The following is a 167,860-nucleotide window of genomic DNA, read 5'->3' on the forward strand; positions in this document are numbered from 1 at the left end:
CCCTAAAGGATCTTGCACACCCCAAACAGCTCGGCCGCGCGATGGCGGCGAATCAAGGCCGCGACTCGGTGCTGATGCTCGGCTCCGCTCCCCTGGGCGGCGTGCTTCTGGGATTAGGCGGTGGCATTGCCCTGCTCATCGTCAGTGTCCTGAATCTGATCGCTGCGGCCAGTGGATTTGCACTGCGTCGTCCATTGCGGGCAGCCAAGCTATCTGGGCAAGATTCCAATGGCACCAGCAATGATTCCGAAGAGGAAGTGGCCCACGGAATTCTGGCAGGCATGCACTGGTGCTTTTCCCGGCCACAGCTGCGCGCTCTGCTGATTTTGATTACGGTCGTCAACATCGGCGTCAACGGGCTGATGACAACGCTGATCTACGGACTTCAACAGCGTTCCGAAGAACCCTGGGTTATCGGGTTAACTTCTACCTTCATGGGCGCTGGAATGCTGCTCGGATCGTTGGTCGCAACGAAGCTCATCGATAAATTCCGCAGTGGTTTACTGACCTGCACCTGTCTCACCATTTTGGGTGTAGCCATGCTGCTCATCGGGTTTAATACGAACCTGCTTTGGATGGGGACCATGCTGATGATCAGCTTCCTCAGCGTTCCAGCTCTCAACGCTGCGGTGGGTGGATACTTCATGGCCTCCATTCCGAAGCAAATGTCTGGGCGCGCTAATTCCCTAATCACCTTTATGGCACTGGCCGCTTTGCCCTTATCTCCGCTGCTTACCGGATTTGGTCTGGAATCGGTCGGCATGGGACCAACGCTGATATTTTTCGGGGCATTCGTTTCCTTAGCAGCAGTCTTGGCCTGGCTCTCACCGCAGGTACGGCGCATACCCCGTCCTGAGCATTGGATGGCGGCATCGCCCGAACTCACCAGCGCATCCGCCCCTCAACAATCCCCCGCCCCAGCGGCCTCCACCGAATAGGAGTATCCAAAGTGAATTCCGATCCCACGTCGCCCAGCGATTTCCGGCTCAAGCGATCAGCCCGGAAGCGAATCTTCAGCAGCAAAAAAAGATACCGCCATGCTTCTGCATTGACGCACCAAGCCGACGATGCAATTGCCCAGGCGAGGTATCAAGCGCTGCGCAACGAGCAATGGATCTATCTATAAGGAGGCAGGAAAAGTCTTGGAAGATCCGCAAACCCATGGCTTTCATTTTCAACCCCTTCTACCCTAGGAATATGAACAAACCGGCCCCACCTGTCATCAGTGCCATTACCCTCGGAGTGCGCGATGTCGGTGCTTCCACGAAGTTCTACACCGAGGGCCTGGGGTTTGAGCTGGTCCAGCCAGCTCACCCGGAAATCGCTTTTGTCCGTGCCGGCTATGGCTTGATGCTCGCCCTCTGGGATGTGAAGCAGATGCGCAGCGAGTACGGCGACGTCGGGCACAGCCAGCTGGCGCCACCGATCTCACTGGGACATAACGTGCACTCTGACGCAGAAGTGGACCGACACTACCGGCGAGCGCTGGATGCGGGAGCGACTTCTGTCACCGAACCGACGGTGCAGCCGTGGGGCGGCAAGAGTGCCTGTGTGGCTGATCCGGATGGCTTCCGCTGGGATTTTGTGCACAACCCGTCATTTGTCGTCGACGCCGATGGGCATGTTTCCTCGGTTTGAGAATTATCAGTTTTCAGTGATCTTCCTTGATGGTTCCCGTTCAGGCCAGGGTTCATAGGTACTAATTTGCCCAGGCTCATCACTAGTGCCTGCAAAGCAGCAGGTCTTCGCTGCGAAATGGTCGATGGCGTCCTTAACGCTGAGGAATGGAATAGCCGGCGCCCCAAAGGGCTCTTCGTACCAAAGTTGGACGCATGCTCCGTTGCGTACTTCGATTTCTGCGTCCATGCCCTTGAAGAGGACTTTGGCTCCACGAATGAGCGCATCTTCGGCCTCCCAGGACGTATCTTCATCGAAGTAGATGAAGTCGTAGTCACGAATTCCTCTTTGCGGATCTTTGCCTTCGAGCACGTTCCAAACTGTTTGGGATAGTGCACCTGCAGTGAGCCACCAATCATCTGCGCTTACGCCCGTTCTCCCCTCACATCAGGCATCTCTCCTATTGGACCCGATGTATCTGTTAGGTAAACCCTGTCAGCGAACTAGCTCATCAGGCCCCTCTCTGGTCCAGGCCTTCAGCTTCCATCCGTTTGGCAAGTTCCCCGACACTTTCGATCTTGCGTGCTCCCTCGCCGAGGTTTGGCCGATAGCTTGGTTGCGGCCGGGTGAGCTCCGCGAGGTAGCCTGCAGCAGGCAGGGTCTCCGGCTGATGCAGGTCCCAGGCGTTCAGCGCTTGGAGGGAGATGCCGCGCGGTCCGGTACGGCGTGTGACCCCGTGGATGAGCAGCATGCGTGTGGAGAAGAGCAAGGGCGCTGTGCGCTGCTGCGTGTCATCGAAGAAGGTGGCGTCGATGCAGCCAGTCCCATCATCCACGGAAATGAAGACCACACGCTTGCCTCCGCGCATGGGAGGAGTCTGAGTGGCCACCCGTACCCCGGCGACCAGAACTTCGGTTCCGTTGCGCAGGTGCAGCAGCTCGGCTGCCTGCGTAATGGGCAGGTGCGCCAGCCGTTGGCGGTACGAGGTGATCAGATGCTCGCTGGCGTCCAGATGCATGAGGTCCAATTCGGTACGTACTACTTCCGCGGGATCCAGTGCTTTGCCGGTCTGGTCGATATATTCGATCTGCCCCAGATCCAGGGCAAGTTGTCCGGGTCCCGGCCGGTATTTGGCCGGAAGGGAGCTGTGCGCCATGGATTGCGTGTGGGCGATCGTGTCGGCACGGGAGGTCCCGGACAATAGGGAATCGAACACTCCGAGCGCTGCAAGGTTCTGGTAGGTGCGTCGCGAGAGTCCTGCGCGGGCGCGGACATCGGCGAGGTGCTCATAGGGCTGGCCTGCGACCAGGCGTTGCACTTCGCGTTCGCTCATCTGGTGGATGTCGCGGAAGGCCAGGCGGATTCCATAGCGCCCAGGGCGCAGCGAGCTGGGTGCGCGGGGCACCATAGGAACCTTCGCTGGAGCGGATTCGAATATTCGTTCGACTCGGTAGTGCCCGGTGGATCGGTTGATATCCAGCGGGAGGATGGGAACGCCCATTCTGCGTGCTTCGGAGACCAGCAGCCGCTTGGGGTACATGCCCGGGTCGTGCTCCCAGATCCCGGCAAGGAAAGCTTCGGGGTGGTGCGCCTTGAGCCAGGCCGAGTGGTAGGTGGGTACGGCAAAGGCAGCCCCGTGGGCCTTGCAGAATCCGAAGGAGCCGAAGCCGGAGAGCACCTCCCAGACTTGGTCAATGGTTTCCTGGCTATAACCGCGCTTGGCCGCCTCGGTGCGCACATAACGTTCTACGGCTGGTTCCTTCTCCGGGTTGCCCAGCAGGCGCCGGTAGACATCGGCCATGCCCAATCCGCATCCGGTGAGCACATCAAGCATGCGCAGCACCTGTTCATGGAAGACGGTCACCCCATGGGTTTCGGCGAGCGCCGGAATCAGATCCTCGTGCAGGTATTGGGCAGGGGCGAATCCATGGCGGTGCTCCAGGTAGGGCTTGACCATATTCGACTGCATGGGACCCGGGCGGAACAGGGAGATATCGATGATCAGGTCGTTGAATTCGCGGGGCGCGAGCTTGCCGATCAGTTCGCGTTGCCCCGGGGATTCGATCTGGAAGCAGCCCAGCGTATGGGTGGAACGGATCAATTCGAAAGTGGGTTCGTCATCCAGCGGCACCCTGGACAGGTCTATCACTCCGGTAGCGGAGATGTAGCTGTCGTCGGCGTGCCCTCCGGCGCGGGCGGCCGCTTGCTTATCCGGGTGCATGCGGGCGATCTCCTCGAGCGTGTAGGCGATGGCTGATTGCATGCGCACACCGAGCACGTCGAGCTTGATCAAGCCCATCAGGTCCATGTCATGCTTGTCGAACTGGCTCATCTGCAGTCCGATGCCCGAGGGCTGGACCGGGGTGCGGTCCAGCAGGCTCGCGTCGGAGAGGATCACCCCGCAGGGGTGCATGGAGATATGCCGGGGCAGCCGGTCCAGGCGCTCGGTAGCGTCGATGAGGATATCGAGCTGGGTGTCATCGGTAATGCGTTCTGCCAATGCGGCCAGCTCCGGCTTTTCGGTGAGCGCTTCGCGGAAAGAGGATGCGGAGAAGCGCCAGAGCTGCTTCGCGATCTCATCCACCTGCTCCTGCTCTACCCCGAGGGCGGCTCCTGCATCACGGACCGCGCCGCGCGCACGGTAGGCGTTCTGCATGCTCATCAGGCTGACGCGCTCTTCCCCGAAGCTGGAGAAGATCTCGCGGTAGATCTCGTGGCGGCGTGCGGATTCCACGTCGATGTCGATATCCGGCAGGGTGGTGCGGGTATCGGAGAGGAAGCGTTCGAACACCAGATCGTGGGCCAGCGGGTTCACCTGGCTGATGCCCAGCAGGTAGTTCACCAGCGAGGAAGCGCCGGAGCCGCGGGCGGCCACGCGGATTCCCATGCCGGTGATCAGCTTGACGGTTTCGGCGACGGTCAGGAAGTATCCGGCGAAGTCCAGGCGGTCGATCACCCCGAGTTCCAGAGCCAGCTGTCTTTCAATGAGGCTGGGATTGGCGTGCGGCAAGAGCCCAGGCACCGCTGCATGGACTCGCTCGGTGAGTTCTTGCATGGCCGGACGGTGCAGGCCGATGATCTTCGCTTCGGGGATCACCGGCTGCTTCCATCCAAGATCGGCTACCGGGTCCGCCGCTGCCCATTCGGCGAGCGCTTCAGTTTCCCGCAAAAGCTGCTGCGCCCAGCTCCTTTCTGTGGCTTGGCCGATCTCCTTGGCCAGCTGGCGCATCTGGGGCGGGGTTTTCAGCCACCCTTGGCCATTGGGTTGGCAGGAGTCCAGGTTCTTCAGGCTATGCAGGGCGCGCGCTGAGTCCAGGATGTCTGCGGTAACCGCTCCATCGGGGTCCACGTAGCGCACGGCGTTGGTGAGCACGGCCCTGATCCCCCGCTCCTGGGCGTAACGCAGCAAGCGGGCTGCTTCACCGAGGCTGTAGCGCGATCCAGGGCTGGAGAGGTGCGTGGTGATTTCCACTCGCAGCATCTTTCCCAGCCGCTTCTTCCAGCTGGCAAGCAGTGCCCGGGCTTGGGCGTAGCTTCCCTTGAGGATTGCGCGGGCCACGTCTGATTCGCCGCCGAGCAGGATCATCAGGTTTCCGGCAGCACCCAGGTGTGCCAGCTGCTCGGTTCTCAGCCCCGGAACCCCGTGCGCAGTGCTGTGCGCGAGGGTGATGGCTCGGCACAGCGCCGCATATCCGGCACCGTTGCAACGTCCACGGGCCAGCAGGACAATCCGCCCTTGGGTTTCTCCGTGGTTATCGAGCACGGCAAGGTTCACCCCGAGAATCGGGTGCAGCCCTTCTGCCATGCAGGCCGCCACATGCTTGACCGTTCCATAGAGCCCATCCCGGTCAGTCAGCGCGAGCATCTGGGCACCCTGCGCTTTGGCCGCTTGGGCCAGCTGCTTTGGGTGCGAGACTCCGTAGTGGGCGCTATAGGAAGAACTGACGTTCAGGTGGGTGAAGCTCATGGAGGTCCTTCGAGTATATGTTCCCCTGCAGGGGAATTAGGCGCTGCGGGCCAGCGACTCATGCACACGCACCAGACGCCACCGTTCGGTTTGCGCATCAAAACTCACATCAACGCTGTGCACTTGCCGGGATCCGCGCACCGCGACCAGTTGCAGGCGCCACATCTCATAGTCGGCAATCCCCGCACCGGCGCCGCGAGGAATCCGCAGGTTTTCATCCCACCATTTGCGGCGTTCGAACCAGCGCTGAGGCTCGGCCACCAAGCGATAGTCCTGCCCTTGCCAGCTCACGCGCAACGGCATTCCATCAGCTGCACGAGCAACCTCGATCGACTCGGTGAACATCCCCACGTGTGCACTCCTTACTTAGTAGAACCATTCTATTCGAACACGTGTTCGAATGACAGTTACACTAGTCAGCGCGACCGACAGTTTGGGTTAGCCAAGTGCAGCGGATCTCAGCGCCGACGGACTGGTTGAATAAGCCCTGCGAAAGGCAGCGCTGAGCGCAAAGGGTGAAGAATATCCGACATCACGGGCAATCTGCGACAGCGGTGTATCGCTGGCGAGCAGCGCATCATGAGCCAATGCCAGACGCAATTTGGTGAGGTACCCCATGGGCGCGGTGCCCATGGCCTGCCGGAAGGCTGGCGAAAAAGCCGAACGGGACATCGCAGCTGTTCTGGCCAGCCCCTCCACGCTCCACGCTCTAGCTGGTTGCGCCCACATCGCCCCCACCGCCACCCCAATGCCTGGCGCCGCCGAGCGAAGCACCCTGGTTCCCGGCAAGTGCTGCAAGGCGCAGATCGCCAGAATATCCAGCAGCCGGTCCAATACCACCTGCTGGGCGGGACCCGCATTTTCGGCTTCAGTCGCCAGCAGTTCAGCCCATCGCCACGCCGCGTCGTCATCGATAACTGCCAGATCGGTACCCTCGCAGACAAGATCAGCGACAGCGCTGGTCGTAGTGAAGGTGCCAACCAGTAGCTGGTCGGGGCCATTAGGCGAATTGCCCCATGCACGCACCCCATGGCGCAACTCTTGGACCATGGCTCGGCCCGATGGCCCCAGGCATTGCTGGCCCGGGGCAATGGCATAGTTGCCAGGCGCCGCGGCCGGAAGAGTCTGGGCGCTGGCCGAGCGAACCTCATAGGAGGCTGATCCGCAAATGACGACCAGTTCCCCTTGCCGCGCCACCACGGACTTTTGTCCTCGTTGCACCCTGCAGGATCCCGAGCGCACCGCCAAAATCGTCAGCGGGCAATGATCGCGAACAGCAACACTCCACTGGCCCTCCATGCACATGCGGAGAATGAAGGCTTCACGAGCCCGTGGGCCAGAAGGGAAAAATGCATCGGGTCTCACGCCACCACTCTGGACGATTGCGTATGCATTGTCGAGCCTTGAGCATTCAAAATCCTGCCCAACATCTGTTGAATGAAATCATGAACCTGCCGTTGCTTACTATTTTCCTGCCGCTGCTGACAATTGCCACCGGCTTGATCATTGCCGGATTCTACGTTTCCTTCACCCTCGTGGTCTTCCCTGCGCTAGCGCGAATGGATGATCGCTCCGCAAGCACGTTCATGGTCCACGTGAACAGATACGCCCAACGGCCCCCATTCCTGAGCTTGTTCTTCCTCGGCTTGCTCGCCAGCACCGGATGCCTTGCCCTCTCCATCATCCACGAGAATATCCGCATATCGATCGGAGCGGCACTGGTGCTTAGCGGTGCCCTGCTCACTATCGGGGTCAATGTTCCGCTCAATCGGCGACTGGAGCAGAATTCGTTGGCTTGGGCGAAATATGAGCCACGGTGGATCAGGGCCAATGCCGCGCGAGCACTGGGTTCCGGCCTAGGCGCTGTCCTTCTGCTCAGCGGTGTTTGAGCTGGATGCAGCACTCCTGCCCCGTCACATCCATTCCGGGGGCAACCCGTGATCGACCTGCACAAATTGGCTCTGCGCGAAACTGCCTGCGTCATTGTGTCTCGAATGCTCGATTAGCACCTGAGACACCGATAGCATCGAGAGAGCACTAGCCAATCGTTCCAGGAGCTAAATCCCATGTCCCATAAGGTCAAAGCCGTTATTTCCCGCGTCAAGGACGCACCCGTAGAGGTCGTAGACATCATCGTTCCGGATCCGGGTCCCGGAGAAGTAGTTGTCGATGTGCTCACCACCGGTGTCTGCCACACCGACCTGCACTATAAGCTCGGCGGAATCGGCGACGAGTACCCGTACCTGCTGGGCCACGAGTCCACCGCAGTAGTCAGCCAGATCGGCGAGAACGTCACCAACGTCAAGGTCGGCGACCGCGTGATCCTGAACTGGCGTGCAGTCTGCGGCCAGTGCCGCGCTTGCGCCAAGGGCGAGCCGAAGTACTGCTTCAACACCTTCAATGCCACCCAGAAGATGACCCTGGAAGATGGCACCGAGCTTTCCCCAGCGCTGGGCATCGGATCCTTCGCCGAAAAGACCCTGGTCCACTCCGGCCAGTGCACCATCGTGGATGAAGAAGCCGACCCGGCCGCAGTAGGCCTGCTCGGTTGCGGTGTCATGGCCGGCATCGGGGCAGCGATCAATACCGGCGAGATCAAGCGCGGCGAGTCCGTCGCAGTGATCGGTTGCGGTGGCGTGGGCGCTGCTGCCATCGCCGGCGCGCAGCTGGCCGGCGCAACCACCATCATCGCGGTGGACGTGAACCCGGACAAGCTGGAAGGCGCCAAGAAGTTCGGTGCCACCCACACCGTGGATTCCTCCAAGGTCGACGCCGTGGAAGCCATCCAGGCGCTGACCGGCGGCTTCGGCGCCGACGTCGTCATCGACGCGGTGGGCCGCCCGGAAACCTACAAGCAGGCCTTCTACGCCCGCGATCTTGCTGGCCGCGTCGTATTGGTAGGCGTGCCAACTCCGGAGATGAAGCTCGAGCTGCCGCTGCTCGATGTCTTCGGCCGCGGCGGCTCGCTGAAGAGCTCGTGGTACGGCGACTGCCTGCCGAGCCACGACTTCCCGATGCTCGTCGAGCAGTACAAGCTCGGCCGCCTGGATCTGGATGCCTTTGTCACCGAACGCATCACGATCGATGAAATCGAAGACGCGTTCACCAAGATGCATGAAGGCACCGTGCTTCGTTCGGTGGTGGAGCTCTAGTGGCCGCCCGCATCGAGAACGTCGTCACTTCCGGCACCTTCTCCCTGGATGGCGGGACGTGGGATGTCGATAACAACGTCTGGATCGTCGGCGATGATTCCGAGGTGATGGTCATCGACCCGGCACATGATGTAGCCAAGATCCGCGAAGCTGTGGGCGATCGAGAAGTCATGGCCGTGCTGCTTACCCACGGGCACGATGACCACATCCGCGCGGCTGGAGAATTCGCCGACGCCGTGGATGCACCGCTGTTCTTGAACCCGGAAGACCGCATGCTCTGGGAAGCTGTCTACCCCGAGCGCGATGTGGACGCAGAAATCAGCGAAGGCGATTCATTCACCATCGCCGGCACCACGCTGACCGCCCTGCACACCCCAGGGCACTCTCCGGGCTCAACCTGCTTCTACGCCGAAGACCTCGGTGTACTGTTCAGCGGTGACACCCTGTTCAACGGCGGCCCGGGGGCTACCGGTCGCAGCTACTCCAGCTTCGAGACGATCGTCGAGTCGATCCGCACCAAGCTGCTGGTCCTGCCAGCTGAAACCGTGGTCAATACCGGCCACGGCGATGCCACCTCCATCGGTGCAGAAGCGCCGAACCTGGATGAATGGATCAAGCGCGGTCACTAAGCACCACGCATCGAGCGGCAGCAGGCCTTTAGAGCCGGCTGCCGCTCGTGTTTAAAGTTGATGCGCAAAACATCTGGTGATGGCAAGATTAAATACATGCCTTCAGATAAACGCTACAAGTCCGCCACTGCCTTATTCCTGGGCGCAGCAGTATTCATCATCGTCGGCATCGTCGTGCTGTGGTGGGACAGTCAGCAAGAAGTAGTTTTCTACTCTGGATCCTATGTACCGCTGGTCGAAGACTCTGAAATCTACTTCGGCCCGGGTCCCGCCGAAATTTTCGGTTGGGTGCTGGCTTTGCTCGGCGTTGGCGCGCTGGGGGTTGCCGGCGGCTTATCGCTTCGCCAGCTCGCTCGGTTCAAGGCCTGGTTCCTGATCGCCGGGCTGCTGCTGGCAGCAGGTGGCATCGGAGCACTGCTATGGGACTACAACCAGGTTCGAACCTTCGGCTGGTTCGCCTATGCCCCGCTGAGCGAAGCAGCATTCGTTCCTGACAGCGCAGCCCACGTCATGGGCGAGCTGGGACTTGTGGCAGGAACCCTGCTGGCCAGCAGCTACCTGGGGTTCCGGCTCGGGTCCAAGCCCAGCGGCTCAGCCATCCGCGGCTAAAACAGCGAGTTGTTGTGCGCCGCAATCAGCTCCGGCGAATTATTGCGCACATTGCCAACAGCGGTATCGACCTCATGCATGGTCCATTGGGAAGCCACATCGAAAGCTTCGGCGCGAATCTGCTCGATCAGCCCTTCACCGTCTTCCTCGGCAGGGTTCATCCACCGGCCCATCATCTCCTTGCCCAACGGAATGGGCAGGCGATCATGCAGGCCCGCAAGTTCGCCGAGCACCCCGGGCTCTTCCGCCGAAGGTGAATCCATGGTCATGATCGAGGTGGAAAGAATCCAGGACCCGTCCTGGTCCTTCCACCATTCGTAGAGGCCGGCGAAGAAGATCAGCTTTCCATCCTCGCGATGCACGTAGAAGGGGCGCTTTTTGCTGCCTTCCTTTTTCCATTCGTAATACCCTTCCACCGGGACGACGGCACGGCGCTTCTTCACCGCCGAACGGAAGGTCGGCTTGGTGCTGGCCGTCTCGCTGCGCGCATTGAAGGCGCGCACCCCGACCGCCAGCTCCTTGGCCCATCCTGGCACCAGCCCCCACCGTGCTACATGGATCTGGCGGTGCAGCTCATCGTCGATCAGCCGCTCGAGCACAACCGGCACGTCGGTAGTCGGAGCAACGTTCCAGGACTGGCGCAGTTCCAGATTGGCATCCGCTTCCGCCTCGGCCTCTGCCACCAGATCGCCGATGGCTTTGGCCATCACATACCGTCCGCACATCGCCTACCCCTTAGAACCGGCATCAAGGAAAATCTGCTCCCCAGTCTAGCGAGCGGAGCAAAAGAATCCAGCGAACTTTTTCTACCCCTCCGGGAACAAAGTAAACATCATTGCCGTTACACCATGTATGAGCAACGAATTGAACCTTGACCAGTACGTTCCCGCTGCCGGCGGAGTCACCATGTTCACCACCAGCTGGTGCGGCTACTGCCGCAACCTCAAGCGCCTGATGGATCAGAAGGGTATCGCATACACCGAGGTGAATATCGAAGAAGTCGAAGGCACCGCAGAGATCGTCGAGGCGTTCAACAACGGCAACCAAACCGTGCCAACCCTGATCTTCCCGGACGGCACCGCAGCCACCAACCCGCGCATTGACGAGGTTGTTGAGCGAGTCGGCGCCTAGATCCGGCCGCGAACCAAAATCGGCACCCGCATCGGGTGCCGATTCTTTTTTAAGCTGTGCTAGATGCCTTGCAGCGTGGCGTGCTCGCTATATTCGTCGAGCAGCGCTGAAATAAATGCTTCGGTGGTGACAGCGGCGAGCAGATCATTAGCCGCGCCTACCGTCGTGGGATCCATTGGAATGCCCATTGCTTGGTAGACCCCATCGAGGACTTGCCGCAATGGCGCGGAATCCTCGACAACAAAGACCGAAGAGAACAGCCATGCCCCGGAAACCACACGCTGAGCTGTGCCTACCAGCTTCACTGGATAGTTGCGCGGCGATTTCCCATCAGGGAAGCCACGCACCGAATGATCTCCCGGGCAATACTCCCCCGGGATTGGCCCGACTTGCGCATTCACGCCAAGGCGCTGGAAAGCGTTGGCATACACCCGCGCGAAGACCTCGAAGCGATTCTGCTGGCGCATCACCGCCTCGGCTTCGGGCTCAATATGATCAACGATCAATGTACCCCGGTGATACGCGGCGGCCCGGCCTCCAGCTTTGCGCACCAAAGGAGCAAAGCCTTGCTGCTGCGCTACGTCACGAGCCGCCTCATAGCCCTCTAGCCGCACATCGCGCTGGCCGAAGGCCAGGGTCGGGTCCGGACGATAGAGCCGTAGCAGCGCGCCGCTTTCGCCAGATTGGACGCTGCGCAGCAGTTGCACTCCACGTTCTAGGTCAGCAGCCGGGTCTCCGCTAGGATTTTCGATTTCCACAGATAACGGCGCATCTGACTGGGGGTTCCACAAACTCATAAATCTGAGTCTAATTCAGCAATTCGCTCCAGGCGGAGTAGATGTCACAGCATCCGATTGCCGATGGCCGAGGTTTCTGGGCCATAATAAAAGGCGTGCCAAATTCTTCTACCCCTGTCATCCTGATCGGCGGACCGTCCGGCTCCGGCAAGTCCTATCTCGCGTCGAAATTCGGCCGACCCCACCTGCCACTGGACGAGTTCTACCGCCAGATCAGCGAAGATGGGAATCCCGTTGATTTCCCCCGTACCGGTTACGGCGAAATCGATTGGGACAATTCGGCTACCTGGAATCAGGAAGCCGCACTGCAGGCTATCGATGATTTGCTCCACCACGGTACCACTCTGGTCCCCAACTACTCGATCACGACCTCGAGCTACAACGGGCATCGTGAAATCGCTTGCGCAGACGGGCCGATTGTCGCCGAAGGCATCTTCCTCTACGAAATCCTTGAGCCGCTGCGCGCCAAGGGCATTAACGTCCAAGCGTATTACGTCGACGAACCTGCATTGGTAACTGCTCTTCGACGGTTCGTGCGCGATGTAGCACAGCGCCGGAAACCGGTCCTGTTCTTGGTCAAGCGCGGCTATGCACTTTTCCGGGCCCACGGTGCAGACCGGGAACAGTACCGCCAGCGCCAGTTCACGCTGAAGTCCAAGCCAGAGCTCAAGAAGCTGCTGGCCAAGCTTTCAACCGGCGCATCGAGCTAGCGCGAACGGACCGTCAGGATCTGTTCAGCACGGCCGAAAGGGCCTGCTTCATCGTGCAATACCGTTGAGGTCAGGCCGATGCCGTCTGTGCCGAAGCTCTGCTGGACATCCAGGCCCAGCCACTTGCCCTCGGGCTTGCGGTACATGTGGATCTGCAGATCCACGTTCGGGTAGATCCAGGTTCCTTCACCCGGATCCACGCGCGGCACCACACCGTTTGCCGTGTCGATCATTCCCACCAAGCTGGACAACGCTGTGGCGTCTCCTGTGTCGACGAGGTCATAAGGAGTACGCAGCCACGCAAAACCTCGACCCGGCCGCAGCTCATCATTGGCGCGCATCTCGATGGATTTGATGTAGCCGCCGGGCCACTGCTCACTGATTTCGCGCACCGCGCAGGCCTCTGGGCCTGGGATTTCCTTGTCTTCAACCCCTGCAACAGCACTGGTGTCACCCGTAATCACCCGCCACGCGCGCGCAACGATGCTGGTGCGGCCCTTGGCCGTCATTTCGGCCTCGATCAACTCGATCGTCCGGCCGGGACGGACCATTCGCGTTGAGATCTCGAATTCTCCGGCGTGAATAAGGCCATGGATCTCATAGCTGATCCGTGCGATGCGCATGTCTTCACGAGGCTGGAAATTTTCCAAGGCGTAGGCCAAGATTCCAGAGGCGGGACCCATGTGCTGCTCATGGGGATTCCACGCACCTTGGGAATGCCACGACGAGCGATAGCGGCCTTCACCGAGTGCTTCGAAATAGAAATCGCCATCAGCTAGGACCTGTTCAAGCTCCTCGTTGAGCTGGTGCGTCATCGTTGCCCTCCTGGCATCGCAGTGTTCAATACTCTGCCCTCAGGTTATCCAAGAGTAATTGGAATCACTAAACTAGCTGGCTGTGTCGTGCTCATGGGCTCGTTGGCCTGCATTATCCATGATTCCGAGCACCTCGGCAATGCCATTGACCGCCCACAGGGCATGAGGAGTCATTGTGTCGAACTGCGCAGATTGCCCCGCCTTCACGTGATAGGTGCGATCTCCTAGCTTTAGCTGGATTTCTCCGAGGAGCACTGTGAACCATTCCTTGCCCGGATGAATACGCAGCTCGGTGGGAGCAGGCGCCTGCGAAGGGTCGAAACGCATTTTCGACACATTCACCCCGTTAACTGCGTCATCGGTGGACAGCTTCCACATGGTTATCCCGGGCATCGAAATCGGCTCCGGGCGGATAATAATCTCGGCTTCAGAGGTCGATACGAGCTCATCCAAGCTGGTATTCAGTGCCTTGGCTATTGGAACCAGCTGGTCAAGAGCAATACGCCGGCCTCCCGTTTCAATCCTGCTGAGCGTGGAAACGCTCAGGGAAGCCTTGCTCGCCAACGATTCCAACGACCAGCCGAGGTTCTGCCGCAACGTTCTTATGCGCTGGCGGATAACTTGGTCAACTTCGAATTCTTGCGTCATGCGCAAAACGGTACACCCCACAGCGCAAAACGTCGATACCGTGGACACAACATCACAAATAGCAGGGAGAGGAATCATGGAACATTTCGAAGCGATCATTATCGGCGGCGGCAGTGCCGGGCTCGCGGCCGCAGTCGCATTGGGCCGCTCACGGCGCACTGTCCTGGTCATCGACGAGGGAAATCCGCGGAACGCGGCAGCGCAGCATGCCCACAACGTTCTGGGAAACGAAGGCATTAACCCGCTGGACCTCCTGGCCCGCGGACGGCAGGAAGCGATTAGCTATGGCGCGCGGATCATCGAAGGCGAGGTGGAGAACCTCACCGGTTCGCTGGACACCGGATTCAACGTCTCAGCTGCAGGGAATACCTTTAGCGCCGAACGAATCGTGCTGGCAACGGGCCTCATTGATGATTTGCCGTCGATTCCGGGGCTGGCCCAAGCATGGGGTGATACCGCGATCCATTGCGCATACTGCCACGGCTGGGAAGTGCGTGACCAGGAGATCCTGGTACTCGGAATCGGCCCCATGAGCACGCACCAAGCAATGATGTTCAGCCAGCTCAGCTCGAAGATCACCTTCGTCAACCACACCCCGGATGCATTGAACGATGAAAATCGCGCGACACTTGCCGCATTGGGAATACCGGTGGTTGAGCAGCCAGTGAAAGCAATCGATTTCGACACCCAGGGGACTCTGGATTCAGTCACGCTGGCAGACGGCCAGAAGATCAGCGCTCAAGCTCTGGTAGTTGCAAGCCGAATGAACGCACAAGCCTCGCTCTATCTCAAGCTCGGCGGACAGCTTGCCGAGCACCCGCTTGGCACCTTCATCCAGGTCAATGAAATGGGTGCCACAGCCCTGCCAGGGGTTTATGCGGCAGGGAATGCCAGCAACCTAGGCGCGATGGTCATGGCAGCAGCCGCAGCCGGAACGATCGCAGGAGCAGCCATAAATGCGGATCTGCTCGGAAATCAGCTAGCTAAGGCCCAGGCGCAAGCGCGTCTGTAACTGCTGGCTCTACCCCTTCAGGTACCGGCCCAAACGGGGTAGAGCCAAGGCCGCAGGGTGAGCATGAAAATAGCCCGCATCATTTTTCCAGAAAATAATATTTACTAAAACACTAGTCAACGGGCAAATGACGAATATCGATTCAACGATTTGCATTGCCAAAACGCCCAAGTATCACGCATCACGCCCCACGAACCAGCGATCAATGGTACGCTTGATTTGTTACCTCAACGGTTGCAGGTGTGAGTCCCCGCCAGTAATTGTTAGCAGTAGGATTTGTAGCACAGCCAACAAATCGTCTGTGCTTTACAAATCGGTTCATCGATCTTCAGATCGAATGAGCTCCTATCGAAACGAATTCTTCATCTTCTCTTCTTCACTGCAGATAAAACATCTCGACGACTCCGTACGTCACTTTTCTGTGGATTCCTTGTTCTACTCCGCTAGCGTGGGGTCATTACCCGTTAGCAGCCTGGAATCCGACGATGTTTAAGCAAGTGCAGCGACCCCCGTTTTGGCCGATACCGGCAAAATCAGTATTCGATTCTCCGTATCGACGGCAGGCGAATCGTTCTCGGCAGCTCTGCGCGAGGTAACCCCTAAATTTTCCGATTCGGAACTTCGGATCGGCAACCAGGCCACATCGTGGCCAATCAATAAATAAGGATATAACACTATGGCCACTGGCACCGTGAAATGGTTCAACGCTGAAAAGGGCTTCGGCTTCATCGCTCCTTCGGATGGATCGGCTGACGTCTTCGCACACTACAGCGCAATCCAGAGCTTCGGTTTCCGTAGCCTCGAAGAGGGCCAGACTGTTGAGTACACCCTGGAAGCTGGTCCAAAGGGCCCACAGGCAACCAACATCCAGGCTCGCTAAGAGACTTTCTTCAAAGGTGTAGTTCCCCGCAAGGTTGGAACTGCACCTTTGTTGCTTTTAACCGGTTCTTAGCTGCAGGCTTCGACCGGAGGACGTTCCCGAAGAACCCCAACGCCAAGCAATCTACCTGGCAGTGCCGTTTGTTTCGGGGGCAAGAGGAAAGCTGCAGCTATCGGCATCGGCAGCTGGAATTCGGCTCGGAATTCGACTATCGACTGCACGGCTAGTAGATTGCGGAAATTCCACTGTGGCGCCACGGCAATGAATTGAAAAGGGAGCTGCATTCGCGTCAGGTTAGGAACGGTTACCGGCGATCCGTTGGAGTCCGACTACTTGCCTGGGTAACTTTGCTGAACCCGATTCTTCGAATTCACCCACCAGTCCCAGTTCATAGAGCACGTGCAAAGTTGACGGACAGATGGTGCCACCGCGAAAGTCCCTGAGGAACTCACCGTGCTTGCCATAAACCGCTACTGGCACACCGCTGCGAGCAAGCATTAAACCGGCGGCCATTCCAGCCGGCCCTCCCCCAACTTTGATTCACTGCCTTCTGCCTGCCATGAATATGCTCTCCTTCATTTGAAGTGCCTATTACCGAATTGGATTTGCAGCCTACTGGTGAACAGTTCCAGCGCTATTAGACTTCATATTCACAGCGATCATGAACATCGCAAAAATCAACAGCACCACGGCCAGTCCGCGGAACCCTACAGCTGCCAAAATTGGGCCAGCGGTGAGACCGCCAAGCACACCAGCCAGATTCATGCAGAGGTCCGACGTGCCCTGCAACTTCGGACGTTCAGCAAGGCCAACTGATCCAGTAATCATCGTTGCGCCTGCAACCGTCGACGCCGACCAACCGAGGCCTAGACTAAGCAACGCCAAAGTTGTCACGGTATGGTTCTCTGCATTGCTCCATACCAAGATGCTTGCGGTAACTAGCAACGCCTGCCCGGTAAAGATGACCGTTCGTGGACCTAGCATATCTGTGAGCCAGCCAAAGACTGGTGAGAGCGCATACATCCCCGCAACATGGACCGAAATGGTGATCCCGATGAGCGTGAGGCTTGCCCCTTGATGCTGCATGTGAATTGGAGTCATCGACATCATGGACACCATATAAAGATGAGTCAAGGCGACGGTAAGCACGGCATGCCTGGCACCAGGAGTGTTTCTTAGGATGCTCCAGCCGCGGCGGCGAAGCTGAACCTCGCTCGCTTGGGCAGCCGCCTGACGCTGTGCGATCTGCAACGGATCGGGACGCAAGCCCAGCCAATAAACAAGAACCCCTACCAGCTGGGCGCACATCGCAATAAGAAAGCCGCCGGTAAACGGTGGAAGGCTAATGAACTGCGCTAGCTCTTCTCCAGGTTCAAATAAATTCGGGCCGATGACTGCACCCGCAGTTGTTGACCACACAACCAGGGAAAGGTCACGGCCTCGTGTAGCCGTGGTGGACAAGTCGGTGGCAGCGAATCGAGATTGGAGGTTCATTGCCGAACCTGTTCCCAGAACCAGCATTCCAAGCAGCAGCAACGGCCAGTATTTCAGAAAAGCTGCGGCCATGATGACGACAACACCGCTGGCTGCCAGCAATGCGCCGGTCGACAGCGAAATACGCCGGCCGAACTTCTGGGCAAGCAATGCCAAAGGCAACGCCATGATGGCAGCACCTAAAGTATTCATGGTCGCGGCCATGCCAGCCAATGCATCGAGTCCGGAAATGCTTACGATCAGCAGCGACCCCAAAGTCAGGGTTGCGCCACCGCCTAGACCTCCAAGAATTTGTCCCGCAGCGAGGACGGAAATCGACTTGCGTCGAATCCGCTGAATCTGCTGGTCATCCAATGAACGCTGTTCATCCGAAGTGAATTCGATCTGCACATTGACTCCCCCGCATTTATAGCTACCTGTACTGTCTAAGTATCTACTATTTATCTCCGAGCGTTGAGTGCGCCGCTGTGCATGACTATGGACCCACCGAAGCTGGGCTATAGCCGGAGTGGTCGCATCCCATGAATTTCCAATTCAATGGGCTAGGTAACTCACATTGGTTGCGGATCCGCATCTTTCGACGCTCGAATAATACTGGCGTATCGCTCTGCCGGGTCAGCAGGCAGTCCCACTTTAAGTTCACGGTTCACATCAACAGCGAACACCTCTGCGGCTCCGGATTGGAGTCCATCTCGCGGTCTTCAGACCCCAGCTTGGCTGAGCCGTCGGCGAAGGCGCAAAATTTCGGACCCGTATGTGAGATCGGTCCTTTCGAATAGGGCAACGGCGACGCATGCTTCTGTGGAAGCATACCGAGATTGCTATTACGCCTACTCAAGTTACTCGTTTTCGCGAATCGCTGCCGCAGGCAGCTTACCCTTCACTGTCTCAAGACCACTGCCTCCAAAGCTCAAAATACGTGCCTTGTCCGGCGCAGTCTCGATCGTTTCCATAACGTGCACCGCGAAGAGCGCCACTTGAGCTTCAAATGGTTCCATTTGAGGCCAGAACTCTTCGCCACCAGATTGAACCGCGTGATTGAGCACTTCTTCGAAAGTGCAGTCGAATGCGTATAGCTCTTTTGAGTCGGCATACCGCAAGAATACGTATCCATCTTCAGCAGGAGGCACAATAAAGACCTCGCCAAGCCCCGATAATTGGTGTTTCAGTCGCTCCAGTTTGCCTGGCAAGCTAGGCATTTGGACCCCCATTCTTGCTTTGGCAGAGAACCATAATGATGCAGCGATCTGATTATTCGGCCGCCGTGCTGAGGTCGCTCTCTTCTGCTTTTGTGGCCGAAGGAGTTTTTGCTGTAAGAGGCTGAACTCGCGTGGATGCTAGTCAAACCCTGTTGCTCACGATACCTGCGAAATCTCGCCAGTTCGCGTTCATCTGCGGTTGCGGGCCAGGTTGCTTCCGCCCAAGCCATAATTCCCCGCGATCTGGCGGTTGTCCTTGTCTCGATGGGGATACTGCGAGAACGAGTTCCAGATTTCATAACCGCTGCTCACCGCGCAAACGGGACATTTGTCCACGCACCGGGTTCGCACGTAGTTACCAATGGCCGTTCCAACACCACAGGCGCCCCAAGTTCATGCTCGGTCCACCGCTGACGTACCGTTAGCCCAGCCGGATACGTCAACTTCGGAACAGCTTAAATGCCAGCAGGCCCGGACTCTGCATGAGTCCAGGCCTGCTGGCCATCACCAATTAGGCTGAAGATTTTCTAGATTAGAAATCCCAGTCTTCGTCTTCGGTGTTCACTGCCTTGCCGATCACGTACGACGAACCGGAGCCGGAGAAGAAGTCGTGGTTCTCATCAGCGTTCGGGCTCAACGCAGCCAAAATCGCTGGCGACACGTCGGTCACGGTCGACGGGAACATTGCCTCATAGCCCAGGTTCATCAGCGCCTTGTTGGCGTTGTAGTGCAAGAACTTCTTGACGTCCTCGGACAGGCCTACCGGATCATAGAGATCGTGGGTGTACTGGACTTCATTTTCGTACAGTTCATACATCAGCTCGAAGGTGTAGTCCTTCAGCTCCTGCTTGCGCTCCTCGGTCTCGTTTTCCAGACCCTTCTGGAACTTGTATCCGATGTAGTAACCGTGAACAGCTTCGTCGCGGATGATCAGGCGGATCAGGTCTGCAGTGTTGGTCAGCTTCGCATGCGAGGACCAGTGCATTGGCAGGTAGAAGCCCGAGTAGAACAAGAACGATTCGAGCAGGGTCGAAGCAATCTTGCGCTTCAGTGGATCTTCGCCGTGGTAGTAGCTCTCAATGATCTGAGCCTTCTTCTGCAGGTTCACATTTTCAGTGGACCAGCGGAAGGCTTCGTCGATTTCCTTGGTCGATGCCAAGGTCGAGAAGATCGAGGAGTAGCTCTTTGCGTGTACCGATTCCATGAAGGCAATGTTGGTGTACACGGCTTCTTCGTGTGGGGTGATCGCATCTGGAATCAGCGAAACAGCGCCAACGGTGCCCTGCAAGGTATCAAGCAGGGTCAGACCGGTGAAGACGCGCATGGTCAGCAGCTTCTCGTCTTCGGTCAGGGTTCCCCACGACTGGATGTCGTTGGACAGCGGCACCTTCTCCGGCAGCCAGAAGTTATTGACGAGACGGTTCCAGACCTCTACGTCCTTGTCGTCCTGGATACGGTTCCAGTTGATTGCCTCAACCTTGTTGGTGAGCTGAATCTTCTCGGTCATTGCCCCTCATCGAAAAGCTAAATCGTATTAAGAACTTTGCTTACAACTCTACCGTTCTTTCGAACGCCACCTGTACAGCAAGGCCCCAAGTTATTGTCAGATCGCTGACACGATCTGAGGTCGTTTTGATATGCAACAGCTGCCGTTGGACGAAACCATGCGGCAGCTGTTGCGTGATGCCATTGCCCGGCTAACCGGTCAATGGATCAAGGTCTTACAGTGCGCAGGAAACGCAGCCTTCAACCTCGGTGCCTTCCAGCGCAAGCTGGCGAAGGCGGATGTAGTACAGGCTCTTGATGCCCTTGCGCCATGCGTAGATCTGAGCCTTGTTGATGTCACGGGTGGTGACAGTGTCCTTGAAGAACAAGGTCAGCGACAGGCCCTGGTCTACGTGCTGGGTTGCGGCAGCGTAGGTGTCAATGATCTTCTCGTAGCCGATTTCGTAAGCGTCTTCGTAGAAGTCGATGTTCTCGTTGTTCATGTAAGGAGCCGGGTAGTAAACGCGGCCGATCTTACCTTCCTTGCGGATCTCGATCTTCGCTGCGACCGGGTGGATCGAGGAAGTCGAGTTGTTGATGTACGAGATCGAACCGGTGGGAGGAACTGCCTGCAAGTTCTGGTTGTAGATGCCGTGCTCCATGACAGAAGCCTTCAGCGCCTTCCAGTCTTCCTGGGTAGGAATCTGCATGCCATCGAACAGCTCGCGGACGCGCTCGGTAGCTGGAGCCCATTCCTGCTCGGTGTACTTGTCGAAGAATTCACCGGAGGCGTACTTCGAGTTCTCGAAGTTATCGAAGGTCTCGCCGCGCTCCATGGCGATCTTGTTCGATGCAGTCAGTGCATGGAACAGGATCGTGTAGAAGTAGATATTGGTGAAGTCGATGCCTTCTTCGGAGCCGTAGTAGATGTGCTCGCGGGCCAGGAAGCCGTGCAGGTTCATCTGGCCCAGGCCGATGGCGTGCGACTTGCTGTTGCCGTCAGCAATCGAAGGAACCGAGGCGATGTAGGACATGTCCGAGACTGCGCTCAGGGCACGGATGGCGATGTCTACCGAGGTAGCCAGATCCTTGCCGTCCATGGCCTTGGCGATGTTCATCGAACCGAGGTTGCAGGAGATGTCCTTGCCGACGGTCTTGTAGCTCAGGTCGTCAGAGAACTCCGAAGCGGAGGAAACCTGGAGGATTTCCGAGCACAGGTTCGACATGGTGATGCGGCCGGCAATCGGGTTGGCCTTGTTCACGGTGTCTTCGAACATGATGTACGGGTAACCGGACTCGAACTGGATCTCGGCCAGGGTCTGGAAGAACTCGCGGGCGCTGATCTTCGTCTTCTTGATCCGAGCGTCGTCTACCATCTCGTAGTACTTCTCGGTGACGGAGATTTCGCTGAACGGTACGCCATAGACGCGCTCGACGTCGTACGGGCTGAACAGGTACATGTCTTCGTTCTTGCGAGCCAGCTCGAAGGTGACATCCGGAATAACAACACCCAAGGACAGGGTCTTGATACGGATCTTCTCATCAGCGTTTTCGCGCTTGGTGTCCAAGAAGCGGTAGATATCCGGGTGGTGTGCGTTCAGGTAAACGGCACCTGCGCCCTGGCGTGCACCGAGCTGGTTTGCATAGGAGAAGGAATCTTCAAGAAGCTTCATCACCGGGATGACGCCGGAAGACTGGTTCTCGATCTGCTTGATCGGCGCACCGTGCTCACGCAGGTTGGTCAGCGACAGGGCAACGCCACCTCCGCGCTTGGACAGCTGAAGCGACGAGTTGACTGCGCGGGCAATCGATTCCATGTTGTCTTCGATGCGCAGCAGGAAGCAGGAGACGAGTTCGCCACGCTGTGCTTTGCCGGCGTTCAGGAAGGTTGGGGTGGCAGGCTGGAAGCGGCCTTCAATGATTTCATCGACCAGGTGCATGGCCAGCTTTTCATCGCCACGTGCCAGGTGCAGGGCAACCATGCATACGCGGTCTTCGTAGCGTTCCAGGTAGCGCTTGCCATCGAAGGTCTTCAGCGTGTACGAGGTGTAGAACTTGAAGGCGCCCAAGAAGGTTTCGAAACGGAACTTCTTGCCGAAGGCGTGCTTGAACAAATCCCGGATGAAGTTCATCGAGTACTGATCGAGGGTTTCACGCTCGTAGTACTCGTGCTTGACCAGATATTCAAGCTTCTCATCGAGGTCATGGAAGAACACGGTGTTGTTGTTCACGTGGTCCAAGAAGTACTGGCGAGCCGCGTAGCGGTCCACCTCAAACTGGATCTTTCCATCTGGTCCGTAAAGGTTCAGCATGGCGTTGAGGTCGTTGTAGCTCAAGCCCTGGAACTGGGCTGGGAGCTCCTTTGAGCTATTCATCGTTGCTGCCGGTTCTGCGACGCTGGTGTCCAAAAGGTTTCAAGCCCTTCTTTGACGTTGAGAACGTCTTCTGAGGTTCCCATAATTTCGAATGTGTAAAGCACGGGTACGTTGCATTTCTCGGCAATGCGTTTTGCCGCAATGCAGTAGTACTCGCCAAAGTTTGTGTTCCCTGCACCGATCACGCCGCGAAGATTCACGCGGTTCGCTTCATGCCGCAGGAACTTCATGATCTGCGGCATGATCGAGCGCTTGCCACGCTCTCCGCCATAAGTGGGTATGAGCAGCACGTATGGTGCAGTTGAGATCAGCTGCGGTTCGGTCGCATAGACCGGAATCCGTGCGGCATCCATCTCAAGTTTGTCCACGAAACGCTTGGTGTTCTCCGAAACAGATGAAAAATAGATCAGTTTCGAATCGGTGAGTTCCAGCGGTTCCTGGGCCTCAGCATTTTGCCTATCGGCAAGCGCTGCAGGTGACATTGCTTTTCGCCTCCACTACAAGCTAGCGGATGGAATTCTTGATTAGTTGGCTGGAGCCAGCAGCTCGATCTTGTCTGGGCGGAAGCCCGACCAGTGATCGTCATCGGTGATTACGACTGGTGCCTGCATGTAGCCCAAGCCACGAACGTGCTCCAAGGCTGCCGCATCCTGAGAGATGTCTACCTTGTTGTACTCGACACCCTTCTTATCCAGCGCGCGGTACGTAGCGTTGCACTGAACGCAGGAAGGCTTCGTGTAAACCGTGATGGCCATGTCCCTGATCCCCTTTAAAAAGTCTTTGTTTCGGCTAAGATCCCGGATTTTCGGAAAAGTCCTAGCCATCCTCTCGGATGCCTCAAAACCACTGTTTCGAGGTGCTTCTGGTGCGAGCCGCACCGACGGGTTCAATACTACATCTTGTGTTTGGCGGGTCAAGCGGCCACAACATGATGTATTACAAGTATGTCATTCATCCACGGCAACGTCCACAGGAACTGTGGATATTAACCCCCGTTTAAACCGCGATTTCTCGCGGACTCGAGACCTTTGTCCACAGGTTGGCAGAAGTCCGCTGTGGGTTAAAAATTCTTCTTGTGAGATGTTCGTCGGCGTGTTCTGCACCCTCCATGTAGTTCGGGGTACACGGTGTGCACCACTACATGTAGTGTCGCCCCTGGCACCCACAGTTTGGCCGACGCACGACCGGCTGTGGAGAACGCGCAGCAAGGGCAGCTGGCGATTTGCCAGCTGCCCTTGCAACGAAGCTCAGTGGCGACGCAGAAGCGTCTTAGGCCGGGTAGGTGCGGGCACCGAAGATTCCCTGGCCTACACGCACGACGGTGGCCCCCTCGGCGATGGCCAGCTCGTAGTCTCCGCTCATGCCCATGGACAGGTGCTGGAAGCTTTCAGGAGCATCCTGCTGCAATTGGTCACGGGTTTCGCGCAGCAACGCAAAGCTGCCACGGATAGATGCTTCGTCCTTGGTATTTGCGGCCATGGTCATCAAGCCCACTGGCGTCAACCGATCCAGCGGCGCCAACCCGCCAAGCAAGTCCGCTGCCCCAGCAGCTTCGATGCCTGATTTGCTTTCCTCGCCGGAGGTATTGACCTGGATGAAGACTTCAAGCGTCCGATCCTCTGCCTCCAAACGGCGTTGCAGGGTCTGTGCCAGTTTCAGCGAGTCCAAGGCATGGAATTCATCAGCGAACTTCGCCACGAACTTCGCCTTGTTGGTCTGCAAGGGACCGATAATCGCATAACGCAGGTGCGGGAAATCCTCGCAGAAGTGCTCGTACTTGCCTTGGGCCTCTTGGACCTTATTTTCCCCCAGCGTGTCCACACCGGCAGCAATGGCCAATGCCAAGCGCTCGAAATCGATGGTTTTGGTGACCGGCAGCAGCCGAACCGAGCCAGCGTCGCGGCCGGCAGCCAGCGCCGCCGCGGCGATCTTCTGGTTGACAGCAGCCAGGTTGCGGGTGAAATCCTCGATGGTGGCCGCGTGGGTAGCGGCAGGTTGCGAAGCCAAAGCGCCAACTTTCTTGATGTCACAAACGTGTTGCTGGTGCCAAGGGCACCAGCAACAAGCATAGGCATAAAAGGACTAGAACAATTGCCGCCAATTGGTTTTAGCCAGATTCAGCAGCTCGTCGCCACGCCCGGAGAGCACGGTGCGTATGGCATACAAGGCAAATCCCTTGGCTTGTTCCAACTTGATTTCCGGTGGCATCGACATCTCCTGGCGGTCGGTCACCACATCCAGCAGCGCAGGACCGTCATGGGCCAGGAATTCTTGCACCGTGGCTTCAAGCTGCGCCGAATCATCTACCCGGTAGCCCTTGAGCCCCGAGGCGGTAGCCACGGCCCCGAAGTCGGGGTTGTGCAGATCGGTGGCGTAGGTGACGAACCCGGCGGCCTTCATTTCCAGTTCCACGAAATTCAGCGAGGAGTTGTTGAACACCACGATCTTGATCGGCAGCTTGTTCTGCGTGGCGGTCAGCAGCTCACCGAGCATCATGGCCAATCCGCCGTCCCCGGCGAAGGCGATAACCTGGCGCTGCCGGTCAATTGCCTGGGCGCCCAGGGCATGGCACAGTGCGTTGGCCATGGAACCGTGGTTGAAGGAGCCGAGCACCCGTCGCTTGCCGGTCATGGTCAGGTAGCGGGCTGCCCAAATCACCGGGGACCCCACATCGGCGGTGAAAATCGCATCCTCATCTGCGTGCTGGTCGATCAGCCGGGCCAGATACTGCGGATGGATTGCAGCACCCGGCTTGGAGGGCGTGGCGAGCTCGTCGAGCTTCGTACGGGTCTTGCGGTAATGCTCCACCGCTGTCTCCAGGTGCTTGCGGTGGGTCTGCACCGGCAGCAGCGCATCCAGAGCCGCCGCGGTGTCCTTCACGGTGCCCACCAGCGGGATGTCCACCCGGGTGCGCTTGCCGATCTGCTCGCCGCGGATATCCACCTGGATGATGGTCGCGTCCTGCGGGTAGAACTGCTGGTAGGGGAAGTCGGTGCCCAGCATCAGGAGCACGTCGCATTCGGCAATCGCCTTGGCGCCCGAAGCGAAACCCAGCAGGCCCGTCATGCCCACATCGAAGGGGTTGTCGTACTCGATATGCTCCTTGCCTCGCATCGCATGCACGATCGGCGCGCCGAGCTTGCCAGCCAGCGCGATCACCTCATCATGGGCTCCTGCCACGCCCGCACCAGCCAGAATGGTGACCTTGCGCGAGCCTTCGAGGATCTCCGCGGTGCGCTCGAGCTCGTCTTCATTGGGCAGCACCCGCGGGTTGGTCTTGGTGATTTCCTGGGTGGGCGTGCGTTCCATCTCAGCCAACGCGACATCGCCGGAAATCACCAGTACTGCCACGCCGCGCTTCTCGATGGCCTCGCGCATCGCAATGCGCAGCATGCGCGGCATCTGCTTGGGGTCGGAAACCTGTTCGGCATAGACCGAGCAGCCACGGAAGACTTCCACCGGGTGGGTCTCCTGGAAGTAGTTGGAACCGATCTCCTCGATAGGGATGTGCGCTGCAATCGCCAGCACCGGCACGCGCGAGCGGTTCGCGTCGTACAGCCCGTTGATCAGGTGCAGGTTCCCCGGACCGCAAGAGCCGACGCATACCGTCAGCTCTCCGGTGATTCCGGCTTCGGCCGCCGCGGCGAAGGCAGCGGCTTCCTCATGGCGGTGGTGGACCCATTCGATCCGCCCGTTCTCCCGCAATGAATCGGTCAAGCCGTTCAGGGAATCCCCCGGAAGGCCGTAAATCCGGCGCACTCCCTGGGTATCGAGCTGTTCAATCAGGTGGTCGGCTACGGTAGGCAAAACATTCCTCCTGCACACAATTTTCCAGTGGGTCTATTCTTCACCCTACTGCGCCAGCCACCTTGTGTCATGGGTTTTTGACGCTGCCGAAGGTTCCTCCCAACACACCGGCAGGTGGCGCACGCAACGAGCGCTGCCTACCGGGCAACGCCGGCTACCCCGCACCGGTCCACCCAGGTCCACCGCGCCTTCTTTCCCGGCGTCCCGGGGCCTGTGGGCGAAGCGCGCCGCGGCGGATCATCGATGGGAGCCAGCCGTGGTATCCAACAGCATGCGCCGGCTCAGCAGCATGGCCAAGGGAGCGGCCGCCGCCAATGCCCAGGCCGCGTAGAGCACCCGCGCAATCACGGTGCTGCCGACGCCGAAAATCAGGAAACCCTGGATGAAGACAAGGCAGAGCAGCGCCATGGGATGCGACGCGGTCCAAGCCAACACGACCCAACCGGCCAGCAGCAGCGGTCCTCCGGAGAAGAGCACCAGGCCCGGTCGCCGATCCGATAGCCGCCCTGCGCTGGTTACGCCGAGAAAGGATCCGAGCCCGAACAGGACCAGCGCGGCCCAAACCCATCCCTCGGCCACGCCGGCGGTGATAGCCGCAACCGGCGCGATGAAGGTGAACGCCGCGAAGGTGCCCCCGTTGAACAGCGTTCCCAGTGTCATGGCCAGGATGAGCGGCCGCGTGGCCAACTGGCTCAGTTCGGCACGCACCGCGTCACCGCCGGGTGGACCGGGGCGCTGCCCGCCATTGGATAGGCTGGAAGCTGCAGCAGAGAACTTCAAGGAGAGACGATGCCCGAACCGCGCCGCATGGCCAATACCACCGAGCTGGCCGCCGGAAAAACCAACGGAGCGATCTGGAAGCTGGAACCCGGGCAGCGCGACCTCGACGCCAACGTGATCTCGCTGGCCCCGGCCGGGGAAATCGGGGAGCACCAGGGCCCGGAGCTGGACGTGGTGCTGCACGTCTTCGCCGGCTCCGGGGTGCTGCATACCGCCAGCGGATCCATCGAGCTGGCCATCGGCGACATCATCTACCTGCCCGCCCGCTCCCAACGGCGCTTCGTGGCCGGCGAAGCGGGCCTGGGCTACTTCTCGGTGCACCAGCGCAAGAAGCGGGCCGGGCTCATGCCCGCCCTGCGTGGCAGCTAGCTCCAGGCCCCGGTCTGGATGAAGCGCTCCAGCTGCGCGGCGTAGGGCTCCAGGTCCAGGCCCTGCTCGGCCACCCACTGCTCATTGTAATAGGTGTTCGCGTAGCGCTCGCCGGAGTCGCAGATCAGCGTCACCACCGAGCCCTGCTCGCCGCGTTCGAGCATCTGGGCGATGATCCCGAACGCCGCATAGAGGTTGGTCCCGGTGGAGCCGCCGGCAAAGTAGCGGGTCTTGGCGCGCAGGAAATGCATGGCTGCCAGCGAGGCGGCATCGGGCACCTGCACCATCTGGTCGATTACCCCGGGCACGAAGCTCGGTTCCACGCTGGGCCGGCCGATCCCCTCGATGCGCGATCCCTGCCCCGTCGCGTAGCCCATGTCCCCGGTACGCCATCCCTCGTAGAAGGAGGAGCCTTCCGGATCGCCCACGCAGATCCTGGTTTCGTGCCGCTTGTAGCGCGCATAGCGCCCGAAGGTGGCGCTGGTGCCGCCGGTCCCGGCACCGACCACGATCCAGCTGGGGATCGGGTGGGTTTCGGCGGCCATCTGCGCGTACACCGACTCGGCAATGTTATTGTTCCCGCGCCAATCCGTCGCCCGCTCGGCATAGGTGAACTGGTCCAGGTAGTAGCCGCCGGTTTCGGCCGCCAGCGCGCGGGCCGCCTCATCGACCTGGCCGGCCGCGTCCACCAGGTGGCAGCGCCCGCCGTAGAACTCGATCAGCTCGATCTTCTCGCCGCTGGTGGACTTGGGCACCACCGCGATGAAGTCCAGCCCCAGCATCCGCGCGAAGTACGCTTCGGAAACGGCCGTGGATCCGCTGGAGGCCTCCACCAGCGTGGTGCCTTCGCCGATCTTCCCGTTGACCAGCCCGTAGAGGATCAGCGAGCGTGCCAGCCGGTGCTTGAGCGAACCGGTGGGGTGCACCGACTCATCCTTCAAATAGAGCTCGATCCCCCAGTGGGCGGGAAGTTCGAAGCGATGCAGGTGGGTGTCGGCGCTGCGGTTCGCGTCAGCGTCGAGCAGGGAAATGGCACGGCGTACCCAAAGATCTGTCATGGCTCCACTCTAACCGTGGCGAACGGTTTTAACCCTTGCGGCGTGGTACCTTCGGAATCGTGAAAAGAAGGCTGGTTACCGGCGGTTATGCCGCCATCATCCTGCTCGGCTTGGGCTGGGCGGCGTGGGCGGTGCTTTCCGCCGCCGGGCTGGAAACACTCGCCGGCGGGTGGATGGGGCAGGACGCCACCGTCACCTCGGTGCCGCGCATCGGGCAGCTGCCCTGGTTCGGGCTGATGGCCGCAGTGGCGTTCTATGCGATTTGGCAATGCCTGCCGCAAGAACGCACCGGGTTCCATCGGCGGCTGCGCCCCTGGGTGCTCGGCGCGGTGCTGTGCAATGCGCTGTGGGTGGCGTTCTTGGAGCGCGACCGCATCGGCACTTCGCTGGTGTTCGGCCTGCTCCTGCTGGCATTGCTGATCCGCATCGTGGTGATGATCGGCAAGACCCCTGCCCTGCAGCAAGTGGACCGGTGGATTACCCGCGCCAGTTTCGGGCTGTTCACCGGGTGGCTTTCGGTGATCGTGCTGGCCGAAACTGTCGCCTTCGCCGCCCTGTCCGGGGCCGACGCCAGCTCCCTGATGTTCAAGGGCGCCTGCGCCCTGTCGGTGCTGCTCCTGGCGCTGTTCCTCAGCGCGGTGAGCTTCAAGAATCCCATGGGGATCTACCTGAACGCCGGCGCGCTATGGGTGATCGGCTGGATCATCGTGGACCGCTACACCGGCCACGCCACCTCTCCCGGGTTTGCCACGGTGCTTTCGATCGCGGCGATACTGATGCTGCTGTGCCTGCTCAGCGCGCTGCGGACCCGCATTCGCAAGCTGCGCCCGCCCGCAGCCTCCCAGTAAATTCCCAGTTCGCAGTCAGCGCAACGGCGCGGCCTTGAGTGCCCACCCCCGGCTGGCTAGGCTGGGAGCTGAGACCTCAAGGTCCACCAGACTCAAGGTCCATCAGAGAGGAACAACATGTCGAAGACTGCCAAGAGCTTGAAGCAAGTTGAAAAGTCGCTGGCGAAACTCGCCAAGGCTGCCAAGGAAGAGCTGCCGAAGGAAATCCGTGGCGGCTGGAACGAGGCCGTCTCCGGTGTCAACACCGAAGCCATCAGCAAGGCCGGCGCCAACCTGATCGAGAATGTCGGCGGGAATTCCAAGGCCGCCAAGCGTGCCCGCGCCTCGGTGGAGAGCGCTGTGCAGGCCGCGCAGAAGAACCTCGCCGCCCAGGACAAGAAGTCCGGCAATGGCGGCAAGTTCCTGGTGATCTCGCTGATCATCGCCGTCGTGGCCGCGGTCGTGATTTCGCAGAAGAAGAACTAGCTGTCAATACCGAAGGCGTGGCACCTGCATAGGTGCCACGCCTTCGCTGTTTTCCTGGTTCCTTCCGCTCGGCCTACTTCGCCCGGGCCCGTGCGGTCTTGAGGGCCGCCGCGGCGCCGAGCAGCGCGATCACCGCGCCCACCGGAATCAGCCAGAAGCTGTTCGCACCGGTATCGGCGAGGTGTTCGCTGGCTTCCGGCTGGGCTGGATCCGCGGCCTGCGGCGCCTGGGACTGGCCAGCTTCCCGGGTCGGATCCGGGACCTGCGAAGGATCGTGCGATTCCCCGCTCGGCTGCGGCGAGGGGTTCCGGGTTGGTTCCGCGGCTAGCTCTTCGCCCTGGTCTTCACCCTGTTCTTCGCCTGGCGCGTCGCTTGGTGCCTGGCCGGCCAGCTCGAAGACCTCTTCCACCGCACCGAGGTTCGCGAAGACGGTCTCGCCGGTGGCCTCATCCACCGCATCGTTATCGGTCACCACGTAGACCTGGCCATCGGCTACCGCCAGCCCCTCCAGCTTCTCCTGGGTCCAGCCGCTGGTTTCCTGCAGGACCGGCAGCACATCGGCCGCCAGCTTCTTCTGCACCAGCGGCACTTCTCCTGCCTGGGCCTGCGGAAGCCGGAACTGGTAGACCGCCTTGTGCTTGGCGTCCGGCCCCACCTGGTTATCGCGCTCGATCACCGCGTAGGAGCCATCGGGCAGCGCGGTGATTTCCGACAGGCCATGCCATGCGCCTTCGGCTGCCGGGTCCAGCTGGTAGCCATACCAGCTGAACTCGCCGGTGGACGGGAGGTATTTGCCCAGGCGGACGACGTCCTCGCCGGGCAGTTCGCGCTGCACCGCGAACACCACTTCTTCCTGCTTCCCGGAGCCGGTCGCGGCGATGCCTTCCAGCCCGTGCTTGCCCAACCCCGAAAGTGCAGGCAGCGCGATTTCTTCCTGCACCGCACCGGCCGCGTCGATGCGCACCAGCAGGTTGTCCGCCCCGGTTTCCCCTTCATGGGCGGCCCAGAATCCGCCGTCCGCGCGCGCGGCAATGCCTTCCAGATCCAGGTCGACGCTGGCCGAGGTGACCGCCATCGAGGATTCAACGGTGGCCGGGGTCCCGGTTTCCAGGGTGTAGATGCGCGGCTGGTACGCGTTGTCGCTGACCGCGAAGAGCTGCGAAGCATCGGCCGGGTTGGCCGACAGGCCGCTGAGCGCGCCGAAAGGCACCGGATCGGCGGCATCCGAGGACAGCTGCGGGAACTGCGGCGCGGCGGCGCCGAAGGAGTACAGGGACACCGCCGAGCGCACCTGGCCCTCATCGGTTTCCGAGGCGATGGCCAGCAGGTTGCGCCCGGGGATCGGCAAGATCCCTTCCGGGCCGTTGGTGGTCGGCAAGCTTTGCAGATAGCGCGGGCTGGATGGTTCGGACAGGTCGTACACGGCCACGAAGTTCCCGCGTTCGGCGGCGATGAATCCGTAGTCCACGCCGCCGAATTCGGCGATGGCCAGCCCCTCGGGCTCAACGCCCTTCTTGCCTGCGCGCTGCTCCGGGAACAAGCCCTGGGAAAGCGCGAGGTGCTCGAAGCTATTGCCGGCATCCCACACCACGTCGCCGGTGGCGGAGTCGAAGATCGTGAATCCGCGGCTGCCGCCCTTCCAGTCGCCCTCATTGGCCGTGGCCAGATAGCGGTCCTGGATCCAGCCGATGGCATCGGGCTCGCGCGGCACGCCCTTCAGCTCCCCGCTGGGATCGAGCACACCGTCCTTTTCGGTATCGATCCCCGCCAGGTCCACGGTCCCGGTGCTGAAGGCGCCGGTAATCCCGCCCGAGGCCAGGTCCACCAGCACCACGCCGTTGTTTTCCTGGAGGGTTGCCGCCAGCTGGTTCTTCTCGTTGATCGTGACGTACTCGGGCTCGGGGTCTTGCGGGGTGTCGAGACCGGCCGCGGCCAGCAGCGGCAGCGCAATCGGTTCGGTGCGGGAACCGGAGGTGAGCGGGACTTCGCGCAGCTTCCAGCCGGCCGGGTCCGCGCTTTGCAGGTCCATGATGGCGATCGTTCCGGCCGGGGCTTGCGGCAGCGCGCCTTCGCCGGCATCCTCGTCGCGTTCATTCTCGATGGCGATGCCCGCGTAGGCGCCGTCGGCGGACAGCGCGATGGAATCGGGCTGGCCTGGCAGTGCAAAACTGTGCACCAGCGTGCGGTCGGCAATCCGCACCACATCCACCCGCCCCGAGGGGTCGCTGTAGCTGGCCGAGGTGTTCACCACCACGAACACGTAGTCGCCGTGGGCGGCCACGCTGGTGGGCTCGTCCTCGGCGCTGCCCAGCTGGTGCAGGCCCAGCAGGCCCAGGCCCTTCGGTGCGGCAGGGTTGGAAATGTCCAGGAAGCCGACGCTGCGCGAGAGCGCATCGGAGTAGATCAGCGTGTTGCCGTCCGCCGATACGGTGGAGATTTCCGCGGCGGTGGCCGCGGCTGCGCCGTCGGGGTGGTTCTGGTAGACCGGGTAGGTGGCCTCGCGTTCGAAGTACTCCCCCGGGTCCGCGGCGGCGGCTAGCGGCGACAGGCTCGCGGCGATGACGGCGGCGGCCAGGACTCCCGGGGCCTTCTTGGATATGCGGTGCACGTAGTTCTCCCCCATGCTGGTTGCGGATGACTCCCCAAGAGTTCCAGCACCACCTAGCCAGAAAGTGAATCTTCGGCAACTGGCAGCCAACCAGCAGGTGTCGGGCGTTCTCCCGCTCACATTTAGTTGAAATTGCGCAACTAAAAGCGGAGAGTGAAGCTGTACCCCAAGGAGAATCATGGAACTGCAACGCATCACCGTTCTGGGCACTGGCGTGCTCGGCGCACAAATCATCTTCCAAACCGCCTACCACGGCTTGCCCGTCATCGGCTACGACATCAGCGAGCAAGCGCTGGCCGCCGCAAACCAGCGGCTGGATGCCCTGGTTGCGCAGTACGCCCAGTACTTCGGGAACCCGCAGAAGGCCCAATCCGCCCGCGAGTCCATCGAACTGACCAGCGATCTGGCCGACGCCGTGCGGGAGGCCGACCTGGTCATCGAGGCGGTGCCCGAGAATCTGGAGATCAAGGCGCAGACCTACCGGAAGCTGGCCGTGCTGGCCCCCGAACAGGCCATATTCGCCACCAATTCATCGACCCTGCTGCCCTCGGATATCGCCGAGTTCACTGGCCGCCCCGGACAATTCCTCGCCCTGCACTACGCCAACCGCATCTGGTCCAACAACACCGGCGAAGTCATGGGCACACCAGCAACCACCCCCGAAGCCTACGAAGCAGTGGTCGATTTCGCCGAGCGTACCGGGCTGGTCGTGATCCGGGTGCTCAAGGAGCAGCCGGGCTACGTGCTGAACTCGCTGCTGGTCCCCTTCCTGCAGTCCGCCAGCCACCTGCTGGTCAACGGGGTCGCCGATGCGCAGACCATCGACAAGACCTGGAAGCTGGGCACCGGAGCGCCGCATGGTCCGTTCGAGATCTACGACATCGTGGGGCTGAACACCGCCTACAACATTTCCCGTGCAGGCGATGCAACCAGCCAGAAGTTCGCCAAGCTGCTCAAGACCCAGTACATCGACCAGGGCAAGCTCGGCGCAGCGGCCGGCGAAGGGTTCTACAAGTACAACTAGCCGCCGCGGGGCGCGCCACCAGGCAGGGGCGCGCCCTCATCCCAGTCGGCCAGCGGCGGAAGGCTCTTCGGATCCGCTACTTCCAGCCCCACCACGATCCAGTCGTGGTCGAAATCCGTGCCTTCGGGAACATGCAGGGTATCGACCACCGGGACAGGGCCACCTGCCAGTCCCCCGGCCTTCGCCGCACGTTCATGATCCCGGTACTGGATGCGCACCACCCGGGCGGCGACTGCTGCCACCGGCACCCCCGTGCCATCGAAGGTGCCGTGGTCATCGAGCTCGAAGGAAATTTCCCCGCGCCCATTGCGCACCTGGGCCAGCTGCCAGCGCACGTGATCGCCTACCGAAAACGCTGAATGGCAGCAGGCATGGAGCGCTCCGTAGATTTCTACTGTGATCTGCATGTTCGGCAATCTACCCGATAGGATTGCCAGGTGGCCCATATAGACGTGACAGACATCCAGTATTTCCTTTCCGACGGCACCCAGCTTCTGGGCGGCGCGGCCTTCAAGGTCACCGCCGGCTCCAAGACCGCGCTGATCGGACCCAACGGCACCGGCAAGACAACCCTGTTCAAGATCATCGCAGGAGACCTGAAGGCCGACGAAGGCTCCATCAACCGCACCGGCACCCTGGGCATCATGCGCCAGTTCGTCGGGCAGGTGCGCGACGACTCCACGGTGAAGGACCTGCTGCTGTCCACCGCCGCACCGGCTTTGGCCCAGGCCGCCGCCAAGGTCGCCGAGTACGAGGCCAAAATGCTCACCAGCGAGGACGAGAAAGTCCACATGCGCTACGCCGAGGCGATCATCGAGTGGGGCGACGCCGGCGGCTACGAGCTGGAAACCACCTGGGACAAGGTCTGCATGGCCGCCTTGGGCATCGGGTTCGACAAGGCCGGGGACCGGCTGGCGCGCACCCTGTCCGGCGGCGAGCAGAAGCGCCTGGTCCTCGAAGCGCTCTTCGAAGGCAACGACGAACTGCTGCTGCTCGACGAGCCGGATAACTACCTTGACGTGCCCGGCAAGCGCTGGCTGGAAGAGATCATGTCCCGCTCCAACAAGACCGTGCTGTTCATCAGCCACGACCGCGAGCTGCTGGACAACGCCGCCACCCGCATCGTGACCCTGGAACCGGGCCACGGCGGGGCCACCGCCTGGGTGCACGGCGGCGCGTTCGGCTCCTATGTGGAAGCCCGCAAGGAGCGCAACGAGCGCTTCGAGGAGCTGCGCAAGCGCTGGGACGAGGAGCACGCCAAGCTCAAGGAACTGGTCAACATGTACAAGACCAAGGCCGCGTTCCGCTCCGACATGGCCAACCGCTACCAGGCGGCCACCACCCGGCTGGAGAAGTTCCTGGAGGCCGGCCCGCCGCAGGCGATCCCGCTGGAGCAGAACGTGCAGATGCGGCTGAAGGGCGGGCGCACCGCCAAGCGCGCGGTCGTGGCCGAAAAGCTCGAGCTGACCGGGCTGATGAAGCCCTTCAATACCGAAATCTGGTTCGGCGACCGGGTGGGCGTGCTGGGTTCGAACGGCTCGGGCAAGTCGCACTTCCTGCGCCTGCTGGCCTCCGGCGGATCCGACCCGGAGCGCGAGCACCTGCCGGTCTCCGATGTGGTGATCGCCCCGGTGGCGCATGCCGGCACGGTGAAGCTGGGAGCGCGCATCCGCCCGGGCTACTTCGCCCAGACCCACAGCCGCCCGGACCTGTTTGGCCGCACCCTGCTCGAAATCCTGCACCGCGGCGACGAGCACCGCTCCGGAATGCCGCGCGAGGCGGCGGCCGGAGCGCTGGATGGCTACGGGCTGGCAGCGCAGTCCGAGCAGAAGTTCGAATCGCTCTCCGGGGGCCAGCAGGCGCGCTTCCAGATCCTGCTGCTGCAGCTCTCGGGGGCAACCCTGCTGCTGCTCGATGAGCCCACCGACAACCTGGACCTGCACTCGGGCGAAGCCCTGGAGCGTGCCATCGACGCGTTCGAGGGCACCGTGCTGGCGGTGACCCACGACCGCTGGTTCGCCCGCGGCTTCGACCGTTTCCTGGTCTTCGGCTCCGACGGCACCGTCTACGAGTCCGACGAGCCGGTCTGGGACGAGGCCCGGGTGCAGCGCAAGCGCTAGGCTGCCTCCTGCATGGAGCGCCAGGTGCTGCGGGCTTTCCAGCAGCTGAATCCGGCGGCCGCGGCCAGCACGCAGAGGGCGGCCCAACCCGCAGCTGGCGACGTGGACCACCGCTCGTTCTGCGCGAACAGCGCGGGGATGGTGCTGCTCGGGATGCCGGCGCTGAGCATCAACCATGCGGTGGCCACGGGCACCTGGACCGGGCCGAGCCGGCGCAGCCCCAGCCCGTCGGAGAGGAACAGGCCCAGCCACATCAGCGCCCAGGCCAGCCAGATGACCGCGAACAGCGGGTCCGGGCCGATGGACAGCACGCTCTTGTAGAGCGCGATCGCGGCTACGAACGCGCTGAACCAGCCCAGCGCGGCCGGGTCGAAACCGAATAGGGTGTTGAACCCGACCAGCAGATAGGTCATCCCGAACAGGTAGCTGGGCCAGGTGGCATTGACCAGTGCGATGTCGCTGCCTGCCTGGCTGAGTATCAAGGTCGGCAACATGATCTGCAGCGCGCCGACCATCAGGTTGAGCACCGCCGCCGAACGGGCCGGAATCCGGCCCAGCCCCACCAGCGCATTCACGCTCAGAATCAGTCCTACGAATACGAGCCCCACATGGGCCATCTCATCCTCCACTCGCGAAGGGCACCCACGCCTAGCCGGTCGCCCACTGAGCTCAGTTTCAGCGGAGCCGCCGGGCCTTGGCAAGTTCGCACCGGTTCATTACTCCACGAGCTTGCCTGCCTGCGATACCTCGGTGATCAGCGCGGCCACTTCCGCAGGCACTTCGGGGATCGGCTCACGGGTGATGCCCTCAGGCGACCAGATGAGGTTCACCTGCAGCTGCGGATCGGTGTGCGGATAGTCGCTGCGGTTATGGCAGCCGCGGGTTTCCCGGCGCTCCAGCGCCGACTCCAAGGTGGCGCGCGCGGCCAGAGCCGAGGACTTCAGGTCGAAGGCGTGGCACAGGTCCTGGTAGCCGGCGATGTCCGGGTGGATGCCCACCCGCGCCATCCGCGCTTCGACCTCTGCCAGTTTCTCCAGCCCCAGCTTCAGCCCCGCCTCCTCGCGCACGACTCCGGCGTGCTGGGTCATGATGTCGCGGATCGCCCGCTGCAGGGACCGGACATTTTCCTGCCCATCGGCGGCCAGCAGCCGGTCCACTTCCCCGCGCGCCTTCTCGATGGCCGCCTGCGAACGCGGCTGGGAAGTGAGCGCACGCGAATACCGGGCAGCTCCCTGCCCGACGATCCGGCCGAAGACCAGCAGCTCGATCAGCGAGTTGCCGCCCAGCCGGTTGGCCCCGTGCAGGCCCGAGGAGGCTTCGCCGATCGCGTACAGGCCCGGTACTTCGGTTTCGTGGGTGAGCGGGTCCACCTGCACCCCGCCCATGGAATAGTGCGCCGTCGGGGCGATCTCGATCTTCTGCTCGGTAATGTCCAGCATCTGCTCCTCGAGCAGCGTCTGGTAGACCCGGGGCAGCCGTTCCATGATGGTGGCCCGGGGCAGGTGCGAGACATCCAGCCAGACCCCGCCCTTGGCGGTGCCGCGCCCGGCGGCGATCTCGGTGTAGGCGGCCAGGGCGACCCGGTCGCGGGTGGACAATTCCATGCGCTGGGGATCGTAGCGCTCCATGAAGCGTTCGCCCAGGGCGTTGGTCAGGATCCCGCCTTCGCCGCGGGCCGCCTCGGAGACCAGGGTCCCGGCCACCGATTCGGGTTCGATGATGCCCGAGGGGTGGAATTGTACGAGCTCGGCATCGCGCAGCCGGGCACCGGCCTCCACGGCCAGGCGGAAGGCGTCTCCGGTGTTCTCGTCGCGCCGCGAGCTGCTGCGCCGCCAGATGCGGGTGTGGCCGCCGGCGGCCAGGATGACCGCGTCGGCATGGATCAGGTACCCGGTGCCGTCGTTGACGTCGAAGCCGTAGGCGCCGAAGATCCGCCCCTCGGCGACCAGCAGCTCGGTGATATAGACCGAGTCCAGGATCGGGACCTGCAGCTGCTGCGCACGGCGGACCAGGGTGCGCTGGATTTCCAGCCCGGTGTAGTCCCCGGCGAAGGCGGTGCGCCGGAATTTGTGGGCGCCGAAGAAGCGCTGGGAGATCCGGCCGTCGGTTTCGCGGGCGAAGTTCATGCCGTAGCGTTCCAGGTCCTCGATGCCGCGGGCCGCGCCTTGGGCGACCACCTGCACGGTGCGCGGATCGGCCAGGTAGTAGCTTTCCTTGATGGTGTCCGCCGCGTGCTGCTGCCAGCTGTCCTCGGCGTCCATCGTGCCCAGTGCGGCGTTGATGCCGCCGGCGGCCAGCGCGGTGTGCGCGTCGTGGCGCGGGCGCTTGCCCACGGCCAGCACGTCGGTGCCCGATTCTGCCAGCTCAATGGCCGCGCGCAGGCCTGAACCGCCGGTGCCGATGACCAGTACGGAGGTGGATATCTGCTGTTCGTTTCTCATGGTTTCCAGCATCGCCCCGCACCCAGAATACGTCCAATGAATTATTGGCATGATGTTGATAGCAGTAGGCTATGCACCATGAACCTAGAGCAATTGCGCGGCTTCACCGCCATCGCCGAAGTGGGGCACTTCACCCGGGCCGTCGAGCAGCTGCACCTGGCCCAGCCATCGCTCAGCCGGCAGATCGCCACGCTGGAACAGGAACTGGGCTCCGAGCTGTTCCACCGGGCCCGCGGCAACATCACGCTCACCGCCGCCGGGCAGGCCTTGCTGCCCCGGGCGCGCCGGATGCTGGCCGACGAGGAGTCCATCCGCACCGAAATGGCCGACCTGGCCGGGCTGCATCGCGGGCGGGTGCGCCTGGGTGCCCCGCCTACCCTGTGCGTGTCGCTGGTCGCCGAGGCGCTGTCCATCTTCCGCACCCGCTACCCCGGGGTGCAACTGCAGATTTTCGAAGCGGGCTCGCACAAGCTGCTGGAGCAGCTGGACGGCGGCGCACTGGATCTGGCGCTCATCGTGACCTCGGAGCATGCGGTGAACGACAACCATCTGGAGAACCTGCCGCTGCTCGAAGAGGAATTGGTGGTCATCGACGCACTGGAGCACCCGCACCTAGCTGGCCAGGAGCTTGATTTGCGCGCGTTGGCTCCGGTGCCCCAGCTGGCCTTCTCGCACAGCTACGATCTGCGCGCCAGCACCGCCCTGGCCTACAAGGATGCCGGCCTGGTGCCCAATATCGTCGTGGAAGGCGGAGAGATGGACGCGGTGCTGCGCTTCGTGCAGCGCGGACTCGGAGTCGCCGTGGTTCCGGCGACGGTGGCGCTGGACGCTCCGGGAGTGCGCTCCATTGCCTTGCGCGAACCGCTGGCCCGCACCATCGGGCTGGCGCACCGGCGCGATGTCTCATTGACCCGCGCCGCCGCGGCCATGGCGCAACTGCTGGCCGAAACCGCGCAGCAGCTGGCCGCCGGCCACGGGCAAATCAACTCCCTAGCTTGATCCCGAGGTGGCTGGCCATCGCCTCGGCGAGCAGGCTCAGCTGCAGCGCACTGATCCGTGCCCCGCGCAACCCGTCGACCCCCTCAACCTGGGCGAAGTCCAGCCCCTGCAGGTCGACCTCGCGCAATTGCGCCCCGGCGGCGGTAATTTGCTCGGCCCGCGAATCGACGAAGCCCAGGCGCTGGATCTGCCCGCCCAGGTCGATCTCCTCGAATTGGCAATTGACGAAGAGCACATCGCGCACCGTTGCACCGCGCAAATTCAGCCAGCCGAATTTGCAATTCTCGAACACCACGCCATCGAGCTGGGCCTCGGCGAAATCCGCGGAACCGAAGCGGCTGTGGTTCACCCGCACATCATTGAGGAACGCACCCGCGGCTTGCAGGGCGGGAGCCCCGGATTGGTCCAGTTCGCACTGGATCAGCCGGGCATTGCGCAAGGCCTCGATCTGCACGGAGCTGAAACGGCATTCCTCCAGCCGCGCGCCATCGGCCGCCAGCGGCTCATCGAAATCCCTGAAGTGCAGCAGTTCAACGTAGTCGTCGCCCAGATCCCCGCGGTAGCCAAGGGCCAGTTCGGGCAGGGTGAAGCGGCGGATTCTCGGTGCCAATGCGCGTCCTTAAAGTGCTTGTTTCGCAGCCAAGTTCCCGGCCACGTCATCCAGCGCCGCATCCAGGTGCGGCCAGCGGAACTCGTACCCGGTCCCCTGCAGCACCCCGGGCAGCGCCCAGCGGGACTTGAGCAGCATTTCCGGTTCCACGCGCAGCACGAACATGGCCGGCTCCAGCATCCAACGATACGCGGGCAGCCCGAATTTCGCGCCGGTGGCGCGGCGCAGCGAGGCCATCAACGCCCGGTTGGCAACCGGGTTCGGCGAGCTGAGGTTGACCGGGCCGGTGATTTCGGGATGGTCGATGATATGCCCGATCGCGCCGATCGCATCATCCACGTGGATCCAGCTGAAGCGCTGGTTCCCGCGCGTGCGGTGCCAGCCGCTGCGCTCGGCTCCGCTCGGATCCGGGCCGATGCCGCGGTAGCGCCGATGCGCCGGCCACCAGCTATCATGCTGCGCCCCGCCCAGCCCGAGCCGTGCAACGGCAAGCAGCTTGCGCGTGGCCGGGCCGTCGCCGAGCACGATGGCCATGCGCAGGGCGACCCGGCGCGTGGGCAGCTCGCCGCGGAAGAACTCGCGTTCCCAGTTGCGCGCCACATCCACCGAGAACCCTTCGCCGAGCCGGCCGTCCTCGGTGTTCGGCGCATCCATGCTGTGCCGGTAGATGGTCGCGGTGGACGCGTTCAGCCACAGCGCCGGCGGGTCAGCCGCTTGGGACACTGCCTCGTGCAGCGAGCGGGTCGTGTCCACGCGCGAGGCGAGGATCTCGTTGCGCGCCGCCTCGTGATAGCGGCAGCCGACATTCTTCCCGGCCAGATTGACCAGCAGTTCTGCACCATCGATCAGTGCCGCCAGCGCCGGGCCATCGCCCCACTGCGCATCCGCTGTACGGCCGCGGCCGATGACCGCCACTTGGTATCCAGCTCCGCGCAGCTGCGCGATCAGCCGTTCGCCAATGAACCCGCTGGCTCCTGCCACTACCGCCCGCCGTGCAGCGCTATGCCTCGTTCCCCGCTCAGAAGTCGTTGATCACCAGTTTCTTCATCTTCAGCATATGCTCGAAAGCTCCGGGACGCTCCATCAGCTCGCCCATGTTCGAGGGCACGATCTGCCAGCTCACCCCGAATTTGTCGGTCAGCCAGCCGCAGGCCTCGGCTTCAGGCACCGCGGACAGCGCCTCCCAGACGCGGTCGATCTCCGACTGGCCATCGCATGGCCATTCCAGCGAGACGCCGGGAGTGAAGGTGAAGTCCTGCGGCACGGCCGAATCCATGGCCGCAACGCAATCCTCGCCGAGCGTGAATTGGGCGTACATCAGCGCTTCGGCGGTAGCGGCTTCGGTCGGCTCCCCGTACGGGAAGGCGCTGTCCAGTTTCGCGCCGAGCACCTGGCTGTAGTACTCGATGGCCTCGACCGCGCGGTTCTGGGCCGCACCGCCGAACATCAGCGCAGGAAAGACCGAGGCGCGCGGCTCAACGGGCTCATCGGACTCCATCAGCTGCCAGGAGACACCGTACTTGTCGTTCACCCAGCCGTAGCGCGCGCTGAACGGGTAGGTGTCCAGCGGCATCAGCGCCGTGCCGCCCTCCAGCAGCGCGGCCCAGGTGGCATCGAGGGACTCGCGCTGGCCGGCGTTGAAGACCACGATGATCGAGATCGCCGGATTGGGCATGAATTCCTGGCCCGCGTTGATCAGCGTGATCTTGGTTCCCCGCACCCACAGCGAAACGGTCAGCGCCTTGCCGGCGAAGGGTTCCTGGAATTCCAGCAGGCCCTCGGTGGGATAGCGCGATTCGACTTCGGTTTTTGCCTCCGGCAGGGCGCGGGCATAGAATTCCCCCGCTTCCTCTGCAGTGCCTTGCATCCATAAATTGACGGTGAGCTTTTGCATGACGGTCCTCCTAGCTGGGCGATGCTCCAAAGCTACCCCGCAGGGCCCTCCAGCAACAGATGGGCCAGCGAACTTTCAGCCCCGATTCATCTGCTCGTCCCGCGTTGTTCGCCCGGTGAACTCGTCCATCGAGCGGTATACGCCGATAACCTTGCCGGCCACGAAATCCCAGGCCGGTCGCGGCAGCACGCCGCGCAGCAGCTGGCCCAGCTTGCTGGTCCACGGCATCAGCACCAGCGGCGTGCCGGCAAGCATCGCCCGCCACGCCCGGTCCACCACGACTTCCGGCTCCAGGATCGGGGTCAGCAGCATCGGCTTGGCGCCCGCGAACATGCCGGTGCTGATATAGGTCGGGCAAATGGTGCTCACGGCGATCTGGTCGTTGCCTTCCAGCTCCAGCCGCAGCGAATCGCTGAAGGACAGGGCCGCGGCCTTGGAGGCCGCGTAGACGCTCATATTCGGGTTGGACACCAGCGCGGCCGCCGAGGCGATGGTCAGCACCCGGCCCTTGCCCCGTCGGCCCAGCTGCGGAAGCAGGGCGTGGGTCAAGTACATCGGGGCGAGCGCGTTCACCTGCATGGCCGCGGTGATCTGCGCGGTGCTGTGCTTCGCGAAGGAGGTGCCGGTGACCACCCCGGCGTTGTTGACCAGCACGTCGATTCCCCCGCCCTCCACCGCCGTGGCGGCGTAGCGCTGGATTTGGCCCTGGTCGGCAAGGTCCACCACATGGGTCTCGACAGTGCCGCCGAGCTGGCGCAGCTCCTCGGCAGCCGCGACGAGCTTGGCCGCGTCGATGTCCCAGATGACCACCCGTGCCGCGCCCTCGAGGCAAGCCTGCCTGGCGAAAAGCAAACCCATGCCCTGCGCGGCCCCGGTGACAAGGACGTGCAAACCGGCTACCGACTGGAGAGTTGTCTTGCCCATCAATGAACTCCTTGAGGATCAGTATGGCAACAGCCTAGCCTGTGGCGTGGATTACACTTGGCTCATTTTCATCGAGCGCGCCCAGCAAACACCGCTAGCCTTGGATCATTGGACCGACTCGTCGAAAGGACGACCGTGCGCATTGACCGCCTGGACGCGGATTTGATCGAACTGCTCACCGAATCGCCGATGCTTCCGGTGATGGAGTGCGCCCGGCGCTTGGGTGTTGCCCGCGGCACGATCAGCAGCCGGCTGGCCCGGCTCCACGAGGCCGGCGTCATCCAGGGCATCGTCCCGCGGGTCAAGCCTGCGGGGTTCGGGTACACGCTGGTCGCGTTCTGCCAGGTGGAGATCATCCAGCGCTATGGGCACGATCCGGTCGCGAGCGCATTGGAGGAATCCATCCCGGAAATCCTCGACATGTACACCGTGACCGGCAGTTCGGACTTGCAGCTGCGCGTTGTGGCCCGGACCCCAGAGGACCTGCAGGCGATTTTCAACCGCATCAACAAGGTGCCGGGTGTGGCAAGGACCTCATCCTCCTTCGCCCTGCACGAGCATTTCCAGGGAAGGACACTGCCACTGGTCGCAGCGTGCGCTAGGGCCGAGGCAGAAGTGGAAAAGACTGGGCAGATTGACTAGTAAAATGGGTTGATTGGCGGCGATTGCTATGCAGCCTGCATAGAAACAGGGGTTGCGATTGCGCCGGCAGATTCATTCAACCTACAGTCGATGCTTGTGAATCGCGACACGCGAGGATATGAGCAGGGCCACCGCTGACCACGCACCACGGCTTTGTCATACGAACGATTGCCAACCTCGTGCAGCTCTGGCAGTCAGAGAGGAAACTCATGACCCTTCACCAGCGCCCCTCCTTGCAGGAAGTGCCCGCTTACAAGCAGGGCAAGCCCGCAGCCGCTGGAGCCTCCAAGCTCTCATCCAACGAATCCCCGCATAGCCCGCTGCCCTCGGTGCTGTCCAGCATCCAGGAGGGCCTGGCCACGATCCACCGCTACCCGAGCATCGCGGCGCCCGAATTGACCGGCGCCCTCAGCTCGCAGTTCGGCGTCCCGGCGGAGCACATCACCCTGGGCGCGGGCTCGGTCGAGGTCGCGGCCCAGATCATCCATGCCGTTGCCGCCGAGGGCGACGAAGTCATCTACGCGTGGCGCTCCTTCGAGGCGTATCCTTCGCTGGTGCGGATCGCCGGCGCCACCCCGGTCGAGGTGCCCCTGGATGCCGATAGCCGCCACGATCTGCCCGCCATGCTGGCCGCGATCACCGATAAGACCCGATTGGTCTTCATCTGCAACCCGAACAACCCGACCGGCACGGTGGTGGAGGCCCGCGCGCTGGATGAGTTCATCAATGCCGTGCCGCGCAACGTGCTGGTCGTCGTCGACGAAGCCTACGTGCACTTCGACCGCTCGGCCGTGCGGGCCGATGGCATCGAGCTGTTCCGCAAGTACCCGCATGTGGCCGTGCTGCACACCTTCTCCAAGGCCTACGGCCTGGCTGGCCTGCGCGTCGGGTACGCCATCAGCCCGCTGGAAGTTGCCGGGAACCTGCGCAAGGTGGCCGTGCCATTTGGCGTCTCCGACTTGGCACAGCGCGCGGCGGTGGCCTCGCTGGCCGCCATCGGCGAGCTGTCGCTGCGCATCGAGGAAGTCGTCACCCAGCGCGAGCGGATGTACGAGGGCCTGGCCGCTGCCGGGTACCCGGTCGTGAAGTCGCAGGCGAACTTCGTCTGGGTGGATGCCGGAGAGGCGACCGAAGAGCTTGAAGCCAAGCTCGCCGCCGGCGGTGTGGTGGTTCGCGCCTTCCCCGGAGACGGGTTGAGGATTTCCTCCGGTACCGCACACGACGTCGATCGCGTGCTCGCGGCCCTGCCCGTCCAGGAGGCCACCGCGTGAGCGCAGTCAAAGCCCCCGAGCAGCTGCATACCGGGCTGACCCGGCGCCAGATCTCCATGATGGGCCTGGGCGGCGCGATCGGCGCTGGCCTGTTCGTCGGCTCCGGCCAGGCCATTTCCATCGCTGGTCCGGCAGTGCTGGTCTCCTACCTGATCGCTGGAACCGTGATCATCGTGATCATGGCCATGCTCGCGGAGATGGTGGCCGCCAATCCGTCCTCCGGTGCGTTCTCCACCTTCGCTGGCCAAGCCATGGGGCGCAGCGCAGGGTCCACCCTGGGCTGGCTCTACTGGATCCAGCTGGTCGTGGTGATCGCGGCCGAGGCAACCGGGGCCGCGGCCATTACCGCCGGCTGGGTTCCGGCCTTCCCGCAGTGGGCATGGGTGCTCAGCTTCGTGGTGATCCTCACCGGGGCGAATCTGCTCGGCGTGCGCAACTACGGCCGTTTCGAATACTGGTTCGCCGTAATCAAGGTGGCGGCAATCATCGCCTTCCTGGCCTTCGGCGCACTGGTACTGGCGGGCGTGATTCCCACCCCTGAACCGGTGGGCTTCGCCAACCTGGCCGCCCATGGCGGCTTCGCCCCCGGAGGCATGGCCGGCATCGCCGCCGCAGTCCTGATCGTCATCTTCTCCTTCGGCGGTACCGAAGTGGTGTCCATTGCGGCCGCCGAGTCCAAGGACCCGGCCGGCAACATCAAGCGCGTGGTCAAGTCCGTGATGATGCGTATCCTGTTCTTCTACCTCGGCTCGATCCTGGTCATTGTCGCCCTGGTTCCCTGGAATGATCCGGCGATCGTGGACGGCCCATTTGCGGCCGCACTGGATGTCATGCACATTCCAGGCGTGGGCTTCTTGATGAACGCCGTGGTCGTGGTTGCCTTGCTTTCGGCGATGAACGCGAATATCTACGGTTCCTCGCGCATGCTGTACTCGCTGGGCCAGCGCAAGCTCGCCCCGAACGCCGTCACCCACGTGACCGGCAAGGGCGTGCCGTCGAAGGCCGTGATCGCCTCCGTGGCCTTCTCCTTCCTGGCCGTGGGCCTGAACTGGATCTGGCCCGAGGCTGTGATGCCGATCTTGCTGAACGTGGTGGGTTCGACCATCATCTTCATCTGGTCGTTCATTGCCGTGACGCAGCTAATCCTGCGTCGCCGCGCGGACCGCGATGGCGGGCATCTGCCGTTGCGGCTGTGGGGTTTCCCGGGCCTGTCGATCGCTACGATCATCGTCCTTGCGGCGATTGTCGCCATCGCAATGACTGATCCCGCGGCGCGCACCCAGCTGCTGCTCACCGGCGGGCTGACCGCCGTGATCTGGGTGATCTCCAAGATCGCGCTGCGCGATAAGCGCGAGGAACCGGCGGACGCCTAGCTCCCGGAAGCCTAGGTCCAGCGATTGCTGGACCTAGGCTTTTCTTTTGGCCATTTCGGTGATCCAGATGGGAGCGAATGGTGAAATGCACCCGGCGGAGGTCGGGTAGTCCGCCAGCACCTGCAAGGTCTCGCCGATGGCCAGGGCACGTCGGCGCAAATGCTCATGCTCGATGCCGATGTGCGCCAGGGTCGTATTCATCGCCCACTGCAGGCGATCCGGTGCGGCGCTCATTCGGGCTTCGATCGTGTCAAGCAGCTGTTCCAGGTCCAGCAGTTCCGGGGCCTTGACTACCTGGTGGGCAGTCAGCTCCCAGCCGGCAGCCAGCTGTACCGGGTCGTTCTGGCTCATGAGCAGCAGGCGGAGCTCCTCGAGCAGCTTGGATTTCTTGACGATGTAGCTCAGGAACCATGCTTGGACCTTGGGAGTGCTGGCGCCTTGGCTCCAGACCTCCAGCTGTTCCAAGGTAAAGCTCCGTGGTTTGGCGATCAGCAGCGCGACCAGCCGGGTTGCGGTTTCGCCGGTGGCCCAGAGTTCCTCGGCAAGCTCCTGGTTGCTCTTCAACGACTTGGCCAAGGCGCGGAGCTTGCCCAGATTCACGCCGAAATCATCGCCGTGCTTCTCATTGACCGCGCGGTACCTGGGGTCTTCGAGCTCGGCCAGTGCCTGTTGCACTTGGGCAACTGTGCTCTGGGGTGTCAGTTCCATCTATTTTCCTCTCGCTAGTTGGACTCAACGGGTTGGCGCAGGATCGTACGAAGCTTGTCCGGTGCCACCTTGCGAGGGTCGCCTAGGTAGATCTCGTGGTGCTTGCCAGTCATGCGCAGTCCCTGGCCGGGTATGAATTCATGGTGCATCGTTGCCAGGATTTCGGCTTCTGCATCGTAGGGGCCAAGGTGCAGCGTCTGCACGCATTGGCCTTCAGCAAGCGACTGGAACCGGATGCGCCCAGGGCAAGGCAACGGCTTCTTCGCCTGGGCGGTTTCCAGAGCCCTCGCGTAGTCGTCTCCGTTGATCCACGCCGGGACCATCAGCATCATGGTCCAGCTCCACTGTTCCTTGTCTCTCCGTTCGGTAAAGACCGCCATGTCCTCGGCCCACCACAAGCCTTCCAGCGGCGGGACGACATAGTCCTTGCCCTGCGCCTTGCTCGCGAATTTGAGTTTGTAGGCCACCGGATACAAGGTTTGCAGGGCTTGCTGGTACAAGTTGCTGGTATTCGGGTCACCTGATCCATCGAACATCAGGTAGTGCATCGCTGGCACCTGCAGGACACGGAACTGCCCGGCCACGGACCGATAGCTGTCCAGCGATTTCTTGAAGTCGATTTTCGCCGTCAATGTCTCCCCTGGAATCTTTCCGCTCAGAACCACTTGCGCCATTTGAATACACCATATAGTGCGGCAGCAAATCCCAGCATGAGGCCGGCCGCAATCGGGTAGCCGAAGGTCCAATGCAGTTCTGGCATGTTCTCGAAGTTCATCCCGTAAATCGCTGCAATCAACGTCGGGGCGAAGAGGATCGCTGCCCAACCGGAAATCTTCTTCATGTCCTCGTTTTGGCGCTGGGCTACCAGGGTGGAATTGACGCTCAAGATCTGCGATAGCGCATCCCGGTATTCCACGGCTTGGGTATGCGCGCGGGTGAGGTGGTCAGTGACATCCTGCAGGTAGGTTTCCAGCTCGACGGGCACCGGGTACTTCTTGAACCCGTCGTCGAGCGATTGCACGACCTCCAGCAATGACGCGGTCGCATGCTGCATGTCGATCACTTCTTGGCTCAGGCGGTAGATGCGTTCGGTGACTGCGGCATCGCCACTGAAGACTTGCCGTTCGATCTGCTCCTTGTCGATCCCCAGGCCGTGGAGCACGGGGGCGTATCCATCAACAATCGCATCAAGTATCCGGTACAGCACTGCTTCGGCGCCCAACCGGAGCAGCTCCGGGTCTTTGAGCAGCACCTGGTCCTTGCGAAGCTTGCCGTTCCTGATTGACTCGACGAATTCCTCGCCGTCTGTGCCGTCGATCCACCGGTGGTCCTGGCAGAGCACCGCCACAGCGCCTTTGCGCATCAGGATGTGGAACTCGGACAGCTCGACTTCTTCGGATTCATCGAGGTACAACGCTGAGCGAACTACCAGCAGGAGCACCTCGCCGTAGCGTTCGAGTTTAGGCCGCTGGCGGGCGTGCACGAGGTCTTCGGCCAGCACTGGATGCAGTTCCCACGCCTCGGTGAGATCGTGGATGTCAGCTTCATCCGGTGTGGGATACAAGGACAAAGCAATGCGCTGATCACCAGTCTGGCCGAACGCCAGCGCATCGGCCGCGCTCGTGTCTTCCGGAGCGGATTCCACGTTGCCATCATCAATATAGCGAACAGCCATCGAGGTATGCGACGAATTCTGGGTACCGAAAAATGGTCGGGAATTCGCAGCCCGGCGTTGAACACGTGACATATTGCTCCTGAATGATCTTCGTTCATTCAAGTATCGCAACTCCGGCGAGAATATCGGCGCTGAAACGGTCCCCCGCTTGTCGGCTGCTGAATCTTGCTATGTGGATCTCAAGGTTCGACGATTTCTACGTCCAGCTCCCCCGCGCGCCACTTCGCCGTCGTTTCATCCGCCAACGCTTCAGCCTCCAATGCCTCTGCCGGAGTCATGAAATACGTATTGATCCGCAATTTCTGTTCCGGATCCAATTCTGGTGAAAGCAAAACCATCGGTCTCCTCTCCGGAATCTTCACCGCGTGGAACAACCCGCAATGCCGGGCAGTATGGTGTATCAGGCAATTCAACCCGGCAGACTTGATATCCGTTCGTCCACCCGTTTCCCACGCGTCCAGATGATCAATTTCGCACCGCTCTACGGGCATACTGCATCCAGGATAGGAGCAGCCCCGGTAGGCTGCCCGGATCGCACGGCGCTGGGACTTGGAATACAGCCGTTGCGTCCGGCCTAAATCGAGGGGCAGGCTCTTGCCATTGAGCACTACCGGATACACTCCGGCATTGCACAGCGCAGTTCTGACTTCACCAGCAGACAAGGACATCCCACTGCTGGTGACCGCGTAGTCTTGTGCTTGCTCTTGCATCTTGTCCCAATTCAGAATGATGCTCACCTGCGGTGCGACCAACCCAGCACGTTGACCCGGCGGGTCACTGGTGCTCGTCCTGTCACTCATCAGCATTGCCATGAATCCAACTAAACGACGTCGCTCGGGCTTCAAATCCTCCCATGGAGTGACTGCACCATTGGTAGCTGATTCAGTATTACGTTCTTCAGGATCCCCCGGCTGGCAACATTCTTCCTCGTCATCCGAGGTCTCCGAAAATTGTTCGTTGTTGTCTGCCGGCGGACTATCGTCTTCGGTTTCTTCGTCCGCCACCGGATCGTCTTTTGCCCAGTCCGGTTTGGACTCCGCATCGTCCCAACCGGAGTCCTGCTGACCCGTGAATTGAGCCTCGGCGTCTTTCAAGCCGTCCCTGTTCCCGGCCACGGTGGCAGGATTGTCCAGTTGCGCGAAGTAGGCCTCGATATACGCCGCCTGGGAGGGCAACACACGAAGCGTATACTCGATCAGTCCTTGGCGCATGCCCTTCTTGAAGATGCCAATGCGCTCCAGCAGAGCTTTCAGCGGGCGTTTGCCGGCTTTCACCTGAGCCACCAAGTCATTGATGTGCTTACGAGCCGATTTGGGTTCTGAGCGCAGGAAAGCGACTGATTCTGCTACCAATCGCGCTTTCTCCGCCTGGCCGGCTTCATCGTCGCCGAAATCATTACGTGCCGAATGCAGCTTCAAGGCCGTAGAAGCTACCAATCGCGGGTCCACATCCGGGGCTTCGAATTGCGCGGCTAGCTCCGGGAGCCACGGCTCCACCGGTTGCCCTGATTGATCGACACCACCTAGCAGGCAGTCGTCTTGGACTAGCCGAGTTCCTGCAGTGCCGCGCGGAATATTCAGCCAGTCGGTCATCATGCCTTTGGCGTCTTTGAAATGGGTGCGCCCGGTAGTGGCATGTCCTTCGGCGGCTTCAAGTTGTTCCAGCGTGGGATCGACACCAGCATCGCTGATCGCTTGGAAGGAGGCATGATCAAGTTTGTGTGCACCGGTGCGGCGTAGGGCATGAGCTGCGTGGATCTGTGCTCGACTGAGCTTTTGGTTGATTTCCTCGACATACAGCGCGAATATCGCAGCGTGGCCGGCCGGTACGTCGCCGGACAGGATCGAAGTAGCCAAGGCGATTAGCTTGCCCGCCTCGACCAGATTCGATAGTGCTTGCGTCGTCACTGTGCTCATGGGATACAGCATGCCGTGGGCATCGCGGGCACCGGCGGTGGGCAACACGGTTTGTGGAAAACAAAAAATCCTGAAATCTCGGACGAACCGAAATTTCAGGATTTTAATTTGTGGAGGTAAGGGGATTCGAACCCCTGACCTTCTGCATGCCATGCAGACGCGCTACCAACTGCGCCATACCCCCAAAAGTATTGCTGCCCTGATCAGGCAACTCCATAATCATAGATGACTACCTGATCAGGATGCAAATTGAGGGTTACTTCTGGTTTTCAGAAAGTTCCTCAGGCAGCTCGATGACTGGGCAGTCGGCCCACAGACGTTCGAGCGCGTAGAAGATGCGGTCTTCCTGGTGCTGAACGTGGACGACTACGTCGCCGTAGTCCAGCAGGACCCAGCGGCCCTGGCCGAAGCCTTCACGGCGAATCGGACGCATGCTGTACTCGTCGAGCACCTCAGCGACGATTTCGTCGACGATTGCGTTCACCTGAGGTTCTGATCCACCAGAGACAATCAAGAAAGCGTCGGTGACGCCCAAGCGGTCGGCAACGTCCAGCGCGACCATGTTTTCTGCCATCTTCTCGGAAGCCGCGTGCGCGGCAACCTTCACGAGGGCAATTGATTCTGCGTGTGCTCCCATAGAGTGGGGTGTCTCCTTATAGAGGTGTAGATCGAGAACCTAATTGTCCTACGAAAACTAGTTGCCAAGCAACATGATCAAGCCAGCAATCAATGCTGCACCGCCCACGCTGAGGGCGACGATCATCGCGATCAGCATGTTATTGGCGCGGCGGAGGCCGTGCGCCTGCACGTCAAGTGGCTGCAAGCCCTGTGCATTGACCGCATCGATGCGTGGCATGTCAACGTCCGGGGCCGGTTGGGCCGTATGGGTTTTAGCCTTCTGATCCGCCGGCGCCTTTGGCGCAGGCTTAGCGGCTGGTTTTGCAACTGGCTTGGCTGCAGGCTTGGCCGGTGCCTTGGCCGCAGGCTTGGCGGGGGCCTTCGCTGCGGGTTTGGGCGCCGGCTTGGCCATAGGCTTCTTGGCTGCTGGTGCCGCTTCGTCCTTCTTGGAGCTGAGCTTGCCGCCGGCGTTGAAGTCCAGCGAAACACTCTGGGTCTTGGGCCCTTGCACGCCGGTTTTGGCGATGCGGTCCTCGACCTCGCGAATGTTGCCCATGGCGCCGGTGAAAGGATCGGAGGCCTTGTCGTCCTTGCCCTGGTTGGCATTCTGGATGCGCAGGCGTTCACGTTCCGCGGCACGGCGGGAAATGATGGCCGCGCGGGCTGCCATTTCACGCTGGTGGGCGAGCACTTCGAGATCGATCTCGGAGTCGTCCTCCCCCAGCAGGTTTGGATCGACCGGGGTCTTCGGCGCGTGGGCACGGCGGGCGGCTAGCGCCTGCTCGACGCTCATGACCGTAGTCTCCGGGGCGTCTTCCTTGGGCGCAGGCTTCTTGGCGGCCGGGGCCTTCGGCTCGGCCTTGCCCTGGTCTGCCAGCGCCTGGAGGCGCAGTTGACGGCGGGTCAGCGGCTTGGGTTCCTCCGCGGGGGCGACCGTTGGAATATTAGTGGTCAGCGCGCCGACCTCTTCTTCCAGGCGACGACGCTCGCGCAAGGCCTCGCGGTCACGGGCACGACGCAACGACGCCCGTTCGCCCAGGGACTCTTCGGACTGTGGTGCGCTAGCTGGCTCAGCTGCAGGCTTTGCGCTGGGAGCCTTGGCTGGGGCTCCAGCAGGCTTGGCCGTTTCTGGCTTGGCACCTGCGGCCTTGGCGGCAGGCTTGGCCGGCTGCGGCTTGGCTGGAGCTGGTTTTGCCGGCTCTGGCTTGGGTGCAGGCTTGGCCGGCTGCGGCTTGGCTGGAGCTGGTTTTGCTGGCTCTGCCTTGGGTGCCGGCTTGGCCTTTGGGGTCGCGTCAGATTTCGCTGGCTTCGCCGAATCCTCGGCTTTTTCCGCGCTTTTCGACGCGTGCTCCTTGGCTGCCTGCTCGGCCTTGCTGTTGGCCAGCAAAGCTTCCATCTCAGCACGTCGTTTTTCGCGCAGAGCTCGCCTGCTTGAAACCGGCTGCGAGTTATCGCTCATCCTGATACTTCTCCCGACCGCATAGACAAATACCGTCACCCTTACCTAGAGATTATGCCGTGCTACCCCACCTTATGTGAGGTTACGACTCGGTATACAGCCCATATTTTGCAATGTACTGCACCACACCGTCCGGCACAAGATACCAAACCGGCTTGTCGGCGGCGACACGCTCCCGGCAATCGGTAGAGGAAATTGCCAGTGCCGGAATTTCCAATTGCGAGACATTGTCGCGACCCACATCCGCGATGACATAGCCAGGGCGGCTCACGCCGACGAAGTGGGCGAGGTCGAAGACCTGATCGATGTCGCGCCAGCTCATGATCTGGCTCATCGCGTCGGCACCGGTAATGAAGAAGAGCTCCGCATCCGGGCGCAGGGCGCGCAGATCGAGCAAGGTGTCACGCGTGTAGGTGGCGCCTTCGCGGTCGACGTCGACCCGGCTTACGGTGAAGCGCGGGTTCGACGCGGTGGCGATCACGGTCATCAGGTAGCGGTGCTCGGCGCTGGTGACCTGGCGATCGGCCTTCTGCCATGGCTGGCCGGTGGGCACGAAAACGACTTCATCCAGGCCGTATTCGGCGGCTACCTCGCTGGCAGCGACCAAGTGGCCATTGTGGATGGGGTCAAAAGTACCGCCCATCACGCCGAGGCGCAATGGGCGGTCTTGAGGCTTTTGCTCTGCCAAGACTAGTGGCTATGTGGTACGTGAGTCTTGAACTGGCGGTGGGTGTCCTCTGGTTCAGGCTTTGCCTCGTGGCGGTTGCCTACGTTGGTGTAGGAAACGGTAATCAGCAGCAAGACCATCAGTGCTGCGAAGATGCCACCACCGACGATCACAGCGAAAGTGTGAGGATCCATGCCGGTGGAAGCGGCTTCCGAAGCCAAAATCAGCGCGTTCAAGATAATTCTCCAGTCGTTTTCACGAGTTCGCTAAGCCAGCAACCTGGGCGGCTGGATCAGTAGCTCGAAAAGTAACGGTACGTTTCTTCTACATCGTACCGAAAAGGGCGGTCAGAAACTATTTGCGAATGTGCCCGTCGCCCTGGACGATCCACTTGGTCGTGGTCAGTTCGGCCAGGCCCATCGGGCCGCGAGCGTGCATCTTCTGGGTCGAGATGCCCACTTCTGCGCCCAGGCCCAGCTGCCCGCCGTCGGTGAACCGGGTCGAGGCGTTGACAATCACCGCGGCCGAGTCGATCTCCGCCACGAACTGCTCGGAAGCAGCCAGCGTGGAGGTGATGATCGCCTCGGTATGGCCGGTGGAGTAAGCGCGGATGTGCTCCAGGCCCTGATCCATGCCATCGACGACCTTCACCGCGATATCCAGGTCCAGGTACTCGTTGCGCCAGTCATCCTCCCCCGCCGGGATGGTCGGCAGCTGCGGAACCAGCGCGGCGGCACGGTCGTCCGTGTGCAATCTCACGCCGGCCGCAGCCAGGGCCTGCAGCACTGCCGGGGCCACAGCGGCATCCTTGTGGACCAGCAGCGTCTCCACGGTGTTGCAGACGCTGGGGCGGTGGGTTTTCGCGTTGAGCAGGATATCGACGGCCATTTCCTCGTCGGCGCTCGCGTCGAGGAAGATGTGCACATTGCCTTCGCCGGTTTCGATTACCGGGACCTTGGCGGTGGTGACCACGCGCTGGATCAGCTCGCGGCCGCCACGCGGGATGAGCACGTCGATCTTTCCGCGCGCGCCCATCATGGCGTCGGCACCGGCGCGGCCGAATTCGTCGACCGAGATCACGATGTCGCGGGGCAGGGAGACGGACTCCAGCGCGTCGCGGATCACCGCGACCAGCGCCTGGTTGGAGTTCAGCGCCGCCGAACCGCCACGCAGCAGCACCGCGTTGCCGCTCTTGAGCGCCAGGCCGGCGATGTCCACGGTGACGTTCGGTCGCGCTTCGTAGATGGTGCCGATGACGCCCAGCGGGACGTTGACCTGGCGCATGCGCAGGCCGTTGGGCAGGGTTTCCCCGCGCACCACGCGACCGACCGGGTCGGGCAGGCCAGCGAGTTCATGCAGCGCGGAAATCAGGCCGTCGATGCGCTTGCCATCGAGCTTCAACCGGTCCAGCAGGGCCTCGGAGGTGCCATTGGCGCGGCCGGCAGCCAGATCCTTCTCGTTGGCGCGCAGGATCATCGCACGGTTCTGGTCGATGCGCGAAGCCATGGCCGCGAGGGCGCGGTCCTTCCAGTCGCGGTTGGCGCGCTTGAGGATCCGTGCGGCGCGGCGTGCACGGTCGGCCAGCTGGTGGACCGAGGTGGTGACGTCGGTGGTCGTTTCTTCGGTGTTTACGGCATCCATACTCATGCTCCTCATTCTAGAAAATGGGTTCGATCAAAGCTAGGTCGTCAACATGCACTACTGATCTGTCGTAACCTTCGCCCAGCTCTTCAACCAGATCCGTGGTGTTGTGTCCGAGCATCTCGGGCAGTTCATGGGAGCTGAAGTTCACCAGCCCGCGAGCAAAGGGAGTTCCTTCCGCGTCGCAGATCTCTACGGCGTCGCCAGCCTCGAATTCCCCGCGCACGGCGGTAATGCCGGCTGCCAGCAGCGAGTTGGTTCCCTTTTCAATGGCCTTGACTGCGCCGGCATCCAGGATCAGCTTGCCTTCGATGGAAGCCAGGTACGCCAGCCAGACGTCGCGGGCCGAACGGCGGGAGTTGCGGGCGGCGAACCAGGTGCCCACATCCTGTCCGCGCAGCGCCTTGGCGGCGTTGTCGGTGCTGGTCACCAGGGTGGGAATGCCCGCCGAGGAGCTGAGGGTCGCGGCATCGACCTTGGTGATCATGCCGCCGGTGCCAACTCCGGCTGCCCCCGGGGTGCCCAGGTCCACCGCTTCGAGTTCGTCGGGGTGCTCGATGGTGGTGATGCGGCTGCCGCCGTCATCAGGGTGCGCGTCGTAGACCGAGTCCACGTCGGAGAAGAGCAGCAGCGCGTCGGCCTTGACCAGGTGGGCCACCAGCGAGGCGAGGCGGTCGTTGTCGCCGAAGCGGATTTCGCGGGTGGCGACCGCGTCATTTTCGTTCACGATGGGCAGCACGCCCAGGTTCAGCAAGCGAACCAGGGAGCGCAGCGCGTTGGTGTAGGAAGAGCGGCGCATCAGGTCGTCGGCGGTGAGCAGCACCTGGCCTACGCGCTGGTCGTACTCATCGAAAAGCTGGGTGTACTGCGCCAGCAGCAGACCCTGGCCAACGGCCGCCGCGGCCTGCTGGGTGGCAAGGTCCTTGGGACGCTTGGCCAACCCGAGCGGGGCCAGACCGGCGGCAATGGCACCTGAGGATACAAGAATGACCTCGGTACCGTTGTTGACAGTTTCAGCGAGAGTGTCCACCAGGAACTTCAACCGCTCGTGGGATATCCCGCCGCTGACCGTGGTCAGCGAGCTGGATCCAACTTTGACCACTAAGCGCTTGGCTTGAGGCAGTTGGTGGGGCGAGGTAATGGCTGAAATTGTTTTGGTGGCACTTTCACTCATACTTTAATTTTCCTCCTGGGTTGCCTTTGGTTCCGCAGTCTTTCGTCCGTACTTGGAGTCAACCGATTCGGTCCAGACGCCGGCCTTGCGTTCGGCTTCCAGCTCGGCGCGAGCCGATGCCTTGGCCGCCCGGCGCTCTTCGTGCTCGGCACGCTTTTCCTCGCGGGTCTTGCGATCGCCGCGATCCTCGAGGCGGATGTCCTCGCCGCGTCGGCTACCGCCGAGCAGTTCGGCGCCGGCAGCCATAGTCGGCTCCCAATCGAAGACCACTGCGTTGTCCTCGGCGCCGATGATTACCGCGTCCCCCGGCTTGGCGCCGGCCTTGAACAGCTGGTTTTCGACGCCCAGCTTGGCCAGGCGGTCAGCCAGGTAGCCGACGGCTTCATCGTTGCGGAAATCGGTCTGCATAATCCAGCGTTCCGGCTTTTCACCGATAACTCGCCACATTGGCTCAAAGTTCTGCTCCTCGCGGCGGATGGTGAACTCGGCACGCTTGGTGGTACGTGGACGAATCACAGGCACCTCGACTACTGGGGCTTCAACAACCTGTTCAGCGCGTGCCTGCTCTACCAATTCAGCCATAGCGAAGGACAGATCACGCAATCCGTTACGCGAGAGCGCGGAGATCTCGAAGACGCGGTAACCGCGTTTTTCCAACTCAGGGCGCACGAATTCAGCCATGTCGGCACCGTCTGGCATGTCAACCTTATTAAGTGCGATCAGCTTCGGGCGCTCGATCAGCGGCACGATGGTGCCGTCGGTACCGGCGAAGGTGGAGTCGGCTTCGTAGTTGGCCAGCTCTGCTTCGATGATGTCCAGGTCGCTGATTGGGTCGCGGTCCGCTTCCAGCGAGGCGCAGTCCAGCACGTGCACGATGGCGGCACAGCGCTCAACGTGGCGCAGGAACTCGTGGCCCAGCCCCTTGCCTTCGGAGGCTCCAGGGATCAGGCCAGGCACGTCGGCGACAGTGAAGCGGGTTTCGCCTGCTTCGACGACACCCAGGTTAGGCACCAGGGTGGTGAACGGGTAGTCGGCGATCTTCGGGCGTGCCGCGGACACGGCGGCGATCAGCGAGGATTTGCCGGCCGATGGGTAGCCCACCAGCGCGATATCCGCCATGGACTTCAGTTCCAGGACAATATCCTGGCCGGTTCCGGGAATGCCCAGCAACGCGAAGCCCGGGGCCTTGCGCTTGTCCGAGGCAATGGATGCATTGCCCAGGCCGCCCATGCCGCCTATTGCGGCGATGTATTCATCGCCCGGCTTGACCAGGTCGCCGAGGATGTCGCCGTCCTTGGTCTTGATGACGGTGCCGGCAGGTACGCCCAGGACCAGGTCCTCGCCGCTCTTGCCCGGGTGCAGACCGCCCTTGCCCGGCTCGCCGTTGCCGGCCTTGCGGTGCGGCAGGTGGTGGAAGTCCAGCAGCGTGGTGACCTGGGGGTCGACGCGCAGGATGATGTCTCCGCCCTTGCCGCCGTTGCCGCCGTCGGGACCGCCAAGCGGCTTGAACTTCTCACGCTTGATGGACACACAACCGTGGCCACCATTACCTGCGGTGACATGAAGGGTTACGCGATCAACGAATGCAGCCACGGGGCCATCTTCTCCTAGTACGGGGTTGCGAGGGTTACTCGCTTAAAAGTCTAACTATGCACGCAAGGGGCGGACCGAAATCGGCCCACCCCTTGTGTACTAAAAAATTTGCCTGTTGCCTGAATTAGGCAGCAGCCACAATGTTCACCACGCGGCGACCACGACGGGTGCCGAACTCGACTGCGCCAGCAGCCAATGCGAACAGGGTGTCATCCTTGCCACGGCCTACGCCGGCGCCTGGGTGGAAGTGGGTGCCACGCTGGCGAACGATGATTTCGCCTGCCTTGACTTCCTGTCCACCATAGCGCTTTACGCCTAGGTACTGTGCGTTGGAATCGCGACCGTTGCGAGTGGAACTCGCACCTTTCTTATGTGCCATGCCTTTTAGCCTCTTTCGCTACAAAAATGGATTCTACGATTGCCTGAATTAGGCGATCGAGGTGACCTTGACCTTGGTCAGAGCGGCACGGAAGCCCTGGCGCTTCTTGTAACCGGTCTTGTTCTTGTACTTCTGGATTACGATCTTCTCGCCGCGAAGGTTTTCTACAACCTCAGCGGTGACCGTGACCTTAGCCAGATCGGCAGCTGCGGAAGTTACCTTCTCGCCATCTACCAACAGCAAAGCTGGAAGCTCGATGGAGCTGCCTGGGGCAGCCTGAAGACGGTCAACGGTGATGAGGTCTCCAACGGAAACCTTCTCCTGGTGGCCGCCTGCGCGGACAATTGCGTACACCACGTGGGTACTCACTTCTACTCGACGTTTATTGTCTTACCGGCGCAGATATCGACCCGAACACCCACAAAGTGGATGCGATCCCGGGGATCTCATGCGCTTGTGCCTTGACGCCGAGCGGACCAAAAGTCCGTGATCTTGGCGTTTAGCACCGATCAACTAGATTACGCTAGTCCACACCGCTGGAGCAAATACAAACTGCCCCAGCGAGGGAAGCGTGATCAAGTTCATCTATTTCAGTTCGCGTACTGGAACACCCACACCGAGCATTACCGGTTGCCCGGCAGGCTCAGCTGGCTTATCTTTCTGCGAACCGGAGGCATCCATCTGAACTACCGAACCGGTAGCGGCGGATACCTCTGCCACGAGAACCTCTGCAGTCGCATCGCCCTGGACCGAGGTGGCCCGACGACTGCGACGCTTTGGCTTCGTGGAATTCTGTGGGGCTGCCGCGGTGGCGGCAACTGGGACGGAAGCCGCGGGGCTGCTGGACTCAGCAGGCGCGCTTGCAGCAGGCATGGCCAGGCCGGTGAGCACCGGCTGGTCCTGCTGTGCCGCTTCCTGCGGACGCGAAGCACGGCGTGAGCGCTTGCGCGGCTGCTCCTGGGACGTCGAGGCGGCAACAGGTTCAGGAGCAGCCTGCTGTTCCTGGTTGGCCTGAGCTTCCTCGTTGCCCGAAGCGTTTTCCTCGGACTGGTTGCGTCCGCGTCCACGGGAGCGTGAACGGCGGCGCGGCTTGCGGCTGCCGTCCTGCTCGTCGCTGGACTCATCCTGGCCCGGCAACGCTGCTTCCAGCGCTTCCAGGGTAACCGAGGCCTCGGTGCCCTGCGCAGACGCCGCGGACTTGGCCACAGGAATCTGTTCGCCCTCGATGCTCACTGCTTTTTCAGCAGCGGCATCCAGGTGCGAAGCGGCGGCAATGCTGGCCAGGGCGTTGCGCGTGGCTTCGTCCTTCTCCCCTGCTGCCGGCTCCTGCTTCTCAACTGGCTTCTGCTCGTCCTTCTCGCCGCCACGACGGCGGCGGGAGTTGCGGCTTGGCTTGTCATTGAACTTCTTGCTGTGCGCTTCGCCCTGCGAGTTGAAGGTCTTGCGCGATTCAACTGGCTCTTCGTGGGTGATGAAGCCAGCACCTGCACAGTGCTCGCACTCTTCACCGAAGACTTCGAGCAGGCCGGTGCCCATGCGCTTGCGCGTCATCTGGACCAGACCCAGCGAGGTCACTTCAGCAACCTGGTGCTTGGTCCGGTCGCGGCCCAGGCACTCCACCAGGCGGCGCAGCACCAGATCGCGGTTGGATTCCAGGACCATGTCGATGAAGTCGATGACGATGATGCCGCCGATGTCACGCAGGCGCAGCTGGCGGACCACTTCTTCGGCCGCTTCCAGGTTGTTCTTGGTCACGGTCTCTTCGAGGTTGCCGCCCGAACCGGTGAACTTGCCGGTGTTCACGTCGATGACGGTCATCGCTTCGGTGCGGTCGATGACCAGCGAACCACCCGAAGGCAGGAAGACCTTGCGGTCCAGCGCCTTGGCGATCTGCTCGTCCACACGGAAGTTGGCGAAGATGTCCTCTTCGGCTTCCCACTTCTCCAGGCGGCCCATCAGATCCGGCGCCACGTACATGACGTAGGCCTCGATGGTGTCCCAGGCGTGGTCACCGGAGACGATCAGCTTGGTGAAGTCCTCGTTGAAGACGTCGCGGACCACCTTGATGGTCAGATCGGGTTCCGAGTACAGCAGTTCCGGAGCCAGGGTCTTGGTGGAGTTGGCCTGCTCTTCGATGCCTTCCCACTGCGCACGCAGCCGGTTGATATCGTTGGTCAGTTCTTCCTCGGAAGCGCCTTCGGCGGCGGTGCGCACGATGACGCCCGCGTTTTCCGGCAGGTGGTCCTTCAGGATCTTCTTCAGGCGCTGGCGTTCGACATCAGGGAGCTTGCGCGAGATGCCGGTCATGGAACCACCTGGCACGTAGACCAGGTAGCGGCCGGGCAGGGAGATCTGGCTGGTCAGCCGGGCGCCCTTATGGCCTACCGGGTCCTTGGTGACCTGCACCAGGACCGAGTCGCCAGCCTTCAGGGCGTTCTCGATACGGCGCGGCGCGCCTTCGAGAGCCGCTACGCCCCAGTTCACTTCGCCTGCGTACAGCACGGCGTTGCGGCCGCGACCGATATCCACGAAAGCAGCTTCCATGGATGGCAGCACATTCTGCACCTTGCCGACGTACACGTTGCCGATCAGCGAATCCTGCTGGGTCTTGGAGACGAAGTGCTCTGCAAGCACTCCATCTTCCAGTACGCCGATCTGGATGCGGTCCTCGCGCTGGCGCACGATCATCTTGCGCTCGACGGATTCGCGGCGGGCCAGGAACTCGGCCTCGGTGATCACCTGGCGGCGGCGACCGGTTTCGCGTGATTCGCGGCGGCGCTGGCGCTTGGCTTCCAATCGGGTGGAACCGCGCACCGAAGCGACCTTGTCGTTGACCGAGCTGTGGCTTTCGATACTGCCACGCGGGGCGCGCACACGGGTAACGGTGTTCGGCGGATCATCCTGCGAGCCGCCCTCAAGTTCCAGATCCACTTCCCCGCGGCGACGGCGGCGGCGGCGGCGCGAAGTCACGTCGTCGGCATCGGCGTCTGCCTCGGGATCTGCGGCAGCTGCGCGGCGAGCAGGTTCCTGCTTCTTCGCAACAGCCTGGGCCAGAACAGCCTGAGCTGTTTCCGGCACGGCGAAAGGATTCAAGATCATGGTGCTGCCGTGTTCGGCCAGCAGCATGCCGGTCTGGTCAACGTCGTTCGCTTCCTCAACCGGTGCAACTTCCTGCTCGGCCGGGGCAGCGATTTCAGCGCTCTGCTCCTGGACGTCTTCCTGCTTGTCCTGGACGTCTTCCTGCTTGGCCGCGGCGACCTCTACGGCCTCGTCATTCGCGGTATTGCGCACTGCCTGCGCCCGGCGTTCGGCCTGGCGGCTGGCCCGCTTGGTGGAATCAGGGGTGGAGATCTGGGTGCGGCGGGTGGCCCGCCAGCGGTATGGGCTTTCCTCGACGCCGGCAGCGGCATTGAGTTCGGCCAAGGTCATGGCGCGACGCAGTGGTCGCGCGGGTGTGGTTGAAACACTGGTACGGCGGGCTCGTGTTGAACGGTTGCCCCGCTTATTACCTTGCGTTCCGCCCTTTCGTTGATTTGCTGCGCTCATTTAAATTCGCGTACTCCTACTATGTCCCGCTCGGGCATCCTCCACAGACGGCGCCGTTGCTGAAACTACAATCATCACGTGTCGCTTGGCCTACTTATCTTCCAGTAGTCCGGACACAAAAGCTCGCTATTTTCCGCGGGTTCGACGCTGGTCCAAATTTCTGAACCAGGCGCAAATCCTGCGGATCAACGTGGCCTAAGAAAACCGGCTGCTTTCCTTTGCAGCCCTACGATCCGCGGTATTCCCCCGGGAGGCGCACATATTGGGCACTCAACCGAAGCGATGCATCGCCTGTCGATCTGTTGTTTCAAAAGTCTGTCGTCGGGTTGAAAGCAGACTGTGGATCCGCGAACAACCATTCCCATTCTCTCATATTTCGTTCACGCCTTGTTCATTGCTTCTCACCAGATGCACAGAAATGCTTCCTAGTATGAAAAAGGCCTTGGCGGAATAACCCGCTTTCCTATGAACTTATGGAATAGTCAAAACATGGTTTCATTACAAGAAAATAGCCACGGCTCGGGCGTGTTGCCCTGGTGGGCTAAGGAACGCGGCTTCGGGCTGTTCATCATCGTTACGGGATTGATCTCTTGGCTCGCCGCCGGAATCCTGGTCCTGGAACGCTTGGAGTTGTACAAGAACCCCGACTACATCACCAGTTGCGACGTCAATCCCTGGATCTCCTGTGGCACCGTGATGAAATCCGAGCAGGCAGGAATTTTCGGATTCCCCAATCCCTTCTTCGGGATCGTTTGCTTCGCTGTTGTTATCGCCATCGGCTTCGCCCTGCTGGCCGGCGCAACAAACCTGAAGCGCTGGTTCTGGCTGTGCTTCCAGCTGGGCATCACCGCCGCTATGGGCTTGGTGATCTGGTTCTGGTCCCAGGCCCTGTATGAAATCAACGCCCTGTGCCCTTACTGCATGGTCGTGTGGGCCATGACGATTCCCTTGTTCGTGTTCACGACCGCACGCAATGTGCTTACCGGCGTGATTCCTGCTGGAGTCGGCGTGAAGAAGTTCTTCGCCGAGTGGAGCTGGATCATTACCGCCGTCATCTGGGCGCTCGTTGCCGCATCGGTCGTCCTGCGTTTCCCGCTCGCCTTCTTCGGCTAGAGCCCGGCTTCCATGCCCACCTGCGGGGCCGCTACTTCGGTAGCGGCCCCGCAGTGCTGTTCCTGGCGCTCCCCCACCCCGCCGCCAACCAGGTCGGCCGGCCTTGTGCCGCTGCTTGTTGCACCCCGGCGCGCCACCGGCGCCAAGACATCCCGCTTCGGCCTTCGATCCGCGTCAAAACGGCCATCGGCAAGGCCGGGAAGGGTTCGCCGTCAACGATCTTCCGGATACTGCCCAGCTAGACCCGGTAGATTAGAAGCATGGCAAGTGACATATGGAACACAGAAAATGCCCAGGACTACGGAATCAACCTGCTGATTTCCGAACACCTTCGGCTCCGTGAACTACAAGAGGAAGATCTTGCGTTCCTCACCCAATGGTGGAATAGCCCAGAATTCATGGCCCTGCAGGGCAACCTGGTACTTCCCCACCCGATCACCGAAGCCGCAGAACTCTTCAAATCGCGCAGCGTCAACCGTGGCACTACCGACGGCGTGGGACTTTCCATCACGCTTCCCGATGACACGCTGATCGGGCACACCGCTTTGTACGACTACAACGCGCCGGCCCGTTCGGCCGAATTGATGATCATGATCGGTGGTTCAAATGTGGGCCAAGGCTATGGCACCTTGGCCACCAAGATGATCATCGACTACGGCTTCCGCGAGATGGGCTTGAACCGCATCGGCTTGAACGCCTGGGCGTACAACGAGCGCGCACTGCGCACCTTCAACCGCGCAGGATTCCGCGAAGAGGGCCGAGTGCGCCAGGCTGGATTCCACGATGGGTCGTTCCACGACAAGATCATCATGGGCCTGCTGGCCAAGGAGTACTTCAACGCCAGGTAGTCCGCACAGGCAGAGAACGAGACCTCAACAGAGCTGGGGCCGCGCAATGCGCGGCCCCAGCTCTGCTGCGTCAGTTCACTTCTGGACCAGACCCGCATAATCGGTCTGATAGCCCGTTAGAGGCTGGTGAGGGATTTCTTCCCAGCGTTCTGGATCTTCTTGCTGGACTTCGCCCGATGCCATTCCGAGCAGCAATTCCTTGAGCGCAAGAACATTTTGGCGAATCAACTTGCCGCGGGACTTCTGCCCGAGGCTTCCGTCACTGCTATTTCCACTGGTTTCAAAGAAGACCACCGGGTTCCGATGCCCGTCGGCATTGAGCCCCCGGTAGTTCAAGCCCAGCATCATTGCAGAGACGACGCCGCCCTTGATGTCGATTTCCATTCCGTCGCCCACCTGGTAGCGGTCGATGTTGAACGCGCCGTACTTCGACAGCTCGTCATACACATGCACTTGCATCTGGCGAGTAAGCACGTCATAAGCGCCATTCTCGATTCCAGGCAGGGTCGGGCCACCTGGCGCGAGGGAGATACCGAGCGACAAAGTCACGTCATCGCCTGTACCCCACTCCTTCTTCAGGCCCTGGTGATGCACATCGACGCCGAACGCGGGATCCACCATTGTCCAGTACTCGTAATACGCCAGCGATTCGTTGGCAACGAAGCCCTCCAGCGTCCAATCGCGGTTCAGGTCGACTCTTTGCCGGTTGCCCTTGGCATCAAGCTGCGGAGCATTCGTTTCCTGATCCCACAAAATTGTCTGCCGAACATTCTCCTCCGAACCGTCGGGGTTGTACATCGGGATGAAGTGGAAGGTGTACTTGTCACGGAGCAGGTCGTAGTCTGCCGATCCGTTGGCGCCAAGCTCCTTGAGCAGCGTCAGGAGCGAGTCGGTTCCATAGGGCTCATTGCCGTGGATGCGCCCCTGCAGCCAAACGTCCTCAGGGCCGTGCCCCGCAGTTGCCACATACAGATCCCTGCCCTGTTCTGACTCGCTGACCTGCGTTCCTGCCTCTTGGAGCGTGAACGCATCAACGTCGAACCGGGAATTGGATTCGATCTTCTGCAATTCCTTGACTGTGTCTTCGTAGCTGAGAATGCTCGAAATATTTGTTTCTCCGTTAGGCGACGGGAAATTGGCATCGGCGTTGGCCGGCGCCGCTAACCCCAGCGGCGCAACGACGGCGAAGACCGCCGCACCCAGCGCGATGGATCGCTTGGACAATGATGATTTCCTGGGATCTGGCAAAGCTTTGCTCCTTGTACCGTGCGAGTGCTCGAATGGCCCGTGGTGCATTCCGATTGACTAATCCAAATGGCACCAGCCACACCTCACCTTATGTGACCTGCCGCACGATGACAATGGACCGGCGCATACCGCGACATTGCACCTCAAGAACGGATTTGCGAAAAGCCGGGCATCATTGCAGCCACCGTCGCCGCAGAGCCATTCCCGCCGCAGGAATGCCGGGGAAATCAGCCCGTGGGTGCACGAATCAAAGCCTTCGGGCACGAAAACGGGTTAGTGGCCAGTGCGAACGCCAAAAAATCAGCATTTCGGTGTTGCCTTGGGACCTTGTCAAGTCGTTAGCCTATTGTTAGAGCTATCAGAACCAGCTACAAGGAGCGACTATGGCTTTTTTCCGTAAGGTCAGGCCCGCCGCGTTGTTGAAAAAGCAACCTCAGGACGACAAGCCGACACCTGCCGAGCACCACCGTGTTCCGGCCAGGGACGCCAAACCAGATTTCACGGTCACCAGCCTGTGGACCGACTTGCTAGGACGCCTAGGCATTCGAAGCGCCCAGCTGCTGGTAGTTGGCGCGCTGGCAACATTCCTCATCATCGGCATGCTCCGCTTGACCATGATCGTGATCCCGACGTTGCTGGCAGTCATCATTTCCTGTGCGTTGTGGCCCCTGGTGGTCAAGCTGCGCAAGTTTGTTTCCCCGATGCTGGCAGCATGGATCGTTTTCCTCGGATCCCTATTGGTCCTCGGAGGCATTGGCACCGGCCTGGTCTTCTCGGTCATCAAGGAATGGCCAAAGCTCGTTGACCAAGCTGTTGAAGGTTTCAACCAGCTCAATGACATGGTTCAGGGCTTCATCGGCACGATGCCTTTCAGCGTCGACCAGAGCCAGATCGATAATGTTGTCGAAACGGTAACCGGCTTCTTGACCAGTTCCCAGTTCGGCACCGGCGCTTTGAACACGCTGAGCGCAGCAGGCAGCTTCGTGACCGGCTTGGTCCTGCTGCTGGTGATCCTGTTCTTCTTCCTGAAGGACGGCGACAAGATCTGGGCCTTTGCCGTGTCGTGGACTCCACGCCACTACCGCAACAAGTGGATTCTTTCCGGCGACCGCGCGCTGCGCACCTTCGGCGGCTACATCCGCGGTACTGCCACCGTGGCCGCAGTGGATGCTTTGGGCATCACCGCGACGCTGCTGATCGTGCAGGTTCCACTGGCCATCCCGCTAGGCGTCATCGTCTTCCTCGGCTCCTTCGTGCCGATGGTAGGTGCGACCGTTGCCGGCATCTTGGCCACGCTGATTGCATTGGTTACCAACGGACCTGTGGTGGCGCTGATCGTGCTGGCTGCCGTGATCCTGGTGAACCAGCTGGAGGGCAACTTCCTGCAGCCGGTCGTCATGGCCAACGCCCTGAGCCTGCATGCACTGGTCGTGCTGATGGCACTGACCGCAGGCACCGTCCTGGCGGGCATCGTTGGCGCCGTCCTGGCGGTGCCACTGGTGGCCGCTTCATGGGCGGTGATCAAGGTATGGACCGGGCGCGACAAATCCGATGCGGTGGCTGAAGCCAGCGAGGACATCAAGTCTGAAGTCGAGATCAGCGAAGAGCAAGCAGCTTTCGACAAACTCGAAGCGAAGGAACAGCACCAGGAATCCCTCAAGGATTCCGAGTAGCTGTTGCGGCTGGGGCGCTCCTGCACGTCAGGGGCGCCCTTCCTTTTGCCACTTAAATGCTCTTGATCGAATTATTTCCAATTAATTCTCAAAGAGTTCCTGCCCTCATCCAGCCCCGGCTTCCCGGGGTTTTCGCGCTGGGGACAAGACCGGTGGACCCGATCCCGCGTTGCCGTGGATGTGGTTTGTGTGTTTAATGTGACTGAAGTGATGGAAGTGGAGCGACGCGGGATGCGCAATCGCCTTGAGAAGTTTTGCTGCATGTCTTCGTTTTCCCCAACAGGGAAAACCCGCGCCACGCTTCGCCCGCAATCAATGTGCTAACGCGCACTGAAGACTGGGAGGTATCCACGTGCTGGAATTCAGCAATGACGGAGCAGATAAGTATCTTTCGCACATAGTCGGCCCTATCACCGACCACCACCAGGTGGTCAGGATCGGCGCTGCAGAGCAGCTGCCGCTGGACTCGACCGCACAGGCGCTCGGAAGTTCGGTGCAGCAGGCAGCTAGCCCGCAAGGAGCTATGCTCGCCCAGGACAGTTTGGATGACTGGTTCTAGGACCCGCTTCCAGGCATGAAAAATCCCGGCAGTTTCCAACTGCCGGGATTTTCGCGTTTCGATCTACTTGCCGAACCAGATGCCGATCTCGCGCTCGGCGGACTCGACGGAGTCCGAACCGTGGACCAGGTTCTGCTGGACCTTCAGGCCCCAGTCGCGGCCGAAGTCGCCGCGGATGGTGCCTGGAGCCGCGGTGGTCGGGTCGGTGGTGCCAGCCAGCGAACGGAAGCCGGGGATAACGCCCTGGCCTTCAGCCACGATCGCCACCACCGGACCGGAGAGCATGAACTCAACCAGCGGTTCGTAGAATGGCTTGCCTTCGTGCTCTGCATAGTGCTCGGCGAGCAGCTCGCGAGTAGCTTCCAGCTGCTGCAGCTTGGCGATGGTGTAGCCCTTGGCTTCAATGCGGCCAAGGATCTGTCCGGTCAGACCGCGCTTGACGCCATCTGGCTTGACCAGGATCAGGGTACGTTCAGTCATGTGACTACCTCTTCGTATCGTTGATGTACTTCTTAGGTTCTCAGGCTTGCTCGGGGTTCGCTTTTTCCCAGGCTTCTTGGGCGGCGGCGCGGCGCTTGTTCACTGCGTCGATTTCGCCGCCCTTGTTCAGCGCATACCACCAGCACAGGGCGAAGGCCGCTGCGAGGTAGAACATGTCCGGCAGGATGAAGCCGCACAGGAAGAACACTACCTGCAGGATCCAGCCGATGATGTAGCCGATCTTCTTGCCCAGCAGCGCGCAGTTGAAGATGCACAGCAGCGCCACGGCAGCGCCGAGGCTGAGCACGACCACCGGTTCTCCGCCACGCTTGAGCCCGAAGGCCGCGAGGGTGACGAACACCGCCAGCAGCGCCTCGCAGACCAGCACTGTTGATGCGAACATCATTTTCGTGGAGCGCTGCTTCTTCTTCATCCCAGGACGCCACTCGCGCTGGGCACGGGTGAGTTTAGCCATCAGGATTCGCCTCCCTTGAGCAACAGTGAAATCTCGCCCACCAGCGTAATCGAACCGGTCACCAGCACGCCGCCGGACAAGTCGTTGCCTGCCTCGGCGCGGCCCACCGACCATTCGATGGCATCTTCCAGGTCCTCGGTGACGTGGATGTCCTCTTCCGGCCAGCCAGCGTCGATCGCCATGGTGGACAGTTCGCCGGCCGGGATGGCCCGCGGCGAGGACGACTGGGTGATGCAAATGTCCTCAACCATGTCACCGTACTGCTCGCGCATGGTGTAAAGCATTGCTTCGGCGTCCTTCTCCTGCAAGATGCCAACCATCAGCACCAGGCGGGTGAAGCCGAAGGATTCCTTGATCGCCTCTGCGGTGACGCGTATGCCATCCGGGTTGTGGCCGGCATCCACCAGGATGCTCGGTGCCGCGCGGACCAGTTCCAGGCGGCCCGGGCTGGTGGCGGCCGCGAAGCCGTCGCGGACCAGATCGGCATTCAGCTCGCGCTGGCCGCCGCCCAGGAAGGCCTCCACCGCAGCCAAGGCCACGGTGGCGTTCTGCGCCTGGTGGGCACCGAACAATGGCAGGAAGATCTCGTCGTAGCGCGCCGCTTGGCCCTGGATGGACAGCAGCTGCCCACCCACGCCATGCTGGCGTTCCAGGAGCTTGAAGTCCAGGCTGTCGAAAGCTGCCGGCACCTCAAGCTCGCGGGCGCGAGCCAGCAGCACGTCGGCGGCATCCACCGGTTGCACCGAAGAGACCAGGTAGCCGCCGGGCTTGAGGATGCCGACCTTTTCTTCGGCAATCTCGCCCGGGGTATCCCCCAGCAGATCGGTGTGGTCCAAGGAGATCGGGGTGATCACCGAAACGTCGGCATCTGCCACGTTGGTGGCGTCGGTGATGCCGCCCAGGCCGACTTCGAGCACCACGACATCCACCGGAACCTCGGCGAAAACCGCGAAGGCCAGGATGGTGACAGCTTCGAAGTAGGTCAGCTTGTTTTCGCCGCGCTCGACGAGCTCGGTGTCCACGATCTGAAGGAACGGGCTGATTTCATCCCACACGCGCACGAAGGTCCCGTCGTCTACCGGGGCACCGTCAATGGCGATGCGCTCGGTGACCGAGATCAGGTGCGGCGAGGAGTAGCGGCCGGTGCGCAAGTCGTGCGCCATCAAGAGCGACTCGATCATGCGTGCGGTCGAGGTCTTGCCGTTGGTGCCGGTGATGTGGATGACCGGGCAAGCCTTGTTCGGCTCGCCGAGGATCTCCATCGCGCGGAACATCGGATCCATGCGCGGTTCCATCTTGTTTTCCGGCGCACGGGAGAGCAGTTGCGCGTAGACGCGGTCCAATTCGCTCACTAGTTGGCCTCGACTTTGCCAGAATCCAGCTTGGCCACGGTGACCTGCTCGCCATCTACCGAATCATCGGCGACAAGTTCCAGCTGCGCGGTCAGGGTTTCACCTGCCACCAGCTCGCGGTTCGCTTCCAGTGCCGCGATGGCGGCCGTGTTGGCGGTGACCACGGTGTGGATGCGATCCGATACCTGCAGGTCCGCGTCCTTGCGGGCGGACTGGATGGAGCGAATCATGTCGCGTGCGGTGCCCTCGGCAGCCAGTGCCTCGGTGACCTCGGTATCCAGCACCAGGAAGCCGCCGTCGATGACTGCCGCGGCAATTTCGCCTGCTGCATCCACCACGGTGTCCAGGGTGTACTCGCCCTCGGCCAGTTCCAGTCCTCCCGCGGTGACCACCCCGTCGGTGACCGACCAGTCCCCGGACTTGGCGCCCTTGATCGCCTGCTGCACGTTCTTGCCCAGGCGCGGACCGGCCGCACGGGCGTTCACTACCAGCTGCTGGCTGATGCCGTAGCTGGCGGCGTCGACGCCTTCGGCATCGATCAAGGTGACGGCCTTCAGGTTCAGCTCGTCCTTGATGATCGACGCGTAGGTGCCTTCCAGGCGGGCAGCGCCGGTGAGCACAACCTTCAGCTCGGCCAGCGGCAGGCGCACGCGCAGGTTCTTGGCCTTGCGCAGCGAGGAGCCCACGGAGCAGATCTTGCGGGTGGTTTCCATGGTTTCCAGCAACGCGGCGTCGGTTGGGAATTCGCTGGCTTCTGGCCAGTCCTCCAGGTGCACCGAACGTTCGCCGGTCAGCCCGCGGAAGATCTCTTCGCTGGCCAGCGGCAGCAGCGAAGCGGTGACCTTCACCAGGGTTTCCAGCGCGGTGTACAGGGTGTCGAAGGCCTGGGTGTCTTCATCGAAGAAACGCTGGCGGCTACGGCGCACGTACCAGTTGGTCAGGGTGTCCATGTACTGGCGCACGGCCTCGGTAGCATCGGAGACCTCGTAGGAATCCAGTGCCTCGGTGACTTCGCGCACCAGCTGGCCCGTGGCGGCCAGCATGTACTGGTCCAGCGGGTCGGTGGAGTCCATCGAGCGCTTGGCCTCGTAGCCGGCCCCGTTGTTGGCGGAGTTGGTGTAGAGGTTGAAGAAGTGCCAGACGTTCCACAGCGGCAGCAGCACCTGGCGCACGCCATCGCGGATGCCCTGTTCGGTCACGACCAGGTTGCCGCCGCGCAGGATCGGCGAGGCCATCAGGAACCAGCGCATGGCATCGGAGCCGTCGCGGTCCAGGACCTCGGTGACATCCGGGTAGTTACGCAGGGACTTGGACATCTTCTGCCCGTCCGAGCCCAGCACGATGCCGTGGGAGATCACGTTGGTGTAGGCCGGGCGGTCGAAGAGCGCGGTGGAGAGCACGTGCATGGTGTAGAACCAGCCGCGGGTCTGTCCGATGTACTCCACGATGAAGTCCGCCGGGTGGTGGCCGGAATCGAACCATTCCTGGTTGTTGAACGGGTAGTGCACCTGGGCGTACGGCATCGAGCCGGAGTCGAACCAGACATCGAGCACGTCTTCCACGCGCTTGAGGGTGCCGGATTCGGCGCAGCCCTCATGGGCCTTGGTCAGCTCGTCGATGAATGGGCGGTGCAGGTCAGGCAGGCCTTCGTGGTTGACCGGCATGCGGCCGAAGAAGTCCTGCATTTCCTGCAGCGAGCCGAAGACTTCGCGGTGCTCGCATTCGGCACCGGTGCATTCCCACACCGGGATCGGCGAACCCCAGTAGCGGTTGCGCGAGATGGACCAGTCGCGGGCGTTTTCCAGCCACTTGCCGAACTGGCCGTGCTTGACGTTGCCCGGGATCCAGTTGATCTGCTCGTTCAGCTCGACCATGCGGTCCTTGAACTTGGAGACCTCGACGTACCACGAGGAGATCGCGCGGTAGATCAGCGGGGTGCGGCAGCGCCAGCAATGCGGGTAGGAGTGCTCGTAGGAGGCCTGCTTGACCAGCTTGGCCTCGTCCTTGAGCACATTGGTGATGGTCTTGTTGGCGTCGAAGACCTGCACGCCGGCGATCTCGGCCAGCGGGCCGTTGCCGAAGACCGGCAGGAACTTGGCGCCCTCGTCTACCGAGAGGATCACCGGGATGCCGTGCTCTTCGCAGACCTTCTGGTCATCCTCGCCGTAGGCCGGAGCCTGGTGCACGATGCCGGTGCCGTCGGCCACGGTGACGTAGTCGGCGGTGAGAATCTGCCAGGCGTTTTCGGTGCCGTACTTCTCGGTGTCGGTGTACGTGTCCCACAGCGGCTGGTAGCGCACGCCGGCAAGCTGCTCACCGGTGTAGCTGGAGGTGATGGCCGCAGCGGCTTCCTTGGCATCCTTGTAGCCCAGGTCCTTGGCGTAGGAGCCCAGCAGGTCGCGGGCCAGCAGGAATGGCCCGGCGGCGGCCGAAGCCTTCACGCCGGCCTCGCCTGCAGGAACCACGACGTAGTCGATCGCCGGGTGCACGGCCAGTGCGGCGTTGGTTGGCAGGGTCCACGGGGTGGTGGTCCACGCCAGGGCCTGCACGCCGGCAAGTGCCTTGGAGGCTTCGGTTTCACCGGCAAGGATGGTGAAGCCCACGGTGACGGTCTGGTCCTGGCGGTTCTTGTAGACGTCGTCGTCCATGCGCAGCTCGTGGTTGGACAGCGGGGTCTCGTCCTTCCAGCAGTACGGAAGCACGCGGAAGCCCTTGTAGGTCAGATCCTTGTCCGAAAGCTGCTTGAAAGCCCAGATGACCGATTCCATGAACTCGACGTTCAGGGTCTTGTAGTCGTTTTCGAAGTCGACCCAGCGAGCCTGGCGGTTCACGTACTGCTTCCACTCATCGGCATACTTCATCACCGAGGTGCGGCAGGCGTCGTTGAACTTGTCGATGCCCATGGCTTCGATCTGCTTCTTGTCGGTCATGCCCAGCTGCTTCATGGCTTCCAGCTCGGCTGGCAGGCCGTGGGTGTCCCAGCCGAAGCGGCGCTCCACGCGCTTGCCGCGCTGGGTCTGGTAGCGCGCTACCAGGTCCTTGACGTAGCCGGTGAGCAGGTGGCCGTAGTGCGGCAGGCCGTTAGCGAAGGGAGGGCCATCGTAGAAGACGAATTCTTCGCCCTCGCGCTGGTCAATGGAGGCCTGGAAAGTGTCGTCGTTCTTCCAGTATTCGAGGACGCGCTTCTCAAGATCTGGGAATCGCGGTGAAGCCGGGGTCGAACCGGTTGGGTCTGTAGTGACCTTCGGGTAGAAGCTCATCGAATGGGCCGTCCTTCAAGCGTAGGGTCGATAAATCCTTGCCTACGAGGACGGCACGAATGCCGCGGTACCACCCCGCTTATCCCCCGCCGCAATGATGGGGAATCGCTTATCTTCAGCTGTGACGGGCTGGTCCCGTTCGGTTCTACTTGGCGTTCATGATGCTCGCGGTTCTTCCGAAGACTCACCGGTGATAGCCGGATCAAAGTCGCAGTCCTTATATCCTACCGCGTGATGCCCCAGCTGAAAATTCCCGGCAGCCTTCGAAATGCAAGTGAGCGCAGGCTCACAGTACGCAGCTGGAAAACCGAAAACGCCATTCCCTGCATTTTCAGGATAGCGCGCCCAGGGGGCCTTGCCGCAAGGCCCCGCAGAGGGTCCATAATCAATATCTTCCCCACGAGAACTAGCTAGACCAAGGAGCCCGCGTGCCTGCCAAAATCGCAAACACCAGCTATTTCGATGCCATCGAACACAGTCCAGTACCGGAGAACTCGGCCGAGATTGGCGAGGACCAGCAACGGCTCTGCGAAATTGCCAACCGGGTTGGGCAGCTTCGATCCGAAATTTTGGAGCGCATCGCCCGACGAGGACAAGACCAGGCCGGCGTGCTGCAGCAATCCCTTGAACGGGATGTTGAACTCAGCGAATTAGCCCAGCGGCTGCGCCAGCTGGACCGCATGGGTCCCTACGCCTGCTTGGGCTTCATGGAAACAGCCGGGACCGGCGAGCGCCTCTACATTGGCCGCAGTGGCTTGAGCGACGACCAGGGCAAGCAACTGCTGCTTGATTGGCGAGCCCCTGCAGCAGAACCATTCTTCGCCGCTACCCATGAGAAGGACCATGGGTTGGCCATGAGACGCCGCTACCGTTGGCGCCGGCAACGCATCTGCGACTAATGGGATGAAGTGTTTGATTCCTCCCAGCTGGCTTCCCATGCCCGCCTGGATGACCACTCTTCATTTCTCGCTTCCCTTGGCAGCAAGCGTTCACCAAAAATGCAGGACGTGCTCGCAACCATCCAGTCGGACCAGGACGCGATCATCCGGAGAAGCTCGCAAGGCGCGCTGGTAGTTGACGGAGGGCCGGGTACCGGCAAGACGGTGGTCGCCCTGCATCGAGCCGCCTATTTGCTGCATGCGGACCCACGGCTTCAACGCCAGGGTGGCAAGGTTTTGGTGGTAAGCCCGCACGAGGCCTATAGCTCCTATGTCGCTGACATTCTTCCGAATCTCGGCGAGGACGAGGTGCTCATTTCAACACTTTCGAACATAGTTTCGATTGGCGATGATTTGCCCTCGGAACCGGATCACGGAGTCCACCGCATTAAATCCAGCCTGGCAATGCTGGATGCAGTCAAGAGGGCCGTGCAGGTCTTTGAAGAGCCCCCTCGGCTGACCTTCAAATCGACTTTGGGGAAGCTCAAGCCACTCTGACAACGCAGCTGTGGCGCACTGCGGTCACCATGATTGGCGAAGCAACGCCGCACAATGAAGCACGCATCGAATTGCGTGATGCCCTCATTGATCAATTGCTCCCCCAAGCCCTCATTGGCGAAGACACGAAGCCACTGCCGCGCTCGGAGTGGGAGAGAAATCCAGCACTGAATGGGTTGCTCGATGAGCACTGGCCTGTCCTGGATCCATGCAAGCTGCTGCGGGCGCTCTATTCAACCCCGGAGCTGCTCCGCTACAGCGGCAGAGACCTTGGCAACGAAGAGATCGAAAAGCTACTGGCAAGTTCGGCTTCTGGCCGATGGACCACGTCGGATATTCCGCTGATTGACCTTGCGCGCTTTCTCATTGGCGACCCGCACAGCGAAGCGAAACGTCGTGATGAACAGTTCAGAGTGCACGCCGAGCGTACTCGATGGAAAAACGTCGTTGATGATCTGATGGACTCGGTTGACGACAACGAGGATCTGGCATCCCAGCTCATCCACCACGATCTCCAGGAGCAGCTTCTCGCCGGAGCTCCGGAGAACAATTTGGCCTCGCTCAATTACGACGGACCCTTTTCGCATGTCATCATCGATGAAGCCCAGGACCTGACCGATGCGCAATGGGCAATGATCCAACGCCGTTGCCCATCAGGGAGCCTGACGATTGTGGGCGATAGGGCCCAGGCCGTTCACGGCTTCAACACGACATGGGAACAGCGTTTGGCCAGGATTGGCATTCGCGGCATCTCCGTATCCCGCTTGCGGGTCAACTACCGCAGCACGGCACAGATCATGGAAGCAGCCGCAGAACAGATCCAGGCACAGATGCCCGAGGCGAACGTGCCGCGATCATTGCGCACGGATGGTGCACCGGTGCGTTATGCCCGCCTGACCGAACTGGAATTAATACTCGATGATTGGCTAGGCGAAAATGCCGAGGGCACGGCGGCAGTTATCGGGGCCTCTGGCTTCCACAACTCTGGCAGGGTCCGCTTTCTTTCGCCAGAGAACGCCAAGGGCCTGGAATTCGATCTGGTGCTCGTCTGCCAGCCACGCTCCTTCGGCACCGGATTAAGCGGAGCCGTGCGCAGATACGTGGCCATGACCAGAGCGACAGCTCAACTGATAATACTTGCCGATCAATAACCGGCAGCAGCCTTTAGTAGGCTGGCATTCATGAGTACTTCCGAGCCGCAGTGGTTGGACACCCAGAATCAGCAGCACTCGTTGGCCTCGCCAGTGGTGCTGCGCTGGGGGCAGCACCTGGTGACGGCAATCCTGCTTGCCATCGCGTTGCTGCGACAGATTTCAGCGCAAGGAAATGTCCTGCCCGCGATCCTCGTCTCGGTACTCTTCGCCACTTGGTACAGCCTCGGCTTCGTTTCCCGTGCCAAGAAAGGAGTCTTCGCCAAGCCCGCGTGGTGGTTGGCGCTGCTGCTAGGGATCTGGATTGCAAGCCTCTTCGTTTCCGCTGAATTCATGTGGTTGGCCTTCAGCCTTTGGCTTCTCCTGGGCCACCAGCTGCCATTTCTTCCCTCAATATTGTGGTCAGTGGTCGTCTACGCCTTTACTTTGCTCGCTCCCTACCTGCACAATGCCGAGCTCAGCATTGCCGCCATTGCCGGCCCCTTGGTTGGCGGGCTATTCGCCTGGGGCATCTCCCGCGGATACCTGCAGATGGAACGCGACGCGGAAGCACGTACTTCCCTGGTGGATTCCCTGGTGCGAGCCCAGCAGGAAATGGCAGACCTGCAAGGAGAATTGGCCCGCTCCCAGCATGAGGCTGGCATCGCCACCGAACGCACCCGTCTGGCCCGCGAAATCCACGACACCGTCGCCCAGCAGCTCTCCTCCATCGGATTGCATGCCAAGGCGGCCGAAGCGTCCAGGGATCCCGAAGCTGCCTCGGCGGCCCTGAGCCGCATCGATGAGCTTTCCGGGCAGGCGCTGACCGATTTGCGTCGCATCATCGCCGCCCTGGCTCCGGCAGAACTCGATTCCCAGGCGCTCGCCGGAGCCTTGGGCCGCGTCTTGGAGAATTTCAAGGCCGATTCGAAGTTGGAGACCCGATTGGATATCGAACCGGGGCTGCCCACTTTGGATCCGAATGTGCAGATCGCGCTGCTGCGCACCACCCAATCCGCCCTGTCCAACGTGCTGCGCCATGCCCAGGCCTCCACGGTGGCGCTCAGCCTGGGGTCCAGCGGCGACGAGGTACGTTTGGATATTGTCGATGACGGCATCGGCTTCGTTCCCAATACTGGTCGCGTGCAAACCAGTACGCACACCGGAGGCTTCGGCCTGACCGCAATGAACCAGCGCCTGCGCGAACTCGGCGGCGGTTTGGATGTCGAGAGCTCACCCGGTGAAGGCACCGCCCTGTGCGCCCACCTTCCGCTTCGCTTAGCAAAGGACAACTCATGATCCGGATCCTGCTGGTCGACGACCACCCCATCGTGCGGACCGGCCTGCGCGCGCTGTTCGAGAACTACGACGACATCGTTGTCATTGGCGAGGTTTCCAGCGGCGAGGAAGCGGTGGAATTCGTCAAGGCCAGCACCGTCGATGTGGTGCTCTGCGACTTGCGCTTGGGTGCCGGGATGAATGGCGCACAAACCACCGCGGCGATCCGCCAACTGGCCAAACCGCCTTATGTGCTGATCCTGACCACCTTCGACAAGGACTCAGAGCTGCTCACTTGCATCGAAGCTGGAGCTGCCGGCTACCTGCTCAAGGATGTCAGTGCCCAGACCATCGTCGAATCCATCCGCCAAGCCTCCGCCGGGCACATGGTCCTGGCCCCGGAGATGACCCAGCGCGTTGTCGAGGGTATGCGCCGTCCCAAAATCGAGCTCACCAAGCGCGAAAAGGACGTATTGGTCCAACTGTCTACCGGTGCCGGCAACAAGCAGATCGCCAAGGCCCTGTTCGTCTCGGAGGCGACGGTCAAAACCCACCTGGTCCACATTTTCGACAAGCTCCAAGCAACTACGCGTACCGACGCGATCAACAAGGCCAAAGACCACGGACTGCTGTAGCTGATCAACAGAATCCCGGTGACACGCCGGGGTGCGTCTCAACCTTTCGGTTGAAGTTTTATTCACCCCTTTCCACGATGGCCTGACCTGCGAAATCTCGTTAACTGGAACTATGAAAGTTCCAGTTATCCCCCGGATCGGCGATTCGCTGACCAACCGCCGCGGAGCCCGCATTTGGGCCGCCGGCATCTTTGCAGTTGTTCTAGTTCTCTTTGGTGCGCTGAGCAGCATCCAAGCCCCAACCCGTGCGGCCAGCTCCCTGGTCGAAGGCTCCGAATCGGCACAGGTCGCCGAAATCCTGGATGCCAACACCAGCGATTCCCAGAGCTCGGCTTTGCTGGTGGCCAACCGCACCGATGGCCATGCGTTGAGCAATGCCGACACCGCTGCCCTTGATGAGCAGACCGCGGCGCTAGCCCACGACGCGGAGGTGTCCGCCGGCCGCACCATGGCCAGCGAAGACCAGCAGGCAGCCATGGTTCCGCTCACCTGGGATACGGTCTCCGATACGGCCGACCGCCAGAAGCTGGATGAGGTCCGCAACTGGATCCAGGCCCATCCCATTCAGGGGCTGGCCGTGCAGGTCACTGGTTCTACCGCCTTCGCAGTAGATATCACCAATGCCTTCGCCGGGGCGGACTTCACCCTGCTGGCCGTCACGGTGGGCATCGTGGCAGTCTTGCTGATCCTCACCTACCGTTCGCCGGTGCTCTGGCTGATCCCGCTGGTCGTTGTTGCCCTCGCCGATCGCAGCGCCTCCCTGGTGGCGAACCTGCTGGGCAACGCCTTCAATCTGCACTTCGACTCCGGCGTGCTCAGCGTGCTGGTCTTCGGCGCCGGTACCAACTACGCCTTGCTGCTGATCTCCCGTTACCGCGATGAACTGCAGAAGAATGCTGATCACCGCCAGGCGCTGTCCAAGGCGTGGGCGGCCAGCTTCGAAGCGATTCTGACCTCCAACCTCACCGTAGTGCTGGCCCTGCTGACCTTGGGACTGGCCGTCATGGAAGATACCCGCGGGCTGGGCATCGTCTGCGCCGCTGGCTTGCTGATCGCTGCGTTCTTCGTGCTCTTTGCGCTGCCACCGATCCTGGCCTTTGCCGGGCGCAAGGCGTTCTGGCCGCTGGTCCCCCGTCCGGGACAGGAAAGCAAGAAAGAAAACTTCTTCGGACGTGCTGCTCGTGCTGTGATGACCCGTCCGGGCCTGAACTTGGCAGCATTGGCGGTCTTGCTCATGGTGCTGGCTGGAGCGTTGACCGGTACGCGTATCGGCCTGGACCAGACCCAGCAGTTCCGTACCGCCACCGAGTCTTCCAGTGCCATGCAGACCCTGGCTGAGCACTTCCCCGCAGGTGAAACCCAGCCGATCACCGTGTTGGCGCAGGGAACCGATGTCCAGGTCCTGCGAGATGAATTCTCCGGAGTCGAAAACGTCAAGCGTGTTGGCGAATCCTCCCAGCTCGGCACCACGCCATGGCAGCAGTTCTCTGTCATCTCGGCTGTCGATCCCAGCTCGGCCATGGCGCAGGACCTGATAGCGGACCTGCGCGGTGCTGCGGCAACCGGCAGCACCGGGCAGGTGCTCATTGGCGGGCAGAGCGCCGAACAGCTTGATTCGCACCAGATGCACCTGCGCGACCTGTTCGTGATTGCCCCGCTGATCATGGTCATCTGCTTCGTGATGCTCGGCTGGCTGACCCGTTCCTGGCGAACCGCACTTGCCTTGGGTCTGGTGAATTTGCTCAGCGCGGCCGCCGCCGTCGGCTTGGGTTCCCTGGTTTCCTCGGTGGTCTTCGAGGCCAACGCCTTGGATGTCCAGGTGCCGCTGCTGGCCTTCGTCTTCTTGGTCGCCTTGGGCGTGGACTACACCATCTTCTTGACCCAGCGAGTTCGCCAAGACTCGCAGGTGCTGGCGCTGGGCGACGCAGTGGTACTGGCCGCAAGCCGCACCGGTTCGGTGATCACCAGTGCCGGGCTCGTGCTGGCAGGTGTCTTCGCGGCACTGGCAACACTGCCGCTCACGGTATTAGGCCAGCTCGGCCTGATCGTCGGACTCGGCGTCCTGCTGGACACCTTCGTCGTTCGCACCCTGCTGCTCCCGGCGCTGTTCGCAGTCCTGGACTCAGGCAAGCATCCACTCTTCGGCACAACTTCCTCCGCTGCAGAAGCAACTGCAGAACCAACCGTTCAGAAAGAAAACAAAATCAATGCGTAAGCTCGTGAATTTCTCCTTCGCCTACATGGTCCTCGGTGTAGCTTCCGGTCTTTTCTACCGTGAATTCACCAAGATGAACGGCTTCGCTGAAGGCCAGTGGACCCAGCTCTCCGTAGTCCACACCCACCTGCTGGTGCTGGGCTTCATCATCTTGCTGCTGGTGCTCCTTCTGGAAAAGGCCTTCGGCCTGAGCCAGCACCGCAAGCTCTTCGCGTGGTTCATGGGCACCTACAACGCGGGCGTGATCCTAACCGCGGGCATGCAGCTCACCCACGGCATCATGACCGTACTAGGCGTTGAGTCGTCCAAGATGATCTCGGGCATCGCGGGTCTTGGCCACATGTCGATCACCGCAGGCATGATCTTGCTGTTCATCATGCTGCGCCGCAGTGTCGGCGCCCAGAAGCCAACCCAAAAGGTTGAGCTGGCCGGCTAGACCAGCCAAGTACCACAGCGGAACTGAAACTCGGCCCAGACGAAGATCGTCTGGGCCCAGTTCGCTCGCGCTTCTGGCCCCCACTGCCAGGACCCCAAGATTGGCCACTTGGCTAAGGATAAAATGATCCGCTGCTGCTATAGATTGAACTAACAATCTTTCTCCCAGGAGCGGTCATGAGCGACGAATTCTTTTCCATCGTGGATACCGAAACCACCGGCCTGTTCCCCGGAGGGAACGACCGCATCGCCGAAATTGCGATAGTCACCATGAATCGGCAGGGCACGATTGTCGACTCGTGGGAAACACTGATCAACCCGCAACGCGATCTTGGCAAGCAATCAATCCATGGCATCCAGAGCCGCGACGTGCTCGATGCGCCCAGCTTCAAGGACCTGGCAGAAGAACTGCATTGGAGGCTATCGGGCACAGTGCTCGTGGCACACAATCTTTCCTTCGATTCCAGATTCCTTGAGGCTGAATTCCGCAAGTGTGGCCTGCCGGTGCCCGAGACCTTCCTGGCGCAAGGAATGTGCACCATGCGAATGTCCCACCGCTACCTGCAAGGCGCAGGCCGCTCGCTTCAAGACTGCTGCGATTCCTTTGGCATCGAGTTGCAACAGGCTCACAGCGCAGTGGGAGATGCGACGGCCACAGCGACATTGCTTTCGCGCTACATGGAACTGGATCCCGATGAACCAGAATGGGACGGACGACTGCGTTTAGCCTCGACAGGGCGGTGGTTTGATTCCACGCCGCGCTCGCGCGTCGTTCCAGTTAAGCGGTCCCAGTACAGAGCTGAATCTGCCGGGCATTTTCTGGAAAAGCTTGCGACCCGGTTGCCGGAATTTTCGGGCACGGCTACGGAGGAGAACTACTTGGCCGTACTGGATTTAGCTTTGATGGACCGCTACGTATCAGCCCATGAAGAAGCCCAGCTGCTCCAGGCCGCCACTGAAATTGGTTTGGATAAGCACCAAGCGCTGAGATTGCACGAACTGTACTTCCAACAGCTTGTCGCAACGGCTTGGTCCGATGGCGTACTGACCGAAGACGAAATAGCCGATCTGGCGAAAGTCATCGGAATGCTAGGACTTCCGCCGCAGCTAATCGAGGTAGCCAAGGTGGCGCCGGTGGCTTCCGAAGATCACGAACCCATCCGCGAGCCTCAGGGCAATCATCAGATCGATCTCGGCGCCATGGTGGTGCTCACCGGCGATATGACTCGTCCGCGTTCGGAGATTGAAGCTCAGCTTGCGTCCGCAGGGTTCACCCCTCATCGCGCGATCACCAAGAAAGTAGCCTTGCTGGTGGCCGCGGATCCTGACTCGCTCTCCGGCAAAGCCAAGAAAGCACGCGACTACTGCATCCCTGTTGTCGGCGAAGATTATCTCTGGAACACCCTACTCCGCTGACACCCGCGCCAGGTACAGCAATGGGCGATGTCCCCCAGCAATGATTTGCCGAGGGACATCGCCCATAGTTGCTAGAGCCCGGGGTGAAACTTACAGGCTCTCAACCAATTTTTTTGCCGAAGAGAATTCCATCATCGCTTCGCGCTCTACGACCTTGACGCGGTCGCGAGTGATCTCGCCGAAGCGAGTCGAAACGGTGCCGGCTGCGGCGCCCAGTTCCTTCTCGTGCGCGTCCAAGTTCTTCCAGCCATCCCAGTTGGAGAAGTTCACGCCGCGGCTTTCGAGCAGTTCCGAGATCTTCTGGGAAGAATCCGGCTGCGCCAGCTTAGTGAGGTCTTCAAGCAAGTGGGTAATGGTCTCCAGGGCGTCGCCCTTGGTGTGGCCAATCAGCCCAATCGGGCCACGCTTGATCCAGCCAGTGGCATACAGGCCGGGAACGTGAGCGCCGGACGCGTTCAGCACGCGGCCTTCCACGTTGGGCAAAACGCCCTTGGCCCCGTCGTATTCAATGTCGTCGACTGCCGAACCGAAGTAGCCGACGGCACGGTAGATGGCCTGCAGCGGGTACTCGACGAATTCGCCGGTGCCGCGTGCGCCGCCATTTCCGTCGAGCTCGTTGCGCTCCACCTTCAAGCCGGTGACCTTGCCATCTTCGCCCAATACCTCGACTGGCGACTGCAGGAAGTGCAGGTGCAGGCGGCGCGAGGCGCTTGGAGCTTCTTCACGCTCTTCCTGCTCGATCAGCCAGTTGGTCAGGGTGGAGACCATGGTCTTGGTCTGGTTATTGGTCTTCATGGCTTCATCCGAAGCCTTGTCGAACTCGAAGTCCTCTGGATACAGGACGATGTCAACGTCCTTGGAGTGCGAGAGTTCGCGCAGTTCCAGCGGGGTGAACTTCACCTGGGCCGGGCCACGGCGGCCGAAGACATGCACGTCGGTGACGGCCGAGTCATTCAGCTGCTCGTAGATGTGCTCAGGGATTTCGGTTTCCAGCAGCTGGTCAGCATGCTTGGAAAGGATGCGGGCCACGTCCAGGGCAACGTTGCCGTTGCCGATGACAGCAACTTCCTTGGCGGACAGGTCCCAATTCTTGTCAACATCTGGGTGTGCGTCATACCAGGACACGAAGTCGGCGCCGCCGAAGGACCCTTCAAGATCGACACCTGGGATGTTCAGGTCAGCGTCCTTCTGGGCGCCGGTGGAGATGATCACTGCGTCGTAACGGGTATGCAGGTCTTCCAGCGAGATGTCGCGGCCCAAGCCGACGTTGCCGTAGAAGTCGATCCAGTCGTTGTCCAGCACCTTGTGCAGGGCGTTGATGATGCCCTTGATACGCGGGTGATCCGGGGAAACTCCGTAACGGATCAGACCGAATGGCGTAGGAAGCTCGTCAAAGAGATCAACGTGCAGCTTCAGTTCTCCCGATGCGACCGGCTGGCTCTTGTTGAGCAGGTCAGCGGCGTAGATGCCGGCCGGACCGGCACCAACGATGGCAACACGCAGCGCCCGGGAATGGAGGTGCTCAGGGACGATAATTTCACTCATCAAACAACTTCTCTTTCTTAGTCAACGAATGAGGCCGGCGCGGTGGCATCGGCATTCTCTAGCGGCAGGAGGTCTACCAGTTGGTCGGAGGCTTCCGGGGCTAGCCGAACGACGTCACCAATAACGATAACGGCCGGATTCGCCACTGCGGCCTTGCGGGCGCGCTTTACTATCCCTTCTAGCGTACCGATAGTTGTGCGCTGCGTCTGTGAGTAACCTCGCTCAACTATCGCAATCGGTGTACTTGACGGTAAACCACGGGTAAGAAATGTCTCAACAATTTGTGGCAAATTCGATACTCCCATCAGCACCGCAAGGGTGTGATCGGAGCGGATCGGCACGTCCGCGAGTTCGCTGTGTCCACTGACTACGGTAAAACCGGCCGCAATTCCCCGGTGCGTGACGGGAATGCCAGCGGCCATGGGCACGGAGACTGCACTGGTAATGCCGGGAATCACACGCGTAGGGATCCCGTATTTCGCGGCGTGGAGCAGTTCTTCGCCGCCGCGTCCAAGTACAAACGGGTCGCCACCTTTGAGGCGAACTACCCGCTTACCTTCTAAAGCGTACTTGACCAGTAATTCATTGGTTTCATCCTGGGTTTTGACGTGGCAGCCTGGTGACTTGCCCACATCGATGACAACCACATCATCGGAAAGTTCTGCCAGCAACGCGGTAGGTCCCAGCTTGTCGGCCAAAACCACTTCCGCGGCAAGCAGGGCCTTATAGCCGGCGATGGTAATCAGCTCGGGATCCCCCGGTCCACCGCCAATCAGGGTGATATGCCCTTTAGCCATTGTTTTCTCCCGTTCGGGTCATTCCTCGATCGCGCAACAGCTTGCGTTCAATCGGAGCGAAAAATACCAATTCGATCAGCACACCCACCAGCAGGATGGTCAAGATCACCAGCATGACCAATGGCAGGTCTGCCAGATCGCGGCCCCGTTGCAGCAGTGAACCGACGCCTAGGGCCAGCGAACCGCCCACGGCAATCAATTCGGCAGCCATCAACGAACGCCAAGCGAAAGCCCAGCCCTGACGCAGTCCGGCTACATACCCTGGCATGGCAGCTGGCAGCTCAATGTGCAGCACATGCTCCCATTTGGAGGCACCGAGCACCTTGGACAAGGACTTGTACTGCGCTGGAATCATGTCGATCCCGGCGAGCAGGCCATTGATGATGGATGGAATCGCGCCGAGCAGCAGAACCGTGTAGATGGTCGCATCGCTCAGGCCAAAAAGAATGATGGCTGCGGGAACCCACGCAATAGAGGGCAATACCTGCATGGCCGATACCAGTGGCCCCACCCCCTTGCGCAACAGCGGCTGATGCGCCAGCAGCAACGCCAGCGGGGTGGAAATAATCACGGCAATCGCAAATCCGCTCACGGCGCGGAACAACGAATTGCCCACGGCCGCAACCAATGATCCATCTGCCAGCAGTTGCGGAAGCTTAGCCGCGACAGCCAGTGGACCGGGAAAAAGGTCTTCGCGCAGTGGGCTTGCCCAGGAAATAATTTGCCACAGGCTCAGAAGCACAACCACAGTGAGCAAGGGGGCAACCCATGAATCGAGCTGGTTGTTCGGGCGTAGCTTGATAACGCGCACGGGTTTGAACCTAGTTCGAGATTCTGTCAGTGAGCTCATGTTTCCGCTGCTCCTTTCTGAGAATCGTGGTTAGTTCATCGGCCAATGCGGCGGCCTCGGCCGGGTTATTGCGGAGTTCGCCGGTGATCCGGCGAGTCTCCAGGATGCGCCCGGGGTGCGAAGAAAGCACCAGAATGCGGCCGGAGAGGCGAATCGCCTCACGCACATTGTGGGTGACGAAGATGATGGTCTTGCCCGTTTGCCTCCACAAGGCCCGCAACTGCTCATGGAGCATGTCACGCGTGATGGCGTCCAGGGCGGCAAATGGCTCATCCATCAACAGAACCTGGCGGTCCTGAGCCAAAGCCCTGGCCAAAGCGACGCGTTGGCGCATGCCGCCAGAAAGTTCATGCGGCTTCTTGCCGCTTGCATGCCCCAGCTGAACGAGGTTGAGCAGTTTCTCCACGCGTTGCTGGCGTTCCGGAGCTGGCTTCCCCGCGAGCTTGAGCGCCAGGTCAACGTTCTCGCTGGCAGTCAGCCACGGCAGGAGGTTGGCATCCTGGAACATGAATGCCGCGCCGTCTTCAGGTACTTCAAGCCAGCCGGAGCTTGGCGCCAGTAGCCCAGCGATCATGTTGAGCAAGGACGACTTGCCGCAGCCTGAGGCCCCCAAGACAGCGATAAACTCTCCGTCTTCAATTTCTGCACTGAGGCGATCTATGACCAAGCCAGTGCCTGGATAGCTCAGGGAAACTTCATTCAGCCGTACTCCCATTACTTCTCCTGCTGTTCAAGAAAACGCGTATCCACGAGTCCGTCTGCGTTACCGCCAGACCCCACTCCTACGGCTAATGCGTGGTCCACGAGTGACTGGTAGGTTTCAGGCAGGGGGTCCTCGCTGAAGTGCACCTGCTTCAAGGCTTCAGCGATCACTGATTCGTCAAAGGAACTTCCGTTGGCTTCGACCAAAGCTTTCTGCACTGCCGCCAACTTCTGTTTTTCGTCCGCATGATTGAGCCAATCGATGGCTTGGGTATTTGCATCGACCAGCTTCTGCACGGTTTGCGGATGGCTAGCCATGAATTCCTTGGAGACCACCAGAACCGTTGTCGGGAACTTGCCGTCGGGCCAGAGCTCGGCTTCATTCACCAAGCGGTGTCCCCCGTTCTTCTCGACTAGCAATGAAGCGTAGGGCTCCGGAAGCCAAGCACCGTCAATTTCACCGCGGCCGAAAAGCTGTGCGACGGTTCCATTGGAGCTCGGGGTCACTGTGGCGTCCTGTTTCAAGCCCAGGCCCTTCAGGTAGCTGCGCAAGGCAACATCCTGGGTTCCGCCGAATTGCGGGCTGGCCAGATTGCTGCCGGCCAGTTCCTCGGGCTTAGCGATCTTCTTGTCGACAACCAGGCTGGCTCCGCCGTAGGCGACGCCGGACACCACGTTCAACGACTCGCCATCGCTGGACAGGTAGCTGTTCAACGCCGGGTTTGGCCCCAGATATGCGGCGTCGATGGCCCCCGAGTTCAAGGCTTCTACGGCTGCCGGTCCCGCGTTGAATATCTGGCTTTGGACACTGGTACCGTCTTCTTCAAGGTGATCTTGGAGAAGACCTTCGGACTGGGCGATCAAGGCCGGAGCATGGGTGAGGTTGGCGAAATAGCCAATCTTCAGCTCATCTGCCGGTCCGTGATGTGCCGCCTGCGCTGGTACTTCATTTGGTCCCGGAAGAAACGTCGTCGCCACAGCAACTGCGCTCAATGCTCCGACCGCCGCCAGCCCGAGGAAGCGTCCTCGGAAGCCGGTCTTCTGCCCATGAGCCGTCAGCCGGACCCGCCCTTGGTTTCCTGTTGGCTGGCCAACATCAGGCTGCTTCATTATTTTCCTCGATGATCCCCGCCGCAAGGGTGCGCCCCGTAGCTGGATCGATTAGCAGGAAGCTTCCGCCAGTGCGCGAGGTGGCGTACTGCTCGATGGCCAACGCTGCCTGGCTGCGCAAGGTGATCCGGCCCAGGTCGTTGAGCTCCAAGGAGTGGGCGGGCTGCTGCGAATAGTCGGCCACGTTGATGACGTAGTCGATGGTTGACAGCTTGGCTGCGGCGACCTTGGTACCGTGCTTGATCAACAGCCGTTGGCCGCTAGTGAGCTTCACTGGATCCAATACGCAGATGTTCGCCTGGAACTCCCTGTGCGCGGTTGGCAGTTCGCCGGCGACGATGGTGTCGCCGCGGGCAATATCCAAGTCGGTCTCCAGCTCGACAACGATGGCTTCGCCGGCCTGGGCGCGGTGCGCGGTACCAGCAGGGGTGCTGATGGCCTTGATCCGGCTGCTCACCGGCTGGCCGTTGGAGAGCACCTGCACGGACTCCCCCACGGCCAAGCTGCCGTCAACCAGAGTTCCGGCATATCCGCGGTAGTCGCGGTACGCGTCCGGGTCCAGGCCTGGAGCCAAGGCGCCCTGCGGGCGGATCACGTACTGGACATCCAGACGGGCAGTGCCCCCGCCGAGCCGCGGCTCGATGTCCTCTAGCAGCCCGAGCAAGGTCGGGCCGGCATACCAGTGCGCGGAAGCCGAAGGATCGACTATGTTATCTCCCTGAAGCGCGGAGACCGGGATGACGGTGGTTGACTTCAGGCCGAGTTCTCCGGCGAGCGCGAGTACTTCGGCCTCGATCTGGCTGAAGGCCGCTTCGTCCCAGTCGATCAGGTCCATCTTGTTCACGGCGATGACCAGTTGCGGAACCCGCAGCAAGGCGAGCACGCCAAGGTGGCGCCGGGTCTGCTCCAGCACGCCGTGCCTCGCGTCAACCAGCACGATCGCCGCGTCTGCGGTCGACGCGCCGGTGACGGTGTTGCGGGTGTACTGCACGTGTCCGGGGCAATCGGCCAAGATGAAGGACCGCTTGTCGGTGGAGAAGTAGCGGTAGGCCACGTCGATAGTGATGCCCTGCTCGCGTTCGGCGCGCAGCCCGTCGGTGACCAGCGCGAGGTCCAGGGTTCCAGCGCTGCCGCCGAAGCCGCGTTCGGCGCTGGTACGGGCCAGGTCATCGAGCGAGTCGGCGAGGATGGCCTTGGCGTCATGGAGCAGGCGGCCCACGAGAGTGGACTTGCCGTCGTCGACCGAACCGGCGGTAGCGATGCGCAATAGTGTGGTGGTCATCTTAGAAGTACCCTTCGGTCTTGCGGTCTTCCATTCCCGCGGCGGAAATACGGTCGTCGGCGCGGGTGGCTCCGCGTTCGGTGATGGTGGCGACGGCCAATTCATCGAGCACCTTCGCCACGGTGTCGGCGGCGGAGAGCACCGCACCGGTGCAGCTGGCGTCGCCCACGGTGCGGTAGCGCACCTGCTTGACGACGACCGGCTCATCGGCGTTGGGCTGGCTGACGCTGGTCAGTGCCCGCCACATGCCGTCGCGTTCGAAGACCTGGCGGCAGTGCGCGAAGTAGATCGGCGGCAGCTCGATGTTCTCGCGCTGGATGTAGGCCCAGATATCGCGTTCGGTCCAGTTGGAGATCGGGAAGGCGCGCACATGCCAATCCGGCTCGTGCCGCCCGTTGTACAGGCTCCAGATTTCCGGGCGCTGGTTGCGCGGATCCCAGACGCCGAACTCGTCGCGCAGGGACAGGATGCGCTCCTTGGCGCGGGCCTTGTCCTCATCGCGGCGCGCCCCGCCGAAGACCACGTCGAAGCCGTTGGATTCGATGGTGTCCAGCAGGACCCGGGTCTGCAGGCGGTTGCGGGTGCCGTCGGGCAGCTCGGCCAGCTCTCCGCGGTCGATGTACTCCTGCACGGAGCCGACGACGAGGTTCAGCCCGTACTTTTCCACGACCGCGTCGCGGAAGTTGAGCACCTCGGCGAAGTTGTGGCCGGTATCGATGTGCACGACGGGGATGGGCACGCGGCCCGGGGAGACGGCCTTGGCCAGCAGGTGCAGGACGACTACGGAGTCCTTGCCGCCGGAGAACAGCAGTCCGGGCTTGTCGAATTCGGCGAGCACTTCGCGGATGATGTGGATTGATTCGGCTTCCAAGGCGTCCAGGACGCTGCGCTGGGTGCCTGCGGGCGCGTTAGCGGTGATGGTCATGATTCGCTCCTTAGACGTGGATTCCGCATTCGGTTTTATTCAGCCCGGCCCAGCGGCCAGCCCGCGGGTCCTCGCCCTCGGCTACCGGCCGGGTGCAAGGCTGGCATCCGATGGACGGGTAGCCGTTGGACAGCAGCAGGTTCACGGGTACTTGGTGCCCGGTGGCGTAGTCGATCAGCTGATCGAAGCTCCAGGGCGCCACGGGATTGAATTTGACCAGTCCGTGCTTCTCGTCGAAAGCGACCAGGGGCGTGTTGATGCGGGTCTCAGCTTCGTCACGGCGTACCCCGGTGAACCACGCGCTGTATCCGGACAGGGATCTGGCCAGCGGGTCCATCTTGCGCAGCTGGCAGCAGGCGGCCGGATCCCGGGAGAACAGGTCCTTGCCGAACTTCGCATCCTGTTCGGCCACGGTCAAGGCAGGCAGCACGTCGACGATGTTCACGTCCAGCGTGCGAGCCACTTCGTCGCGGGTTCCGTGGGTTTCGGCAAAGTGGTATCCGGTTTCCAGGAACAGCACATCGACCTTGGGCAGCTGCGCGCAGACCAGGTGCGGCAGCACGGCATCGGCCATCGAGCAGGCCACCGCTACCTCGTCGGCGTCGAGGTGCTCAGCTGCGAAAGCGACGACCTGGTCCGCTGTGGCATCCCAGCCCAGCTCGGCGGCGCCCAGCTTGGCGATGCGCCGCAGTTCGGCCTCGCTGCGGGTACGTACTGGGGTCGGCTTGCTCATTTCAGCTCATCCTCTTCAGCTCGGTGGGCCCAGGCAGCGAAGGATTCCCCTTCGGCAGCCGAGGCCGAGTAGTTCTTCACTACCCGCTCCACGTATTCGGGCAATTCATCAGCCGCGACCTTGAGCCCGCGCACCGTGCGCCCCAGGGCGGCTTCGCCATTTTCGAAACCGGCCAGGGTGCCACCGAGGTGAACCTGGAATCCGGAGACCTGTTCTCCCTGGTCGTTGGTAATCAGCTGGCCCTTGAATCCGAGGTCCGCTGTTTGGATGCGGGCGCAGGAGTTCGGGCAGCCATTGACGTGCAGAGACAGCTGGCGAGGCAGCTTGCCCTCGTGGTCGGCCAGGCGATCCTCGATTTTTGCTACCGCGTCAATCATGGTGTCTTTGGTGTCCACAATGGCCAGCTTGCAGAATTCGATACCGGTGCAGGCAATGGCCGAACGCTTGAACAAGCTGGGGAATGCCTCCAGGCCCAGGGCGCGGGCCGAAGCGACGAAGTCCTGCACCTGCTCTTCGGCGATGTCCAGGGCGATGATCTTCTGGTGCGGGGTGGTGCGCAGCCGGGTGGATCCATGGGCTTCGGCCAAATCGGCAAGGCCGGTCAGCGCGGTACCGGATACGCGGCCAGCCGGAGCGGTCAATCCGATATAGAACTTGCCGTCCTTCTGCTCGTTGACCCCGCTGTGGTCTCCTGCTTCGGTGGGCTGCTCCGGCAACGGGCCGTCGGGCAGCTCGTAGCCCAGGTACTCATCTTGCAGCACCTGGCGCATTTTTTCCGTGCCCCATTCGGCCAGCAGGAACTTCAGGCGTGCGCGGTTGCGCAAGCGGCGGTACCCGTAGTCACGGAAGATGGAAACTACGCCCTCCCAGACATCCGGTGCCTGCTCTTCGGTCACGAAGGCGCCGAGGCGTTCGCCCAGGCGGGGGTTTGCCGACAGCCCGCCGCCAACCCACAGGTCGTATCCGGGGCCGAGCTGCGGGTGGACGGTGCCGATCAAGGCGATGTCGTTGATTTCGTGGACGACATCCTGGCTTGGGTGGCCGGTGATGGCGGTCTTGAATTTGCGCGGGAGGTTCGCGAATTCCGGCTTGCCGATGTAGCGGCGGGAAATTTCGGCGATCACCGGGCTGGGATCGATGATCTCGTCCTTGCTGATGCCTGCCACCGGAGAGCCGAGGATGACACGGGGCACGTCGCCGCAGGCCTCGGTGGTGTGCAGGCCGACGGCTTCCAGCCGCTGCCAGATCTCCGGGACATCGACGACGTCGATCCAGTGCAGCTGGACGTTCTGGCGATCTGTCAGGTCGGCGGTGTCGCGGGCGAAGTCGGTGGAGATCTGGCCGATGACGCGCAGCTGCTCGGTGGTCAGGGCGCCGCCGTCGATGCGCACGCGCAGCATGAAGTAGCGGTCTTCAAGTTCTTCTGGGCTCAGCGTCGCCGTCTTGCCGCCGGGGATCCCCTGGGCACGCTGGGTGTAGAGGCCCCACCAGCGGAAGCGGCCGTGCAGATCCTCGGGTTCAATGGAATCGAAGCCCTGCTTCGAGTAGATTTCCTCAATGCGCTGGCGCACGTTCAGGCCGTTGTCGGCGGCCTTCATCTCTTCGTTGGCATTCAACGGGGCAGGGCCGTCGATTTTCCATTGGCCGTTGGGTTTTGCCGCTCTTGTGGAGCGAACTGGTGTGGTTGTCTGCGTCATGTCCACCAGCGTAGGAACTGCCCCCAGGGGGTCGGCAACCTGCCGGTGTCACATGGCTACGCGTTGCCTAACGAGTTAGGACTTCGTCATCTGGAGACATGAAAAGCTCCTCTTCGAGCGCCTTTTGCAGTCGCACAAGGAAACATTGAGCAATCATTACGTCAGGAAGCAGGGGGCTTGTCACCACGCCTGCCCCCGTGCTAGCCAGCTTCTGCTGGAAGAATCCGTCGGCGAGCAGCGAGCTGAGCACGAGCACTGGACGCGCGGCAGCATTTCCCACGACGTCAGCGATCCGTGGCTGGGCCCCTGCGCAGTAGCCCACCTGCACTTCGCGCTCCAATAGGACAGCGAGCTGCTCGGCGAGATTCTTGACCTGGTTTTGGCCGACTTCCAATCTCGTGCCCGCCGCCGCCAAGACAACGAGCGGGTCGTTGGCCAGGTGCCCTGCGGCGCGTTGCGCCAGGACTTGGGCCAGCTCCGGCAGCGGACCCAATGGCAGGGCGGCGGAGGTTCCCGCGCGCGAGGCGACCGCCTGCGCAATGTCGTGCGTCGTATGAACGCCGTCGGAGACCAGCAGCGGCAAGACCACTGCCGGCTCGCCTTCAGGCAAACCGGCGATAACCGTTTCAAGCCGGGGCTCTTGGACATCCACATAGGCTTCGTGCCAGACAAGCTGCACCGGGAATCGCTCTTCGCTCCGCCGTTCCAGGTCGGCACGCAGATCATGGATTAGTTGCTGCCCGTTGGCGTTGTCCGTGCCGTGGGATGTTGCGACAACATGTATCTTCTGCTGGGTCGCTTGACTCATGAATTGATCCTCACCGATGTTGTTGGGCGCCTATTTGGCGCTGCGCACTAGCTTGTGGTTGGCGGCCTGCGCCTGCGGGCGGATGACAATTTCATCCAGATTCACGTGGGCCGGGGCGCTGACCGCATAGCGGATGACTTCGGCAACGTCTTCACCGGTCAAGGGACTCTCCACACCGGCGTAGACGTTGTCGGCGGCGCTCTGGCTTCCCAGACGACGGAGCGCGAACTCTTCTGTCTGCACCAGGCCGGGCAGGATCTCGATTACCCGCAGCCCGTTCTCGACTTCTTCAAGACGAAGCGCCTGGGTCATGGCACGTTCAGCGGCCTTTGCCGCGTTGTAGCCGCTGCCGCCTTCGTAGCTGGCCAGTGCGGCGGTGGAGGTAACGTTCAAGACGGTGCCTCGCGCCTCGCGAAGCTGGGGCAGCAGTGCACGGGTCAAGCGCATGGTTCCCATGACATTGGCTTGCCACATGAAGTCCCAGTTTTCATCGACCGCGTCGGCCCAGGTTTCGGTTCCACGCGCACCGCCGGCGCAATTGACCAGCGTATCTGCGCCGCCATGCGCGGTGACCGTTTCTACCAGTGCGTCGACATCTGCCTGCACGCTGACATCTGCTGGCACCGCGATCGCACCGCATTCAGCGGCGAGCTTTTCCAAGCGGTCGGCCCGGCGGGCTACTGCGAAGACGGTCCATCCTTGTGCGCGCAACGCACGGACTGTTGCCTGGCCAATTCCGCTGGAAGCTCCGGTAACAACGGCCGAACGGGAAGAAGTCTTATCTGTAATTGTCATACGTCAACTGTAGAACCAGATCATTACCAGTTGGTAAGGCATGAATTTCTCTTACATTTCATGCGGCAAGATTTTCTTCCGGGCCAGGGCCTGGAATCCAGGGCGGCGAGCGTCGGCGGTGCCGCCAGGGCCATGGCCGATGCTGTCCCGCCTGCGCCTACTGCGCGGCGGCAACGTGCAGCTGGCGCGGCTGCCGGAGGAATGCAATCGGAGGGAATATCTTGCGTAAGCGGAGCCATGCAGGAATGCGCCAACGCCAGACGGCGCTGCTATGCCCGGGTGCACCGTGCCGCTGGTGCGGGCGACAAGGCGATTCGGCGTTCGCGGCAGGACGGCTGAGCCAAGGGCCGCCGGTCCGGCACAGGCTTTTGATCCAGCTGGTCCCGGCTGGACAGCGGCGTGGTGCAAGCCATGGGCAACAATGACTGTGCGCCGGGCAAAACATGGAAGAATAGACGTATGGCAGAAGAAAACTTGGGCACAGACACGCCCGCAACGGTTTCCGTTCCTGACAAGCCCGCTTTGGAAGGCTTGGAAGAACGTCTTTCGTCCCGGTGGCGCACCGAGGGCACCTATCACTTCAATGAGGACACGACTCGCGAAGCCGTGTACTCCATCGACACTCCCCCGCCAACCGCTTCGGGTTCGCTGCACGTAGGACACATGTTCTCGTACACGCAGACCGACGTGTTGGCTCGCTACCAGCGCATGATCGGCAAGAACGTGTTCTACCCACTTGGTTGGGATGACAACGGCTTGCCTACCGAGCGCCGCGTGCAGAACTACTTCGGCGTCCGTTGCGACCCGACCAAGCCGTACATCGAGGGCTACCGTCCACCGGAAAAGCCTGCGAAGAACCAGCGCGACTGGGATGTCATCAGCCGCAAGAACTTCATCGAGATCTGTGAAGAGCTGGCGGTCGAAGACGAAAAGGTCTTCGAGCAGCTGTTCACCACCCTGGGCCTTTCGGTGGACTGGCGCATGACCTACCGCACGATCGACGACAATTCGCGTGCAACTTCGCAGCGCGCCTTCCTGGACAACCTGGCAAAGGGCGACGCCTACATGGCTGAAGCTCCAACCCTGTGGGACGTGACCTTCCGTACCGCAGTGGCCCAGGCCGAACTCGAAGACCGGGAAATGCCCGGCGCCTACTACCGTTATGCATTCGACGCTGAAAACGGCGAGCAGGTCTTCATCGAGACCACCCGCCCGGAACTGCTCGCTGCTTGCGCCGCGCTAGTGGCCCACCCGGATGACGAGCGCTACCAGCACTTGTTCGGCAAGACCGTGACCTCGCCGATCTTCGGAGTTCCCGTCACCGTCCACCCGCACCCATTGGCCCAGGCCGACAAGGGTTCTGGCATTGCCATGGTGTGCACGTTTGGCGACTTGACCGACGTGACCTGGTGGCGCGAACTGCAGCTGCCAACCCGTCCGATCATTGGACGCGACGGCCGCATCCTTGCAGACACCCCCGAGTGGATCACCACCGAGGCCGGCAAGGAAGCGTACGCCCAGATTTCGGCAAAGACCGTGTTCTCCGCCAAGGAAACCGTCGTCGAGATGCTTTCCGACGCGGGCCTGCTTGATGGCGAGCCGAAGAAGATTTCCCGTCCGGTGAACTTCTTCGAAAAGGGCGACAAGCCGCTGGAAATCGTGACCTCGCGCCAGTGGTACATCCGCAACGGCGGCCGTGATGAAGAACGCCGCAACCAGATGATCGCACGCGGCCAGGAAATTGATTTCCACCCGTCGTTCATGCGCTCGCGCTACGAAAACTGGGTTTCGGGCCTGAACGGCGACTGGCTCGTTTCCCGCCAGCGCTTCTTCGGCGTACCAGTGCCAGTGTGGTACCAGGTCAACGAGCACGGCGAACCGAACTACGATGCGCCGCTGTTGCCGACCATCGACCAGCTTCCGGTTGACCCGGCAGCAGACGCGCCGACCGGCTACACCGAGGACCAGCGCGGCTCCGCTAACGGCTTCATTGGCGATGCCGATGTCCTGGACACCTGGGCAACCAGCTCGCTGACCCCGCAAATCGCTGGCCGTTGGGGCCGTGACGACGAGTTCTTCTCGAAGGTCTACCCCTTCGACCTGCGCCCGCAGGGCCACGACATCATCCGTACTTGGCTGTTCTCCACCGCGGTTCGCGCAGATTCCCTGCACGGCAACGCTCCGTGGAAGCACGCTGCGATTTCGGGCTGGATCCTGGATCCGGACCGCAAGAAGATGTCCAAGTCCAAGGGCAACGTGGTTGTACCTAACGAAGTCCTGGATAAGTTCGGCGCGGACGCCGTACGCTACTGGGCGGCCAGTGCCAAGCTGGGTGCCGATACCGCGTATGAAATCAACCAGATGAAGATCGGCCGCCGCCTGGCCATCAAGATCCTCAACGCCTCGAAGTTCGTGCTGAACTTGGGCGCGACCGACGCCAACGTCCTGACCGATGACGCTTCGGTAGTCACCAACGGGCTGGATCGTTCGCTGCTCGCTCGCCTGTCGACCGTTATTGAAGACGCCCAGCGCGCTTTCGACAACTACGACTATGCTCGCGCACTGGATATCACCGAGTCGTTCTTCTGGTCGTTCACCGACGACTACGTCGAATTGGTCAAGGACCGCGCCTACGGCGGCCACGGCGAAGCCGAGCAGGCGTCGGTTCTGGCTACCCTGGCCACCACCCTTGATTCCGTGCTGCGGCTGTTCGCGCCATTCCTGCCATTCGCTACCGAAGAGGTTTGGGGTTGGTGGCGCACCGGGTCGGTGCACCTGACCCAGTGGCCAAGCACCGGGCACTTGTCCGCTGCAGTGGAGGGCTCCGACCCGGCGGTACTGCCACTGGTTGGCGTCGCTCTCTCGGGCATCCGCAAGGCCAAGTCCGATGCGAAGGTCAAGCAGCGTACCGAAGTGCTCTCGGGCGAGATCCACGCTCCAGCGTCTCAGGTTGCGCAGCTCAAGGCAGGATTCGAGGACTTGAAGTCCGCGGCGAACGCCCGTGAGCTGACCCTGGTTGAAGCCGACGGTGAAATGACTGTCACCAACGTTGAATTGGCTCCGGCTGAAGAAACCGAATAGCAGTTGAACCAGAAAAACCGGTTGCCATCCCGTCATCGGGATGGCAACCGGTTTTGCTATTTCTGCCCTTGCTCCTCCCCCGCATCAGGGTCATCCGTCTCGGGTGGAGACTGGACGGTTTTCTCCATGGGCCGAGCCGCGCGTCGACGTTCGCCGGCGAAGTGTTCCAGTTGGTCTTCCGCGCTGGACTCAAGACGATGCTTCTGGACCGAGTCTTCTGACCCGGCAGCTGGCGAATTTCCGTCGGTCATCTTCTCTTCCCATCTACTTGCAGCCAGCAGCTGGATCCCCATCGATGTCCAGCTGCTGGGCTATTAGTGCTTAGTTCTGCGCGCTCTGGTATGCCTGCTGGATCACCGAGCCCCAGTACGGTCCGAACATGGTGTCGCGCACCGAGCTGTAGCCGAAGCTGTTCACAGAGTTCTGGTAGCCGTTAGATCCACTCCCCAGGAACCATGGGCCACCGGACGAGCCGCCGGTCATGTTGCATGGAATGCCCTGGGACTGGGACTGGCCAAACGGATCGTCGCTGGAGTATCCGCTGCACGATTGCAAGGTCTCGCCGTTGAATGGCGAAGCAGCTGGGTAGCCGTAAGCAGTGTAGTACTCTCCGCGCGCCTGGTTGAAGGCGACCCCCGAAGCGCCAACAGCATCAGTCAAGGACGCACCACCGCTGGAGCTGACCACGGCGAAGCCTGTGTCATAGGTGATGTCCCCGCCATTTGACCATTCAGTTGGTGCCACCAGCTCGGTCGCTGCGAAGGGACCGTAGGGTGCTTTGCCGTTTTCATAGGCTGGAACGAAGACCCAACGGGTTGCGAATGAACCGGGTCCTTCATTCAGGCAGTGGCCAGCGGTGGAGACCGTCGACTCGTTGGCGGAGACGACAGCGTTGCCAGAGCACACGTAGTCTGATCCGCCGAGAGTGAAGAACACCTTGCCGATGTGCGAAACCGGTGTTTCCTGGGTAGCGCGAGTCTTGCCACCCTTCGTTTGGGCCTGCTTTCCGGCTGCCGCCTGCGCGCCATGACCGGCGACCTTGGCCGGCTTGCCGGCTTCAACCTTGGCAGCCGAACCCGACTTGCCAGCTACGAGTGAATCTGCGTTCTTTGCGGCTTTCATCCGATCCGCGGTCCAGTAGGATACCGCTGCGTCAGCCTTCTGTTCCGAGATCGTGATTGACTCGACGTCGCCACCAGTGGTCGTCGGCGCTGCCGAGGCCATCGGTGCCACGCCGAGCATCAGCGCGCCTGCAAGAACCGCGGCGCTTGCCAGCTTGCGGCGCCCCTTGCCCTTGGATGAATCCGTAATTAGAGAACGAATCTGCACGATTTAACTCCTTGTCCAGTGGCTTCTTTGCCACTATCGATGGGGTGCTGTTGCACTCGTGGGAAACAGTCAAACACACACTTCAAGCATTTTCTACAGGAATATTTTCCTCCGCCCGCCGCGTCACCGACCTGCAACGGCCACCAAGTTGTGAAGCGAAATAGTTTTGAAACAGATACTTTCAATCGATTCCCCGGCGCCACGACTCCCCTTCGAATGAGCCCGTGCATTTCAGGTGATTTCAAACCAGCCCCTGAATACCAGTGAGCCGAATCACACGCCCAGAGTCCGGCCTTGCCGCGCGAGACCAGAGCAGCGTGTCTGAATATATGAAATAGAAGCTTCGGTAACAGATACTTTCCCGGCTCCGCGATGTCTGCCCTGTAGGAAAAAATATGCATTAATTAGGCTTTAAAATTGGAATTATTCGACACCCAATAGAGCCGGTTGCCGATGCCGACGGCCTACCTCCACGACTTGCCTTGCGATCCGATGACGCCTGCGCACTCTGCAAAGGCAGCTTGAACTGTCCGCCCGCCGCGCGCCGTTGCCCTGGACTCATGAGTCATCATCCGAGCCTAAGAAACGGAGGTTCGAACGACGCACCAATTGGACTGCGGAACCGTCTCCGGCCAATATGAACCGCGTGCTCCGCGATCCGACGAGAAGGTGAAGCACCGGTGCAACGAATGGCGGATGCACAGAATACTGGTCCGGCCCATGCGGATCGGCACCTTGATGGCGCGCCTTCCTCCGTCGGCGGATAGCCAATCGTCCCGTGGATTAGTGGCACCGGAGGGCGAACACCCGGCCCTCCATGCCAAGCGCCTTCACTGATTAAAAACCAAGGACGCTGCCTCGCAATGAGACAACGTCCTTGGAACAGAAAATTCCCGCTTAGTCGAAAACCGGGCTTTCGGTACGAGTGCGCTTCATTTCGAAGAAGTACGGGAAGGATGCGAGCTGCGCCGCAGCGTCAAACATCTTTCCTGCATCTTCCCCAGTTGGAATACGGGTAATGACCGGACCGAAGAAAGCAACGCCATCAACGGCGACGATTGGCGTGCCTACATCCTGCCCCACCAAGTTGATGCCTGCCTCGTGGCTCGAGCGCAGCACGTCATCGTTGGCATCGGTATGCGCAGCTTCAGCGAGTTCCGCCGGCAATCCCGCCTTCTGCAGCGCCTTGGCGATGACTTCATCACGATCTTCGATCTTCTCATAATGGAACAGTTCACCCATGGCGGTGTACAAGCTGTCCTTGACTCCCTCGCCGTGTTCCTGGGCAGCACGCGTGACCACCCGCACCGGCCCCCATGAGATGTCCATCTTGGCGCGGTAGTCAGCTGGAAGGTCGCGGCCTTCGTTAAGCATCGAGAGGCTCATGACGTTCCAGTTCACGTCGATGTCGCGGACCTTCTCCACTTCCTTGATCCAGCGGCTCGTCGCCCAAGCGAACGGGCAGATAGGATCGAACCAAAAATCAACTTGCTGACGTTCAGCCATGAACTACCAACTTTCTTCCGAAGAGAATTTTTGAATACGGCTAGGCGGACTTCATATCGCGCTTGGCCACCATCGCGTGAGAGAGCAACGTGGGATCTTCACGGTCGATGACGGTTGCCCGAGTAATGACCACTTCGGCAACGTCGTCGCGGCTTGGAAGGTCGAACATTACGCCGCCGAGCGTTTCTTCAAGAATCGACCGCAAACCACGCGCGCCGGTCTCGCGTGCAATAGCCTGTTCTGCGATTGCTTCCAGTGCCGACTGGTCGAAGCTCAAAGCCACGCCATCCATCTGGAACATCTTCTGGTACTGCTTGAGAAGTGCGTTCTTTGGTTCGGTCAGTACGCGCACTAGCGCGTCCTTATCCAGATGCTCCACCGTGGTTATCACCGGCAGGCGACCAATGAATTCTGGAATCAGGCCGAACTTGAGCAAGTCTTCCGGCCGAACATCCGAGTAGGAAGCGGTCTCCGACTTCAGCGCTTTCAGCGGAGCACCGAAACCGATGCCCTTCTGCCCGGCCCGTGAAGAAATAATTTCTTCCAGTCCGGCAAAGGCGCCGGCAACGATGAACAGGATATTGGTGGTGTCGAGCTGAATGAAATCCTGATGAGGGTGCTTGCGGCCACCCTGGGGCGGCACCGCAGCGACTGTGCCTTCAAGGATCTTCAGAAGCGCCTGCTGGACGCCTTCACCGGAAACGTCCCGGGTGATCGAAGGGTTCTCGCTCTTGCGGGAAATCTTGTCGATCTCGTCAATATAGATGATGCCGGTCTCGGCCTTCTTGACGTCATAGTCGGCAGCCTGAAGCAGCTTGAGGAGAATATTTTCCACATCTTCACCCACGTAGCCTGCTTCAGTCAGGCTTGTAGCGTCGGCGACAGCGAAAGGAACATTCAGCTTCTTCGCCAGCGACTGCGCCAGGTACGTCTTACCGCATCCGGTAGGACCAATAAGCATGATGTTGGACTTCGAGACTTCCACATCATCCAGCGGGTCATCGTTAGTCAGCGCCGCAACAGGACCGTGGTCCTGGTTGCCGTGGATACGCTTGTAGTGGTTATAGACAGCGACCGAGAGAGCACGCTTGGCGTTCTCCTGGCCGATGACGTATTCCTGCAGCGAGTTGAAGATCTCGCGTGGCTTAGCCAAGGAGAACTCTTCGTGCACCTGCTCTTCGGCGAACTCTTCAGCGATGATTTCGTTGCAGAGTTCGATGCATTCAGTACAAATGTAGACACCATGGCCTGCAATTAGCTTCTTAACCTGCTTCTGGCTCTTCCCGCAGAAAGAGCATTTCAACAGATCCGAGCCTTCACCCATGCGTCCCATCGCACCATTCTCCCGTTTACTTGAGTAGCTGTGGACTTACTCAATTCTAGGCTAGTAGTCCCCCAAATTAGATGAATATGGCGGTTTACCTGTGTTGTGCCGTCTGCCTTTGGACAGACCAACAACTAGGTAAACCGCCATTCATCATGGATTATTCCAAGTATGCGCTAGCTTCCCAGCTGAGCACGGTTCAGCTTACGAGGAGTCAATACCTCGTCTACGATGCCGTACACCTTGGCTTCGCTAGCAGTCATGAACAAGTCACGCTCCACGTCGCCGCGCACCTTCTCAACGTCCTGGCCGGAGTGGGAGGCAATGGTCTCTTCCAGCCAGCTGCGCATGCGCATAACTTCCTCGGCCTGGATCTGCAGGTCAGTCGCGGTGCCGCGTTCGCCGCCACCCATTGCTGGCTGGTGGATCAATACGCGCGCGTTAGGCAGGGCCAAACGCTTGCCCGGGGTACCAGCTGCGAGCAGTACTGCTGCTGCGGACGCCGCCTGGCCAAGGCACACGGTCTGGACCTCTGGGCGGATGAACTGCATCGTGTCGTAGATTGCAGTCATCGCGGTGAAGGAACCACCTGGCGAATTGATGTACAGGGTAACGTCGCGCTCAGGGTCCATGGATTCCAGGACCAGCAGCTGGGCCATCACGTCATCGGCCGATGCGTCATCAACCTGGGCGCCGAGGAAGATGATGCGATCTTCGAATAGCTTTGCGTATGGGTCCTGGCGCTTGAAGCCGTATGGGGTGCGCTCTTCGAACTGTGGCAGGATGTAGCGGGCCGACGGCATCTGACCGCTAACGGCTTCCGGATTGAAGTTCATGGTTTTCTCCTAGGACAAATCTTTGGGTATCAAGCGATGCGGTGCGACTATTTGTTGTCGTCGCCTACGAAACCGTTGACCGAGCCTGCGTGGGTTGCGATCTGATCGAAGAAGCCGTACTTCAAGCCATCTTCTGCGGTGAACCACTTATCACGCTGGTTGTCGATGAGGATCTGCTCCACGGTCTGACCGGTCTGTTCTGCAGTCAACTCGCTCATGACCTTCTTCATGTGCATGATCAGTTCAGCCTGGATCTTGATATCCGAGGCGGTACCGCCGATGCCGCCCGATGGCTGGTGCATCAGGATGCGGGCGTTCGGCGTAGCGAAACGCTTGCCCGGGGTGCCCGAGGACAGCAGGAACTGGCCCATCGATGCGGCCAGACCGGTTGCTACGGTCACGACGTCATTCGGGATGAAGTTCATGGTGTCGTAAATGGCCATGCCAGCGGTGATCGATCCACCTGGCGAGTTGATGTACAGGTAGATGTCCTTCTCAGGATCCTCTGCCGAGAGCAGCAGCAACTGCGAGCAAATGGCATTCGCATTGTCGTCGCGGACGTCGGAGCCCAGCCAGATGATGCGCTCCTTGAGCAGGCGGTTGTAGATGTAGTCATCACGGCCGGCCGGCTCTGCGGCTGCCATAGTGGGAGTGCGCGAATCATTTGACATGTTCTCTACCTCTTCCAAACGTGTAGATCAGTTTCTGGAATCTCTGTTTCTAATCCCATAGCTACAACTGGTTACTTTGAGATTACTTACTTCAAGCCATTCTTGGGCCGTTTCATGCCCCTGTTTCGCTCACGGCGCATGATGCACGCCCGCAGCGAACAAAAATGGCCATCGGCGGCTTGTTTTGAACAAGCGGCCGATGGCCATCAGAGTTTAGTGAAGACTACTTGGCCTCTTCGGCCTCAACCTCAGCAGCTTCTTCTTCACCGGCTGGCTTGACGAAGGAGGTCAGGTCAACTGCGGCACCGTTGGAATCGGTAACCTTAGCGAACTCGAGAACCTTTGCAAGTGCCTTGCGGCGGCGAACTTCGCCCATGAGCATTGGAACCTGGCCTGCGCCGTCCAGCATCTGTGCAAACTGGTTTGGCTCCATGCCGTACTGGCCTGCGGTCTGAACGATGTAGTCGATCAGCTCGGACTGCTCGACGCCAACTTCTTCAGCATCTGCAACAGCGTCGAGGATGATCTCGTTCTTGAAAGCACGCTCGGTGTTCTCGCGAACCTCTGCGCGGTGCTCTTCGGTGTCGTGGTCTGCTTCAGCGTCTGGTGCGTTGAAGTGCTGCTCGATCTGCTCATCGATAACCGATGCAGGAACAGGAACCTCAACCAGTTCAACCAGCTTGTCCAGAACCAGCTCGCGAGCCTCTACGCCCTGCTCGACAACCTTGCCCTCTGCAGCGTCCTTCGACAGGTTCTCGCGCAGCTCGGCGATGGTGTCGAATTCCGAAGCCAGCTGAGCGAAGTCATCGTTAGCTTCTGGCAGTTCGCGCTGCTTCACAGCGTTGACGACAACCTTGACGGTTGCGGTCTTGCCGGCGTGCTCGCCGCCAGCCAGGGTGGTCTCGAAGGTTGCGTCTTCGCCGGCAGACAGGCCGGTAACAGCCTCGTCCATGCCCTCAAGCATGTTGCCGGAACCGATCTGGTAGGACAGGCCCTGTGCGGAGTCGACTTCTTCGCCTTCTACAGCAGCGGTCAGGTCGATGGTCACGAAGGAGTCTGCAGCTGCTGGAGCTTCAACTTCCTTCAGGGTGCCGAAGCGGCCGCGCAGATCGTCGAGAGCCTTCTCGATGTCCTCGTCAGCAACTTCCTTGGCCTCAACAGAAACTTCGATGCCCTTGTAGTCCGGAAGTTCAACCTTCGGACGTACGTCTACCTCGAGGGTGAAGACCAGCTGGCCTTCGCCTTCCTTTTCGAGGGATGGCAATTCGGTGATGTCTACCTCTGGGCGGGACAGCGGGGTGAGTTCGTTCTCAACCATTGCCTTCTGGTAGTACTCGTTCAGACCTTCGTTGACGGCAGTCTCGATGACATGGCCGCGACCGACGCGCTGGTCGATCATCTTTGCAGGAACTTTGCCCTTGCGGAAGCCTGGGATCTGAATCTGCTGAGCGATGGTCTTGTACGCCTCATCGACGCGGGGCTTCAGTTCCTCGTAAGGAACTTCAACGGTCAGCTTAACCCGGGTCGGGTTGACGTTTTCGACGGCGCTCTTCACAGCGTTGTACTCCTGAGTTGTCTAATATTAGGTCTAATCTGCAAAAAACCCCGCAACATGGTGGCGTTGCGGGGTTGTTCGACAGAGTCGGGGTGACAGGATTCGAACCTGCGACCTCACGCTCCCAAAGCGCGCGCTCTAGCCAAGCTGAGCTACACCCCGATTAGCAGTGAACAGTCTAACCCGAGTTATCCTGTATCCACTAATCGTTTGTGATGCTTACTAGTTACTTTTTACGGTTCTTAGTGATCACAAGATCTAAATTATATTTAGCTCTCAAATTTCACGAGCTGAATCCGAAGATTTTTCACTCGTAAAGTCGGGGTGACAGGATTCGAACCTGCGACCTCACGCTCCCAAAGCGCGCGCTCTAGCCAAGCTGAGCTACACCCCGATTAGCCAGGAAGCCGCATCAAGCGATGCTTTGCTCCAACTAACCGTTTTGCTTGAATACCGAGAATTTTTCAATTTCCGCCACTCACGAGGACTGATCTCTCAGTTCTCAATTCTACGGCTGAATTGCTTCAGCCATAAAGTCGGGGTGACAGGATTCGAACCTGCGACCTCACGCTCCCAAAGCGCGCGCTCTAGCCAAGCTGAGCTACACCCCGGTAAAGTTCAGAAGAAAGCTTGTTTCATCTGGACTAACCGTTTTGCAATCGGTCCGGGAATGTTTTGTTTCCCGTGCTGATCACAAGAAACTAAGTTACACGGGTTCGGACCAAAAGCAAAATCGAGGATTTTGCATGTTGCAGAAAGACATCCGCATGATTTAGCGGTTTTCCTCGTTTCACAAGCCAGAATTTAGCCAAAACTCGCTTTTTCGTGAGTTGAATTACAGGTGGATTTTCGAACGACCGCAACACCAGTGCCGCCGGCCGACTGGAAGACAAGAACCACCCATTCTCCTTTGAAGCATTGACTGGGACCCAGATGCGGCCGATTATTTTTTCCAGGTGTTCAAGCATCGACTGTTGCTTTGCTCGGCGACCCGGCACATAATCCGTGGCTGCTGGACTAAACCCCGGTCGAAACCAAGCGTCACGCTTGCAAACCTGACGCCATGCCAACAGCTCCCAGGCAGGCGTGAGGAGGGTGCGAGTTTGGCATATTTGAAAGCGGGAAATCGCCAATTCCCGAAGCTGCACCCCGGAACGCGAGGCTCATCGAATCAATTAGCGACGTTCGGCGACGACTCTTCTCCGCCGCTGACGAAGTGAAGGGGCCTGGGAAAAACGCTCCCCGCCGATGCATAAGAATGCGATTTGACGTCCAGGAGCAGAAAAAAATGGAAGCCGCAAACATTATCGGAGCCTCATTTCTGCAGTGACCCGAAATGGCTGCACTACGCAGAGGAGGCCAGGAAAAGAGCGGCCTTCGTCCAGATACGCGAAAAGGCCCCGCACGGCGAGACCTTTTCATTTGGAGGGGATGACGGGAATCGAACCCGCATCATTAGTTTGGAAGACTAAGGCTTTACCACTAAGCTACATCCCCATTTCGAAGCTTCTGCGCTTCGAACAAGATTCAGTCTAGACCATAAAACTCTTGCTTTGCAAATCGGGGATTCCATGTCTCACTTGGCACCTCTCCCTTATCACTGCCGTACGGTGATGGTTAGCAAAACACGCCGACGAGCCTGAACGAAAAGAACTCCGCTCGTCCCATCGACGAATCTGCAGCTTATGCCTTCACATGTTTGCGCGGAAGCTTCTGGCAACGAGGGCACCAGTACAGCTTGCGAGCCGCGATTTCGGCCAGGGAAATCTGCGCCGAACATTTCCGGCACCCCATTCCCTGCCGCTGATAAACGTAGTACGCGTTATCGGGCCAAACCACGCCCTGTGGGTGGCGGTCTTCGGGCAAGGTAGTGATGATCTTGCCATCGCGAACGCCGTCTTCCATTACCGATACGATGTCCCACCAAAGTGATTTGGCCTTTTGAGCACTGAGTTCATTCGCCGGCAATTCCGGAGCGATTCGATTCCGGAATAGGGCTTCCGCTCGGTAGATATTGCCGACACCAGAAATGAGCGCCTGGTTCATGAGCACGATGCCAATGGCTGTCTTGGTCTTCATCAGGTTCGCCCGGAATTCCTTGAAGCCCGCTTCAAGCCGAATATCTGCGTCCGCTAAATCAGCCTGGCCTTTGGCTGCCCTGAAACGCACTGCGGACCCAATCAATGGATCCGGGCCGAGCTTATCCAGATGAATCTGGACCTGTTCGTACTCCAGAACCTCGCATGCAGTTGGCCCGCGCAAATCAGCCCAGCCGTGTTCGGAAACGATCCGCGCTCTAACTGCTCCTACCGGTGCGGGCGGGCCGGTGTACTTCTCAGCATCCGTACTGACACTGGCTTCGATTTCACCAATCTTCCGAGGGGCGCCAATCGAGGAAGCACCCGTAAAGTAGCTGTCTCCCCCGAAATTGAACGCGCCATAGAGCCCCAGATGCACTCGCAGATAGAGATCGTTGGAAAAGCGGCAGAAGAGCTGCTTGCCCTTGGCAAAGGCCTGTTCCAGCTGATGGCCGTCGATGCGCGCGGCATCGGAGCTGAAACGGCCCTGCGGAGAAGTAACCAGGACCGTTTGCCCGCCAAAGACATCGTCGAACTGGCGGGCAAGTCGGTGAAGGGAATGACCTTCAGGCACGACTAGTCGATGACCTCGCCGGTCGTTTCATACGTGGCGATCTTGCCGATGCGGCGTACGTGGCGCTCCGCTTCGCTAAATGGTTCAGCTAGGAAGGCCTCGATAAGTTCCGCAGCTTCTTCTACTGAGTGCTGGCGCCCGCCAACGGCTATGACGTTGGCGTTGTTGTGCTCACGGGCCAATTTCGCGGTATCCATGTTCCACGCCAGTGCGGCGCGAATCCCTTCGACCTTGTTGGCAGCAATTTGTTCGCCGTTGCCGGAGCCGCCCAAGACGATACCCAGTGCGTCCACGCCCGCGCGCTGGTCATCAACAACAGCTTGTGCCGCGTTGATGCAGAATGCCGGGTAATCATCCTCCGGGTCATAGGACTTCGGGCCGTGGTTGACCATTTCGTAGCCCTTGGCGGTCAGGTGCTTTACCAGGTAGTCGCTGAGCTCAAGTCCTGCATGGTCAGTAGCGATATGCACGCGCATAGTCGATTGCCTCATTTACTAGGGAGGGTTCTTTTACTTTCCTATCTAGGATAGCGACCGCGGCACGCGCTCCGGCTACTTCTCAGCTGCGCATCACGGAGTATGAACCGAATAAGTCTCCGAGGCGTCCCAAAGCGTGCAATTTCGGGACGCTATTGGAAAATTGAGTAAATTGTTCGGCCCGATGACTTGCGCAATGCCCGGTCAAAGGTGACACAATAGACAGATATTCAATATTCATTTCACAACTTCCACCGGTGGATAGCCATCGCCAAGAATTGGAGAACCCATGCCAGGAATGAACCTCACTCGCGCCGAGGCCAGCGAACGCGCAAATCTGCTCAACGTTGACAGCTATGAGGTAAGCCTGGATCTTACTCGCGGTGAGCGCGTCTTCACTTCCAAGACTACGGTGCGGTTCTCCGCCACCGCCGGCGCTTCGACATTCATTGACGCAGTCACCGACTCGGTACGCTCCATCAATCTCAATGGCGTCGAGCTGGACCCAGCGCAGCATTCAGATGGCATCCGTATCCAGTTGCCGAACCTCGCCGCAGAAAACCTACTCGTGATCGACGCGGACGCGCTGTACATGAACACCGGCGAAGGCCTGCATCGATTCGTAGACCCAGTGGACCAGGAAGTCTACTTGTACACCCAGTTCGAGGTCGCGGACTGCCGGCGCATGTTCGCCGTCTTCGAGCAGCCTGATTTGAAGGCCACCTTCCAGTTCTCGGTCACCGCGCCAAAATACTGGAACGTTGTTTCCAACGCCCCGACTCCTGCGCCAGAGGAAAACGGGAATTCAGCAACTTGGGCCTTTGCCCCAACCCAGCGGATCTCGTGCTACATCACTGCCCTGATCGCAGGCCCCTACCAGGTCGCCCGCGATTCGCTGGTTTCCTCCAGCGGCCGCACCATCGAGCTGGGTGTCTTCGCCCGCGCATCCATGATGCAGTACCTGGACGTCGAGAACATCGTCACCGTGACCCGTCAGGGTTTCGAATTCTACGAGAAGAACTTCGGCACCCCATACCCATTCGAGAAGTACGATCAGTTGTTCGTTCCCGAATTCAACGCAGGCGCCATGGAAAACGCTGGAGCGGTGACCTTCCTCGAGGAATACATCTTCCGTTCCCGTCCAACCGGTGCCATGATTGAGCGCCGCGCGATCACCATCCTGCATGAGCTGGCACACATGTGGTTCGGTGACCTGGTCACCATGAAGTGGTGGAACGATCTGTGGCTCAATGAGTCCTTCGCAGAATTCATGTCCACTCTGGCGGCCGCGCAGAACACCGAGTTCACCAGCGCTTGGACCACCTTCAATACGTTGGAGAAGAACTGGGCCTACCGCCAGGACCAGTTGCCTTCCACCCACCCCATTGTCGCGGAGATCAATGACCTTGAAGACGTAGAGGTCAACTTCGATGGAATCACCTATGCCAAGGGGGCCAGCGTTCTGCGCCAGCTGGTAGCTTTCGTAGGCCAGGAAGAATTCATGGCTGGCGTACGCGAGTACTTCGCCAAGCATGCCTGGAAGAACACCGAGCTGCCAGACCTGCTCAAGGAACTGGAAGCCGCCAGCGGCCGCGATCTCAGCGGCTGGGGCGCATCCTGGCTGGAAACCGCTGGTGTGAACACCCTCAAAGCCGAAATTGAAACCGGCAATGACGGTGCTATTACGTCCTTTGCCATTCGCCAGTCCGCCGTTGCCCAGTTCCCGACTTTGCGCCAGCACCGACTTGCTGTTGGCTTCTACTCGCTCGATGAGGCCGGAACGCTGCAGCGCGTGCACCGCGAAGAACTTGATATCGATGGCGAGCTCACCTTCGTTCCCGCGCTGGCCGGCATGAAGCGCCCGGATTTGGTTCTGCTCAATGACGATGACCTGACCTACGCGAAGATCCGCCTGGATGAAGTTTCCTTGGCGACTGCCACCGAGCATCTGAAGGACTTCCAGGAGTCGCTGCCGCGCACTCTTGTTTGGTCAGCCGCGTGGGACTCTGTACGTGATGCCGAAGCCCCTGCAAGCACCTACGTCCAGTTGCTGCTGAACAATATTGGCCACGAGGTGGATTCCACGGTGATCATGGTGCTGTTGCGCCAGCTGAACACCTCGCTGGATCTTTTTGTTGCTGCAGAACGCAGCGAAGAACTTTCGGTGCAGGCTGCCGACCAGCTGTGGCAGCTGGCTTCCAATGCTGAAGCAGGCTCCGACGCGCAGCTGCAGTTCGTCAAGGCCTTCGCGCACCGCTCGCGCGCCGCCGCCCAGTTGGATCGCGTCAGGAACTTGTTCGACGGCTCGGCAAGCTTGCCAGGCCTGGCCGTTGACACCGATTTGCGCTGGTCCTTCGCAATCGCGCTGAGTGCCGGCGGCTACCTGAGCGATGCTGAACTCGACGCAGTTCTGGCCAGCGACGACACGGCCAAGGGCAAGGCGTCGTGGTACACCGCGCGAGCTTCCCGCCCAACTGCAGAAGCAAAGGCAGAGGCATTCGGGGCGGCAACCGCTGCTACCTTGTCCAACGATCAGCAAAGCGCCGTCATTTCCGGTTTCAACAACGTGCACCAGAACGCGTTGATCTCCGGATACGCCGAGGACTACTTCGGGCTGCTCGTCAACGCGTGGGAATCCTACTCGCATGAGATGGCCAAGCAGATTGTGATCGGCTTCTACCCCAGCTCCAACGTCTCGCAGGAAACTTTGGACCAGACGGATGCATTCCTGGAATCCCTGGGATCCAAGCACGCGGCGATGCGCCGTCTGCTGGTGGAATCGCGTGCCGACGTGGTCCGGGCTCTCGCTGCGCGTCGGGCGGACGCCGAGGCACTAGAAATCTAGGGTCGCTCGGATGGTGGCGGCGGCTTCTGCTCAATGCGGAAGCCGCCGCCACCTTTCGGTTAAAAGTGGGAGAATAGACCTATGGACCTCTCGCAACATGAATATCGGGTAGGGCTCGAATGGACAGGCAATCGTGGAACCGGAACGGAAAGCTACCGCAGCTACGGCCGGGACCATGTATTGCGCGCATCGGGCTTGCCAGATTTGCCGGGCACCGCGGATCCAACATTCCATGGGGATCGCGATCGCTGGAATCCAGAACAACTCCTGCTTGCTGCCCTGAGCCAATGCCACATGCTCTCGTATCTGCATGTAGCAGTTACCCACGGCGTGAATATCACGGGTTATACGGACGATGCTTCTGGAACACTGCGTCTCAATCGGGATAACAGCGGTGAATTCACCCAAGCCATCTTGCGGCCCGTCGTTTACCTTGCCGATGAATCCCAACGAGAACTTGCCGATTCGCTCCACTCCCAGGCGAACAAGGTTTGCTTCATCGCCCGGTCCGTCAACTTCCCGGTTCTCCACGAGCCGGTATCCCCTAGCTCCTCCTGAGGATTTTTACGAATGACTGAAAACCTGCCACTTGCACATGACCCGAAAAAGGATCCCTTCAGCAATCCCCTGGTTCTAGGCCGATCCAGCCAAGAATTCTTGGATGCCGCCGAAACGCCGATCGACGTTGCCAACTATCCCGGTACCTTCTACGCAGAGGTTGGCGGTCGCGAGATTTTCGCTCAGCTGACCAAGAATTTCTACAGTTCCGTTGCCGAAGACGAGGATTTCCGTCGGATGTATCCAGAGAAGGAGCTTCGGGCTGCCCAAGTTCGCCTCCAGCTGTTCCTGGAACAATACTGGGGTGGTCCGACAACGTTCTCCGAGCATCGTGGCCACCCTCGGCTCCGCATGCGTCATGCAAATTACCCGGTGAACGGCCACTACCGTGATGTCTGGCTGGGCCATATGAACAAGGCTATCGACCAGCTAGAGCTGCCAATGCTGCAGGCCGAAACCCTTCGGGACTACTTTGAGCGTGCGGCTCACTCGTTGCTGAACACTCCGGATGAACACCGGAATCTGCTCTAAGAATTTATGGACTAGAACCGCCACGGGCGAGTTCTAGTCCATATCCTTATTACTGCTTAGCCGAGCAAAGAGGCTTTGCGGACAAGGACATGCCCTCGCTCGTTACTCAGTCGAGTCCAACTGCCATTGCGGAATACTCGGCTTTGCCCGCCAGGCGCCAGGAAACCCAAGGCATGCATGGCAAATGCGGAGCCCATAGGAATCTTCAAATCTTCTCCTTGCACATCCGCAGCCCAAATTCGCTGCCGTATCTGCACAAGCACAGGCAATCCCGGGTTTTCCGGCAATGCTTGGGCGACGGCGTCGATGCCGTTTTGAGCTGAGGAAGTTAGCATGTCGTTCGCTACGGCTCCTGCATCTTCCCAGCCTGAGACCGGCACGGAGATCCCAGCCCATTTAGGGTTCTCTTCAACCGGTGGGAGCGCGAAGTCGACGGTTGACTCCCCCATGCGAGCAAGGCGATCCTGGATCGATGCCAAGGAATAGCTGGCCTTGAGATCTGCAGGCTGCGCCAAGCGATGAACTCGCATTCCGAGGATGGTATAGCCGCCTTGACCGAGGTCGGAAGGGACCAAAACAGGTACATAGACAGCCAAGGCCGTATTTCGAGCGACGAATTGGGCCGCATCATCTTCAATTGTTTTCGCCCGGCTAATAAAGTTCGCTAAGTCGCTTACTGAATTACTGTCGTCGAAAATCACCGCATCACTAGCCATATATTTATCGTCTCACGGAGCGGCAACTACGCGTGGCGACTTTGCTCATGGCGTGATGCTGCTCCGTGAAACGTATAGTTTTCCTATGAGCCCGAATCTCAACTGAAAATATTACTTTCGAGTAGCATTAAATTTGGTTTTGTTCCGCTATCGCATTCCAAGGAGCCCGCACAGTGACCGAAGACCTAGGCACCACCCAGATCCTGCTGGATCTGTTGAATCTGGATGGAGAAGACCAGGCGCGCACGGATGAGGATATCTTCATCGGCCATACCCCTGAGCAGACTCGACCTCGCGTCTTTGGCGGGCAGGTTCTGGCCCAATCGATCATGGCCGCCACGCGTACAGTTGAAGCGACCCGTGCGATCCATTCCCTGCACGGTTACTTCCTGCGTCCGGGAGACCCGAACCAGAACATCACTTTCGGCGTACAGCGCCTGCGCGATGGCCGCTCATTTTCCGCACGTCGAGTGCACGCCTACCAAAATGGCGAACCGATCCTGTCAATGATCACCTCATTCCAGGAACCGGCAAACGGCCTCGAACACCATGATCCAATGCCTGCCGGAATCCCGGATCCCGAGTCGCTTCCGACTACCGCAGATCTCGTGGGGCACCTGGACCATCCAGTGGCAAAGGAATGGGCTTTCGAACGGCCTTTCGACGTCCGGCATGTTTCGGAACCGATCTACCTTCCAGGAAATTCGGCCAAGCTTGCCGATAGTGCGGTTTGGCTGCGCACCACCTCGGCAATGCCCAATGAGCCCGCCCTGCACCGAGCTGCCTTGGCTTACGCGAGCGACTACATGCTACTTGAGCCTGCCCTGCGAGCCCATGGAGTGCCATGGGTACATCGCGGCTTGAGCATCGCCAGCCTCGATCACGCAATGTGGTGGCACCGGGATTTCCGAGTCGATGAATGGCTGCTCTACGTACTTCATTCGCCATCGGCCTCGTCGGCCCGCGGACTTGGTGCGGGAAAGTTCTACAACAAGGCAGGCGAGCTCGTCGCGACCGTCGCCCAGGAAGGCATGATCCGCCTGCCTGAGTTCGCAGAGGGGCACTAGCCCTCAATCGATAGCGCACCGCCCGCGTGGTTCATGCGTCCAGTTCAATATCGCCTGCTGGTACGGCCATACAGGCGAGGATCTGGCCCGGTGCTACGCGGGCGCTCGGCTCCAACGGGTAGGAAATCCTGCCCCTGAGCAGGCTAACGGCGCATTCGCCGCAAGAACCCGAGCGGCAAAGACTAGCCGGTTCAAGCCCTTGCTCTTCCAGCGCATCAAGCAACACTCCATTCTCCGCACTCCAGGTGAAATTCTTTTCGCTCCCACGACAAGAGACTTCTGCGGGCGGATAGTTCTCAAAAAGGCGTTCCAGATCGGTCGCCGGTGATGCGAAGGTTTCGCTGTAAATCTGCGAAGCAGAAATTCCCGCTTGCTCGCACGCCTCGAATACCATCTTGGTGAACTCTTCAGGCCCGCACACCACCACCCTGCTGCAACCGCGTAGTCGTGCTGCGATCGCAGCAGCCGCTGGCCGCCCCTCGGAGGTGTCGATGCGATCCAAGCTGATTGGCGCCTTCAGCCCGGCAGCCATCTGTTCCAGCCGGCAGTACAAGGCACTGGCTCCGCCACGTTCGACATGGATGAACCTCAGATCTTGGCTGCCATTCACCGCTGCAGCATCCCCGAGCAGCCCCAAAGCAGGAGTGATGCCAATTCCAGCGCTGACGATGGCAGTGCTGGAGCCTAGTACATTAGCCGAGGTCAGCACACCGTACGGCCCTGAGACAAGAAGTTGCTCGTCCTCCTGCAGCTGTGCTATTTTCGCTGAAGCTTCACCTTGGATGCGAACGGCGATACTAATGCCCCGGTCGCTCACCGAGGTGATGGTGTAATTTCTCCACAGCGGATCTGGCAAGTGAACCCTTAGATGCATGCCCGGTTCATACTCAGACTTAATCCATCCGTAAGGATCGTGAAGCAGCAGTTCGACTACTCCTGAGCCCAAGTCCTCGTTTCGAAGTATGGTCATGAACCGTGGAGAGATCTTCACTGGAACCAGTTCTTCGGCTTCTGTTGCTTCGTTTTCTATTTCAATTGAGGCGCCAGTCTCCAAGACCCCGGATTCCAGAACGGTTCCATAAATGCCACAGTGAACGTGGCCAAAGTGCGTTGCCAGCAAACGGGGTCCGTTGGTATCGACTTCGGTAGTATCCGGATTTACCGAGGTTGCTGAGCAACGGGCGATTGATTTGGTAATGGCAATACGGGTTTCGCCTATGCGCAGCACTTTGCCAATAAGCCCATATTCCGAGTATGCGGGCAGGCCTTCCACCACAAGGTTGCCTCGATACCGCCGGGGATCCAAGTGCACCCCGGATACTCGCGACAGCTCCGCAACCGTATTGGGGTTAATAATCGAAATGCCCGACAGTCGCGAATCGAACATTCCTTGCGGTGCAGACACCAATCTTCGCGGTTTTGGCCCCTGCGCCGGCAAGTGATTCGACAGATAGGCGCTGGCGGCATCCCTGCCATGCTGGCTACTGGCATCAAAGGTCAATGGTGCCGCACCTGTAGATGCTGGCGCGGTCATGGTGATAAGTGGAAAACTGGATTCAACTTGCCACTTTTGCAGGCTCTTGTTGTTCTTGAGAATAGTGAAGCTTAGGCAGCTCTGCCACTGCCCGTCTTGGTGCTCAATTGTGCCGTTTCCGAAGGCGACACAGCGATCGCCCTCTAGCCCGCTTCCCTTTTTGGCTGCGACCGAACTGACTGCTTCGCCTGGTAGCCCTTTAACAGGAAAGCGATATATTTGAGCAATTTTCATGATTACATTCTAGTAAGTGCCGAGTTCAGTACGGGAGTTCCAGGCGGCGCCAATCGAAGGCGCCAGAGGATATCGGAATTTCAAAACAGGTAATGTTCTGCCCCTCCGGCTACATGGACTGCTCCCCGGCATCTGCGGGTGCTTCCAATCGCCGCGCGCCCACACCTTCACGCGCCAATTGGTCTTCCGGATTCAGGAGGCTGCAGGCCTGCATCGACAGGCAGCCGCATCCAATGCATCCCATAAGCCGATCTTCTAATTCCTCGATGGCACGCCGCCTCGCTTCGAGTACTTTCTTCCATTCCTCTGTCGCGCGAAGCCAGTCTCTTTCCTCGGGGATTTTTCCCATCGGCACTGGTGCCAAAGCACGCTTGATGTCGCTGAGTGGGATGCCCAACTTACGGCCGACACTGATCAACGAGATACGACGCAGCAAGTGGCGAGGATAGCGTCGCTGATTCCCCGCTGTCCGCATGGAAACGATCAGCCCAATATCTTCGTAATAATGCAGTGCAGATCTGGCCACACCAGTGCGTTCGCTAACCTGCCCGATGCTTAGCAGCTCACGCCCGGGAAAATCTTTTTCGCAATCCCCAGATTCCGCTGTGTGAAGCATCACCACCCCTTTCCTTGACCTCAAGTTTACTTGAGGTCTTAGGGTGGAAGTATTCAAAGTTGTTGGCAAAAGCTCGGGCTTTTGCATCAGTTACTGGAGTTTTATTCCAACTCCAGGCAAAGGAGCGGCTCAGTGAGCGAATTATCAGATGGATTCCGTACAGCCTTCCGTCACCATCCTGCTGGAGTAGCAGTGATTACTGCAGCGGTCGACGGGGCATTCTACGGTTTAACTATCTCTTCCCTCGCTTCACTTTCCATTGATCCCGTTGCCGTTTCGTTCTCGCTGGCCAAAGAATCCGGCGCTGCCGGCGCTGTGCTAGCAGCACCGAGTTTCGTGATCCATATGCTCGGCGAAGACCAGCACGAGCTGGCAAATAATTTCGCGCGCCCGGGTGCCCCACGATTTACCAGCGATCAACATTTCCGGGTCTTGCCCACCGGCGAGCCACATTTCATCGAGGCTCCCGTTGCTTTCCGCGCCAGTATCCACTCCTCCATCAGCGTTGGAGGCTCCCGCCTGATTGCTGCTGAAGTCCATGCGGTACTCTTCGGGCATGCGCAACAGCAACACCTGCTTTACCAGGATCGCGAGTATCTGAAATTGTCCGGATTGCGTGCCGATTCGACGACGAGCTAATTGAACGATGCCTCCTGCGGCATAAAAATAGCCGCCACAAATGTGGCGGCTATTTTCATGCCCGTGGATTAGTCGCGGGTCAGGCGACGGTGGGTAACACGGTGCGGCTTAGCCGCGTCGGCACCCAATCGTTCAACCTTGTTGCTCTCGTAAGAGTCGAAGTTGCCTTCGAACCAGTACCAGTTCGATGGGTTCTCCTCAGTGCCCTCGTACGACAAGATGTGGGTCGCGACTCGGTCCAGGAACCAACGGTCGTGGGAGACCACTACAGCGCAACCCGGGAACTCAAGCAGCGCGTTTTCCAACGACGACAGGGTTTCAACGTCCAAGTCGTTAGTAGGCTCATCGAGCAGCAACAGGTTGCCACCCTGCTTGAGGGTCAGTGCCAGGTTCAGACGGTTGCGCTCACCACCGGAGAGAACACCTGCCTTCTTCTGCTGGTCTGGGCCCTTGAACCCGAACGCCGAAACGTAGGCACGCGATGGCATCTCAACTTGACCGACGTTGATGTAATCGAGGCCGTCAGAAACGACCTCCCACAACGACTTCTCTGGGTCGATATTTTCGCGATTCTGGTCGACATAGGAAATCTTGACCGTGTCGCCGACCTTCAGGGTGCCACTGTCAAGCTCTTCCATGCCAACGATGGTCTTGAACAGGGTCGACTTGCCGACGCCGTTGGGACCAATGACACCCACGATGCCGTTGCGCGGTAGCGAGAAGGACAGACCATCGATCAATACACGATCGCCGAATCCCTTCTTCAAGTTTTCGGCTTCGATTACCAGCTGGCCCAGGCGCGGGCCTGGCGGAATCTGGATTTCTTCGAAGTCCAGCTTGCGGGTGCGCTCGGCTTCCGCAGCCATTTCCTCGTAGCGCGCCAGACGAGCCTTCGACTTAGTCTGACGGCCCTTGGCGTTCGAACGAACCCACTCGAGTTCTTCTGCCAGACGCTTAGCAAGCTTCTGGTCTTTCTTGCCCTGAACTTCCATGCGCTCGCGCTTCTTCTCCAGGTAAGTGGAGTAGTTGCCCTCGTATGGGTGCAGGCGACCGCGGTCAACTTCACAGATCCATTCGGCGACATGGTCCAGGAAGTAGCGGTCGTGGGTTACGGCCAGCACGGCGCCCGGGTAAGATGCCAGGTGCTGTTCCAGCCACAGTACGGACTCTGCGTCCAAGTGGTTAGTAGGCTCATCGAGCAGCAGCAAGTCCGGCTTCTGCAGGAGAAGCTTGCACAGTGCTACACGTCGACGTTCACCACCGGAGAGGTGGGTAACTTTCTCGTCGCCTGGTGGGCAGCGCAGCGCGTCCATTGCCTGTTCGAGCTGATTGTCAATGTCCCAAGCGTCGGCAGCGTCAATCGCTTCCTGCAGCTTGCCCATTTCTTCCAGGAGCGTGTCGAAGTCGGCACCGTCCTGTGCCATCTCTTCCGAGATTTCGTTGAAGCGAGTGATCTTTTCATAGATCTCGCCAACACCTTCCTGGACGTTGCCCAGGACGGTCTTTTCTTCATTCAGTGGGGGTTCCTGCAGCAGGATGCCTACCGAGTAGCCCGGTGAAAGACGCGCTTCACCGTTGGAGGGAGTATCGATCCCCGCCATGATCTTTAGGATCGTTGACTTACCAGCACCGTTGGGTCCCACGACGCCAATTTTGGCACCGGGGAAGAACGACATGCTGACATTGTCAAGGATGACTTTGTCGCCAACGGCCTTGCGAGCCTTGGTCATCGTGTAAATGAATTCCGCCATGTTCTTAAGGCTAGTCTGTTGCGGGGGTCATTTCCGAATCCACACACCACTATTTTGGGTTGGTGGTGCCCGGATTCACACGAAACCCTCAAACACCACCAGAACACGCGTCTTCAGGCCGCTTCCCCATCCTCGCTTTGCCAGCTCGCTTCAGTGTCGGACGAACGTGACGGGTGCTGCACACGCTCCATTTCGCCGGTATCTGTCCGTACACGGTTGAAGGAACTCGTTCCAAAACGCAGATCGTGACCAATTGAATAAGCCTCGATATCTGCGCTATTCCCTCGCGAGCCATCTGCTCGTTCGAATTCTCGGATCTGCAACTTTCCGAAAATCATTACATGGTCGCCTTGCCCCAGGGATTCCATGGAATTCTCTCCCAGGGTACGGAACGCCGAAACCGCATACCAATTGGTCGGCCCGTCGACCCACTGCCCTGTTTCAAGATCGCGTTTTCGCTCATGCGTCGCTACTCGGAATTTCAAGATAGAAACGCCCTTGGGCGTAATGCTGAGTTGAGGTTCCGTTCCGACAATTCCGCGGATTGTCACAAGATCGCTCATTGGACTGCCTCCTATTGGATACAAATGGCAGAAGCCTTTTCTGCCATTGAATCCGATGATGGCGCACCGCAAGATCCGGTCGGACGCAAAGTCAACGGCCTGTGGATAAATCTTTAGCCCATTGAGGTTTGAATGCGCCTTTCAATAGCATGGCGGCTATGACGATTCCTGGCAAGATCCAGCCGGACCAACCCATGATTGATGCTTTTGTTGCGTCCAAAGGAACTCCCATCACCATAAACAGTGAAACCAATCCCACGCTGGCGTTGAAGGCTCCATGCGCCAAAGCCGCTGGCCATACGGAATCACTGTAGGTACGCAACCAGCCAAGGAAGGCGCCAAATACGGTACACATGCCGCACATAGCCATGACTCCCCACGCGCCCGCAGCCATCGGATAGTTGTAGCCCAGAAGCACCAATGGTGCATGCCAGATTCCCCAGACGACGCCGGATACAAGAATTGATACAAGTTGCCCATAAGGCTGCAGGCGAATCCAAAGCCATCCCCGCCAACCAATCTCCTCTCCTAAAGCAAACAAGGAATTCATGAGGCCAGCGACAACTATCAACCCCGCCTGTCCGAGAAGGTAGATTGTCGGGCCTTCCTGGCCGGAGACAACGCGCAGTACGGTGAAATTCTGCAGATCACCAGGGAAGACCCCTAGCCATGTTCCGATGAAGGGCGCTTGAAGTATGAGCCCGAGCGGAATCACATAGGACAGCACCAGTGCGATGGCAAACTTCCCCGGACGCTTGATTGGCCAGAGCCCAACCTCGGAGGTGAAGCTCGTTAGCCGGCGTTCGACAATGGCAATCACTAGAGCAGCGATGGTCGGGGTAAACATCATTGCCATGGCGATTCCTGGAAGCTTGGCATCATTTATGCCTTCTCCCATCCAAAGCGGCAACGCTACGGCCCAAGCTAAAACCACGCTTAGCACACAGAAGCACACGATGCTCAACACGCTACCGATTCTCAATTTCGGCAACTTACCTACTCCTAATCAGATGATGATCTACATTCGCTTCTCCAGCCTATCGGCCTCAAGTCGTATTTTTGGTGATCAATGAGCTAAACTATTTTCGGTTATGCCTCCGTAGCTCAGCTGGATAGAGCAAGAGCCTTCTAATCTCTAGGTCGCCGGTTCGAATCCGGCCGGGGGTACGAAATAAACCGCCGTTCACTTGGTAATACAAGTGAACGGCGGTTTTCGCATCTATCCAGATCTAGGAATTTGACCAGTGTTAGGCCTCATTTCTAGCTTGAGGCCCTTTCCGGCCGAGCCTGTCAGCCAGCCCTCGTCCTATTTGCCGGCCACTAAATATGCACCCGCCCAAGAAAGTTCCTTCCAGCGCGTTGTACCCATGCATCCCGCCGCCCCCGAATCCAGAAGCTTCACCGGCCGCATAAAGCCCGTCAAGAACTGTTCCGTCGTATTTGAGGACTCGCCCAGATAGGTCTGTCTGCAGTCCGCCTAATGACTTTCGCGTCAGAATGTGCAGCTTCAGAGCTATCAATGGCCCCGCCGCAGGATCGAGTATCCTGTGCGGAGCAACTGCTCGGGTCAAACGGTCTCCGATGTACTTTCGGGCATTGCGGATAGATTGAATTTGGCGATCTTTGCTAAATGGATTTTCAGTTTGCGAATCACGAACCATTAATTGCTGGTGAAGCCGCATCGGATCAATATGTGCTTCCGGCGCGATTGCATTCATCTTCGTCACGAGCTCCTCGACGGTAGTCGCTGAAACGAAATCCGCACCTTTGTTCAAGAAATCCGTGACCGGCCCCGGAGCACCCTTGCCAAAGAACCGGTCCTTGATAACTCCGGCTTTATCCCGATTAGTCAGATCTGGATTTTGCTCCGACCCTGACAGCGCAAACTCCTTCTCGATAATTCGCTGATTCAGCACGAACCATGAATAGTCGTACTTTCGCGCAGTGGGATCGGTGCGCAGGTATTTCAACGTGCCCAAAGTGTCGTGCCCCGGAAGGCAAGGAGGACGAAGGCGGTTCCCTTCGGCATCGAACCACATCGGGCTTGGACCGGGCAAAATTCTAATTCCATGAGCGGGCCAAATTGGGTTCCAATTCTGGATTCCCTCTGTGTAATGCCACATTCGATCGCGGTTAACAAGACGCGCCCCCACCTCCTGCGAGAGTTCAATGCCGCTGCCGTCAACATAATTCGGAACGCCGGTAATCATGCGCCCCGGCGCGATGCCGAGCCTGTCGGGCCAGAGTTTCCGAACCAGGTCCTGATTTCCGCCTATTCCCCCGGTTGCAATCACCACTGCTTCAGCCGAAAACTCGAACTCCGAAACCACGTTTCTTGACGACTGTTGCCCGCGTGGAGCGTCATCAGGCGACAAGACCTCACCGCGAACGCCGGTAACTGAACCGTCAGTGGTCACCAATCCAGTAACCCTGTGGCGGTTGAGCAACTCGGCATGTCCCGTTTGCAGTCCGTCGAGCACCCTATTCACAAATGGCATCGATACCCCGGTGCCAGTTCCCCAGGCGATGTGAAATCTGGGTACAGAATTCCCATGCCCTTCGGCGCGACCATCGCCGCGCTCTGCCCAGCCCACAACTGGAGTCAGATCTATGCCTTTTTGCTTGATCCAGGACCGTTTTTCAGTAGCTGCGAACTCCACGTAGGCTTTGGCCCAACGTTGCGCCCACAGGTCCTCATCGTCCAACCGGTCAAATTGTGCACTATGCTGCCAATCCGACCAGGCAAGGTCAAAAGAATCACGAACTCCCAAGCGGCGCTGTTCAGGAGTATCAACGAGAAACAGTCCCCCAAAAGACCAGTAAGCCTGGCCGCCGAGATTACCCCTGTTTCCCTGATCCAGGATTCGGACTCTCAGTCCTGCATCAAGTGCCTCGGACGCTGCAACCAGCCCGGCCAATCCAGCACCCACGATGATCACTCCGCATTGTTCGGAACTCAACTTCACGATCCCACCTCTGCACGCAAGAAATTTACGAGTTTTCATCTCGAGCGTACTTCCCGGTGGGCAATGCCACCATACCCGTATTTTCCGCAAAGAAATCTGCTGACTAGCGAGAACTTTCGTTCTTCACCACCGTTTCTTTTCCTGGTCCGGCCGTCGAATCTGTGAATGTCATGATCGTGAGCCGTGCAGCGGCGCATAATCACTCAGAATCCCGACTGAACAGTAACTTATCCCCCTAATTTGAGATAAACTCTAGGAATTGTAGAAATCGAAAGGGACAGTGCCCGATGACCCAACTGGTCGCCCACCTCGCGCGACAGAGAATCACGGAACGCACCAGCATCAATCTAATATTCCTTCTTGCAGGATTATCTTTTGCGACTTGGGCAGGCCGCCTCTCCATTATCGACGCTGTTTTCGATTTCTCTGGCTTGAACCTCGGATCGTTCTTGATTTGCAGCACCATCGGAACTTTGCTCGGAATCTCCCTTATTCCGTCGGTGAGCAAATTCGTTCCAACACGCCGCCTGTTGTGCTGTTTGCCCATCGGATTAGCAGCATGCTTGGTCGTACTGGGCATAGCCATTTCGATAACCGAGGAAGCCACTCTTGCCTACGTAGCCCTGTTCTTTTACGGGCTTACTTTTGGCTGTTTGGACATCATGATGAACGTCAGCGGCGCACAGGTTGAACGTCGTGTCGGCCGCAGCATCATGCCTTCCCTTCATGGGTTCTTCAGCCTGGGAACCCTAATTGGCGCCGGGGTGGCAACAGCAACCATTTCCTTGAATATCTCGAGCCTTTGGCACTTCTCGTTTGTCGCGGTCATCATTCTTCTTCTCGCTTACGTTGCCCATCGAGGTATTACCTGCTGGGAAAACGAAAATTTGGTTCCAATCAACAAGGATGTCCCCCAGAACCGAATTCAATCAACGCACAAAATGGGACTCTTGCTGCTGCTTGGCATAATGGTCGCCGGTTTAAGTTTCAGCGAGGGTGCGGCCAATGATTGGATTGCCGTTACTTCGGTTGACGGGCACGGTTTCAAGCATCAAATTGGCGCGCTCATGTTCACCTTGTTCGTCGCAGCAATGACGCTGGGACGCTTTGTCGGCGGTCGCCTTGTGGACCGCTTCGGCACGAAAAATACACTCCTGATCATGGGAATTATCGGCCTTCTCGGCGTCGGCTTGTTCATCACCGGCACAAGTCCCTCCCTAGTAGGCCTCGGTGCAGCATTGTGGGGCCTCGGTAGCTCGCTCGGCTTCCCCTTGGGCATGAGCATCGCTGCTTCCCGCGGAGAACGCCTGGGTCCAAAAGCGGTGAGCATCGTCAGTGCGTTTGGATATGGAGCAATGCTTGGCGGTCCGCCATTTATTGGTTTCGTCGTCGATACCTTGAAGTTGCCTCAGGCCTTATGGATTTGCGCGGTAGTTCTGATTATTTCGTTGTCCTTGACGCCGGCGGTAACCCGCAACCGGAAGCCGTCCGACAAGACGTCCTAGACGGGCAGAACCGCACGCTCCTTGATGTTTCGCATGACTATGGTGCTCGTCAATTTTTCCACGCCCGGTAGATCAACTAGGACCTCGTCGTATACACGCTGGTAATGCGGCAGATCCTTGGCAAAGACTCGCAATAGGAAGTCTGGCTCGCCGAAAAGGCGCTGCGCATCAACTATTAGCTCTTCCCTCTCTACTGCTAATTCAAAATGCTTAAGCTGCGCTCTGTCTTTCAACGTGACGAAAACCAGGGCCTCGAATCCCAGTCCAACCTTCTCCGGGTCAATCACCGCTTGGTAGCCGCTGATGACTCACCTGCGCTCAAGATCTTTGATCCGGCGATGGCAGGGAGCCACCGATAGCCCAACTTTTGCAGCTACCGCGGTAGCGCTCATCCGTCCGTCATTCTGCAACTCGGCCAAGATCGCACGGTCTAGTTCATCCACGAAATCAGACTACAGCACAAATAATTTGCGCCATTTAACGCCAGAGCAATTTTTTCTTGCCGAAGGGCCGGGTATCCCCAAAGAATCGGCAAGCACATTTCACGATTTTTTCCTTACTGTTATCAGAGCACAGGTTTCTAGATTTGGAGAAGCAATGGATCTCTCGCAGTTCACCGGGTTCCTCTTGGTATCGGTGACGTTGGCGTGCACGCCCGGCGCCGACTGGGCGTATATCATTTCCTCTGCACTGGGCAAAACCAGCTATCGCCCAGCCGTATGGGGATTGCTCTCGGGATACCTGGTTCATACTGCATTGCTGGTGTGCGGAATTGCGGCCCTGGTCGCGAGTTCCCCGTCACTTCTCCTCTGGCTCACGGCAGCCGGATCGGTCTATCTGCTGTGGCTAGGCATTGCGACCCTGCGTTCCGGCAGGAACGCCAGGTTCTTTGATGCCAATGCTCCATCTACCTCCGAAATTGAAGCACTCGATGGCGATTACCCTCGGAGCAATCCCGAACCTACCGATAGCACCGTCGCGCTGTTGGACAAGGTCCGGCATCGATCGCTACGCGGCCAATTCCTCAAGGGCCTGCTCACCAGCGGCACTAACCCCAAGGCACTACTGCTGTATGTGGCCCTCATCCCGCAGTACCTGGATTCATCCCTGGATCTTCCGCTCTCCCTGCAAACCGGCGCTCTTGGGCTTACTCATTTCGCGGTATCGATCCTCGTGTACTTCTCCGTTGCATTGGCTGCCAGGGTGCTGCTTCGCTCCCGGCCCATGGCGGCACGCAACGTAACCATGTGCTCCGGAACCATAATGATCCTCTTGGCCCTGGGCTTGGTCTACGAACAATTCTTCGTTGCATAAGAATTTATTGAACACTGATCAAGACAATTGAACGGTGATCAAGTATGCTCTTAATCGATGGCTCTTCGGTCATCTGTAACGCAAGCATGAATGGCTGTCCGATCATGGAGCCCGCCGTTCAAGCTACGAACCTTGCGCTGGAGCACTCGTGGAACTACCCCCAATTCGATTTGAGAATGTCACTGTCCGCTTTGAAGAGCGCGATGTCCTCAAAGATGTGCGCTTGACTCTCAACGAACAGCGCATCGGCATTATCGGGGCAAACGGTGCTGGGAAGAGTACGCTCTCCCGGCTCATCAATGGCCTCGTTTTGCCTACTGAAGGATCCGTGCACGTTGGCGACCTGAACACTCGGAATCATGCAAAGCAGATCCGCCGCGATGTGGGTTTTGTCTTCCAGAATCCAGCAAATCAAATCATCATGCCGCTGGTCTATGAAGACATTGCGTTCGGACTGAAGAATTTGCAAATTCCCAAAGCAGAGCGCCAATTGCGCGTGCATGAGACACTGGCAGAGCTCAACATCTCGCATCTGGCAGATCGCGAAAGCCACACTCTTTCCGGCGGCGAGCAGCAAATGGTCGCACTCGCTTCCGTCCTTGCCATGCGGCCACGAACCATTGTTTTCGATGAACCCACTACGATGCTGGATCTGCGCAATCGACTTGCTTTCCAACGCGAAATTGCCAAGCTGGCACAACGTGCAATTGTGGTGACGCACGATTTAGAAATACTTGAAGATTTCGACCGCGTTCTCGTGGTCACCGACGGAGCTATCGAATTCGATGGCCGACCGGAAGAAGCAATCGCCCATTACCGCCAATGGAGCCACGCATGATCGCGTCCAAGAATACTTCGTATCTAGCGCGTGTTAAGCCGGGATGGAAATTCGGGACATTGCTGGTTCTGAGCATCGGGCTTTACTTGATTAGCTCGTGGCAGGTCTTGCTGCCCCTGTTCATTCTCAGTGCGATACTGCTGCTTTCGGCTAGGGTCTACCTCAAGCAGCTGCGCATGCCACTGTTCTCATTGGCCATGATTCTCGGCATCGTCTTCATTCTTCTCGGCCTGCAAACCGATTGGGCCAACGCCGTGGTCTCGGTCCTGCGGCTGCTGACCATGTGCCTGATGGCCTACGCCGTCAGCCTCACCACAAGCTTTGACGCGATGCTCGAGCTCTTCCAACAGGTTGCCTCTCCATTACGATTCCTTGGAGCTAATCCAGCGCAAATCGCATTGGGATTGTCCATGACAATACGGTTCATTCCGGAGTTGAAAAAGGTATACCTCGAAGTCCGCGAAGCCCAGCATGCTCGGGGTCTGGGCAACAATCCGTTGGCCGTGAGTGTCCCATTAGTTATCAGATCACTAAAAATCGCTGACGAGACAGCCGAAGCGTTAGACGCCCGCGGCTACGATTCAGCACCTTACCGACGCTAAGCGCATCAGCTACTTCCATCTCGCTCGCACTTCCAAGGAAACACAATGCCAACTCGCACCGACTCAACTTCGCAAACTCGCAATACGGTATACGTCGCAGTCTTTGCCGCCATGATCGCGGCCATGGGGCTCCTTCCCCCTATTACATTGGGGATCATCCCGGTACCCATTACCCTGCAAACCCTGGGTGTCATGCTGGCCGGCGCCTTATTGGGACCTTGGCGAGGTTCGTTGGCCTCACTGGTTGTCGTAGTCCTGTCTTTGGCAGGGCTGCCCTTGTTGGCTGGTGGGCGTGGTGGGCTTGGAGTCCTGTTCGGGCCGACCGGCGGATATCTCATTGGATGGATTTTCGGCTCACTCGTTATTGGAGCCCTCTTCAAATACTGGGTTCTGCGCAACGAAAACAAGGTCGCCCGATTCATGTCCGGACTGGCCTCGGCTCTCGTTGGCGGAATCGTCGTCATCTATCTGTTTGGCGTTCCGTGGACCGCTGCTGTTACCGGGCTTGATCTGGGCACATCCTTGCTGGGGTCTCTCGGATTCCTGCCCGGGGACGTCCTCAAAGCCGTAGTCGCCACCCTGGTGGCCCTGACCGTGCACCGTAGCTACCGCGGGTTGATGAAGTAGCTCGATGGAACTGTGGCAGGCACTGGCAAGGTGGGCCAATCAACGACCGGATCATCTTGCCCTGCTCACGGTTGAAAGCCGGCTGACTTATGCGCAGTTGGCCAGCAGAAGCGGTGCTCTGGCCAAGCGGCTAGAATCCGTTCCAGGCAATCGGATCGCTGTGCACACCAGCGATCCGATTGAGATGGCCATCGCTTTTTATGCGATCGCGCGCAGTGGCAAGACATTGGTGGTGATTGACCCTGCTTGGCCCGGAAATCTGGCCACTTCCATGGCAACCGCTCTTCAATGCGATTTCGTGCTTGAATCGACGGTTCCGCGGCCTTTGCCCGGCGTCCCAAGATTCGCCTTGCCGCCCGAGCCACCCGAGCCCGGTGAATACATTGCGCCCGCGACCAAGACTCATTGCGCTGAAGACCTGCTGATCATTTGTACTTCTGGAAGCTCATCGCGTCCCAAGGCTGTGCTCCGGAGTGCTGCATCGTGGGAAGCGTCCCTGAGTGCCGGTGCCACGATCTTGGGCGCTTCGCCAGATGATTCCACTCTTTGCCCGAGTCCCATTTCCCACGGTCTGGGCCTCTACGCGATGGTCGAGTCCCTGCATACTGGCGGCACCTTCGTGGCTTCCGGAAAATGGGATCAAAAGGGCGTTGCATCATTGCTGGCGCGCGTCAGCTGCACCCGTATCGTCAGCGTACCGACAATTCTAGGCAAGGTGCTGGCCCTGGATGACCCGGCACGGTTCTCCAGCCTGCGATTGGTCATCAGCGGAGGGGAATCCCTGGACCAGGAGACCATGCAAACTCTTCACCAGATGGCTCCCTCGGCGCGCTGCGTTGAATATTTCGGGAGCAGCGAGCACAGCCTCATCGCGTATCGCGAGCGACTGGCCAACCATCCGCGAACTCCCTATTTCGACGGTCAGCTGTTTCCCGGGGTGCAGGCTCACACCCATGAGGCAACGCCGGGTTCAGGCTTTGGCTCGCTCTATATCGATAGCCCGTTCAACGCCAAGGGGTACGACCTTAGCTCGGACTCTGTCATCGCTCGGTGCGGCACAGCAATCGGCATTGGTGATCAGGCGAAGCTCCTGGGTTCAAATCGCATCGTCCTGTCCCGTCGCAACGACGGGATGATGAATCTCAACGGAAACAATATCCACCCGGGCGAAGTGGGCGCAGCGCTTAATGCCGAGGGGCTGGCCAATGCCGTAGTGCGGATCGATGCATCGAGCGCACCAGCCAGGTTGCTGGCCTACACGGTTTCGCCACCCCGCAATCCGTCCGCTCTTCTCACCAGCCTGCAGAAGCATTTGCCCCAGTACAAGATCCCGCACCAAATCATCTACTTGCGATCGTGGCCCGAGACCTTCAGCGGAAAATTGAATGCCTCGGCTTTGGACTTCCAGGATCTGGACATTGAACGGAGCGACTGGCTCAGATGAATGACGCCTTCATTATCAATGCAGCACGCACGCCCATCGTCAGAGCAGGCAAGGAGTATTCCCGCATTACCGCAGACCAACTGCTGGCTCGGGTGATCAACGCGCTAATAGATCGAAGCGGCATCTCCCCTGCGGATGTAGACCACGTATTTGCCGGCAATGCGGCGGGACCGGGCGGAAATATAGCGCGAGTGTCTGCTTTGGCGTCGGTGCTGCCCAAGACCGTCAGCGCGACCAGCATCGATGCCCAATGCGCCAGTGGACTGGACGCAATTGCCGCCGCTGCGCGGATGATACGTTGCGGTGAAGCGCATGTCGTGGTGGCCGGTGGCGTGGAGTCGGTGAGTACCGCGCCATGGCGGGTTGAAAAGCAAACCTCCGTAATCCAGCCTCCGCGCCTCTACTCGCGTGCCCGATTCACTCCAGAGCGAGACCCGGACCCCGAAATGGGCGAAGCTGCGGAGAATATTGCCCAGTCCTACGGCATTGCACAAGAGCGGCAAGATTCTTTCGCATTGCAGAGCCACCAGCGTGCGCTGCGCGCTCAAGCGGCTGGACTCTTTGATCGCGAGCTTGTCACCGTGGATACAAGCAACGGGCAAGTAGCGGCCGACACCTGCCCCAGGCCCGGACTGACACTTCGCAAGCTCGCTGCGCTCAAGCCGGCATTCCTACCCGGTGGCACCGTGACTGCGGGAAACTCCTGCCCGATTAACGATGGTGCAGCCGCGGTAATCTTGGTGAGCGAACAAATGCGCCAGAGACTGAACCCAACCTTCGCAATGCGCTACCTTGCTTCTGCTTCAGGTGCTTGCGATCCCGGCATTCTCGGCATGGCGGCGGTACCGGCGTACCGCAAGCTCATCGGCCTGCTGCCATCCGCTGCTGCTTCCAGCACTCCACTGATCGAGTTCAACGAAGCCTTTGCGGTCCAGGCCCTGGCATGCCTCGATGAGCTAGGGATCACCGAGGTGACGGTGAACCAGGGTGGCGGGGCCTTGGCGTTGGGACACCCCTACGGTGCTAGCGGCGCGATTCTTGCGACTCGGCTGTTCTGGCAGGCCAACCAGGCACGGATACCTGGGCAAAGGGCGATCGCGCTCATGGCCGCCGCGGGTGGCACCGGAAGCGCGGTTGCTTTCGAGTCAGTACCGCATTGAGCCCTTGGGGCATTGGCCTAGATGTTGAACCCCAAGGCCTGCATCTGATTCCGGCCGTCGACAAGGTTCTTCAGCACTTCATCAATCTGCGCTTCGAGTAGATCGGTCAGCGGGCAGGCAGGCGTCGTCAACGTCAGGTCGATTTCCAGGACTGAATCGCCGTCGAAACACCGTCCGTAAAGCAGGCCCAGGCCAACAATGTTGACTCCCAGCTCGAGGTCATTCACGTCCTTGGGTGCTTCGTCGATTTCTGCGATCGGCCACGTTGCGCTCTCATGTGCACCATTTGCGGCTTCGGACATGCGCTGCTCCCCGATTCTGCCCCGGGTACCCCTTTCGCTTTCGGCTCTTCCACGAGATACCTGAAGGAATGCAGGCCCCTCGGGCGTTAACGAACAGAACCGCTCACCCCCGTAGGGAGCAAGCGGTTCTGCTTGAAACAGCCTAAATTAGATGTTGAAGCCCAGGGCTCGCATCTGATCGCGACCGTCATCGGTGATTCGTTCTGGGCCCCAAGGCGGCATCCAGACCCAGTTCAAACGGTGGTCGTCCACAACGCTCTCCAGCGCCTGGCCGACCTGCTCTTCGATAATATCGGTGAGCGGGCAAGCGGCGGTTGTCAGCGTGAGGTCCAGCAAGAGTACGCCGTCATCCGCGTACTTCAGGCCGTACAGCAAACCCAGGTCGACAATATTGACACCCAGTTCAGGGTCAATGACGTCCTTGAGCGCTTCCTCAACGTCTTCCAGAGGAGTCGTAGCGGCTCCCGTGCTCTGTTCGGTCGATTCGCTCATGATTGTAACCTTAGGCCTTGACGTTCAGGTAACGGTCGTAGCCTTCTTCTTCCAGACGGTCAGCCAGTTCCGGGCCGCCCTGTTCTGCAACTCGGCCATCCACGAACACGTGCACGAATTCTGGCTTGATGTAGCGCAGGATGCGGGTGTAGTGGGTGATGAGCAGGGTGCCCATTTCGTTCTCGTCCTGTGCGCGGTTAACGCCCTCGGAGACAACCTTCAGAGCGTCGACGTCCAGGCCGGAGTCGGTCTCGTCCAGCACTGCGAACTTGGGCTTGAACAGTTCCAGCTGCAGGATCTCGACGCGCTTCTTCTCGCCGCCGGAGAAGCCTTCGTTGACGTTACGGCCAGCGAAGTCGGCATCGATCTTCAGCTTGCTCATAGCTTCCTTGACGTCCTTGGTCCAAGTACGCAGCTTTGGAGCTTCGCCGTCGATGGCGGTCTTGGCGGTACGCAGGAAGTTGGTCATGGTTACGCCTGGTACCTCTACCGGGTACTGCATAGCCAGGAACAGGCCAGCCTTGGCGCGCTCGTCGACGCTCATCTCCAGGACATCTTCACCATCGAGGGTGATGGAGCCGGAGGTGACGTTGTAGCGCGGGTGGCCAGCGATGGTCGAAGCCAAGGTCGACTTGCCCGAGCCGTTAGGGCCCATGATTGCGTGGGTTTCGCCGGTCTTGATGGTCAGGGTTACACCCTTGAGAATTTCCTTCTCGCCCTGCTCGGTGTCAATCGAGACGTGCAGGTCCTTGATTTCCAGAGTAGACATACGTCGTTCCGTTTCTTTCTAAAAAGCGCTAAGGCTAAAAAGCTGGTGAAGCGAGCACTACCTAGTTCTCGGTAGCAGCCAATTCTTCTTCGATGGTGTCGGTCAGTCGCTCCTGCAGAGCCTCATCGCCGATCTGCTGAACGATTTCGTTCAGGAATCCGCGAACTACCAAGCGGCGTGCGGTCTTTTCATCGATGCCGCGAGCCATCAGGTAGAAGAGGTGCTCATCGTCGAAGCGGCCGGTGGTCGATGCGTGGCCAGCACCATCGATCAGACCGGTTTCGATTTCAAGGTTCGGAACCGAATCAGCGCGGGCGCCATCGGTCAGAACCAGGTTGCGGTTGGCTTCGTAGGAGTCGGTACCAACAGCAGCCTTCTGGATCAGCACATCGCCAACCCACACGGTGTGTGCGTCCTTGCCCTGCAGCGCACCCTTGTACAGCACGTTCGACTTGCAGTTGGCCACAGCGTGGTCAACGAACAAGCGGTGCTCCAGGTGCTGGCCGGCATCTGCGAAGTACAAGCCGTAGAGCTCGATCTCAGCGCGTTCGCCGGTGAAGCGAGCCGACGGGTTCACGCGAACCAGGTCGCCACCGAAGGAAACAACAATGTGCTTGAACGAAGCGCCAGCAGCTACCAGCGCCTGCTGCGAGGAAGCGTGAACGGCGTCATCTTCCCAAGCCTGCAGGGAGATCACGGTCAAGCGGGCGTTGGCCTGGACGTCGAACTCGACGTTCTGTGCCAGCACTGCCGAACCGACGTGGTCCAGCACAACAGTAGCCTCGGAATTTTCCTCGGCAACAACGATGAGGTGCTGAGCCGCCGCTGCCAGCGACTCGCCGGTGATGCGCAGGGTTGCGTTGGCACCTTCGGCGTTCTTCGGGATCGTCACAACGTGGGTCTCGGAAGCGAACTTCCAAGCGTTGGCCGACACGCGGTCATCCGGGGTATGCGCAACACCGTTCAGCGCGTCGCCAGCCGGAACAACCGACAGCTTGGCGATTCCGTTGCCGGCGAGCTCTATCTTGGGAGCCGCGCCGGTGAGGTCATCGCTGTGCAGGCCCTTCAGGCGCTTGAGCGGGGTGAAGCGCCAGTCCTCTTCACGACCGGTCAGCTTGGCGAAGTCATCTACATTGGTGCTGGTCAGTCGACCGGCACGCGATGAATCGGGAACTCCAACTCCGCCGCCGTGGCTGTGCGCCTTGGTGGAGGCACCGGCCAGCGGCGAGCTGTCGTTGTCGTTGATCGGCGAAAGGTCTTCGCCCTCTTCGGTGAATCCAGGAATCGATGGTGCGCCGATGCGCGCCTTCTCTGCTGGGATATGGGTGGTGGTCTCCGACATTCTTAGCCGACCGATCCTTCCATCTGAAGTTCAATAAGGCGGTTCAGTTCCAGCGCGTACTCCATAGGCAGCTCGCGTGCGATTGGCTCAACGAAGCCGCGCACGATCATTGCCATGGCCTCGTCCTCGGCCATGCCGCGGGACATCAGGTAGAACAGCTGCTCTTCGGAAACGCGCGAGACGGTCGCCTCGTGGCCCATGGTTACGTCGTCCTCGCGGACGTCGATGTACGGGTAGGTATCCGAACGCGAGATCTGGTCGACCAGCAACGCGTCGCAGACCACCGAGTTCTTGGTGCCCTTGGCGCCTTCCTGGACCTGGACCAGGCCGCGGTAAGCCGAGCGGCCACCGTTACGAGCCACCGACTTGGCCACAATGGCCGAAGAGGTGTTCGGAGCGATGTGGACCATCTTGGATCCGGTGTCCTGGTGCTGGCCCTCGCCGGCGAAGGCGATGGACAGGGTCTCACCCTTGGCGCGTTCGCCAACGAGGTAAACGGCTGGGTACTTCATGGTGACCTTCGAGCCGATGTTGCCATCGACCCATTCCATGGTGGCGCCTTCTTCGCAGACGGCACGCTTGGTCACCAGGTTGTAGACGTTGTTCGACCAGTTCTGGATCGTGGTGTAGCGAACGCGGGCGTCCTTCTTCACGATGATTTCCACAACGGCAGAGTGCAGCGAATCCGACTGGTAGATCGGTGCGGTGCAACCCTCGATGTAGTGAACGTAGGAGCCCTCATCAGCGATGATCAGGGTGCGTTCGAACTGGCCCATGTTTTCCGTGTTGATGCGGAAGTAAGCCTGCAGCGGGATCTCCACGTGTACGCCCTTCGGGACGTACACGAACGAGCCGCCGGACCACACGGCAGTGTTCAGCGAAGCGAACTTGTTGTCGCCCGCTGGAATGACCGAGCCGAAGTACTCCTGGAAGATCTCCGGGTGCTCCTTCAGTCCAGTGTCGGTGTCAAGGAAGATGACGCCCTGGGCTTCAAGGTCTTCACGCAGCTGGTGGTAGACAACCTCGGACTCGTACTGGGCGGCAACGCCGGACACCAGACGCTGCTTTTCAGCCTCTGGAATACCCAACTTGTCGTAGGTGTTCTTGATGTCTTCTGGAAGTTCTTCCCAGGAGGTCGCCTGCTTCTCGGTGGAACGCACGAAGTACTTGATGTTGTCGAAATCAATACCCGAGAGGTCTGGACCCCAGGTAGGCATTGGCTTGCGATCGAAGTACTTCAGCGCCTTCTGGCGACGCTCCAGCATCCATTCTGGCTCGGACTTCAGGGCGGAAATATTCGCCACTACGTCCTTGTCGACGCCACGGCGCGCATTTGCACCCGCGTCGTTCTTGTCTGACCAGCCGTATTCGTAATTGCCGATTCCGTGGAGTTCGGGGTTCTTCTCCAGAATTTCGGAAATTACACCCGGGTCGGCAGACTCCTGTGCAATCTGATCCGTCATCGCGGCCTCTCCTGCTTCGTGAACTGAATTCGAGTTCTTTTCTCAGCGCGCATTGGCGCCTTTTCACGCCCCACAGGGATGTGGGTCGTGCACACGTGTCCTCCACCGGCCAAGGTCGACAGTCGTCGGACGTCGACGCCTAGCAAGCGGGCGAACATTTCCGTTTCCATGTCGCAAAACACTGGAAACTCTCGTGCCAAGTCTTGTATCGGGCAGTGTCCCTGGCATAGCTGCACGCTATGCATCAGGGCAGTTGCCACTTTGGTATCCACTTTTCGGGTGTATCCCACGAATCCATCTGCACTGAGCAAATTGCCCAGCACCTCGGCTCGTGCTTCCAGCCCTTCAACGCCGACCAGCGCCTTGGCGTATCGGTCTTCCATTGATGCGAAGCGGTTACGCGCAAACTTGCGAATCGCGTCCTCTCCGGCCGCATCGCCGAGCATCTTCAATGCGTCGGAAGCAATCTCCAGGTAATCGTTGCCCAACTTCGTCTGCCCGCGGTGCGAAAGCACGTAGCGACGCGACGGACGTCCAGCACCGGTTTTCTGGTTGGCTACCAGTTTCACCTCTACGAGTCCCGATTTTGAGAGCGCGTCGAGGTGACGGCGGACCGCAGCAGGCGTGAAGCCCAGCTTGCTTCCAAGCTCGGCAGCACTGACCGGCCCGTCCTCGAGTACTGCGTACAGGACGCGGTCGCGCGTACGCTCCTCGGTATCCCCAACTGCGCCAACTGTCGCGGCAGTGGAGCCACTAGCTGATTCTGAATTTGATGAATACACAACACAATCATGCGTAAATTTTTGCTCTAGGTCTAGTAAGGAAGGACTTACTAAGGACATGCTTGCCCGACTAGTGCGTTACTTGAATCGAACCTCTGACACTCCCATTGTCCCGCCCACTTCAACGGAACTCGAGGGTTGGTGACAAAACACTCAGCTCAGCCAGTTCGACATGTCGTAGAATGTTTCAGTGTCTTCTGTAACTCCCAGCCTTGTCATCAACGAGCTGGCTAAAGATTTAGGTCCAGTCCCCGCCTTGGACAATCGCATGTTGCGAGTCCTGGAGTCGGTGTCCCTAAAAGCTTATCCGGGTCAGGTCACCACGCTTTTAGGAGCTAACGGAGCCGGCAAATCCACGACCCTCGCTTGTGCCCAGGGGCTGCTTCAGCCCGAAGGCGGAACCGTCGAACTCCTGGGCCAGAACCCCTTCGGCGACAATCCCGAATTGCGTTCCCGCGTCGGAGTCATGCTCCAAGACGGAGGGTTGCCACCCTCAATGCGACCGGTTCCGCTCTTGAGGCACGTCGCTTCCCTCTATCAGAAGCCCATTGATATTGATGCGTTGATCACACGGTTGGATCTCGAATCATTTGGCACCCGCACGATCCGCCGTCTCTCTGGTGGCCAGAAGCAGCGCGTCGCCTTGGCCCTGGCGCTGGCCGGAGATCCGGAAGTGCTCTTCCTCGATGAACCAAGTGCTGGGCTGGATCCGCAGTCCCGCCAGGTAGTCTTCGACCTCATTGCCGAACTTCGCGATGCAGGAAAGGCCATCATCCTCACCACCCACCTCATGGATGACGCGCAACGCCTCAGCGACTACGTCTACATCATCGACAAGGGCTGCACCGTGGCGCAAGGCACCGTGGCCGAGCTGACGGCCCGCGCTGCCGAAGACCAGGACACCCGCCCGGTGTCCTTCTCCGCCCCAGCAGGGCTGCGCCTACCTGAACCACCGGCAGGATTGCACCTGGAGGAGACCGGAGCCGGCCAATACCGGCTCGACGGGGTCAACTCCCCCGAACACTTGAACTGGCTAACCCATTGGTGGCTCCAGGAGGGCATTTTGCCAACCGAGCTCAACTTGCAGTCACGAAGCCTCGAAGACGTTTTCCTTGAAATCGCACAGAAGGAGGGAAGGGCATGAGCCAAACACAGGCACGTTCCAATGCTGTCTCGCCACTGCGCCGAATCCTGAACCAGGGTAAATACGAATCCATCCAGATGCTCAGCAATGGTGAACAGCTCATTCTCGCTGTTGTCATGCCGCTCATTGCGCTCTTCGTGCTCACCCTGACCGATCTGGTCAAGGATGTCGCAGACCGCAGCATTGATGCCGCCGTTCCTGGCGTCTTGGCCTTGTGCGTCATTTCGACGGCTTTCACCGGGCAGGGAATTGGCACCGGATTTGACCGCCGCTATGGCGTGCTGACCATGTTCTCCACTACGCCGCTGGGGAAAACCGGACTGATTTTCGGCAAGGTCATTGCCGTGCTGTCGGTCCTGCTGATCCAGGTCGTCTTAATCTGCTCTGTCTCCTTGTTGTTCCTGGACTGGCATCCGAACCCTTGGGGCATTGCTCCGGCTATACTCTTCCTGCTCTTGGGCGCAGCCGCGTTTACCGCGCTAGGCCTGCTGATTGCCGGCACCGTCCGCCCTGAAGCGACGTTGGCGATCACCAACCTTGCCTGGATCCTGCTGGCCGGTGCCGGCGGTGTCCTCTACCCCTTGAGCATGGCCCCTGATTGGGCCCAGCCAACCCTGAATGCGCTGCCATCGGCAGCGCTGGGCGATGCCATGCGCGATGCCCTGATCCACGGCCAGTTCAGCATTGCTGGCCTTATCTTCTTGATCCTTTGGTCAGCAGTTGGCTCCTTTGCAGCCATCAAGCTGTTCAAATGGAGCTGACCACCACCCAAATTCCGAAAAGGGAGATTTCAATGTCTTCAGCCCAAGCCACCCAGAGCTGGGCCGATAAACTGCCCACGAAGGTCACTCGCCTCGTGCATGGTCTCGCGATCGCATCCCTGATCTCGCAGATTGGCATTATCGTCACCGGTGGAGCCGTACGCTTGACGAATTCGGGCCTCGGCTGCTCCCACTGGCCCAATTGCGTTCCCGGTTCGATGACCCCTGTCCCGGAAATGGGCATCCATGGAATCATCGAGTTCGGCAACCGCCTGCTGACCTTTGTCCTGCTGGTCATCGCTGTCGCGTTCCTGATCTCCATCTGGAAGATGCGCCCTACCCACCGCACCCTGTTCAAGCTGTCCATCGGCTTGCTCGCCGGCATCGCGTTGCAGGCACTCATCGGAGCCATCACCGTGTGGACCGGACTGAACGCTTGGGTCGTTTCGGTGCACTTCCTGATTTCCGGCGCACTGGTCATCATGGCAACATTCCAGGTGAACCGCACCGCCAAGGAACTGAAGAACCGCAAGTTCGATCAGAGCAGCAAGTCGATCCGCCAGCTCTCCTTCGCCGCATGGATCTTCTCCCTGCTCGCAGTGGCATTCGGAACTATCGTGACCGGCACCGGACCGCATGCAGGCGATGCCGATGCCCCGCGCCACTTGTTCGATCCGCTGCTGGTAACCCGCATGCATACTGCTCCGGTGTACTTGCTCGTTGCCGCAACCATCGTGGTGCTGATTCTGGCCTACAAGCAGGGCGGAAACATCCAGCTTCGCATCGCCATCTGGTGGCTTGTCGCGGCAATTGCGGTCCAGGCAGCAATTGGCTACATCCAGCATTTCAATGGGCTGCCAGTCGCCCTGGTACTCTCCCACATGCTCGGCGCGAGCTTGCTGCTTGCCGCCTCCGCAAACGTCTGGGATCGGGCTGCCATCCTTCCGGAATACCAGCGCAACGATTCCTAGAATCCTGAGTAAATGACTGGGGGTTGCCCTGCACTCGATGTGCAGGGCAACCCCCAGTTGCTTAACGCTGTTCCCCGGCCGTTCCACGGCGCGTGAACCACATCAAACCATAAAGTCCAAAGAAGAAATAGACTGTTCCGGCTAGCCAGAATGCCGCAAGCAGCAGCCCTTGATCCACGGTGGAAACCGCAAGAAGGGCGGCACCGTTAGCGCAGGTAGCCCATAGAGCAATCCGGGAATTGGACAAGAACCCGATGCCGCAGGCCAAGCCCAGGGCAAGGTATGCGTATACGGCGACGTTCGGCTCGATACTCGTGAACGATGCGGCTCCCAGGAGCACGACTGGCAATAGCAGAGCAGTGCCACCAATGATGCGGATCAACTTTGAACGCGGTTCTCGATTCACCGATTTGGACGAACGCCCATTGATTCCGACTAGCATCCATGCTGCGACCATTGACGGGATATAGAAGATTCCACTGCTGGTAATTAATCCGGCAACGAGCGCTGTCATGCACAAGGCCGCCGCGTAGCCGTAGATTCGTGCCGTTTTTCCCTTCATGACCGCGGTGGCCGCTACGCCAAGTCCGAATATTGCGAAGATCAGCAGTTGCAATGCGCCTTGCTCATATATCGAGTCGTAGCTACTGCCCTCACCTTCTGGCACAGAAGCGCCAAAAATCAGGTCACCCAGGGTATCTGCCAGAGTCGTATCGATGATGGAGACAAGGACACCGAGGACCAGTGCCACCGCACCGAGCACTAAGCTATTCCTGCGTAGGATGGCCCGCTCCTGCGGAGCCGCGTACTCGGCCATCAGAGGGGCTGCAACAGTTTCAGGACTGCCTAGCGCGGCGAGGATTTGGTCATCATCCCTGCCTAGGGCTCGGCCATCCTCGATATGCTGCGCCACATCCTCCAGAAGCTCTAAGCCCATATCCCTTGGAGCACCGCGCAGGAGCTTCCCCAATTCCCGCAAATACGCTTCCGCACTGTACTGCTCAGCTGTCGATGCCATGTTGCTCTCCAAGTAGATCGGTGACTTGCATTGAAATTGCTTCCCATACCCCGCGGAACTCGCCAACCATCAGATGCCCGTGCTCGGTAATGGTGTAGTACTTCCGTTTGCGTCCCGACGCGCCTTCTTCCCAGTAGGTTTCTACCAGCCCAGTGGCTTTCATGCGCGCCAGCAACGGATACAGGCTCCCCTCGCCGGCGGTAAGCTTCCGCGCGGTGAGCTCTTCTGCCAGCTCCAACCCGTATTTATCTCCGCTGGCTAACGAAGCCAGCACACAGTACTCAAGGACGCCCTTGCGTATATTCGTGGCGATTTTCTCGCGTTGATCGGACATGCGATAACCATACCTTGCGTAGCAAGACTTGCATAGCAAGATCTAGTCTTATTTCCCTCGATGAGAGTAATTTCTGCCTAAACGCATAGTGCGCATGCATTGGCCGATGCGAAGGGCAACTACGCTCGAACGCAGAAAAGCGCCCTTCCTGGAATCCATTTTCATTTGGATTCCAGGAAGGGCGCTAACCGACGCTCAGCTGCGGCGTTGAACCTAGCCGAACAGCGGGCTACCCACGAACGGGTCAATGGCCAAGGCCAGGAATACGATCGACAAGTAGGTAATGGAGATATGGAAGACCTTCATGGCCTTGCGGTTGATCTCAGCCGGCTTATGGTCGCTCTGCGCTTCGCGGTAGAGCACGTGCGATTCGTAGACGAACCAGATGCCCGCGCCGCCAGCGATTGCGGAGTAAACGATTCCTGCGCTACCCAGTGGGACCAGCAGCATCGAGCAAACGACAGTGGCCCAAGCGTAGAGCACAACCTGTACCGAAACGCGGCGAGCGTTGGCGATCGCGCCCAGCATAGGCACTGAAGCCGCGTTGTAGTCATCCGCATACTTCATGGACAGCGGCCAGTAATGCGGCGGGGTCCAGAGGAAGATCACCAGGAACAGGATGATCGCTGGCCATTCAATTGTGTTGGTCACTGCGGCCCAAGCGATCAGCACAGGCATGCAGCCGGCGATGCCACCCCAGACAATGTTCTGAGCGGTACGGCGCTTGAGGATCAAAGTGTAGAACACGACGTAGAGGAGGATTGCAGCCAGGCCCAAGGCGGTCGTCAGCGGATTGGTGCCAACCCAGAGAACCACCAGGGAGGCTATGGCCAATACCCAAGAGAAGACCAGTGCTTCCCTCGGGGTGAGGTCCCCAGTGACCAAAGGGCGCCCCTTGGTACGCTTCATCAACTTATCCATATCGCGATCGATATAGCAGTTGAATGCACCAGAAGCACCTGCGGCCATAGCTCCACCAACAAGGGTGGAGATCATGAGCCAGACGGAGGGGAAACCCCGTTCGGCAAAGATCATGGTCGGAAGGGTGCTCACTAGCAGCAACTCGATTACGCGAGGCTTCGTCAACGCCACATAGGCATTGGCCTTGCGCTTCAGAAAATCGCCGGCATTTTCATCAGGCTGACGCGATGCGCGGGGCACTGATGCTGCGGCGACACTTTGAGTCTTCAATTAAACGCACTCAGTTCTTCACGGGTACAAGACAGACACTGTCATTCTACGCTGGATAGAAATTGATTGAAACTCCCCAGGAGAGGATCACAGTTGAAAAATGGTGATTTGGCTCAATTCAAGACGCTACAATCGCCTGCCCGGCGGCTAGCCATGCACCTTTGCGGCTTCACCCTCCCATCGGATTCTGCTCCTCGAACCGATCTTCCGCAGGCAGCCCCCGCCCCAACCAGCGTTTCCCGCGAACCGTTGCAGCACGCCAAAGCCGACAAGCCGGGAGCCTTCGATGGAATAACCCCGCGCGGCGGGAGAACTCATCCGGTTCCAAATGCCCAACAGCATTTCGGCAGATCGCGCGTGGTCCCCCGGACCCTGCTCCCAAATGAACAAAGATGGCAACTGATGGCCGCTAGTGGAACAAATCTTGTTCTTTGTAGCGTTGGCTGGTTGCCGTGCACCGGCTGGCAGAAGCGCCCGGCCACCCATATCCCCCGGCTGCCACCTGCGCACGAATGCGCAGAATGCCTGAGCAATTCGCTCACGCCGTGGCATGAATAGCCGTATCAAGTCCACCTTCTGCGCAAACCGAATAATTCTGTGTCATCTTGCTAAATCCAACGCCCCAATACGCCTTTTCGCGATAGAGTTGACTCAGATTGCGCCGTCGCGACCTGCATCCCTCTGAATAAAGCACAGCCGGAGGAATGGGGAGGCGACGGCGTATTGCGTGTCAGCGGGAGATATCTCCCGTCCAAGCCTGAATGGAAGGAACGCCGCTGTGGCGACTGAATCCTTAGTTGAAGAATTCTCACTGACCGAGTTGGACCGTAAGGCCATCGACACCACCCGTGTCCTGGCAGCCGACGCCGTCGAAAAGGTTGGCAATGGCCACCCCGGTACCGCAATGAGCTTGGCTCCGGCCGCCTACTTGATTTTCCAGAAGCACCTGCGCCACGATCCGAAGGATCCGAACTGGATCGGCCGCGACCGTTTCGTGCTTTCCCCGGGCCACACCTCGCTGACCCTGTACCTGCAGCTGTTCCTCTCGGGCTACGGTCTAGAGATGGAAGACATCGAAGCGCTGCGCACCTGGGGCGCCAAGACCCCGGGCCACCCGGAGTTCGGCCACACCGCCGGCGTTGAGATCACCACCGGTCCGCTGGGCCAGGGCCTGGCTTCCGCCGTTGGTTTCGCCTACTCCCAGCGCCGCATGCGCGGCCTGCTGGATCCAGCTGCCGAGGCAGGGACCAGCCCGTTCGACCACACTGTCTACGTCATCGCTTCCGATGGCGACCTGCAGGAAGGCGTCACCTCCGAGGCCTCCTCGCTGGCCGGCCACCAGGAACTGGGCAACCTCGTTGTGATCTACGATGACAACAAGATCTCCATCGAGAACGACACCGACATCGCCTTCACCGAAGACGTGCTGGGCCGCTACGAGTCCTACGGCTGGCACACCCAGCGCGTGGACTGGACCGTCACCGGAGAATACGTCGAGGACATGGCCGCACTCGATGCTGCTGTGCGCGCCGCGAAGGCCGAGACCTCCCGCCCATCGATCATCAGCCTGCGCACCATCATCGGATGGCCATCGCCGACCAAGCAGAACACCGGCGGCATCCACGGCTCGAAGCTGGGTACCGAGGAAGTTTCCGGCCTGAAGACGATCCTGGGCTTCGACCCCGAGAAGAACTTCCAGATCGAGGACGATGTACTGGCTCACGCCCGCGAGGTCGTAACCCGCGGTGCGCAGCTGCGCGCCTCGTGGAACGAGACCTTCGAGGCCTGGAAGTCAGCCAATCCGGAAGAAGCCGCCCTGCTTGAGCGCCTGCAGGCTGGCGAATTGCCAGAGGGCTGGACCGAGAAGATCCCGACCTTCGAGCCAGGCTCCACCATGGCTACCCGCGCCGCGTCGGGCAAGGTCATCAACGCGATCGCCGATGAATTGCCAGAACTCTGGGGCGGCTCTGCCGACCTCGCCGGTTCGAACAACACCACCATCGAGACCGCGAAGTCCTTCGCTCCCGAGCGCCGCTCCACCGATTCCTGGTCCGCCAGCCCGTACGGCCGCGTGCTGCACTTCGGCATCCGCGAGCACGCCGCCGCCTCGATCGTGAACGGCATCGTGCTCTCCAGCCCGACCCGTGCATTCTCCGGAACCTTCCTGATCTTCTCGGACTACCAGCGTCCGGCGATCCGCTTGGCCGCGCTGATGGGTGTCCCCTCGATCTTCGTGTGGACCCACGACTCCATCGGCCTGGGCGAAGACGGCCCGACCCACCAGCCAGTGGAGCAGCTCGCTTCGCTGCGCATCATCCCCAACTTCGACGTCGTCCGCCCAGCGGATGCCAACGAAGTCGCCTACGCATGGCGCGGCATCCTCGAGCTGACCGACACCCCGTCGGGCATCGTCCTCTCCCGCCAGAACCTGCCAATCTACGACCGCGCGGCCACCGGCTTCCGCGGCGCCGAAGGCACGCTGAAGGGCGGCTACATCCTCGCCGAGGCTGTGCGCGATGGCGCGGAGACCACTCCGGATGTCATCTTGCTGGCCACCGGCTCCGAGGTCGAGCTGGCTATCGAAGCCCGCGAAGCCCTGGCTGCCAAGAACGTCGCGGCCCGCGTCGTTTCGCTGCCGTCGCTGGAATGGTTCGCCAAGCAGGACGCGGCCTACCGCGAAGAGGTCCTGCCGGCAGCCATCACCGCCCGCGTTTCGGTTGAAGCCGGCGTGGCCCAGGGCTGGCGCGAGCTGGTCGGCGCGCACGGCGAAATCATTTCGCTGGATCACTTCGGCGCTTCCGCCGATTACAAGAAGCTGTACTCCGAGTTCGGCATCACCACCGAGGCTGTTGTAGCCGCTGCCGAAACCTCCATGCAGAACGCTGCCAAGTAAGGAACCGAAGTAAAGATTATGAGCAACCCGAATACCCAGGCCCTGTCCGATGCCGGCGTCTCCATCTGGCTGGACGACCTTTCGCGTGAACGGCTGACCAGCGGCTCGCTGGCCAAGCTGATCGAAGAGAAGAACGTGGTCGGCGTGACAACCAACCCGGCAATCTTCGCGGCATCGCTGTCCAAGGCAGAGGTGTACGGCGAGGCCATCGCCGAGCAGAAGCACCGCTCGGTGGAAGACGCGATCACCGAAATCACCAGCGACGACGTGGCAGCTGCCTGCGACCTGTTCAAGGGCGTCTACGAGTCCTCCCAGGGCTTCGACGGCCGCGTGTCCATCGAGGTCGATCCCCGCCTGGCTCACGAGACCGCACCAACCATCGCCCAGGCCAAGGCCCTGTACGAACGCGTGAACCGCGAGAACGTGCTGATCAAGATCCCGGCAACCGTCGAGGGCCTGGAAGCCATCACCGAAACCATTGCCGCCGGCATTTCGGTGAACGTCACCCTGATCTTCTCGCTGGAACGCTACCGCGAGGTCATCAACGCCTACCTGCTGGGCCTGGAGAAGGCCCACGCTGCCGGCGTGGACCTGTCCAAGATCCACTCGGTCGCTTCCTTCTTCGTTTCCCGCGTGGATTCGGAAATCGACAAGCGCCTGGACGCCATCGGCACCGATGCCGCGGCCGCCGTGCGCGGCCAGGCCGGCGTGGCCAATGCCCGCCTGGCTTACCAGGTCTTCGAAGAGTCCTTCGCTTCGGCACGCTACGAGGTGCTGGCAGCTGCCGGCGCCAACGTCCAGCGTCCGCTGTGGGCTTCGACCGGCGTGAAGGATCCTGCCTACCCATCGACCCTGTACGTGACCGAACTGGTCGCGCCGCAGACCGTGAACACCATGCCGGAGAAGACCCTGGACGCCACCGCGGCTGAAGCCGAGGTGCGCGGCAACGCGATCGCCGGCGGCTACGATGCGGCCAACCGCGTGCTGGACAAGCTCGCTGCACTGGGCATCGACTACAACGAGGTCGTGGACCTGCTCGAGGTCGAAGGCGTTCAGAAGTTCGACGTCGCATGGAACGAGCTGCTTGAGGACATGGCTGTGGCATTGAAGGGAGCCAAGTAGATGGAGCTTGGTCTGGTAACCTCCGGCGAGGCCCTGGCCTCCGTCGATGCGTTGCTCCCGAAGCTGATCGAAGCGAAGATCGGCAGCCGCATCGCCGCCCAGGACCCGACCATTTGGGGTCCTGAGGCAGAAGCTGAATCGGCCATCCGCCTCGGTTGGGTCAACCCCTTCGAGGCAGCTGGCAAACTGATCCCGCAGATCCTGGATCTGCGCGATGAGCTGCAAGAAGAGGGCCTGACCCGCATCGTGCTGTGCGGCATGGGCGGCTCCTCGCTGGCTCCTGAGGTCATCACCGCCCATGACGAGGTGGAACTGGTCATCTGCGACACCACCGATCCGTCGATGGTCAAGCAGATCGTGGAAACCGACCTGCAGCGCACCGTCGTGGTGGTTGCTTCCAAGTCGGGTTCCACCGTGGAAACCGATTCGCAGCGCCGTGCGTTCACCGCAGCTTTCCAGGCTGCCGGCATTGATCCGGCGACCCGCTTGGTGCTGGTCACCGATCCGGGCTCGCCCATGGATAATCCTGATGGCGTGCGCGCGGTATTCACTGCGGATCCGAATGTCGGCGGGCGCTACTCGGCGCTGACCGCTTTCGGCCTGGTCCCTTCGGGCCTGGCCGGCGCGGACATCGAAGCCCTGGTTGAAGAATCCGGGCTGATCAACGATGTGCTGGCTCTGGACGACGAGGACAACCTCGCGCTGCACCTGGGTGCCGCCATGGCTACCGCGGGCCGCGACAAGCTGCTGATTGCCTGTGTGGGCGATGCCCTGCCGGGCTTCGGCGATTGGGCCGAGCAGCTGATCGCCGAGTCCACCGGCAAGGAAGGCAAGGGCGTGCTGCCTGTTGCCGCGCATGTGGATGCACCGGAGCTGGCGAACCCGGCTCAGGACGTGCTGCCGCTGTTCGTCTACGACGCGCTGCCTGAGGATTTCGACGAGGACGCCACCGCCGTGCACTTCAGTGCACCGCTGGGCACCGCCTTCATGATCTTCGAGTACGCCACCGCCGTGGCCGGCTACCTGCTGGGCATCAGCCCCTTCGACCAGCCTGATGTCGAGGCCGCGAAGATCGCCGCCCGTTCCATGCTCGATGCTCCGGCGCAGAGCGCTCCGGATGCAGTGGACGGACCAGTTGAGCTCTACGGCACCGGGGCCAAGACCTTGGAGGCGGCTGTGGAGCAGCTCGCCGCGCAGCTTCCGGCAGACGGCTACCTTGCCATCCAGGCATACCTGAACCGCATTGCGGACCAGGAGCTTGCCGCGCTGCGCGATCTGCTCGCCAAGAAGACCGGCCGTCCAGTCACCTTCGGCTGGGGTCCGCGCTTCTTGCACTCCACCGGCCAGTACCACAAGGGCGGCCCGGCACAGGGCGTGTTCTTGCAGGTCACCGCGGATCACAAGGAAGACCTTGGGATCCCGGAGCGTCCGTACTCCTTCGGCGGCCTGATCACCGCCCAGGCGATCGGCGATGGCGCAGTACTGGCTGACGCCGAACATAACCGCCCAGTGCTGCGCGTGAACCTCACGGACCGCGCCGCCGGAATCGCTGCCCTGCTAGAGGCAGCGAAGTAAGGCACTATGAGCAACCCACTACGCGACGCCCGCGACCGGCGGCTTAACCGCATTGCCGGTCCGGGCGCGCTGGTGTTCTTCGGAATCACCGGCGACCTTGCCCGCAAGAAACTCATGCCAGCGGTCTACGACCTGGCTAACCGCGGACTGCTTCCCCCGAATTTTGCGATTGTCGGCTTCGGCCGCCGCGACTGGACGGCACAGGACTTCGCCGACCAGGCCCGCGAATGGATCCTCGCCAGCGCCCGCACCCCCTTCAACGAAACCGTGTTCGCCCAGCTGGCCGCCGGCATGCGCTTCATCTCCGGCGCCTTCGACGATGATGGCGCCTACGAGAAGCTGGCCGCGACCCTGGACGAACTGGCCGAATCCCGGTCCACCGGGCGCAACCACGCCTTCTACCTCTCGATCCCGCCGAGCTGGTTCGAGGTTGTCTGCCAGAAGCTCTCCGAGCACAAGCTGGCCAAGGACAAGAACCCTGGCTGGGAACGCGTGGTCATCGAGAAGCCCTTCGGCCACGACCTGCAGAGCGCCCGCGAACTGAACGAGATCGTGGAGTCCGTGTTCCCGCCGGACGCGGTGTTCCGCATCGACCACTATCTGGGCAAGGAAACCGTGCAGAACCTGCTGGCTCTGCGTTTCGGCAACCAGATGTTCGAGCCGCTGTGGAACAACAAGTACGTGGACCACGTGCAGATCACCATGGCCGAGGACATCGGCATTGGCGGCCGCGCCAGCTACTACGACGGTGTGGGCGCGGCCCGCGACGTCATCCAGAACCACCTGCTCCAGCTGCTGGCGCTGACCGCCATGGAGGAACCCATTTCCTTCGACGCGGACCACCTGCGCAGCGAAAAGGAGAAGGTGCTCACCGCCGTCCAGCTGCCCGAGGACCTGGGCGCGGCCAGTGCCCGAGGCCAGTACACCTCTGGCTGGCAGGGCGCCGAGGAGGTCGTCGGCTTCCTCGACGAGGAGGGCTTCAACCCGAAGTCCAAAACCGAGACCTACGCGGCGGTGCGCCTGAACATCAATACCCGCCGCTGGTCCGGGGTGCCGTTCTACCTGCGTGCCGGCAAGCGCCTGGGCCGCCGCGTCACCGAAATTGCGGTGGTCTTCAAGAAGGCGCCGAACCTGCTGTTCACCGACCACAAGGACGACGAATTCGGCCAGAACGCGTTCGTGATCCGCGTGCAGCCCGATGAAGGCGCGACCATCCGCTTCTCCTCCAAGGTGCCCGGCACCCAGATGGAGATCCGCGATGTGACCATGGACTTCGGCTACGGCAACGCCTTCACCGAATCCTCGCCCGAGGCCTACGAGCGGCTGATCCTCGATGTGCTGCTCGGTGAGCCGCCGCTGTTCCCGCGCCATGAGGAAGTCGAGCAGTCCTGGCGCATCCTGGATCCTTTCGAGGAGTTCTGGGCCTCGCAGCCCACCCAGCCCGATCCCTACGCTCCGGGCTCCTGGGGACCCGAAAGCAGCGATGAGCTGATGGCCAAGGATGGAAGGACCTGGAGACGACCATGATGATCGATCTTCCCAACACCACCACCTCCAAGGTGGCCAAGAAGCTGATCTCCTCGCGCCGCACCCACGGCGTGGTAGCGCTCTCCCGCGTGATGACCCTGGTGGTCATCACCCGCGAGGGGTTCGCCGAGAACGCGATCGAGGCGGCCAACCTGGCCAGCCGCGAGCACCCCTGCCGGATCATCGTGGTGGTCCGCGGCAACAAGTCCGAGGCCAACCGACTGGACGTGCAAATCCGCGTGGGCGGGGACGCCGGCGCCTCCGAGGTGATCGTGATGCGCACCTACGGCCCGGATGTCGTGGCCGACGAGGCGCTGATCTCCGCACTGCTGCTGCCCGATGCGCCGATCGTGGCCTGGTGGCCGCATGGCGTGCCGCAGGATCCGGCCGGCACCGCGCTGGGCAAGCTGGCGCACCGCCGCATCACCGATTCGGCGGAAACCGAAGACCCCACCGCCGCGCTGTTCAGCCGCATCGAGACCTACCAGGCCGGCGACACCGACCTCGCCTGGACGCGGCTGACCCTGTGGCGTGCCCAGCTGGCGAGCATCATCGACCTGATCGGCACCGAGGGGCTCTCGGGCATCACCGTGAAGGGCTCGGATAATTCCCCGTCCACCACCTTGCTGGCCGCCTGGCTGACCCTGTGCCTGGACGTCCCGGTGACCATCGCCGCGGACAAGTCCAATGGCGGGCTCTCCAGCGTCCGGCTGGCACGCGAAGCCGGCGACGTGGAGCTTTCGCGCCCTTCCGGCGCGGTAGCCCACCTTTACCTGCCCGGATCGGCCCCGCAACGCATCTCCCTGCCACGGCGTTCGGTGGCCGAATGCCTGGCCGAAGAGATGCGCCGCCTGGACGCCGATGACGTCTTCGGCGAGGTCATCACCAAGGGCCTGAACCTGACCAACCTGAGGAGCATCAGATCCAGTGATCGCTAGGCAAATACTGATCCATGAGAACCCGGAAGCTACCGCCCACGCCATTGCGGCCCGGCTGATCACCGCGATCGCCGATGCACTGGCCGCCCGCGGAGTTGCCCACGTGGTGGTGACCGGCGGTTCGCTGGGCATCGCCGCCCTGGAAGCCGTCGCGGCCAACCCCGCCAAGGCCTCGGTCAACTGGTCGCAGGTGCACTTCTGGTGGGGCGACGAGCGCTTTGTCGCCACCGATTCAGCAGATCGCAACGTGCTGCAGGCCGCAGCCCTGTTCGACGCGCTGGATGAATTGGGCCTGGACCGCGCCACCGTGCACGCCATGGGCGCCAGCGACAAGTACGAGTCCGCCGAGCAGGCCGCCGCGGCCTACGCCGAGGAACTGGCCGGGGAAGCCGAAGACAGCGCCTTGAACCCCGCGTTCGATGTGCTGATGCTGGGCATGGGCCCGGACTCGCATGTCGCCTCGCTCTTCCCGAACCACACCCGGTCCGATGAGCCAGGAGTCATCGCGGTCCACGACTCCCCCAAGCCGCCTGCGCACCGCGTCACGCTCACCATGGGCACCATCAACACCGCCAAGGAGGTCTGGCTGATCGTGGCCGGTGCCGACAAGGCGCCGGCGCTGGCCAAGGCCCAGCACGAGGTCAACGAGACCGCTGTCCCGGCCTCCGCCGTGCACGGCACCCAAGCGACCCGCTGGATCATCGACCGCGCCGCGGCCACCTTGCTCTAGCCTGCACCGCATCGCCGGTGCCGCGATCCTGCACTCCAGGATCACGGCACCGGCCTTTGCTTTCCCCTCGCCACCTGCCCGAAAGGTTCCCATGCATTCCGCCCCGCTGCCCGATGCCGCGCAGCCATCCCGCAAGGTCACGGTGATCGGCGCCGGCGTCATCGGGCTCTCCACCGCCCATGAGCTGGCTGCCGCCGGCCACCAGGTCACCGTCATCGCCGACCAGCTGCCGCTGCAGACCGTCTCCGCGGTGGCCGCAGCCATCTGGTTCCCATACCACTCGGAGAACTCCGCAGCCGCCGATCTGCTGCTCGCCCGTTCGCTGGCACGCTTCGAGGAGCTCTCCGGCATCAAGGAAACCGGCATCGACCTGCGCCGCGGCCTGAATCTGGAAGCGTCCCCGGAGGAAGACCGCTCTTGGGCACAGATCGTCGCCAACGCCGCCGAAGCCCCGGCAGAAGACATCCCGCGCATTGCCGCCGCCGGCATGCGTGCCACCGTCCCGGTGATCACTATGCCTCTCTACCTCTCCTGGCTGCATGAACAAGCCTTGGGCAAGGGCGTCAAGTTCATCCAGCGCACCATCGGATCCATCGACGAGGTGCAGGAAGAGGCCGACACCGTCGTATTGGCCACGGGCCTGCGCGGCGGCGAACTCACCGGGGATGACGGCACTGTCTACCCCATCCGAGGCCAGGTGATTCGCCTGGCAAACACCGCAGGGTTGGTCCACTGGCTCTGCTATGACGAGCATTCCCAGGGCGTCACCTACATCATTCCGCGCCGCGATGACATCATTGTTGGCGGTACCGACGTGGCCAACGACTTCAACGCCGAGGTCGACCCGCAGACCGCCACCGACATGCTGCGCCGTGCCATCGGCCTGGTCCCCCAGCTGGCCGGCTGCGAGATCCTGGAGCACAAGGTGGGGCTGCGCCCGGCACGCGAGACGATCCGCCTGGAGCGCGTCGACGGGCACGCGGTGCCTGTCATTGCGGCCTACGGCCACGGCGGGGCTGGGGTCACCCTTTCCTGGGGTACCGCACAGCGGGTCGTGGAATTGCTCGGTACCTAGCAGTACCAGCGTCCAACCGGCAGCCACGCGTTTTCCGCGTGGCTGCCGGTCTGCTTTAACCGGCGGCGCGGCTGCGGCAGATCGGACCACGCGCCCCCGCAGGTCCGCCATCAACCACGCGTCAGGTGACGGGAATCACCATTGACACCGGCTTTTCCGAGCGTATTATTTCATTCGTACTACTCGTCCCACGGTTTCGCGAGACGTTATTTCGACCATTGCGATCTCCATGAATCTTCCCAATGCGCGGTCCGCCGCGCAGCACAGCGTGCTGGCCAAACCCGCACGCGCAGTAGCCGTCGCCTTTGCCGGCGCAATCCTCATTGGCGGATTGCTCCTGTCTTCACCGGCGGCCAACACGCAAGGCACCTTCACATCCTTGGTGGACGGGATCTTCACCGCGACGTCAGCGGTGTGCGTCACCGGCCTGACTGTCTTGGATACGGCAACCCACTACACCCTCTTCGGCAAGATCGTCATCCTGGTCCTGATCCAGGTCGGCGGCCTGGGCCTGATGCTCGTCGCATCGTTGCTGAGCATGCTGGTCATGGGCCGCATCGGCTACCTCACCCGGCTCTCCACCCAGCGCGAAAGCTCCGCCGTTTCGGGCGCCGACGTGCGCACCTCGGCATTGATGATCATCAAGCTGTCACTGGCCATCGAATCCGCAGTGGCCCTCGTCTTGGCCCTCCGCTTCTGGCTGGCCTACGACTACGAACCCGCCAGGGCGATCTGGCATGGCCTGTTCCATGCGGTCTCTTCCTTCAATAACGCGGGATTCGCCCTCTACTCGAATAACCTGATGGATTTCGTCGCGGACCCGTGGCTATGCATCCCTATCAGCATCGCCATCATCCTGGGCGGCTTGGGCTTCCCGGTTCTGGTCCAGCTCAGGCATCACTGGCGGAATTCGCTGAAGTGGACGATGAACACTCGCCTGGTCCTGCTCATGACCGCATTGCTGCTGCTTGGCGGCACCATCTTCATCACCGCCATGGAATGGTCCAATCCGAAGACGCTGGGCGAGCTTGAACCTGCCCAGCGGATCCTGGCTGGATTCTTCCAATCGGTGCAGACACGTACCGCTGGCTTCAATTCCATCGATATCGGCGCGATGCATCCAGCCTCCTGGCTGGGCATGGATGTGCTGATGTTCATCGGCGGAGGGCCTGCCGGCACCGCCGGCGGCATCAAGATCACCACGGCTGCGATCTTGCTGTTCATCATCGTGACCGAACTTCGCGGCGAGACCGCCGTCAATGTCCTAGGCAAGCGCCTGTCCCGCTCGGTGCACCGGCAGGCCATCACGGTGGCGCTGATGGGCGTAGCGGCGGTATTCGTCGGCACCATGGGCCTGCTGCTGCTGACCGGCTATTCCCTGGACCGCTGCCTCTTTGAAGCCACCTCGGCATTTGGCACCGTCGGGCTGTCCACCGGCATTACCCCGGATTTGCCGGACCCTGCCAAGGGCATCCTCATTGCATTGATGTACCTGGGCCGCGTCGGGGTCCTCTCGCTGGGCTCCGCGCTGGCCCTGCGCGATCGAAAAGCGCTCTACGAACTCCCCAAGGAAAGGCCTTCAATTGGCTAAGCTACTGAATTTTCGAAATGACGCCAAGGGCCTGTCTAAGGCGGACTCCGTTGCAGTGATCGGGCTCGGGCGATTTGGCGAATCCCTGGCCCTGGAACTGATGAAGTCCGGTACCCATGTCCTGGGCATTGACGTGCACGAGAACATCGTCCAGTCCCTGAATGGGGAATTGACTCAGGTGGTTCGCGCCGACGCCTCAAGCCGGGAAATCCTTGAACAGCTCTCGATCCACGAGTTCGACCGCGTGGTGGTTGCCGTAGGCAGCCACCTGCAGTCATCCATCCTGTGCTGCTCGCTCTTGGTCAGCATGGGGATCCCGCAGATCTGGGCCAAGGCGCAGGACGATCGGCACGGGCTGATCCTGGAGCAGCTCGGAATCCACCACATCGTCTACCCGGAGAAGGACATGGGCAAGCGAGTCGCCCACCTGGTGCGCGGATCCATGATGGACTACCTGGAAGTCGATCCCGGCTATGCCATGGTGAAAATGAGCGCACCAGCCACATTGCACGGTGTGAAACTCAGTGATGCCGGGGTACGCAATAAATACCGGGTGACCATCGCTGCCACGACCAATGCGGCCGGCGAATGGAAGAACACGGACGGAAACACCGTCCTGCAGACCGGAGACAAGATCCTCGTGCTGGGATCGATTGCCGATACCGAGAAGTTCGGGCAACTGGCCTGAGACGCGCAATAGGCGCCTTCCACATGATGTGGAAGGCGCCTATTGACTGCTACGGAAGGGTACTGCCTAGGCTTCGATGCTGAATCGCAGGACCAGAGCGAGGCCGATGATCACGGCACCCCAGATCAGACCAAGAATAATGGTGATGCGGTTCAGGTTGCGCTCGGCTACACCCGAAGATCCCATTGAGCTGGTCATGCCGCCGCCGAACATGTCGGACATACCGCCACCACGGCCCTTGTGCAAAAGAATCAGCAGGGTCAGCAGGACGCTTGTAATGCCCAGCAATACCTGCAAAATGATCTTGATAATATCCAAGTCGACGGTTCCTTAGTTAGATTCAGTCGGTGACGAGATGATGCTCGAACCTGACAATATTAGCAAATTCCTCGGCATCCAGGCTGGCACCGCCAACCAACACGCCATCAACATCGCGTTCGCGCATGATCGATGCGGCATTTGCTGCCTTAACACTACCGCCATAGAGCAGTTGAGTCTTCTCGGCAATCTCTGCACCGAAGCGTTCAGCCAGCGCACCGCGAATTGCGGCGCACATTTCCTGCGCGTCAGCTGGTCCGGCAACTTCGCCCGTACCGATGGCCCAGACTGGTTCGTAGGCGATGACCAGGCTTGCGGCCTGCTCAGCGGTTACGCCTTCCAGCGACTGAGCCAACTGGTCCAGGGTGAATGCCACATGCTCGCCGGCCTTGCGTACTTCCAGGCCTTCGCCGACGCAGAGCATCGGGGTCAGGTCGTGGCGGTAGGCAGCAGCCAGCTTGGCGGCAATCACCTGGTTGGTTTCATTGTGGTACTCGCGACGCTCGGAGTGGCCTACCAATACGTAGGTGCAGCCGAGCTTCTTGAGGAACTGCCCCGAAATTTCACCAGTGTACGCACCTGAGTCCTGTGCGGACAGATCCTGGGCACCGTAGACGATATCCAGTTTGTCGCCCAGGGTCAGCGTCTGCACGCCGCGGATGTCGGTGAAGGGAGGGAACACTGCGACCCCGGCACGATCGTAATCGTGCTCGTGGTCCTTCAGGGTCCACGCCAGCTTCTGCACCAGGGTGATGCCCTGGACGTGGTCCATGTTCATCTTCCAGTTGCCGGCAATCAGCGGCTGGCGCACAAAGGCGCCGTTCTGCGAAATGGTCATTATTAGCCTTCCAATGCAGCAACACCCGGCAGGGTCTTGCCTTCGAGGTACTCCAGCGAAGCGCCGCCACCGGTGGAGATATGGCCGAAGTCATCCTCCGAGAAGCCCAGTGCGCGCACGGCTGCAGCGGAATCGCCGCCGCCTACGACGCTGAACGCTTCCGAGTCCGCCAGAGCCTGCGCGACGGTACGGGTACCTTCGGCGAAAGCAGGGATCTCGAAGACGCCCATCGGGCCATTCCAGAACACGGTATTTGCGCTGGTGATGTAGCTTGCGAACAGTTCAGCGGACTTTGGTCCGATGTCCAGGCCAAGGCCGTTGGAGCCGAAGCTGGCTTCTTCGATCTTGTCTGCGGCCAGCACCTCGTGCTCTGCGTCGGCACCGAACTTGCTTGCCACTACGACGTCGCTAGGCACGATGATGTCGCAGCCGAGCTTCTCGGCCCGCTGCAGGTATTCCTGGCAGGTCGCGATCTGGTCTTCCTCAAGCAGCGAACTGCCAATGGCGAAGCCCTGCGCCTTGAGGAAAGTGAAGGCCATGCCGCCACCGATCAGCAGCTGATCGGCCTTGCCCAGTAGGTTGTCGATGACAGCGAGCTTGTCCGATACCTTGGACCCTCCGAGCACCACAACGTATGGGCGCTTCGGGGCCTCGGTCAGGGTCTTGAGGACCTTGACCTCGGTAGCAACCAGGTCGCCCTGGTAGCTAGGGAGCAGACTGGCGATGTCGTAGACCGAAGCGTGCTTCCGGTGCACAGCACCGAAAGCGTCGTTCACGTAAGCGCCGTTCTGACCGGTCAGCGCAGCCAATTCCTTGGCGAACTCTTCGCGCTGCGCATCATCCTTGGAGGTTTCGCGAGCATCGAAGCGGACGTTCTCCAGAACCAGCACGGAGCCCTCTTCGAGGTTTGCCGCCAACTGGCGAGCGGAGTCGCCCACCACGTCTTCGGCAACAGCGACGTCGAAGTCAGCCAGTTCGTCCAGGCGGCTAGCCGCAGGAGCGATGGAGTACTTGGCATCGAACTGGCCCTTGGGGCGTCCCAAGTGGGCCATTACGATGACCTTTGCGCCAGCTTCAGCCAGCTTGCCGATGACTGGCAGCGACGCGCGGACGCGGCCATCATCGGTCACAGTTGCACCGTCGAGCGGTACGTTCAGGTCACTGCGGACCAGAACGTACCGTCCGCGGACGCCGTTGTCAGCGATCAATTCGTCAATGGTGTGAGAAGACATGTCTCTAGGTTATCGACTAGAGGCTGGATCCCACGAATTCAACGAGGTCAACAAGTCGCGAGGAGTAGCCCCACTCGTTGTCGTACCACGCGACGACCTTCACGCTGTTGCCCATCACGGTGGTCAGACCGGAGTCGAAAACTGCCGAGTGGGGGTTGGTCACGATGTCCGAAGAAACCAGTGGATCGGTGGAGTACTCAAGGTATCCGCTCAATGCACCCTCGGCAGCTGCCTTCTCGAATGCTGCGTTGATTTCTTCCACAGTTGCGGTGCGGGCCAGGTTCACGGTCAGGTCGGTGGCCGAACCGGTTGGAACTGGTACGCGCATAGCGTAACCGTGCAGCTTGCCCTTCAGCTCTGGGAGCACCACGCCGATGGCCTTTGCGGCACCGGTCGAGGTCGGGATGACGTTCAGCGCCGCGGCGCGGGCACGGCGTGGGTCGCTGTGCGGTGCATCCTGCAGGCGCTGGTCTGCGGTGTAAGCGTGAATGGTGGTCATCAGGCCATCAACAATGCCGAACTCTTCGTTCAGCACCTTGGCTACTGGAGCCAGGCAGTTGGTGGTGCATGACGCGTTCGAAATGATGGCGTGGTTTGCAGGATCGTACTTGTCCTGGTTGACGCCCATCACGATGGTGATGTCTTCATTCTTGGCAGGAGCCGAGATGATGACCTTCTTTGCGCCAGCAGCTACGTGCTTCTTGGCGTCTTCTGCGTTGGTGAAGAATCCGGTCGATTCAATGACGACATCGACGTTCAATTCGCCCCATGGAAGGTTGGCTGGCTCGCGCTCAGACAGAACCTTGATACGGCGTTCTCCGACGACGATGGTATCGCCGTCCACGGATACCGGCTCGCCCACTGGGCCGAGCACGGAATCGAACTTCACCAGGTGAGCAAGCGAATCGATTGAACCAAGGTCATTGACGGCGACGATTTCAATGTCTGCCTTATGGGCCAGAACTGCACGCAGGAAGTTGCGTCCGATACGACCGAAACCATTGATTCCAACACGGGTTGTCACGTGACTATCTCCTCTAAATGGGATGATGATGCCACGACCGCACGCGAGCGGAGGTGGCCTTCTTTAAGAGGACACTCCGTTGTGCCGTGCTTGCGGATCCCAACGAATTGCCGGGATCCGCAACACACTTGAAACATACTACGCTACATTAGCGCAGAATGTGAGCTAACTTACCAGATAAGTCTTACTTACCTGGAAGGATCAGCGCTGCTGCGCCGTTGCGGGCAGCTTCGAAACGAGCCTGGACATCTGCCCAGTTCACGATGTTCCAGAATGCCTTGACGTAGTCAGCCTTGACGTTGACGTAGTCCAGGTAGAAGGCGTGCTCCCACATGTCCAGCATCAGCAGCGGGGTGGTTGCCACTGGGATGTTGCCCTGCTGGTCGTACAGCTGCTCGATGACCAGCTGGCCGCCCAGTGCGTCGTAAGCCAGCACTGCCCAGCCCGAGCCCTGCAGGCTCATGGCCGAAGCGGTGAAGTGGCCACGGAAAGCGTCGAACGAACCGAAGAAGTCGTCGATGGCCGCTGCCAGCTCGCCCTCAGGCTTGTCGCCACCCTCTGGGGACAGGTTGTTCCAGAAGATCGAGTGGTTGGTGTGGCCACCCAGGTGGAAAGCCAGGTCCTTGGACAGCTTAGGGATGTTGCCGAATTCGCCCTTTTCGCGAGCTTCAGCCAACTGCTCCAGTGCCGAGTTTGCGCCAGCAACGTAGGTTGCATGGTGCTTGGAGTGGTGCAGTTCCATGATGCGAGCCGAGATGTTCGGCTCCAGTGCGGCGTAGTCGTACTGCAGTTCTGGCAGTGAATAAACAGCCATGATTCTCCTCAATCTTCTCAATTGGTTGAATCTCCGCGGGAGGGCTCCCGCGGGGACATTTTAATGTTCCAGTTCATCTCCTGGAACGCTGGACTCCGTACCTGGTATTCCCAGATCGCTCGCCTTTTTATCCGCCATAGCCAAAAGGCGGCGGATTCGGCCAGCGATGGCGTCCTTGGTCATTGGCGGTTCGGCCATGCGGCCGAGCTCATCCAAGGAGGCTTGCTTGTGCTCAAGGCGCAGCAGTCCCGCATAGCGCAAGTGCTCGGGAACCTCGTCGCCCAAGATGCCCAGTGCACGCTCAACGCGGGCACCGGCAGCTACCGCTGCCTGGGCGCTGCGGCGCAGGTTGGCGTCGTCGAAGTTCGCCAAGCGGTTCGCCGTCGCGCGCACTTCCTTGCGCATGCGCCGTTCTTCCCAGACCATGAGCGCATCGTGAGCGCCCATGCGGGTCAGCAGTTGGGCGATGGCATCGCCATCACGGATCACAACGCGGTCCACACCGCGCACTTCACGCGCCTTGACCGTCAGTCCCAGGCGGCGAGCTGCACCGACCAGCGCCAAAGCGGCTTCTGGCCCAGGGCAGGTGATTTCCAAAGCGGAGCTGCGCCCGGGTTCGGTCAACGATCCGTGGGACAGGAATGCGCCGCGCCATACAGCTTCAGCGTCGGCGGTAGAACCGTTGACGATCACCGAGGGCAGGCCGCGTACCGGCCGGCCGCGCTGGTCAAGCAGGCCAGTTTGGCGTGCAAGCACTTCGCCGTCCTTGGAAACACGCACAATGTAGCGGCTCCCCTTGCGGATGCCCGATCCGGAAACCATGACGATTTCGGCATCGTGGCCGTACAGCTCGCCGATAGCAATCTTCAACCGCCGGGCCGTCGCCGCGAGGTCCACTTCTGCTTCGATGACAATTCGCCCGGAGACGATGTGCAGCCCGCCGCTGAAGCGGAGCATGGTCGAAACCTCGGCCTTGCGGACCGATGGCTTGCGAATCTCTACCCGCGACAGCTCGTCTTTGACGGAAGCCGTCAATGCCATGAATCAAACTCCCTTACTTGGATCTTCCTAAGACCCGATCGCGGTAAACACCTCGTGATAGGCCGCCGCTAGTCGCAACGGGTCGTGCACAGCACGACCGTCAGATACTCCTACTGTACTAAAAAAGACACGCGCACCGAGTTTTTGCGCTGCCAGCTCAAATCGATCCCTGTTAAGAATCTTTGATTCGTCGGCAATAATTGCATCGAATTTGACCTCGGGTGCGTAACGTCCCAGCACCTCCAAGTGCGCCGCGGCGTCCATCCCGGAAGTCTCTGCCGTATCAAAGGCCAGGTTCATGGTCAGCAGCTTCTTGGCCGTGGTAGATGCCAGGGCCTGGCGCATATCCGGCAGCAGCAGATGCGGGAGCACCGAGGTGTACCAGGATCCGGGACCGAGAATCACCCAGTCCGCCAGATCGATGGATTCCAGCGCTTCGGAGCAGGCCGGCGCATCGGACGGTTCCAGGTACACGTGGGTAACCAGGCCGCCGGAACCGGCACGAGCTAGCTTGGCCTGCCCATCGATTCGGCGACGCACCAAGGTGTCGTTCACCGGGTCGGATTCAAGAACCTCGCCATGGATGGACAGCGGAACCGTGCTCATTGGCAGGACCTGCCCGCGCGCGCCAAGCAGGGCCCCTGCCCAACGCAGGCCAGCTACCGGGTTATCGAGCAACTCCCACAGCGCCAGGATCAGCAAATTGCCAACGGCATGGCCGTTCAATGGCTCGTCGGCGTTTTCGGTCGATTCAAAGCGGTACTGCATGACATCGCGCCAGGTACGGCCCCAGTCATTGTCGTCGCACAGCGCAGCCAGCGCCATGCGCAAGTCTCCCGGGGGCAGCACATCGAAGGATCCCCGAAGCCGCCCGGAACTGCCACCGTCATCGGCCACCGTGACGACGGCGGTGAGGTCGGTAGTCAGACGGCGCAGGGCAGAGAGCGACGAGGACAGCCCGTGTCCCCCGCCCAAGGCAACCACCGATGGGTTGCGGTAATCATCACTTCGAGTCAGTCCCTGGATCGGGATCGGACCTGTAGCAAAGGCCATGGCGGCTACTCACGCCCCAGATCACGGTGGCTGATGTTCACCCTGACGTTCGGGAACTGCGCCAGGCGCCGGCCCAGCTCAATGGTGGTTGCTACCGAGCGGTGCTTGCCGCCGGTGCAGCCCACGGCAATAGTCGCGTAGTGCTTATTCTCGCGGCGGTAGCCTTCAAAGACCGGTTCCAATGCCTTGAGGTAGTTCTCGATGAACTCGCTCGTGCCTTCCTGGCTCAGCACATAGTCCGACACTTCCTTGTCCTTGCCTGTCTGCGGGCGCAGTTCGGGTACCCAATGGGGGTTGGGAATGAAACGGACATCTGCCACGTAGTTGGCATCGGCGGGCAGGCCGTACTTGAACCCGAAGCTCATCACGTTGATGCGCAGGATGATCGGCCCGGATTCGCTGAACAGTTCGTTGACTGCACGTGCCAGGTCGTGCACCGACATGGTCGTGGAATCCAAGATGATTTCGGCAGCTTCACGCAATTGATCGGTGATTCCGCGTTCGCGCTTGATGCCGTCGACAATGCGGCCGTCATCCTGCAGCGGATGCGGCCGGCGACCCTGCTCGAAGCGGCGGATCAGCACCTCGTCGCTGGCGTCGAGGTAGACCAGGCGGAACTTCACCCCGCTGGCTGTCAGGTTCGCCAAGGCATCGCGGATTTCCGGGAACATTTCCTTGGAGCGCACGTCCATCACGACAGCCATCTTCGGGATGGAGCCCTGCGAACGGCTCATCATCTCCGTCAAGGGTCCAAGCATGGCCGGTGGAAGGTTCTCCACTACGTACCAGCCCTGGTCTTCCAGAGCATGCGCGACTGTGGTGCGACCGGCACCTGACATGCCGGTTACGATCACGAGTTCGGACTCAGGGGGTTTTACTGCTTCATACTCAGCGGTCATATCACAAGGCTAGTCGACAATTTCGCCTGTAGTCATATTCACACCGGTTAATGAAGCGTCTTCTAGGGACTCTTTGATGGAAGTCGCAAGTTTTTCACCGACTCCTGGCACGTCCATCAGCTCCTCGATGCTCGCCGCACGGATCTTCTTCATCGACCCGAAGTGCTTGCGCAGGGCAGCCTGCTTGGACTTGCCCAGCCCGGGGATCGCGTCCAAATCCGAGGCGATCATGGATTTGGCACGCTTGGCGCGGTGGAAGTTGATCGCAAAACGGTGCGCCTCGTCGCGAAGCCGCTGCACCAAATACAGGGCAGCTGAGGCACGCGGCAGGATCACCGGGAACGGATCGTCGGGCAGCCACAGTTCTTCCAAGCGCTTAGCCAGGCCGACCACAGGAATGTCATCGATTCCCAGATCGTCCATGGCCTTCTGCGCCGCGGCCACCTGGGGCGGTCCGCCGTCAACGATCACCAGAGATGGCGGGTAGGAGAATCGCTTCTTTTCCTGCTCGCCGGTTTCTTCATCCATTTCCCCGGTTGCAAAGCTCTTGGGGTCGATCTTCTCCTTCAGATAGCGGCTGAAGCGACGGTAGATCACGTCGTACATGCTGGCGGTATCATCGCGTGCTGCATCACCGGTGATGGAGAACTTTCGATATTCGCTCTTCTTGGGCAATCCATCTTCAAAGACCACCATGGAAGCAACCACGTTGGTGCCTTGGGTATGCGACGCGTCATAGCATTCGATGCGCAGCAGTGCTTGTTCGGCTCCCAGTGCATCCTGCAGTTCCTGCATGGCCAGCGAACGCGTGGTGATATCACCTGCTCGCTTCGACTTGTGCAGGCGCAGCGCTTGTTCCGCGTTCTCCACGACGGTGGATGCCAATGCCGCTTTGTCGCCGCGTTGGGCGACGCGCAAGGAGACTTTGGAACCGCGCAGCTCCGTGAGCCAGGTCGTGACATCCTCAATGTCTTCGGGCAGAGTCGGAACCAGGATTTCCTTGGGAATCCGGTCCGCGTGATCTGCGTAGACCTGGGTAAGAAGCTGCTCGACGAATTCAGCGCCGGTGGTATCCGCAACCTTTTCGACGACCCAGCCTCGTTGCGAACGGATACGGCCGTCGCGGACATGGAATACCTGCACGGCGGCTTCCAATTCATCGCCATGAATGCCGAAGATATCAGCTTCGGTACGGTCGTCAAGGACCACGGCGTTGCGTTCAAAAACTTTGTTCAGTGCGGCAATGTCATCGCGATAGCGGGCGGCCTTCTCGTATTCGAGTTCGGCCACCGCCTCTTGCATCTTGGCTGTCAGGGCCTTGGTGAACTTAGTAGCCTCGCCGCTCATGAAGGTGCATAGGTCATCAGCCAGTTGACGGTGGTCTTCTTCGCTGATCCGCCCCACGCAGGGAGCCGAGCATTTGTCGATGTACCCCAAGAGGCAAGGGCGACCCGATGCTTCGGCACGCTTGAATACGCCCGGCGCACAGCTGCGCACAGGAAAGACCCGCAACAGCGTATCGAGGGTTTCCCGGATGGCCTTGGCCGGATAGAACGGCCCGAAATACTTCACGCCCTTGCGCTTGTCCCCGCGCATGACCAGGGCGCGCGGGTACTTTTCGTTCAAGGTGACAGCAAGGTACGGGTAGGTCTTGTCATCACGGAAGACAATATTGAACCGGGGATTGTATTCCTTGATCCAGGAGTACTCCAGCTGCAGCGCTTCCAATTCGGAACCCACCACGGTCCACTCCACGCTGCCGGCGGTGAATACCATGGCCCGGGTTTTGGGCGTGAGCCGGTCAGGATTGGCGAAGTAGGAGGTCAAGCGGTTGCGCAGGACCTTGGCCTTGCCAACGTAGATAACACGGCCGTGTTCATCGCGGAAACGGTACACGCCCGGTTTCGTGGGAATGTCCGAAGTTCTCGGACGGTAACTTGCCGGATCAGCCATGGTCTATTTCGCGTCCGGTGGCAGCTGGTTGTAGGAATCGACGCGTTCCTGGCCGGAAAGCTCGGCAATCGCATCGACGATCCGGTCCGTGGCCTGGCGGCGCTGCGGCAACGGGTGCTTGCGTCCGAGCTGGTCGAAGTACAGCGGCTCGCCATAGTGGATATGGAATTTGGCAGGACGGAAACCCTTGGAACCAGCAGGCTGCAGCTTCTCCGTGCCGATCAAGCCCACCGGCACCACTGGTACACCGGTGGTCAGCGCCAGCCAGCCCACGCCGGTGCGTCCGCGGTACAACTTGCCATCGCGCGAGCGAGTGCCCTCGGGGTAGATGCCGATGCCCTTGCCGCCTTCGACGATTTCCACCAGGGAATCGAGGGCGGCAACCGAAGCTGCCTGTTCGCCACGCTGCACCGGAATGGATCCCACGGATTCGAAGAAGGTCTTCATCACCTTGCCCTTCAGTCCCGGAGTGGTGAAGTATTCCGCCTTGGCGAAGAACGCCACGTCGCGCGGGGTCAACGCCTGAATGATCAAGGAGTCGAAGAATGACAGGTGGTTGGAGGCGACAATGAAGCCGCCTTCCTTGGGAACGTTCTCAAGCCCGGTCACTTCCGCACGGCATACACCGTGGATGACGCCCCGAATCGACGAACGGGTCATGGTGTAGATGCTCATCTACTTTGCACCTTCCTGCATGAGGTCATCGTCGAGGTTCAGCGTGTTTGCCAGCTGTGCTCCGAGCAGGAGCTCAGCAAGGTCCCGGGTTGTCGCCACAGTTGCGCCTGCCTGCTGCAGTTCATCGTCCTGGGCAAATCCCCACGCGACGCCGACCGAAGCCACCGAATTCTCGCGGGCGGCATCCCAATCGTAGTAGCGGTCCCCCACAACGACGCTGCTCGCCGGGTCCAGCTGCCCGTGCTCCAAAGCCTCAGCGACAATGTGCGTCTTGCTCGAACCCATGCTCCCGTGCTCATCCGCGTTGCCGTGAATCGCATCGAGATGCTCATCCAGCCCCTTGCGTGCAATGAGCTGGCGCGCAATGTTGATGGGCTTGGCCGTGGTCACTGCGACGTAGATCCCGGCCGCGCGCAACGCGTCCAGGAGCGCCGCAATGCCCGGGTAGATCACGGATTCGGCCATGCCCACCTCGGCATAGCGGGCGCGGTAGGCCGCGATGATGGAGTCGATGTTCCCGTCGGAGACGCCGTCAAGCGTACGCAGCCCGATTTGGAGGGGCGGGCCTACCAGCGCTTCAACTCGTGCTTCGCCCGGATCGGCCAAACCATGGGAGGTGACCGCGTGGCGGATACCCGAGGTTATGGCACCGGCAGGGTCCACGAGGGTCCCATCCAGATCGAAGAGCACACTTGTTACCGACATATTCACCTAGCCATCTTCCCATGAAGCGGACGCGGGTTAGCAATCCATAACTGAAATCGCATATGTCGAACATTCTCCGCCAGGCATTACAGGATCTCGGAGAGGAACTTCCCGGTGTGCGATTCGCTCACCTTGGCCACCTTTTCCGGGGTGCCGGCAGCCAGGATCGTGCCGCCGCCTGAGCCGCCTTCCGGGCCGAGGTCGATGACCCAGTCAGCCGACTTGATGACATCCAGGTTGTGCTCGATGGTCAACACGGTGTTGCCCTTGTCGACCAATCCCTGCAGCACCTTGAGCAGCTTGCGGATATCTTCGAAGTGCAGACCGGTGGTCGGCTCGTCCAGGACGTAGATGGAGCGGCCATTGGAACGCTTCTGCAGTTCCGCAGCCAGCTTCACGCGCTGGGCCTCGCCGCCGGAGAGGGTGGTTGCCGGCTGCCCCAGGCGCACGTAGCCCAGGCCCACGTCCACCAGCGTGCGCAGGTGGCGGGCGATCGGGGTGAAGGCACTGAAGAACTCGGCGCCTTCGGCAATCGGCATATCCAGCACATCGGCAATGTTCTTGCCCTTGTACAGCACCTGCAGGGTTTCGCGGTTGTAGCGGGCGCCCTGGCAGACCTCGCAGGGCACGTAGACGTCCGGCAGGAAGTTCATCTCGATCTTCAGCGTGCCGTCACCCGAGCAGGATTCGCAGCGTCCGCCCTTGACGTTGAAGGAGAAACGGCCCGGCTGGTAGCCGCGCAGCTTCGCCTCGTTGGTCTCCGCAAACAGCTTGCGGATGTGGTCGAACACGCCGGTGTAGGTCGCAGGGTTCGAACGCGGGGTACGGCCGATGGGCGACTGGTCCACGTGGACCACCTTGTCCAGGTGCTCCAGGCCCTGCACGCGGGTGTGGCGGCCGGGCACCTGCTTGGCGCCGTTGAGCTTGTTGGCCAGCACCTTGTACAGGATGTCGTTGACCAGGGTGGACTTGCCCGAGCCGGACACGCCGGTCACCGCGGTCAGCACGCCCAGCGGGAACTCCACCGACACATTCTGCAGGTTGTTCTCGTTGGCACCGACCACCTTGAGCTTGCGCTCCTTGTCGATCTTGCGGCGCTTGGACGGGATGTCGATCTGCTTGCGGCCCGAAAGGTAGTCTCCGGTCAGCGACTTGGTGTTCTGCTTCAGGCCCTCCAGGGATCCGGAGTGCACCACTTCGCCGCCGTGCTCGCCGGCGCCCGGGCCGATGTCCACGATCCAGTCGGCTTCGGCAATGGTGTCTTCGTCGTGCTCCACCACGATCAGGGTGTTGCCCAGCGATCGCAGGTGCAGCAGGGTGTCGATCAGGCGGCGGTTATCGCGCTGGTGCAGGCCGATGGACGGCTCGTCCAGAACGTAGAGCACGCCCACCAAGCCCGAACCAATCTGCGTAGCCAGGCGAATGCGCTGCGCCTCGCCGCCGGACAGGGTGCCGGCAGCGCGTTCCAGGGTCAGGTACTCCAGTCCGACGTCCAGCAGGAACTTCATGCGCGCGTCGATTTCCTTGAGCACCTGCGCGGCGATCTGCGCCTCGCGTGCGGTGAGCACGATCGTGGAGAGGAATTCCGCGGCGCTGCGCAGATCCATGGCGGCAACTTCAGCGATGGAACGCCCGCCCACCAAGACCGAGAGCGACGCCGGATTCAGGCGTGCGCCGCCGCAGGTAGGGCACGGGATCTGGCGCATGTACTGCTCGTAGCGGTCGCGGGCGTGATCCGATTCGGTTTCCTGGTGCTTGCGGTGCACGTAGGAAATGACGCCTTCGAAGCCGGTGGAGTACTTGCGCTCGCGGCCGAAGCGGTTCTTGTACTGCACGACCACCTTGTGGTCCTTGCCATTCAGGATCGCTTCGCGGGCGGCAGCCGGCAGCTCCTGCCACTGGGTGTCCATGGTGAAGCCCAACTCATGGCCCAGGCCTTCGATCAAGCGGTTCCAGTATTCGGTGGTGGCCTTGCCCAGCGACCATGGGGCGATCGCGCCCTCGGCCAAGGTGACCTCGCCGTCCGGAACGATCAGGTGCTCATCGACTTCCAGCTTGGTGCCGATGCCGGAACAGGCCGAGCAGGCACCGAACGGGTTGTTGAAGGAGAAAGTGCGCGGCTCGATCTCATCGATGGCCAGCGGATGCTCATTGGGGCAGGCCAGGTTCTCGGAGAACGCGCGCACGCGCTGGGGATCATCCTCGTCCAGGTCCACGAAGTCGGCCAGCACGCGGCCTTCGGCGATACCCAGGGCCGTTTCGATGGAGTCGGTCAAGCGCTGGCGGGCATCTTCCTTGATGGCCAGGCGGTCGACGACCACTTCAATGGTGTGCTTGACCTGCTTGGCCAGCTTCGGCGGATCGTTCAGCTGGATGGTGGTGCCATCGACGCGGGCACGGGCAAAGCCCTTGGAAGAGAGCTCCGCGAACAGGTCGACGAATTCGCCCTTGCGCGAGCGCACTACCGGGGCGAGGATCTGGAAGCGGGTTTTCTCCGGTAGCTCCATCAGCTGGTCGACGATCTGCTGCGGAGTCTGCTTGGAGATCGGTTCGTGGCAGATCGGGCAATGCGGACGGCCCACACGTGCCCACAACAGGCGCATGTAGTCGTACACTTCGGTAATCGTGCCCACGGTGGAACGCGGGTTGCGGCTGGTCGACTTCTGGTCGATGGACACCGCTGGCGACAGGCCCTCGATGAAATCAACATCGGGCTTGTCCACCTGGCCGAGGAACATGCGGGCGTAGGCAGAGAGCGATTCGACGTAGCGGCGCTGGCCTTCGGCAAAAATGGTGTCGAAGGCCAAGGAGGACTTGCCCGAACCGGAAAGGCCGGTAAAGACAATCATTGCGTCACGCGGGAGATCAATGTCCACGTTTTTCAGGTTATGCTCGCGTGCACCCTTGACGACCAGGCGAGTCAGATCAGTTCTTTTACTCTGCGATGAAATAGCCACGAGGCAATACTAATCGAAAACTACTTCGAATACGTGTACGAATGGACGCAACTCACAGTTAATTCTCCAAACCCCTGATCCGGCGCACGACGAGCGCTATGCGTGCTCGTGCATCCACCCGAAATGTCGACCGGTGAGCCGGCATCCCTGCGAACCCAGACCGGACCACGACGACCCATTCGAGGTACCGGTTGCCCTTGGAAACCCGCGCTCACGGGATGGACTGACCGGCTCCCAAGTTTCTCGCTGGCATGCTGCCTCAGCGCCGGCATATGCCGGACCTCCCCGAAGCCTGCTGTTCCGAACTGGAATCGACGGGCCCTATGGTCGAATACGTTGGCTGGCGAATCACCTAACCGTTCGGGATCCACCGAGCGCTGCCAACCTGCCGCACTCAACTCTGGCGTTCACCCAACAGGTGACCGTCTCCGGCTCAAGCCGTTTGAGCAACGTCATGAACCATCGCGCTCCTGCGCCTGCCACGTGTGCAACACCTCCCGAAGATCGCAGCTATCTCGTGGATGCCAATGAGCGGCGAGCGCATACCCCGTGTTGCATGAGCGATAAAACGGATAAAGTTCATCATTCGGTTCACGCCGTCAATCAGGGGCATCGCAATCACTGATCCGCAACGCAATTGCATCGCGAACCTCGCCAAACGTTCCGCCTAGTGGCGTCATCCGCGGTGTCGAGGCCATCCGGCAGCAATTTTTTCCTTGCGAGCATTCAACATCTTGAGGTACCGCCAGATCGTTTCGTTTCATGCCCCTCGCCTGTCACTACACCAGAAGGGGCATACGAAACGGCCGGCTTTCCTGTGAATCCATGAAAGTTCTGCAATTCAAGTCAGCATGTGGTGTGCTCCTGTATGCGACCGGCTTACGGGACAGCCTCGTGTGGTGGGCTCTCGAGGCTATGTGTGGTTCTGCGATGAACTTAGCCAACAACTTTTCGTCTGGAGACTGCCTGGAAACAGGGATCATTCGATCGAGTAATGTAACGGATGTGGCTCAACTTCGTGCCGCTTGACCTTGGGAGCACCAATGACCGATCTGACCGCTGATTCGCCATGGACGCGGTTCTGGAACCACGGAGCTTGGTGGAAAGCAATAGGACTGGCCGTTGCCTACCTCGCCCTCTATGAGGGAGCGAGCCTCTTGATAGGGGTTGTAGTCGGGGGTGACATCGGCGAGCCCAACAGTCCGAAGTATCTCCTGCTCGGATACCTTGTACCGATTGCTATTGGCGGGCTGATTTTGGTGGCCTTCGCTGCATCCGTCGGGTGGCTAAAGGACCTTTTTGGCCCTCAGCCGATTCGAGGTGGGCGCTGGATGTGGATCGCCGTCATCGCGGTGCTGCTGTTCAACGTCTTACGCTTCGCATCGATGGACTACGCGAAGGCTGGCTTCACTGTCGTGGCGCTTTGGATTCTCATCGGACTGTTGATCGGCTTCGCCGAGGAAGTTCTCACCCGTGGACTCGTGGTCAACATGTTGCGCAAGGCGGGCCACGGTGAGATCGCAGTTGCGCTCGTCTCTGCCGGGGTTTTCGCGCTGCTTCACTCGGTCAACCTTCTCAGCGGTCAGGCTCTGGGACCGACGCTACTTCAACTCGGTTATACCTTCATGTTCGGTATCCTCATGTACTTCGCGCTGCGCGTGACCGGCAACCTCATCTGGCCGGTGTTGCTCCACGCTAGTACCGACCCCAGCATCTTCCTTCTCGGTACCTACCCCTCGGGTAGTGCCCTGGGCAGCATCGCCAGCCTCGGTAACGTCGTGGTTATCGCTGTAGGCCTAGTCCTAATGTTCTTCATCCGCGGGCGCCTGGTTGATAGCTCCAGACTTGCCGTTTGATGGGTGAGCTAGCGGGCTAGTTGATGGAGGGGGCGCCCCCGTCGAAGGTCTGAGGGCCGTCGGCGCGAATAGAGGGCTCATGGATCAAATGACGCTCCACAGGACAAAGTATTGACCTGCTCACGCAAATTAACCGCCCCTCCGCCTCCAAATTTCTTCATTGACCCTCAAGCGACCACACCGTCCCGTAGACCGTTCGCTTACTGGGACTGTTCGTCTCTGGCTTTCTGCCCACCAGGCAGGATATCGAGCATGATGTACATCAGATTACCCACAGGGCCTTCCCCAGGAGGCGGATTTTCCAGCTGGTGCTCCATCCGAGCGCGGAGCTCTTCGCCGGTGTCGGGCCATGGAACAAAACTTGTAGGTCCGGTGTATCTGCCGAGCTGGGCATACCCCTTGGAGCACAGAGCCAACACAGTACCCGTGGCCTCTGCAATGGCCTCGTCCTCGCTCAGGACATTGCCCTTGGCTTCGTTGATGATCCCCATGATGTGGAGGAACAGGACCCAGTCGTCTACGCCGTTTTCGATGATCTCAAGTTCGATGTCGATCAGCGGATCAATCATGGAGTCTCACCGATGCCTAGGAAATAAATAAGCCTTCTCATTCGCGTTCACCTTGCCTGGTCACTTAGATCACCGCAGCCTGCAACAAGCCGTTCTGGATCAGTTCAACGAGAGTCTTCCCATCCCAGGCAACGTCCCGTTGGACGTTCCCCACATGAGCATATGGATGGGTACAACCCGATACATATGCTCGTAATAAGACCTGCTACTTCCTTTTCCCTTTCATTACTGGTCAAATCGTCAAATACGGAAATTAATATAGTAAGCATCCGCACTGCGAAGCGGCATCTGGCGCCTTCCTGCCAGACCAGTGCCACCAAGACCAAGACATCGGCCACCACACCCAAACTGAAAAAGTAGGAGCAACACCGTGAAAATTGGAGTCATCGGCGCCGGCGGCGTCGGCGCATACTTCGCCGCCGCCCTGGCCAAAAGCGGATCCGAAGTGCACCTACTGGCCACCGAACGCCACATCGCACCAATCACCGACCACGGGATCACCATCACCACCGGGGACGGGAGCCCCGGCTTCACCACCCTACTGGCCAGTGTCAGCACCACGGCAGAATCCATCGGCACGTGCGACGCGGTCATCCTGGCCTGCAAAGCCGGCCAGGTCGCCGCCGCCATGAGAGGGGCACGCGCCTTGATCGGGCCGAACACCGCTGTCTTGCCGCTGCAAAACGGCGTCACGGCCTCCGAGCGCATCACCGAAGCGGTCGGTCCGGGCCACGCCCTGGGCGGGGTCGCCATGATCATTTCCTACCTCCAGCAACCCGGCACCGTCCACCACGTCGGCGGGCAACCAGCCATCACCCTGGGCGAACTCGACGGAACAACCACAACCCGGGCCGCGCAACTGGCCAACGCCCTGGACGCAGCAGGAGTCGCAACCACGGTTTCGGCCGACATCATCACCGACATGTGGCGAAAATTCATGCTCATCACCTCCTACGGCGGAGTCGGCGCACTATGCCGCGAACCGGTTGGCCGAACCCGCACCAACCCGCAAACCCGCGCCCTGGTCGAAGACGCCATGCGAGAGGTTGCTACCCTCGCCGGCCATGCCGGGGCAAATCTGGGAGAATCGGACGTGGCCCGGATGATGGCACAATTCGACGCCTTCAGCCCGGACAGCACCGCCTCCATGCAACGCGATCTGGCCGCAGGACGGTCCTCGGAACTTGAGGAGCAAAACGGCACCGTCGTCCGACTGGCGCAGCATCACGGAGTCCATGTCCCCATCCACCACACCATCTACCGCGCTATGACCCTGCTCGACGGTGCCGCCGAGCACGCCACAGCCTAACGGCTCTCGCCTTCTTGGGGCGGCGCTGTGGTTTCGCCAGTATTGCCCCGGTCAGGGTTCCGCTTGCGGACCGGCCAGGCGTTGAACTTCATGCGTGCGTTCACCCAGAATCTGTCCACCGGCCATCGACCCACTTGCGGGACGGTGAGTGGATTCCTGCATGAACATATCCCCCATTGATCCGCGCTATGTCAGCGAAGAAAACCTCACTCCGGTGTACCGCGTGGACTTCTGGAATGAAAACTGCGACAGCAGCGAGCACCGGATCGAGAACGCAGCGTGCGTGGAAGACGTTCTTGCGTGGGCGGAAGCCAATAGGAATGAACGCCAAGAAGTGGTCTGGGTCGAGTACAACTATGGAGGCGGAATCGGAATGTGCCCGTTGCACGGGCAGGAGCCCACCGGGGAGGAAACGCCATTGCCGCCAAGCCCATTGCTCGAACCGTGATCATGAAGGGAGAATATGGAATCCTACCGATCTAAGCATCCCGCTGAACGTTCGGCGACTGGAATGCATGCCTGATTTGACCTGATTGGGCCTCTCCGCAGTGCTGAGCGTCCTCGATAGACGCCGGTGGGGAGATCTGGAAGAGTTGCAGCATGGAAAACACTTGGTTTCTCGTTGTTCTAATTCTCGTTAATCTCTTCGCGAGCATAAGCATCATTGGTGCGTTGAATCGGATCAGGAATGCGAGCGAAAAAGCCCTTGTGCTCCTAGAAGAACAATCTGCCCGGCAAGGTGCAGGGAAAACGTCCCAATAACGCTTCTTGAACAGGACAGTAATCTGTGCAACTCACGGTTTATCGAATTACTCCGTGATCCAGTTGATTCCACAATTGGTCGCGCTCGGTACCGATGACTCTGGTGGCAGTAAAGCTGGTCTCTTGACCATTCCTGGGATCATCGGAGACGAAATGCCCTTCTCGCAGTTCTTCGACTGAGTACCATGAACCGTCCCTGATTTGATGCCGCTGTCTTTCGAGAGAAAGATAGCAACCATGCCCAAGAAATACCCTGCCGAAGTTCGTGAACGCGCCGTAGC

At 60.4% G+C, this 167,860-nt stretch carries 153 protein-coding genes, 6 tRNA genes and 3 pseudogenes (1 of these 162 only partly in view); 60 read left to right on the forward strand and 102 right to left on the reverse strand.

The features are described 5' to 3' along the window. On the forward strand, positions 1-938 hold the 3' portion of the coding sequence (locus tag ACIOTL_RS09420) for an MFS transporter (RefSeq protein WP_400342406.1). The gene continues 430 nt to the left of window position 1, outside the view; the window shows 938 of its 1,368 coding nt (coding positions 431-1,368); its start codon lies beyond the left edge, outside the window; it ends in the stop codon at positions 936-938. 259 nt (positions 939-1,197) lie between these two features. After that, positions 1,198-1,638, forward strand: a complete 441-nt coding sequence (locus tag ACIOTL_RS09425; protein ID WP_400342407.1) for a VOC family protein — start codon at positions 1,198-1,200, stop codon at positions 1,636-1,638. A gap of 6 nt (positions 1,639-1,644) precedes the next feature. Here the strand turns inward: ACIOTL_RS09425 and ACIOTL_RS09430 are convergent. The 4 genes and pseudogenes from ACIOTL_RS09430 to ACIOTL_RS09445 all read right to left on the reverse strand — a co-directional run. Further along, positions 1,645-2,025: pseudogene (locus ACIOTL_RS09430) on the reverse strand (nucleotidyltransferase family protein); the annotation flags it as partial. Positions 2,026-2,128: 103 nt separating this feature from the next. Next, on the reverse strand, positions 2,129-5,584 hold the full coding sequence (locus ACIOTL_RS09435) for a DNA polymerase III subunit alpha (protein ID WP_400342408.1): 3,456 nt from the start codon (positions 5,582-5,584) through the stop codon (positions 2,129-2,131). A 36-nt stretch (positions 5,585-5,620) separates the two neighbouring features. Continuing rightward, positions 5,621-5,929 carry a hypothetical protein gene (locus ACIOTL_RS09440; RefSeq protein ID WP_400342483.1) on the reverse strand — a complete coding sequence of 103 codons (309 nt, stop codon included), beginning with the start codon at positions 5,927-5,929 and terminating at the stop codon, positions 5,621-5,623. Between the two features lie 93 nt (positions 5,930-6,022). Further along, entirely contained in the window at positions 6,023-6,949 is a 927-nt protein-coding gene (locus ACIOTL_RS09445) for an AraC family transcriptional regulator (RefSeq protein WP_400342409.1), read from the reverse strand. A gap of 80 nt (positions 6,950-7,029) precedes the next feature. On the opposite strand from ACIOTL_RS09445, the gene ACIOTL_RS09450 reads away from it, so the two are divergent. The 4 genes from ACIOTL_RS09450 to ACIOTL_RS09465 all read left to right on the forward strand — a co-directional run bounded on the left by ACIOTL_RS09450 (position 7,030) and on the right by ACIOTL_RS09465 (position 9,974). Next, positions 7,030-7,473 (forward strand): hypothetical protein, encoded by a 444-nt coding sequence (locus ACIOTL_RS09450; protein ID WP_400342410.1) that lies wholly within the window; start codon positions 7,030-7,032, stop codon positions 7,471-7,473. 177 nt (positions 7,474-7,650) lie between these two features. Next, positions 7,651-8,736 carry an S-(hydroxymethyl)mycothiol dehydrogenase gene (locus ACIOTL_RS09455; protein WP_105658256.1) on the forward strand — a complete coding sequence of 362 codons (1,086 nt, stop codon included), beginning with the start codon at positions 7,651-7,653 and terminating at the stop codon, positions 8,734-8,736. Next, the gene (locus ACIOTL_RS09460) at positions 8,736-9,365 is read left to right on the forward strand and encodes an MBL fold metallo-hydrolase (protein WP_105658255.1); all 630 of its coding nucleotides are present in this window, start codon (positions 8,736-8,738) and stop codon (positions 9,363-9,365) included. Before ACIOTL_RS09455 ends, ACIOTL_RS09460 begins: the two co-directional genes overlap by 1 nt. Positions 9,366-9,461: 96 nt before the next feature. Then, positions 9,462-9,974, forward strand: a complete 513-nt coding sequence (locus ACIOTL_RS09465) for a hypothetical protein (RefSeq protein WP_400342411.1) — start codon at positions 9,462-9,464, stop codon at positions 9,972-9,974. Here ACIOTL_RS09465 and ACIOTL_RS09470 read toward each other — a convergent pair. Then, positions 9,971-10,699 (reverse strand): SOS response-associated peptidase, encoded by a 729-nt coding sequence (locus ACIOTL_RS09470; RefSeq protein ID WP_332499405.1) that lies wholly within the window; start codon positions 10,697-10,699, stop codon positions 9,971-9,973. The genes ACIOTL_RS09465 and ACIOTL_RS09470 overlap by 4 nt on opposite strands. Before the next feature lie 127 nt (positions 10,700-10,826). Here ACIOTL_RS09470 and ACIOTL_RS09475 point away from each other — a divergent pair, with 127 nt between their 5' ends. Beyond that, positions 10,827-11,105 carry a mycoredoxin gene (locus ACIOTL_RS09475; RefSeq protein WP_400342412.1) on the forward strand — a complete coding sequence of 93 codons (279 nt, stop codon included), beginning with the start codon at positions 10,827-10,829 and terminating at the stop codon, positions 11,103-11,105. 59 nt (positions 11,106-11,164) lie between these two features. Here ACIOTL_RS09475 and ACIOTL_RS09480 read toward each other — a convergent pair whose 3' ends face one another. After that, complete coding sequence (locus ACIOTL_RS09480; protein ID WP_400342413.1) at positions 11,165-11,902, reverse strand: biotin/lipoate A/B protein ligase family protein; 738 nt, start codon at positions 11,900-11,902, stop codon at positions 11,165-11,167. Positions 11,903-11,997: 95 nt separating this feature from the next. On the opposite strand from ACIOTL_RS09480, the gene ACIOTL_RS09485 reads away from it, so the two are divergent. After that, positions 11,998-12,612, forward strand: coding sequence for a uridine kinase (locus ACIOTL_RS09485; protein WP_400342414.1), 615 nt, complete (start codon positions 11,998-12,000; stop codon positions 12,610-12,612). On the opposite strand, the gene ACIOTL_RS09490 is transcribed toward ACIOTL_RS09485, so the two are convergent. Together ACIOTL_RS09490 and ACIOTL_RS09495 are read right to left on the reverse strand one after the other, a co-directional pair. After that, on the reverse strand, positions 12,609-13,427 hold the full coding sequence (locus ACIOTL_RS09490; protein WP_332595148.1) for a thioesterase family protein: 819 nt from the start codon (positions 13,425-13,427) through the stop codon (positions 12,609-12,611). The genes ACIOTL_RS09485 and ACIOTL_RS09490 overlap by 4 nt on opposite strands. 72 nt (positions 13,428-13,499) lie before the next feature. Next, a complete protein-coding gene (locus ACIOTL_RS09495) occupies positions 13,500-14,153 on the reverse strand; it encodes a helix-turn-helix domain-containing protein (RefSeq protein ID WP_353616139.1) in 654 nt (217 codons plus the stop codon). Here ACIOTL_RS09495 and ACIOTL_RS09500 point away from each other — a divergent pair. Both ACIOTL_RS09500 and ACIOTL_RS09505 read left to right on the forward strand, forming a co-directional pair. After that, a complete protein-coding gene (locus ACIOTL_RS09500; RefSeq protein ID WP_400342415.1) occupies positions 14,152-15,087 on the forward strand; it encodes an NAD(P)/FAD-dependent oxidoreductase in 936 nt (311 codons plus the stop codon). The genes ACIOTL_RS09495 and ACIOTL_RS09500 overlap by 2 nt on opposite strands. A 676-nt stretch (positions 15,088-15,763) precedes the next feature. Beyond that, entirely contained in the window at positions 15,764-15,967 is a 204-nt protein-coding gene (locus tag ACIOTL_RS09505) for a cold-shock protein (protein ID WP_013349123.1), read from the forward strand. Positions 15,968-16,261: 294 nt separating this feature from the next. On the opposite strand, the gene ACIOTL_RS09510 is transcribed toward ACIOTL_RS09505, so the two are convergent. The 10 genes and pseudogenes from ACIOTL_RS09510 to ACIOTL_RS09555 form a co-directional block, all read right to left on the reverse strand. Then, on the reverse strand, positions 16,262-16,480 hold the full coding sequence (locus ACIOTL_RS09510) for an FAD-dependent monooxygenase (protein ID WP_400342416.1): 219 nt from the start codon (positions 16,478-16,480) through the stop codon (positions 16,262-16,264). A 99-nt stretch (positions 16,481-16,579) separates the two neighbouring features. Further along, on the reverse strand, positions 16,580-17,851 hold the full coding sequence (locus ACIOTL_RS09515) for an MFS transporter (RefSeq protein ID WP_400342417.1): 1,272 nt from the start codon (positions 17,849-17,851) through the stop codon (positions 16,580-16,582). Positions 17,852-18,300: 449 nt separating this feature from the next. Beyond that, positions 18,301-18,660 (reverse strand): hypothetical protein, encoded by a 360-nt coding sequence (locus tag ACIOTL_RS09520; protein WP_400342418.1) that lies wholly within the window; start codon positions 18,658-18,660, stop codon positions 18,301-18,303. Positions 18,661-19,192: 532 nt separating this feature from the next. Then, positions 19,193-20,167 carry a class 1b ribonucleoside-diphosphate reductase subunit beta gene (nrdF, locus tag ACIOTL_RS09525; protein ID WP_105658533.1) on the reverse strand — a complete coding sequence of 325 codons (975 nt, stop codon included), beginning with the start codon at positions 20,165-20,167 and terminating at the stop codon, positions 19,193-19,195. Between the two features lie 214 nt (positions 20,168-20,381). Further along, positions 20,382-22,520, reverse strand: a complete 2,139-nt coding sequence (gene nrdE, locus ACIOTL_RS09530) for a class 1b ribonucleoside-diphosphate reductase subunit alpha (protein ID WP_105658532.1) — start codon at positions 22,518-22,520, stop codon at positions 20,382-20,384. After that, positions 22,517-23,002 carry a class Ib ribonucleoside-diphosphate reductase assembly flavoprotein NrdI gene (gene nrdI, locus ACIOTL_RS09535; protein WP_105658531.1) on the reverse strand — a complete coding sequence of 162 codons (486 nt, stop codon included), beginning with the start codon at positions 23,000-23,002 and terminating at the stop codon, positions 22,517-22,519. The genes nrdE and nrdI overlap by 4 nt, the downstream gene beginning before the upstream one ends. 42 nt (positions 23,003-23,044) lie before the next feature. Next, positions 23,045-23,275 carry a glutaredoxin-like protein NrdH gene (gene nrdH / locus ACIOTL_RS09540; RefSeq protein ID WP_013349130.1) on the reverse strand — a complete coding sequence of 77 codons (231 nt, stop codon included), beginning with the start codon at positions 23,273-23,275 and terminating at the stop codon, positions 23,045-23,047. A gap of 514 nt (positions 23,276-23,789) precedes the next feature. Continuing rightward, complete coding sequence (locus ACIOTL_RS09545) at positions 23,790-24,527, reverse strand: YggS family pyridoxal phosphate-dependent enzyme (protein ID WP_105658530.1); 738 nt, start codon at positions 24,525-24,527, stop codon at positions 23,790-23,792. Between the two features lie 75 nt (positions 24,528-24,602). Beyond that, entirely contained in the window at positions 24,603-26,327 is a 1,725-nt protein-coding gene (poxB, locus tag ACIOTL_RS09550; protein ID WP_400342419.1) for a ubiquinone-dependent pyruvate dehydrogenase, read from the reverse strand. 321 nt (positions 26,328-26,648) lie between these two features. Beyond that, positions 26,649-27,032 (reverse strand): annotated as a pseudogene (locus ACIOTL_RS09555) (Cmx/CmrA family chloramphenicol efflux MFS transporter); the annotation flags it as partial. A gap of 84 nt (positions 27,033-27,116) precedes the next feature. On the opposite strand from ACIOTL_RS09555, the gene ACIOTL_RS09560 reads away from it, so the two are divergent. Continuing rightward, complete coding sequence (locus ACIOTL_RS09560; protein WP_400342420.1) at positions 27,117-27,476, forward strand: cupin domain-containing protein; 360 nt, start codon at positions 27,117-27,119, stop codon at positions 27,474-27,476. Here ACIOTL_RS09560 and ACIOTL_RS09565 read toward each other — a convergent pair. Further along, entirely contained in the window at positions 27,473-28,534 is a 1,062-nt protein-coding gene (locus tag ACIOTL_RS09565) for a PLP-dependent cysteine synthase family protein (RefSeq protein ID WP_400342421.1), read from the reverse strand. The genes ACIOTL_RS09560 and ACIOTL_RS09565 overlap by 4 nt on opposite strands. 59 nt (positions 28,535-28,593) lie before the next feature. Between ACIOTL_RS09565 and ACIOTL_RS09570 the strand changes: the two genes are divergently transcribed. Both ACIOTL_RS09570 and ACIOTL_RS09575 read left to right on the forward strand, forming a co-directional pair. Further along, positions 28,594-29,382: a hypothetical protein gene (locus tag ACIOTL_RS09570; RefSeq protein WP_105661401.1), complete on the forward strand. Its 789-nt coding sequence runs from the start codon at positions 28,594-28,596 to the stop codon at positions 29,380-29,382. A gap of 117 nt (positions 29,383-29,499) precedes the next feature. Further along, positions 29,500-29,847, forward strand: coding sequence for a hypothetical protein (locus ACIOTL_RS09575; protein WP_105658525.1), 348 nt, complete (start codon positions 29,500-29,502; stop codon positions 29,845-29,847). Between the two features lie 73 nt (positions 29,848-29,920). On the opposite strand, the gene ACIOTL_RS09580 is transcribed toward ACIOTL_RS09575, so the two are convergent. Continuing rightward, positions 29,921-32,455, reverse strand: coding sequence for an esterase-like activity of phytase family protein (locus tag ACIOTL_RS09580; protein WP_400342422.1), 2,535 nt, complete (start codon positions 32,453-32,455; stop codon positions 29,921-29,923). A gap of 178 nt (positions 32,456-32,633) precedes the next feature. Between ACIOTL_RS09580 and ACIOTL_RS09585 the strand changes: the two genes are divergently transcribed. Beyond that, positions 32,634-33,479, forward strand: a complete 846-nt coding sequence (locus ACIOTL_RS09585) for a 3-hydroxyacyl-CoA dehydrogenase (RefSeq protein WP_400342423.1) — start codon at positions 32,634-32,636, stop codon at positions 33,477-33,479. Here ACIOTL_RS09585 and ACIOTL_RS09590 read toward each other — a convergent pair. Then, positions 33,476-33,886, reverse strand: a complete 411-nt coding sequence (locus tag ACIOTL_RS09590) for a hypothetical protein (protein WP_332595379.1) — start codon at positions 33,884-33,886, stop codon at positions 33,476-33,478. The genes ACIOTL_RS09585 and ACIOTL_RS09590 overlap by 4 nt on opposite strands. Positions 33,887-33,916: 30 nt before the next feature. Here ACIOTL_RS09590 and ACIOTL_RS09595 point away from each other — a divergent pair, with 30 nt between their 5' ends. Next, positions 33,917-35,599 (forward strand): ABC-F family ATP-binding cassette domain-containing protein, encoded by a 1,683-nt coding sequence (locus ACIOTL_RS09595; RefSeq protein WP_105661405.1) that lies wholly within the window; start codon positions 33,917-33,919, stop codon positions 35,597-35,599. On the opposite strand, the gene ACIOTL_RS09600 is transcribed toward ACIOTL_RS09595, so the two are convergent. Both ACIOTL_RS09600 and ACIOTL_RS09605 read right to left on the reverse strand, forming a co-directional pair. Next, a complete protein-coding gene (locus ACIOTL_RS09600) occupies positions 35,596-36,216 on the reverse strand; it encodes an AmiS/UreI family transporter (RefSeq protein ID WP_400342424.1) in 621 nt (206 codons plus the stop codon). The two genes, ACIOTL_RS09595 and ACIOTL_RS09600, sit on opposite strands and share 4 nt — an antisense overlap. A gap of 99 nt (positions 36,217-36,315) precedes the next feature. Continuing rightward, a complete protein-coding gene (locus tag ACIOTL_RS09605) occupies positions 36,316-38,040 on the reverse strand; it encodes an FAD-binding protein (RefSeq protein WP_400342425.1) in 1,725 nt (574 codons plus the stop codon). Between the two features lie 78 nt (positions 38,041-38,118). Between ACIOTL_RS09605 and ACIOTL_RS09610 the strand changes: the two genes are divergently transcribed. After that, a complete protein-coding gene (locus ACIOTL_RS09610; protein WP_400342426.1) occupies positions 38,119-39,039 on the forward strand; it encodes a LysR family transcriptional regulator in 921 nt (306 codons plus the stop codon). On the opposite strand, the gene ACIOTL_RS09615 is transcribed toward ACIOTL_RS09610, so the two are convergent. From ACIOTL_RS09615 to ACIOTL_RS09630, 4 genes are all read right to left on the reverse strand, one after another. Next, positions 39,023-39,649, reverse strand: a complete 627-nt coding sequence (locus tag ACIOTL_RS09615) for a pentapeptide repeat-containing protein (protein WP_400342427.1) — start codon at positions 39,647-39,649, stop codon at positions 39,023-39,025. The two genes, ACIOTL_RS09610 and ACIOTL_RS09615, sit on opposite strands and share 17 nt — an antisense overlap. 9 nt (positions 39,650-39,658) lie before the next feature. Continuing rightward, positions 39,659-40,630: an epimerase gene (locus tag ACIOTL_RS09620; protein WP_400342428.1), complete on the reverse strand. Its 972-nt coding sequence runs from the start codon at positions 40,628-40,630 to the stop codon at positions 39,659-39,661. Between the two features lie 37 nt (positions 40,631-40,667). Continuing rightward, complete coding sequence (locus ACIOTL_RS09625) at positions 40,668-41,543, reverse strand: VOC family protein (RefSeq protein WP_400342429.1); 876 nt, start codon at positions 41,541-41,543, stop codon at positions 40,668-40,670. Positions 41,544-41,618: 75 nt separating this feature from the next. Next, positions 41,619-42,467 (reverse strand): SDR family NAD(P)-dependent oxidoreductase, encoded by an 849-nt coding sequence (locus ACIOTL_RS09630; RefSeq protein WP_400342430.1) that lies wholly within the window; start codon positions 42,465-42,467, stop codon positions 41,619-41,621. 135 nt (positions 42,468-42,602) lie between these two features. Between ACIOTL_RS09630 and ACIOTL_RS09635 the strand changes: the two genes are divergently transcribed. From ACIOTL_RS09635 to ACIOTL_RS09645, 3 genes are all read left to right on the forward strand, one after another. Then, positions 42,603-43,109: an Lrp/AsnC family transcriptional regulator gene (locus ACIOTL_RS09635; protein ID WP_400342431.1), complete on the forward strand. Its 507-nt coding sequence runs from the start codon at positions 42,603-42,605 to the stop codon at positions 43,107-43,109. A gap of 209 nt (positions 43,110-43,318) precedes the next feature. Further along, positions 43,319-44,380 (forward strand): histidinol-phosphate transaminase, encoded by a 1,062-nt coding sequence (hisC, locus tag ACIOTL_RS09640; protein WP_105661417.1) that lies wholly within the window; start codon positions 43,319-43,321, stop codon positions 44,378-44,380. Continuing rightward, positions 44,377-45,753, forward strand: a complete 1,377-nt coding sequence (locus tag ACIOTL_RS09645) for an amino acid permease (RefSeq protein WP_400342432.1) — start codon at positions 44,377-44,379, stop codon at positions 45,751-45,753. Before hisC ends, ACIOTL_RS09645 begins: the two co-directional genes overlap by 4 nt. 33 nt (positions 45,754-45,786) lie before the next feature. Here the strand turns inward: ACIOTL_RS09645 and ACIOTL_RS09650 are convergent, their stop codons facing one another. The 15 genes from ACIOTL_RS09650 to ACIOTL_RS09720 all read right to left on the reverse strand — a co-directional run bounded on the left by ACIOTL_RS09650 (position 45,787) and on the right by ACIOTL_RS09720 (position 61,012). Further along, positions 45,787-46,461 carry a DNA alkylation repair protein gene (locus ACIOTL_RS09650; protein ID WP_400342433.1) on the reverse strand — a complete coding sequence of 225 codons (675 nt, stop codon included), beginning with the start codon at positions 46,459-46,461 and terminating at the stop codon, positions 45,787-45,789. 14 nt (positions 46,462-46,475) lie between these two features. Continuing rightward, a complete protein-coding gene (locus tag ACIOTL_RS09655; protein ID WP_400342434.1) occupies positions 46,476-47,135 on the reverse strand; it encodes a GyrI-like domain-containing protein in 660 nt (219 codons plus the stop codon). Beyond that, on the reverse strand, positions 47,117-48,136 hold the full coding sequence (locus tag ACIOTL_RS09660) for a magnesium and cobalt transport protein CorA (protein WP_400342435.1): 1,020 nt from the start codon (positions 48,134-48,136) through the stop codon (positions 47,117-47,119). The genes ACIOTL_RS09655 and ACIOTL_RS09660 overlap by 19 nt, the downstream gene beginning before the upstream one ends. 179 nt (positions 48,137-48,315) lie before the next feature. Next, entirely contained in the window at positions 48,316-50,052 is a 1,737-nt protein-coding gene (locus ACIOTL_RS09665; RefSeq protein ID WP_400342436.1) for a DUF222 domain-containing protein, read from the reverse strand. A gap of 111 nt (positions 50,053-50,163) precedes the next feature. Next, positions 50,164-50,236 (reverse strand) — tRNA-Ala (locus ACIOTL_RS09670). A 72-nt stretch (positions 50,237-50,308) separates the two neighbouring features. Beyond that, positions 50,309-50,689: a ribosome silencing factor gene (rsfS, locus tag ACIOTL_RS09675; protein ID WP_105658500.1), complete on the reverse strand. Its 381-nt coding sequence runs from the start codon at positions 50,687-50,689 to the stop codon at positions 50,309-50,311. 57 nt (positions 50,690-50,746) lie between these two features. After that, positions 50,747-52,129 (reverse strand): hypothetical protein, encoded by a 1,383-nt coding sequence (locus tag ACIOTL_RS09680; RefSeq protein ID WP_400342437.1) that lies wholly within the window; start codon positions 52,127-52,129, stop codon positions 50,747-50,749. An 82-nt stretch (positions 52,130-52,211) separates the two neighbouring features. Then, complete coding sequence (gene nadD / locus ACIOTL_RS09685; protein ID WP_105658499.1) at positions 52,212-52,817, reverse strand: nicotinate-nucleotide adenylyltransferase; 606 nt, start codon at positions 52,815-52,817, stop codon at positions 52,212-52,214. Between the two features lie 2 nt (positions 52,818-52,819). Then, the gene (locus ACIOTL_RS09690) at positions 52,820-53,032 is read right to left on the reverse strand and encodes a hypothetical protein (protein ID WP_105658498.1); all 213 of its coding nucleotides are present in this window, start codon (positions 53,030-53,032) and stop codon (positions 52,820-52,822) included. A 118-nt stretch (positions 53,033-53,150) separates the two neighbouring features. Continuing rightward, complete coding sequence (locus ACIOTL_RS09695; protein ID WP_400342485.1) at positions 53,151-54,437, reverse strand: glutamate-5-semialdehyde dehydrogenase; 1,287 nt, start codon at positions 54,435-54,437, stop codon at positions 53,151-53,153. Positions 54,438-54,453: 16 nt separating this feature from the next. Beyond that, positions 54,454-55,611 carry a glutamate 5-kinase gene (proB, locus tag ACIOTL_RS09700; protein ID WP_105658496.1) on the reverse strand — a complete coding sequence of 386 codons (1,158 nt, stop codon included), beginning with the start codon at positions 55,609-55,611 and terminating at the stop codon, positions 54,454-54,456. A 3-nt stretch (positions 55,612-55,614) separates the two neighbouring features. Beyond that, positions 55,615-57,204, reverse strand: coding sequence for a GTPase ObgE (gene obgE, locus ACIOTL_RS09705; RefSeq protein ID WP_105658495.1), 1,590 nt, complete (start codon positions 57,202-57,204; stop codon positions 55,615-55,617). Positions 57,205-57,328: 124 nt separating this feature from the next. Beyond that, positions 57,329-57,583 (reverse strand): 50S ribosomal protein L27, encoded by a 255-nt coding sequence (rpmA, locus tag ACIOTL_RS09710; protein WP_013349162.1) that lies wholly within the window; start codon positions 57,581-57,583, stop codon positions 57,329-57,331. Positions 57,584-57,631: 48 nt separating this feature from the next. After that, complete coding sequence (gene rplU / locus ACIOTL_RS09715) at positions 57,632-57,940, reverse strand: 50S ribosomal protein L21 (protein WP_013349163.1); 309 nt, start codon at positions 57,938-57,940, stop codon at positions 57,632-57,634. Positions 57,941-58,168: 228 nt separating this feature from the next. Next, on the reverse strand, positions 58,169-61,012 hold the full coding sequence (locus ACIOTL_RS09720; protein ID WP_400342487.1) for an Rne/Rng family ribonuclease: 2,844 nt from the start codon (positions 61,010-61,012) through the stop codon (positions 58,169-58,171). Positions 61,013-61,618: 606 nt separating this feature from the next. Between ACIOTL_RS09720 and ACIOTL_RS09725 the strand changes: the two genes are divergently transcribed. After that, entirely contained in the window at positions 61,619-62,242 is a 624-nt protein-coding gene (locus ACIOTL_RS09725) for a vitamin K epoxide reductase family protein (protein WP_400342438.1), read from the forward strand. A 260-nt stretch (positions 62,243-62,502) separates the two neighbouring features. After that, positions 62,503-63,090, forward strand: coding sequence for a GNAT family N-acetyltransferase (locus ACIOTL_RS09730; RefSeq protein WP_105658492.1), 588 nt, complete (start codon positions 62,503-62,505; stop codon positions 63,088-63,090). A gap of 75 nt (positions 63,091-63,165) precedes the next feature. Here the strand turns inward: ACIOTL_RS09730 and ACIOTL_RS09735 are convergent, their stop codons facing one another. Beyond that, a complete protein-coding gene (locus ACIOTL_RS09735; RefSeq protein ID WP_400342439.1) occupies positions 63,166-64,314 on the reverse strand; it encodes a M14 family zinc carboxypeptidase in 1,149 nt (382 codons plus the stop codon). Between the two features lie 407 nt (positions 64,315-64,721). On the opposite strand from ACIOTL_RS09735, the gene ACIOTL_RS09740 reads away from it, so the two are divergent. Together ACIOTL_RS09740 and ACIOTL_RS09745 are read left to right on the forward strand one after the other, a co-directional pair. After that, the gene (locus ACIOTL_RS09740) at positions 64,722-66,011 is read left to right on the forward strand and encodes an AI-2E family transporter (protein WP_105658490.1); all 1,290 of its coding nucleotides are present in this window, start codon (positions 64,722-64,724) and stop codon (positions 66,009-66,011) included. A gap of 352 nt (positions 66,012-66,363) precedes the next feature. Further along, positions 66,364-66,570 carry a hypothetical protein gene (locus ACIOTL_RS09745; protein WP_105661425.1) on the forward strand — a complete coding sequence of 69 codons (207 nt, stop codon included), beginning with the start codon at positions 66,364-66,366 and terminating at the stop codon, positions 66,568-66,570. Between the two features lie 63 nt (positions 66,571-66,633). On the opposite strand, the gene ndk is transcribed toward ACIOTL_RS09745, so the two are convergent. From ndk to ileS, 4 genes are read right to left on the reverse strand one after another with little or no spacing between them, the layout of a single operon-like run. Continuing rightward, the gene (gene ndk, locus ACIOTL_RS09750) at positions 66,634-67,050 is read right to left on the reverse strand and encodes a nucleoside-diphosphate kinase (RefSeq protein ID WP_105658488.1); all 417 of its coding nucleotides are present in this window, start codon (positions 67,048-67,050) and stop codon (positions 66,634-66,636) included. A gap of 40 nt (positions 67,051-67,090) precedes the next feature. Beyond that, the gene (locus tag ACIOTL_RS09755) at positions 67,091-67,525 is read right to left on the reverse strand and encodes a DUF4233 domain-containing protein (RefSeq protein ID WP_105658487.1); all 435 of its coding nucleotides are present in this window, start codon (positions 67,523-67,525) and stop codon (positions 67,091-67,093) included. Then, a complete protein-coding gene (locus tag ACIOTL_RS09760; RefSeq protein WP_388022955.1) occupies positions 67,525-68,820 on the reverse strand; it encodes a bifunctional folylpolyglutamate synthase/dihydrofolate synthase in 1,296 nt (431 codons plus the stop codon). Before ACIOTL_RS09760 ends, ACIOTL_RS09755 begins: the two co-directional genes overlap by 1 nt. Positions 68,821-68,876: 56 nt before the next feature. After that, positions 68,877-72,137 carry an isoleucine--tRNA ligase gene (ileS, locus tag ACIOTL_RS09765; RefSeq protein WP_400342440.1) on the reverse strand — a complete coding sequence of 1,087 codons (3,261 nt, stop codon included), beginning with the start codon at positions 72,135-72,137 and terminating at the stop codon, positions 68,877-68,879. A gap of 428 nt (positions 72,138-72,565) precedes the next feature. On the opposite strand from ileS, the gene ACIOTL_RS09770 reads away from it, so the two are divergent. The 8 genes from ACIOTL_RS09770 (at position 72,566) to ACIOTL_RS09805 (ending at position 80,682) form a co-directional block, all read left to right on the forward strand. Next, positions 72,566-73,036, forward strand: a complete 471-nt coding sequence (locus ACIOTL_RS09770; protein ID WP_388022200.1) for a hypothetical protein — start codon at positions 72,566-72,568, stop codon at positions 73,034-73,036. A gap of 9 nt (positions 73,037-73,045) precedes the next feature. Next, positions 73,046-73,573: a hypothetical protein gene (locus ACIOTL_RS09775; protein ID WP_332728608.1), complete on the forward strand. Its 528-nt coding sequence runs from the start codon at positions 73,046-73,048 to the stop codon at positions 73,571-73,573. A 29-nt stretch (positions 73,574-73,602) separates the two neighbouring features. After that, on the forward strand, positions 73,603-74,724 hold the full coding sequence (locus ACIOTL_RS09780) for a UvrD-helicase domain-containing protein (protein WP_400342441.1): 1,122 nt from the start codon (positions 73,603-73,605) through the stop codon (positions 74,722-74,724). Positions 74,725-74,754: 30 nt separating this feature from the next. Further along, positions 74,755-76,002 (forward strand): sensor histidine kinase, encoded by a 1,248-nt coding sequence (locus ACIOTL_RS09785; RefSeq protein ID WP_388022202.1) that lies wholly within the window; start codon positions 74,755-74,757, stop codon positions 76,000-76,002. Next, entirely contained in the window at positions 75,999-76,616 is a 618-nt protein-coding gene (locus tag ACIOTL_RS09790) for a response regulator (protein ID WP_388022204.1), read from the forward strand. Before ACIOTL_RS09785 ends, ACIOTL_RS09790 begins: the two co-directional genes overlap by 4 nt. Positions 76,617-76,728: 112 nt before the next feature. Next, complete coding sequence (locus ACIOTL_RS09795; RefSeq protein ID WP_400342442.1) at positions 76,729-78,831, forward strand: MMPL family transporter; 2,103 nt, start codon at positions 76,729-76,731, stop codon at positions 78,829-78,831. Further along, positions 78,824-79,267 (forward strand): DUF2871 domain-containing protein, encoded by a 444-nt coding sequence (locus ACIOTL_RS09800; RefSeq protein ID WP_388022208.1) that lies wholly within the window; start codon positions 78,824-78,826, stop codon positions 79,265-79,267. Before ACIOTL_RS09795 ends, ACIOTL_RS09800 begins: the two co-directional genes overlap by 8 nt. 176 nt (positions 79,268-79,443) lie before the next feature. Then, entirely contained in the window at positions 79,444-80,682 is a 1,239-nt protein-coding gene (locus tag ACIOTL_RS09805; RefSeq protein WP_388022210.1) for an exonuclease domain-containing protein, read from the forward strand. A gap of 90 nt (positions 80,683-80,772) precedes the next feature. On the opposite strand, the gene ACIOTL_RS09810 is transcribed toward ACIOTL_RS09805, so the two are convergent. The 11 genes from ACIOTL_RS09810 to ACIOTL_RS09860 form a co-directional block, all read right to left on the reverse strand. Then, entirely contained in the window at positions 80,773-82,227 is a 1,455-nt protein-coding gene (locus ACIOTL_RS09810) for an FAD-dependent oxidoreductase (protein ID WP_332594712.1), read from the reverse strand. Positions 82,228-82,244: 17 nt separating this feature from the next. Then, on the reverse strand, positions 82,245-83,024 hold the full coding sequence (cobA, locus tag ACIOTL_RS09815) for a uroporphyrinogen-III C-methyltransferase (RefSeq protein WP_400342443.1): 780 nt from the start codon (positions 83,022-83,024) through the stop codon (positions 82,245-82,247). Then, positions 83,017-83,874 (reverse strand): ABC transporter permease, encoded by an 858-nt coding sequence (locus tag ACIOTL_RS09820; RefSeq protein WP_105658476.1) that lies wholly within the window; start codon positions 83,872-83,874, stop codon positions 83,017-83,019. The genes cobA and ACIOTL_RS09820 overlap by 8 nt, the downstream gene beginning before the upstream one ends. Further along, positions 83,846-84,589 (reverse strand): ABC transporter ATP-binding protein, encoded by a 744-nt coding sequence (locus ACIOTL_RS09825; protein WP_105658475.1) that lies wholly within the window; start codon positions 84,587-84,589, stop codon positions 83,846-83,848. Before ACIOTL_RS09825 ends, ACIOTL_RS09820 begins: the two co-directional genes overlap by 29 nt. Further along, positions 84,589-85,686: an ABC transporter substrate-binding protein gene (locus ACIOTL_RS09830; RefSeq protein WP_400342444.1), complete on the reverse strand. Its 1,098-nt coding sequence runs from the start codon at positions 85,684-85,686 to the stop codon at positions 84,589-84,591. The genes ACIOTL_RS09825 and ACIOTL_RS09830 overlap by 1 nt, the downstream gene beginning before the upstream one ends. Then, on the reverse strand, positions 85,673-86,968 hold the full coding sequence (locus tag ACIOTL_RS09835) for a sulfate adenylyltransferase subunit 1 (protein WP_105658473.1): 1,296 nt from the start codon (positions 86,966-86,968) through the stop codon (positions 85,673-85,675). The genes ACIOTL_RS09830 and ACIOTL_RS09835 overlap by 14 nt, the downstream gene beginning before the upstream one ends. Before the next feature lies 1 nt (position 86,969). Beyond that, positions 86,970-87,893, reverse strand: coding sequence for a sulfate adenylyltransferase subunit CysD (cysD, locus tag ACIOTL_RS09840; protein WP_105658472.1), 924 nt, complete (start codon positions 87,891-87,893; stop codon positions 86,970-86,972). Between the two features lie 10 nt (positions 87,894-87,903). After that, complete coding sequence (locus tag ACIOTL_RS09845; RefSeq protein WP_105658471.1) at positions 87,904-88,626, reverse strand: phosphoadenylyl-sulfate reductase; 723 nt, start codon at positions 88,624-88,626, stop codon at positions 87,904-87,906. Further along, entirely contained in the window at positions 88,623-90,323 is a 1,701-nt protein-coding gene (locus ACIOTL_RS09850) for a nitrite/sulfite reductase (RefSeq protein WP_105661442.1), read from the reverse strand. Before ACIOTL_RS09850 ends, ACIOTL_RS09845 begins: the two co-directional genes overlap by 4 nt. A gap of 67 nt (positions 90,324-90,390) precedes the next feature. Beyond that, complete coding sequence (locus ACIOTL_RS09855) at positions 90,391-91,131, reverse strand: sirohydrochlorin chelatase (protein ID WP_105658469.1); 741 nt, start codon at positions 91,129-91,131, stop codon at positions 90,391-90,393. A 30-nt stretch (positions 91,132-91,161) separates the two neighbouring features. Further along, positions 91,162-91,926 (reverse strand): SDR family oxidoreductase, encoded by a 765-nt coding sequence (locus tag ACIOTL_RS09860; RefSeq protein ID WP_388022223.1) that lies wholly within the window; start codon positions 91,924-91,926, stop codon positions 91,162-91,164. A gap of 459 nt (positions 91,927-92,385) precedes the next feature. Between ACIOTL_RS09860 and valS the strand changes: the two genes are divergently transcribed. Beyond that, positions 92,386-95,007, forward strand: coding sequence for a valine--tRNA ligase (gene valS / locus ACIOTL_RS09865; protein WP_105658467.1), 2,622 nt, complete (start codon positions 92,386-92,388; stop codon positions 95,005-95,007). A gap of 56 nt (positions 95,008-95,063) precedes the next feature. On the opposite strand, the gene ACIOTL_RS09870 is transcribed toward valS, so the two are convergent. The 13 genes from ACIOTL_RS09870 to ACIOTL_RS09930 form a co-directional block, all read right to left on the reverse strand. Further along, the gene (locus ACIOTL_RS09870) at positions 95,064-95,258 is read right to left on the reverse strand and encodes a hypothetical protein (protein WP_400342445.1); all 195 of its coding nucleotides are present in this window, start codon (positions 95,256-95,258) and stop codon (positions 95,064-95,066) included. Between the two features lie 70 nt (positions 95,259-95,328). Then, on the reverse strand, positions 95,329-96,336 hold the full coding sequence (locus ACIOTL_RS09875; RefSeq protein ID WP_400342446.1) for a trypsin-like serine peptidase: 1,008 nt from the start codon (positions 96,334-96,336) through the stop codon (positions 95,329-95,331). A gap of 897 nt (positions 96,337-97,233) precedes the next feature. Next, positions 97,234-97,842 (reverse strand): DsbA family protein, encoded by a 609-nt coding sequence (locus ACIOTL_RS09880; RefSeq protein ID WP_400342447.1) that lies wholly within the window; start codon positions 97,840-97,842, stop codon positions 97,234-97,236. Between the two features lie 40 nt (positions 97,843-97,882). Continuing rightward, positions 97,883-99,175: an ATP-dependent Clp protease ATP-binding subunit ClpX gene (gene clpX / locus ACIOTL_RS09885; protein ID WP_105658464.1), complete on the reverse strand. Its 1,293-nt coding sequence runs from the start codon at positions 99,173-99,175 to the stop codon at positions 97,883-97,885. 167 nt (positions 99,176-99,342) lie between these two features. Then, on the reverse strand, positions 99,343-100,002 hold the full coding sequence (locus ACIOTL_RS09890) for an ATP-dependent Clp protease proteolytic subunit (RefSeq protein ID WP_400342448.1): 660 nt from the start codon (positions 100,000-100,002) through the stop codon (positions 99,343-99,345). A gap of 47 nt (positions 100,003-100,049) precedes the next feature. Next, positions 100,050-100,673, reverse strand: coding sequence for an ATP-dependent Clp protease proteolytic subunit (locus ACIOTL_RS09895; RefSeq protein ID WP_286134321.1), 624 nt, complete (start codon positions 100,671-100,673; stop codon positions 100,050-100,052). A 223-nt stretch (positions 100,674-100,896) separates the two neighbouring features. Further along, positions 100,897-102,228 (reverse strand): trigger factor, encoded by a 1,332-nt coding sequence (tig, locus tag ACIOTL_RS09900; RefSeq protein ID WP_105658461.1) that lies wholly within the window; start codon positions 102,226-102,228, stop codon positions 100,897-100,899. Between the two features lie 87 nt (positions 102,229-102,315). Continuing rightward, positions 102,316-102,390: transfer RNA gene (locus ACIOTL_RS09905), tRNA-Pro, on the reverse strand. 157 nt (positions 102,391-102,547) lie between these two features. Then, positions 102,548-102,622, reverse strand: a tRNA-Pro gene (locus tag ACIOTL_RS09910). Positions 102,623-102,764: 142 nt separating this feature from the next. Beyond that, positions 102,765-102,839 (reverse strand) — tRNA-Pro (locus tag ACIOTL_RS09915). A gap of 812 nt (positions 102,840-103,651) precedes the next feature. Further along, positions 103,652-103,725 (reverse strand) — tRNA-Gly (locus ACIOTL_RS09920). 186 nt (positions 103,726-103,911) lie between these two features. Next, on the reverse strand, positions 103,912-104,880 hold the full coding sequence (locus ACIOTL_RS09925; protein ID WP_400342449.1) for an Fpg/Nei family DNA glycosylase: 969 nt from the start codon (positions 104,878-104,880) through the stop codon (positions 103,912-103,914). Positions 104,881-104,882: 2 nt separating this feature from the next. Next, the gene (locus ACIOTL_RS09930) at positions 104,883-105,356 is read right to left on the reverse strand and encodes a ribose-5-phosphate isomerase (protein ID WP_105659202.1); all 474 of its coding nucleotides are present in this window, start codon (positions 105,354-105,356) and stop codon (positions 104,883-104,885) included. Positions 105,357-105,645: 289 nt separating this feature from the next. On the opposite strand from ACIOTL_RS09930, the gene pepN reads away from it, so the two are divergent. The 3 genes from pepN to ACIOTL_RS09945 all read left to right on the forward strand — a co-directional run bounded on the left by pepN (position 105,646) and on the right by ACIOTL_RS09945 (position 109,290). Next, positions 105,646-108,201 carry an aminopeptidase N gene (pepN, locus tag ACIOTL_RS09935; protein ID WP_400342450.1) on the forward strand — a complete coding sequence of 852 codons (2,556 nt, stop codon included), beginning with the start codon at positions 105,646-105,648 and terminating at the stop codon, positions 108,199-108,201. Between the two features lie 81 nt (positions 108,202-108,282). Continuing rightward, positions 108,283-108,759 (forward strand): OsmC family protein, encoded by a 477-nt coding sequence (locus tag ACIOTL_RS09940; protein ID WP_332486839.1) that lies wholly within the window; start codon positions 108,283-108,285, stop codon positions 108,757-108,759. Positions 108,760-108,771: 12 nt separating this feature from the next. Then, positions 108,772-109,290, forward strand: coding sequence for a globin (locus ACIOTL_RS09945; RefSeq protein WP_105659199.1), 519 nt, complete (start codon positions 108,772-108,774; stop codon positions 109,288-109,290). Between the two features lie 56 nt (positions 109,291-109,346). On the opposite strand, the gene ACIOTL_RS09950 is transcribed toward ACIOTL_RS09945, so the two are convergent. Further along, positions 109,347-110,006, reverse strand: coding sequence for a hypothetical protein (locus ACIOTL_RS09950; RefSeq protein WP_332486837.1), 660 nt, complete (start codon positions 110,004-110,006; stop codon positions 109,347-109,349). A 173-nt stretch (positions 110,007-110,179) separates the two neighbouring features. Between ACIOTL_RS09950 and ACIOTL_RS09955 the strand changes: the two genes are divergently transcribed. Further along, positions 110,180-111,073, forward strand: coding sequence for an acyl-CoA thioesterase (locus ACIOTL_RS09955; RefSeq protein ID WP_400342451.1), 894 nt, complete (start codon positions 110,180-110,182; stop codon positions 111,071-111,073). Between the two features lie 31 nt (positions 111,074-111,104). Here ACIOTL_RS09955 and ACIOTL_RS09960 read toward each other — a convergent pair whose 3' ends face one another. Next, positions 111,105-112,841: an MOSC domain-containing protein gene (locus ACIOTL_RS09960; RefSeq protein ID WP_332486833.1), complete on the reverse strand. Its 1,737-nt coding sequence runs from the start codon at positions 112,839-112,841 to the stop codon at positions 111,105-111,107. A 109-nt stretch (positions 112,842-112,950) separates the two neighbouring features. Continuing rightward, positions 112,951-113,457 (reverse strand): redox-sensitive transcriptional activator SoxR, encoded by a 507-nt coding sequence (soxR, locus tag ACIOTL_RS09965; protein WP_400342489.1) that lies wholly within the window; start codon positions 113,455-113,457, stop codon positions 112,951-112,953. 132 nt (positions 113,458-113,589) lie between these two features. On the opposite strand from soxR, the gene ACIOTL_RS09970 reads away from it, so the two are divergent. After that, complete coding sequence (locus ACIOTL_RS09970) at positions 113,590-114,096, forward strand: flavin reductase family protein (protein ID WP_166650788.1); 507 nt, start codon at positions 113,590-113,592, stop codon at positions 114,094-114,096. Positions 114,097-114,164: 68 nt separating this feature from the next. On the opposite strand, the gene ettA is transcribed toward ACIOTL_RS09970, so the two are convergent. From ettA to ACIOTL_RS09985, 3 genes are all read right to left on the reverse strand, one after another. Beyond that, positions 114,165-115,847: an energy-dependent translational throttle protein EttA gene (gene ettA, locus ACIOTL_RS09975; protein ID WP_400342452.1), complete on the reverse strand. Its 1,683-nt coding sequence runs from the start codon at positions 115,845-115,847 to the stop codon at positions 114,165-114,167. Positions 115,848-115,960: 113 nt separating this feature from the next. Beyond that, positions 115,961-116,410, reverse strand: coding sequence for a single-stranded DNA-binding protein (locus tag ACIOTL_RS09980; protein WP_400342453.1), 450 nt, complete (start codon positions 116,408-116,410; stop codon positions 115,961-115,963). A 91-nt stretch (positions 116,411-116,501) separates the two neighbouring features. Next, complete coding sequence (locus ACIOTL_RS09985) at positions 116,502-117,377, reverse strand: lysostaphin resistance A-like protein (RefSeq protein WP_400342454.1); 876 nt, start codon at positions 117,375-117,377, stop codon at positions 116,502-116,504. A 126-nt stretch (positions 117,378-117,503) separates the two neighbouring features. Here ACIOTL_RS09985 and ACIOTL_RS09990 point away from each other — a divergent pair. Then, positions 117,504-117,577 (forward strand) — tRNA-Arg (locus tag ACIOTL_RS09990). 80 nt (positions 117,578-117,657) lie between these two features. Here ACIOTL_RS09990 and ACIOTL_RS09995 read toward each other — a convergent pair. After that, the gene (locus ACIOTL_RS09995; protein WP_400342491.1) at positions 117,658-119,370 is read right to left on the reverse strand and encodes an FAD-binding dehydrogenase; all 1,713 of its coding nucleotides are present in this window, start codon (positions 119,368-119,370) and stop codon (positions 117,658-117,660) included. A gap of 293 nt (positions 119,371-119,663) precedes the next feature. Here ACIOTL_RS09995 and ACIOTL_RS10000 point away from each other — a divergent pair, with 293 nt between their 5' ends. After that, positions 119,664-120,881, forward strand: a complete 1,218-nt coding sequence (locus ACIOTL_RS10000; protein WP_105659215.1) for an MFS transporter — start codon at positions 119,664-119,666, stop codon at positions 120,879-120,881. Here the strand turns inward: ACIOTL_RS10000 and ACIOTL_RS10005 are convergent. Then, a pseudogene (locus ACIOTL_RS10005) lies at positions 120,878-121,324 on the reverse strand (Lrp/AsnC family transcriptional regulator). The gene ACIOTL_RS10000 and the pseudogene ACIOTL_RS10005 sit on opposite strands and share 4 nt — an antisense overlap. Before the next feature lie 154 nt (positions 121,325-121,478). On the opposite strand from ACIOTL_RS10005, the gene ACIOTL_RS10010 reads away from it, so the two are divergent. The 6 genes from ACIOTL_RS10010 to ACIOTL_RS10035 all read left to right on the forward strand — a co-directional run bounded on the left by ACIOTL_RS10010 (position 121,479) and on the right by ACIOTL_RS10035 (position 126,866). Beyond that, positions 121,479-122,195, forward strand: coding sequence for a LysE family translocator (locus ACIOTL_RS10010; protein WP_400342455.1), 717 nt, complete (start codon positions 121,479-121,481; stop codon positions 122,193-122,195). 148 nt (positions 122,196-122,343) lie between these two features. After that, the gene (locus tag ACIOTL_RS10015; protein ID WP_332486819.1) at positions 122,344-123,033 is read left to right on the forward strand and encodes an ABC transporter ATP-binding protein; all 690 of its coding nucleotides are present in this window, start codon (positions 122,344-122,346) and stop codon (positions 123,031-123,033) included. Further along, on the forward strand, positions 123,030-123,635 hold the full coding sequence (locus ACIOTL_RS10020) for an energy-coupling factor transporter transmembrane component T family protein (protein WP_400342456.1): 606 nt from the start codon (positions 123,030-123,032) through the stop codon (positions 123,633-123,635). The genes ACIOTL_RS10015 and ACIOTL_RS10020 overlap by 4 nt, the downstream gene beginning before the upstream one ends. Before the next feature lie 45 nt (positions 123,636-123,680). Beyond that, on the forward strand, positions 123,681-124,262 hold the full coding sequence (locus tag ACIOTL_RS10025) for a biotin transporter BioY (RefSeq protein WP_332728176.1): 582 nt from the start codon (positions 123,681-123,683) through the stop codon (positions 124,260-124,262). A gap of 4 nt (positions 124,263-124,266) precedes the next feature. Further along, a complete protein-coding gene (locus ACIOTL_RS10030; RefSeq protein WP_400342457.1) occupies positions 124,267-125,706 on the forward strand; it encodes a class I adenylate-forming enzyme family protein in 1,440 nt (479 codons plus the stop codon). Next, complete coding sequence (locus tag ACIOTL_RS10035; protein WP_400342458.1) at positions 125,703-126,866, forward strand: thiolase family protein; 1,164 nt, start codon at positions 125,703-125,705, stop codon at positions 126,864-126,866. The genes ACIOTL_RS10030 and ACIOTL_RS10035 overlap by 4 nt, the downstream gene beginning before the upstream one ends. 17 nt (positions 126,867-126,883) lie before the next feature. On the opposite strand, the gene ACIOTL_RS10040 is transcribed toward ACIOTL_RS10035, so the two are convergent. The 6 genes from ACIOTL_RS10040 to ACIOTL_RS10065 all read right to left on the reverse strand — a co-directional run bounded on the left by ACIOTL_RS10040 (position 126,884) and on the right by ACIOTL_RS10065 (position 132,016). After that, positions 126,884-127,168, reverse strand: coding sequence for a metal-sulfur cluster assembly factor (locus ACIOTL_RS10040; RefSeq protein ID WP_105656642.1), 285 nt, complete (start codon positions 127,166-127,168; stop codon positions 126,884-126,886). A 147-nt stretch (positions 127,169-127,315) separates the two neighbouring features. Next, complete coding sequence (locus ACIOTL_RS10045) at positions 127,316-127,660, reverse strand: metal-sulfur cluster assembly factor (protein WP_133834193.1); 345 nt, start codon at positions 127,658-127,660, stop codon at positions 127,316-127,318. A 10-nt stretch (positions 127,661-127,670) separates the two neighbouring features. Further along, positions 127,671-128,429, reverse strand: a complete 759-nt coding sequence (gene sufC / locus ACIOTL_RS10050; protein WP_105656644.1) for a Fe-S cluster assembly ATPase SufC — start codon at positions 128,427-128,429, stop codon at positions 127,671-127,673. Between the two features lie 61 nt (positions 128,430-128,490). After that, the gene (gene sufD / locus ACIOTL_RS10055; RefSeq protein WP_133834194.1) at positions 128,491-129,771 is read right to left on the reverse strand and encodes a Fe-S cluster assembly protein SufD; all 1,281 of its coding nucleotides are present in this window, start codon (positions 129,769-129,771) and stop codon (positions 128,491-128,493) included. Between the two features lie 2 nt (positions 129,772-129,773). Then, positions 129,774-131,234: a Fe-S cluster assembly protein SufB gene (gene sufB, locus ACIOTL_RS10060; protein WP_133834195.1), complete on the reverse strand. Its 1,461-nt coding sequence runs from the start codon at positions 131,232-131,234 to the stop codon at positions 129,774-129,776. Beyond that, positions 131,231-132,016 carry a metalloregulator ArsR/SmtB family transcription factor gene (locus ACIOTL_RS10065; RefSeq protein WP_105656647.1) on the reverse strand — a complete coding sequence of 262 codons (786 nt, stop codon included), beginning with the start codon at positions 132,014-132,016 and terminating at the stop codon, positions 131,231-131,233. The genes sufB and ACIOTL_RS10065 overlap by 4 nt, the downstream gene beginning before the upstream one ends. Positions 132,017-132,206: 190 nt before the next feature. On the opposite strand from ACIOTL_RS10065, the gene ACIOTL_RS10070 reads away from it, so the two are divergent. The 3 genes from ACIOTL_RS10070 to ACIOTL_RS10080 are packed head-to-tail and all read left to right on the forward strand — an operon-like array spanning position 132,207 to position 134,892. Continuing rightward, the gene (locus ACIOTL_RS10070) at positions 132,207-133,160 is read left to right on the forward strand and encodes an ABC transporter ATP-binding protein (protein WP_133834196.1); all 954 of its coding nucleotides are present in this window, start codon (positions 132,207-132,209) and stop codon (positions 133,158-133,160) included. Beyond that, on the forward strand, positions 133,157-133,921 hold the full coding sequence (locus tag ACIOTL_RS10075) for an ABC transporter permease (RefSeq protein ID WP_105656649.1): 765 nt from the start codon (positions 133,157-133,159) through the stop codon (positions 133,919-133,921). Before ACIOTL_RS10070 ends, ACIOTL_RS10075 begins: the two co-directional genes overlap by 4 nt. Positions 133,922-133,953: 32 nt before the next feature. After that, positions 133,954-134,892 carry a heme A synthase gene (locus ACIOTL_RS10080; protein WP_105656845.1) on the forward strand — a complete coding sequence of 313 codons (939 nt, stop codon included), beginning with the start codon at positions 133,954-133,956 and terminating at the stop codon, positions 134,890-134,892. 61 nt (positions 134,893-134,953) lie between these two features. Here ACIOTL_RS10080 and ACIOTL_RS10085 read toward each other — a convergent pair whose 3' ends face one another. The 3 genes from ACIOTL_RS10085 to ACIOTL_RS10095 all read right to left on the reverse strand — a co-directional run bounded on the left by ACIOTL_RS10085 (position 134,954) and on the right by ACIOTL_RS10095 (position 137,405). Next, positions 134,954-135,910 carry a DUF1700 domain-containing protein gene (locus ACIOTL_RS10085; protein WP_400342459.1) on the reverse strand — a complete coding sequence of 319 codons (957 nt, stop codon included), beginning with the start codon at positions 135,908-135,910 and terminating at the stop codon, positions 134,954-134,956. Then, positions 135,894-136,244: a PadR family transcriptional regulator gene (locus ACIOTL_RS10090; RefSeq protein ID WP_105656651.1), complete on the reverse strand. Its 351-nt coding sequence runs from the start codon at positions 136,242-136,244 to the stop codon at positions 135,894-135,896. The genes ACIOTL_RS10085 and ACIOTL_RS10090 overlap by 17 nt, the downstream gene beginning before the upstream one ends. A 213-nt stretch (positions 136,245-136,457) precedes the next feature. After that, the gene (locus tag ACIOTL_RS10095; RefSeq protein ID WP_400342460.1) at positions 136,458-137,405 is read right to left on the reverse strand and encodes a heme o synthase; all 948 of its coding nucleotides are present in this window, start codon (positions 137,403-137,405) and stop codon (positions 136,458-136,460) included. Positions 137,406-138,213: 808 nt separating this feature from the next. Between ACIOTL_RS10095 and tkt the strand changes: the two genes are divergently transcribed. From tkt to ACIOTL_RS10140, 9 genes are all read left to right on the forward strand, one after another. After that, positions 138,214-140,328 carry a transketolase gene (tkt, locus tag ACIOTL_RS10100; RefSeq protein WP_400342461.1) on the forward strand — a complete coding sequence of 705 codons (2,115 nt, stop codon included), beginning with the start codon at positions 138,214-138,216 and terminating at the stop codon, positions 140,326-140,328. Between the two features lie 18 nt (positions 140,329-140,346). Beyond that, positions 140,347-141,450, forward strand: a complete 1,104-nt coding sequence (gene tal / locus ACIOTL_RS10105) for a transaldolase (protein WP_105656655.1) — start codon at positions 140,347-140,349, stop codon at positions 141,448-141,450. Beyond that, complete coding sequence (locus ACIOTL_RS10110; protein WP_400342462.1) at positions 141,451-143,025, forward strand: glucose-6-phosphate isomerase; 1,575 nt, start codon at positions 141,451-141,453, stop codon at positions 143,023-143,025. Between the two features lie 6 nt (positions 143,026-143,031). Beyond that, positions 143,032-144,552: a glucose-6-phosphate dehydrogenase gene (zwf, locus tag ACIOTL_RS10115; protein ID WP_105656657.1), complete on the forward strand. Its 1,521-nt coding sequence runs from the start codon at positions 143,032-143,034 to the stop codon at positions 144,550-144,552. Then, the gene (locus tag ACIOTL_RS10120) at positions 144,549-145,490 is read left to right on the forward strand and encodes a glucose-6-phosphate dehydrogenase assembly protein OpcA (RefSeq protein ID WP_105656658.1); all 942 of its coding nucleotides are present in this window, start codon (positions 144,549-144,551) and stop codon (positions 145,488-145,490) included. The genes zwf and ACIOTL_RS10120 overlap by 4 nt, the downstream gene beginning before the upstream one ends. Further along, positions 145,480-146,220 carry a 6-phosphogluconolactonase gene (gene pgl, locus ACIOTL_RS10125; RefSeq protein ID WP_105656659.1) on the forward strand — a complete coding sequence of 247 codons (741 nt, stop codon included), beginning with the start codon at positions 145,480-145,482 and terminating at the stop codon, positions 146,218-146,220. The genes ACIOTL_RS10120 and pgl overlap by 11 nt, the downstream gene beginning before the upstream one ends. Before the next feature lie 91 nt (positions 146,221-146,311). Further along, positions 146,312-147,295 carry an NAD(P)/FAD-dependent oxidoreductase gene (locus tag ACIOTL_RS10130; protein WP_400342463.1) on the forward strand — a complete coding sequence of 328 codons (984 nt, stop codon included), beginning with the start codon at positions 146,312-146,314 and terminating at the stop codon, positions 147,293-147,295. A gap of 229 nt (positions 147,296-147,524) precedes the next feature. Further along, positions 147,525-148,886 carry a TrkH family potassium uptake protein gene (locus ACIOTL_RS10135; protein WP_400342464.1) on the forward strand — a complete coding sequence of 454 codons (1,362 nt, stop codon included), beginning with the start codon at positions 147,525-147,527 and terminating at the stop codon, positions 148,884-148,886. Then, positions 148,879-149,574: a TrkA family potassium uptake protein gene (locus ACIOTL_RS10140; RefSeq protein WP_181148794.1), complete on the forward strand. Its 696-nt coding sequence runs from the start codon at positions 148,879-148,881 to the stop codon at positions 149,572-149,574. The genes ACIOTL_RS10135 and ACIOTL_RS10140 overlap by 8 nt, the downstream gene beginning before the upstream one ends. A gap of 66 nt (positions 149,575-149,640) precedes the next feature. Here ACIOTL_RS10140 and secG read toward each other — a convergent pair whose 3' ends face one another. From secG to uvrA, 12 genes are all read right to left on the reverse strand, one after another. Further along, positions 149,641-149,892 carry a preprotein translocase subunit SecG gene (secG, locus tag ACIOTL_RS10145; protein WP_105656662.1) on the reverse strand — a complete coding sequence of 84 codons (252 nt, stop codon included), beginning with the start codon at positions 149,890-149,892 and terminating at the stop codon, positions 149,641-149,643. 22 nt (positions 149,893-149,914) lie between these two features. Next, positions 149,915-150,730, reverse strand: coding sequence for a triose-phosphate isomerase (tpiA, locus tag ACIOTL_RS10150; protein ID WP_400342465.1), 816 nt, complete (start codon positions 150,728-150,730; stop codon positions 149,915-149,917). A 2-nt stretch (positions 150,731-150,732) separates the two neighbouring features. After that, positions 150,733-151,962 (reverse strand): phosphoglycerate kinase, encoded by a 1,230-nt coding sequence (locus ACIOTL_RS10155; protein WP_400342466.1) that lies wholly within the window; start codon positions 151,960-151,962, stop codon positions 150,733-150,735. Positions 151,963-151,978: 16 nt separating this feature from the next. Then, the gene (gap, locus tag ACIOTL_RS10160; RefSeq protein WP_105656665.1) at positions 151,979-152,986 is read right to left on the reverse strand and encodes a type I glyceraldehyde-3-phosphate dehydrogenase; all 1,008 of its coding nucleotides are present in this window, start codon (positions 152,984-152,986) and stop codon (positions 151,979-151,981) included. Positions 152,987-153,170: 184 nt separating this feature from the next. Further along, positions 153,171-153,800 carry a superoxide dismutase gene (locus tag ACIOTL_RS10165; RefSeq protein WP_105656666.1) on the reverse strand — a complete coding sequence of 210 codons (630 nt, stop codon included), beginning with the start codon at positions 153,798-153,800 and terminating at the stop codon, positions 153,171-153,173. A 60-nt stretch (positions 153,801-153,860) separates the two neighbouring features. After that, positions 153,861-154,841 carry a DNA-binding protein WhiA gene (whiA, locus tag ACIOTL_RS10170; protein WP_105656667.1) on the reverse strand — a complete coding sequence of 327 codons (981 nt, stop codon included), beginning with the start codon at positions 154,839-154,841 and terminating at the stop codon, positions 153,861-153,863. A gap of 27 nt (positions 154,842-154,868) precedes the next feature. Next, positions 154,869-155,894, reverse strand: a complete 1,026-nt coding sequence (gene yvcK, locus ACIOTL_RS10175; protein WP_105656668.1) for a uridine diphosphate-N-acetylglucosamine-binding protein YvcK — start codon at positions 155,892-155,894, stop codon at positions 154,869-154,871. A 5-nt stretch (positions 155,895-155,899) separates the two neighbouring features. Continuing rightward, positions 155,900-156,793 (reverse strand): RNase adapter RapZ, encoded by an 894-nt coding sequence (gene rapZ / locus ACIOTL_RS10180; RefSeq protein WP_105656669.1) that lies wholly within the window; start codon positions 156,791-156,793, stop codon positions 155,900-155,902. Positions 156,794-156,802: 9 nt separating this feature from the next. Continuing rightward, on the reverse strand, positions 156,803-158,746 hold the full coding sequence (uvrC, locus tag ACIOTL_RS10185; RefSeq protein WP_400342467.1) for an excinuclease ABC subunit UvrC: 1,944 nt from the start codon (positions 158,744-158,746) through the stop codon (positions 156,803-156,805). A gap of 3 nt (positions 158,747-158,749) precedes the next feature. Continuing rightward, a complete protein-coding gene (locus ACIOTL_RS10190) occupies positions 158,750-159,421 on the reverse strand; it encodes a 1-acyl-sn-glycerol-3-phosphate acyltransferase (RefSeq protein ID WP_105656671.1) in 672 nt (223 codons plus the stop codon). Continuing rightward, positions 159,422-160,126 (reverse strand): HAD hydrolase-like protein, encoded by a 705-nt coding sequence (locus ACIOTL_RS10195; protein WP_400342468.1) that lies wholly within the window; start codon positions 160,124-160,126, stop codon positions 159,422-159,424. 86 nt (positions 160,127-160,212) lie between these two features. Continuing rightward, positions 160,213-163,083, reverse strand: coding sequence for an excinuclease ABC subunit UvrA (uvrA, locus tag ACIOTL_RS10200; RefSeq protein WP_286134096.1), 2,871 nt, complete (start codon positions 163,081-163,083; stop codon positions 160,213-160,215). Positions 163,084-164,126: 1,043 nt separating this feature from the next. On the opposite strand from uvrA, the gene ACIOTL_RS10205 reads away from it, so the two are divergent. Further along, complete coding sequence (locus ACIOTL_RS10205; protein ID WP_400342469.1) at positions 164,127-164,939, forward strand: lysostaphin resistance A-like protein; 813 nt, start codon at positions 164,127-164,129, stop codon at positions 164,937-164,939. Between the two features lie 200 nt (positions 164,940-165,139). Here ACIOTL_RS10205 and ACIOTL_RS10210 read toward each other — a convergent pair whose 3' ends face one another. Continuing rightward, a complete protein-coding gene (locus ACIOTL_RS10210) occupies positions 165,140-165,508 on the reverse strand; it encodes a hypothetical protein (protein WP_388022294.1) in 369 nt (122 codons plus the stop codon). A 370-nt stretch (positions 165,509-165,878) separates the two neighbouring features. On the opposite strand from ACIOTL_RS10210, the gene ACIOTL_RS10215 reads away from it, so the two are divergent. Further along, positions 165,879-166,817, forward strand: a complete 939-nt coding sequence (locus ACIOTL_RS10215; RefSeq protein WP_400342470.1) for a ketopantoate reductase family protein — start codon at positions 165,879-165,881, stop codon at positions 166,815-166,817. Between the two features lie 160 nt (positions 166,818-166,977). Further along, complete coding sequence (locus tag ACIOTL_RS10220; RefSeq protein WP_388022298.1) at positions 166,978-167,265, forward strand: hypothetical protein; 288 nt, start codon at positions 166,978-166,980, stop codon at positions 167,263-167,265. Positions 167,266-167,618: 353 nt separating this feature from the next. Here the strand turns inward: ACIOTL_RS10220 and ACIOTL_RS10225 are convergent. Further along, on the reverse strand, positions 167,619-167,860 hold a 242-nt coding region (locus ACIOTL_RS10225; RefSeq protein ID WP_400342471.1), incomplete at its 5' end, for a hypothetical protein.

It is taken from the genome of Glutamicibacter sp. NPDC087673, from assembly GCF_044743255.1.
Taxonomy (GTDB): Bacteria; Actinomycetota; Actinomycetes; order Actinomycetales; family Micrococcaceae; genus Glutamicibacter.

Coding starts and splice junctions, on each gene's coding strand:
- ACIOTL_RS09425 (WP_400342407.1), top strand. CDS start 1,198: ATGAACAAACCGGCCCCACCTGTCATCAGTGCCATTACCCTCGGAGTG.
- ACIOTL_RS09435 (WP_400342408.1), bottom strand. CDS start 5,584: ATGAGCTTCACCCACCTGAACGTCAGTTCTTCCTATAGCGCCCACTAC.
- ACIOTL_RS09440 (WP_400342483.1), bottom strand. CDS start 5,929: ATGTTCACCGAGTCGATCGAGGTTGCTCGTGCAGCTGATGGAATGCCG.
- ACIOTL_RS09450 (WP_400342410.1), top strand. CDS start 7,030: ATGAACCTGCCGTTGCTTACTATTTTCCTGCCGCTGCTGACAATTGCC.
- ACIOTL_RS09455 (WP_105658256.1), top strand. CDS start 7,651: ATGTCCCATAAGGTCAAAGCCGTTATTTCCCGCGTCAAGGACGCACCC.
- ACIOTL_RS09465 (WP_400342411.1), top strand. CDS start 9,462: ATGCCTTCAGATAAACGCTACAAGTCCGCCACTGCCTTATTCCTGGGC.
- ACIOTL_RS09470 (WP_332499405.1), bottom strand. CDS start 10,699: ATGTGCGGACGGTATGTGATGGCCAAAGCCATCGGCGATCTGGTGGCA.
- ACIOTL_RS09475 (WP_400342412.1), top strand. CDS start 10,827: ATGAGCAACGAATTGAACCTTGACCAGTACGTTCCCGCTGCCGGCGGA.
- ACIOTL_RS09480 (WP_400342413.1), bottom strand. CDS start 11,902: ATGAGTTTGTGGAACCCCCAGTCAGATGCGCCGTTATCTGTGGAAATC.
- ACIOTL_RS09490 (WP_332595148.1), bottom strand. CDS start 13,427: ATGACGCACCAGCTCAACGAGGAGCTTGAACAGGTCCTAGCTGATGGC.
- ACIOTL_RS09500 (WP_400342415.1), top strand. CDS start 14,152: ATGGAACATTTCGAAGCGATCATTATCGGCGGCGGCAGTGCCGGGCTC.
- ACIOTL_RS09495 (WP_353616139.1), bottom strand. CDS start 14,153: ATGATTCCTCTCCCTGCTATTTGTGATGTTGTGTCCACGGTATCGACG.
- ACIOTL_RS09505 (WP_013349123.1), top strand. CDS start 15,764: ATGGCCACTGGCACCGTGAAATGGTTCAACGCTGAAAAGGGCTTCGGC.
- ACIOTL_RS09510 (WP_400342416.1), bottom strand. CDS start 16,480: ATGGCCGCCGGTTTAATGCTTGCTCGCAGCGGTGTGCCAGTAGCGGTT.
- ACIOTL_RS09520 (WP_400342418.1), bottom strand. CDS start 18,660: ATGCCTAGCTTGCCAGGCAAACTGGAGCGACTGAAACACCAATTATCG.
- nrdF (WP_105658533.1), bottom strand. CDS start 20,167: ATGACCGAGAAGATTCAGCTCACCAACAAGGTTGAGGCAATCAACTGG.
- nrdE (WP_105658532.1), bottom strand. CDS start 22,520: ATGAATAGCTCAAAGGAGCTCCCAGCCCAGTTCCAGGGCTTGAGCTAC.
- nrdI (WP_105658531.1), bottom strand. CDS start 23,002: ATGTCACCTGCAGCGCTTGCCGATAGGCAAAATGCTGAGGCCCAGGAA.
- nrdH (WP_013349130.1), bottom strand. CDS start 23,275: ATGGCCATCACGGTTTACACGAAGCCTTCCTGCGTTCAGTGCAACGCT.
- ACIOTL_RS09560 (WP_400342420.1), top strand. CDS start 27,117: ATGCCCGAACCGCGCCGCATGGCCAATACCACCGAGCTGGCCGCCGGA.
- ACIOTL_RS09565 (WP_400342421.1), bottom strand. CDS start 28,534: ATGACAGATCTTTGGGTACGCCGTGCCATTTCCCTGCTCGACGCTGAC.
- ACIOTL_RS09575 (WP_105658525.1), top strand. CDS start 29,500: ATGTCGAAGACTGCCAAGAGCTTGAAGCAAGTTGAAAAGTCGCTGGCG.
- ACIOTL_RS09585 (WP_400342423.1), top strand. CDS start 32,634: ATGGAACTGCAACGCATCACCGTTCTGGGCACTGGCGTGCTCGGCGCA.
- ACIOTL_RS09590 (WP_332595379.1), bottom strand. CDS start 33,886: ATGCAGATCACAGTAGAAATCTACGGAGCGCTCCATGCCTGCTGCCAT.
- ACIOTL_RS09600 (WP_400342424.1), bottom strand. CDS start 36,216: ATGGCCCATGTGGGGCTCGTATTCGTAGGACTGATTCTGAGCGTGAAT.
- ACIOTL_RS09605 (WP_400342425.1), bottom strand. CDS start 38,040: ATGAGAAACGAACAGCAGATATCCACCTCCGTACTGGTCATCGGCACC.
- ACIOTL_RS09610 (WP_400342426.1), top strand. CDS start 38,119: ATGAACCTAGAGCAATTGCGCGGCTTCACCGCCATCGCCGAAGTGGGG.
- ACIOTL_RS09625 (WP_400342429.1), bottom strand. CDS start 41,543: ATGCAAAAGCTCACCGTCAATTTATGGATGCAAGGCACTGCAGAGGAA.
- ACIOTL_RS09630 (WP_400342430.1), bottom strand. CDS start 42,467: ATGGGCAAGACAACTCTCCAGTCGGTAGCCGGTTTGCACGTCCTTGTC.
- hisC (WP_105661417.1), top strand. CDS start 43,319: ATGACCCTTCACCAGCGCCCCTCCTTGCAGGAAGTGCCCGCTTACAAG.
- ACIOTL_RS09650 (WP_400342433.1), bottom strand. CDS start 46,461: ATGGAACTGACACCCCAGAGCACAGTTGCCCAAGTGCAACAGGCACTG.
- ACIOTL_RS09655 (WP_400342434.1), bottom strand. CDS start 47,135: ATGGCGCAAGTGGTTCTGAGCGGAAAGATTCCAGGGGAGACATTGACG.
- ACIOTL_RS09660 (WP_400342435.1), bottom strand. CDS start 48,136: ATGGCTGTTCGCTATATTGATGATGGCAACGTGGAATCCGCTCCGGAA.
- ACIOTL_RS09665 (WP_400342436.1), bottom strand. CDS start 50,052: ATGAGCACAGTGACGACGCAAGCACTATCGAATCTGGTCGAGGCGGGC.
- rsfS (WP_105658500.1), bottom strand. CDS start 50,689: ATGGGAGCACACGCAGAATCAATTGCCCTCGTGAAGGTTGCCGCGCAC.
- ACIOTL_RS09680 (WP_400342437.1), bottom strand. CDS start 52,129: ATGAGCGATAACTCGCAGCCGGTTTCAAGCAGGCGAGCTCTGCGCGAA.
- ACIOTL_RS09695 (WP_400342485.1), bottom strand. CDS start 54,437: ATGGATGCCGTAAACACCGAAGAAACGACCACCGACGTCACCACCTCG.
- proB (WP_105658496.1), bottom strand. CDS start 55,611: ATGAGTGAAAGTGCCACCAAAACAATTTCAGCCATTACCTCGCCCCAC.
- rpmA (WP_013349162.1), bottom strand. CDS start 57,583: ATGGCACATAAGAAAGGTGCGAGTTCCACTCGCAACGGTCGCGATTCC.
- ACIOTL_RS09720 (WP_400342487.1), bottom strand. CDS start 61,012: ATGACCTTGGCCGAACTCAATGCCGCTGCCGGCGTCGAGGAAAGCCCA.
- ACIOTL_RS09725 (WP_400342438.1), top strand. CDS start 61,619: ATGGTTTCATTACAAGAAAATAGCCACGGCTCGGGCGTGTTGCCCTGG.
- ACIOTL_RS09730 (WP_105658492.1), top strand. CDS start 62,503: ATGGCAAGTGACATATGGAACACAGAAAATGCCCAGGACTACGGAATC.
- ACIOTL_RS09740 (WP_105658490.1), top strand. CDS start 64,722: ATGGCTTTTTTCCGTAAGGTCAGGCCCGCCGCGTTGTTGAAAAAGCAA.
- ndk (WP_105658488.1), bottom strand. CDS start 67,050: ATGACTGAACGTACCCTGATCCTGGTCAAGCCAGATGGCGTCAAGCGC.
- ACIOTL_RS09755 (WP_105658487.1), bottom strand. CDS start 67,525: ATGGCTAAACTCACCCGTGCCCAGCGCGAGTGGCGTCCTGGGATGAAG.
- ACIOTL_RS09760 (WP_388022955.1), bottom strand. CDS start 68,820: ATGGAACCGCGCATGGATCCGATGTTCCGCGCGATGGAGATCCTCGGC.
- ileS (WP_400342440.1), bottom strand. CDS start 72,137: ATGAGCTTCTACCCGAAGGTCACTACAGACCCAACCGGTTCGACCCCG.
- ACIOTL_RS09780 (WP_400342441.1), top strand. CDS start 73,603: ATGATTGGCGAAGCAACGCCGCACAATGAAGCACGCATCGAATTGCGT.
- ACIOTL_RS09785 (WP_388022202.1), top strand. CDS start 74,755: ATGAGTACTTCCGAGCCGCAGTGGTTGGACACCCAGAATCAGCAGCAC.
- ACIOTL_RS09790 (WP_388022204.1), top strand. CDS start 75,999: ATGATCCGGATCCTGCTGGTCGACGACCACCCCATCGTGCGGACCGGC.
- ACIOTL_RS09795 (WP_400342442.1), top strand. CDS start 76,729: ATGAAAGTTCCAGTTATCCCCCGGATCGGCGATTCGCTGACCAACCGC.
- ACIOTL_RS09800 (WP_388022208.1), top strand. CDS start 78,824: ATGCGTAAGCTCGTGAATTTCTCCTTCGCCTACATGGTCCTCGGTGTA.
- ACIOTL_RS09805 (WP_388022210.1), top strand. CDS start 79,444: ATGAGCGACGAATTCTTTTCCATCGTGGATACCGAAACCACCGGCCTG.
- ACIOTL_RS09810 (WP_332594712.1), bottom strand. CDS start 82,227: ATGAGTGAAATTATCGTCCCTGAGCACCTCCATTCCCGGGCGCTGCGT.
- cobA (WP_400342443.1), bottom strand. CDS start 83,024: ATGGCTAAAGGGCATATCACCCTGATTGGCGGTGGACCGGGGGATCCC.
- ACIOTL_RS09820 (WP_105658476.1), bottom strand. CDS start 83,874: ATGAGCTCACTGACAGAATCTCGAACTAGGTTCAAACCCGTGCGCGTT.
- ACIOTL_RS09825 (WP_105658475.1), bottom strand. CDS start 84,589: ATGGGAGTACGGCTGAATGAAGTTTCCCTGAGCTATCCAGGCACTGGC.
- ACIOTL_RS09830 (WP_400342444.1), bottom strand. CDS start 85,686: ATGAAGCAGCCTGATGTTGGCCAGCCAACAGGAAACCAAGGGCGGGTC.
- ACIOTL_RS09835 (WP_105658473.1), bottom strand. CDS start 86,968: ATGACCACCACACTATTGCGCATCGCTACCGCCGGTTCGGTCGACGAC.
- cysD (WP_105658472.1), bottom strand. CDS start 87,893: ATGACCATCACCGCTAACGCGCCCGCAGGCACCCAGCGCAGCGTCCTG.
- ACIOTL_RS09845 (WP_105658471.1), bottom strand. CDS start 88,626: ATGAGCAAGCCGACCCCAGTACGTACCCGCAGCGAGGCCGAACTGCGG.
- ACIOTL_RS09850 (WP_105661442.1), bottom strand. CDS start 90,323: ATGACGCAGACAACCACACCAGTTCGCTCCACAAGAGCGGCAAAACCC.
- ACIOTL_RS09855 (WP_105658469.1), bottom strand. CDS start 91,131: ATGAGTCAAGCGACCCAGCAGAAGATACATGTTGTCGCAACATCCCAC.
- ACIOTL_RS09860 (WP_388022223.1), bottom strand. CDS start 91,926: ATGACAATTACAGATAAGACTTCTTCCCGTTCGGCCGTTGTTACCGGA.
- valS (WP_105658467.1), top strand. CDS start 92,386: ATGGCAGAAGAAAACTTGGGCACAGACACGCCCGCAACGGTTTCCGTT.
- ACIOTL_RS09870 (WP_400342445.1), bottom strand. CDS start 95,258: ATGACCGACGGAAATTCGCCAGCTGCCGGGTCAGAAGACTCGGTCCAG.
- ACIOTL_RS09880 (WP_400342447.1), bottom strand. CDS start 97,842: ATGGCTGAACGTCAGCAAGTTGATTTTTGGTTCGATCCTATCTGCCCG.
- clpX (WP_105658464.1), bottom strand. CDS start 99,175: ATGGGACGCATGGGTGAAGGCTCGGATCTGTTGAAATGCTCTTTCTGC.
- ACIOTL_RS09890 (WP_400342448.1), bottom strand. CDS start 100,002: ATGAACTTCAATCCGGAAGCCGTTAGCGGTCAGATGCCGTCGGCCCGC.
- ACIOTL_RS09895 (WP_286134321.1), bottom strand. CDS start 100,673: ATGTCAAATGATTCGCGCACTCCCACTATGGCAGCCGCAGAGCCGGCC.
- ACIOTL_RS09930 (WP_105659202.1), bottom strand. CDS start 105,356: ATGCGCGTGCATATCGCTACTGACCATGCAGGACTTGAGCTCAGCGAC.
- pepN (WP_400342450.1), top strand. CDS start 105,646: ATGCCAGGAATGAACCTCACTCGCGCCGAGGCCAGCGAACGCGCAAAT.
- ACIOTL_RS09940 (WP_332486839.1), top strand. CDS start 108,283: ATGGACCTCTCGCAACATGAATATCGGGTAGGGCTCGAATGGACAGGC.
- ACIOTL_RS09945 (WP_105659199.1), top strand. CDS start 108,772: ATGACTGAAAACCTGCCACTTGCACATGACCCGAAAAAGGATCCCTTC.
- ACIOTL_RS09950 (WP_332486837.1), bottom strand. CDS start 110,006: ATGGCTAGTGATGCGGTGATTTTCGACGACAGTAATTCAGTAAGCGAC.
- ACIOTL_RS09960 (WP_332486833.1), bottom strand. CDS start 112,841: ATGAAAATTGCTCAAATATATCGCTTTCCTGTTAAAGGGCTACCAGGC.
- soxR (WP_400342489.1), bottom strand. CDS start 113,457: ATGCTTCACACAGCGGAATCTGGGGATTGCGAAAAAGATTTTCCCGGG.
- ettA (WP_400342452.1), bottom strand. CDS start 115,847: ATGGCGGAATTCATTTACACGATGACCAAGGCTCGCAAGGCCGTTGGC.
- ACIOTL_RS09980 (WP_400342453.1), bottom strand. CDS start 116,410: ATGAGCGATCTTGTGACAATCCGCGGAATTGTCGGAACGGAACCTCAA.
- ACIOTL_RS10000 (WP_105659215.1), top strand. CDS start 119,664: ATGACCCAACTGGTCGCCCACCTCGCGCGACAGAGAATCACGGAACGC.
- ACIOTL_RS10010 (WP_400342455.1), top strand. CDS start 121,479: ATGGATCTCTCGCAGTTCACCGGGTTCCTCTTGGTATCGGTGACGTTG.
- ACIOTL_RS10020 (WP_400342456.1), top strand. CDS start 123,030: ATGATCGCGTCCAAGAATACTTCGTATCTAGCGCGTGTTAAGCCGGGA.
- ACIOTL_RS10025 (WP_332728176.1), top strand. CDS start 123,681: ATGCCAACTCGCACCGACTCAACTTCGCAAACTCGCAATACGGTATAC.
- ACIOTL_RS10030 (WP_400342457.1), top strand. CDS start 124,267: ATGGAACTGTGGCAGGCACTGGCAAGGTGGGCCAATCAACGACCGGAT.
- ACIOTL_RS10035 (WP_400342458.1), top strand. CDS start 125,703: ATGAATGACGCCTTCATTATCAATGCAGCACGCACGCCCATCGTCAGA.
- ACIOTL_RS10040 (WP_105656642.1), bottom strand. CDS start 127,168: ATGTCCGAAGCCGCAAATGGTGCACATGAGAGCGCAACGTGGCCGATC.
- ACIOTL_RS10045 (WP_133834193.1), bottom strand. CDS start 127,660: ATGAGCGAATCGACCGAACAGAGCACGGGAGCCGCTACGACTCCTCTG.
- sufC (WP_105656644.1), bottom strand. CDS start 128,429: ATGTCTACTCTGGAAATCAAGGACCTGCACGTCTCGATTGACACCGAG.
- sufD (WP_133834194.1), bottom strand. CDS start 129,771: ATGTCGGAGACCACCACCCATATCCCAGCAGAGAAGGCGCGCATCGGC.
- sufB (WP_133834195.1), bottom strand. CDS start 131,234: ATGACGGATCAGATTGCACAGGAGTCTGCCGACCCGGGTGTAATTTCC.
- ACIOTL_RS10075 (WP_105656649.1), top strand. CDS start 133,157: ATGAGCCAAACACAGGCACGTTCCAATGCTGTCTCGCCACTGCGCCGA.
- ACIOTL_RS10080 (WP_105656845.1), top strand. CDS start 133,954: ATGTCTTCAGCCCAAGCCACCCAGAGCTGGGCCGATAAACTGCCCACG.
- ACIOTL_RS10085 (WP_400342459.1), bottom strand. CDS start 135,910: ATGGCATCGACAGCTGAGCAGTACAGTGCGGAAGCGTATTTGCGGGAA.
- ACIOTL_RS10090 (WP_105656651.1), bottom strand. CDS start 136,244: ATGTCCGATCAACGCGAGAAAATCGCCACGAATATACGCAAGGGCGTC.
- tal (WP_105656655.1), top strand. CDS start 140,347: ATGAGCAACCCGAATACCCAGGCCCTGTCCGATGCCGGCGTCTCCATC.
- ACIOTL_RS10110 (WP_400342462.1), top strand. CDS start 141,451: ATGGAGCTTGGTCTGGTAACCTCCGGCGAGGCCCTGGCCTCCGTCGAT.
- zwf (WP_105656657.1), top strand. CDS start 143,032: ATGAGCAACCCACTACGCGACGCCCGCGACCGGCGGCTTAACCGCATT.
- ACIOTL_RS10120 (WP_105656658.1), top strand. CDS start 144,549: ATGATGATCGATCTTCCCAACACCACCACCTCCAAGGTGGCCAAGAAG.
- ACIOTL_RS10130 (WP_400342463.1), top strand. CDS start 146,312: ATGCATTCCGCCCCGCTGCCCGATGCCGCGCAGCCATCCCGCAAGGTC.
- ACIOTL_RS10135 (WP_400342464.1), top strand. CDS start 147,525: ATGAATCTTCCCAATGCGCGGTCCGCCGCGCAGCACAGCGTGCTGGCC.
- tpiA (WP_400342465.1), bottom strand. CDS start 150,730: ATGACCATTTCGCAGAACGGCGCCTTTGTGCGCCAGCCGCTGATTGCC.
- ACIOTL_RS10155 (WP_400342466.1), bottom strand. CDS start 151,962: ATGTCTTCTCACACCATTGACGAATTGATCGCTGACAACGGCGTCCGC.
- ACIOTL_RS10165 (WP_105656666.1), bottom strand. CDS start 153,800: ATGGCTGTTTATTCACTGCCAGAACTGCAGTACGACTACGCCGCACTG.
- whiA (WP_105656667.1), bottom strand. CDS start 154,841: ATGGCATTGACGGCTTCCGTCAAAGACGAGCTGTCGCGGGTAGAGATT.
- yvcK (WP_105656668.1), bottom strand. CDS start 155,894: ATGGCCTTTGCTACAGGTCCGATCCCGATCCAGGGACTGACTCGAAGT.
- rapZ (WP_105656669.1), bottom strand. CDS start 156,793: ATGACCGCTGAGTATGAAGCAGTAAAACCCCCTGAGTCCGAACTCGTG.
- uvrC (WP_400342467.1), bottom strand. CDS start 158,746: ATGGCTGATCCGGCAAGTTACCGTCCGAGAACTTCGGACATTCCCACG.
- ACIOTL_RS10190 (WP_105656671.1), bottom strand. CDS start 159,421: ATGAGCATCTACACCATGACCCGTTCGTCGATTCGGGGCGTCATCCAC.
- ACIOTL_RS10195 (WP_400342468.1), bottom strand. CDS start 160,126: ATGTCGGTAACAAGTGTGCTCTTCGATCTGGATGGGACCCTCGTGGAC.
- ACIOTL_RS10205 (WP_400342469.1), top strand. CDS start 164,127: ATGACCGATCTGACCGCTGATTCGCCATGGACGCGGTTCTGGAACCAC.
- ACIOTL_RS10210 (WP_388022294.1), bottom strand. CDS start 165,508: ATGATTGATCCGCTGATCGACATCGAACTTGAGATCATCGAAAACGGC.
- ACIOTL_RS10220 (WP_388022298.1), top strand. CDS start 166,978: ATGAACATATCCCCCATTGATCCGCGCTATGTCAGCGAAGAAAACCTC.